The sequence below is a fragment of the Flavobacterium sp. TMP13 genome (assembly GCF_050847115.1).
In the GTDB taxonomy this organism is placed as follows: domain Bacteria; phylum Bacteroidota; class Bacteroidia; order Flavobacteriales; family Flavobacteriaceae; genus Flavobacterium.
Window position 1 is genome coordinate 461,371 of the sequence record NZ_CP193656.1, and the last position, 230,686, is coordinate 692,056.

193 protein-coding genes, 6 tRNA genes and 1 CRISPR repeat array (2 of these 200 running past the window's edge) are annotated in these 230,686 nt (G+C 33.9%); of the genes, 75 read left to right on the forward strand and 124 right to left on the reverse strand.

What is annotated here, in order from left to right; all coding sequences use genetic code 11:
• From ACRASX_RS02015 to rpe, 10 genes are all read left to right on the forward strand, one after another.
• Nucleotides 1-2,225: the 3' portion of a TonB-dependent receptor gene (locus ACRASX_RS02015; protein WP_432222252.1), read on the forward strand. The gene continues 538 nt to the left of window position 1, outside the view; the window shows 2,225 of its 2,763 coding nt (coding positions 539-2,763); the start codon falls outside the window, past its left edge; the stop codon is at nucleotides 2,223-2,225.
• A 17-nt stretch (nucleotides 2,226-2,242) separates the two neighbouring features.
• Complete coding sequence (locus tag ACRASX_RS02020) at nucleotides 2,243-3,343, forward strand: DUF4249 domain-containing protein (protein WP_432222253.1); 1,101 nt, start codon at nucleotides 2,243-2,245, stop codon at nucleotides 3,341-3,343.
• Nucleotides 3,344-3,440: 97 nt separating this feature from the next.
• Entirely contained in the window at nucleotides 3,441-4,625 is a 1,185-nt protein-coding gene (locus ACRASX_RS02025) for a DUF4249 domain-containing protein (RefSeq protein WP_432222254.1), read from the forward strand.
• Between the two features lie 161 nt (nucleotides 4,626-4,786).
• Nucleotides 4,787-6,292, forward strand: coding sequence for a hypothetical protein (locus tag ACRASX_RS02030; protein ID WP_432222255.1), 1,506 nt, complete (start codon nucleotides 4,787-4,789; stop codon nucleotides 6,290-6,292).
• A gap of 164 nt (nucleotides 6,293-6,456) precedes the next feature.
• Nucleotides 6,457-7,203, forward strand: a complete 747-nt coding sequence (locus ACRASX_RS02035; protein ID WP_432222256.1) for a hypothetical protein — start codon at nucleotides 6,457-6,459, stop codon at nucleotides 7,201-7,203.
• A gap of 4 nt (nucleotides 7,204-7,207) precedes the next feature.
• Entirely contained in the window at nucleotides 7,208-9,982 is a 2,775-nt protein-coding gene (locus ACRASX_RS02040) for a TonB-dependent receptor domain-containing protein (protein WP_432222257.1), read from the forward strand.
• A 31-nt stretch (nucleotides 9,983-10,013) separates the two neighbouring features.
• On the forward strand, nucleotides 10,014-11,204 hold the full coding sequence (locus ACRASX_RS02045; RefSeq protein WP_432222258.1) for a DUF4249 domain-containing protein: 1,191 nt from the start codon (nucleotides 10,014-10,016) through the stop codon (nucleotides 11,202-11,204).
• Entirely contained in the window at nucleotides 11,192-12,928 is a 1,737-nt protein-coding gene (locus ACRASX_RS02050) for a hypothetical protein (protein ID WP_432222259.1), read from the forward strand. Before ACRASX_RS02045 ends, ACRASX_RS02050 begins: the two co-directional genes overlap by 13 nt.
• 149 nt (nucleotides 12,929-13,077) lie before the next feature.
• Nucleotides 13,078-13,941 carry a sigma-70 family RNA polymerase sigma factor gene (locus tag ACRASX_RS02055; protein ID WP_066310474.1) on the forward strand — a complete coding sequence of 288 codons (864 nt, stop codon included), beginning with the start codon at nucleotides 13,078-13,080 and terminating at the stop codon, nucleotides 13,939-13,941.
• Nucleotides 13,942-14,236: 295 nt separating this feature from the next.
• The gene (rpe, locus tag ACRASX_RS02060) at nucleotides 14,237-14,899 is read left to right on the forward strand and encodes a ribulose-phosphate 3-epimerase (RefSeq protein ID WP_432222260.1); all 663 of its coding nucleotides are present in this window, start codon (nucleotides 14,237-14,239) and stop codon (nucleotides 14,897-14,899) included.
• A gap of 53 nt (nucleotides 14,900-14,952) precedes the next feature.
• Here rpe and ACRASX_RS02065 read toward each other — a convergent pair whose 3' ends face one another.
• The 3 genes from ACRASX_RS02065 to ACRASX_RS02075 form a co-directional block, all read right to left on the reverse strand.
• On the reverse strand, nucleotides 14,953-15,648 hold the full coding sequence (locus tag ACRASX_RS02065) for a zinc-dependent peptidase (protein WP_197413403.1): 696 nt from the start codon (nucleotides 15,646-15,648) through the stop codon (nucleotides 14,953-14,955).
• A gap of 139 nt (nucleotides 15,649-15,787) precedes the next feature.
• Nucleotides 15,788-16,864, reverse strand: coding sequence for a DNA topoisomerase IB (locus ACRASX_RS02070; RefSeq protein WP_432222261.1), 1,077 nt, complete (start codon nucleotides 16,862-16,864; stop codon nucleotides 15,788-15,790).
• Nucleotides 16,865-17,085: 221 nt separating this feature from the next.
• Nucleotides 17,086-17,889, reverse strand: coding sequence for an endonuclease/exonuclease/phosphatase family protein (locus ACRASX_RS02075; RefSeq protein WP_432222262.1), 804 nt, complete (start codon nucleotides 17,887-17,889; stop codon nucleotides 17,086-17,088).
• A gap of 517 nt (nucleotides 17,890-18,406) precedes the next feature.
• Between ACRASX_RS02075 and ACRASX_RS02080 the strand changes: the two genes are divergently transcribed.
• The 3 genes from ACRASX_RS02080 (at nucleotide 18,407) to ACRASX_RS02090 (ending at nucleotide 21,669) form a co-directional block, all read left to right on the forward strand.
• On the forward strand, nucleotides 18,407-19,459 hold the full coding sequence (locus ACRASX_RS02080) for a DUF1852 domain-containing protein (RefSeq protein ID WP_432222263.1): 1,053 nt from the start codon (nucleotides 18,407-18,409) through the stop codon (nucleotides 19,457-19,459).
• 30 nt (nucleotides 19,460-19,489) lie between these two features.
• Nucleotides 19,490-20,521, forward strand: coding sequence for a methionine synthase (locus tag ACRASX_RS02085; protein ID WP_432222264.1), 1,032 nt, complete (start codon nucleotides 19,490-19,492; stop codon nucleotides 20,519-20,521).
• 65 nt (nucleotides 20,522-20,586) lie between these two features.
• On the forward strand, nucleotides 20,587-21,669 hold the full coding sequence (locus ACRASX_RS02090; protein ID WP_432222265.1) for an alkene reductase: 1,083 nt from the start codon (nucleotides 20,587-20,589) through the stop codon (nucleotides 21,667-21,669).
• Between the two features lie 230 nt (nucleotides 21,670-21,899).
• Here the strand turns inward: ACRASX_RS02090 and ACRASX_RS02095 are convergent, their stop codons facing one another.
• Nucleotides 21,900-22,892, reverse strand: a complete 993-nt coding sequence (locus ACRASX_RS02095) for a bile acid:sodium symporter family protein (RefSeq protein ID WP_432222266.1) — start codon at nucleotides 22,890-22,892, stop codon at nucleotides 21,900-21,902.
• 164 nt (nucleotides 22,893-23,056) lie between these two features.
• On the opposite strand from ACRASX_RS02095, the gene ACRASX_RS02100 reads away from it, so the two are divergent.
• On the forward strand, nucleotides 23,057-23,506 hold the full coding sequence (locus tag ACRASX_RS02100) for an Lrp/AsnC family transcriptional regulator (protein WP_432222267.1): 450 nt from the start codon (nucleotides 23,057-23,059) through the stop codon (nucleotides 23,504-23,506).
• 343 nt (nucleotides 23,507-23,849) lie between these two features.
• Here the strand turns inward: ACRASX_RS02100 and ACRASX_RS02105 are convergent, their stop codons facing one another.
• The 8 genes from ACRASX_RS02105 to ACRASX_RS02140 all read right to left on the reverse strand — a co-directional run bounded on the left by ACRASX_RS02105 (nucleotide 23,850) and on the right by ACRASX_RS02140 (nucleotide 30,685).
• Nucleotides 23,850-24,653: an endonuclease/exonuclease/phosphatase family protein gene (locus tag ACRASX_RS02105; RefSeq protein ID WP_066311140.1), complete on the reverse strand. Its 804-nt coding sequence runs from the start codon at nucleotides 24,651-24,653 to the stop codon at nucleotides 23,850-23,852.
• A 91-nt stretch (nucleotides 24,654-24,744) separates the two neighbouring features.
• Entirely contained in the window at nucleotides 24,745-25,659 is a 915-nt protein-coding gene (locus ACRASX_RS02110) for a hypothetical protein (protein WP_432222268.1), read from the reverse strand.
• Between the two features lie 7 nt (nucleotides 25,660-25,666).
• The gene (locus ACRASX_RS02115; protein ID WP_066310500.1) at nucleotides 25,667-26,932 is read right to left on the reverse strand and encodes a hypothetical protein; all 1,266 of its coding nucleotides are present in this window, start codon (nucleotides 26,930-26,932) and stop codon (nucleotides 25,667-25,669) included.
• Between the two features lie 3 nt (nucleotides 26,933-26,935).
• Entirely contained in the window at nucleotides 26,936-27,346 is a 411-nt protein-coding gene (locus tag ACRASX_RS02120; protein WP_082706637.1) for a hypothetical protein, read from the reverse strand.
• 401 nt (nucleotides 27,347-27,747) lie between these two features.
• The gene (locus ACRASX_RS02125) at nucleotides 27,748-27,954 is read right to left on the reverse strand and encodes a hypothetical protein (protein ID WP_082706654.1); all 207 of its coding nucleotides are present in this window, start codon (nucleotides 27,952-27,954) and stop codon (nucleotides 27,748-27,750) included.
• A 97-nt stretch (nucleotides 27,955-28,051) separates the two neighbouring features.
• A complete protein-coding gene (locus tag ACRASX_RS02130) occupies nucleotides 28,052-28,720 on the reverse strand; it encodes a response regulator (protein ID WP_432222269.1) in 669 nt (222 codons plus the stop codon).
• A 7-nt stretch (nucleotides 28,721-28,727) separates the two neighbouring features.
• The gene (locus ACRASX_RS02135) at nucleotides 28,728-30,410 is read right to left on the reverse strand and encodes a tetratricopeptide repeat-containing sensor histidine kinase (RefSeq protein ID WP_432222270.1); all 1,683 of its coding nucleotides are present in this window, start codon (nucleotides 30,408-30,410) and stop codon (nucleotides 28,728-28,730) included.
• Between the two features lie 86 nt (nucleotides 30,411-30,496).
• Entirely contained in the window at nucleotides 30,497-30,685 is a 189-nt protein-coding gene (locus ACRASX_RS02140) for a hypothetical protein (protein ID WP_432222271.1), read from the reverse strand.
• 332 nt (nucleotides 30,686-31,017) lie between these two features.
• On the opposite strand from ACRASX_RS02140, the gene ACRASX_RS02145 reads away from it, so the two are divergent.
• Nucleotides 31,018-31,947, forward strand: coding sequence for a hypothetical protein (locus tag ACRASX_RS02145; protein WP_432222272.1), 930 nt, complete (start codon nucleotides 31,018-31,020; stop codon nucleotides 31,945-31,947).
• A gap of 77 nt (nucleotides 31,948-32,024) precedes the next feature.
• Nucleotides 32,025-36,618: direct repeats of the CRISPR family, unit length 46 nt; unit sequence GTTGTGAATTGCTTTCAAAATTGTATTTTTACTTATAATTCCCAAC.
• Between the two features lie 115 nt (nucleotides 36,619-36,733).
• Here ACRASX_RS02145 and cas2 read toward each other — a convergent pair.
• The 3 genes from cas2 to cas9 form a co-directional block, all read right to left on the reverse strand.
• Entirely contained in the window at nucleotides 36,734-37,081 is a 348-nt protein-coding gene (gene cas2, locus ACRASX_RS02150) for a CRISPR-associated endonuclease Cas2 (protein ID WP_066310512.1), read from the reverse strand.
• Nucleotides 37,074-37,985, reverse strand: coding sequence for a type II CRISPR-associated endonuclease Cas1 (gene cas1 / locus ACRASX_RS02155; protein WP_432222273.1), 912 nt, complete (start codon nucleotides 37,983-37,985; stop codon nucleotides 37,074-37,076). The genes cas2 and cas1 overlap by 8 nt, the downstream gene beginning before the upstream one ends.
• Before the next feature lie 69 nt (nucleotides 37,986-38,054).
• The gene (gene cas9, locus ACRASX_RS02160) at nucleotides 38,055-42,113 is read right to left on the reverse strand and encodes a type II CRISPR RNA-guided endonuclease Cas9 (protein WP_432222274.1); all 4,059 of its coding nucleotides are present in this window, start codon (nucleotides 42,111-42,113) and stop codon (nucleotides 38,055-38,057) included.
• Nucleotides 42,114-42,400: 287 nt separating this feature from the next.
• On the opposite strand from cas9, the gene ACRASX_RS02165 reads away from it, so the two are divergent.
• Nucleotides 42,401-42,541, forward strand: a complete 141-nt coding sequence (locus tag ACRASX_RS02165; RefSeq protein ID WP_197413404.1) for a hypothetical protein — start codon at nucleotides 42,401-42,403, stop codon at nucleotides 42,539-42,541.
• Between the two features lie 154 nt (nucleotides 42,542-42,695).
• Here the strand turns inward: ACRASX_RS02165 and ACRASX_RS02170 are convergent, their stop codons facing one another.
• The 8 genes from ACRASX_RS02170 to ACRASX_RS02205 all read right to left on the reverse strand — a co-directional run bounded on the left by ACRASX_RS02170 (nucleotide 42,696) and on the right by ACRASX_RS02205 (nucleotide 50,941).
• Complete coding sequence (locus ACRASX_RS02170) at nucleotides 42,696-43,946, reverse strand: type II toxin-antitoxin system HipA family toxin (protein WP_432222275.1); 1,251 nt, start codon at nucleotides 43,944-43,946, stop codon at nucleotides 42,696-42,698.
• Between the two features lie 39 nt (nucleotides 43,947-43,985).
• Nucleotides 43,986-44,273, reverse strand: a complete 288-nt coding sequence (locus ACRASX_RS02175) for a helix-turn-helix domain-containing protein (protein ID WP_066310526.1) — start codon at nucleotides 44,271-44,273, stop codon at nucleotides 43,986-43,988.
• 67 nt (nucleotides 44,274-44,340) lie between these two features.
• Nucleotides 44,341-45,588 (reverse strand): relaxase/mobilization nuclease domain-containing protein, encoded by a 1,248-nt coding sequence (locus ACRASX_RS02180; RefSeq protein WP_432222276.1) that lies wholly within the window; start codon nucleotides 45,586-45,588, stop codon nucleotides 44,341-44,343.
• On the reverse strand, nucleotides 45,573-45,968 hold the full coding sequence (locus tag ACRASX_RS02185; RefSeq protein ID WP_432222277.1) for a plasmid mobilization protein: 396 nt from the start codon (nucleotides 45,966-45,968) through the stop codon (nucleotides 45,573-45,575). The genes ACRASX_RS02180 and ACRASX_RS02185 overlap by 16 nt, the downstream gene beginning before the upstream one ends.
• 261 nt (nucleotides 45,969-46,229) lie before the next feature.
• Nucleotides 46,230-47,729 (reverse strand): fibronectin type III domain-containing protein, encoded by a 1,500-nt coding sequence (locus tag ACRASX_RS02190; protein WP_432222278.1) that lies wholly within the window; start codon nucleotides 47,727-47,729, stop codon nucleotides 46,230-46,232.
• Nucleotides 47,730-48,355: 626 nt separating this feature from the next.
• Nucleotides 48,356-48,634, reverse strand: coding sequence for an integrase core domain-containing protein (locus tag ACRASX_RS02195; protein WP_432222279.1), 279 nt, complete (start codon nucleotides 48,632-48,634; stop codon nucleotides 48,356-48,358).
• A 1,547-nt stretch (nucleotides 48,635-50,181) separates the two neighbouring features.
• Complete coding sequence (locus ACRASX_RS02200) at nucleotides 50,182-50,436, reverse strand: hypothetical protein (protein ID WP_432222280.1); 255 nt, start codon at nucleotides 50,434-50,436, stop codon at nucleotides 50,182-50,184.
• A 97-nt stretch (nucleotides 50,437-50,533) separates the two neighbouring features.
• A complete protein-coding gene (locus tag ACRASX_RS02205; RefSeq protein ID WP_066310543.1) occupies nucleotides 50,534-50,941 on the reverse strand; it encodes a helix-turn-helix domain-containing protein in 408 nt (135 codons plus the stop codon).
• A gap of 171 nt (nucleotides 50,942-51,112) precedes the next feature.
• On the opposite strand from ACRASX_RS02205, the gene ACRASX_RS02210 reads away from it, so the two are divergent.
• The 5 genes from ACRASX_RS02210 to ACRASX_RS02230 all read left to right on the forward strand — a co-directional run bounded on the left by ACRASX_RS02210 (nucleotide 51,113) and on the right by ACRASX_RS02230 (nucleotide 54,521).
• Nucleotides 51,113-51,979 carry a hypothetical protein gene (locus tag ACRASX_RS02210; protein ID WP_157492698.1) on the forward strand — a complete coding sequence of 289 codons (867 nt, stop codon included), beginning with the start codon at nucleotides 51,113-51,115 and terminating at the stop codon, nucleotides 51,977-51,979.
• Nucleotides 51,966-52,286, forward strand: coding sequence for a hypothetical protein (locus ACRASX_RS02215; RefSeq protein ID WP_066310548.1), 321 nt, complete (start codon nucleotides 51,966-51,968; stop codon nucleotides 52,284-52,286). Before ACRASX_RS02210 ends, ACRASX_RS02215 begins: the two co-directional genes overlap by 14 nt.
• A 25-nt stretch (nucleotides 52,287-52,311) precedes the next feature.
• Complete coding sequence (locus tag ACRASX_RS02220; protein WP_066310555.1) at nucleotides 52,312-52,647, forward strand: hypothetical protein; 336 nt, start codon at nucleotides 52,312-52,314, stop codon at nucleotides 52,645-52,647.
• A 139-nt stretch (nucleotides 52,648-52,786) separates the two neighbouring features.
• A complete protein-coding gene (locus ACRASX_RS02225) occupies nucleotides 52,787-53,053 on the forward strand; it encodes a hypothetical protein (protein WP_066310557.1) in 267 nt (88 codons plus the stop codon).
• On the forward strand, nucleotides 52,959-54,521 hold the full coding sequence (locus ACRASX_RS02230; RefSeq protein ID WP_432223060.1) for a recombinase family protein: 1,563 nt from the start codon (nucleotides 52,959-52,961) through the stop codon (nucleotides 54,519-54,521). Before ACRASX_RS02225 ends, ACRASX_RS02230 begins: the two co-directional genes overlap by 95 nt.
• Here ACRASX_RS02230 and ACRASX_RS02235 read toward each other — a convergent pair.
• The 15 genes from ACRASX_RS02235 to mraZ form a co-directional block, all read right to left on the reverse strand.
• Nucleotides 54,475-54,548: transfer RNA gene (locus tag ACRASX_RS02235), tRNA-Arg, on the reverse strand. The two genes, ACRASX_RS02230 and ACRASX_RS02235, sit on opposite strands and share 47 nt — an antisense overlap.
• 73 nt (nucleotides 54,549-54,621) lie before the next feature.
• Nucleotides 54,622-55,071, reverse strand: a complete 450-nt coding sequence (locus ACRASX_RS02240) for a GatB/YqeY domain-containing protein (RefSeq protein ID WP_066310559.1) — start codon at nucleotides 55,069-55,071, stop codon at nucleotides 54,622-54,624.
• Between the two features lie 156 nt (nucleotides 55,072-55,227).
• Nucleotides 55,228-57,195 carry a cell division protein FtsZ gene (ftsZ, locus tag ACRASX_RS02245; protein WP_432222281.1) on the reverse strand — a complete coding sequence of 656 codons (1,968 nt, stop codon included), beginning with the start codon at nucleotides 57,193-57,195 and terminating at the stop codon, nucleotides 55,228-55,230.
• A gap of 64 nt (nucleotides 57,196-57,259) precedes the next feature.
• Entirely contained in the window at nucleotides 57,260-58,639 is a 1,380-nt protein-coding gene (gene ftsA / locus ACRASX_RS02250; protein ID WP_066310565.1) for a cell division protein FtsA, read from the reverse strand.
• 6 nt (nucleotides 58,640-58,645) lie between these two features.
• On the reverse strand, nucleotides 58,646-59,368 hold the full coding sequence (locus ACRASX_RS02255; protein ID WP_432222282.1) for a cell division protein FtsQ/DivIB: 723 nt from the start codon (nucleotides 59,366-59,368) through the stop codon (nucleotides 58,646-58,648).
• The gene (gene murC, locus ACRASX_RS02260) at nucleotides 59,355-60,704 is read right to left on the reverse strand and encodes a UDP-N-acetylmuramate--L-alanine ligase (RefSeq protein WP_432222283.1); all 1,350 of its coding nucleotides are present in this window, start codon (nucleotides 60,702-60,704) and stop codon (nucleotides 59,355-59,357) included. The genes ACRASX_RS02255 and murC overlap by 14 nt, the downstream gene beginning before the upstream one ends.
• Nucleotides 60,705-60,857: 153 nt before the next feature.
• Nucleotides 60,858-61,943, reverse strand: coding sequence for an undecaprenyldiphospho-muramoylpentapeptide beta-N-acetylglucosaminyltransferase (gene murG, locus ACRASX_RS02265; RefSeq protein WP_432222284.1), 1,086 nt, complete (start codon nucleotides 61,941-61,943; stop codon nucleotides 60,858-60,860).
• 35 nt (nucleotides 61,944-61,978) lie between these two features.
• A complete protein-coding gene (locus ACRASX_RS02270; RefSeq protein WP_432222285.1) occupies nucleotides 61,979-63,277 on the reverse strand; it encodes an FtsW/RodA/SpoVE family cell cycle protein in 1,299 nt (432 codons plus the stop codon).
• 64 nt (nucleotides 63,278-63,341) lie between these two features.
• Nucleotides 63,342-64,673 (reverse strand): UDP-N-acetylmuramoyl-L-alanine--D-glutamate ligase, encoded by a 1,332-nt coding sequence (gene murD / locus ACRASX_RS02275; protein WP_432222286.1) that lies wholly within the window; start codon nucleotides 64,671-64,673, stop codon nucleotides 63,342-63,344.
• 1 nt (nucleotide 64,674) lies between these two features.
• Complete coding sequence (gene mraY / locus ACRASX_RS02280) at nucleotides 64,675-65,907, reverse strand: phospho-N-acetylmuramoyl-pentapeptide-transferase (protein ID WP_432222287.1); 1,233 nt, start codon at nucleotides 65,905-65,907, stop codon at nucleotides 64,675-64,677.
• Between the two features lie 9 nt (nucleotides 65,908-65,916).
• Nucleotides 65,917-67,380: a UDP-N-acetylmuramoyl-L-alanyl-D-glutamate--2,6-diaminopimelate ligase gene (locus tag ACRASX_RS02285; RefSeq protein ID WP_432222288.1), complete on the reverse strand. Its 1,464-nt coding sequence runs from the start codon at nucleotides 67,378-67,380 to the stop codon at nucleotides 65,917-65,919.
• Nucleotides 67,377-69,380, reverse strand: coding sequence for a penicillin-binding protein (locus ACRASX_RS02290; RefSeq protein ID WP_432222289.1), 2,004 nt, complete (start codon nucleotides 69,378-69,380; stop codon nucleotides 67,377-67,379). Before ACRASX_RS02290 ends, ACRASX_RS02285 begins: the two co-directional genes overlap by 4 nt.
• Entirely contained in the window at nucleotides 69,371-69,718 is a 348-nt protein-coding gene (locus tag ACRASX_RS02295) for an FtsL-like putative cell division protein (RefSeq protein ID WP_066310585.1), read from the reverse strand. Before ACRASX_RS02295 ends, ACRASX_RS02290 begins: the two co-directional genes overlap by 10 nt.
• Nucleotides 69,719-69,721: 3 nt before the next feature.
• Complete coding sequence (gene rsmH, locus ACRASX_RS02300) at nucleotides 69,722-70,630, reverse strand: 16S rRNA (cytosine(1402)-N(4))-methyltransferase RsmH (protein WP_432222290.1); 909 nt, start codon at nucleotides 70,628-70,630, stop codon at nucleotides 69,722-69,724.
• Complete coding sequence (gene mraZ, locus ACRASX_RS02305; RefSeq protein WP_066310589.1) at nucleotides 70,605-71,078, reverse strand: division/cell wall cluster transcriptional repressor MraZ; 474 nt, start codon at nucleotides 71,076-71,078, stop codon at nucleotides 70,605-70,607. The genes rsmH and mraZ overlap by 26 nt, the downstream gene beginning before the upstream one ends.
• Before the next feature lie 367 nt (nucleotides 71,079-71,445).
• Here mraZ and ACRASX_RS02310 point away from each other — a divergent pair, with 367 nt between their 5' ends.
• The 3 genes from ACRASX_RS02310 (at nucleotide 71,446) to ACRASX_RS02320 (ending at nucleotide 73,635) form a co-directional block, all read left to right on the forward strand.
• Nucleotides 71,446-72,210 carry an alpha/beta fold hydrolase gene (locus ACRASX_RS02310; RefSeq protein ID WP_066310592.1) on the forward strand — a complete coding sequence of 255 codons (765 nt, stop codon included), beginning with the start codon at nucleotides 71,446-71,448 and terminating at the stop codon, nucleotides 72,208-72,210.
• A gap of 135 nt (nucleotides 72,211-72,345) precedes the next feature.
• Nucleotides 72,346-72,966: a ribosome biogenesis GTP-binding protein YihA/YsxC gene (gene yihA / locus ACRASX_RS02315; RefSeq protein WP_066310594.1), complete on the forward strand. Its 621-nt coding sequence runs from the start codon at nucleotides 72,346-72,348 to the stop codon at nucleotides 72,964-72,966.
• A gap of 15 nt (nucleotides 72,967-72,981) precedes the next feature.
• Nucleotides 72,982-73,635 (forward strand): hypothetical protein, encoded by a 654-nt coding sequence (locus tag ACRASX_RS02320; RefSeq protein ID WP_066310596.1) that lies wholly within the window; start codon nucleotides 72,982-72,984, stop codon nucleotides 73,633-73,635.
• Nucleotides 73,636-73,742: 107 nt separating this feature from the next.
• Here the strand turns inward: ACRASX_RS02320 and gldC are convergent, their stop codons facing one another.
• Both gldC and gldB read right to left on the reverse strand, forming a co-directional pair.
• Nucleotides 73,743-74,066: a gliding motility protein GldC gene (gene gldC / locus ACRASX_RS02325; protein ID WP_066310598.1), complete on the reverse strand. Its 324-nt coding sequence runs from the start codon at nucleotides 74,064-74,066 to the stop codon at nucleotides 73,743-73,745.
• An 86-nt stretch (nucleotides 74,067-74,152) separates the two neighbouring features.
• The gene (gene gldB, locus ACRASX_RS02330) at nucleotides 74,153-75,109 is read right to left on the reverse strand and encodes a gliding motility lipoprotein GldB (RefSeq protein ID WP_432222291.1); all 957 of its coding nucleotides are present in this window, start codon (nucleotides 75,107-75,109) and stop codon (nucleotides 74,153-74,155) included.
• A 98-nt stretch (nucleotides 75,110-75,207) separates the two neighbouring features.
• On the opposite strand from gldB, the gene nadE reads away from it, so the two are divergent.
• Both nadE and ACRASX_RS02340 read left to right on the forward strand, forming a co-directional pair.
• Nucleotides 75,208-76,014: an NAD(+) synthase gene (nadE, locus tag ACRASX_RS02335; protein ID WP_432222292.1), complete on the forward strand. Its 807-nt coding sequence runs from the start codon at nucleotides 75,208-75,210 to the stop codon at nucleotides 76,012-76,014.
• Between the two features lie 92 nt (nucleotides 76,015-76,106).
• On the forward strand, nucleotides 76,107-76,736 hold the full coding sequence (locus ACRASX_RS02340) for a LuxR C-terminal-related transcriptional regulator (RefSeq protein ID WP_066310603.1): 630 nt from the start codon (nucleotides 76,107-76,109) through the stop codon (nucleotides 76,734-76,736).
• On the opposite strand, the gene dnaG is transcribed toward ACRASX_RS02340, so the two are convergent.
• The 3 genes from dnaG to rlmN form a co-directional block, all read right to left on the reverse strand.
• A complete protein-coding gene (gene dnaG, locus ACRASX_RS02345; protein WP_432222293.1) occupies nucleotides 76,733-78,709 on the reverse strand; it encodes a DNA primase in 1,977 nt (658 codons plus the stop codon). The genes ACRASX_RS02340 and dnaG overlap by 4 nt on opposite strands.
• A 217-nt stretch (nucleotides 78,710-78,926) precedes the next feature.
• Nucleotides 78,927-79,904 carry a polyprenyl synthetase family protein gene (locus tag ACRASX_RS02350; protein WP_432222294.1) on the reverse strand — a complete coding sequence of 326 codons (978 nt, stop codon included), beginning with the start codon at nucleotides 79,902-79,904 and terminating at the stop codon, nucleotides 78,927-78,929.
• A gap of 124 nt (nucleotides 79,905-80,028) precedes the next feature.
• Nucleotides 80,029-81,072: a 23S rRNA (adenine(2503)-C(2))-methyltransferase RlmN gene (gene rlmN, locus ACRASX_RS02355; RefSeq protein WP_066310611.1), complete on the reverse strand. Its 1,044-nt coding sequence runs from the start codon at nucleotides 81,070-81,072 to the stop codon at nucleotides 80,029-80,031.
• A gap of 184 nt (nucleotides 81,073-81,256) precedes the next feature.
• Between rlmN and ACRASX_RS02360 the strand changes: the two genes are divergently transcribed.
• Both ACRASX_RS02360 and ACRASX_RS02365 read left to right on the forward strand, forming a co-directional pair.
• On the forward strand, nucleotides 81,257-81,556 hold the full coding sequence (locus ACRASX_RS02360) for a hypothetical protein (protein ID WP_432222295.1): 300 nt from the start codon (nucleotides 81,257-81,259) through the stop codon (nucleotides 81,554-81,556).
• A gap of 196 nt (nucleotides 81,557-81,752) precedes the next feature.
• A complete protein-coding gene (locus ACRASX_RS02365) occupies nucleotides 81,753-82,394 on the forward strand; it encodes an O-methyltransferase (protein ID WP_432222296.1) in 642 nt (213 codons plus the stop codon).
• Nucleotides 82,395-82,641: 247 nt separating this feature from the next.
• Here the strand turns inward: ACRASX_RS02365 and ACRASX_RS02370 are convergent, their stop codons facing one another.
• From ACRASX_RS02370 to ACRASX_RS02405, 8 genes are all read right to left on the reverse strand, one after another.
• A complete protein-coding gene (locus ACRASX_RS02370) occupies nucleotides 82,642-83,205 on the reverse strand; it encodes a phosphatase PAP2 family protein (protein WP_432222297.1) in 564 nt (187 codons plus the stop codon).
• The gene (locus ACRASX_RS02375) at nucleotides 83,205-83,531 is read right to left on the reverse strand and encodes a Sec-independent protein translocase subunit TatA/TatB (RefSeq protein WP_066310621.1); all 327 of its coding nucleotides are present in this window, start codon (nucleotides 83,529-83,531) and stop codon (nucleotides 83,205-83,207) included. Before ACRASX_RS02375 ends, ACRASX_RS02370 begins: the two co-directional genes overlap by 1 nt.
• Before the next feature lie 108 nt (nucleotides 83,532-83,639).
• Nucleotides 83,640-85,883 (reverse strand): M1 family metallopeptidase, encoded by a 2,244-nt coding sequence (locus ACRASX_RS02380; RefSeq protein ID WP_432222298.1) that lies wholly within the window; start codon nucleotides 85,881-85,883, stop codon nucleotides 83,640-83,642.
• Nucleotides 85,884-85,949: 66 nt separating this feature from the next.
• Nucleotides 85,950-86,456 (reverse strand): DUF6702 family protein, encoded by a 507-nt coding sequence (locus tag ACRASX_RS02385; RefSeq protein ID WP_432222299.1) that lies wholly within the window; start codon nucleotides 86,454-86,456, stop codon nucleotides 85,950-85,952.
• A complete protein-coding gene (locus ACRASX_RS02390) occupies nucleotides 86,453-87,208 on the reverse strand; it encodes a hypothetical protein (protein ID WP_432222300.1) in 756 nt (251 codons plus the stop codon). Before ACRASX_RS02390 ends, ACRASX_RS02385 begins: the two co-directional genes overlap by 4 nt.
• Nucleotides 87,198-87,920, reverse strand: coding sequence for a carboxypeptidase-like regulatory domain-containing protein (locus ACRASX_RS02395; RefSeq protein WP_432222301.1), 723 nt, complete (start codon nucleotides 87,918-87,920; stop codon nucleotides 87,198-87,200). Before ACRASX_RS02395 ends, ACRASX_RS02390 begins: the two co-directional genes overlap by 11 nt.
• Entirely contained in the window at nucleotides 87,907-88,080 is a 174-nt protein-coding gene (locus ACRASX_RS02400) for a hypothetical protein (protein ID WP_432222302.1), read from the reverse strand. The genes ACRASX_RS02395 and ACRASX_RS02400 overlap by 14 nt, the downstream gene beginning before the upstream one ends.
• 579 nt (nucleotides 88,081-88,659) lie before the next feature.
• The gene (locus tag ACRASX_RS02405) at nucleotides 88,660-89,403 is read right to left on the reverse strand and encodes a carboxypeptidase-like regulatory domain-containing protein (RefSeq protein ID WP_432222303.1); all 744 of its coding nucleotides are present in this window, start codon (nucleotides 89,401-89,403) and stop codon (nucleotides 88,660-88,662) included.
• 149 nt (nucleotides 89,404-89,552) lie between these two features.
• Here ACRASX_RS02405 and pepE point away from each other — a divergent pair, with 149 nt between their 5' ends.
• A complete protein-coding gene (gene pepE, locus ACRASX_RS02410) occupies nucleotides 89,553-90,260 on the forward strand; it encodes a dipeptidase PepE (protein ID WP_432222304.1) in 708 nt (235 codons plus the stop codon).
• Between the two features lie 43 nt (nucleotides 90,261-90,303).
• Here pepE and ACRASX_RS02415 read toward each other — a convergent pair.
• A tRNA-Gly gene (locus ACRASX_RS02415) sits at nucleotides 90,304-90,376 on the reverse strand.
• A 62-nt stretch (nucleotides 90,377-90,438) separates the two neighbouring features.
• Nucleotides 90,439-90,511 (reverse strand) — tRNA-Gly (locus ACRASX_RS02420).
• Nucleotides 90,512-90,912: 401 nt separating this feature from the next.
• Between ACRASX_RS02420 and ACRASX_RS02425 the strand changes: the two genes are divergently transcribed.
• Nucleotides 90,913-92,517: a L,D-transpeptidase family protein gene (locus ACRASX_RS02425; protein ID WP_432222305.1), complete on the forward strand. Its 1,605-nt coding sequence runs from the start codon at nucleotides 90,913-90,915 to the stop codon at nucleotides 92,515-92,517.
• Here ACRASX_RS02425 and ACRASX_RS02430 read toward each other — a convergent pair.
• Entirely contained in the window at nucleotides 92,506-93,225 is a 720-nt protein-coding gene (locus ACRASX_RS02430) for a murein L,D-transpeptidase catalytic domain family protein (protein ID WP_432222306.1), read from the reverse strand. The genes ACRASX_RS02425 and ACRASX_RS02430 overlap by 12 nt on opposite strands.
• Nucleotides 93,226-93,470: 245 nt before the next feature.
• Here ACRASX_RS02430 and ACRASX_RS02435 point away from each other — a divergent pair, with 245 nt between their 5' ends.
• Together ACRASX_RS02435 and gpmI are read left to right on the forward strand one after the other, a co-directional pair.
• Complete coding sequence (locus ACRASX_RS02435) at nucleotides 93,471-95,888, forward strand: DUF5916 domain-containing protein (RefSeq protein ID WP_432222307.1); 2,418 nt, start codon at nucleotides 93,471-93,473, stop codon at nucleotides 95,886-95,888.
• A 142-nt stretch (nucleotides 95,889-96,030) separates the two neighbouring features.
• Nucleotides 96,031-97,548, forward strand: a complete 1,518-nt coding sequence (gpmI, locus tag ACRASX_RS02440; RefSeq protein WP_432222308.1) for a 2,3-bisphosphoglycerate-independent phosphoglycerate mutase — start codon at nucleotides 96,031-96,033, stop codon at nucleotides 97,546-97,548.
• 150 nt (nucleotides 97,549-97,698) lie between these two features.
• Here the strand turns inward: gpmI and ACRASX_RS02445 are convergent, their stop codons facing one another.
• From ACRASX_RS02445 to ACRASX_RS02455, 3 genes are all read right to left on the reverse strand, one after another.
• A complete protein-coding gene (locus tag ACRASX_RS02445; protein ID WP_432222309.1) occupies nucleotides 97,699-98,247 on the reverse strand; it encodes a DUF6646 family protein in 549 nt (182 codons plus the stop codon).
• Nucleotides 98,248-98,494: 247 nt separating this feature from the next.
• Complete coding sequence (locus ACRASX_RS02450; protein WP_432222310.1) at nucleotides 98,495-99,241, reverse strand: hypothetical protein; 747 nt, start codon at nucleotides 99,239-99,241, stop codon at nucleotides 98,495-98,497.
• 333 nt (nucleotides 99,242-99,574) lie between these two features.
• A complete protein-coding gene (locus ACRASX_RS02455; protein ID WP_432222311.1) occupies nucleotides 99,575-100,801 on the reverse strand; it encodes a DUF445 domain-containing protein in 1,227 nt (408 codons plus the stop codon).
• A gap of 176 nt (nucleotides 100,802-100,977) precedes the next feature.
• Between ACRASX_RS02455 and map the strand changes: the two genes are divergently transcribed.
• The 5 genes from map to apaG all read left to right on the forward strand — a co-directional run bounded on the left by map (nucleotide 100,978) and on the right by apaG (nucleotide 104,903).
• The gene (map, locus tag ACRASX_RS02460) at nucleotides 100,978-101,796 is read left to right on the forward strand and encodes a type I methionyl aminopeptidase (RefSeq protein WP_432222312.1); all 819 of its coding nucleotides are present in this window, start codon (nucleotides 100,978-100,980) and stop codon (nucleotides 101,794-101,796) included.
• Between the two features lie 49 nt (nucleotides 101,797-101,845).
• Nucleotides 101,846-102,190 carry a GxxExxY protein gene (locus tag ACRASX_RS02465; RefSeq protein WP_157492706.1) on the forward strand — a complete coding sequence of 115 codons (345 nt, stop codon included), beginning with the start codon at nucleotides 101,846-101,848 and terminating at the stop codon, nucleotides 102,188-102,190.
• 46 nt (nucleotides 102,191-102,236) lie between these two features.
• Nucleotides 102,237-103,004, forward strand: a complete 768-nt coding sequence (locus tag ACRASX_RS02470) for a class I SAM-dependent methyltransferase (RefSeq protein ID WP_432222313.1) — start codon at nucleotides 102,237-102,239, stop codon at nucleotides 103,002-103,004.
• A gap of 182 nt (nucleotides 103,005-103,186) precedes the next feature.
• Nucleotides 103,187-104,437, forward strand: coding sequence for a DUF5103 domain-containing protein (locus ACRASX_RS02475; RefSeq protein ID WP_432222314.1), 1,251 nt, complete (start codon nucleotides 103,187-103,189; stop codon nucleotides 104,435-104,437).
• 79 nt (nucleotides 104,438-104,516) lie between these two features.
• Entirely contained in the window at nucleotides 104,517-104,903 is a 387-nt protein-coding gene (apaG, locus tag ACRASX_RS02480; protein WP_066310667.1) for a Co2+/Mg2+ efflux protein ApaG, read from the forward strand.
• Here the strand turns inward: apaG and pdeM are convergent.
• The 4 genes from pdeM to ACRASX_RS02500 all read right to left on the reverse strand — a co-directional run bounded on the left by pdeM (nucleotide 104,900) and on the right by ACRASX_RS02500 (nucleotide 110,715).
• Nucleotides 104,900-105,535, reverse strand: a complete 636-nt coding sequence (gene pdeM / locus ACRASX_RS02485) for a ligase-associated DNA damage response endonuclease PdeM (protein WP_432222315.1) — start codon at nucleotides 105,533-105,535, stop codon at nucleotides 104,900-104,902. The two genes, apaG and pdeM, sit on opposite strands and share 4 nt — an antisense overlap.
• Nucleotides 105,536-105,538: 3 nt before the next feature.
• Complete coding sequence (locus ACRASX_RS02490; RefSeq protein ID WP_432222316.1) at nucleotides 105,539-107,998, reverse strand: ligase-associated DNA damage response DEXH box helicase; 2,460 nt, start codon at nucleotides 107,996-107,998, stop codon at nucleotides 105,539-105,541.
• 73 nt (nucleotides 107,999-108,071) lie between these two features.
• Nucleotides 108,072-109,673, reverse strand: coding sequence for an ATP-dependent DNA ligase (locus ACRASX_RS02495; RefSeq protein ID WP_432222317.1), 1,602 nt, complete (start codon nucleotides 109,671-109,673; stop codon nucleotides 108,072-108,074).
• A gap of 4 nt (nucleotides 109,674-109,677) precedes the next feature.
• Nucleotides 109,678-110,715: a ligase-associated DNA damage response exonuclease gene (locus ACRASX_RS02500; protein ID WP_432222318.1), complete on the reverse strand. Its 1,038-nt coding sequence runs from the start codon at nucleotides 110,713-110,715 to the stop codon at nucleotides 109,678-109,680.
• Nucleotides 110,716-110,896: 181 nt separating this feature from the next.
• Between ACRASX_RS02500 and pruA the strand changes: the two genes are divergently transcribed.
• The gene (gene pruA / locus ACRASX_RS02505; RefSeq protein WP_066310680.1) at nucleotides 110,897-112,528 is read left to right on the forward strand and encodes an L-glutamate gamma-semialdehyde dehydrogenase; all 1,632 of its coding nucleotides are present in this window, start codon (nucleotides 110,897-110,899) and stop codon (nucleotides 112,526-112,528) included.
• A gap of 296 nt (nucleotides 112,529-112,824) precedes the next feature.
• A complete protein-coding gene (locus tag ACRASX_RS02510) occupies nucleotides 112,825-113,622 on the forward strand; it encodes a DUF4476 domain-containing protein (RefSeq protein WP_432222319.1) in 798 nt (265 codons plus the stop codon).
• Nucleotides 113,623-113,693: 71 nt separating this feature from the next.
• Here the strand turns inward: ACRASX_RS02510 and rsmG are convergent, their stop codons facing one another.
• Nucleotides 113,694-114,323 (reverse strand): 16S rRNA (guanine(527)-N(7))-methyltransferase RsmG, encoded by a 630-nt coding sequence (gene rsmG / locus ACRASX_RS02515; RefSeq protein WP_432222320.1) that lies wholly within the window; start codon nucleotides 114,321-114,323, stop codon nucleotides 113,694-113,696.
• 107 nt (nucleotides 114,324-114,430) lie between these two features.
• Here rsmG and ACRASX_RS02520 point away from each other — a divergent pair, with 107 nt between their 5' ends.
• The 6 genes from ACRASX_RS02520 to ACRASX_RS02545 all read left to right on the forward strand — a co-directional run bounded on the left by ACRASX_RS02520 (nucleotide 114,431) and on the right by ACRASX_RS02545 (nucleotide 120,809).
• A complete protein-coding gene (locus ACRASX_RS02520) occupies nucleotides 114,431-115,528 on the forward strand; it encodes a fatty acid desaturase family protein (protein ID WP_066310690.1) in 1,098 nt (365 codons plus the stop codon).
• Nucleotides 115,529-115,589: 61 nt separating this feature from the next.
• Entirely contained in the window at nucleotides 115,590-116,780 is a 1,191-nt protein-coding gene (locus tag ACRASX_RS02525; RefSeq protein ID WP_066310691.1) for a pyridoxal phosphate-dependent aminotransferase, read from the forward strand.
• Nucleotides 116,781-117,261: 481 nt separating this feature from the next.
• A complete protein-coding gene (locus tag ACRASX_RS02530; RefSeq protein WP_066310693.1) occupies nucleotides 117,262-117,687 on the forward strand; it encodes a DoxX family protein in 426 nt (141 codons plus the stop codon).
• A gap of 194 nt (nucleotides 117,688-117,881) precedes the next feature.
• Nucleotides 117,882-119,750: a peptidase U32 family protein gene (locus tag ACRASX_RS02535; RefSeq protein ID WP_432222321.1), complete on the forward strand. Its 1,869-nt coding sequence runs from the start codon at nucleotides 117,882-117,884 to the stop codon at nucleotides 119,748-119,750.
• 169 nt (nucleotides 119,751-119,919) lie between these two features.
• Complete coding sequence (locus ACRASX_RS02540) at nucleotides 119,920-120,390, forward strand: ferritin-like domain-containing protein (protein WP_432222322.1); 471 nt, start codon at nucleotides 119,920-119,922, stop codon at nucleotides 120,388-120,390.
• Between the two features lie 161 nt (nucleotides 120,391-120,551).
• On the forward strand, nucleotides 120,552-120,809 hold the full coding sequence (locus tag ACRASX_RS02545) for a hypothetical protein (RefSeq protein ID WP_432222323.1): 258 nt from the start codon (nucleotides 120,552-120,554) through the stop codon (nucleotides 120,807-120,809).
• Nucleotides 120,810-121,068: 259 nt separating this feature from the next.
• On the opposite strand, the gene ACRASX_RS02550 is transcribed toward ACRASX_RS02545, so the two are convergent.
• The gene (locus tag ACRASX_RS02550; protein ID WP_432222324.1) at nucleotides 121,069-121,818 is read right to left on the reverse strand and encodes a hypothetical protein; all 750 of its coding nucleotides are present in this window, start codon (nucleotides 121,816-121,818) and stop codon (nucleotides 121,069-121,071) included.
• 251 nt (nucleotides 121,819-122,069) lie between these two features.
• On the opposite strand from ACRASX_RS02550, the gene ACRASX_RS02555 reads away from it, so the two are divergent.
• Nucleotides 122,070-122,645: a Crp/Fnr family transcriptional regulator gene (locus ACRASX_RS02555; protein WP_432222325.1), complete on the forward strand. Its 576-nt coding sequence runs from the start codon at nucleotides 122,070-122,072 to the stop codon at nucleotides 122,643-122,645.
• Nucleotides 122,646-122,683: 38 nt separating this feature from the next.
• On the opposite strand, the gene aceA is transcribed toward ACRASX_RS02555, so the two are convergent.
• A complete protein-coding gene (aceA, locus tag ACRASX_RS02560; RefSeq protein ID WP_432222326.1) occupies nucleotides 122,684-123,964 on the reverse strand; it encodes an isocitrate lyase in 1,281 nt (426 codons plus the stop codon).
• Between the two features lie 58 nt (nucleotides 123,965-124,022).
• Nucleotides 124,023-125,624 carry a malate synthase A gene (aceB, locus tag ACRASX_RS02565; RefSeq protein ID WP_432222327.1) on the reverse strand — a complete coding sequence of 534 codons (1,602 nt, stop codon included), beginning with the start codon at nucleotides 125,622-125,624 and terminating at the stop codon, nucleotides 124,023-124,025.
• Between the two features lie 119 nt (nucleotides 125,625-125,743).
• On the opposite strand from aceB, the gene ACRASX_RS02570 reads away from it, so the two are divergent.
• A complete protein-coding gene (locus tag ACRASX_RS02570; protein ID WP_432222328.1) occupies nucleotides 125,744-127,225 on the forward strand; it encodes a helix-turn-helix domain-containing protein in 1,482 nt (493 codons plus the stop codon).
• Nucleotides 127,226-127,315: 90 nt separating this feature from the next.
• On the forward strand, nucleotides 127,316-128,029 hold the full coding sequence (locus tag ACRASX_RS02575; protein WP_432222329.1) for a pirin family protein: 714 nt from the start codon (nucleotides 127,316-127,318) through the stop codon (nucleotides 128,027-128,029).
• A 108-nt stretch (nucleotides 128,030-128,137) separates the two neighbouring features.
• Here the strand turns inward: ACRASX_RS02575 and ACRASX_RS02580 are convergent, their stop codons facing one another.
• A complete protein-coding gene (locus ACRASX_RS02580) occupies nucleotides 128,138-128,731 on the reverse strand; it encodes a 2OG-Fe(II) oxygenase (RefSeq protein WP_432222330.1) in 594 nt (197 codons plus the stop codon).
• A 199-nt stretch (nucleotides 128,732-128,930) separates the two neighbouring features.
• Here ACRASX_RS02580 and ACRASX_RS02585 point away from each other — a divergent pair, with 199 nt between their 5' ends.
• Together ACRASX_RS02585 and fabD are read left to right on the forward strand one after the other, a co-directional pair.
• Entirely contained in the window at nucleotides 128,931-129,461 is a 531-nt protein-coding gene (locus tag ACRASX_RS02585; protein WP_432222331.1) for a YceI family protein, read from the forward strand.
• 356 nt (nucleotides 129,462-129,817) lie between these two features.
• Nucleotides 129,818-130,690, forward strand: coding sequence for an ACP S-malonyltransferase (gene fabD / locus ACRASX_RS02590; RefSeq protein WP_432222332.1), 873 nt, complete (start codon nucleotides 129,818-129,820; stop codon nucleotides 130,688-130,690).
• Between the two features lie 244 nt (nucleotides 130,691-130,934).
• On the opposite strand, the gene galE is transcribed toward fabD, so the two are convergent.
• On the reverse strand, nucleotides 130,935-131,948 hold the full coding sequence (gene galE / locus ACRASX_RS02595) for a UDP-glucose 4-epimerase GalE (protein WP_432222333.1): 1,014 nt from the start codon (nucleotides 131,946-131,948) through the stop codon (nucleotides 130,935-130,937).
• Between the two features lie 13 nt (nucleotides 131,949-131,961).
• A complete protein-coding gene (locus ACRASX_RS02600; protein ID WP_432222334.1) occupies nucleotides 131,962-133,095 on the reverse strand; it encodes a DegT/DnrJ/EryC1/StrS family aminotransferase in 1,134 nt (377 codons plus the stop codon).
• 155 nt (nucleotides 133,096-133,250) lie between these two features.
• Between ACRASX_RS02600 and ACRASX_RS02605 the strand changes: the two genes are divergently transcribed.
• The 4 genes from ACRASX_RS02605 (at nucleotide 133,251) to ACRASX_RS02620 (ending at nucleotide 137,495) form a co-directional block, all read left to right on the forward strand.
• On the forward strand, nucleotides 133,251-134,483 hold the full coding sequence (locus ACRASX_RS02605; protein WP_432222335.1) for a 3-deoxy-D-manno-octulosonic acid transferase: 1,233 nt from the start codon (nucleotides 133,251-133,253) through the stop codon (nucleotides 134,481-134,483).
• On the forward strand, nucleotides 134,477-134,923 hold the full coding sequence (locus ACRASX_RS02610; RefSeq protein WP_066310730.1) for a GNAT family N-acetyltransferase: 447 nt from the start codon (nucleotides 134,477-134,479) through the stop codon (nucleotides 134,921-134,923). Before ACRASX_RS02605 ends, ACRASX_RS02610 begins: the two co-directional genes overlap by 7 nt.
• 23 nt (nucleotides 134,924-134,946) lie before the next feature.
• Nucleotides 134,947-137,121, forward strand: a complete 2,175-nt coding sequence (locus ACRASX_RS02615; protein ID WP_432222336.1) for a S46 family peptidase — start codon at nucleotides 134,947-134,949, stop codon at nucleotides 137,119-137,121.
• A gap of 170 nt (nucleotides 137,122-137,291) precedes the next feature.
• Entirely contained in the window at nucleotides 137,292-137,495 is a 204-nt protein-coding gene (locus ACRASX_RS02620; protein WP_066310733.1) for a hypothetical protein, read from the forward strand.
• A gap of 108 nt (nucleotides 137,496-137,603) precedes the next feature.
• On the opposite strand, the gene ACRASX_RS02625 is transcribed toward ACRASX_RS02620, so the two are convergent.
• The 4 genes from ACRASX_RS02625 to mutS all read right to left on the reverse strand — a co-directional run bounded on the left by ACRASX_RS02625 (nucleotide 137,604) and on the right by mutS (nucleotide 141,004).
• Nucleotides 137,604-137,972: a DUF1508 domain-containing protein gene (locus tag ACRASX_RS02625; protein WP_432222337.1), complete on the reverse strand. Its 369-nt coding sequence runs from the start codon at nucleotides 137,970-137,972 to the stop codon at nucleotides 137,604-137,606.
• Nucleotides 137,973-138,080: 108 nt separating this feature from the next.
• Nucleotides 138,081-138,166, reverse strand: a tRNA-Leu gene (locus tag ACRASX_RS02630).
• Nucleotides 138,167-138,180: 14 nt separating this feature from the next.
• Nucleotides 138,181-138,253, reverse strand: a tRNA-Gly gene (locus ACRASX_RS02635).
• Nucleotides 138,254-138,397: 144 nt separating this feature from the next.
• A complete protein-coding gene (gene mutS / locus ACRASX_RS02640; RefSeq protein ID WP_432222338.1) occupies nucleotides 138,398-141,004 on the reverse strand; it encodes a DNA mismatch repair protein MutS in 2,607 nt (868 codons plus the stop codon).
• Nucleotides 141,005-141,159: 155 nt separating this feature from the next.
• Between mutS and ACRASX_RS02645 the strand changes: the two genes are divergently transcribed.
• Together ACRASX_RS02645 and ACRASX_RS02650 are read left to right on the forward strand one after the other, a co-directional pair.
• Nucleotides 141,160-141,582: a DUF1573 domain-containing protein gene (locus ACRASX_RS02645; protein ID WP_432222339.1), complete on the forward strand. Its 423-nt coding sequence runs from the start codon at nucleotides 141,160-141,162 to the stop codon at nucleotides 141,580-141,582.
• Between the two features lie 75 nt (nucleotides 141,583-141,657).
• Complete coding sequence (locus ACRASX_RS02650) at nucleotides 141,658-142,194, forward strand: RNA methyltransferase (RefSeq protein WP_066310743.1); 537 nt, start codon at nucleotides 141,658-141,660, stop codon at nucleotides 142,192-142,194.
• Nucleotides 142,195-142,213: 19 nt separating this feature from the next.
• Here the strand turns inward: ACRASX_RS02650 and folK are convergent, their stop codons facing one another.
• On the reverse strand, nucleotides 142,214-143,347 hold the full coding sequence (gene folK / locus ACRASX_RS02655) for a 2-amino-4-hydroxy-6-hydroxymethyldihydropteridine diphosphokinase (protein WP_066310745.1): 1,134 nt from the start codon (nucleotides 143,345-143,347) through the stop codon (nucleotides 142,214-142,216).
• Nucleotides 143,348-143,934: 587 nt separating this feature from the next.
• On the opposite strand from folK, the gene sppA reads away from it, so the two are divergent.
• Together sppA and ACRASX_RS02665 are read left to right on the forward strand one after the other, a co-directional pair.
• Nucleotides 143,935-145,692 (forward strand): signal peptide peptidase SppA, encoded by a 1,758-nt coding sequence (gene sppA, locus ACRASX_RS02660; protein WP_432222340.1) that lies wholly within the window; start codon nucleotides 143,935-143,937, stop codon nucleotides 145,690-145,692.
• A gap of 460 nt (nucleotides 145,693-146,152) precedes the next feature.
• Complete coding sequence (locus ACRASX_RS02665; RefSeq protein ID WP_432222341.1) at nucleotides 146,153-148,747, forward strand: AsmA-like C-terminal region-containing protein; 2,595 nt, start codon at nucleotides 146,153-146,155, stop codon at nucleotides 148,745-148,747.
• A 140-nt stretch (nucleotides 148,748-148,887) separates the two neighbouring features.
• On the opposite strand, the gene ACRASX_RS02670 is transcribed toward ACRASX_RS02665, so the two are convergent.
• A complete protein-coding gene (locus tag ACRASX_RS02670) occupies nucleotides 148,888-149,682 on the reverse strand; it encodes a DUF2797 domain-containing protein (protein ID WP_066310762.1) in 795 nt (264 codons plus the stop codon).
• Nucleotides 149,683-149,918: 236 nt separating this feature from the next.
• Between ACRASX_RS02670 and ACRASX_RS02675 the strand changes: the two genes are divergently transcribed.
• A complete protein-coding gene (locus ACRASX_RS02675; protein WP_066310764.1) occupies nucleotides 149,919-151,427 on the forward strand; it encodes a GH3 auxin-responsive promoter family protein in 1,509 nt (502 codons plus the stop codon).
• Nucleotides 151,428-151,725: 298 nt separating this feature from the next.
• Here ACRASX_RS02675 and serB read toward each other — a convergent pair whose 3' ends face one another.
• The 6 genes from serB to ACRASX_RS02705 form a co-directional block, all read right to left on the reverse strand.
• Nucleotides 151,726-152,958 (reverse strand): phosphoserine phosphatase SerB, encoded by a 1,233-nt coding sequence (gene serB, locus ACRASX_RS02680; RefSeq protein WP_432222342.1) that lies wholly within the window; start codon nucleotides 152,956-152,958, stop codon nucleotides 151,726-151,728.
• A gap of 259 nt (nucleotides 152,959-153,217) precedes the next feature.
• Nucleotides 153,218-154,450, reverse strand: a complete 1,233-nt coding sequence (gene clpX / locus ACRASX_RS02685) for an ATP-dependent Clp protease ATP-binding subunit ClpX (RefSeq protein ID WP_066310768.1) — start codon at nucleotides 154,448-154,450, stop codon at nucleotides 153,218-153,220.
• 168 nt (nucleotides 154,451-154,618) lie between these two features.
• Complete coding sequence (gene clpP / locus ACRASX_RS02690) at nucleotides 154,619-155,293, reverse strand: ATP-dependent Clp endopeptidase proteolytic subunit ClpP (protein WP_066310769.1); 675 nt, start codon at nucleotides 155,291-155,293, stop codon at nucleotides 154,619-154,621.
• A gap of 303 nt (nucleotides 155,294-155,596) precedes the next feature.
• Nucleotides 155,597-156,922, reverse strand: a complete 1,326-nt coding sequence (locus tag ACRASX_RS02695) for a trigger factor (RefSeq protein ID WP_066310770.1) — start codon at nucleotides 156,920-156,922, stop codon at nucleotides 155,597-155,599.
• A gap of 126 nt (nucleotides 156,923-157,048) precedes the next feature.
• On the reverse strand, nucleotides 157,049-157,387 hold the full coding sequence (locus ACRASX_RS02700) for a phage holin family protein (protein ID WP_432222343.1): 339 nt from the start codon (nucleotides 157,385-157,387) through the stop codon (nucleotides 157,049-157,051).
• A gap of 48 nt (nucleotides 157,388-157,435) precedes the next feature.
• The gene (locus tag ACRASX_RS02705; protein ID WP_432222344.1) at nucleotides 157,436-158,200 is read right to left on the reverse strand and encodes an alpha/beta fold hydrolase; all 765 of its coding nucleotides are present in this window, start codon (nucleotides 158,198-158,200) and stop codon (nucleotides 157,436-157,438) included.
• A 202-nt stretch (nucleotides 158,201-158,402) separates the two neighbouring features.
• Between ACRASX_RS02705 and ACRASX_RS02710 the strand changes: the two genes are divergently transcribed.
• Nucleotides 158,403-159,755, forward strand: a complete 1,353-nt coding sequence (locus tag ACRASX_RS02710) for a hypothetical protein (RefSeq protein WP_432222345.1) — start codon at nucleotides 158,403-158,405, stop codon at nucleotides 159,753-159,755.
• Between the two features lie 51 nt (nucleotides 159,756-159,806).
• Here the strand turns inward: ACRASX_RS02710 and ACRASX_RS02715 are convergent, their stop codons facing one another.
• From ACRASX_RS02715 to ACRASX_RS02725, 3 genes are all read right to left on the reverse strand, one after another.
• Entirely contained in the window at nucleotides 159,807-160,661 is an 855-nt protein-coding gene (locus ACRASX_RS02715; RefSeq protein ID WP_432222346.1) for a DUF4249 domain-containing protein, read from the reverse strand.
• A gap of 4 nt (nucleotides 160,662-160,665) precedes the next feature.
• Entirely contained in the window at nucleotides 160,666-162,942 is a 2,277-nt protein-coding gene (locus tag ACRASX_RS02720; RefSeq protein WP_432222347.1) for a TonB-dependent receptor, read from the reverse strand.
• Nucleotides 162,943-163,161: 219 nt separating this feature from the next.
• Nucleotides 163,162-163,875, reverse strand: a complete 714-nt coding sequence (locus ACRASX_RS02725; RefSeq protein WP_066310786.1) for a pyridoxine 5'-phosphate synthase — start codon at nucleotides 163,873-163,875, stop codon at nucleotides 163,162-163,164.
• Between the two features lie 114 nt (nucleotides 163,876-163,989).
• On the opposite strand from ACRASX_RS02725, the gene ACRASX_RS02730 reads away from it, so the two are divergent.
• The 8 genes from ACRASX_RS02730 to murI all read left to right on the forward strand — a co-directional run bounded on the left by ACRASX_RS02730 (nucleotide 163,990) and on the right by murI (nucleotide 172,340).
• Nucleotides 163,990-164,649 carry a CBS domain-containing protein gene (locus ACRASX_RS02730; protein ID WP_432222348.1) on the forward strand — a complete coding sequence of 220 codons (660 nt, stop codon included), beginning with the start codon at nucleotides 163,990-163,992 and terminating at the stop codon, nucleotides 164,647-164,649.
• A 73-nt stretch (nucleotides 164,650-164,722) separates the two neighbouring features.
• Entirely contained in the window at nucleotides 164,723-165,607 is an 885-nt protein-coding gene (locus ACRASX_RS02735) for an NAD kinase (RefSeq protein WP_432222349.1), read from the forward strand.
• A gap of 173 nt (nucleotides 165,608-165,780) precedes the next feature.
• Nucleotides 165,781-166,464: a DUF6089 family protein gene (locus tag ACRASX_RS02740; protein ID WP_432222350.1), complete on the forward strand. Its 684-nt coding sequence runs from the start codon at nucleotides 165,781-165,783 to the stop codon at nucleotides 166,462-166,464.
• A 3-nt stretch (nucleotides 166,465-166,467) separates the two neighbouring features.
• Nucleotides 166,468-167,208 (forward strand): isoprenyl transferase, encoded by a 741-nt coding sequence (locus ACRASX_RS02745; RefSeq protein WP_066310799.1) that lies wholly within the window; start codon nucleotides 166,468-166,470, stop codon nucleotides 167,206-167,208.
• Nucleotides 167,141-169,885: a BamA/OMP85 family outer membrane protein gene (locus ACRASX_RS02750; RefSeq protein WP_432222351.1), complete on the forward strand. Its 2,745-nt coding sequence runs from the start codon at nucleotides 167,141-167,143 to the stop codon at nucleotides 169,883-169,885. Before ACRASX_RS02745 ends, ACRASX_RS02750 begins: the two co-directional genes overlap by 68 nt.
• A gap of 40 nt (nucleotides 169,886-169,925) precedes the next feature.
• Nucleotides 169,926-170,900, forward strand: coding sequence for an OmpH family outer membrane protein (locus tag ACRASX_RS02755; protein ID WP_432222352.1), 975 nt, complete (start codon nucleotides 169,926-169,928; stop codon nucleotides 170,898-170,900).
• Between the two features lie 46 nt (nucleotides 170,901-170,946).
• The gene (locus tag ACRASX_RS02760; RefSeq protein WP_066310807.1) at nucleotides 170,947-171,447 is read left to right on the forward strand and encodes an OmpH family outer membrane protein; all 501 of its coding nucleotides are present in this window, start codon (nucleotides 170,947-170,949) and stop codon (nucleotides 171,445-171,447) included.
• Nucleotides 171,448-171,563: 116 nt separating this feature from the next.
• On the forward strand, nucleotides 171,564-172,340 hold the full coding sequence (gene murI, locus ACRASX_RS02765) for a glutamate racemase (protein WP_066310808.1): 777 nt from the start codon (nucleotides 171,564-171,566) through the stop codon (nucleotides 172,338-172,340).
• 40 nt (nucleotides 172,341-172,380) lie between these two features.
• Here murI and ACRASX_RS02770 read toward each other — a convergent pair whose 3' ends face one another.
• On the reverse strand, nucleotides 172,381-172,905 hold the full coding sequence (locus ACRASX_RS02770; RefSeq protein WP_066310814.1) for a gamma carbonic anhydrase family protein: 525 nt from the start codon (nucleotides 172,903-172,905) through the stop codon (nucleotides 172,381-172,383).
• Nucleotides 172,906-172,917: 12 nt separating this feature from the next.
• Complete coding sequence (locus tag ACRASX_RS02775; RefSeq protein WP_432222353.1) at nucleotides 172,918-173,904, reverse strand: PorP/SprF family type IX secretion system membrane protein; 987 nt, start codon at nucleotides 173,902-173,904, stop codon at nucleotides 172,918-172,920.
• Between the two features lie 151 nt (nucleotides 173,905-174,055).
• Between ACRASX_RS02775 and ACRASX_RS02780 the strand changes: the two genes are divergently transcribed.
• Entirely contained in the window at nucleotides 174,056-174,955 is a 900-nt protein-coding gene (locus ACRASX_RS02780) for a NifU family protein (RefSeq protein WP_066310820.1), read from the forward strand.
• Between the two features lie 64 nt (nucleotides 174,956-175,019).
• Nucleotides 175,020-175,862 carry a mechanosensitive ion channel family protein gene (locus tag ACRASX_RS02785; protein ID WP_432222354.1) on the forward strand — a complete coding sequence of 281 codons (843 nt, stop codon included), beginning with the start codon at nucleotides 175,020-175,022 and terminating at the stop codon, nucleotides 175,860-175,862.
• 2 nt (nucleotides 175,863-175,864) lie between these two features.
• Here ACRASX_RS02785 and tsaB read toward each other — a convergent pair whose 3' ends face one another.
• From tsaB to ACRASX_RS02820, 7 genes are all read right to left on the reverse strand, one after another.
• Nucleotides 175,865-176,533, reverse strand: coding sequence for a tRNA (adenosine(37)-N6)-threonylcarbamoyltransferase complex dimerization subunit type 1 TsaB (gene tsaB, locus ACRASX_RS02790; protein WP_432222355.1), 669 nt, complete (start codon nucleotides 176,531-176,533; stop codon nucleotides 175,865-175,867).
• A gap of 63 nt (nucleotides 176,534-176,596) precedes the next feature.
• Nucleotides 176,597-177,892: an efflux RND transporter periplasmic adaptor subunit gene (locus ACRASX_RS02795; protein ID WP_432222356.1), complete on the reverse strand. Its 1,296-nt coding sequence runs from the start codon at nucleotides 177,890-177,892 to the stop codon at nucleotides 176,597-176,599.
• Between the two features lie 5 nt (nucleotides 177,893-177,897).
• On the reverse strand, nucleotides 177,898-179,265 hold the full coding sequence (locus ACRASX_RS02800) for a TolC family protein (RefSeq protein WP_432222357.1): 1,368 nt from the start codon (nucleotides 179,263-179,265) through the stop codon (nucleotides 177,898-177,900).
• A gap of 81 nt (nucleotides 179,266-179,346) precedes the next feature.
• Nucleotides 179,347-180,471: an efflux RND transporter periplasmic adaptor subunit gene (locus tag ACRASX_RS02805; protein WP_066310842.1), complete on the reverse strand. Its 1,125-nt coding sequence runs from the start codon at nucleotides 180,469-180,471 to the stop codon at nucleotides 179,347-179,349.
• A gap of 46 nt (nucleotides 180,472-180,517) precedes the next feature.
• Nucleotides 180,518-181,783, reverse strand: a complete 1,266-nt coding sequence (locus ACRASX_RS02810; protein ID WP_066310845.1) for an ABC transporter permease — start codon at nucleotides 181,781-181,783, stop codon at nucleotides 180,518-180,520.
• Between the two features lies 1 nt (nucleotide 181,784).
• Nucleotides 181,785-183,029 carry an ABC transporter permease gene (locus ACRASX_RS02815; RefSeq protein ID WP_432222358.1) on the reverse strand — a complete coding sequence of 415 codons (1,245 nt, stop codon included), beginning with the start codon at nucleotides 183,027-183,029 and terminating at the stop codon, nucleotides 181,785-181,787.
• Nucleotides 183,022-183,723 (reverse strand): ABC transporter ATP-binding protein, encoded by a 702-nt coding sequence (locus ACRASX_RS02820; protein ID WP_066310853.1) that lies wholly within the window; start codon nucleotides 183,721-183,723, stop codon nucleotides 183,022-183,024. Before ACRASX_RS02820 ends, ACRASX_RS02815 begins: the two co-directional genes overlap by 8 nt.
• A 171-nt stretch (nucleotides 183,724-183,894) precedes the next feature.
• On the opposite strand from ACRASX_RS02820, the gene ACRASX_RS02825 reads away from it, so the two are divergent.
• On the forward strand, nucleotides 183,895-185,304 hold the full coding sequence (locus tag ACRASX_RS02825) for a DUF4403 family protein (protein WP_432222359.1): 1,410 nt from the start codon (nucleotides 183,895-183,897) through the stop codon (nucleotides 185,302-185,304).
• Between the two features lies 1 nt (nucleotide 185,305).
• On the opposite strand, the gene ACRASX_RS02830 is transcribed toward ACRASX_RS02825, so the two are convergent.
• The 26 genes from ACRASX_RS02830 to ACRASX_RS02955 all read right to left on the reverse strand — a co-directional run bounded on the left by ACRASX_RS02830 (nucleotide 185,306) and on the right by ACRASX_RS02955 (nucleotide 218,978).
• Nucleotides 185,306-185,575, reverse strand: coding sequence for a hypothetical protein (locus ACRASX_RS02830; RefSeq protein WP_066310858.1), 270 nt, complete (start codon nucleotides 185,573-185,575; stop codon nucleotides 185,306-185,308).
• Complete coding sequence (locus ACRASX_RS02835) at nucleotides 185,565-186,107, reverse strand: DUF420 domain-containing protein (RefSeq protein ID WP_066310861.1); 543 nt, start codon at nucleotides 186,105-186,107, stop codon at nucleotides 185,565-185,567. The genes ACRASX_RS02830 and ACRASX_RS02835 overlap by 11 nt, the downstream gene beginning before the upstream one ends.
• Nucleotides 186,108-186,109: 2 nt before the next feature.
• Nucleotides 186,110-186,796 (reverse strand): SCO family protein, encoded by a 687-nt coding sequence (locus ACRASX_RS02840; RefSeq protein ID WP_432222360.1) that lies wholly within the window; start codon nucleotides 186,794-186,796, stop codon nucleotides 186,110-186,112.
• A 10-nt stretch (nucleotides 186,797-186,806) separates the two neighbouring features.
• Nucleotides 186,807-187,448, reverse strand: a complete 642-nt coding sequence (locus ACRASX_RS02845; protein WP_066310866.1) for a hypothetical protein — start codon at nucleotides 187,446-187,448, stop codon at nucleotides 186,807-186,809.
• Nucleotides 187,449-187,526: 78 nt separating this feature from the next.
• Nucleotides 187,527-187,877 (reverse strand): cytochrome C oxidase subunit IV family protein, encoded by a 351-nt coding sequence (locus tag ACRASX_RS02850; protein WP_066310867.1) that lies wholly within the window; start codon nucleotides 187,875-187,877, stop codon nucleotides 187,527-187,529.
• Nucleotides 187,878-187,896: 19 nt separating this feature from the next.
• On the reverse strand, nucleotides 187,897-188,877 hold the full coding sequence (locus ACRASX_RS02855; RefSeq protein WP_066310870.1) for a cytochrome c oxidase subunit 3: 981 nt from the start codon (nucleotides 188,875-188,877) through the stop codon (nucleotides 187,897-187,899).
• Between the two features lie 42 nt (nucleotides 188,878-188,919).
• Entirely contained in the window at nucleotides 188,920-189,507 is a 588-nt protein-coding gene (locus ACRASX_RS02860) for a cytochrome c oxidase subunit 3 (RefSeq protein ID WP_432222361.1), read from the reverse strand.
• 4 nt (nucleotides 189,508-189,511) lie between these two features.
• On the reverse strand, nucleotides 189,512-190,414 hold the full coding sequence (gene cyoE, locus ACRASX_RS02865) for a heme o synthase (RefSeq protein ID WP_066310880.1): 903 nt from the start codon (nucleotides 190,412-190,414) through the stop codon (nucleotides 189,512-189,514).
• Nucleotides 190,415-190,564: 150 nt separating this feature from the next.
• On the reverse strand, nucleotides 190,565-192,682 hold the full coding sequence (locus ACRASX_RS02870) for an energy transducer TonB (protein WP_432222362.1): 2,118 nt from the start codon (nucleotides 192,680-192,682) through the stop codon (nucleotides 190,565-190,567).
• Nucleotides 192,683-192,701: 19 nt separating this feature from the next.
• Nucleotides 192,702-193,445 carry a deoxyribose-phosphate aldolase gene (gene deoC, locus ACRASX_RS02875; protein ID WP_432222363.1) on the reverse strand — a complete coding sequence of 248 codons (744 nt, stop codon included), beginning with the start codon at nucleotides 193,443-193,445 and terminating at the stop codon, nucleotides 192,702-192,704.
• 168 nt (nucleotides 193,446-193,613) lie between these two features.
• Nucleotides 193,614-193,991: a VanZ family protein gene (locus ACRASX_RS02880; protein ID WP_066310887.1), complete on the reverse strand. Its 378-nt coding sequence runs from the start codon at nucleotides 193,989-193,991 to the stop codon at nucleotides 193,614-193,616.
• A complete protein-coding gene (gene gcvH, locus ACRASX_RS02885) occupies nucleotides 193,984-194,364 on the reverse strand; it encodes a glycine cleavage system protein GcvH (protein WP_066310891.1) in 381 nt (126 codons plus the stop codon). The genes ACRASX_RS02880 and gcvH overlap by 8 nt, the downstream gene beginning before the upstream one ends.
• An 84-nt stretch (nucleotides 194,365-194,448) precedes the next feature.
• Entirely contained in the window at nucleotides 194,449-201,597 is a 7,149-nt protein-coding gene (sprA, locus tag ACRASX_RS02890) for a cell surface protein SprA (RefSeq protein ID WP_432222364.1), read from the reverse strand.
• 22 nt (nucleotides 201,598-201,619) lie between these two features.
• Complete coding sequence (gene ruvA, locus ACRASX_RS02895; RefSeq protein ID WP_432222365.1) at nucleotides 201,620-202,201, reverse strand: Holliday junction branch migration protein RuvA; 582 nt, start codon at nucleotides 202,199-202,201, stop codon at nucleotides 201,620-201,622.
• Between the two features lie 77 nt (nucleotides 202,202-202,278).
• The gene (locus ACRASX_RS02900; RefSeq protein WP_066310900.1) at nucleotides 202,279-204,570 is read right to left on the reverse strand and encodes an NADP-dependent malic enzyme; all 2,292 of its coding nucleotides are present in this window, start codon (nucleotides 204,568-204,570) and stop codon (nucleotides 202,279-202,281) included.
• Nucleotides 204,571-204,900: 330 nt separating this feature from the next.
• The gene (locus ACRASX_RS02905; RefSeq protein ID WP_432222366.1) at nucleotides 204,901-205,326 is read right to left on the reverse strand and encodes a CBS domain-containing protein; all 426 of its coding nucleotides are present in this window, start codon (nucleotides 205,324-205,326) and stop codon (nucleotides 204,901-204,903) included.
• A 255-nt stretch (nucleotides 205,327-205,581) separates the two neighbouring features.
• Nucleotides 205,582-206,505: a tRNA epoxyqueuosine(34) reductase QueG gene (gene queG / locus ACRASX_RS02910; protein WP_432223061.1), complete on the reverse strand. Its 924-nt coding sequence runs from the start codon at nucleotides 206,503-206,505 to the stop codon at nucleotides 205,582-205,584.
• 79 nt (nucleotides 206,506-206,584) lie between these two features.
• Nucleotides 206,585-207,607 (reverse strand): Holliday junction branch migration DNA helicase RuvB, encoded by a 1,023-nt coding sequence (gene ruvB, locus ACRASX_RS02915; protein WP_066310907.1) that lies wholly within the window; start codon nucleotides 207,605-207,607, stop codon nucleotides 206,585-206,587.
• Nucleotides 207,608-207,679: 72 nt separating this feature from the next.
• Nucleotides 207,680-209,476, reverse strand: a complete 1,797-nt coding sequence (locus tag ACRASX_RS02920) for a cytochrome c oxidase subunit I (protein ID WP_066310909.1) — start codon at nucleotides 209,474-209,476, stop codon at nucleotides 207,680-207,682.
• 30 nt (nucleotides 209,477-209,506) lie between these two features.
• The gene (locus tag ACRASX_RS02925) at nucleotides 209,507-210,661 is read right to left on the reverse strand and encodes a cytochrome c oxidase subunit II (RefSeq protein WP_432222367.1); all 1,155 of its coding nucleotides are present in this window, start codon (nucleotides 210,659-210,661) and stop codon (nucleotides 209,507-209,509) included.
• A gap of 19 nt (nucleotides 210,662-210,680) precedes the next feature.
• On the reverse strand, nucleotides 210,681-212,042 hold the full coding sequence (locus ACRASX_RS02930) for a quinol:cytochrome C oxidoreductase (protein WP_066311160.1): 1,362 nt from the start codon (nucleotides 212,040-212,042) through the stop codon (nucleotides 210,681-210,683).
• 27 nt (nucleotides 212,043-212,069) lie between these two features.
• A complete protein-coding gene (locus ACRASX_RS02935) occupies nucleotides 212,070-212,615 on the reverse strand; it encodes a c-type cytochrome (protein WP_066310913.1) in 546 nt (181 codons plus the stop codon).
• 8 nt (nucleotides 212,616-212,623) lie between these two features.
• The gene (locus ACRASX_RS02940; RefSeq protein ID WP_066310915.1) at nucleotides 212,624-213,148 is read right to left on the reverse strand and encodes a DUF3341 domain-containing protein; all 525 of its coding nucleotides are present in this window, start codon (nucleotides 213,146-213,148) and stop codon (nucleotides 212,624-212,626) included.
• Nucleotides 213,138-214,541 (reverse strand): NrfD/PsrC family molybdoenzyme membrane anchor subunit, encoded by a 1,404-nt coding sequence (gene nrfD / locus ACRASX_RS02945; RefSeq protein ID WP_066310921.1) that lies wholly within the window; start codon nucleotides 214,539-214,541, stop codon nucleotides 213,138-213,140. Before nrfD ends, ACRASX_RS02940 begins: the two co-directional genes overlap by 11 nt.
• Nucleotides 214,542-214,578: 37 nt before the next feature.
• Complete coding sequence (locus tag ACRASX_RS02950) at nucleotides 214,579-217,629, reverse strand: TAT-variant-translocated molybdopterin oxidoreductase (RefSeq protein ID WP_432222368.1); 3,051 nt, start codon at nucleotides 217,627-217,629, stop codon at nucleotides 214,579-214,581.
• Nucleotides 217,630-217,661: 32 nt separating this feature from the next.
• Complete coding sequence (locus ACRASX_RS02955; RefSeq protein ID WP_066311164.1) at nucleotides 217,662-218,978, reverse strand: c-type cytochrome; 1,317 nt, start codon at nucleotides 218,976-218,978, stop codon at nucleotides 217,662-217,664.
• Nucleotides 218,979-219,197: 219 nt separating this feature from the next.
• Here ACRASX_RS02955 and ACRASX_RS02960 point away from each other — a divergent pair, with 219 nt between their 5' ends.
• Entirely contained in the window at nucleotides 219,198-219,587 is a 390-nt protein-coding gene (locus ACRASX_RS02960; protein ID WP_066310924.1) for an SPOR domain-containing protein, read from the forward strand.
• A 216-nt stretch (nucleotides 219,588-219,803) separates the two neighbouring features.
• Here ACRASX_RS02960 and infB read toward each other — a convergent pair whose 3' ends face one another.
• The 3 genes from infB to rimP are packed head-to-tail and all read right to left on the reverse strand — an operon-like array spanning nucleotide 219,804 to nucleotide 224,469.
• A complete protein-coding gene (gene infB, locus ACRASX_RS02965) occupies nucleotides 219,804-222,692 on the reverse strand; it encodes a translation initiation factor IF-2 (RefSeq protein ID WP_066310929.1) in 2,889 nt (962 codons plus the stop codon).
• A gap of 51 nt (nucleotides 222,693-222,743) precedes the next feature.
• The gene (gene nusA / locus ACRASX_RS02970; protein ID WP_066310931.1) at nucleotides 222,744-223,991 is read right to left on the reverse strand and encodes a transcription termination factor NusA; all 1,248 of its coding nucleotides are present in this window, start codon (nucleotides 223,989-223,991) and stop codon (nucleotides 222,744-222,746) included.
• Between the two features lie 13 nt (nucleotides 223,992-224,004).
• The gene (gene rimP, locus ACRASX_RS02975; RefSeq protein ID WP_432223062.1) at nucleotides 224,005-224,469 is read right to left on the reverse strand and encodes a ribosome assembly cofactor RimP; all 465 of its coding nucleotides are present in this window, start codon (nucleotides 224,467-224,469) and stop codon (nucleotides 224,005-224,007) included.
• Between the two features lie 176 nt (nucleotides 224,470-224,645).
• Here rimP and ACRASX_RS02980 point away from each other — a divergent pair, with 176 nt between their 5' ends.
• A complete protein-coding gene (locus ACRASX_RS02980) occupies nucleotides 224,646-225,470 on the forward strand; it encodes a universal stress protein (RefSeq protein WP_432222369.1) in 825 nt (274 codons plus the stop codon).
• Nucleotides 225,471-225,519: 49 nt separating this feature from the next.
• Here the strand turns inward: ACRASX_RS02980 and ACRASX_RS02985 are convergent.
• A tRNA-Gln gene (locus ACRASX_RS02985) sits at nucleotides 225,520-225,590 on the reverse strand.
• A 246-nt stretch (nucleotides 225,591-225,836) separates the two neighbouring features.
• On the opposite strand from ACRASX_RS02985, the gene ACRASX_RS02990 reads away from it, so the two are divergent.
• Together ACRASX_RS02990 and ACRASX_RS02995 are read left to right on the forward strand one after the other, a co-directional pair.
• A complete protein-coding gene (locus ACRASX_RS02990) occupies nucleotides 225,837-229,112 on the forward strand; it encodes a glycosyltransferase family 117 protein (protein WP_432222370.1) in 3,276 nt (1,091 codons plus the stop codon).
• An 87-nt stretch (nucleotides 229,113-229,199) separates the two neighbouring features.
• Nucleotides 229,200-229,838 carry a polysaccharide deacetylase family protein gene (locus tag ACRASX_RS02995; RefSeq protein WP_432222371.1) on the forward strand — a complete coding sequence of 213 codons (639 nt, stop codon included), beginning with the start codon at nucleotides 229,200-229,202 and terminating at the stop codon, nucleotides 229,836-229,838.
• Between the two features lie 13 nt (nucleotides 229,839-229,851).
• Here the strand turns inward: ACRASX_RS02995 and ACRASX_RS03000 are convergent, their stop codons facing one another.
• Together ACRASX_RS03000 and ACRASX_RS03005 are read right to left on the reverse strand one after the other, a co-directional pair.
• Nucleotides 229,852-230,148 (reverse strand): thioredoxin family protein, encoded by a 297-nt coding sequence (locus ACRASX_RS03000; protein WP_066310944.1) that lies wholly within the window; start codon nucleotides 230,146-230,148, stop codon nucleotides 229,852-229,854.
• Nucleotides 230,149-230,222: 74 nt separating this feature from the next.
• Nucleotides 230,223-230,686: the end of a metallophosphoesterase gene (locus tag ACRASX_RS03005; RefSeq protein WP_432222372.1), read on the reverse strand. It continues 772 nt past the right edge of the window; the window shows 464 of its 1,236 coding nt (coding positions 773-1,236); its start codon lies beyond the right edge, outside the window; its stop codon occupies nucleotides 230,223-230,225.

Here is a 230,686-nt window from a genome sequence, read left to right on the forward strand (position 1 = left end):
TTATAAAAGGAAAAGAAATTAGCACGACAACCGATGCAAATGGAAATTATAGTTTTAAGATTCCTGCTGGGGTCAACATTATTGAAACACAATCCGTAAGCCACCAATCTAAAGTTCAAAAAATAGTACTGTACAATAATGGACAAATCAATTTCAGTATAGCTGAAAATGTAAATGCGCTTAAAGAAATTATAATTGAGAACAAAAAAACAAAGAATGTAGCTTCCGCTATTACTGGACTCACTACTATTGACATTGAGAATATAAAAAATGTACCTTTAATTTTAGGTGAAAGGGACATTTTTAAGGTTGCTACAACTTTGCCTGGAATAAAAACAACTGGCGAAGGATCTTCTGGTTATAATGTGAGAGGTGGAAAAGACGATCAAAATTTATTTCTATTAGACAACGCTGTATTATATAATCCCTCACATTTTTTAGGTTTCTTTTCTGCTGTCAATCCTTTTACGACCAAACGAGCAGACATTTATAAAGGAAGCATTCCTGCGCATTTTGGAGGTCGTCTTTCTTCGGTTTTTGATATAGAATCTAAAAAAGGAAATACACGAAAATTAGCAGGCGAAGCTGGAATTGGTCCAGTCATGAGCAATGTGACTTTAGAAGTTCCCATTGTAAAAGGAAAATCTAGTTTGCTATTTGGCGGAAGAGCTAGCTACTCAGATTGGATTTTAGGTGCGATAAAAGATGCTGATTTAAATAATAGCTCTGCTTCTTTCTATGACATTTTATTTAAATACAACCATCAACTTACTCTGAAAGATGATTTCGAAACTTCAATTTATTACAGTCATGATAAATTTCGCATCACTTCCGACTCCATCAACAAATACAGCAATCAAATCGCCACTGTAAAGTGGGATCATGATTTTAATGCCAAAAGCAGATCATCAGTTATCATCACAAACAGCGATTACAAATTCAATATCAATTACGATTCACAAATTGACAAGGCTTTTGACTACGGTTATGGCATAAACGAAACGCAGTTTATCTTTAAAATGAAATACAAGTGGACACAAAAGCACACTCTTAATTATGGAATTAGTAGCAAAATATATAAAGTAGACAAAGGTTTTGTTAAACCTACGGGTACTGAATCTCTAATAAAAAACATTACTTTAGATCAAGAAAGAGGTTTAGAATCTGCACTATTTTTTACAGACAACTTTAAAGTAAATGATTCTTTTTTGCTTGATTTAGGATTGCGTTATTCTCTTTATCAAGGGCTGGGGCCTGCTTCTCAAAACAGCTATGATCCTAATTTTCCGAAATCTGATTTAACGGTTACCGAAACAAAAACTTATAAAGCCAATGAAGTTGTAAAAAATTACGGTGGCTTTGAACCTAGAATTTCAGCACGTTATTTCATACTTTCAGATTTATCTGTAAAGGCAAGTTTTGATCGCACATATCAGTACATTCATTTACTTTCTAGTAACACTACACAATCTCCAACGGATTCTTGGAAACTTTCGGACTTCAATGTAGAGCCACAATCATCCTATCAATATTCTTTGGGTCTCTTTAAAAATATCGCTAACAATTCGTTAGAATTAAGTGTAGAAGGTTACTACAAACAATCAAAGAATATCTTAGATTATAAGGTGGGTGCCGAATTACTATTAAATGAAAATATAGAAACAGAACTTCTGCAAGGCGAGGGCAAATCGTACGGAATTGAATTTTTACTTAAGAAAGAAAAAGGGAGTTTTAATGGTTGGTTGAGCTACACCTACTCCAAATCACTAATTAAATTAGATACTAAATTTGATACTGAAAAAGTGAATAATGGCGATTATTTTCCTTCTAACTATGACAAACCACATGATTTTAGTGCGATTTTAAATTATAAATTCACTAAACGATACAGCTTATCTAGCAATTTTGTATACCAAACAGGAAGACCAGTTACGTTTCCAATTGGTTCCTATAATTTCGCTGGTAGCAGCTACACTTTATACAGTGATAGAAACCAATTTCGTATTCCCGATTACTATCGACTGGATATCGGTATAAACGTAGAAGGAAATCATAAAATAAAAAAGCTTGCGCATAGCTTTTGGAATCTTTCTGTCTATAATGTTCTCGGTCGAAACAATCCGTATAACGTATATTTTGTCACTGAAAAAGGAAAAATTCATGCCTACAAAACTTCTATTTTCGCTGTCCCAATTCCGACAATAACTTATAATTTAAAATTTTAATTCCATAAAAAATGCATATGAAATTATCAATCTTTAAAAAAATAGTGTTTGTACTGTTTTCGACTGGACTAATTTCAAGTTGCACGGAACAATATGTCTTTCAAAATCAAAATTTTAACGAAGCTTTGGTTGTAGAGGCCACACTTACAAACGAAATGAAACATCAAGAAGTAAAACTTTCTCGAACCATCCCCATCAACGACAGTTTAGGATCGACTGAGGTCGGCGCAACTGTTTCTATTATCGATAACAATGGGACCGAATTTAATTTTGATGAAGGAGAAAGCAAATACGTTTCACAAAATGAATTTAAAGCGGAACCGAACAAAGAGTATCAGCTAAAAATTATTACCGCTTCTGGGAAAATTTACCTATCCAACAAAGAGAAATTAACCACTGAAAGCATTATAGATTTAGAAACTTCTGTAATTGATAAAGAAGGAGAAAAAGGCGTACAAATAAATGTAAAAAGTTCTGACCCAACCAATACTTCTAAATTTTACCGGTACGAATATGAAGAAACGTACAAAATCAAAACAATTTTTGAGATTGTAAAGCCAAATACCAGTATATGCTATAGCACTTACTACTCTAAAGAAATCATACAAACAAATACAAATGACCGCTCAACGGACCAAGTGAATTATCCGATACGTTTTATTGGTCGTAGTGATTACAAGCTTACGAATAGGTACACCATTTTGGTAACGCAGTATGTCCAAAATCGCGCGGCCTATGAGTATTATTCCACATTAAAGAAAATGTCCGAAACTGGCAATCTGTTGTCACCTAATCAACCAGGCTTTGCTATTGGAAATATTAAGTCTGTTACAAATCCACCTGAAAAGGTAGTAGGTTTTTTTGATGTCGCTTCTGTCTCTAAAAAAAGAATATTTTTTAATCATACTGATCTATTTTCCACAGAACAACCTGCCAATTATTTTATGAATTGCAAAGCAATCCTCGTATCAAATACAACTAATAGTTTTGGTTATAATATTTTAAAAACACACGTCATTCTAGGTACAGATTACAAGGGAACTTATGTGGTTGAAAAAGAATGTGCTGATTGCACCACTTTTGCATCTAATATCAAACCATCATTTTGGATCGATTAAATAAAAAAAATGTAGTTCTAATTAATTACGAATAATACTTATGCTAGCCCGCAAAAGACAAAATTATAATCTAAATTTTAACTTGGTACTAATACCTATGAAATTATCAATTCCTAAAAAAATAGGGTTCACTCTGCTTTTCGTGGCCGTTCTTATGTCGAGCTGCACCGAACAATATGCGTTTCAAAATCAAATTTTTGAAGAAGCGCTAATTGTAGAAGCTACAATTACAAATGAAATGACACATCAAGAAGTAAAACTTTCACGAGCAAGCGCAGTAAATGATGGCTTACCACTAATGGAATTTGGCGCTGTAGTCACTGTTGTAAATAATAGTGGTACTGAATTTAATTTTGAGGAAAAGGGAGATAAATATATCTCAGAAACTAAATTTAAAGCAGAGCCCAACAGCTATTATCAATTGAAAATAAGAACTGTTTCAGGAAAAGAATATATTTCATCGACTGAACAAGTAACTGCTGAAAATACTATAAATGTAGCAACTGCTGTAATTGAGAAAGAGGGCGAAAAAGGTGTTCAAATAAATATAAAAAATTACGACCCTACAAATAGCTCCAAATTTTACCGATATGAATATGAAGAAACCTATCAAATAAAAACGAATTTTGAAGTTAAGGAGCAATTAAAAGAAAGCGGTTACATCGCTTACAATAATTATTTTAAACTAGACATTTTACCAGCAAAATCCAACACACGCATTTGCTATAGCACTAATTATTCTAGTGAAATTCTACAAACCAACACTGTAGATCAACAAAAAGCTTTAGTAAATTATGCTATTCGCTTTATCAGTCAAAACGATTATATACTTACCAATCGCTACACCATAAAGGTTAAGCAATACACCCAAAACCGTGCAGCCTACGATTATTATTACACCTTAAATAAAATGTCTGGCACTGGCGACTTATTATCTCCCAATCAGCCTGGATATATTGTTGGAAATATTAAATCAACAACAAATGCCTCAGAAAAAGTAGTTGGTTTTTTTGAAGTTGCTTCAGTTTCTCAAAAACGAATCTTTTTTAATTATGAGGACATTTTTCCTTCGCAAAAACCTACAGATTATTTTAGAGAATGTGAACCTATACTTGTTGAGCACGAAAATTTATCGAAAGACAATTTTTCTATTTTAAGGTCGCACGTTTACCTCGGACCTGGAGCTGGCCTAAATGTTACAAAGTATTATATGGTCGAGAAAGAATGCGGCGACTGCACAACATTTTCATCTAACGTAAAACCTTCATTTTGGATAGACTAAATAAAAAAATAACGCTACTTCTTGCACTGTTAAGCTGTGCTTATAGTAGTACAGCACAAAACAGCGCTACTCTGAGTGCAGAATCATTATTTGTGCAAACTAACGCAACAGTTCTTCTAACTGGTGAAACGCTATACTACAAATTATACTGTTTAAATCAAATGAATACAATTTCAGACATTAGTCAAATTGCTTACGTCGAATTAGTCAACAGTCAAAAAGAAAGTGTTTTAAAAACTAAAATTAAACTAGATAAAGGATTAGGCGATGGTGATTCTTTTTTACCAACGACATTATCCTCTGGCAACTATAAGCTTATTGCATATACCAACTGGATGCTGAATAATCGCCAAAACACCTTTTTTGAAATCGATCTAACCATACTAAATCCGTTTCAAAAAAACCTCAACTTAATAAGTGATAGCACTATAGTTTCTTATCAAACTACTGCCAAAAAAGACACTGAAAATTCACTTTTGATCTTAGACAAAGAGAAGTATTCAAAGAGAGAGAAGGTATCCCTTTTTATTCCTCAAACTTTAGAACGCGGAAATTACGTTTTATCTGTTAAAAAAATAGATAATATTCCCGTTCCAAACTACAAAAACAATAGTATTCAAAATCAGAATTTAAATCAAAATTTAACATACCTCCCAGAAACACGTGGCGAATTGGTAACCGGTTCTATTCGTGCAAAAAATGAAACTTCAGCAGTGAGTTCAAAAATAGTTACGCTTTCTATATCTGATACAAACTTCATTTATAAAACTACTAAAACAGACGAAAATGGAAAATTTATTTTTCTATTGGACAAACAAACCAACAATACAGTTGTCTATGTACAATTATCAGAAGCAGATCGAGAAAATTACACTATTAAAATTGACAAAAAACAAGGCCCAAATTTATCAAGTTTAAATTTTTCTAAGACCACTTCTATTTCTGCCAAAAACCTAAATGCAATTCAAGAGCGCTCATTAGCAACTCAAATCGAAAATGTTTATTTCATGCAGAAAAAAGATAGCATTTTTGAAGCTCCAGCTGCAAGCCCGTTCTTTCATCCTACTGAAAAAAGATATATTTTAGATGACTATGATCGATTTAGAACTTTTAAAGAAACTATTATTGAAATTGTCCTAGAGCTTAGTTTTAAAGAATACAACAAAGTTCCGTCTTTGTACTTAAATGACAGTCGCTATAACATTACACAATCTAAAGAACCCTGTCTTGTTTTGGTCGACGGTTTACAAATACAAGATATGAACGCTATTAACGATTTTAGTAGTACTCAAATCGAGAGCATCAGTGTAGTTAGCTCTCCCTATTATTATGGCCCCAAATTGTTTAATGGAATCGTAAGTATATCTACTAAAAATAAAGACTTTGCGAGTAGCTATCTCGATAAAAATGATTTAACGACTAGGATTTTACGACCTCAACCGGATAAAATTTATTATCAACCCAACTACCAAATTTCTAATTATGAGCAACGAATTCCAGATTATCGCTATCAGTTGCTTTGGGAACCAAACCTAACAAGCAACAATATTCAACAAGAAATTTCATTTTACAGTTCAGACATCACAGGCAATTTTGAAATAGTACTAGAAGGATTATCAGAAGAAGGAAAGTTAGTTCGACTCACAAAAACATTGCTTGTAAAGTAGAAAATCATTTCCCGTTTCGCATCACGCTGAAGCGGGATTTTTTGTTTTAGTTAAAGTCTAAGTTTTAACTGTTAAAAAATTTAACAGTCAAAAGCTCATCAAATTGTAGTTTTTATAATACATTTGAAATTACTTAAACTATAATCAAAAAAACACTTACTACATTGATAACTTCGCAAAAAAAGCAAACTGCATTGTTTTTTATCGGGCTAATTCTAGTTACTAGTTCTGTTTATTCGCAAACGAAATCTGACTTTTCTATTTACAATTGGTATGATAATGTGGCTGGAAAGGGAAACTTGGATTTTAATACTGGAAAAATTTACACCAATCCATATAAAAGTATTGATAAAAGTACTTTGTTTCTTAAATCTGATTCGTTTGAAATTGGAACGCTGAATTATGATGGAAACTTATATTTTGAAATTCCGCTTAAATATGACATTCTTAGAGATATTTTAGTACTAAACCCAAGCGAAGGTTCAGCGGTAACTGCTATCAGTCTCAATCAAGATAAAGTCGATAGTTTTCTAATTTTCAATAAGAACTTTGTTAAAATAAACAAAGAACAATACAATAATACTAATTTTTCAACTGGTTATTATGAGATTGTAAAATACAGTGAAAATCAAGCTTTTTATATTAAACACTCTAAAAGTCTAGAAAAAAGAGTGAAAGATGATGGAATATACTACAGCTTTAAAGACAATAATACTTTTTATTTTGATCTGGATAAAAAGCTATATGCAATAAATTCTAAAAAAGATATTATCAAATTATTCCCGTCCAAAAAAGAGGAGATCAATAATTTTTATGCTAGCAATAATACGATTCGGAAAACTGATTTTGATCAATTTATGAAAAACTTACTGCAGTCAGTCACTACTTCACTATTTAATAAAGAGCAGTAATCGAATGAAAAAAATACTCCTAATAATACTAAGCTTACTTGTCTTAGCTCCAGTTCTACATGCACAGAATAAAGCAGATGCGTCACTTTCTTTTAAATTTAATAATAATTCGTTAAAAACAGTCATCGAAGACATTGAACGTTCAACTTCCTATCAATTCTATTTTGAAGAAATATGGATCCAAGAAAATAATACTTTAATTACTGCAACTTTTCAAAACGCCCTGTTGTCCGAAGTTTTAGAAGAAGTTTTAAAAAAAACAAACTTACATTATATTGTATTAAACAATAAAATAATTCTAACACGTAACAGTAAAATACATACTGAATTACCTCCGAGCTATTTTACAAGTTCTCCAGCAGTTGCAAAGCAAAAACTCAAACCAGTCTTCTACCAGCAATATGATTCGGCAGGAAATTTTAGTGTCAATAAAAAATCTAATCTAGTTTTTATTGGTAAAGAAAATAACAGCAATATAAAAGACAAATTTGTAGTGTCTGGAACGATAACTAATAGAGAAACAGGCAAACCAGAAAATAATGTTGTCATACAAATACGCAATTCAAAGATTACTGCTGTGACAGATTTAGAAGGGCATTACAGTCTCGAATTACCGAAAGGAATAAATGTTATAGAAATAAAATCAATGAATTACAAAGAGGTTACGAAGACCTTAATGGTTTATGACAGTGGAAATCTTGACATTGAAATTAACGAGAATACTAATCAACTGGACGAAATTTTTATTAGAAAAAAAGAGAAAAAAAATGTTGAAAATGTTATTTCTGGACTCGTATCAATTGATATTCAATCTATAAAAAATGTTCCTTTAATTCTTGGCGAGCGCGACATTTTGAAGGTTGCCACGACTTATCCGGGAATTAAAACGACGGGAGAAGGATCTGCGGGTTTTAATGTTAGAGGTGGAAAAGACGATCAAAATTTAATTTTATTAGATAATTCAGTATTGTACAACCCACAACATTTTTTAGGTTTCTTCTCTGCAATTAATCCGTATACTACTAAGAAAGCAGATATCTATAAAGGCAGTATTCCTGCCGATTTTGGAGGTCGTCTTTCGTCAGTATTTGATATTACAACTAAAAATGGAAATGAAGAAAAGTTTTCTGGAGAAGGTGCGATTGGACCAATTACATCTAATCTAAGTTTCGGTTTTCCGATTGAAAAAAACAAATCAAGTATTATTATTGGAGCAAGAGCAACCTATTCTGATTGGATCCTAAAAAGCTTAGACAATAAGGATTTAAAGAACAGTCAAGCGGGCTTTTATGATGGTATATTAAAATACAATAATGTAGTTAATGCAAACAATACTCTTGAAGCAAATCTGTATTACAGTCGTGATAACTTCAGTCTAAGTTCTGACTCAATCTATAAATATAGTAATAGAGTAGCCTCTGTAAAATGGGACCATTCTTTTAATAAGAAAAATAAAGCTGCGTTAATTTTTAATAATAGCGAATATAAATTCAATATCGATTACGATTCGGCTGATGTAAATGCCTTTGACTTTGGCTACAAAATAAAGGAATCGCAATTACAGTTAAAATTAAATTACTTACTGAACGAAAAGCATACTTTATCTTATGGAATAGCAAGTAAACTATATCAAATTTCGCCCGGTTATCAATATCCTAAATATCCCGAATCTTCCTTAATACGCACAGATATCGCAAATGAAAAGGCTTTGGAATCTGCGATTTATATTTCTGACAGTTACAAATTAAGTACAAAACTATTAATAGATGTAGGTCTTCGCTATTCTTTTTATGCCTCGTTAGGTGATGCGGATGTGAATGTATATCAAGAAGGTTTGCCAAAAACGGAAGAAACGGTAGTTAGAACGAATCATTACGGTACCAATGACGTCATTGCCAGTTATGGCGGATTTGAACCTCGCTTGGCTGCGCGATATTTTTTTACAGAACACTTGTCTATAAAAGCGGGTTACGACATGACCAGACAGTACATTCATCTTTTATCGAGTAATGTAACTCAATCTCCTACTGATACATGGAAACTATCAGACCTTAATGTTCAGCCTGAAAGTGCTCAGCAAGTCTCTCTAGGTATTTATAAAGATTTTGAAGATACTGACTATCAATTAAGTTTAGAAGGATATTACAAAACATCAAAAAATATTCTTGACTATAAAGTGGGTGCGCAGTTATTATTAAACGATCATATAGAAACCGAACTCTTACAAGGAAAAGGTAAAGCGTACGGAATCGAGCTTTTGTTAAAAAAGCAAGAAGGACGTTTGAACGGATGGATTAGCTACACCTATTCTCGGACTTTTATCCAACTAGACAGCCAATTTAGTTCTGAGATAGTAAATAATGGAGACTATTTTGCAGCTAATTTTGATAAACCGCATGACTTAAGTGTGATCTTAAATTATAAATTTACTAAGCGATATAGTTTGTCAAGTAACTTTTTATATCAAACTGGAAGACCAATCACTTATCCAATTGGTACGTATCATTATGGTAATGCTGATTATACTTTATACAGCGATCGCAATCAATATCGTGTTCCCGATTATATCCGCCTGGATTTAGGAATAAATATTGAAGGTAACCACAAAATAAAAAAATTAGCACACAGTTTTTGGAACATATCGGTTTACAATGTATTGGGAAGAAACAATCCGTACTCTATTTATTTTAATACAGATAGTGATGGAAAAGTTAAGGGTTATAAAACATCTATATTTTCAATTCCAGTTCCAAGTATTACCTACAACTTCAAATTTTAATTAGAAAAATAATAAATTAGAATTCAAAGCAATGAAAAATCATATATTCAAAAAAATAATTCTGTTACTATTACTAAATTCGATTTTTAGTAGTTGTACAGAAACATATCCTTTGCTGTCTAATGCGTATGAAGAAGCAATAGTAGTAGAAGCTACAATTACAAACGAATTAAAGAACCAAGAAATAAAGATTTCTAAAACTAGCAAATTAGAAGAGGAAGGCATTAAACGAGAAACAGGAGCTACTGTTTCTGTGACGGATAACCAAGGAAATGTTTATATCTTTGAAGAGCAATCTGGCGGATTTTATACGTCTAGATTAGCATTTAAAGCAGAACCGAGTATAACGTATTCCCTAAACATTACAACCGCCGACGGAAAAACATACGAATCTTCTAAAGAAAACTTAACAACTGAAAATAATATAGAAAGTTTAGTGTCCGAAGTAATTACTGATGAAATGCTTGGTCGAGGTGTACAAATAAAAGTAAATAGCTATGACCCAAATACTACTTCAAAATACTATCGTTACGAATATGAAGAGACTTATAAAATAATTACTCCAAAATGGCGCGCCGAAAAATTAATAGTAACTGGGCCGCAGACTTTAGGACTTGTTAAAAATAGTACTGAAAGTAGGATTTGCTACACTACTAAGAACTCTACTGATATTATTTTGACCAAAACATCCGACTTGAAAGAAGATCGTGTCGACTTTCAAATTCGTTTTATTAGTGATCAAAATTATATTTTAAGTCACCGTTACAGTGTTTTAGTGAAACAATATGTACAAAATCTTGAATCGTACACTTTTCGCAAAACAATGAAAGAAATATCAAGTTCTGAGAGTATTTTATCACCCAAACAACCTGGTTTTATTAACGGAAATATAAAATGTACTTCTAACAGAGATGAAAAAGCAATAGGTTTCTTTGAAGTTTCATCCATGTCATCAAAACGAATATTTTTCAATTACAGTGATCTATTTCCAGGTGAAAAAATACCACCGTATTTTACAAATTGTCAAGAAGAAGAATATAAATTCTGCTTTGGATTTAGCATACCTGCCTGTCAAGGAGAAGCTTTAATTAAAGGAATTAATGGAGGCACAGTTACCTATTATTCCAATGCAGACAACACTTCTTATCAAGTAGTACCAGTGGAGTGTGGAGATTGCACATCATTTTCTAACAACGAAAAACCAGCATTTTGGATAGATTAACATATTTTATAGTACTGTTTGTGTTTCTTAACACACAACAAATTGTTTCCCAAGAATCTATTTTAGTAGACGAAACAGTATTTCTACATGCCAATACCACAACTTTTGTATCTGGAGAAAGTTTACAATATAAAATATATTGTTTAAAAGCGTCCGATAAAACTCCTAGTTTCATCAGTAAAGTTGCATACGTGGAGCTTATTGACAGTGAAAAAAAATCTGTTTTTAAAAGTAAAATCGCTTTGAAAAACGGAACAGGAAATAGTGATTATTTTATTCCCACAAGCTTAAGCAGTGGCAATTACAAACTGGTTGCCTATACCAATTGGATGTTAAATACCGATATTTCAAATTTTTTCACTGTAGACATCACAATATTCAATCCTTATGCAGCAGAAGCTTTAGAAAGAACTTTGGTTGTTGAGAAGAACCTCAAACTGAAGAACTCCTTCAAATACGATAATTTCAACAAAAGCAGTACTACGAATAAAAGCATTACAATCAATCTTGACAAAGAGATCTATAAACCACGAGAGTTAGTTACTTTGAAAATAAAATCCGCAAATTCTTTATTTAAAGATGGAAATTATTCGGTTACAATTGTAAAAATGGATGAGCTTCCAACCATAAAACAAGCAGACGCCACTGATTTTATAACCTCACAAGGATCAACGTCTATTGATCTATACAATCAAAAAAATAAAATATATGTGCCAGAACTTCGAGGTGAAATTGTTACCGGAAAAATAACTGCAAAAAACAAAATCGATCAGTTAGAAAATATTGCGATTGCACTTTCTGTACCTGGATCCTCTTTTGATTTTAAAATTGTAAAAACAAATACGAACGGTGAATTTATTTTTGACCTTACGCCTCACTCCTTAAACAAGCAAATTTCACTTCAAATAATAGGAGAAGAGGCAAAGTTGTACGATATTAAATTAGACAAATCTCCCGAGTTAGCATATTCTAAGTTATCTTTCGAAAACTCTTTGTTCCTACCAGAAAGTAGCAAGAAAACCTTATCCAACAGATCAATAGCGAGTCAAATAAGAAATTCGTACTATGCTTCTTTTAAAGATAGTTTGCTGAGTCCAGTTTTAAAAACACCCTTCTATTATCCAACTGCTAAACCGTATATTTTAGATGATTTTACACGATTTAAAACTTTAAAGGAAACTGCTATAGAAATTGTAAAAGAGATATATTTGAAACAAGTGGACAATAACACATTTATTCACGTAAATGATCCTACTATTTTTCCTCAATTACCCGAAGCAGCATTAGTTTTAGTTGATGGAATGTATTTAAAAAATCAAAATGATTTAAATAAATACAGCATGAAAAATGTGTATAAGATAGAGGTTATCGTTGGAAGATATTATCTTGGTCCTAAATCGTTCAACGGATTGGTAAGTTTTACAACTTTTAAAAACGATTTCATTCCTACAGAAAATCAAAATTATGTCTTAAACGGAGCGATTGTGAGACCCGATCAAGAAAAAATTTATAAAAAAATTGAATACTCTACTCTTAGTCAAGATAAAAGAATACCAGATTACCGCTACCAATTATTATGGGAGCCCAATGTTTCATTAAGTAACGATACAACTCTTTTAAACTTTTATACTTCTGATGTGACTGGTAAATTTCAAATTAATATGGAAGGTTTTAATTTAAACGGTCAGCCCATATCACTTTTTAAAGATTTTGAGGTGAACTAACATTTTTAAATAACTGGGATATTTTCTTCTATTTAGAAAGATAACTTTGTCCATAAATACAATTTAATAAATTATTTTAAAAATTATGTAACTTTTTTGCAACTCGATACGTATAACTACTTGTACACTTAAAACGAGGAAGACAAAACATGAGACAACTTAAAATCACCAAGCAGGTAACTAATCGTGAAACTGCTTCATTAGACAAATATTTACAAGAAATCGGAAAAGTAGACTTAATTACTGCCGACGAAGAAGTAGAATTGGCGCAAAAGATTAAAGCTGGTGATCAAAAAGCTTTAGAGAAATTAACAAAGGCCAATTTGCGTTTTGTTGTTTCTGTAGCAAAACAATATCAAAATCAAGGATTAACACTACCCGATTTAATTAACGAAGGAAATTTAGGTTTGATTAAAGCGGCACAACGTTTTGATGAAACTCGTGGATTTAAATTTATTTCGTACGCAGTTTGGTGGATTCGTCAGTCGATTTTGCAAGCTCTGGCGGAACAATCTCGTATTGTTCGTTTGCCTCTGAACAAAATTGGTTCTATCAATAAAATTAACAAGATGTACGCTCTATTAGAGCAATCTAATGAACGTCCGCCTTCTGCTGAAGAAATTGCAAAAGAATTGGACATGACCGTAAATGATGTAAAAGAGTCAATGAAAAACTCTGGTCGTCACTTATCAATGGATGCACCTTTAGTTGAAGGAGAAGATTCAAACCTTTACGATGTATTGCGTTCTGGTGAGTCTCCAAACCCTGATAGAGAATTAATTCAAGAATCTTTACGCACAGAAATAGAGCGTTCTTTAGAAACACTAACACCAAGAGAAGCTGATGTAGTTCGTTTGTATTTTGGTTTAGGTGACCAACATCCAATGACATTGGAAGAAATTGGAGAAACTTTCGACTTAACTCGTGAGCGTGTTCGTCAAATTAAGGAAAAAGCAATTCGTAGATTGAAACATACTTCAAGAAGTAAAATTCTAAAAACATATTTAGGCTAAAAAGCTTAAAATTTGAAAGTTGAGTCTAAAGTTTTTTACTTGATGACAATTGACTTTTAACTATACAATAAACAACAGTTTGATTGACTGTTCGTTTTTTGATTGATGATTGAAACCTCGGCTGATTACCGAGGTTTTATTTTTTATAATAAAACCTCGGTCAGTTCGTGGCAAGCACTCGGGTTTCCGAGGTTTTGTTTTTTATAATAAAATCTCGGTCAGTTCGTGGCAAGCACTCGGGTTTCCGAGGTTTTATTTTTTATAGTATATTTGCAAAAATAACATAACTACACAAATGAAAAACACACTTATTGCACCTTCAGTTTTAGCTGCAGACTTTGCCAATTTACAACGTGATATCGAAATGATCAACAATAGTGAAGCTGATTGGTTTCACATTGACATTATGGATGGCGTTTTTGTTCCTAATATTTCATTTGGAATGCCTGTTTTACAAGCTATTGCTAAACATGCAAAAAAGACAATTGATGTACATTTAATGATTATTGATCCAGATCGTTATATTAAAACGTTTGCAGATTTAGGAGCGAATATTTTAACGGTGCACATCGAAGCTTGTACACATTTGCACAGAACTTTACAAGCCATTAAAGCAGAAGGTATGAAGGCTGGTGTTGCTTTAAATCCGCATACCAGTATTGATTTACTAGAAGATGTAATAAATGACATCGATATGGTTTGCATTATGAGCGTGAATCCTGGTTTTGGTGGACAATCGTTTATTGAAAACACGTATGCCAAAGTTGAAAAATTAAAAGCCTTAATAGTTAAAAAAGGAGCTTCTACATTAATTGAAATTGATGGTGGTGTTACCAATAAAAATGCCAAGCAATTAGTTGAAGCTGGAGCTGATGTTTTAGTAGCTGGAAGCTATGTTTTTGGAGCCGCAGATCCCGTAACGACTGTTGCAGACCTAAAAAAACTAACTTCATTTTAATAATCTCCAACATAAATAAAAAGCCCGAAGAGACAAATCTTCAGGCTTTTTATTTATTGTATTTCCTTATAGTTTAGCATTCTTTTTAGACGCTCAAATAATTCTGGGAACTCGGATTTAAAAACGTTCGGAGTTTCAAAAAAATGCTCCAACAGAACTGCTAAAAACTCAAACTTATTAGTATAAGCATATGCCCGGAAATAATTTTTTACGCGAAGCGCATTTAAAAAATCTTCATTATCAAAATACTTCACGACAAAATTAAATTCTTCATGAAAAATCATTGCACTCGCGTCTTTACTTTTAAGCGCATGAAACAGTAATGCATGAGTAAACTCATGTAATCCTAAGTTAATATTATCCTTCACTTTGTGACCACTTAAAAAATCCTCCCAAGAAAAAACAATTAGTTTCATTCTCGGATTAAATTCTCCTTTATGATACGTGTCATTTATGGTGGAATAATAAGTAGACGGATAAATAATGATCGTGTTAAACATGGTAGTACGGTAATTTCGCATTCCAAACGTCAATACCACGTACGTTGCAGCAATAAGTGCTTTCATTTCGTAATTCACCAAAATTTCTTTACCTACAAAGGAATAATTCTGAATAAATTTATCTACTCTTTTTTCGAAATAAATTTTTTGTCTACTTTCAAGATTTCGATAAAAAATAAATTCTTTTTCTAAGATACTTACTAATTTTAAATTAGAGTCGAATCCAAATAAAAAAGGATTCCAATGCAAAAACAATGGTCGTTTATGTAACCGTATATAAATGGGTTCGACGATTTTTAGAATCACAAAGAATCCAAAATAAATTCCGAATAAAATATAAACAAAAGTCATTACCATAGTACTGACCAAAGTAGTTAAAAACTTATTTCTAACCTAAAACAGCTGCTATTTTTTCTGTGTTGAGTAATTTTATTAATGCTTTCTCTTCTGGGTTAAGTTTTGAATTTGCCGTTGATCTTTTGGGCTTATAGTTCCAAATTGTACCATTCTCAAAAGACGCAATAACCGTTGGATGCACGTAATACTTTTTACAAACTGCACGCGTGTTCCCTAATTGATGAGAAACCGTATCCAATACAGCCACTATTTTCTTATTACAATCACTCGCTGTCGCTGGTTTTTCTTCATTCAAAAAACTACACAAAGCATTCAAACTTCCAGCCCATGCTCTAAAGTCTTTAGCTGTAAAATCTAATTGCGTAATTTCTTTGATGTAGTTATTTACATCTGCCGAACCAATGCTGCAATGATTCCCGTTATCATCATAATACTGAAAAAGTTCTTGTCCTGGAATATCACGACAACGTTTCACTAATCGTATCAGCCTTTTATTCTTTAAACTAATTTTATGTTTCACCCCTTTTTTACCAGTAAATTCAAAGAACAATTGTCCTTTATCAAACTTGGCATGTCGGTCTCTCAAAGTTGTCAAACCAAAAGATCCGTATAACTTTTTATAGGCTTCATTTCCTATTCTAATGTTAGTTACCTCGATCAATTTAATTACCAAAGCTACCACCTTTTCATAAGGCATACCTCTTCTGTTTAAATCCTTATCGAGTTGAGCTCTAATTTTCGGTAATACTTTGGCAAACTGTCGAAGTCTATAAAACTTTGATTGATTTCGAATTTTATTCCAGTTCGTATGGTATTTATACTGTTTTCTGCCTTTAGAATCTAGGCCCGTTGCTTGTAAGTGTCCATTTGGATAGGGCGAAATCCAGACATTTTCCCAAGCTGGTGGAATAATTAATTTTTGAAATCGAGTCAATAAATCGGCATCTTCAATAATTATTTCTTCGGCATCTTTATAGATAAAAGTTTTTCCTTTTCTAAGTCGGAAAAAGCCACGACTAACATCTGAAAAATAACGCAGTCCTACTACCTTCGCCGACTGTTTTGGATCATCCACAATTTTTTGTAATTTTTTCTCTAACCGACACATAATCCTATACTTTAAAAATAAACTTAAATGTAGGTTGATTCTAACTTTAAAGTTTTACATAATTTAGGACGGGAATTCTAAAATTGCTTCTGTTTAAAAAAAAGATAGTAGAACGAAAAATTATATATCATTGAAAATATTCACATAGAAATTTGATTACTCCCAATTTAGAATAAGCTTCTTTTCATTGTCAAAGTCATTCTACATATTCTATCTTCCAACTACTTTAAAATAATTTCCGCCCAAATTGGAATATGATCTGAAATTTTTCTTGCTTCTTGCAAAGTACCGAAAATTTTGAAAAATGGAATTATTCCAGCGCTTTTAATGGTAATTTTTAAGTCATTGTAGAATATATTATCAAATTCTGAAGCCAAACATTGACTATCAATACAGCTTTTCTTTAAAGAAGTCTTTTGCCCTACTAATACTGGCTTGTATCCCATTTTCTTTAAAGGATTGAAAACAGTATGCGATTGTGGACAATTGAAGTCACCCACAAAAATTAAATTTAAAGTTGGATATTGAAAAGGTAAAAATTTAAAAAACTTGATTTCTCTTTCAGGTTGTTTGTTCTTGGTTATCGCGTGAAAGTTAACGACTGTAAACTGTTTCTTCTTATATTGAAAAGTTGCATAATATGGTTCTCTGTCAATTTCTAAATTATATTTTTCTTCCAGCCAAGGTTTTCCAACTAGCTTAATTCTAGTACTCTTCCATAGAAACGCGTAGCGTTCCGTTTTGTAAGCGCTACTACTTGTGGGATCACTCACTATGTAATTCCACTTAGTTCCTCTTCTATTCAACTCGTCAGCAAGTCTTGCTATTGCTTGAGTACCAACAAAACCAGCAACCACTTCCTGAATGGCTACGATATCAAAATCACTAATTGTATTTGCAATGAAACTTATTTCTTGATCGGACTTCGACTTGCCAATATTCTCAATATTCCACGAGACCAGTTTAACTTGGGCATTAATACAAAATACTACAAGCAGACAAAATAAATTAAAAAGGATTTTCATAGGAGATTATTCGAACAAGTGTTTTGTTAGACAACTAGCAAAAATAGACAAAATCAGCTTAAGTCTTTGTTTGAGAATTAGTGTGCTAAAACTGGCAAAATAAAAAGCCTTTAACTACAAATATACTTAAAAGCTTTTAGTGACCCTAAAGATCCAAAATTCGAACCTTTTTATGCAAGATTTGCAAATTATAAATGACATTTAATCTTCGAATTAAATGTCAATATAAATATGGGATGTCCTGTTGGGGTTGATACAAAAATCTATTTAATTTTTAAGCTATCTTAAACAGAATTCGCCTTAGCTTTCTGTGGCACTTTTGAAGGCAAATCCAGAATGATATCTAAGTTCTTTAAAGAGAAATCATCTGTTTTCTTTATTGTGGTATTTGTAAAAAGATTAATTATCTTATAATTAATCTTAAAAAAGATTAATTATCTGAATTTAAATATAAATATAAATAATTCATCTTTTATTTTCAATTTTGTAAGGTAAAAAAACTAAAAAGTGTTATCAGATGAAAGCGAACATACAAGAAGATTCAAGAATAAATGAAAAGAAAGACATTGAAAATGTCCAGAAAACCATCAAGAATGATTTTGTGTTCGCCCTAAAGAGCACTTGTTTAGATGAAAACTATCAACCCTCAAGTAAAACACGTCTGACTACCAATTTTGCAAATTTGGCTAGAGGAGAAAATCGCCAGCAAAACTTGCGTAATGCCTTAAATATGATTAACAATCGATTCAATGCATTGGCTCATTTGGATAATCCAAAAGGAGATCGTTATCTCGTAGAACTTGAAATCATGACGGTAACGATGAATATTGATAATAAAAATGATATTGACAATCTGCCGATGATTGAAGTTTTAAAAACGAATATTTTTGACCGTAAGACTAACCGGTATATAGATGGTGTTGCCGGAAATAATTATTCTTCTTACGTACGAGATTATGATTTCAGTTTTTTATTGATCGAGCACAATAAAAACAAATCTAGTTTTTGTGTTCCTGAAAATTTTGGTGATTTACACGGTAAACTTTATAAGTGCTTTGTGAGTTCAGACACTTACAAAGAGCACTTTAAAATGTCACCAATCATTTGCCTAAGTGTATCGAGCAACAAAACGTATACTCGCACTGAGTATCAGCATCCAATTCTGGGTTTTGAATATCAGCAGGATCAGTATTCTCTTACTGATGAATATTTCTCTAAAATGGGCTTAAAAGTTCGTTTTTTTATGCCTCCGAACAGTGTGGCGCCGATGGCTTTTTATCACTCAGGAGATTTACTTACTGATTATACTGATCTTGGACTGATCAGCTCAATCAGCACTATGGAGACTTTTCAGAAGATTTATCGCCCTGAAATTTACAATGCAAATTCAATAGCTGGTAAAATCTATCAACCTAATCTTAAACACGAAGATTATTCACTGACTCGCGTAGATTATGATCGCGAAGAGCGCAGCCGACTGGCTACTGAACAGGGTAAATATGCTAAAGATCATTTCATCAAGCCTTACAAGCATATTCTTGAACAGTGGTCAGCTAATTTCACTCTTTAATTAAATGCTACACTTTAAAATTATTTTATTATGAAGAAAATATTGTTACCAACCTCAATTGTTGGAAGTTTACCTAAACCTGCATGGCTTGCACCACCCGAAAAACTTTGGTCTCCTTGGAAATTAGAAGGCGATCAGTTATTAGAAGGAAAACAAGATGCTTTGCGCATTGCTCTGCAAGAACAAGATTTAGCAGGCTTGGATATCATTTGCGATGGTGAACAAACACGTCAACATTTTGTAACAACATTTATAGAACATTTAACGGGTGTAGATTTTGAAAATCGTAAAACTGTGAGAATTCGTGACCGTTATGACGCGAGTGTTCCTATGGTTGTAGGTGACGTTGCACGTCAAAAATCTGTTTTTGTGGAAGATGCTAAATTTTTACGAAAACAGACGAATAAGCTTATAAAATGGGCATTACCTGGCCCCTTGACTATGGTAGATACATTATACGATGGCCATTACAAAAGCAGAGAAAAATTGGCTTGGGAATTTGCAAAAGCACTTAATGAAGAAGCCAGAGAACTGCAAGATGCAGGGGTAGATATTATTCAGTTTGATGAACCTGCGTTTAATGTTTTTTTTGACGAAGTAAATGATTGGGGAATGGCAACATTAGAAAAAGCCATTGAAGGTTTAAAATGCCAAACGGCAGTACATATTTGCTATGGTTATGGAATACAAGCCAATAATGACTGGAAAAAAACATTGGGTTCAGAGTGGCGCCAATACGAAGAAATTTTCCCGAAAATTCAAAATTCTAAGATTGATATTGTGTCATTAGAATGTCAGAACTCAAATGTGCCTCTAAATTTAATGGAACTTATTCGTGGTAAAAAAATAATGGTTGGTGCAATTGATGTGTCAAAGAATACTATCGAAACAGCTGAAGAAGTAGCTAATACGTTGCGTAAAGCGCTAGAGTTTGTGGATATTGAAAATCTTTTGCCTAGTACAAACTGCGGTATGGCTCCCTTATCCCGCAGTGTAGCAAGAGGTAAGTTAACTGCTTTAAACGCAGGAGCGGAAATTATCCGTAAAGAACTTGGTATTTAAAATCATAAATTGAGGTTTATTCACCAATCTTTTAAACAACCTTACCAATTTTTAGTGATAGCAATATGAGACTTTTAGAAAAAACAGAATTAGGAGGTATCAGCCTAAAAAACAGAATGGTTATGGCAGCGATGACAAGAGGCCGTACAGATACAAATGGCTTGGTAGGTGATATGACAATAGAATACTACACCCAAAGATCAGGCGCAGGCTTGCTGTTTACCGAATCCATTAGGATCAGTGAAGATGCTACTGGCAGTCCACTTACTCCTGGTATTTTTACGACACAACAAATAGAAGCCTGGAAAAAGGTTACAACGTCGGTACACAATAAAGGCGGTGTTATCATAGCTCAGCTTTGGCACACTGGTCGTGTGGGGCATTCTGTAGACAGGAACGGAAAGCTGCCTTTTGCACCATCACCCTTACCTATCACAGGAATGCAGCATTTCACCTCTGATGGCATGAAGGATTATGAAATACCTCAGGAAATGACAATTCCGGAAATCAAACAGACCATTAAGGATTTTGGTCAAGCCGCAAAAAATGCCATAGCTGCAGGTTTTGACGGGGTTCAACTCCACGCTGCCAACGGTTATCTTCCTAACCAGTTCTTAGCTGAAAGTGCCAATCAAAGGACGGATGATTACGGAGGCAGTATCCCAAACAATGCTCGATTCATACTGGAGGTGATGCAGGAATTAATCAGTGCTGTGGGTAGTGAAAAGGTAGGTATTAAAATATCCCCTTTCAATCCCTATGCAGCTATAGTGCTGAATGATCCTGTCGCTACCTATAATTGTCTTATTGAAGAACTGAACAAGCTAGACTTTGCGTATGTAGAACTCATGCGTCGTAGTCCCTATTATGCTTCAGCTGAAAATGATGGCACCCACAATGAGATGGAATTATTTGGTAGAAAGATTCGCCAGATAGTTATTGCGAATGCAGGCTATGACAAAGCTTCCGCCGAAGCAGAACTTGAAAAAGGCATTGCAAAGCTGATCTCCTTTGGCAGATTATACATCGCAAACCCTGACCTAACTGAACGCTTTGAAAAAAATGCTTCACTTAGTGAGCCAGACAGGACAAGAATTTATGGTGGTGGAGAACAAGGTTATACAGATTATCCATTTTGTAACGAATAAAATTCCACACAAATAAAGGATAATTTAAACCATAGACTATTGTGACGTAAAGCGTTCTCAAATAAGTTTAAATTGAGCTATTATGTACAGCAGAATAGCTGTTTTAAACTCAATTTTTAAAAATCAGTCACTTCTTTTTCTATTATAATTAAATCCCCAAAAGATCGCAAAATCTTTATGGGGATTTTTTACCTGAAAAGGATAAAGGTTGCACACGCTATAAATAAAAATTACACTTCTTTTCGTCGGGCCATCCGCTGTGCGATGATGCTGGCAGCAATCAATTGTAAGGCATGGTAAAGCATGAGTGGCAACAATATAATACCAGTGATGGTACTGTGTTGAAACAGCACTTTTGACATTACGGTTCCATGTACCAACGACTTTTTAGATCCGCAAAATAAAACAGTAATGCGATCTTCTGCTGAAAAGCCAAACAACCGACTGATTAGTCCAACACAAAAGAATACGACAAAAAATAAGGTCATCATCCCTGCGGCGAGTCCAGCAAGTTCAAGGGCGGTGAAGCCATCAAAAATATGTTCGGAGAATGACTTACAAAACGAGGTATAAATGATGGTAAGAATGACCGCTTGATCGAAATATTTGAGTTGTTTCTTATATTTTTCGGCAACGGCACCAAAACGGGAGTTAAGACTGATTCCAATGATAACAGGCAACAAGACTTGAAGAATCAACTTTGTGAAGATATGAGTAACATCAAAATCGCCTGTTGCTGAAGCGATGAACAACCCAACCCACAGCGGCGTAACCAATACTCCGATCAAACTAGAAATACTCGAATTGAAAATGGCTGCGGGGATGTTCCCCTTGGCTATGGAAACCATGACCACGGAAGACGAAACTGTAGAAGGTAAAGCTGCCAGAAAAAATACACCTAACCAAAGCAACTCGAAGTCGGTATTGACGAACAAGGGACGAAATGCCAAAACGATGAGCGGAAAAAACAAAAATGTTGTCAACTGTACGACAATGTGCATTTTCCAGTTAACAAGCCCAGCTTTTAATTTTTCAACACTCAGTCGCAAACCATAAAATAAGAAAATCAACGACACACCTATATTAGCTATTTCCTCTAGGGAAACAGGTTCTTTTACCAAGCCTGGCATCGGCAAAAAATAAGCCAACAGAATCATGGTACCTATCATTAACAGGAAACCGTCGAAACCTACTTTACTTAATATTTCTAATAACTTTTTCAATGTGCTCTTACTATTTTCTAGGTTTTTATGCTGCAAAAGTAAGTTTTGCAAGTCATTAAATCTTCTATTTACTTAAAATAAGGTTTTTGTGTTTATTTGTTTTACATTTGAAGATTAATATCCTTTTTTCTAAATTAATTCAACCTTTTTAAGTAAAATATTCTATGGAGCAGATAGACGACGTTGATCTTCAGTTATTAAATATTCTTCACAATAACTCCAAATATACGGTTAAGGAGCTTGCTAAAATGGTAAATCTTTCTTCATCACCTGTTTTTGAACGTATTAAACGATTAGAGAAAAGCGGTTATATTAAGAAATACATAGCCCTGCTAGATGCAGAAAAACTTAATAGGGGATTTATCGTTTTCTGTAATATCAAACTTAAACAGCACGATAAAAATATCGGAAATCAGTTTGTTACTGATATTATGAAAATAGAAGAAATAGTGGAATGCTATAATATCGCAGGAGATTACGATTTTTTAATGAAAGTCTCTGCTAAAGACATGAAGCATTATCAAGATTTTGTATTTAATAAATTAGGCGCAGTTAAAAGCATAGGCAGCACCCATAGTACATTTGTCATGGCCGAGATAAAAAACATGTATTGATAGTTCCGCTAGGGTTGATTTATTTGAAATTGGAAAAGCGTACATAAAAATGAATATTGGAGATAGAGTTAACAATGTATTATATAAATTGTCTTCTTTTATAGCCAACTTTCGGATCATAATTATTCTGTTAGTTAAAATACACCACGGTGTTCGGAACCAAATTCACCATTAAACATTGACTTCGCAAAAAATAAAAGAAATTCAACTGAAAATTCAAACTATAAAAAAAGCCTGAGAATCTAAGTTCCCAGGCTTTTAGTTTTTTATAGTGACCCTAAAGATACAAAATTCGAATCTTTTATTTAATGATTTAAATAGTTTAACCCAATCATAATATATGTTAGTTCAGAACAATTTCAGCCCAGATTGGTACGTGATCTGAAATATTTCTTGCATCTTTCAATGAATTAAATGTTTTATAAAAGGAAATATGTCCTGCATTGATAAGAATGACTTTTGATTTATTATAAAACATATTGTCAAACTCAGAAGCCAAACATTCTTCAGATTTACAATCCTTCTTCAGTGTAGTTTTTTGACTTTTAAGCACGGATTCGTAACCGATATTTTTTAATGGATTAAATACTGTATGGGATTCTGGACAATTAAAATCACCCACGAAGATTAAATTTAAGTTAGGATATTCTATAGGTAAATGTTTAAAATACTTGATTTCCGTTTCTGGTTGTTTACTCTTGGTAATAGCATGAAAGTTTACTACGGTAAATTGCTTGTTTTTATATTCAAAAGTGGCATAAAATGGTTCTCTATCGATCTCTAAATTAAATTTTTTTTCAAGCCAAGGTTCCCCGATTATCTTAATAATGTTCGTTTTCCACAGAAAAGCATACCTCTCCGTTTTATATGCACTACTGCTGGTTGGAGCACTCACCCTGTAATCCCATTTGGTCCCTGTTCGATTTAGTTCATCTGCTAATCTAGCAATGGCTTGCGCTCCGCCATAACCTGCAACAACCTCTTGAATGGCTACAATATCAAAATCCTTAACCGTATTAGCAACAAACAATATTACTTGATCTGACTTTGATTTACCAATATTCTCAATATTCCATGATAGCAATTTCGTTTGAGCATTTATTGTAATTGTAAAAAAAATTAAAAGAAATCTAAAAAAGGTTTTCATAAAATAAAACATGATAAAATTTTTTACATAATGATTAAAAAAAATCAAGGACAGCTAAAGCACATTATATACTTTTTAGATTTATATGTGATTAGTATTGTTCAATAAAATCTTTAATTACTTTATCTATGTTACTTGGCAAACCAGATTCTTTAATAACAAATCGTTTTACTTTCATTTTTTTAAACCAATTTCCCCAATATTCTTTTATTACTTTAGCTTCATATGGGTTTTTAGTATCTGGATTTACACCAAGTACTAAAATTTCCAAATCAGATAAATCTTCATTAGCGGAAATGAGCCCAAATTTATTTTTTTCTATTTTATCTTTCCAATTGGGTGTATTCAATCCATTAGCACGAATCATTTCAGGCACTAAATATGAAGTTAAGTTATCTTCTTTTATTTTTGTGTCCTTATAAAAGATATAACCATCAGTTAATAAGATTAAAATATTTCGATGTTTATTTTCAATGCAATAATCATTAACATTGTTTGCAAAAAATTTCCAAATATCCGATCCAACATAGTTATTATCTTTAATTGCTAAATCATAAATTTTTGCAGTTTCATCATTATAAGTAACATTAACCCGATTGATGTTATTTTTGGAAGCATTATTTTTATCAAACACAAATTTTAACTTACCCGAAATACTATTAATTTCTTCGTTTAAAGGTTCTGGATTAAAATAAACAGCAATTTTGTCATTCATCTCTCTAATTTTTTTAGTCTTTATGTGGTTTGTAAATGCCGTTGCAATAGAATTGATATAGCCTAAATCTCGTTGATAAAATTCCATCGTTGAATTTGGATACTTTTCTGTACTAATTCTATCTGACAAATCTAAGAGAATACTAATGTTATAATTATTAGATGATTTTTTTTCAGGCGTTATAATCTCTTCTTTATTTTTTTGATTATCATTAGAATCTTCATTTTTACATGAAAGCACTAAAATTAGAATTAAAATGGATAGTACTGTTTTTATTGATTTTTGTTTCATAAAAATATTAATTGTTAGAATAAATTAAATGTTGGTAATCGGAATCTACTAAATCGACTGATTTTAAATGCTCATTTGCAATAGCATCACATTCTGATAATAAGTTATGTTTTTGCTCGTTAGGAAGTGCTATTTCTGTACCAATGGCTTGAAACCAACCTTCCTTATATTGATTATGATAATTTAAATATTCTTTTACAGGAAAGACAAATCCATCGACCTTTGATTGCAAAAGTTTAATCTCTCCTTTATGATGATCAATTTTATTTGAAAATTCTAAAATTTTAATACTATTTTCTAATTTTGATTTCTCAAAATTCACAATTTCTTCTTTTTTTCCTCTAATAAAAACTCTAATTTTATCTTTATTTTCATTTTCTTTCATTACAAAATCAAATACTAATCCCCAAATAACATACACGACAAATCCAGCAAAAATAATCATCCAGAATTCAGCTTGACCCAATGCTATTTCTAGGTCATACAGTGGTGAATCAGGTGTTTTATTAAAATCGTAAATTTTCTTTTCAATTACGTAAGCTAATAAAGAATCAAATAAAAACGTGGTTGCAAATAGAGCTGTAACTCGCAATGTTTTTTTTATTCCAGTCTCTTTTTGCATCATATGAATCACATATCCTAAACCCATAAATACAAAAGGAATTGTTATCACTAAAACACCCTCCAACCAACTTGCTTTAAAGGCATTTGTCAACGCATCAGCATCAAAAATGGCAGCGGTTAAACTAGTATCTGTAAACTCTTTAAAAAAAGCAGAATAAGATGCTGAAATGTAAAAAACTAGTAAATACAAAGTAATCGGTAGTAGCAATATTAGACCAATGTAAAATTGTGCAGTACCACCTTTGCCATCATCAATATATTTTTGAGGATTTACTTTTACATCGACAGTTTCGTAGGCAGCATTTTCAATTTTTTTATCTATTTCATGCTCTTTTTGTTCATATATTCCAATTGCTGTTTCACATTTTTTAAGTTCTGTCCTACTTTTTTCTTGCTCTTCTTTAAAAGGTTGCTTCAGCCTTTGTTGTTCTGAAATTTGGCGGCTACATTGGTCTTTGAAGTTGGTAAATAAATTTTGCAAGCATGCTCTAAGTACAATTGGTCTTCCAGAAGCTCTTAAAGAAGCTGTAAATCCACTTTGATAATAAGTAATTCTGATTTGTTCTCTGTCTTCTTCTTTATTTTGTATGTGTTCGCCTAAAGCTTCTTCTACTTTTTTTAAACGGAACAACTGCTGTAATGGTTTCATAAATTAAGAATTTAGTTGACTAATAATTTCATTTTTATTCATTCCTTCTTTGACGCAGTCAACAAGATAATTTGCTAATTCATCTATATTCTCTTCTATAAATTCAAATTTTTTACAATATTTTTTTAAAGTATTTAATTCGTCATCTGTAATTATTCCATCTGCCCACATTATACACGTTAAATCATATAAATACTCGATTCTTGTATTTAGTTCAACGGGAATTCCTGTTTGGTCATTAACAGGATTGAGAAATAGTTTATCTAATTCTTCTTTAAAGATCCCTCTTTCTTCTGCTAAAAAATAGAGCATTTGCAGTTCTAGGACATTAAAATTATCATCAGATAAAGCCATTTGATAAAGTCTTAAAAAATGACTTTTTAGCTCAATAGTCATTGTTGCTTTTGAATCCATCTTATTTAAAATTTAGTTGGTAATTTTTTTCTTCTTTTTATTGGTGTTTTTTTTTCCGGTGGGCTTTCAAACTTTACAAAACCCTATTTCTTTAGCACAACGATTATTGTCGAAAATGTTACAAATAATAATAATAATATTTTTTTTTACTGTACTAATTAATGATTTAATATAGGGTAACAGTGACAAATAAATACATTAGAAGAAATAATATACATACGTTCGAATTTATTGTTTTTTTATACCCAACTCCTTTGATTCCGGTATTCACTGAAAACCCTTTAGTACTTATAGTACCTCTCTTCGTTCTCAAACTAGGTGAAATCCCGGATTTGCTAACATTGAGGCCAAAATCTCCCCCGAAGTTTACTCTTTTTTGAAATCTAAAACTCATAGTTGTATTATGAGGTATGACAGCCTAAGGAGCAAGTTTTACAACCGTTAGATTGACGGTAGGTTTTTTTTGACTCTAGAACAGCACTTGAACAAGATGTGAATTCGCCAAGATATTTTCTGTTTTCAACATTTGGTAGGTAATAACAATCAGCAGTATGGACTTCATGGTCTCCGTTTGATTGTGCATTTTTGTTTACATAGTACTTTTTCATGATTTTTGATTTTAATTTATATGATTTAATTAACCATTCAAATGTAAAACCAATAAAAATCAATATTTTATGGAAAACCGTAATCTGATAAAAAAGTTTAGATAATGCCCATATCTTTGGCAATAGAGACCAAATGGACTGTGTTGTTTGCCTTAAAAAAATCTTTCAATTTAGAAATTCTTTTCTCAATAGCACTCTTGCTATTTGGTTTTATATTTAAGGATATAAAAGTATCTCTAATGTCATCTTGCGCAGTTCCTAGTGAAAGATGCTTCATAATTAAGACATCAAAATCATCTATTTCATAATTATTATTTTCCTGTAGAACAGAAGATATTTCTGGTGATATGTATTTAAGTTCTGATGTTGATAAAAGTCGCATTGCTTTTTTTAATTCGTCAATACTATTTCTTCCTTTCATAACAAAACCATTGATGTCTGAATTGGTAAAAAGGGATCTAATTCGATGACTTTTATCTTCAACAGAATAAGCTATAATTTTTAAATCGGGTTGTTCAGCTCGTACTTTTTCGATCAACTTATCTCCATTTTCAATTTTCACTTCTCTATAATCTGCTTTAAAAGATAAGTCACTTATAAGTAAATCATATGGCTCGTTGTCAATAATTGCTTTTCTAATTTTTAGGTAAGCATCATCGCAATATTTTGTATGTTGATAATTGGTAATATCTAAATCTCGTAAGGCTTGTTCTATCCCTAAGTTTATACTATCAAAATCTTCTGCGACAATTACTTTTTTAAACATTATAATTCTAATTATTTGGGATTATTATTTTAGCTTTAAATCCTTTTTCAGGTTCTGTGTCAAAAATAATAGTTCCATTTATGGATAGAATACGGTTTTCCATATTTTGAATACCATTTTTAATAATTTCTGCTTTGTTGCAGCCTTTTCCATTGTCTACATAATCAACAATTAATTTTTTGGAGTCTGAGTTGTCAAATTTTACTACAATTAAGGAAGCCAAACTATGTTTCTTCATGTTTACCATTAATTCTTGTAAAACCCTATAAAGAGTGACTTTTTTGGTTTCATCAATAAGCTCCCAATCTACCTTTTCAATATTATTAATGATTATATTTCTTGAATGATCATTATAGGTAGCAAGTAAGTCTTTTAAATTTTTTGAAAATTCCAAACTGTTTAGTATTTCGTTATTTTCTCTTGAAATCCCTCGCACACGCTGATAAATATCGTCTAATTTTTGAATTAAATTTTCTTTTGTGTTAACTTCAGTTAAAGATTGCGTTTGTGTAAAAGTAATGGCATGAAAAACATCATTAGCCAGCTCATCATGTATTTTTTTCGCAATTCTGGTCTCTGTTTCGTAAGAAGCTTTTATTCTTTCGGTTTTAGTTTTTATTTTGAAATACCGAATTAGAAGTGCTATTAAAACGATAAGAAATACAATTCCACTGAGGAATAAAAAACGTTGGTATTTTATTTTCTGAAGAATTAAAAGGCTTTCAGCCTTCTCTAATCGAAGTTTTTGATTCTCGTCTTTTTCTTTTTTTGAATCGTATTTAATTTTGGCAAATTTATTTTTAAAATTATTACGTATTTTAATTATACTGTCATTCAAATAAATGAATTTTTGAGCATATTGCTCATTATTCTCTTGCTGACGATTTGATATTAAAAATGCTAAAGCTTTCAGTCTTTCATCAATGCTATTAAATTGTGTTGCGATTTCATAAGCATCTTTTGCATACTCATTAGATTTTTTAATGTCAAGTTTTTGGTAATATTCAGCCAAATGTAAATTACTTTCAATACTTCCGTAAAAATCATCAATTTGACTTCTTATTTCTAAACCTTCATTGATCAATATAAAACCTTTTTCAGAGTCACCTTTTTTAAAATAAGCATAACCTAAATTATCCAATACTCTGCCTTTGCGTTTTGCAGAAGAAGGAATATCAATATTTTGTTTATTTCTCAAACTCTCTAAAATACTAATGGCTTCGTCGTATTTTTTTTGCTTAATATAAACCACTGCAATATTATTTAGTGGCGGGTTTTTACACGTTTCATCTTTGCAATCTTTAATTGCTTCTTTATAATAAAAAATAGCATCCTCATAAATAGATAATTCCTTATCTGCTATTCCAAAATAGTTATTAATCGATGCCGAATAAATATCTTTTCTTTTGACATAAGGCAGAGCTTCTGTTAAGGTTTCTTTACTCCCATAATAATCGCCATTTATCTGTTGAATCGAAGCCATTTGGATTAGATTGTAGACAACATCTGCACTATCTTGTGTAATTTCAGCTGAAATTTTCGATTTATTGAAGTAGTAAAATGCATTATTAAAATTGTTCTTTTGAAATTGCAGTATTGCTTTTTTTTGAAAAATAGAAGCGTCTTTTTTTGATAAGTCAACAATTGTTATTGTACTCTTATCTTCATGGCAAGAAACCAAGAAAATCATAAAAATCAAACTTAAAAACGGGGACCGTAGCATATATGATACTTTCCCCGAAAATACTATTAAAATGTTAATTAAGCATTTTAAAACTAGTTTTTATTTGGCGGAGGAACAATTATCGGTTCATCTCCAGGACCTTGATCAGTTGCTATATTTGCTGGACTTACGTTCTCCTTTAGATCTGCTTTTGTATCACTTGTTACCAATTCATCCGCGGTACATGAAAATGCGGTTGTACTTAATAGTGCTATCGCTCCCAATATAAAAAATCTTTTCATCTTACTATTGTTAAAAATTAGACATGGGTATTGCTGTCCGAAACTTTTCCAGATCTTGTTAAATACAATACCATTGATTTTGGGAAGTAAAATGCGTATAACTGTATGACTTTGTTTATACTTCCCGAATAAACTCCTCTTACGGTTTTGCGCACTTTTTTTTGAACCAGTTTTGTACATTTGTTTTAATCTGCAGATCAAAACGATAACTAATTACTGTGGCAAAGTAAATACGATTAAAAGCCTTTGTTGATAAGGAATTCCTGGAATTCCTGAACTATTTTGTTTAATCCTAATAAATCTTAAAGAATCCTACAAATTCCTGAAAGCATATGCGAAACATTACTCCTGACCATTATAAAAAAGCGATTAGAGAAAAATATGAAAAAGAAAAAAGCGGTGACAATAGTTATTATTTAGAAGTTCCATCACAAGCAAAACTTAGAGATTTGTGCTGGAAAATATTTATATCTAATGATAAAAAGGATGATTTAAAAATCTTCTCTCTTTTTTTTAAATCAGAATTTGACCCAACCCAAGAGGTTGCTTTTAATCAGTATATTGATAAATTTAAGCCCATTGGTTCTTTCTTAAAAGGTAAAAAAGAGCCAGCTAATTTTCACACGGTTGAGCTTGCTTCAATTTTGGTTGATTTTGAACTAAGACCTTACAGTAAGTTTAGAAAATATTTTACTGAAGAAGAAAATGCAAGTAAAAAAACAGATATTTTAATATCTTGGAATTTAGAAGAGGAGAACAATTTTGAAAGTGAGAATTTTTTTGTAAACAGTGAAGAAAGTTTAAAACAGGAAGAAAACTCTAAAGAAGTTCGGGAGTCAGGAAGTGTAGATCTTACTTCAGAAGAAGACTTAATAAAGAAAGACCCTAAGAAAATAAAGCCAAATACATGGTTTGCAATTGGAATTATTGTGTTGCTTTCGGGGCTATGTTACTATTTTTCACAAAAAAAAGAATGTATGCAATGGTCTAATGATCATTACGAAGAAGTTAGCTGTGATTTAAAAGTGCAAGGAATTGGGACCTCTAATAAAATTGAGCCTTTAGATGAAAGTGTTTTAACTCTTAAAAAAATTATAGTTACGGATAAAACTGTTTTTTTCAAGGATGGAGAAGCTATAATTTGGTATTCTAAAACAGCAAACGGGATTGAATTTTTTAATACTCATGGTAGGCATCCTGAGAATGGGCATGCTTTAAGACCAGTAACGCAATATATTATTAATAAATATGTTAAGAATTAAGACAGGGTGTTATCCCACAAAATGTATTTTTACTTATAATTCCCAACAAAGCCGGACTATTGGAGCAGAACCGCTACGTTGTGAATTGCTTTCAAAATTGTATTTTTACTTATAATTCCCAACCAACTAATTTTTGCAGCTTATTTGCATTGAGTTGTGAATTGCTTTTAAAATTGTATTTTTACTTATAATTCCCAACCAATTTCTCCTGTAAAATCATTTCCGTTTAGTTGTGAATTGCTTTCAAAATTGTATTTTTACTTATAATTCCCAACCAATTTCTCCTGTAAAATCATTTCCGTTTAGTTGTGAATTGCTTTCAAAATTGTATTTTTACTTATAATTCCCAACAGGCCAAGAAGCCAAAGAATTTCATATACAGTTGTGAATTGCTTTCAAAATTGTATTTTTACTTATAATTCCCAACAGGCCAAGAAGCCAAAGAATTTCATATACAGTTGTGAATTGCTTTCAAAATTGTATTTTTACTTATAATTCCCAACACGAACGTCGAGAAGATCGTGGCGAAGTAGTTGTGAATTGCTTTCAAAATTGTATTTTTACTTATAATTCCCAACTATACTTACCTGTTTTGCGATTATAAATATGTTGTGAATTGCTTTCAAAATTGTATTTTTACTTATAATTCCCAACTTCCCTACAAGAGAATACAATCCCTCTCCAGTTGTGAATTGCTTTCAAAATTGTATTTTTACTTATAATTCCCAACCTTTTTCACTCAATACACTTTTTGACGTAGGTTGTGAATTGCTTTCAAAATTGTATTTTTACTTATAATTCCCAACTATCAAACCTTTAACGATCACAGTTGGATAGTTGTGAATTGCTTTCAAAATTGTATTTTTACTTATAATTCCCAACACTACGTTGCTTTTTCATCGTGTTTTTGTGGTTGTGAATTGCTTTCAAAATTGTATTTTTACTTATAATTCCCAACTTAGCAATGGCAATGTTTGGAGCGATGTTAGTTGTGAATTGCTTTCAAAATTGTATTTTTACTTATAATTCCCAACAGGATTTAGACAATTTACTGGTCTGACAGTGTTGTGAATTGCTTTCAAAATTGTATTTTTACTTATAATTCCCAACCAACTCCCTCGCCAATAGAATCCTCTTCGCGTTGTGAATTGCTTTCAAAATTGTATTTTTACTTATAATTCCCAACCGGGAAGATTTGTGGCTGAAAGTGGTGCTGTTGTGAATTGCTTTCAAAATTGTATTTTTACTTATAATTCCCAACTTGTGCAAACGAAAAAGTTGTAACTAATCAGTTGTGAATTGCTTTCAAAATTGTATTTTTACTTATAATTCCCAACAAAGGCGTATTCGATGTTTAATGCACTTGGGTTGTGAATTGCTTTCAAAATTGTATTTTTACTTATAATTCCCAACCAATTTGATTTTACAATGAACTGGAGAGCAGTTGTGAATTGCTTTCAAAATTGTATTTTTACTTATAATTCCCAACTTTAAATAAAGCTACAGAATTACTTAATGGGTTGTGAATTGCTTTCAAAATTGTATTTTTACTTATAATTCCCAACTACTATCGTTTAAATTAACATTTGGAACGTGTTGTGAATTGCTTTCAAAATTGTATTTTTACTTATAATTCCCAACAATACTTGTAACCAAACAATGTAAGAATAGTTGTGAATTGCTTTCAAAATTGTATTTTTACTTATAATTCCCAACGCGCCAGGCAACACTTCTTCTTCAAATTGCGTTGTGAATTGCTTTCAAAATTGTATTTTTACTTATAATTCCCAACTCATCCCACGGAATATATTCTGTTGCTACTGTTGTGAATTGCTTTCAAAATTGTATTTTTACTTATAATTCCCAACAGCGGAACTTTTGGAGTAGATGGTTATGCGGTTGTGAATTGCTTTCAAAATTGTATTTTTACTTATAATTCCCAACATATTCCTTTTAAAGCAGTTTGCGCCTGCTGTTGTGAATTGCTTTCAAAATTGTATTTTTACTTATAATTCCCAACTGGAGTTACTTTTTGAGTTATAAAAGTATGGTTGTGAATTGCTTTCAAAATTGTATTTTTACTTATAATTCCCAACTACACCAGTAAATTTTGAAACTCTACGGTGGTTGTGAATTGCTTTCAAAATTGTATTTTTACTTATAATTCCCAACGCGGAGGAAGCTACGACGACTATATCAGCGGTTGTGAATTGCTTTCAAAATTGTATTTTTACTTATAATTCCCAACACAATCAAATTTTTTATCTCTTGGATGGAGGTTGTGAATTGCTTTCAAAATTGTATTTTTACTTATAATTCCCAACTAATTGGTTTTGTATCAGTGATACGGTTTTGTTGTGAATTGCTTTCAAAATTGTATTTTTACTTATAATTCCCAACTACGAACGGAAAAAGAAGGTGTTTGATAATGTTGTGAATTGCTTTCAAAATTGTATTTTTACTTATAATTCCCAACTTGATTGCATGCTTATGCCTGCTCATGCGTAGTTGTGAATTGCTTTCAAAATTGTATTTTTACTTATAATTCCCAACTTGTGCAAACGAAAAAGTTGTAACTAATCAGTTGTGAATTGCTTTCAAAATTGTATTTTTACTTATAATTCCCAACAAAGGCGTATTCGATGTTTAATGCACTTGGGTTGTGAATTGCTTTCAAAATTGTATTTTTACTTATAATTCCCAACCAATTTGATTTTACAATGAACTGGAGAGCAGTTGTGAATTGCTTTCAAAATTGTATTTTTACTTATAATTCCCAACTTTAAATAAAGCTACAGAATTACTTAATGGGTTGTGAATTGCTTTCAAAATTGTATTTTTACTTATAATTCCCAACTACTATCGTTTAAATTAACATTTGGAACGTGTTGTGAATTGCTTTCAAAATTGTATTTTTACTTATAATTCCCAACAATACTTGTAACCAAACAATGTAAGAATAGTTGTGAATTGCTTTCAAAATTGTATTTTTACTTATAATTCCCAACGCGCCAGGCAACACTTCTTCTTCAAATTGCGTTGTGAATTGCTTTCAAAATTGTATTTTTACTTATAATTCCCAACTCATCCCACGGAATATATTCTGTTGCTACTGTTGTGAATTGCTTTCAAAATTGTATTTTTACTTATAATTCCCAACAGCGGAACTTTTGGAGTAGATGGTTATGCGGTTGTGAATTGCTTTCAAAATTGTATTTTTACTTATAATTCCCAACATATTCCTTTTAAAGCAGTTTGCGCCTGCTGTTGTGAATTGCTTTCAAAATTGTATTTTTACTTATAATTCCCAACTGGAGTTACTTTTTGAGTTATAAAAGTATGGTTGTGAATTGCTTTCAAAATTGTATTTTTACTTATAATTCCCAACTACACCAGTAAATTTTGAAACTCTACGGTGGTTGTGAATTGCTTTCAAAATTGTATTTTTACTTATAATTCCCAACGCGGAGGAAGCTACGACGACTATATCAGCGGTTGTGAATTGCTTTCAAAATTGTATTTTTACTTATAATTCCCAACACAATCAAATTTTTTATCTCTTGGATGGAGGTTGTGAATTGCTTTCAAAATTGTATTTTTACTTATAATTCCCAACTAATTGGTTTTGTATCAGTGATACGGTTTTGTTGTGAATTGCTTTCAAAATTGTATTTTTACTTATAATTCCCAACTACGAACGGAAAAAGAAGGTGTTTGATAATGTTGTGAATTGCTTTCAAAATTGTATTTTTACTTATAATTCCCAACTTGATTGCATGCTTATGCCTGCTCATGCGTAGTTGTGAATTGCTTTCAAAATTGTATTTTTACTTATAATTCCCAACCTGATTATCAAATTGAGTTTGGAGAAGTTAGTTGTGAATTGCTTTCAAAATTGTATTTTTACTTATAATTCCCAACTAGTTTGTGTACGTCCTCTTCTTCGACAGCGTTGTGAATTGCTTTCAAAATTGTATTTTTACTTATAATTCCCAACGAAATAATCCTTATTCCATGCGCGTTTGTAGTTGTGAATTGCTTTCAAAATTGTATTTTTACTTATAATTCCCAACTTCGCTTTATTTTTATCTCGCTGTCAATTAGTTGTGAATTGCTTTCAAAATTGTATTTTTACTTATAATTCCCAACTTTAATAGGGGTTGCAAGTTTTGGTCCCGAGTTGTGAATTGCTTTCAAAATTGTATTTTTACTTATAATTCCCAACTGTACTCTACGGATGGAAAGATGTTTCTGAGTTGTGAATTGCTTTCAAAATTGTATTTTTACTTATAATTCCCAACCAGGAACAATATTGAAGAAAGATGTTGATAGTTGTGAATTGCTTTCAAAATTGTATTTTTACTTATAATTCCCAACCTCCCTTACTTTGTTATCTTGCCCAGCTAAGTTGTGAATTGCTTTCAAAATTGTATTTTTACTTATAAAATAATATTTAAGGCAGTTTCTTCGTCAGTTGTGAATTGCTTTCAAAATTGTATTTTTACTTATAATTCCCAACAAACCCAGCAAATAACACATCAAGTTCTCAGTTGTGAATTGCTTTCAAAATTGTATTTTTACTTATAATTCCCAACTACAAAGAATTAAATAATCTGCATTTACGGGTTGTGAATTGCTTTCAAAATTGTATTTTTACTTATAATTCCCAACATACCGCTAGTTAATTGTTTGATATGTTGGTAGTTATAGGTTTGTTTTGAAAGTGAAAAATAAATGAATTGGGGTGCTGATGTACAGGTTAGTAGGTGTTTTTTTATCCTGTTTTTTAAAAAAGCTCTAATTGTTGCGATGGCTTTTCGGTTTCTACAGGTTTTTTTCCATAAAAGAGTTCCATCATTCCAAATTGTTTATCTGTGATTTGCATCACACCAATTTTTCCATGTTCGGGTAAACTATTTTTAATCCTTTTGGTATGTACTTCTGCATTTTCTCTGCTGGCGCAGAAGCGCATATATATCGAAAATTGGAACATAGAAAAGCCATCGTCTAATAATCTCTTACGAAAAGTACTAGCAATTTTACGCTCTTTACGCGTCTCGGTGGGTAGATCAAAAAATACTAATATCCACAAACTCCTATATTGATTTAAACGTGTGTAATGTACATCATACATAATTTGGGTATAAAATTCTTCGAGAACTTCCCTCAAAACACTCGTTCAAGGAATTTGTTGTTCGACTCATCGCTACCATCAACGGACTATTTTTCCCATTAATGTTAACGTCGATTGTAGCGATACTCAATAATTGTTTCTTTATCTCAATAGTCAATTCTTCATAATTATCTTTTGTTTCCATAATGTGGCAGACAATTAAATCCACAAAAGGACGGTAAGGTTCCATAATGTCATCTGCCAAACAATACGCATTGTATTTATTGCGGTGGAAAATACCTAATGTGGGCAACATTCCAGAACTAACTAAAGCTCGTGCGGTTATGGCTCTTAAAATGGCATAGCCATAATTCAATAGATTATTGGGCGGAATTCCCTTTTGTCCTCTGTTAAAAACACTATCATCTCTTGTGAGAATGTGTGAGAGGCTTTGCCAATAAAAAACAGCTGCTCTTGATTCGTGATTTAATACATCGCCTGATGTTACCTCCTTTGCCCAAAGTTCCATTTTACGGCAAGGAATTCCTTTTTCTTTTAGTAATCCGGCTTGGTTTGTAATTTTCGCACTAATGGTTTGTTGCCATAAATTCTTTTTAAGTGGAACTGAAGCATTAATTTGATTTTTGAACCGCTCTGATTGTTCTGTATGTCCGTTTAGTGGCATTAACAATCCAATAGGCAAATGCTGTTGGTCACAATTAATTAAGGCAACGTTGTTGTTAGTTAGTTTTTCTAGTAAACCATTAGTGATGGTAATTTGCTGATTTTCTAACACAATGACTCCAATATCTTCAATAGCCACCGTTTTGGTTTCCTGTTCCTTGTCTGGATAAGATATGACGATTTGCTCATTTTTGGTACTCAAATAAGCCGGATTACCGAAGAAAAGAGTTCGTTTTATCATTTTTTGTAGGTTTTAAATGCTTTATGAATTTTGGCTAAAGCCCAATTCTATTGATTTTTTGATTTGCAATTAATATTCGCCTAATTGAACAATTTGCCCAAGATGATTGATTCTGATTTTGATTATATAATTCAAATATGACGGTGTTTGAATAAAGTGATAACTTATTTTAGATAATTGCTTTTTAGTTTTTAACATTTCTCCATCTACTGATTTCGTTTCAAGATGATGATTAAACATATAGTTTTTAGTAGAAATTTTCTGTACCCTAAACATATTAGGACTAATCAAATGATAATTTTCAGGATTCAATAAATCTATTTCGTGTGGATTAAATCCATCAGTTGGAAATATAAAAAACTCATTTTGTTTCATCGAAAACAAAAATTCCCAACCTTTTTCATGACTTTTATTGATAACAGATAATCCTAAATTTCGACGAACTACAGCGTCATAAAAGGAAACAACTTCTTCTTGTAAATTCCCTTTTTCATCTCTGTAAATGGCAACGTGATGGTTGTTTCCTGTACTTACAAAATCTACAGGAATTGGTTGTCCTTTTTCGTCTAAAACTTCGTTTCCTAAATGGTTTTTTTTAGTATGTAATGCTTGAGCATTGCTCACTCCGCTAATGGTCACACGTTTTATAGCAATTCCTTTTTCTTTGTTCTGATAAATAGGATTTTCGTCGAGATTTACAAAAGCTTTTTTGGGATCTCCATTAAATTCATTCAAGCGCTTTTGCAGTATTGTTTTTAAGCCAATATCAATTACTTTGTCAATTTTTAAATCGGGTGTAATGTCTTTTCGAATGGTGTAATCGGATTCTAACCAAACTATTTTTACTTTTTCAGGAACTACAATATTATTTTCTAAACTAATATATATCGGATTCTTACTTAAAGCGTTTTTTCCTGTAAATGCTTTTTTAGGGTCATTTTCGTTTTCAATTAATCTTTTTAATAAAGCTTCACGGTATTCTTTCTTAGCAACTTTAGTAACATATTCTGCAGTGAAATTGGCATTTATTTTTTCTTCTTTGGTAACATATTGTTGTAGTTTTCCATAAACTGTTTCTTTATGTAATTGTCCTCTTGGCGTCAATTGAATTTTTGAATTCGTTCCACTGCTTTTTTTAGTTACGTTTTTATTTTTTGTAACTACTTTATTTTTTGCTTTATAGGAAATCAAAATACTTTCGAGTTGCTTTTTGGCTACTTCCCTAAAGTTTGGGATTGGCTCAATAAATCGAAGTTTATTGTTTTTATCTCTTTTTAAGTATTTGTTTTCAATTCCAATAATCGAATTTCCTTTTTTATCGGTATTCGTTCGAGCATTCAAATTATTTAAATATTGAATATATGCAGGTTTGGTAAATGCAACCGTTATCGCGTCCATAGCGTGGTGGCGATGGTCGTTTCTTTTGGTCCAATCTTTAATTTTATATAAACGCTCTCCGTTTTTGCCTTCTTCAATATAGGTCAAACCTAATTTATCGTATTTTTCCCAATTGAGTTCTTTCATCACATCGACTAATTCCCAGTCATCCCGCAATTTATCAGTAACACTTCCTATAGTTGCGGTTACATTTCTAGAAACTTCCAATAAAATTTCTTTGGCTTTTTTAGCAATATATTGTGTTTCTCTTAGTTGCCTGTCAATAAATCCTTCTGGAATTTCATTGTTAGCCATCAAAAGTTTGTTTTGCTTTGTTCTACTGATTTTTCCAAACAAACTTTTTACTCTTTTTTCAAATTGGTCAAATTCTTCCGCTGATAATTTCTCTTGTAAAAATGAATAAGCCGTTTTATTACTTTTATCAATATTTAATTGGCGTTCACAAATGGTTTTATTAGAAAAACTGTCATCAAACAAACGTGATTTTGGAATGATGTGTTCAATGTCATAGTCTTTTGTGAAAAGTTTAGATGGTTCTATTGGTTTGCCCGTATAAAGCGAAATTCCATCACATTCTTTCCAAAGCTTATAACGGATAATATCATTTCGAGTGACACGATGAATTCCAAATTCAGTATACAATAATTTTCTAATTTGTTCATGTTCCGTTGTACTTTTATTAATGGCTTTTGTCATTTCGCTTCGCTGTTCGTTGTTATTTTTCAACTCACGAGCCAATTCCACACGAATTTCATCTGGTTTTCCCATCGCTGGGTCTTTTATAATGGCATTAATCACATTAATCATTTGATTGAGAATTTTCTCAACTACAGGGTTTCTCAAACTATTTTTCTTTAATAATTCAAGCGTATCTTTTAAAACTCTTTCATTATTTTGATCCGTTGTTAATGAGGAGGAATGATTATAACCAACTAATGTACAGGCTTTATCATAAATATGTCCATCCATTAAATGAGGTAATACTTTTTTTATAGCTTTAGCACTCAAACTTCCGTAATCGACTTGAAGATTGATATTCAAAAGAAAAGGAAGGTGACTTTCTTTAAATCCAAATTTGTCCATTAGACTTTTCTTTAAAAAATCATCTTCTTCCGAAGAATAAAGTAAATGCCACAATTGATAATAAGATTGTTTGTCATAATCATTGCCTTGAATGGTTGGGTCAAAATCAAGAATAGCGGTACTGATTTCTAAATCAGAAAAGGCTGATTTGATGATGCTTTTTATATCAGAAGTGTCCAATTTGGAAAGGTCTAACTCGTCATAACCTTCTAAAACTAAAATTTTTTCAAAAGCTTTAAAAAGTGAAGTATTTGTTCTGTTGCCTTCTATTTTTTTGAAATTAACAGTATGAGTTCCTTTCTTTAAGTCGCAAAAAGTTAACAATTGAGAATCGGTCATACTTTCTTTAAAAGACAATTCTTGAGCAATAACTTTTTTCAAATCTTCACCTAAAAGAAAAGGTTCTTTTGTTGTTTCATTTTTAACAACAATGTTATTTAAGTTTTGCCAAATCCTGAATTCTTGAAACAATGGCGATGATTTTGGAATGGCTTTATGTCCTTTTTCAAATTCACAAAAACTTACCAAATGCTTTTGAGACTTTAATTTTCGCTGATAAAAAATTGTAATATCCCGAACTTCTGATTTTAGCTCATCATTTAATTCTGGATAAAATTTTGATTGTGTTTCCCAAATTTTTTCAAACTCATCTAAATAATCTTGGCGGTAAAAAACCTGATTTTTTAGTTTAGCGTGAGCATTTTCTTTTAGTTGATTGTATTGAAATTGACCAACAGTTTCTTGATTGAAATACAACTCCTTGCTTCGGTCGCTAATAGCACCAAGGTAACCACTAGATTGATTTATTTGATTGTTGATTTCGGTAATAATAAAGGCTAAAACTTTTAGATCGAGCTCCTCTTTTAAAGCCTCACTTCTCCATTTATAATGTTGCAATTTGGTTTCTTCCCGAGTTCCTTTATTTTCGGCTAGAGGAATATTTAATGTTTTTGAGAAATATTGAGAAGTTACCGTTCTAGCTTTACCTTGAATGTTTTCCAATAATTTTTCATTCATTTGCTCTGGATGAAATTGATTTTGAAAACGCACGATTTTCTCTACTTCTTTCTGTAAATCCGAACGATAAAAGTCAGGTATAAATTTTCCGCCTTTTGATAAAGAATTATAAACCCATTGCCCAGGTGTTAAATTATTTTCGAAAATTTCTTTGGCAATTTTCATTCCATCAATAGCATCACCTTCTTCAGCAGTTTTTGCTTTTCGACTGCTTTTATAGCCTCTTTTTTTATTGAGCATCAATAAAACTTGAACCAATTCTTCCTTGGTTACCAGTTCTGTTGCAGATTTAGCTCCTAATTTATAAGATGAAAAAGTAGTTTGCTTACCTGTTTCCGCATAGACATAATTAGAAGAAATAAAATTGATTCCTCTAAAACTTTGTAATAAAGCATCACGTCTTTGTTTAAAACGTTGCAAACCTCTTCTTGCGCCACGTTTTAATGTTCGGTCTGCATTGATAGAAATAGTATTGCCTTTTTTGAAATCGGCCTCCTCATCAGTTGTTAAAGGTACAATGCGAACACCTGCATTTATAATAGATGAGGTTTCATTGTCATTTTCTCCTTCATTAATAAATGCCCATCCGATAGATGTCGTTCCCAAATCTAAACCTAATATTTTCTTCATTTCTAATTCTCTTTTACAATGAATTTTCTCGTTATCTTAATTGGTCTCGAAATTTAAGGAAAAGAAAATGAATTGATTTATGGAAAACCGTAATTGGTGATTGAAATTTTGTTGTATCATTGCAATACAATTTTGAAGCAATTCACAATAAGGATTATTCCGTTGTGAAAACATTCAAAGCGGCCTCAAAAGGGTCGCTTTTTTTATGGAAATATGGTTTTCCGTAATAATGTAAATTTTTTATTAATGATGTTTGTTATTATTAATTTTAAAAAAAAACATTTATTATGGAGACAATTAAAGCGATCAAACCAGGTCCAAAACCAAAAACAGAAGGTGGAAATGATGATAGAAGAAGGAGGGTAAACCCCGAAACGAAGCCAAAACATCCTGATTTGAAACCTCATGTTCATAAACCAAAAGACTAAATTATTTTAAGTTTTAGTATATATAATTGCTTTATTTACGTTAATAAAGCAATTATATATTTATACAGTAATTTTTAGCGGATTGGTATTTAGTTGAAGTTCGTAAAAAATAAAGTAATACAATAGTCTAACATTATTTTAGTAATGAATTCTATTATTTCATAAAAGCCTTTTCAATTAATTCGATCTCGCCTCTAGATATTCCTATTTCCTTAGCGATAACTTTCCAATGCCTTACTGAACTTTCAACTTGATTTATAACATCTTCCATTTGATTATTATCTAATCGGAAATATTCACCAACACTTTTTGCTAATTCAAAATCTAGAAAATTATTATCCATGTCCATATTTAAAGCTAAGCCGTCTTTGTCTATTGATGGGTTGAGGTCGTAAGCAGGAGATAATATCCATCCTTCTTTGGTTAAAATAAAACCATGATTTCTCAAATGATCGTCGGTATTCGAAATTGCAATATTAAAAACAATTCTACGCCATAACTGGTGTAGATTTGCTTCTACATCTGAACCATTATTACTTATAAATTCGGCAATATCTAAATAACTTGCTTGATTATCTCGAATTGTATCTTCATTATTTCCTGTCATAGTCATAGCCGATGCAAAGTGAATCCGTTCGCCCTTTTCTCTATCAAATCGTTTGGTAAAAAAGGTATTGTGTTGCCCCATTATTTTTTCTATTCGACAAGGAGCCATATCAATTCCTGAATTGATTGCTAATTGATACGCTAAAAACTCCCAAGATGCTTTGTCAAATGTATCGGTTTTAGATGGAAATTTTGCAATCCAAAGACTATTGTCATTATCCGAAATATTAGCTTTTGGTCTTGCTCCTCCTAACGAAGAACCAGGAGCCATTAGCACAGTCAGCCATTTATTAACTTCTTCATTATCTTTATCATTTTCAAAAATAGAAGCTGCTTTTTGAAGTTCTCTAATTGAAGACCAAGGTGGAGTTGAAGTTGTTTTATTGTTGTCTAAAAAATCGCCAGTTAAATCTGTTTTAAATCGTAATACTCCCATACGACTCTCGTCAAAAACACCCAAAAGAAAATCAATATCGTATAATGTTCTTGGCTTTTCATTATTATTCCTTGCTAGTTGTGCTTCTCGGCGTTTCATCAATGTACGTCCCCATTTGTCGGGCATACTATCTAAAAATATTCCGAAATTTTCTTTTTGATTAGGAAATTGCTTGCCTCCATACAATTGAATATCGGGATCTAATAGAAATTTTTGCTCCGTTTTTAGCCATGTTTTATCATATTCGAAACTAAATGCTTTTTTCCCTTTAGCTTGTTGCGCTGATAAAATCCCTTCTATTTTGGGTTCGTTCATTGTTTGCCAATGGGCGTAAACGTATATATCAGTTTTATTTAAAGACATATTCTATTTTTTCTTAATTAGTTTTTTTCCTCAAAACTATTATTTCAATAATTCAATGTCTTGAAGTTTTCTTCCAAGTTCATCATCTGAAGCTAATTTTAAAAAATCATTTTGAAGTCCTAAAACTCTCAAAACGTTAAAATAAGCACCAATAGAAACACTTGAATTCCCTTTTTCTATTTGATATAACGTAGTCCTCACAATACCCGCTCTTTCAGCAACCTGTATTGTAGTTAACTTTCTTCTTTTTCTTGCTAACTTGATATTCTCTCCCAATTGTTGTAATATTAAGAGATGCTTTGGAAACAGCAGTTGTTTTTTGCTCATCGGTAAAAAGTTCATTATTATGTACATATATATATATATTGTATATATTAACAACCATTTATTATTATTAACTAAGTCTAAATCCTTTTCTTTTACTTTTTTTCTTCTTCTTATTTCTTTGTTGTTCTGACAAACCTTCCAAATTTTGTTCTGGTTTAAAAAGGATTTCTAAGCCTTTTTCCAAGTTTGATGTTCCATTTAAAATTTGATAACTTGTATCAAGTTTTAAATCTGTTAATTGTAATTTTTCATTCTTATTCTCGGATAAACATCGTTCTACAATAGCCTTCGCACTATATTGTTTTCCTAAAGCACTTCCATTAAAAACACATTTAGTTCTGTGGTCTATGTACGTAATTCCGTAAAGCTGTCCTTCCGAACTTTTTCTTAATGCTGCGTGAATACCTTTTGATTGTAATTGACTGACAAAACTATCCAACGAATATTGTTTATTGCTCTGTAATATCTTATCGATTTCATTTTTAGTGTAAGCTTGATGTTTTGTTCTTTTTACTTTATTTAATTTGAAATTTCCTTCTAGATTTTTCAATGTTGGTTTAGTGTAAAAATCACTTGCTTTTATTGGTACTCCGAGAGTTTTTCCATTTTTATCTAATATTTTGTATAATATTCCATTGTTTTTAAATACTCTAGAATCTTCTTTTCCTCTATCGGCTAAAACATTGTATTGCTTCAAAACGGCATTGAGTTCTGGAAGACTTGTATATTTATATTCGTTTACTACAAAATTTAAAATAGTACTGATTGCTTTTTTAGATTCTACTTTTCCGTAATTTATTCTAGGTGTCGAAATTGGCGTCAACAAAAGCGGTTCTTTTACTTTTCTGTCTTGAGCTTTTACAAGTCCAAATAATTCTTCAATTTCTTTTCGTGCTGGTTCTGATTTACGAATGCCTAAAAGATGCAGATCAATTCGCTTTCCATCTCGTTGAATATTATTGGTTACAATATGAACATGCGGATGCCCAGCATCTTGATGCTCATAAACTAAATATGGTTGTTTGCCAAAGCCAATTTTTTGCATATAAACATTTGAAATTTCGATTAGTTTTTCTTTTGAATGATTTTCCGAGGTATCAAAATTTAAAGAAATATGAACCGTATTACGCTTCGCATTTTCGTTAAGTTGAGCTAATTTTAAAAAGCGAGTAAGTTTTAAAGTAAAATTCAATTTTTCTAAATCAATTGGATAGTTTTCCGCACTTATACATTCAGCGACACCTGCTTTGACTTTGTTTTCATTGTAATTTAAAATATGCTGGATAGAATGGCTTGTTTTTATAATTGCAACCATTGTTCCGATATTTTTTGAGTATGTGTTTTAATCTCATCAATTTTATTAAAAAGAATTGTTTTCTCTAATTCAAAGCGAAGTATTGATTCTCTAAATTGAGCTATTTGTCTGACCGTATTTAGCTTCTTTGCAATTTGATTGATGTTGTTTCCAATGGCGCTTAGTTCAGTCCGAAGTTCTACTGTTTCTTCCATAAGATCATCTAAAGACTGATTCCTATATGTGGTTACAATTGGCTTATCGAACAAATGTTTTCGAATATGATCACTTAATTTTCGGCAAGTGCTTCCTCTGAATTTGCTTTCAATTGTTGCATATTCTTCGGGTGTAAAGCGTAGTCCAACAATTCTTGTTCTGTTTGATTTTTTTCTTTCCATCATCTTTCATTTTCATTGTTTTCAAACTCTTTTTCTTTTAGTGTCTCCACCACCGAGTTCCGAGGTAAAAGGTGGCAAGATAGTCGGTTGTTTAACAACCGTTCATCTTGCTGATTGCAGGAACGTGGCAATCTGGGAGATTTTAAATAAGCTCAAACGAAATTAATTGTAATATCTGGCTTAAACAATCCTGAGCAATTTTTGATAGGGATCAAAGAATTACATGAGATGAAAAATGCACCTGAGTATATATTACGTAAACTTCTAATTCAAAAAATTCCCAAAAGGATCGGTTTTGTAAATTGCTAATTTTGGTTTTTCCTCTCCATGATAATAATTTTTTCCATTATTTCCTACTACGACATACCCGCCATCATCCGCAGCTAATATTGACTGACCGTATAAATAGGTATACTCGATATAATAATTTTGTCTCCAGTCTTTTTTTCCATTATTATCAAATTTACATACTGACAAGGCATTAGAAAGCTGAGTACCAATATAACCAGCTGTCACATATCCACCATCTAAGGTTTCGGCAACTGAGTATATATTATCGCTTTCTTCAGTAGTAATATTCCAAATTTCATTTCCATTTGAATCTATTTCAAAAATTCGTCCTTTACTCATATCATATGCACCCAAACTAAATCCTGCAAATACATAATTGCCATTACGATTAATAATTATCTTACTTGAAAAATCAAAACGTCCATCTCCAAAAGATTTATCCCATATGATTTTTCCTTCATTATCTGTTTTTAATACCCAAAAATCGGTTTGGCCACGTTTAGTGCCATCTTTCATTTCATCATATGTAAATCCAGAAGTTTCTTTTGTTCCAAAAATTATTAATTCATTAGAGGAATTAATTTGTATATCATTAAAAAAATTTCTTGCGGTAGATCTGTATGTTTTTTCCCATACAGTATTTCCTAAATAATCTAATTTGGTTAGTACTGCTTCTTGTTCTATTTCTTCTTTAGGATCTGTTCTACTTCCAACAAGATAAATATTTTTATATTTATCTTGAGCGACTGACTTTATTTCATTAGGTTGTCGAGACAATTCATAACTATCTATTTTTTTGTACCAAACTAGATTTCCGTCATTATCTAGATTCAAGACATATTTGTCAGCAGCCAATAAGAAACCGTTTGCAGATTCAATTATTTTGCAATTAGTCGCATCACCTATTCTATAGTTATAGAATTTCTTCCAAATTTGATTTCCTTGATAATCTATTTTTAATACAAAGAATTGACTAGCATCACCATTTGTTCTTGCCGATTTCCCAGCAATTATATAACTTTTATCCTTAGTTTTTATTATATTGAAGGGCGTTCCTGACGCATATCCGTTAATTCTTCCCGGGCCATAATCATATGATTTTAAATATTTTAAATAATATTTTTCGGTTTTAAAAGACAAAGATTTAGATGTTTTATTTCCAAATGAATCTTGCGCAATTATTTGCACTGTGTAATTTGTTGATTCTGTAAGATTAGTTAGCTTGTACGTTAGTTCTGAAAGCCCTCCAATAATTGGAGATTGATTTAACAATATACTGTAGGTAATTGGATCGTTTTCTGGATCAATAACCTGATCCCAAGTTATAGTTGCACTGTTATCTGAAACCTCTTTAATTTTTACGTCAAAATCTTTAGGGGCTAAGTTTTGTACGTCTTCTTCAATATTAGCGTCATCTTTTGAACAACTCATTGTAATAAATAAAAGAACAATTACTAAATAAAGTTTTTTCATGGAAAATTTAGTTTTGAAAAATTTGTTGTCGGCTAATATAAATAATTAATCTTTTATAGTGTTACGGGTTTCCACATTTCACATATGTTTTAAAATATGAAATAACCATCTTTGCAAAAGGCTTAGGAACTGGTGAGGCATAAATGGCCAGAGACTACGTAAAATAGAAATGATTAATCCTTATTTCACAGTTTGTAATAGTTCAGTTGGGCATGAAAAAGTTTAATATTATAGAATTTAATAAGATAAAAGAAGTATTAAATAATTTACAAATTTGTAAATTATTTGTTTATATTTTTACATTATGGAAATAACCCATGTGTAGAGTTCGCATAAGAAAGATGTTGTTATAGAGTTAGTCTTAGACCATGATTATCTTTTTATAACATAGACTGATTACCATTTTAATTAGGAATTAGAAAAAGATAATGCCCTGCTTTTTACAAGAAAGTTTTATAAAAGACAGTTCCATATAAGGAATTCTCAATAAATATGAGGGTTTAAACGAACAACCTAAAATAAAAAAAAGCCTATCTCTAGGAGATTATCCAGATTAAAGGCTTTTTGATTTAATGGCGATAGGCTTTACATTTATTTTGTTGGTTTAACATCATTCTTTCCATTTTTTACTGTGCAAAATGAGTCTTATAGTTGTTAAAAGTTATCTGTTTTCCGCCATAAGTTTCTTCTGGAGTATTGCCTTGTAACGAAAGTTGAGGTCTGATGCTGTTGTAAATATGAACATCTTCTGATAAAGCACCTTTAAGCTGTTTTCTATTTTCCAGATTTCTAGACAGTAAAAATTGATGCTTGATTATTTTATTGAATGCTTCTATTTTTGAATTCGAAAATGGAATATCTTTTTGAATAATCAAATGTTTTACGTCATTCTCTGTAGTAAGCAAAAAATCTTTAACGGTTGAATTTACATTTTCTATACCGCCGTCAGTAACAAATTTTATAGTATCATTGCTCTTGTGTTCTAAATAAGCTTTTTGTAATAAATGTTTAATTGCAACAGCGCTAGAGCTATTTTCAACATATTAACCCAAAATGTTTTTAGAAAAATGATCCATTAAAAAATGAATAAAATGTTTCTTGCCTTCCAAGGTTTTCAGAATAGTGACGTCAGCGCACCAAATTTCGTTTGGTTTGTAGCTTATAAGAGCATTATGTTTTATTTTTGGATGAATATTTCTTGATTTTTGATAACCTAATAATCCTGAATATTTATAAAAAGTAGTTAAGCTTGTAGCAATATCTTTATTTCTTACTCCAAGGAAATAAACAGAAGATTTAGACCAATATCTGTATTTTTGATCTTATAAATATTTTTTCATTTGGGAGATTTCTTTCTTTAACAATTGATACGGGTATTGCTTTACGCAACGTAAAAAATAAGAAGCATAACATTTGTTAATTACCAATGTTTTACAATTTTGATAAGTTCCTCGAGATATATTAAAAACCTTTAAGGCATCTTCTATTGGAATTGTTTCTTTAACCAATTCGATAACGTTTACGATTTTCTCTTTATGTTTGCTTATATGATTTATTATTGATTTGAAGTTCCAATGCGCTTTATTAGTTCTAATTCTTCTTTTATGAATGCATTAATTTCACACCCTAAATATTATTTTCAAATTCATTTTGCCAACGATGTTTGTTTGTTTTTGAGATTATTGATTTTAATTCGTCAGGGAGATTATCATATAGTCCATTTCTAATATAATGTTTAACATTAGTATCCCAGGAATTATGATTGATTGAAGAGATCATAAAATATTATATGTCTAATTTATAAAATAAGTAGTAAAAATATAACTCGTTTATTTACTTTATATTAAAGATTTCTTCAAATTTTATTTTGAAAAATCCCAGCCTTTAAATATTTCATTTTCACTGCTTCACGAGCGCTGAGTATAGCTCAGCAAGAAGCTGTTGTTAAACAACAGCTTCTTGCTGATTAAAGGAACGTGGCAAGCTGTAAAATTTAAATAAGCTCAAACGAAATTAATTACAAATATCTGACTTAAACAATCCTGAGTAATTTTTGAGAAGGATCTCAGAATTACATGAGATAAAAAATGCCCCTGAGTATAGACTACAGCCATAAATATTTTTCTAAAAGAAAAGAAAAAAAGAAAGCATTTTAAAAATGGATATCGGCAATGGAAGTGCTATAAATCCCGAAGGGTGGCAGGTCGAGGAACGAGACTTGTCATTATGCGCACTTCTTTTGCAGATGTCCAATATCTTGGCTTGCTTTTTATCTTTTTTGGAATACTATTTAAATTTCTTTGAAAGGGTACACTTCTAAAAAACCGATGAAAAAACAATAAAATAAGAAGTGTACTTTTTCAAGAGAATGAGATTTTGCAATCCACAAAATTCTGACTTTTTGGAGGAAGGTTTTTGGGGATTTCTATCTAATAATTTTATCAATCATCAGTTATGAATTACTAATTATTGAAATAGTTTCATTTAGATTATTTGTGGAAATATAATCCAGTACATAATTTTCAATTTGTTTTTTATGCTCAGGTAAAACAGAAAAAAAATTCAGATAAAATTCTTCATTTTCATCTGAAATATGAACGATTTCAGTAAGGCCTTTCGTAATTAAAGTGCCTTTAAATTTTCGCACCTTTAGCTCCTTTTGATTGTCAATATCTTTTTTAACTCGAAGCTGTATTGTTTTATCCATTGAAGTGTTTTTTTAATTTGATAAATTTCTAGGAGATAAAAAAAGGACACCAATAAAGGTCTCCTTTGAATTAATATATCTTTTATAAAGCTTGTTTCTATTTTTCTTTTAAAAGCTTTTCTAAGTATTCATTTTTTTCTTTTTCAGATTGAACTAAACGCTCATAAAGTTTCTTGTTTTCTTCGTAAGCTTCAACAAGTTTATCCAGAGGATTAAAAGTACAACCGTAATTAACTGCGGAAGAATTGTCTACATGATAAGTATTACCTATTATATTCAAAATTGCTTCTTCTGAAAAACTTTTTATTCCTTCTGTAGTAACACCTAAAACCTCTGCAATAGCTTTTAATTTGTCATCATCAACAATTTCGCTTCCTTCAATATTTGAAACAGATTGTTGACTCACTCCAATTGCAGTTGCCAATGCTTCTTGCTTCATACCTCTAAGTTCTCTGATACGGCTGATATTTCTGCCAATATGTTTCGGTTTCGTTGCTGTGTTCATAACTCAAAGATATTTAAAATTCTTTTAGAAAATAATATTTGGTAAAAAACAAGTTGATTTTGGTAAGATACAAAATCATTTAGTTCGGTACAGTACAATTCATTAGTTACTTGCAATGTGTTTTAACAAAAATACAATTTTTCAAGGATGTATCATTTAAAAACAAAAATTATGAATGCAATTGACAAAGCAGGAATGGAAATCGTAACGAAGATTATTTTAGAAAGCATGAAAGCTAATGGTATTTATTGCTTTGGTGAAAAGAAGAAAAGAAATATTGATCAAAATATTTTTAATCTAACAGAAGCTGAGTTATTCAAACACACTCACTTTTATTTATTGATAATAGCACCTGATTCAAGGACAAATTTGGCTGGTGATTTAGCCGATCTAGTTAGAACAAAGACTAAAGGGAAATATTCGACAACTTTGTTGATTCATAATGCTGTATCCATTCGACCTTTAACTTCCCATAGGTTGTATTTCTTTTACGAAGTTTTTAAAAAAGGTTATACACTATATGAAAATGAAATAGTTCCACCCAACATTGCTATTGATGAAATTCCAAGTAGAAAACTAAAGCTTATTCGTTCCCATTGGCGCAACAGAAATAAAATTGCTGAGACCTTTTTGGATGCGGAAAATCAAATTGATGGTTTTGATACTGAACTTATCCAAGAATGTATGCTTCATATTGTTGTAGAGCAAACTTGTTTAGCTCTAATAGACGTCTTTTTAGGATATAGACCTAATCATTTTTCATTGGTTTATCTCTTTGACATTTGTGAAATTTTCTGCTCGCTGACCACTGATACTTTTCCACGAAAAACAGAAGAGGATAAAAAGCTTTTTGAATTGCTAAAGGTAAATCTCAGTTCTCTTAGGTGGGTAGAGCTTAAAACATCAAGTTTTTTAAATACTGAAATTTTAGAAAGACGATGTCATATTTTTCAAGAAAAAGCAACCATACTAATTGAAACCGAATTAGAGCGTTTAGAAAATGTTGAATTAAAAAATCAGAGCCATGCCAACAAGTGAAATTAAAACCCTCGAAGAATTTAAACAATTCGCATCCTATCATTTTAAAGTTTTAGATGCAGAGACAAATGGTAGTGATGGATGCGTTCATAAAATAAAAGTCGCAGGCTATTCAGATATGATGGGGCTTGGTTTGAATCTAATTAAAATGTGTCTTGAAATTATTCAGATGGAAAATCTTGACAATACCGATGTTGATATAGGATCGGTTTTAGAATTAGCATTGCAAATGTTTCCTCGTGCAGAATTAGAGGTTTTGGATGAGATACATTTAATGCTAATTAGCGAAGCTCCAAAAAAAATTTAAATGTAAGACTGAAAAATCACTAATTATGGAAACTATTAATAAAGAACAAACGGAGGTTTTAAAAAATCTTGCTTTAGAGAGTTTTAAAAAAATCAAACAAGATAAAAGCAGAAAAGAACTTTACAATGTTAGTATTAATGTTGAAGGGTATTTAGACCTTCTATTCACTATTGCCAATCTGATTAAAGTTTCAATTGTGACGCTTGAGTCTGATTCTCCTTATTCTAACCATATACCAGATCCAGCGTTCAATGTACAAAATTTGTTAGAAATTGCATTGCAGCTTTTACCATATGAAGAAGCAAAATTCTTAGATGAAACTAGAAGAATTCTTGTTTTAGAGGAAGATAATACCATTTAATTATTCCTTATTACTTAAGATCCTCAGCAAATTATGATAGGGATCGATTAAGAAATCCGATTTATCTTTATAGCGATAAATGATTGTTGAACGAAAAAGACCAGTAATGGTCTTTTTTTAATGGAGAAAGCTATAAAAAATGGAAAATGAAACCCAAAATGAAAGAGGAAGAATCACAGCAGAACAAGCTTTAAAAATGTTGCAAAAAGAAAATGTAGACCTAACCCTTGACCAAGCAAAGAACATCTTGGACTTTATGAGGAAACTTGCCTCGATAACAGTATCAAATTATTTAAAACAAAACAGAGACGATGAAAAAGATAGCAGACCTATACGTGAGAGTAAGTACAGACGAACAAGCAGACAGAGGGTATTCTCAAAGGAATCAAGAGGAAGTATTACGTAAATATTGTGATATAAATTCAATCACAATACGTGATATAATTTATGAAGATCACTCAGCAAAAACTTTTAATCGTCCCAGATGGAAAGCTTTATTGGCAAACTTAAAAAAACATAAGAATAAAATAGATTTGGTTTTGTTTACCAAATGGGATCGATTTAGTAGAAATGCGGGTGATGCTTATCAAATGATTAACATGCTTCGCAAATTAGCAGTAGAGCCTCAATCTATAGAGCAACCATTAGATTTAGAAATTCCAGAAAATAAAATGATGTTAGCTTTTTATTTAGCTGCTCCTGAAGTGGAAAACGATAGAAGAGCGCTTAATACTTTTCATGGAATGAGAAGAGCAAGAAAAGAAGGACGTTACATGGGTTTAGCTCCTTCTGGATATGTTAATAAAATTCATGAAAATGGAATTAAATACATTGATTTTGATAAGCCACAAGCCGCAATTATTAAATGGGCATTTGAAGAAATATCAAAAGACAAATTCAATACAGAACAAATTTATCGACAAGCTAAATTAAAAGGTCTTAGGACTTCTAAAAACAACTTTTGGAGAATTATTCGCAACCCTCTTTACTGTGGTAAGATCGTTATTCCTCAATATAAAGATGAAGAGCAGCGTTTTGTTACAGGATCTCATGAGGCTTTAATTTCACAAGGGCTATTTTATTTAGTTCAAGATGTACTTGATGGACGTAGAAAAAAAATAAGACCAAAGATTGTTACAACTGAACCTTTTCCTTTAAGAGGGTTCTTTGTATGTCCAAAATGTGAAAATATGTTGACAGCAAGCATTTCAAAAGGAAGAAGTAAAAAGTATCCCTACTACCATTGTAGAAGAGGTTGTACCTATAGAATAAATTCTACCGAGGCGAATTCTATTTTTATTAAAAATTTGAAGAGATATACTCCAAAAGCAGAATTTGAAAAATTATACGTAGCAGTAATAACGGAATGTTATAATGAAAACACAAAAGAATCACTTGATCAAAAAAACAAAATAATAGAAGAACTTAAAGAGTGTGAAAAAAGAATTTCTTACACACGAGATCTATTAGTCTCTCAACAATTATCGGTAAAGGAATACAATGAAATTAAAGAGAATTATGACGCTAAAATTAGAAGGTTAGATATACAATTGGCAGCTATCAATGATGATAAAAATAATATATCCGATTTATTAAAATCAGGAGTTTCAAATTTGATGAAGCTTGATAAATGCTACGTTGAGGGAGATTTACTGGAAATCAGAAGGTTAATTGGTTCAATTTACCCCGAAAATTTCACAATTTTAGAAAATGAATTTCGAACCGCTAGAGTAAACGAAGTTGTTAATATTATATACTTAATAAACAATGAGTTAGATCCAAATAAAAATGGGACAAAGAAGAAAAATTCTTCTTTGTCCCATAAAGTGACCGCGACAGGGTTCGAACCTGCAACCCTCAGAGTCGAAATCTGATATTCTATCCAGTTGAACTACGCAGTCAAAAATTGTATCTAAATTTTAAATTCAAAATGCAAATCGTCTGAATTTGAAATTTGATCTAATCTGTGAACAATTAAACTAATAATTTTTTTACAATCGTAGAAATAGTTTTTCCTTCAGCAGTTCCGCCTAATTGAGCAGCTGCTAATCCCATCACTTTTCCCATTGAAGCAATTCCAGAAGCTCCTGTTTCAGCGATAATTTTAGCGATTACAGCTTCTACTTCTTCCTCACTTAATTGTGCAGGTAAGAACTTCTCTATCACTGCGATTTGAGCTAATTCTGGCTCTGCTAAGTCTGGGCGATTTTGTTCAGTAAAAATTCTAGCACTTTCTTTACGAGTTTTAACTAAACGTTGAAGCATTTTAATTTCGTCTTCTTCGGTTAATTCTTCTTTAGATCCTGATGCAGTTGACACTAATAACATTTCAGATTTAATAGCTCTCAATGCTTCTAATGCTACGGTATCTTTGGCTCTCATGGCTGTTTTAATTTCATCCATGATATTTGCTTGTAAACTCATCTGTTTTCTATTTTTGTAAAATGTACTATTTATTGATATGATAAACTCCTAGATCGAATTTAAGAAAATCTTCCTTTTAAATTCTATGCGAAGATAAAAAAAATAACCCGAAAATTAAATTCAATTTTCGGGTTAGCTTATTTGTTTTTATATAAACTAATCTACGTTATCGTGTAAAAACGAATTGTTTGAGCGCAATTGTAAATCATTATTGCTATCTGTACCTACAGAAATTCTAGAATTGGTGGTATTGCTCTGAGGACTAGTCAAATCAATTCCTAAACGTTTGTATGCTGGTTCTTTTTCTAGTTCGTCAATGCGAGATACATTATTATGAAATTTATAATTAAAATCTTTTAATTTCTTTCTTCTCTCATCAGCTCTTAAACGCAACGTCTCTTCAATTGTTAATTCTAAAGGTGAATTGGTGTTCAAACTTGTGTTTTCTTCTTCAACCCTTTGCTCAGAATAGTGCTTCATTGTAATATTCAACTCAGCGGGAATTTCTGGCTCAACAACTTTATTTACCGGTTTATATGAAAGTAATTCGTTTTCTACTTCCATATATTCTTCCAAAGAATGCTTAATTACTCCATTGTCTGAATGCTCTGTAACAGGCACAAATTGTACTGGTTGATTTACTTTGATGTTTTTTGTCTCGCGTGATAATTCAAACAATGCACTGTGATCCTCTTCAACAACTGGCTCTTTTTTTACTTCTGGCTCTGTTCTAAAAAGAGGCATATCAAAAGAGAAAGTAGTCTGTTCTTCACGTTCAATTACTTTTGGCTGCACTGCTTTTACAGGCGCAACTTCTGGAGTAGTGAACGTAAAGTCAATCTCACTCATCGGAGAAACGATTTCAAAAGTAACATCTAGGTTTTTAATAAACTCAGACATCGCTAGTAATTCGCTTTCATTTTTTACTGAAGCTAGTGTAATTGGAGCAACAATTTCTGCAACAGTTGTATCTTCTTCTAAATCAAATATTATTTTTTGTTCTGATTTTGTAGATAAACTTTCCGTATTCAAGTCAAAAGCAGCAACTGATGTATTGCTTAAATTATGTACACTTCTCTGTTCATCTTCTAAAGTATGAATGATCTTTTTAGGTGCTGTATTTACAATCTCATTTTGTTGCTCAACATCAAAACCAGTTGCAATAATTGTGACTGCAATAGCATCTCCTAGTTTTTCATCTTCACCGACACCCATGATAATATTGGCATTATGACCCGCTTCGTTTTGAATGTGATCATTAATTTCTCCAATTTCATCTAAAGTTATTTCGCTTGTTCCAGAAACGATAAGCAACAATACGTTTTTGGCTCCAGCAATTTTATTATCATTTAATAATGGAGAATCCAATGCAGAAACAATAGCTTCTTTAGCACGGTTTTCACCGGACGCTTCTGAAGATCCCATTATTGCAGTTCCACTATTAGACAATACGGTCTTTGCATCACGTAAGTCAATATTTTGTGTATAATGATTGGTAATTACTTCTGCAATTCCTCGTGATGCAGTGGCCAAAACCTCATCTGCTTTTGAGAAACCTGCTTTGAAACCCAAATTACCGTAAACTTCTCTTAATTTATTATTATTAATTACGATTAACGAATCTACTTGCTTTCTTAATCGCTCAATTCCTAATAACGCTTGCTCTTGACGCACTTTTCCTTCAAACAGAAATGGAATAGTTACGATACCAACAGTTAAAATTTCTCTTTCTTTTGCCAACTGAGCAATAACTGGAGCAGCACCTGTTCCTGTTCCTCCACCCATACCAGCCGTTATAAAAAGCATCTTAGTATTGCTGTCTAACATTTTTTCAATATCAGATATACTCTCTATCGCTGATTGCTGCCCCACATCTGGGTTTGCACCTGCGCCTAATCCTTCAGTAAGATTAACTCCTAACTGAATTTTATTTGGAACTGGGCTACTTTGTAACGCCTGTGAATCTGTATTACAAACAATAAAGTCAACTCCATTAATCCCTTGTCTAAACATGTGATTAATTGCATTACTACCACCACCACCTACACCTATCACTTTTATTACATTTGATTGATTTTTAGGTAAATCAAATGAAATACTTCCAAATTCTGAGTTGCTCATCATAATATTGGTTTTTTTATTTATTATTAAATTCTTGTCTTATTTTTATTTTTCCCTTTTTTTTAATCTATTCTGCGTTGTCTAAAAAATCTTTAATTTTGTCGACGTAACGGTCAAAGAATGATCTTCTGATTTTATTTTCAGTAGATTCTTCTATAACTGGCACTGGTTTTAACTCCTGTTCATCCTTCTCTTCATAATTTTCTTGTACTTCATGTCGTACTGTAGCTTTTTGAAATTGTCTTGGCTTTTCTTTTGTAGAACTGACCGTAATCGCACTTTGCGAACTATTTTCAATACTATTCATGACCAATCCAACTGCAGTTGCATATAACGGACTTGAAATTTCTTCGTCTGAATTTCCCGCTAAATGCTCGTTTGGATAACCAATACGAGTATCCATGCCAGTAATGTATTCAACTAATTGTTTGATATGTTTTAGTTGTGCTCCGCCCCCAGTTAACACAATACCAGCAATTAATTTCTTACGTGGATCTTCATGACCGTATTCTTTAATTTCGGTAAAAACTTGCTCTATAATTTCAATAACGCGTGCATTAATGATTTTAGATAAATTTTTTAACGAAATTTCTTTTGGCTCTCTTCCTCTCAGTCCTGGAATAGAAACGATCTCATTGTCTCTATTTTCTCCTGGCCAAGCCGAACCAAATTTAACTTTTAGTAATTCTGCTTGTTTTTCAATAATCGAACAACCTTCCTTGATATCGTCTGTAATTACATTTCCTCCGAAAGGGATAACAGCAGTATGACGAATAATACCATCTTTAAAAATGGCCAAATCTGTCGTTCCTCCGCCAATATCAATTAAGGCGACACCTGCTTCTTTTTCTTCTTGACTCAAAACAGCATCCGCCGAAGCCAAAGGCTCTAAGGTTAAACCAGATAATTCAATTCCTGAACTTTGAATACATCTTCCCACATTTCTGATCGAAGATGCTTGACCAACCACAACATGAAAGCTAGACTCTAAACGTCCACCATACATCCCAATCGGTTCTTTAATTTCAGATTGTCCGTCAATTTTAAATTCTTGTGGTAAAACGTGAATAATTTCTTCTCCTGGCAACATGGCTAGTTTATTCACCTGATCAATTAAAAGCTGAATGTCGTCTTCTCCAATAACTTCCTCTGGATTACTTCTGCTGATGTAATCGGTATGCTGAATACTGCGAATGTGCTGCCCTGCGATACCCACAACGACATCTTTTATCTTGTAACCTGAATTATTTTCTGCTTCTTGTATTGCTTGTTGAATAGATTGAATTGTTTGCGTAATGTTATTTACGACACCTCTTGCAACACCTAAGCTTTTAGACTTTCCAATTCCTAAAATCTCAAGTTTACCATACTCATTTTTCTTACCAATCATGGCAACAATTTTGGTTGTTCCAATATCTAGACCTACTGCAATATTATCTTTTTCCATCTTCTATTATTTTGTGCAAACTACTTGTTGTGTAAATCGGAGATCAATCTTTTTATAATTATATAACGAACTATCTAAAACAGCTTTCTGAAAAAAAGCTTTATAATTATCGAATTTGCGCTTCACATGAACCATCCTCCCAAAATCAATTGTATAATTGAAATTTCGGTTCAGCATTTTTAAGCTTCCATTTGGCATAACTTCAACCGCAATTATGTTCTTCTTCAAGAATGAATCGTTGTCAATTATACTAAATACAGAAGCTAATTCTTCGTTATTGTCTTTGTTAATTTTTCCTGATACAAGAGGAACTCTGGCTGTAAAATTAGCCGATAGTGGTATTTCAATTCCCTTAGAATCTAAATAGAAAGAGCGGTTGGTATTGAATATTCTGGCAATCGGGGTCTTTTGCTTAACTACAGCTTTCAAAACACCATCAATTGTAACAAACACTTGCGATTCTTCAATCGTAGGTTGTTCATTCAACACTTTTTCTATCTTGTTCAAATCTAACTCTTCTTTCGTAATGCTAGAAGCCTCTCGTTTATTTTCTATTAACAATTTATTAACCGATTCTGGTGTGATTAAAAGTGCATTATCGCCTACGAAAATAACCGCAGATTTACTCAACTTTCTGCTTTCATTTCGATGTGACGAAAATGAATACAGAAAGAAAACCAATCCAATCATTAGTAGTAAACGAATATTTGTCCAATTAAACACGCTCATTTAATCTCTTTTTTATAGTTGGCACCAATTCTCCTATATCGCCCGCTCCGATCGTAACAATTACAGCTGCCTCATTAGTAGCAATCGCTTCTAATAAGTCGTTTTTAGCAACAATCTTTTTATTTGAATTTGTCATTTTTCCCAATAACCATTCTGAAGTCACCCCTTCCATTGGCAATTCTCTAGCTGGGTAAATATCAAGCAAAAATACTTCATCGAAAGCAGATAAACTAGCAGCAAATCCATCAATAAAGTCTTTTGTTCTACTAAATAAGTGCGGCTGAAAAATAGCTAAGACTTTTTGATCCGGATACAGTTCAGTAACTGCTTGATGCACTGCATTTATCTCTGTTGGATGATGTGCATAATCATCAATATATACTAAATTATTTTTTTTAATCTGATAAGAAAATCTTCTGCGAATGCCTTTAAAAGATGCCAATGCCGACTGTATTGCTTGAGTAGAAGTGCCATATGTTTTAGCCATTGCCAATGCCATTAAAGCATTCATCAGGTTGTGCTTTCCTGGTAATCCAAAACGCAAATCGGTAAGAATTTCTGTCGGAGTTTGCACATCAAAAATGTAATTTCCATCGTCAATTCTCACATTAAAAGCCTTAAACTGAGCCTCTTTATTTACTGCACAAGTTACTCCTTCTAGATCCAGTTCTTCAGCTACAAAAAGATGTTCTCTATCTGTAATTTTTGATGCAAATTCTCTAAATGAATCCTCAATAGCTTCGCTTGAACCATAAATATCTAAATGATCGGCATCCATTGAAGTTACGCAAGCAATGTCTGGATGTAGGTGTAAAAAAGAGCGATCAAACTCATCTGCTTCGACAACAGTTACCGTTTTGCCGCTACCAATTAAATTTGAATTGTAATTCTCGACTATGCCACCAACAAAAGCAGTTACGTCTGCCCCACTTTCAAATAAAATATGCCCTAAAATTGCAGATGTGGTAGTTTTTCCATGTGTACCCGCTACCGCAAAACAAAAAGTATCATTGGTAATAATTCCAAGTACTTCTGCTCTTTTACGAATGTTGTAATTTCTTTCTACAAAATAGTTCCATTCTGAATGTGATTTTGGTATTGCTGGCGTAAAAATTACCAACGTATTTTCGTTACAAAAGTCAACCGGAATTAAACTAATATTATCCTCAAAATGAATATCTATACCGTTTTCAATTAATTCAGTAGTCAGCATCGACGGCGTTTTGTCGTACCCGCAAACATTTTTTCCAATGTTTTTAAAATAACGAGCCAACGCACTCATACCGATACCACCGATACCTATAAAATAAACGTTATGTATTTGATTTAGATTCATTGTTTGTGTTTTGCTTTGACTATTCAATTTATTTTTTTTGTTAAAAAACTAACAATCAAATCATTGTAAATACTACATTAGAAGTAAGGTGGTTGGTCCAAAAATACCATTCCACATTACATTTAATTTCTACAATTATTATTAAAAGTTATATTATATCAACTTTTTAATCTCTTCTACGATGGCTTTCGTTGCATTCGGTAAAGCTAATTTCCTAATATTTTCGCTGAGCTGAATTTGTTTGCCTTGATCTTTCAGTAATGCTTCGAATACCAAACTAAATTCCGCATCCAATTCGGACTCTTTTAACAAAATAGCACCCTTTTGATTCACAACAGCTTGTGCATTTTTTGTTTGATGATCTTCTGCTACATTGGGAGACGGAATAAAAATAACAGGCTTACCTACTAAACACAATTCTGAAACTGATGAAGCTCCTGCTCTGGAAATAATAAGATCAGCAGCGGCATAAACTAGATCCATTCGTTCGATAAAATCAACCACTTTAACTCCTTCTTTATTGTGTTTATTATACTCATCGAAATATAATTTTCCGCATTGCCATATTACTTGCACGTTTTGTGCCAACATTTTTGAAAGTTCCTGCTCTACTAACTGATTGATTCGTCTAGCACCTAAACTTCCTCCCAATATCAGTACTGTTTTCTTACTAATATCCAACTCATAAAAAGCCATTGCTTCGGCTCTTTTATCGGCAATATCAATTAAATCTTGACGCACAGGATTACCTGTTAATACCATTTTTGAGGCAGGAAAAAAACGCTCTAAATTTGGGTAAGCAACGCAAATAACGTTGGCTCTTTTACTCAATAATTTATTGGTAATACCAGGATATGAATTTTGCTCTTGAACAACGGTCGGAATTCTAGCTGCAACAGCCATTTGCAATAATGGACCACTTGCAAATCCACCAGTACCAATTACTACATCGGGTTGAAATGATTTAATTATTTTTCTGGCTTCCCACAAACTGTCAGTTAATTTGACCGGAAATATTAAATTTTGAAAAGTAAGTTTTCTTTGTAAACCCGCGATCCACAGTCCTCTTATAGCATATCCTGCCTGAGGTACTTTTTGCATTTCCATTTTATCTCTGGCTCCTACAAAAAGAAATTCGGCATCTGGAAATTGTAATTGCAATTCATTGGCGATCGCAATCGCAGGATAGATGTGTCCTCCTGTTCCGCCTCCACTTAATATGAATTTATACTTTGCCATACTGTTTAAAAAATAGTGTTGTTTAATGTGTTTTTCTACTTCATCACCGCTTCCATTGGATTTTTAGATTGTTCTTCGATAGAGTATGATTCCTCATCGAGATTTTCTTCGTCCATCTCCTTGTCAATCAAACGCTGTAGCGCTTCATCACGTAACTCTTTATTTTTTAATTTTTCTTTTTGTTCTTCTTCTATTTCTTCGTCTTTTTTAGTCACGTTGATGATAATTCCTAAAGCGAAGCAGGTAATCCAAATTGAACTTCCTCCACTACTAATAAGTGGCAAAGTCTGACCAGTGACAGGCAGTAATTCGACTGCAACTCCCATATTAATCATCGCTTGAAAAATCATGGGAAACCCCAGACCAACAACGACGAGTTTGCCAAATAAAGTGCTGGCTTTATGAGAGGCAACGACGAAACGCATTAAGAGCAATAGGTATAAAAATATAATAACTACTCCACCTATTAATCCATATTCTTCGATGATAATTGCATAAATAAAATCGGAAGAAGATTGCGGTAAAAAATTCTTTTGTACACTTTTACCAGGTCCTAATCCACCTAATTGTCCCGAAGCTATTGCAATTTTAGCTTTTTCAATTTGATAATCGTCTTCATCGGCTTTATCCGTTGTGAAATTTTCAATACGACTCCCCCAAGTATTTACGCGACTAAAAAAATGAGATTCTGGAAATGCTTTTGCTAAAAGCAAAAAGAATAAAAAAGAAGCGATGGCGCATCCAATTACAATTCCAATATGTTTTATTGGGTACCTACCAATAAAAGCCAACATTAAAACCATCGAAAAAATTAAAGCTGTAGTTGAAAAGTTAGCGGGTAATATTAATATTAATGTAACAAAAACCGGAATCCATAATTGAATTACTGATGTTTGAAAACTATCTGGTTCTTCTCTTTTTTTAGACAAATATCGAGCTACAAATATAAAAAGTACTACCGCAGCTAATGTAGAAGTCTGAAAGCTGAAACCCATAAAAGGCACTTGTAACCACCGACTTGCATTAGCTCCACCGACCACTCTACCATTAATTAAGGTAAGAAGTAATAGAAACCACACAATTGGCAGTAAAAACTTAGAAAAAGTTCTAAAATAATGGTACGGAATTTTGTGAACTCCAAAAATAATCGCAAAACCAACTCCAATATGAAAAAAATGTTTAAGCAAATAGCCTAATGTATTTCCTGTCCCTAAACCAATATAAGCCAAATTACTACTCGCGCTAAAAACTGGCATAAATGAGAACAGCGCTAATAAGGCCACGAAAGTCCATATTGCTTTATCCCCTTTTAAATAGCTTACTAGCTCTTTCATAATTTTTTTTTATTTAAAGTTTAAATTTTTCAAGTGGCAAAACCAGAAACTTAAAACGATAATTTTATAGGTTTTGCACTGCTTGCTTAAACTGTCTCCCTCTGTCTTCATAGTTTTCAAATAAATCAAAACTGGCGCATGCTGGCGATAATAATACAGCATCTCCTTTTTCGGTTAAGCGTTGTGCCGTTTTAACTGCATCTTGCATGTTATTTACTTCAACCATCATGTCTACTACATTTCCAAAAGCATCAATAATTTTTCTATTATCAACTCCCAAACAAATAATTGCTTTCACTTTCTCGCGAACCAAAGACATCAATTCGTTATAGTCATTTCCTTTGTCTACTCCACCAACAATCCAAACTGTTGGTCCATTCATACTATCTAACGCAAAAAAAGTTGCATTTACATTGGTTGCTTTAGAGTCGTTAATGTATTGTACGTTTTGAATTTTTAAAACTTTCTCTAAACGATGCTCAACTCCTTGAAAATTTGATAAACTCTCACGAATAGTAGCCTTACGGATTTGCATTAATTTTGCTACAGAACTTGCTGCCATGGCGTTTTTCATATTATGTTTCCCCTCTAGCGCAATGTATTCAGTGTCCATTGTAAACTCTTCGTGGTTGATTTTTACTTCCATTTTATTATTTTTTATTGTTGCCCCCTCTTCAAACTCCTTGGTAAGAGAGAAAGGAATTAATTTTGCTTTTATTTTATTATTAGACAACCAGTTGGTTATGGCTTCGTCATCTGCATCGTAAATCAAATAATCTTCCTCGGTTTGATTTTTAGTTATTCGAAACTTAGCATCAATATAATTTTCATATTTATACTCATATCGATCTAAATGATCGGGACTAATATTCGTTATTATGGCAATATCTGGTCGGTAATTTACTATTCCATCCAATTGAAAACTGCTCAGTTCTAACACATACACATCAAATTTATTATCGGCTACTTGCCAAGCAAAACTCTTTCCGATGTTTCCGCCCAATCCTACATTTAAACCTGCCGATTTTAGCAAGTGATAGGTTAGCATTGTAGTGGTTGTTTTACCATTGCTACCTGTAATTCCAATTGTTTTTGCTTCTGTGAACGGAAACGCAAATTCAATTTCTGAGATTACGGAAATTCCTTTTTCAACTAGCTTTTTTACAATTGCTGCTTTGTCAGGAATTCCAGGACTTTTCATTACTACATCGGCATTTAAAATTAATTCCTCTGTATGCTGTAATTCTTCCCAAGCAATATTATTAATTCCAAGAACTTCTTTATAACTCTCCTTTATTTTTCCAAAATCAGATACAAAAACATCGTATCCTTTTTTCTTTCCTAATATTGCAGTTCCAACTCCGCTTTCTCCTCCTCCTAAAATTACAAGTCTCATACTATCTTAATTTTAAAGTTAGAATTGACAGAATTGCTAACATGATAGCTACAATCCAAAATCGCGTAACAATTTTACTCTCGTGATATCCCTTCTTTTGATAATGGTGATGGAGCGGCGACATTAAAAATATTCGTCTTCCTTCTCCCCAGCGTTTTTTGGTATACTTAAAATAACTGACTTGCAAAACCACAGATAAATTTTCTACTAAGAAAATCCCACACAATAACGGAATCAACATTTCTTTACGAACAGCAATTGCCAAAACTGCAATTACCCCTCCAATAGTCAAACTTCCTGTATCTCCCATAAAAACGGAAGCTGGATACGAATTGTACCATAGAAATCCGATCAACGAGCCCACAAAAGCAGAAATAAAAACAGTCATTTCTCCCGAATTAGGTATGTACATTATATTCAGGTAATTCGAAAAAATGATATTTCCAGAAACAAACGTAAAAATTCCTAGTGCGAGCACTGATATAGCAGAAGTTCCCGCGGCTAAGCCGTCGATTCCATCTGTTAAGTTAGCACCATTTGAAACTGCGGTGATAATAAAAATTACTACCGGAATAAAAATTAACCAAGCCCATTTTTCATAGCCTTCACCCGTCCAGGCCAATAATTCTGCATAATCAAATTCATTGTTTTTAAAGAAAGGAATGGTCGTCGCTGTCGATTTTATTTCTTGTGGCGCTGGCAAAATAACATTGGTAGTAGAGACTCTAAAACTAGCAGTATTTCCGCCAGTATCGGTTCTAACGGTCACTACGGGACTGAAATACAAAACCACACCTACAATTAAGCCTAACCCAACTTGTCCAATAATCTTGAATTTACCCTGAAGCCCTTCTTTATCTTTTTTGAAAATTTTTATGTAATCATCTATAAAACCGATAATTCCCATCCACAACATTGTAACGATCAGCAAAACGATATAAATGTTCTGCAGTCTCGCAAACAACAATACGGGAATCAGCGTTGCAAAAATGATAATTAAGCCACCCATCGTTGGCGTTCCTGCTTTTTCATTTTGCCCCTCTAAACCAAGTTCACGAACGGTTTCACCAACTTGCTGTCTGCGCAAAAAATTGATTATACGTTTACCATAAATCGTAGATAAAAGCAGTGACAGAATAAAAGCCAAAGCCGATCTAAAAGTGATATACTGAAAAACTCCTGTTCCTGGTATATCCCACATCTTGTCTAAATAGTCAAATAAATAGTATATCATATGTGGTTTTTATTTGGTTAGTTGGTTTAAAAATTCGGTTACAATTTCCATATCATCAAAATGACTACGCTCTCCTTTAATTTCTTGATACGTCTCATGTCCTTTACCAGCAATTAAAATAATATCGTTTGGTTGTGCCATTTGACAAGCTGCTTTTATTGCTTGTTTGCGATCGGTAATTGTCAACATTTTTTTATAATTATGCGGTTCTACTCCTGTTTCCATTTCCTGAATAATTGCCTCAGGATCTTCGTTTCTTGGATTATCAGATGTTAAAATTGCTTTGTCACTTAAGCTAGTTGCGATTCGAGCCATTATTGGTCTTTTTGCAGTGTCTCGATTTCCGCCACAACCTACTACCGTAAGCAATTGTTCGTTTTTTGTTCGAATATCATTTATTGTTTTTAGCACATTTTCTAGTGCATCTGGAGTATGAGCATAATCTACAATCGCCGTAATATTGGTAGATGAAACTATGTATTGAAAACGACCTGCTACACTTTCTAACTCTGATAACAATCGCAAAGCTTCTACTTTTTCGATTCCTAATTCAATAGCTGTTCCGTAGATGGCTAGTACATTATAGGCATTAAAAGTTCCAATTAATTTTACCCAAACTTCGTACTCGTTCACTTTTAGCAACAATCCAGATAATTGATTTTCTAGAATTTGCGCTTTATAATCAGCATACGATTTTAGTGCATAGGTTCTTTTTACAGCAATTGTATTTTGTAACATTACGGTTCCATTTTTATCATCGATATTAGTCAGCGCAAATGCTGTTTTAGGTAACGAATCAAAAAATAATTTTTTGACATCTCTGTACTCTGCAAAAGTTGGATGATAATCGAGGTGATCATGAGATAAATTGGTAAAAACACCACCAACAAAATGCAGTCCTTCTGTACGCTTTTGATGAATTCCGTGTGAACTCACTTCCATAAAACAATGCGTAATTCCGTTGGCAACCATCTCACTTAGATAGTGATTAATTGTAATAGAATCTGGAGTCGTATGGGTTGCTTTATATTCGTTTTTACCTACTAAAATCTTAACGGTAGATAAAAGACCAACTTCAAACCCAGCACTACTAAACATTTGATACAAAAGTGAGGCAATTGTAGTTTTGCCGTTTGTACCTGTAATGCCAACTAACTTTAATTTATCCGAGGGATTATCAAAATAATTAGCCGCCATAAAAGCAAGTGCCGAATTGGTATCTTTTACTTTCACGTAAGTGATTGAATCAACTTTACTAATTGGCAATGTATCGCAAATAATAGTCGTGGCGCCTAACTCAATTGCTTTTGAAATAAAATTATGACCATCTGATATAGTTCCGCGAATAGCAATAAAAACATCATTTAAAACAATCTTTCTAGAATCAAAGTCAATTTTATTCACAGCAACATCAGTTGAACCTATTACAGATTCAATGGCTACTTTATATAATATGTCTTTTAATATTTTCATGATAATTCTAAAACTATTGTTGTGTTTTTATCTATATTTTGCCCAGCATCAATCGACTGTTTTCTTACTTTCCCTATTCCAACGATGCGAACTCTCATTCCTAAATTTTCTAATAAAGCAATGGCATCCATGCCTGACATTCCTTTTACGTTGGGAATATTTTTTGATTTTTTTTGAAGCTTCGTATAATATTGTCCGTAGTTAGTTTCTTGCTTTGCTACTTTTTCATCCAAGTTCTTAATCTCATTCGTTGAAGGCGCATCGGTAAATATTTTTTGAGCAATTCGCTTAAAAACAGGTCCTGCTACACCTGCCCCATAAAAATCACCCTTAAGCGTACTAGGTCTGTTAACCATAACAATACAAGAATACTTAGGATGATCGGCTGGAAAATAACCCACAAATGAAGAAGCGTAATACATCGATGAACCGTCCCTTTTTCCGTAATTAACTTGTGATGTTCCAGTCTTACCGGCCATCGAAAAATCTTTAGAATACAATTTCTTAGCAGTTCCTTTTTTTACCACATTTTCTAGAACTGCTTTCAGCTTGCCCAATGTTTCATCCGAACAAACTTTCGGGTTTAGCACTTCTACATCATATTTTCTGATCGTTTTGTTCCATTCTTTGATCTCAGAAACAAATTGTGGCTTAACCATTACCCCATTATTCGCCACCGAATTGTAATACGTTAATGTTTGCAATGGCGTTACCGAAACTCCATAACCAAAAGCCATCCAAGGCAAGGAAACTCCCGACCAATGTTTATCACCGGGAGCAGGTATATAGGCACTTCCTTCTCCTTTAAAATGCAATCCCAACTTTTTTCCTAAACCGTATCCTTTCAGATGATTTACGAATTTTGTTGGGTTATTTTTATAATTGTCATAAACTGCTTGAACTAAAACCGTGTTCGAAGACAATTCAAAACCACGAGCTAATGATATTTTACCATATCCACCTTTGTGCGAATCACGTACCGATCTTCCAAAATACTTAATAACTCCATTTTGAGTGTCATAAACAGTTCCTGTATCTGCTACTTTATCTTCTAACACCGTCATTAAATCAGCCAATTTAAAAGTTGATCCTGGCTCTTGTGACTCTGTAATTGCATAGTTGGTCGTTTCGTAATAGGAGCCATCACGTGTTCTTCCTAAATTTGCAATAGCTTTAATGTGTCCTGTTTGTGTTTCCATAACTACTACACATCCGTGATCTGCTTCATACTCTACCAATTGTTTCAAAAGTGCATGATGCGCAATATCTTGGATAAAAACATCAATAGTCGAAACCACATCATAACCATCTTGAGGATCTAATTCGTTTATATCACGAATAGGTTTCCACTGTCCTTTGGCAATTTTTTGCTTTAAAATTTTACCGTCTTTTCCATTCAAATAATCTCTAAACGCCCACTCAATTCCTTTTCCTTCTGGAATCCCTTTAGAGTCTATGCGGTCGTAACCGATAGTTCTTTCGGCAATTTTACCAATTGGATGCTCTCGAACCGTTTCTTGTTCTTGAATAAATCCGCCTTTGTAAGCACCCAAATTAAACATTGGAAATCCTTTAATTTTGATGTAATCGGTGTAGCTTAGTTTTCGAGCTACTAAAAAATATCTATTCTTATTGGCTCGCGCTTTGCGTAGTTCATTTTGATAAAACGCACTAGATTCAGGCAAAATAGTTGCTAAAGAATCGGCCAAAGACTTAACATTTTTCTCGAAAATTTCTTGTTTTGGCACTAGCGCATCAAAGCGGATATCGTAGTTCGGAATAGAAGTAGCCAGTAAACTGCCATCAGCCGAATAAATATTTCCTTTGTTTGCAGGAATAACAAAAGTTTTAACCGTACGTTGTTTTGCCAATTGACGATAATGATCCCCTTCTACCCACTGAATGTTTGCTAACTTAACAACAATAGCAATTGCCATCAAAAAGATGAAAACTGCTACCAGATAGATGCGGTATGATATGTGTTTATCGTCTACTGCCATATTTTTTGAAAGAATCTTTTTTCTTCTGCTTTTTTAACTTTAATTTTTACTGGTGGAACTGTCGAAGGAAAAATTTGCTTTTCCAACATTTTTTGTGAGACCGTTGACTCCATTTTTAGTTTCATTAATTCTGAGCGACGGTCTACAAATTCAGATCGCAACTCTTTAACTTCAGTACTTAATCGTGCAATTTCAAATACCTTTTGTTCGTACCGCTGTGTGTTTGCAATCATTAGTATTGCCAAGACAATTACAAAGACAATAAAACGCCAATTTTTAAACGCATCGTCGTTAATTAAAAACCTTGCTTTTAATATATCAAAAACACCTTTTTTCATTTCTTATTTCTTCTCTGCAATTCTCAATTTAGCACTACGAGCTCTATTATTGCTTTTAATTTCTTGATCATCTGGAACGATTAATTTTCCAATGGTTTTGAAAGGAACCGAAAAATTACCAAAAAAATCACGTTCTGGTTCTCCTTCAAACATTCCATTTTTCATAAATCTCTTTACCAATCGGTCTTCTAGAGAATGGTATGACATGATGCTCAATCGTCCTTCTGGATTTAAAATTTCTAATGATTGCTCTAAAAATTCTTTCAATACATCCATTTCCTGATTCACTTCAATTCGAATCGCTTGGTACATTTGAGCTAATATTTTATTGCTTTTATGTCCAGGTAAAAAACGAGACAAAATAGTTTTAAACTGCTCCGAATTCTTGATTGACTCTAACTCTCTAGCTTCAACCAAAGTCCTTGCAATTGCAGGTGCATTTTTTAGTTCTCCATAATCCAAGAACACACGACGTAATTCTTGTTCGTCATACTCATTGACAACTCTATATGCATTTAGTTCGTTCTTTTTACTCATTCGCATATCCAAGTCAGCTACAAAACGAGTCGAAAAACCACGTTCTGCTACATCAAACTGATGCGATGAAACGCCTAAATCGGCTAAAATCCCATCAACAGACTTTACGCCATAAAAGCGCAAAAACCGTTTTATAAATCTAAAATTCTCATTAATTAAAGTGAAACGATCATCTTGCAAAGTATTTGCTACCGCATCTTCGTCTTGATCAAAAGCAAACAGTTTTCCATTTGGTCCTAATCTTTTTAAAATTTCTTTAGAGTGTCCACCACCACCAAACGTAACATCTACATAAATGCCGTCGGGTTTAATATTCAAACCATCCACCGTTGGATGTAGTAAAACCGGATTATGATATTCCATTGTCGTCGTCATTTAAATTTCCCATTACCTCTTCTGCCAAATCAGCAAAATCCATATCTTCGCCATTGATAGATTGCTCATATAAATCTTTATCCCAAATCTCAACAATGTTCACTGCTGATGAAAAAACAACCTCTTTTGAAATACCCGAAAATGCCACTAAATCTTTCGGAATTAACAACCGTCCTAAAGCATCAATTTCAACAATTTTTACTCCTGCAGTAAATTTTCGAATAAAATCATTGTTCTTCTTTACGAAACGATTCAGCTTATTTATTTTAGCCATCATCACTTCCCATTCACTCATCGGGTACAACTCCAAACACTTTTGAAACACCGAGCGCTTCAAGACAAAACCGTCCTGAAGTGAGCTAGCCAGCTGCTTTTTTAAGGGTGCAGGCAACAACAGCCTTCCTTTAGCATCGACTTTACACTCGTATGTGCCTACAATTGTGTTCACGAAATTGATTGATTAGTTAAAGAACAAAAATATAAAAAATATTACCACATTTTACCACAATATACCACTTTGTTGATAAGTTTACCCACTTTGGACCTAAATCCCTTAAATTGTGGACAATCAAAATGTTAGCTATCTATTGTATTTGTTGTACGAATGGCTTTACATAGAAATCTACAGTTGAAAAAACAAACCAATTGCAGACAAAAATTTAGCAAAAACTCATGATTTTTTCAGAGTATTTATACTTGGCTGGAAGTTAATTATCGATATAAATTAAATAAATTGAGTAAAAAAAGGTTTGCAAAAAGTCGTTTTTCCCTATTAAACCCTATATTTGTCGAAATTGAATTTGGTACTATATTACATGGATAAACATTACAAAAAAGAAGGCAAATTTAGCTATTTTGAAGCTGGAGAAGGAACTCCAATTGTCGTTCTTCACGGTTTAATGGGAGGTTTGAGTAACTTTGACGCAGTTGCAAATTATTTTCCAACCAAAGGATACAAAGTAGTAATTCCTGATTTACCGATCTATTCTCAAAGTTTACTAAAAACCAATGTAAAAAGTTTTGCCAAATATGTAAAAGATTTTATTGCTTTTAAAGGATTTGACAAAGTCATTTTATTAGGGAATTCTTTGGGAGGTCATATTGCATTATACCACACTAAATTATATCCTGAAAAAGTAGCAGGTCTTGTAATTACTGGTAGTTCTGGACTTTACGAGAGTGCAATGGGCGACAGTTATCCTAAAAGAGGTGATTACGAATACATTAAAAAGAAAGCACAAGATGTTTTTTACGATCCCGAAATTGCAACTCCAGATTTGATAGATGAAGTATTTGCATCAGTTAATGATCGAATGAAATTGATTAAAACATTGACTATTGCTAAAAGTGCAATTAGACATAATATGGCAAAAGATTTGCCTAAAATGACAGTAGAAACCTGTATCATTTGGGGTAAAGATGATATTGTTACACCACCAAATGTAGCTGAAGAGTTTAATGAATTACTTCCTAATTCTTCTTTATACTGGATTGACAAATGTGGACACGCTGCGATGATGGAACATCCAGAAGAATTCAACCAAATTATGGAAGAATGGCTTACTAAAGTCAATTTATAGCAGAAATACCTTTTCAAATTTAGGAGGTTTTAGACAGTAGAATTATGAAATCGCTATTAAAACTATTTTGCGCAAGCAAAAATCAAACATAAAAGCGAAACCCTATCTGGTCGCTAAAAAATAAATTTTTCATCTATGAAAATCAATACCGCCGAATTTATAATAAGCAACTCTGAAGTTGATAAATGTCCGAAAGAAATTTTACCTGAGTATGCTTTTATAGGAAGATCCAATGTTGGAAAATCTTCGTTAATAAACATGCTTACTAATCATAAAAATTTAGCTAAAACTTCAGGACGTCCTGGAAAAACGCAACTAATCAACCATTTTAAAATCAATAATAATTGGTTTTTGGTCGATTTACCAGGTTACGGGTATGCTAAAGTTTCCAAAAAAACAAAATCTATTTTTCAACAGTTCATTACAGACTATTTTGAAACTAGAGAGCAGTTGGTATGTGCTTTTGTACTTATTGATATCCGTTTAGAAGCTCAAAAAATTGATATTGAGTTTATGTCTTATATGGGCGAAAGCGAAATTCCGTTTTGCATTGTGTTTACAAAGGCAGATAAAATTAGTAAGACTAAAATTGACTCGCATGTTGCCGCCTACAGAAAGCAAATGTTCATGAATAATTGGGAAGAAATGCCACAGTACTTTGTGACTTCAGCAACAGAGAGCACTGGTAAAGAATATATTTTAGGTTATATAGATGAAATTAACCAAGAAGTTTTTAAAAACAATAGTGGGTTTTAAATTCAGTTCAATGTCATGATCGTGAGAAATAGACGTATTGCTATCGTATTCATTTCGATATTTATTTTAGTTTTTCTTGAATCTTGTCAGAGTAAAACCTATCTCTTTACGAATAACAATTATAAAACTGGCGTTGATTTTACTCAAGGCAAATGGCTTCTCAATCAAATCGATTGTAACTGCGATAGCAACGATGAAATCAAAGAGCAAGCAACACTATTTTTTGCTAAAAATCTGACTGATCGTTATTATTATAGACCTGAAATTAATGGATTACTCCTTCCTCATCTCATACCTTTAAACCCCAGTAAGCAGAAAATCAAAGAATTAAAAATTGGAACCAATTTTGATTTTTTCATTAATGTAACTGCTAAAGAAAACAGAAGTGATTTAGGAAAAATTGGTTTTTATGAAGATGAGAACTCTACAGGAAAAAATCAGAGTGAGGTGACTTTAGAAGTATATGACTTAAATTTGCAAGAAATTATATATTCACAGCGCGTAGTTGGTACGGTTACTAGCGAGAAACAGAAATCGCTCTGGGAAACGACAAAATCAGATAAACTAATTGACAATATTAGTTTTCATAAAAGCAATAAAAAATTAATAAAAGGAGCCTTCAAGAAATTATTGAAAGATTTAGAGAAAAAATCAGTTTTAATTAAGTAAATTAAAATTTCAAAATTAATTTTTAACTAGAACTGCCAAATAAAAAAATCCCACATTTCAACTGTAGATATTGAAATATGGGATTTTTTATTGGAATGAATTTCAGCTTATTTTGTCAATTCTAATTTTTCTGCAAAGTAATCACAAAAATCTTTCATGGTATCCGCCATTTTTTCATCATCTGTAGCGCGTTTGAAAGTATCAGACATAGCTACCAAAGTTTGATGAAAGAAAATTTTCATTTCATCAACTGGCATATCTTTGGTCCACAAGTCAATACGCATCGTCTCTTTTACTCTGCTGTCCCAAATAGACAACATAATTGCCTTTGCTTCTTCTTTTTCGACACCACCATCTTTCGCAGACCACGATAATTTTTCCGGTACGCGATTTTCGTCTAATTCTATATCAAAATTAATTTCTGACTTCATATTTTGGTATTTAATTATTTATAAATTAACTGCAAATTATAGTAAAGATTCACCACAATTCTGTTTGTGCAATTACAAATTATTTCTTACTTTTTGGGTTTATATTTCGATTTTTCGAAGATCTCTTTTTCACTCAATTGTAACATTTCATCTAGAGTTACATCATTATTCTTTATGTACGACCGAACTATTTGCCATCCAACCCATGCACCAACTCTTCCTGGAGTTTCGTTATCAATTTCTAAATAAAATTTAGAGAAAGGTGCTGGCGATACAAATCTTGCTTTTAATTTTGCATCATCATCGTACAACATTTCGCGCTCTATAAAATAACGCCACATATAACTTTCATTTTCTTGACACCAAAGTAGTTGCTCCTCGGTATAACCAATTTTTTCATCATCACTATATTCTGGCAATAGTAAATCCTTCAAATATAATTCTTTGCCAAAATAAATCATCTGTGACAATAAACTTTTATCTGTGACTTTAGCAATTTTTCGACTCGCGAAGCTAGCCACTGCATCAGGCATTATTTGTTTAGTTTCAAAACTCTGTTTAATGTATTCTGGAAACTGATAAAATTTATGGTCTTTACCCAAATATAATTCCAAAGAAACAATCACTAAACTGTCGGCATAAATCACTTTACTATTATAGTCCATTTCGGCAATAACTGTAATAATTTTAGGCGTTTTAGTTTCAGGGAAATAATACTTAATATGCTGGAACAGAACATCAAAATCTTTACGAACGGGCTCAAAATTACTGTACTTTCTTTCTACTTCTTGATACAATTCCCGCCATAACGGATCTTGCATTTTTTCAATCCAAACTGCATCTTCAGTATTAGAAGGAAAAAATAAGGGATATTCTCTTTTTAGCCTAGCTAAATCTTCTGGTTTGGTCTCAAAAAAAGCTTTATCAAATCGTTCTACTTTGATCGCTACAGGAATATCGTCGATGGCTTTCTCTGTTTTACTTTTTTTCTCACAGGATATTAAAATCACAAATAGGATTAAGGCAAAGCGATATGATTTCATTTTATTTTAATTAAATTTGTGATGCACGTTACTTATTAATAATGACCCCAAAAAGACTGTGCAAATATACGTCGCTGTATCTAAAAACGTGAACTATTATGGCTAAAAAAAGCACCATTCAGACTGAAAAAGTAAATGATTATATTGTTCAATGGCTAAAAGAATATGCAACAACTGCTAAAGTCAATGGTTTCGTAATTGGAATTTCGGGCGGAATTGATTCGGCTCTAACGTCAATTTTGTGTGCACAAACTGGCTTAAAAGTATTATGTGTTGAAATGCCAATTCATCAAGCAAAAAGTGAAGTTTCACGAGGACGCGAACATATCAAAACATTAAAAGACTGCTTTTCGAACGTTTCCAATATAGAAGTAGATTTGAGCGCTACTTTTGATGCTTTTAAAACAAGCGTTCCCGATGACCTTAATTTAGATAAGCTAAACCTCTCATTAGCGAACAGTCGTGCTAGATTACGAATGTCAACGCTCTATTATCTTGCCGGAATTCATGGTTTATTAGTGGCCGGAACAGGAAATAAAATTGAAGATTTTGGAGTTGGATTTTATACTAAATACGGAGATGGCGGAGTTGATGTGAGTCCGATAGCAGACTTGATGAAGTCTGATGTATATGCGTTATCTGCATTTTTAAGCGTTTCAGAATCTATTTTGACAGCTGCTCCAACAGACGGATTATTTGGAGATAGCCGAACAGACGAAGAACAATTGGGCGCCAGTTATGATGAATTAGAAGAGGCAATGTTAGCAGACAAAGCAGGAAATACAGCTGAAAATTTTTGGGGTAGACAGCAAGAAGTTTTCAAAATTTATAAGAGATTAAATACAATTAATCAACACAAAATGAACCCGATACCAGTATGTTTAATTCCAGATACGTTAAAATAATCTTTATTTATGTTGATTTGCAATTATTTACAGAATTTATTTATTAATTTTACAGATCCAAAAACACGAACAATTCTAAAAAAGGTAAAATTATGATTAAAGTATGTTTAGCAGACAACCACCCTGTGACGCACTTTGGTGTAAAGTCTTATTTCAAAGACCACAATGATATATCGATTGTTGCCAACGTGGGAAACTTTTCGATGGTAAGAGATATCCTTCAAACAAAAGACATTGATGTCTTAGTCCTTGACTTAGCTCTAGAAGGTTTAGCTAGTATTTTTGAAGTGAAAGCTTTGCTGAAAAATTTCCCAAAGACAAAAATTATTATATACAGTGATCTTTCGGAGCAAATGTATGCGCCGAATGCTATTAAAGCTGGTGTATCAGGTTATGTACAAAAGACAGAGAAGTTAGAGACTCTCGGAAATTCTATCGTGAAAGTTCACGAAGGTAAAGTTATTATTAACGAAAATGTTCGCAAAAACATGGCTTTAATAGCCAAGCAAAGTAAAAGCGAACGTTTGTACAGAAAACTTTCTAATAGAGAAGTTGAAGTATTGCGTTATTTAAGTGATGGTAAAAAGAATAATGAAATTTCAAAAATTCTTAACCTAAACGAAAAAACAATTAGTACGTATAAATTACGTTTACTAACAAAATTAAACGTGACTAACTTAGTTGACTTAGTTAATAAAGCAAAGACGTTAGAAATTATTTAATGATAACGCGACATGACGCGACCTAGTTTTTTCGAAAACGTATTAACTAGTTTCGAGTAATCCATTATCATCATTAAAAGCTCTGTATTATCTGAATTTGCATCAGATTGTATAGAGCTTTTTAATTCTTCAATAATACTACCAACCAAATACCATCGCATTGATAATATAATCTCTGAAACATATTGTGCTATCGAAGCTGATTTATTTTTTGGAAAAATATTCTGACCTTCCCAATTGTGCATGACCAGCTGCTCGTCTTCCATAATAATGTCCGTAACCTCACGAGCAAATTCGGGCTGAATGCGCATTAAATACTGCTCTAAGCTAAAATTTTCTACTTGATTGTAATAGGTAATTAAATCGGTGAAAATTTTCCGAAACAACTCATTAGACAATTCAACTTCATCTTCCTGCAAACTTAAAAAAATGCGTTCGTATACTTTATATTCTTTTTTCTCCGAATACATTTCTACTTCACCTTCTTCGTTTGTTTTTAACAGAACATCTTCAAACTCTTCCGTTTTATTTCCATATAGCAATAAAATTTCAATTATTTTTCGCTCTAACCGATACAAAATATCAACTTTTTCTGCTTCGGCAGGATTCTCGTTTTTTACAATTTCAAAAGCTCTTTGTTCTTGCTTTTGTTTTTTACCGATTTCTACAATGTCTTTTTGAACCAGTTGTGCCAAAGTACTAACCAAAACTTGTTCAGAAATATCCATAATTCTAGCACATTCCTGAATGTAAATTTCGCGCTGGATTCTATCTGGAATTTTTGAAATACTAGTCACCATATCCCGAATCAAATCGGCCTTTTTTACAGGATCATTTTTAGCTTCATTCATTAAAAGCGATGCCTTAAACTGAATAAAATCTTTTGCATTTGCTTCGAGGTAGTGAACTAAATCTTCATGCGAAGTCTTTTTTGCAAAACTATCCGGATCTTCTCCATCAGGAAATGTACATACTCTTACATTCATTCCTTCCTCTAGAATCAAATCGATTCCACGCACTGACGCACGCAATCCCGCAGCATCTCCATCAAATAAAACGGTGATATTTTTAGTTAATCTATTAACTAAACGAATCTGATCTGGTGTTAAAGCCGTTCCCGATGAAGCGACTACATTTTCAATTCCAGCTTGGTTGAACTGAATTACATCCGTATACCCTTCAACCAAAAAGCAATTGTTTAATTTGGCGATTGATTGCTTCGCCTGAAAAATACCGTACAATACTTTACTCTTATGGTAAATATCGCTTTCGGGTGAATTTAAGTACTTTGCCGCTTTCTTATCATTAGTTAAAATACGACCTCCGAATCCTAAAACACGTCCTGACATACTATGAATCGGGAACATCACACGACCTTTAAAACGGTCGAATGGTCGGTCTTCTCTGGCGATTGTTAAACCAGTACTTTCTAGAAACTCCATCTGAAATCCTTTACCTAAAGCTTGTTTAGTAAAAGCGTCCCAAGTTTCGGGAGAATATCCTAATGCAAACTTTTTAATAGTTTCGCTGGTAAATCCTCTTTCTTTAAAATAAGAATATCCTATCGCTTTTCCTTCTTCGGTATTAACCAAAACATCTTGAAAATATTTGGCCGCAAATTCAGAAACCAAATACATGCTTTCCCGAACATCTGTAATTGCTTTTTCGGCGTCTGTTTGTAGTGTCTCCTCTATCTCGATGTTGTATTTTCGAGCCAAGTATTTTATAGCTTCAGGATACGTAAAGTGTTCGTGCTCCATTAAGAAAGCGACCGAGTTCCCGCCTTTGCCAGAACTAAAATCTTTCCAAATTTGTTTTACGGGAGAAACCATAAATGAAGGAGAACGCTCATCAGAGAACGGACTCAATCCTTTATAATTGCTTCCTGCTCTTTTTAATTGCACAAAATCGCCAATAACCTCCTCTACACGAGCGGTTTCAAAAACGGTATCAATAGTACTTTGAGAAATCAAAAGGAATTATTTTAGAGGGTTAAGAGTCTGCAAAAATACACAAAACTGAAGAGTTAGGTACTTTATAAATCGAAAAAAACACTTCTGTGAAAGTACTTCATTGCGATATAATTAATTGAGAAAATTACAATTGAAACGAAGATAAACTACAAATGAATCCTTACATTCATTGTAATTAAATTTTGAAATTGAGCGTATATTTTTAAAAATAAAAAACTTATTTTTTTCGCTCGATAACGTAGTTAACCATTAAAATCAGTGCTTCTTTATAATCTGAATTTGGGTAATTGTCAAGTAACAAAAGAGCTTCCTGTTGAAATTCGATCATTTTATTTTCGGCGTAGATCAAACCATTTTTTGCTTTTACAAATGCAATCACTTCTTTGACACGCTTTTTGTCTTTATTGTGGTTTTTAATGGAATTGATTACCCATTTTTTTTCCTTAGGAGAACAAGTATTTAAGACATATATAAGGGGCAATGTCATTTTTTGCTCTTTTATATCAATTCCGGTTGGTTTTCCGATGGCTTCGTCTGTATAATCGAATAAATCATCTTTAATTTGAAAAGCCATTCCGATGAGTTCACCAAATTTACGCATGTTTTCTACTTCTGCCCCATCTTCAATAACCGATTTGGCACCCAAAGCACAACAAGCAGCAATAAGTGTTGCTGTTTTTTTGCGAATGATTTCATAATAAACCGTTTCGGTAATATCTAGACGACGTGCTTTTTCTATCTGAAGCAGTTCTCCTTCGCTCATTTCACGAACGGCAACCGAGATAATTTTCAGCAAATCAAAATCGTCGTTATCAATAGAAAGCAACAATCCTTTGGAGAGCAAATAATCACCCACTAAGACAGCAATTTTATTTTTCCATAAAGCATTAATCGAGAAAAATCCGCGACGTCTGTTGCTATCATCCACAACGTCATCATGCACCAATGTCGCCGTATGAATAAGTTCGATCACACAAGCGCCACGATACGTTCGCTCATTTACGCTCCCGCCTGCGACCATTTTTGCAGTTAGAAACACAAACATAGGACGCATTTGTTTGCCCTTGCGGTTCACGATAAAATAGGTGATTCGATTCAACAATGCCACTTTGGAAGTCATCGATTCATAGAACTTTTTTTCAAAAAGTTCCATCTCACGAAAAATAGGCTGTTTTATTTGCGAAGTAATGTTCATCTAGATGCCAAATATACTACTTTGAGTAGAGAATTCAATTATGGAAACTAACTTTTGAAAAACCATTTTGCTTTTAAAAGGTACCGTCTCCTACTCTTAATTTAAAAAAAAACTTTACGATCAATTAACTTTCTTTATTGGCCAATTGGCCACATGCGGCATCGATGTCTTTTCCGCGACTACGACGTACTTTTACCACAATTCCGCTTTTTTCTAAAGCACTAATGTAAGCGTTTATTGACTCTTCTGAAGCTTGCTGAAATTCGCCATCATCAATCGGATTGTATTCGATCAAATTGACCTTGCAAGGCACATATTTGCAAAATTTAACCAAGGCATCAATTGATTCTTTATTGTCGTTAATTCCTTTCCAAACTACATACTCGTATGAAATTTTACTTTTAGTTTTTCGGTACCAATATTCTAAAGATTCACGCAAATCAGCCAGTGGAAAATTAATACTAAAAGGCATAATTCTAGCTCTAATTTCATCTATAGCAGAGTGTAACGAAACTGCTAATTTGAATTTTACTTCGTCATCGGCCATTTTCTTGATAATTTTTGGAATACCAGAAGTCGAAACCATAATCCGTTTCGGCGACATGCCTAATCCTTCCTCTGAAGTAATCATAGCAATTGCCTTAATGACATTGTTATAGTTCATCAGCGGCTCACCCATTCCCATAAAAACAATGTTGGATAGCGGATGATTGTAATACAAACGACTTTCTTTATCGATAGCCAACACCTGATCGTAAATTTCGCCAGGTTCTAAATTTCGCATTCGTTTTAAGCGCGCTGTAGCACAAAAATTACAGTCTAAGCTACAGCCAACCTGACTAGAAACACAGGCTGTAGTTCGAGTTGCTGTCGGAATTAACACCGACTCTACCACTAAACCATCGTGCAGGCGAACTGCATTTTTTACCGTACCATCAGAACTGCGTTGCATCAGATCTACTTTAATGTGATTAATCACAAAATTATCTTCGAGCATAGCACGAGTTCCTTTGGCCACATTGGTCATATCATCAAAGTTATGCGCTCCTTTGCTCCACAACCATTCGTAAACTTGGTTTCCGCGGAATGCTTTGTCTCCATTAGAAACAAAAAAATCACGTAATTGTTCTTTAGATAGCGCTCTTATGTCTTTTTTATCAATTTGCATGGTGCAAAGTTACTAAGTATTTATTGAATCGGTAAGTGTCCTAAAAACTTTCTTACGACTGCTTTACTTTAAATAGTTTCGGAAAGATGCAAGATCAAAATTATGTAACGAAATTCCTTAACTTTATAAATAAATTACAACCGCAATTTTTACATTTGAACCACTTTTCAAACCTAAATATATTATGAAAAAACAAATTATAACAATAGTAGCAGCTGTTCTTTTGTGTACTACCGTGCAATCGTGTAAAAAGTCTGCAGATCGACCTGACGGACTAGAATTGACGCCAGGACAAAAACTAGACACTTTATTAGAAGACATGAATGAAAAAAGTGATACCGCTAGTGTAAAAATCGATAGCACTATTGAAAATATTAAACGAGCAACCAAAAAAGGGGCTAAAGCAGTAGAAGGAGCAGCAAAAGATGTTAAAGAAGGTGTGGAGAAAACTGCAGACAACGTTTCAAAAGAAATGAAAAAGTAAGAGTAATTGCATGTCGCTTTATTTTTTAATTGCTTTTTAGAAAAATGGATATAAAGGATTCCTGCGAATTAAGTTCGTATGAATCCTTATTTATTTTTTATATGGCAATCTGAAATGCAATAGTAAAATGGCCTTAAATATTTTGTAATTTTGTCACCAACAAAAGCAATACTTCCCTTTATCAAAAATTTATAAAATGCATTTTATTTCAGAAGAATTAGAAGAGTATATAGAGCAACATTCGGAAAGAGAACCCGAATTATTAGCTAAATTAAACAAAGAAACGTACCAAAAAATATTACTACCTAGAATGTTAAGTGGTCATTTTCAAGGTCGTGTTTTAGGTATGCTTTCTACGTTAATTCGTCCAATAAATATTTTAGAAATAGGAACTTACACTGGCTACGCTAGTTTATGCTTATGCGAAGGAATGCAGGAAAAAGGTCAGTTGCATACGATTGATATTAAAGAAGAATTAATTGACTTTCAACGAAAATATTTTGACCTATCTCCTTGGGGTTCACAAATTTTTCAGCACTTGGGTGAAGCAACGACTATTATTCCGGATTTGGATTTGAAATTTGATTTGGTTTTTATTGATGCCGATAAAGAAAACTATATTAACTATTGGAATTTGATTGTTCCTAAAATGAATAAAGGCGGTATTATTTTGTCGGATAATGTTTTGTGGAGCGGAAAAGTTTTAGAACCTGTCCATAAAAACGATACCAGTACTCAAGTACTTTTAGAATACAATGTTTTACTTCGAGACGATCCTAGAGTAGAAACAGTTTTGTTACCTATTCGTGATGGATTGACCGTTAGTAGAGTTTTGTAGAAGAGTGGTTTTTCCAAGAAAGCTTCTAAAAACACTTAAGCGACAGATTTACAAAGGTTTTTGAGTAATATTCAAAGGAGATTAGTTACCTAGATGCTCGACAGATTTGTAGAGAAAAATTCAAAGTTTAAAACTTACTATATTTTGAACTAGTATACCCATAGCCCTGGTAGCAGCGGCATCCTTTTGTTATCTTTTTTAGGCAGCAAAAAATACAGCGATTGACAGTAAATAACTTCTAAAAAAACTAAACTGGAAAGTATTTTGCTTTCACTTTTTGATAAATCTTAAAGATTAAAAATCCTAAAATTGCACCAGCAGCGTATCCTGATAAAATATCTAAAGGATAATGCAAACCTAAGTAAATACGGCTGTATGCGAATACCAACGGCCATAAAAAGAGTACGTAAAAGTATTTAAAATGCTTGTTTAAAACACAATATAAAAAAGTAGCAACCGCCATTGTATTGGAAGCGTGTCCAGAGAAAAAGCTAAATGATTTTCGAACTTGAACGATTCGGATAAAATCATTAATTTCTGGATTATTGCACGGGCGTAAACGCTGTACCGAATTTTTGATCAGGTTTGTCAATTGATCTGTACAGGTGATTAGAATTGCAATAAAAAGGATTAAAAACAATGTTTGCTTGACACCCAGCTTTTTGTAAATAAGATAAAACAATAGTAAAAAAAAAGGCGTCCAGTAAGCTTGTTTGGTAACGATAAGCCAAAAAGCATCAAAATTTTCCGAACCCAAACTATTAAGAAAAACGAATAATTTGGTATCTAACTGCAGTAATTTTTCTAACATTAGCGCATACGTTTTATAGGACCTGTAATGGTGTCAATTTCTTCTCTTGTTTTTTCAAACTCGGCCGTTGCATCTCCCAATAATCCGCTTTTGGCTTTGGCTATTTCTTCGTTGATATTACCCGTCAAATCGCTTAGTGTTTTTTGATCGAAACCATTTTCTTCGGCTCCTTTCTGGATTTCACTTTTTAAATCGTTGGTTGCATTTTTAAGTTGAGCCATAGCTTTACCCATCGTACGCGCAATTTCTGGCACTTTATCAGAACCAAAAAGCATTAAAACTATAAACAAAATGAATATTAATTCTCCGCCGCCTATTCCAAACATAATTGTATTTTTTTAATCTGCTACAAAGATAATTAAATTTGTAGCCTTGTGCTTTAAAATTATATTAAATAAAAAAAGACTCTTAGTGAGTCTTTTTTTATTTAATATTTAGTCAAATTTTGATTTTGTAACCACTTTTGGCCAGACATTATTAGTTACATCAATATCTGCGGTTAGCAATTTAGGATCAATTTGTATCTTTTTTATTGCTTTTTCGGTCGCATAAACTTTTTTAGCACTGCTGTTATTTTTTCTCCAAATTTGAGCTGGATACTTAAACTCTTCTTTGCTTCCATCTTCGTAGGTCAGCTCAACTAAAATTGGCATAATCATTCCGCCTGGTTTATTAAACTCTACTTCGTAAAAATATTTCGGCTTTTTAATAGTTGCTTTTTCATCTGTAGAAAAATTCTCGTTGATGTAAGAAACTAACGGTTGCATTTGCGCTACTTCTAATCCTTTTTTGTTGGACGATTGGAATTCTTTGTGATCACCATCAATTAAATATACAAACGGACCTTCTTCTACACCAAAACGACCTTTTCTAATTTTTACATTTTTCAATTCCGCCGTCGGATTTTCTGAAACATAATATTGTTTTACGTCTTTAATTCCGATATCTACATAGTCGGTCGAGTAAAACCATCCTCTCCAGAACCAATCCAAATCTACTGCCGAAGCATCTTCCATTGTTCTAAAAAAATCTTCGGGAGTTGGGTGCTTGAATTTCCATCGATTGGCATAGGTTTTAAACGCATGATCAAACAATTCATGCCCCATTACCACGTCTCTCAAAATATTTAGACCTGCAGCAGGCTTTCCATAAGCATTGTTACCAAATTGAATAATTGTTTCTGAATTAGACATAATTGGCTCTAAAAAATTCTGATCACCACTCATATAGGGAACGATGTTTTTGGCTGGCCCTCTACTGGAAGGATAATTTGGATCTAATTCTTGTTCGGCTAAATACTCTAAAAAAGAGTTTAAACCTTCATCCATCCAAGTCCACTGGCGCTCGTCTGAATTTACAATCATTGGGAAAAAAGTATGTCCTACTTCATGAATAATTACACTGGTCATTCCATGTTTAATGCGATCGCTTGTTACTCCGTTTTCATCTGGACGACCGTAATTCCAACAAATCATTGGATATTCCATTCCTTGATCTTCGGCAGAAACAGAAACGGCTTTTGGATACGGATAATCAAAAGTGTGAGCCGAATAACTTTTTAAGGTATGCGCCACCACTTTTGTAGAAGTCTCCCCCCATAATGGATTCGCTTCTTTTGGATACAACGATTCTGCCATAACCACTTTATCTTTTAACTGAACGGCCATTGCATCATAAATAAATTTTCTAGAAGAAGCGATACCAAAATCACGCACATATTTAGCGCTAAATTTCCATGTTTTTTTCTGGTCTGAAAATCCTTTTTCTGCTGCTTCCGCTTCTTCTTGAGTAACAATTACTACTGGCTCATCAAAAGACTTTAGTGCTTTTTCGTATCTCTTGTTTTGTGCCGCGGTAAACATTTCGCTTCTATTGGTTAATTCACCCGTTGCATCAACCACGTGATCCGCTGGTGCTGTAAAGTTGACGTCAAAATTTCCAAATGGCAAAGCGAACTCTCCTCCACCCCAAAATTGCATGTGCTGCCAACCTTCTACGTCATTATAAACCGCCATTCTTGGATAGAATTGTGCAATTACATATAATTTATTTCCTTCTTTTTCGAACAATTCATAACCAGAACGTCCCCCTTCTTTTTGATAATTATTAATGTTGTACCACCACTTGATCGAAAACGTAATTTTAGCTCCAGATTTTAGAGGAGTTGCCAAATTAATACGCATCATGGTTTGATTGATGGTATGTGACATTGGATTTCCTTGTGCATCTTTTACATATTCGATATGAAAACCGCGATCTGGACCTTCTACTAAATATTTATCAGCAAATCCACCAACAGTAAGTTTTTGACTTACTTTTTCATTTTCAGCTAAAGGTGATTGTGAATTTTTAGCACGCATATTTTGATCCAATTGAACCCATAAATACTCTAAATTTTCAGGAGAATTGTTAGAGTAAGTAACCGTTTGAGAACCCATGATTTTCGAGTTCTTGTCGTCCAATTCAATATCCATTTTATAATCGGCTTGTTGCTGATAATAAGCAGGACCTGGAGCCCCAGAAGCAGTGCGAAACATGTTTGGTGTAGCCAACAAATCGTACATCTGACTGAACTTGTTCGTATCGTATTTTCCTTGTTGTTTTGGGGTAACTGCAGTAGTGTTTTCTTGTGCAAATAATAGCGCTGGAAAAAACAGCAGTAATGAAATTTTCTTCATAAAAATGGTTTTGGTCATTTAAGCAGGCGTGAAAATAAAAATAAATAAATATTTTTACCGTCGTTTTTAATACTTTAACACTTCTTTCCGTGAAGATTCTGTAAACAGAACCGTCTTTTTAGTGCCATTTATTAAAAAATGTGTAATGTTTTGTTGTTCTCTGTTCCAATCTATTAGAAGGGTATTACTCACTTCTAATGCTTTTATTTTAGTGACATCGGTAATTTTAGTGTAACAAACTACAACATTTTGATCTTCGGTCTCTTTAGACACAAAAACGATTGCTTTGGATTGACCGTTAACTTTGACTAAAAAATTTTCTGACAAGTACTTTTTTAGTAAAGTAACATCTGCAGCCGTTTCTTTTTCGGTACCAACATTAGTTTTTAATTTGTATTTTTTTTCGATCGCATCATTGAGATCATCAATAAAAATTCTTGACGTTATTTGCAACATTCTCTTTTCTGGAACATAATCGACTTGATATACTCCCACATAAAATTTATGGAAAGAAAAAGCCGAAAAAAGAAAAAGTAACAAAATTAAAGAGGAATTTAGAACTATTTTTTTCATTTTTCAAAAGTAACAATTCTTTTATATTCTTTATTTTTATTGATTAAAAAATCGATTAATTGAAATTTTGATTCTGGTTTTAAATATTTTCTAGATTCTCTATCGTTCGCACAATACATTAAAAATAAATCGATTTCATCTTCTTTTAAACGCAACTCTTCTCTATAAAACGTCGGACTAAAATTGGCTTGCGCATATTTGGAAAACGTGATATCTTCAATATATTCTTGTTTGTCTTCTGGCTTCGGTTTTAGGGCTTTCTTAACTTCCTTAAACATTCGAACAAAATCAATTCCGTCTTTTATCGTTTGATTGGAGTGCATGACTTGGTTGGTTGGTGAAGAATTGGCATCATCAAAATATTGACCATCAACAATTACTTGTGTGCCACCCGATAAAGATTCGTCTTTAAATTTACTACCAACCACAACTTCATTTAATTGATTGTTAATTAATTCTAGCTGAATCAACACTGCTTTTTCCTGAAAATCAGCCGCTTTTACAACAATTTTTTTCGATTGAAAAACCATTCCCGAAAACAAAAGCGTGTCTTTAGCTTTAGCCATAATAGCAAATGCGCCATCTTTATATATATAAGTTCTGGTTTGCGCATTAATATTTAAAACATAACCGCTTTCTATTGCCAATGAATCGTTTTGCACTTTACCATTCAACAATTTTCTATCATTCGTTTGAGCAAAACCAAGTTGCATTAAAATAAATAAAATTCCTGTAAAAAATTTAGTCTTCATTTTCAATTATTTTTAGATATTCCTGAGCCAATTGTGTGATTAAAAACATACTCATGCTTTTATTTTTAGATTCTAAGGTACGCATAAACTCAGGATTTTCAATGCAGTAATATTGAAATCCTTTTATGTGATCTGCAGGAATCTTTAGTCTTTGGGTGTAATAATCTTCCTCGAATAATCCTTCAATCTTGTACAGCATTCGCTCTTTTTTCTCAACTATTATTTCTTTTTTTAACATTTTTGATCGACCCGACATTGCATTGAGTAGCGCATCAATTGGAGTTGAGTTTGCAGTGTACAGTTTACGTTCGGCAGCGGTATATTTTTTTTGACCATAGGGAATGATCCCTAGGCTTTCAGCCGATATATTCGACTCATTAATCACCACTTCTTTTAATTCAATGCTTTTTGCTTTCATTTTTATAGGAAGAAAATTAAGCGCTAAGTCAGAAGAAGTAATTCTTTTTTTATAACCCTCTAAATTTATCGCAGAAAAAACCAGAACATCACCTTCGCGAATTACAATCGAAAATAGACCGTTGCTATCTGTAATTGTGGTCAGTTGCGTTGCATTGTTCACAACAGTTACACCATCAACAGAACTAGAATCAGCAAATACTTGACCGTTCATTTCTTTAGACAGCAAATTTTGTCCGAAAGTAAAATGAGTAATTGCAAGAAAAATAAAAAGGAAGGAGTTATTCGTTTTCAATAGTTATTGTATTTTTATATTGTTGCGCCAACTCAACTAATAAAAACTCGGCGGCACTTTTATTTTCTAAGTTTATAATTTTCATGAAATCCTTATTTTCTACCACATAATACTGAAATCCTGCCACATGATTCGGAGGAATTTTTAAGTCACTAATCAAATACTTTTGACCGAAAAGCTTTTGCGGTAGCTGTACAGCAGTTTCTTTATTTTCACTAGAAAGCTCTTTTTCTAATCTCTTTTTACGTTAATTAACTGCGTTTAATAATCCATCAAAATATATTCCTCCCAAAGGTATAAGCAAAGGACTATACCACTTGAACTAACCAGCCGTGTACAATTTACGCTCAGCAGCGGTGTATTTTTTTTTTTGACTCAATTAAACTAATTCAAGTCTCGTAGCATTAATACTGGGGCTACTATCTACAGAAGCTTGTTCTACTTCAATGCTTTTCGTTTTCCTTTAATCGAAAGAAAAGATAGCGACAGATCTGCTATTGTAATTCTTTTTTCTAATGCTTCTAGATTTACTCCCAAAAAACAAGAACGTCATTTTCTTGAATCACGATTGAAAACAAACCAATAGTCGGTGACTGCAAAATGTTGCGTTGTATTATTGACAATCGTAACCGATTGTAGCGCAATTAAATCGGCAAATACTTGTCCCTTTATTTCTTTACTACTAAAAGTTCGTCCAAAAATAATTTGACTACAAATAGAGAGAAGAAAAAGTAGGGTTTTATTCGTTTTCACAAGCAATGATGTCTTTGTATTTTAATGCTAATTCACCTAATAAAAATTCTGTTGCTACTTTATTCTTCGAATTTAAAATTTTTGTAAAATACGGGTTTTCCACGGCATAATATTCAAATCCCTTTACATAATCTTCGGGAATACTTAATTTGTTCACAAAGTGATTGCGATCAAACAATTTTTCAAGCATTTCCATAAAATCTTCCTTTTTCTCTACCGCTAATTCTTTTTTTAGCATTGCCGTTCTACCTGAAATTAAATTCAGCACAGGATCCAAGCAAATACCTCCTCCAGCACCTTTTAAATCGGTTGCGGTTTTTAATTTTCTTTCTGCTGCAGTGTAGCTTTTTGTGTCTTGAGGAATAATTCCTAATGCTCGTGCATTAGTTCCGTTATAACTTCGAACCACCACTTCACGAAGCTGATTGGACTGTGCACTTAATTCGATAACTAAAAAGTTAGTTATATTGAGTTTTTCATCTACTTGCACTTGCATCTCCTTGGTCATCAAGGAAGAAAATACGACTATATCTCCTTTTTTTACAGCAATGGAGAACCGACCCTCTTTATCTGTTTGAACGCCCTTTTCGCTAGTTTTATTGATTACAAAAACTCCCTCTAGCGGATTATTGTATAAAGTAGTAATTCCTGTAATTTGTGTCGGAAAATGCTCTTGAGCAAAAAATTCTTGCGAAAATGCTAAAACTACAAAAAGAATAAAATGCCTCATATAAGGTGGTTTATAGCTGTAAAAGTATCTCAAGCAACTCCAAATTTAATGCTAACGACTTGGTAAATAATTGTTAATAAAAAAAAGATGTTCGGTTAAAGAAGAGGAGCATTTAGTATCTTTAAGGTCAGTTAAAAAATAAAATTCTCATGAAAAATAGCATCGTTGCCAGCACTTCGACACTACACGGAGGCGCCTACTTAGAATACCTGTTGCCCACTTTACAAAATCATTTTAAAGGTTGTAAAAGAATACTATTTGTACCTTTTGCTAGACCGGGAGGAATTACGCACGAAGACTATACTGCTACCGTGCAATCTGCTTTTAAAACAATCGATATTCAGGTAAATGGACTGCATGAATTTGAAGACAAACAAAAAGCTATCGAAGAGGCCGAAGCCATTTTTACAGGAGGAGGAAATACGTTCTTATTAGTATCGCAATTGTATAAGTATACTATAATGGGTGTTTTATCGGAAACGCTAAAAAAGGGCACACCTTATTTAGGAACAAGTGCAGGCAGTAATATTTGCGGACTTTCAATGCAAACCACTAATGACATGCCAATTATTTATCCACCAAGTTTTAAAACCTTAGGATTAGTTCCGTTCAACTTGAATCCGCACTACATGGATCCAGATGCACTATCCAAACATATGGGAGAAACGAGAGAAACCCGAATCAAAGAATTTCATGCTTTTAATACCGTTCCTGTTTTAGGCTTACGCGAAGGAAGCTGGCTCGAAGTAAAAGGCGAAAAAGTTATCTTAAAAGGAAAATTAAGCGCTCGTTTATTCGAACAAAATAAAGAACCACAAGAACTAGATCCAGAAAGCGATTTAAGTTTCTTAAATTAGAAGTAATAAAAAACCCGAAACTCATTGAGTTTCGGGTTTTAAGAGCGAAAGACGAGGCTCGAACTCGCGACAACCAGCTTGGAAGGCTGGAGCTCTACCAACTGAGCTACTTTCGCATCGGAATTGTAAAAACAAATTATTTTTTCAAATAATTAAAACAACTCTAAATTGTATTTAGAGCGAAAGACGAGGCTCGAACTCGCGACAACCAGCTTGGAAGGCTGGAGCTCTACCAACTGAGCTACTTTCGCATTTTTGGTGGTGCAAATATAGAGAATTAGTTATCTGTAAAACAAGTTTTTTTGAAAAAAAATAAATAAAAAAACCGGCACCTCTACTAATCTGTTAAAAATTAAAAAGTTATAACTTCAAGAAATCATTTAAAATCTAGAACGAAAACAAAAATCATCGCACAAAAACATATCGATGCGTTTTAATTGAGTTACAAAGAGGGCAAATTCAGTTAAGAATTACAAATATAAAGGACGTTCTTTGCCTAGCAAAAATAATAGAGAACATTTTAAATTAAATATTTGTAAGAATTGTTTTCTTTTAAACAGCAGTCGTACTTTTGCAAAAAATTAATCAACCAAAAAAATGAAGTACTTGCTCAACATCGTTCAAGTTTACTTACCTCTTAAAACAAAACACAATGACTAGGTTTTTTACTTGTATTGCTATTATCCTATTGTTTACTAATTGTAAAAAAGAAGATGCGGGCGCCGCGAAAAATGGAGAAACTTTGGATTCTGCAACTATTATAACACCAGCAATTGTAAAAGATAACGAGCGAAAAATAGCGATTGACACGGCACAACTTTCTGTTTTTAAAAGTCAGCTGCTGGTGAATTTTTACAAATCGTCTGGCTACGAAACAGTTTGGGGCAATTTAAAAAAGCGTCAATTTGTTTTATTTCAATTAGAAAAAGCAGAAGATTATGGCTTAAACCCTGCTGATTATCATGTCAAAAAATTACAAGATTTTGAAAAAAAGATTTCAGAGCTTAATGACAAACAACTCATTGCTTACGACTTAAATTTAACAATGAATTTTCAGAAGTTTTTACTTCATTTATATAAAGGAAAGTTAGATCCAAAAAAATTGTACACCGACTGGGAATTAAAAGCAAAAAGCTTTAATGTAAATGAAGTTTTAATTACCGCTTTTAACGATGACAATTTGGAAACAGCTTTACTAAAAAGTCAACCAAAAACGTATACGTATCAAAAACTCATCAATGCTTTAAAACTTATAAATACTTTTCCAGAAGACAGTGTGCACCGCATTCAATCGGCAGATAAAATTGTATTAAATGATACCAATAGCGAGGTAATTAAAATTAAAAAAAGATTGCGTTTTTGGAAAGATCTGCCAAAATCAGAAAGTTTATCGGCTGTTTACAATCAAAAAACATTTGATGCTGTTAAAAAATTTCAGTCCAGACATGGCTTAATTTCAGACGGTGTGGTTGGCAAAGGAACTGTGGCTGCACTCAATTATTCTAAAGAAAAAAGAAAACATCAGATAATAGCTAATTTAGAGCGCTGGCGTTGGTATACTGATGAATTTACAGGAAATTATTTAATTATTAATATTCCCGATTACAGTTTACAAGTCGTAGAAGAAAAGGATACAGTGCTAAGCAGAAACGTAATTGTCGGCACGAACAAACGCAGAACACCAATTCTTACCTCAACATTAAAGACAATTGTCTTTAATCCGACATGGACCGTTCCTCCAACGATTTTAAAAGAAGATGTTGTTCCTTCGATGCAAAAGAACAGAAATTATTTAGCTAAAAAGAACATTACGATTTATGATAAAACAGGAACAGTAGTTGATCCGCAAGACTGGAATGAAAATAATCCGCATGCGTACCGATATGTTCAAAAACCAGGCAGAAGTAATTCTCTAGGTTTGATGAAAATTTTATTCCCAAACAATCATAGCGTTTATTTACACGACACCAATCACAGAGGTTCTTTTGATCGACAAAACCGCTCGATGAGTTCAGGTTGTGTTCGTATTGAAAACCCGCTAGATTTAGCCGAGCATTTACTAAACGACGCAAAAAACTGGTCTACGGAAAAAATTGATTCTCTTATTGTAACCGAGAAAACTACTGGGGTTCGCATTACTAAAAAATACGAATTGTACCAGTGGTACTGGACGGCTTGGAGCGAACCAAACCAATTGCAGTTTCGCCCTGATATTTACAATTTAGATGCTGATTTGTATGCTAAACTAAGAAACTAAACGAGCCAGAGTTACTGTACTTCTTGAAGGATGATAAATATACAAACAAGATTTATTTTTTATTGTTTCAATAATTTCTTGTTTTAATTCTTCTGGAATTGCAGGACAACCCAAACTTCTTCCCAAACGACTATTATTTCTAATAAATGAATTAGAAACATAATTAGCTCCATGCATTACAATCGCTCTAGATCTGGCATTGTCATTTACACCGCGTTCTAGACCATCTAATCGCAAAGACATTCCATGCTTGCCTTGATATACTTCGCCAGTTTTATAAAAGCCTAAACTGCTTTTATTAGAAGAATCTACATTTGAAAATGAAGTAGCAAATTCTTCACCTGTATTTCTGCCGTGTGATACTAAAGAATGATATAAAATGGTATTAGTAGATAAATCGATTACCCAAAGTCTTTTTTCGTTTGCCGATTTACTAAAATCAATCAGCGTTAAAATATCTTTGGTAATGATTCCTTTTTCTTTTAATTCGTAAAAACCTTTTAAAGCTTCAGTAAAACTATCCATTTTTGGAAGTTCGAAACTATTGGTATGAAGATTATGGTAGATGGATTCAATTTTCGCTTCGGCACTAATTTTAACCGTTGCAGCAATTACTCGTTTGTTTGTAGAAACTTTCTCTGTAGTGTTATTAGAAGCTCCAAATGATAGCAACATGAATAACAATGTAGGATAAATACTGTAAATCATTGAATGTGTTTAAGTTATATTTGTTTCGAGGCATAACAAAAGTAAAAAAAAATTATACCTGACAAAACTTATAAACAATTAAATTACCCTATTTATTGCATTTTTAACACTATTTATTACATCATTCACACCTATGTATTAAAAAACCTATAAAAACGCCTCTTCAAAAATTTTTAAATTTACCTAAAACTGTAACGGATCCAAATTTTTGTAGTCTATTAGAAAAAGCTATATCAATTAGAGTTATGAAATCAATCGTCTATTACTTTCTTCTATTATTAACCACAGTTAGTTACGGTCAGAAAAAGATATTAAAAACTAATGCTATCACAGCAAACATTATAATAGATGGTAAAACTGACGAACAAGCTTGGCAGGAAACCGACGTTGCCAAAGACTTTGTAATGTTTGAGCCAGACAACGGAAAACCAATTCCGTACGAAAAAAGAACAGAAATTAAAATTATTTACGATAACGATGCACTTTACATTGCAGCGATAATGTATGACAATGAACCTACTAAAATTTTAAAGGAAATTACACAACGAGATAGTTTTGGAACGTCTGATCTTTTTGGTGTTTTTATAAATGGTTTTAACGACGGACAGCAAGATTTTCAATTTTTCGTTCCTGCGTCTGATAGCCAAGCCGATTGTATTACCACAGATGCCAATGGCGAAGACTATTCTTGGGACGCCGTTTGGGACAGTAAAGCGCTGATAACCGATTTTGGCTGGGTCGTAGAAATGAAAATTCCGTATGCTGCGCTGCGTTTTTCGGCAGATAACAAACAAACTTGGGGGCTTAATTTTTTTCGAGAAATAAAAAGAGACCGAGAAAAATATACTTGGAATCTTATTGATACCAAAATTGGAAGTTTTACACAACAAGCTGGTATTTTGCAGGGTATCGAAAATATTAAACCTCCTACTCGATTATTTTTAATGCCATACACTTCTTTTTATCTCAATGCAGCCGAAGGACAAAAAACCTACGGAACATTGAAAGGTGGATTGGATATTAAGTACGGAATTAATGATGCTTTTACTTTGGATGCCATTTTAGTTCCAGATTTTGGTCAAACTAAATTTGACGATCAGATTTTAAATTTAGGTCCTTTTGAACAGCAGTTTAATGAAAATCGTTCGTTTTTTACGGAAGGAACCGATTTATTTAGCAAAGGTAATTTGTTCTATTCCCGCCGAATTGGCGGCTCTCCTTCGACAACGATAGAATTAGCAGAAAATGAGGAATTTATCGAAAATCCGTCTGCTGTCAATCTAATAAATGCATTAAAAATTTCGGGACGAACCAAAGGCGGTTTAGGAATTGGAATTTTAAATGCGATCACCGAAAAGACACATGCAGTTATTACTAACACAGTCACCAATGTAACGCGTCGTGAAGTAGTAGAACCTTTGACCAATTATAATGTTTTGGTTTTGGATCAACGATTTAGAAAAACCTCATCCATAGCCTTTATTAATACCAATGTAACTAGAGATGGCGCTTTTAGAGATGCGAATGTTTCGGCCCTGACTTGGGATTTAAATACCAAAACCAATACATTCGGAATTACAGGAAGTATGAAATACAGTTTAATTAATGAATTGGAAGATAAAAAAGGTTCATATGCTGACATAAATTTTGCCAAAACAAGCGGCAAATACCGTTTTAATTTGGGAGCCGATTTGGTAACTAAAGATTTTGACTCAAACGATTTAGGAATAAATTTTTACACTAATTTTTATAGCTTTTTCAGCAATGTCAATTATCGTATTTTAAATCCAACCAAAAGTTTCAATAAGCTCAGGCTGAATTGGAATGGGTATCTTGAATACAATAAAGAAACGGGTGCTTTACAAGACAATAATTTTAATGTCAATACCAGCATTACAACTAAAAAAAATAATTTATTTGGCTTTGGAATCGGCGTAAATCCGCTGGAAGTATTTGATTATTACGAACCTCGTGTGGCCGATCGTTTTGTAGTAATTCCTAGAAAAATTGAAAACTGGATTGACTTCTCTACCAATTACAATAAAAAATTTGCTGTCGATATAAATACTCGAGTTACTTTTTTAGACGAACCAGGCCGCGCTATTTATGACGTTGCTGTTGGTCCGAGATACCGTTTTAGCGATAAATTTTTGTTAGTTTACAATTTTAATTTCATCAAAAACACGAACGACAAAGGATATGCTGATCGTATCGATGCCGATTTTAACACTACTACTCCCAAAACGATCATTTTTGCCAATAGAAATGTCATCACTTACTCAAATTCTATTTCAGGAAAATACGCACTCAACAGCAGAATGACTTTTAATTTATTAGTTCGTCAATACTGGTCTTATGCCGAAAACAAGCACTATTTATCTTTGAGTAATGACGGGACTTTGACTGACTTCGCAACTTATTTAACTAACAAAAACTCCAATTTCAACTCTTGGAATGCTGATTTATCGTACGCTTGGTGGTTTGCTCCAGGAAGCCAACTTTCGCTACTGTATCGTAATAGTGGTGCTGGTTTCGAAAGAGAAATCAACAAGCATTTAGGCGAAAATGTTTCTGCTTTAATTAATAATTCGAAACTGAATCACGTATTTTCAATTAGTATTAAGTATTTTATTGACTACAACGTGGTTAAAAATAAATTTTAGAATGCATATATTTTAAAAAAGAATCCCTTCTTTAAAAAAATAATTGTTTTTTGGTACGGTTCTCTTTATATAATACAATAGTAGCACCGATATTCTTCAAGGTTTTACAAATGCCTTATCTTTGTTAAAAATTAAAATAAAGATGAACAAGAAAGTAATACTAATGATTTTAGACGGTTGGGGAAAATCTCCTGATCCTAAAGTTTCTGCCATAGACAACGCCAACGTTCCATTTATAAACAGTTTATATACCCAATATCCAAGCGCGCAATTACGTACTGACGGTCTAAACGTAGGTTTGCCTGAAGGTCAAATGGGAAATAGCGAAGTAGGCCATATGAATTTGGGTGCTGGTCGTATTGTGTACCAAGATCTAGCCAAAATAAATTTAGCTGTTGCTAATAAAACACTTGCCAAAGAACAAGTATTAATCGATGCATTTTTATATGCAAAAGAACACAATAAAAAAGTACACTTTTTAGGATTGGTTTCTGATGGTGGCGTGCATTCGCACACCTCTCATTTACGCGGCTTAATAGATGCATCTCAACAATACGGATTAGATAAAGTATACGTTCATGCGTTTACAGATGGACGTGATGTAGATCCAAAATCGGGTAAAGGCTACATTGAGAATCTTCAAAATTACATTAAAAATACGCCTGTAAAAATTGCCTCGATTATTGGACGCTATTACGCAATGGATCGCGACAAACGTTGGGAACGCGTCAAATTAGCATATGACTTACTTGTAAATGCTGATGGTGCAAAGGCATTAGATCCTGTTGCAGCCATGGAAGCAAGTTATCAAAACAATATAACCGATGAATTTGTTGCTCCCATTGTAATGGTGGACAGCGATCAAAAACCGCTAGCTACAATTGAAGAAGATGATGTGGTTATCTTTTTTAATTTTAGAACAGATCGTGGGCGTGAACTGACAGAAGCTTTGTCGCAGCAAGACTTTCACGAACAAAACATGCATAAACTAAACCTGTATTATGTAACCTTGACCAACTACGACGAAACGTATCAAAACGTAAAAGTGGTTTACAACAAAGATAATATTACTGAGACTTTAGGTGAAGTTTTAGAAAAAGCAGGCAAAAAGCAAATTCGCATTGCCGAGACAGAAAAATATCCGCACGTAACCTTTTTCTTTTCGGGTGGACGAGAAAATCCGTTTGAAGGCGAATCTAGAATATTGAGAAATTCCCCAAAAGTAGCAACCTACGACTTGCAACCAGAAATGAGCGCCTTTGAATTAAAGGATGCGTTGATTCCCGAGTTGAACAAACGCGAGGTTGATTTTGTATGTTTAAATTTTGCCAATGGCGACATGGTTGGTCACACCGGAATTATGAGCGCAGCAATATTAGCTTGTGAAGCGGTTGACACTTGCGTAAAAGAAGTTATTGAAGCAGCTTTAGCTAATGATTATACTACAATTGTCATCGCCGATCACGGAAACTGCGAAACAATGATTAATCCTGATGGTAGTCCAAATACTGCGCATACTACGAATCCGGTTCCAATTATATTGGTTGATAAAGATTTAAAATCGATAAAAGATGGTGTTTTAGGTGATATTGCTCCCACTATTTTAGAATTGATGGGTATTGCGCAACCTGCAGTAATGACTCAGCATTCTTTGTTGTAATTTTAAAAAATCTTTTAGTACATTTCAAATAAAATTAGAAAGTGGGTATGAAATTAATTTCTCAAACCCACTTTTTTTTAAAAATATATCTAGAATAAAGTCCAGTTTGCGTTAAACAAGCCAATTAATCAGATTTTTTTAATTGCCTGTTTACAAAGTAAAAGAAACTCCTGCACTTACTACAGGCTTAAGGTAAAAATTATAATATACCCTTGTAGACGATTCATCGATTAAAAATTTATCCGCTATAATAGGACAGTAGCCATTAAAATATACTCCTAGATTTTCCATAAAAAAATATTTAAATCCTGCTTGGACTCCAGCACCATTAATACCACCAGACGCACCGACATAGATATCGATAGATTCACCATCCATTTTAAAAAAAGGTGTTAGGTGTACGTTTAATGACGCAGCCATATTCATTTTTTCAAAAGAATCTGCATTATCTCCATCATTAATGTTAATGCCCCAAGAATCATAAATTGGAGGCAATGTTTCAGTTTTAAAAACGTAGCCATAAATGAATCCAATTGATAAATAATTAGACAGTCCGATTTCATAACCAACTTCAGCACCGATTCCTTTATCCTGAAATGATACTCCAACTGAATATTTATCATCATAAACGTCGTCCCAAGCTTGTGAAAACGCATTAACTGCAAAAAGCAAGCATCCCAAAAGTAGTGTTTTTTTCATACGGGTTTTTTAAGTATTTTTGATTTATCGGCTGAATTCTGCTTGCTTTTTTATAGAAAGTATATTTAAAAATAAATATGTAGTATTGATATTATACATAAAACCGAACTGATTTTTAGAAATAGTTCGGTTTTATATGTAAAAGCAGTTCGTTAAATTTTCTTATTCTTGAGTAGATTTACCTCTTATTACTAAAGTTGAATTTATTAAAAAGCACTGAACTAATACATTGTAAAAATAGACAAACTTACTTTTTCTTCTTAGGCGCACTATTACTTTTGCTAGCACTATTAGAAGTGCTTTTAACCTTGGTACTTTTAGTAAGCTCACTTTTAGTTGTAGTAGCTTTAGGAGTTATATAACTATTATAGTACTCTACTACCTTTAACATATCGTCAGACTTATATTCTTTATTTTTAATTTTTTCAGCAATCACAGCATTGTCTTTAAAGTAATATTGTCCATACTCCCTAAAGAATACATTATAACCAATACCTCCACCAACAGCAAAGACAGAAACTAGTACTGGGTAATCTTCGTCTTTCTTTTTTAAATAATGATTACTAGCTGCCTCTACTACTCTCATCGAATCTTTTTTGATTCCATATTCTTGGCCTCCAAGGTAAACCGATACCTTTCCTTTTTTTATTAAGCAAATCCAACCCTCATCTAAAACTTTAAACTCAGTACCTTTTGACTTATAAACTTTAGTTTTTGTCCAGACAAAAGTATAAACCTGTTTCTTGTTACTGTCAAATAACTGAATTGAATCAATATCAGCACTCACTATTTTTTGATGATTTTTTTTATCAATTTTAATTTTTACTTTTTTAGCGTTAAATTTTGGAAAATCAACCTCACCGCTAATCTTTTCATTATTTTTTTTGAAAATAATCCCATCTGCCTCTTGTTCTCCTAATCCTAAGCGAATTGTAATTTGAGAGTGTGCTAAAGAACTTATTAATAGAACAGTTATTATCAATAATTTTCTCATTTTTTTTATTTTAAATAATTAATTGTAAAGGATGCAAATATATAAATTAACAATTAATTATTAAGAAAAATAATCTACTAACGAGGCGGATATAATACGCTATTAATCAGAAGATTGTATGACTTCTAATTGTTTTGGAGATTATAATTTTAATAAAAGTGTATTAAATAGTTAAGACGAAGTGGTACATACTATTATAATCCATCACAAATAATAGAAAAGACGAATCAATTAGCTATCGTGTACCTTTCTTTCAAATGAATTTTTAAAGCTGTAGAAGTTAATTGAAAATCAAACCTTAAAAGATTGTTGGTATAGAGCAGTCTTATTTTTTTATATAAAATGTTCTACAAAATAAATTACTAGCCCAACAAATCCACCGACTACTGTTCCATTGATTCGAATGAATTGCAAATCCTTACCTACTTCTAATTCTAATTTTTCGGCTATTTCTTTTTTATCCCAACTCTGAACGGAGGTTGCAATTAAATCCCCAATTGCTTTTTTATTTCGAAGTAAAACGCCCAACACATCAACTTTAAGGAAGTTGTTGATTTTGTTTGTCATCACCACATCATTTTGAACATTAATTCCGAAATTACGAATCATGTTCGCTAAGTTTTCCTTAATCTTAGAATCCTTACCCTTATCCAAATCATCAGTAATTGCACTTTTCAATTCTTGCCAAATCGAGCCAATATAATTTTGCACTTCTTCTTTTTGCGTAAATTCTATAATCAAAGATGTAATCTTTTGCTGCATTTCTGGAGAGTTTTTCAACTCCTCAATAAAGTTTAACACATACAAGTTAATTTTCTTTCGGATAGCGCTTTCTGGCTCTTTAGCCATTAACAAAAATTCATACAAACCGTTAAAAACTCCATCTGCAATTTTTTTATCGGCTACACCCAATGTATACCACGGTGTTGCTTTTTTAACTTTTTCTCTAATTTCCGCTTTATTAGTCTCTAGTTCGGTTGCCAAAATAGCTAATACGTTTGTAATTAGTTGCTCCTGTTTGTCACTTTTAGACAACGATTCCAGTCCAATTGCTATCCATTCACCAAAGTTCATTTCTTGCAATTTTTCTTCAAATTGTTTTTGTATAAAGTTTTTTACATCGGCATCATCTATGGTTTTTAAAACACCCTGAATAATGTTTTCGACTACTAATGTGGCAATAGTATCTGCGTTTTTCTCTTCCTGCAACCAGCTGGTTGCTTTACTTGCAAAATCAAATTCATCCAATTTCAGTTCTAATTTTTCCTTGATCAAAAATTCATCCGAAACAAAAGTTCCTAAATTCTGACCAATCGCATCTTTATTGTTCGGAATCAGGGCCGTATGTGGAATCGGAATTCCCAACGGATGTTTAAACAAGGCTACTACTGCAAACCAGTCGGCAATTCCACCGACCATTGCGGCTTCACTAAATGCTTTCAACCATCCTATCTTATAATGATTTGCAACAAAAAAGCAAATTACTGCCAATCCCAAAACACTCAATGCGACCGTTTTCATTTTGGTTAAGCTGGCTTTTTTAGCTTGATTATTGTCCATATTATTTCCTTTTAAATTTTAATATACGCTAATTTAAGCATTTGTTTTTAGAGAAATTACTCCATTCGAATGAACTTTAGCTTTTCTAACCTGTAAAAAGCCCCCTTTTAAATACAAAATCAAAACAATATAAATAATTTAAAAATTGTACTTTTGCCAACTGAAAATACGAAATTATGATCATAGTAAAATCACGTGAAGAAATAGAATTAATGCGCGAAAGTGCGTTAATCGTATCGAAAACATTGGGAATGATTGCTTCTGAAATTAAAGAAGGAGTGACTACATTATATTTAGATAAACTTGCTGAAGAATTTATTCGGGACCACGGAGCGGTTCCCAGCTTTTTGGGCTTGTATGATTTTCCAAATTCACTTTGTATGAGTCCAAACTCACAAGTGGTACACGGAATTCCTAACAATACGCCATTACAAAGTGGTGATGTAATCTCGGTTGACTGTGGTGCGTTTAAAAATGGTTACCATGGTGATCATGCCTACAGTTTTGAAATTGGAGAGGTAGCAACAGAAACCAAAAAATTATTACAAGTAACCAAGGAATCATTATATATCGGAATTCGCGAATTTAAAGCAGGAAACCGTGTAGAAGATGTTGGAAACGCAATTCAAAAATATACTGAAAGTCACGGTTACGGCGTAGTTCGTGAATTAGTAGGACATGGTTTAGGACAAAAAATGCACGAAGATCCTGAAATGCCAAATTATGGTAAACGTGGTCGCGGTAAACTTTTTGTGGAAGGTATGGTTGTCGCCATCGAACCGATGATTAATCTCGGTACAAAAAACATCAAACAGCACAAAGACGGTTGGACAATTACAACTGCAGATGGAAAACCAAGCGCGCATTTCGAACATGATGTGGCGTTAATTGATGGCAAACCAGAAATTTTATCGACATTTAAGTACATCTATAAAGCGCTAGGAATCGAAAGCGACGAAGAAGAGGAATTTAGAAGAGTGCCTTTGGTGGTATAAGTTACTTACTGTTTAACACAGATTTCACAAATTGTCACAAATTATTTATATGGAAGACTTTTATTTAAAAGAAGAAACATACAAGATAATTGGAGTCTGTATGGAAGTTCACAAAATACTTGGAAAAGGACATAGTGAAAAAGTATATGGAGATGCATTAGAATATGAATTTAAAAAAAATCAAATTCTTTTTAGTCGCGAAGTAAAATTTAACATCGTTTACAAAGAAGTTATTTTGCCTAGTTATTATTTTTCTGATTTTCTAATCTACGATCAAATTATTTTAGAAATAAAAGCAATCCAACAACTTTCAAATAGTGAGATAAAACAAACATTAAACTATTTGGCGGCCTCAAAAAAGAAAATAGGACTACTAATTAATTTTGGAAGATAGTCTAAAGTACAAAAGAATCATTTTATAATTTTATCTGTGAAAATCTGTGAAATCTGTGTTTAAATTAGTCCTTAATACCATTCCCCGTCCATTGCTTATTCGTTTAAGTTATTTGGCACGTCCTATAATTGCTTTATCTTTAAAAGGAGATAAATTTACTGATCCTATCGATGGCAAGAGTTTCAAGTCAATGTTGCCTTATGGATATGAAAAACAACGCAATAATGTGCTGTCGCCAAGTACACTTTCTTTGGAGCGCCATCGCTTGTTGTGGTTGTATCTAAATGAACAGACAGACTTTTTTACAGCACCAAAAAAAGTATTGCATTTTGCGCCCGAACAAGCTTTTTATAAATTGTTCCGCAATCAAAAAAACCTAGATTACACGACAACTGATTTATTTTCGCCTTTGGCGGATGTAAAAGCAGACATCTGTAATTTGCCTTTTAACGACAATGAATATGATGTTATTTTATGCAATCACGTTTTAGAGCATATTCCAGATGACACAAAAGCCATGCAAGAATTATATCGTGTTTTAAAACCAGGTGGAATGGCAGTTTTGCAGATTCCGCAAGACTTGAATCGCGAAGTTACTTTTTCAGATGATACAATTACTGATCAAAAAGAACGTGCAAAAATATTTGGACAATACGATCACGTGCGCATATATGGGCGCGATTATTTTGATAAATTGAGAAGTATTGGATTTACGGTCATTGAAGAAGATTACACGAATAAAATTGCACCTGAACTGGTAGAGAAATATTGTTTAGCTAAAGGCGAAATAATTCCGCTTTGTTTTAAAAAGTAGAGTTCGTTCGTAATCAATACGTCCTCCACCCAATATATTTCATTAAAATACATACCTAAAAAACGCACTCCAATTCATTAAATTGTAGTGTGTTTTTTTTTTAGCTTTATTACAATTGAACCAAACACAACTACTAAATCGTACTTTTATTTATTACATTTACTAAACTGCAAATCACAAACATGCTAAAGTATTTTACTAAAATCGTATTTTTTTTATGCTTATACTCTGCTACGGCACAAGTACAAACGGAAGTCGTTCCACCGTATAACATTAAAACAATTTCTTTTGTAGAAAATGACATCAATGTGACTCCAATTTTTGAATTGGGCTCGGATTTCAAAATTCAATTTGATGATTTATTCGGCAATGAAGCCAACTACAATTACGTAATTATTCATTGTGACTACAATTGGATTCCGTCAGATATTCCGAAAACAGAATATTTACAAGGGTTTGATAATCAAAGAATTCAAAAATATACCAATTCAGTCAATACCTTGCAGCTCTATTCGCATTATGAGCTTTCGATACCCAACCAAAATACACGTTTAAAAATTTCTGGAAATTACATTATTCAAGTTTTAAACGAAGATCGCGAGATTGTATTCTCAAGAAAACTCATGATTTACGAAAATCTGTCCACTGTTCCGACTCAAATTAAAAGGAGTCGAGACATTAGCACGATCGATTACATGCAAAATGTGGACTTTGCAATTGCTTCTCAAGCGTTGACTTTTGAGCAGCCTTTGCAAAATGTAAAAGTAGTATTAATTCAAAACGGCAATTTCAACACGGTGCTAAAAAATATTCGTCCACAATACACAATTGGCAATGAATTAATTTACAAATACAATAAAGAAACGCAGTTTTGGGCGGGAAACGAATATTTATATTTTGAGAATAAAGAGATACGTGTGGCTAACAATAATATTTCGCGAATCGGTTTTGATAATGAAATATACAAAGCGTATTTGTATACAAATGAGGCGAGAGGAAATAATCTCTATTCAAATTACCAAGATGTAAACGGAAATTTTGTGGTTAAAAATTTCAATGCAGTCAATAGTAGTATTGAAGCCGATTATGCTTGGGTTTATTTTAGCCTTTCTGCTCCTTCCTTTCAAATCAATAAGGACATTTACATTACCGGAATGTTTAACAATTATATTTTATCGGCTGAAAATAAAATGGATTACGATGCTAAAAAGGGACTGTATGAGAAAGCTATTTTAATCAAACAAGGATTTACAAACTACCAATATCAAGTTGCCAATGCAAAGGGGATTATTGACACTGAAAACGCTGTCGATGGTAATTTTTATCAAACGGAAAACGAGTATACCGTTTTAGTTTATTACAAAGCCAACAACGATCGTTACCAAAGAATTATTGGCAAAGGAAGCGCTAACTCCCTAAACATCATCAATTAAAAAACATTTTTCGTAATGGGTATGATACAGCTTTTTTTTTGTAAGTTTGCTGTATAACACTTATATATACGACTTTAGTATGGTTACTCAAATAACAAGAGGTATAAAAATTACAGTTTTGACTAGTTTTGAAGGCACTTACTTTAAAAACTATAAGCTGCACTTTGCTTTTAGCTATATTGTTACTATCGAAAATCACAGTAAAGACTCAGTTCAACTTACTTCTCGCCATTGGGAAATCTCTGATTCTCTTAACGATGTGGAAGTTGTGGACGGAGAGGGTGTGATTGGAAAAAAACCAGTTTTAAAACCTGGCGAACTACACACCTACAGCTCTGGTTGTTTGTTGGCTTCTCCCTTTGGAGCCATGAGTGGTTATTTTAATATGATTAATTTTACCTCTACTAAAACTTTTAAAGTTATAGTGCCTACTTTTAGACTTTGTGCTCCTTTTGCATTGAATTAATTTAAAGCAATTGCTATAACTTCTTCTTTTGTAATTGCATAAACCTGGTCGTTTGCTGAAGGAATCAAGTAGGCATTTCCAGTAAATTCGCCAAAAGCAGGAAAAATTAGCTGATTTGGTTTTCTGAAAAAGCAAGATAGACTTAGAAACTGTCTGCCCAAACCTTTCAACTTTATGCCTGGATGAATGTGTCCACAAAAATTGAAAAACCCATCTTTTTCTGTGGGATGATGGGTAAGCAAAAAATCATCAATAATTAGTTCGCTGTGAATTTCAATATTTAGTTCAGAATAATATTGACTGTCTATAATATCATGATTTCCTTCAACCAGAATCATTTGCTGCGCATAGTTGCTTTTCCATTCTACAAAGTAATTCCACTCATTGTTGATCTTACTGTGGAATAGATCACCAAGAAATATCACTTTTAAAGGATTGAAAAGAGCTAAAACGCTGCTTAACCTCGAGAAATTTTCATAAATAGCTTCTTCAGGAATGCCTATTCCGTTTTTTCTAAAATGCGCTACTTTGCCCAAATGGACATCTGAAATTAAAAGAATATTCTTGTCTTCCCAAAAAGCGACGCCCGATTGGTGTAAGGTAAAGCTTTGATTGTTTATTAGTATTGTCATATATTATTTCATGTAACTCGCGGTCATTTTCTTTATTCTTTCTTGCAAGGTTTCGCTTGATAATTTTTCGCGAAGTCGATCTGTAATTATTGGAAAACTAAATGGAGTTGGCTTTTTGCATTGTTTCCAAACCAAAACTTGACTGTTGATCCGTTCTAAAGCTTGAAGCAAACGACCTTCTTCCAACTGATGCTCGAATGTTTCAGTAAAGGCTTGTTGCAGTAATAAATTATCTGGCTCGTAATCCCTAAAAACTTCAAATAATAATTGGGATCCGCTTTGCAAATGTTTGGTTTTAATAGGTCTGCCTGGCATTCCGGTAAAAACCAATCCTGCTATGACGGAAATGTCTCTAAATTTTCGGCGGGCCATTTCTGTAGCATTCAAACTTTTTTGCAAATCCTCATGCACATATTCTGAAGAGAACAAATTATTGTCAAACACGGCTTCCATATCAATTTCTTGGTCAGAAAGCAGTTCGAATCCGTAATCGTTATAGGCTAAAGAAAATGTAATGGGCGTCAATAAACTAATGCGATAAGACAAAATACTTGCCAAAGCTTCGTGTACAAATCGACCTTCAAAAGGATAAAAAACAGCATGAAATCCTTCTCGCGTTTTAAACGTTTCAATTAAAAATTCATCGGTATTTGGAACGATATTTTCTCTGCGCTGCCGTTCGAAAATAGGAGCAAGCGCTTGTAGCTCAGGAGTTAGCTCATCCGTATTTGCGGTGTACAATTCCTCCCGCAATAGTTCGCTCATTTGCACCGACAATGCCATTCGACCGCCCATCCAACTTACAGTTCGCGATGCTTTTTTAGGGTCGGCTTTGCGCACTAAAACCTGCATATTTTTAACCCGGTATAGTTCTAATCTTTTTCCGGCAAAAGTAAAAACATCTCCGGGTTGTAATTTGGACGCAAACCATTCTTCGATAGAACCGATGTAGCCGCCACTTAAAAACTTTACTTGCAAGGAAGCGTCGCCAACGATTGTTCCTATTTGCATTCGGTGGTGCATGGCAATAAAGCGGCTGTTGATTTTATAAAGTCCGTTTTCTTCGATTTCTACTTTTTTAAATTCATCATAAGCTTGCAAACTTTGACTTCCGTTGGTAATAAAATTCAAAATCCAGTTCCAGTTTTCTTTGGTTATGTTTTGATAACAAAATGTCTGTCTGACTTCTTCAAATATTTCATCTGGAAAAAAACCATCGGATACAGCTAGAGTATTCAGATATTGAACCAAAACATCCCAACTATTCAGATACGGAATTCGATCTTCTACAATTGTTTTGGCCACTGCTTTTTTTAAAGCCGAAGCTTCAATTAATTCCATTGCGTGCGTCGCCAGAAAATAAATAACACTTTCCTTTCCTGGTTGGTGTCCGCTTCGCCCTGCTCTTTGCAAGAACCGCGCAACGCCTTTGGGTCCGCCAACTTGTATGATCGTTTCAACAGGTGCAAAGTCAACGCCCAAATCTAAACTAGAGGTACAAACGACCACTTTTAATTCTTCTTGTCGAATAGCGTTTTCCACCCATTGTCTCGTTTCGCGGCTAATGCTTCCATGGTGCATCGCCATTTCTCCTGCAAATTCAGGATACTTTTCTAGAATCGCTTGAAACCACATTTCGCAAGCAGATCGAACATTGGTAAAAATAAGCGTGGTTTTGCTTTTCCGGATAATTTTTGCAACGGCATCGATTAAATGTAAACCCATGTGTCCACGCCAAGGATAAGTTTCCATTTTTTCGGGAATTATCGAAAGTACTTTTATTTTTTTATTGATATTTGCTTTAATTAAAACCGAATTTTGATACGCTTCTGAGTTTAATCCTAGCAAAACTTGCTGTGCCAATTCTAGATTGCCTATAGTTGCTGAAATTCCCCAAATGCGCATTTTTGGAGCAATAGTTTTTAATCGAGATAATGCCAATTCCATTTGTACACCACGTTTTGTACCTAGTAGCTCGTGCCATTCATCCACAACAATAGCCGAACAATTGGCAAATGTTTTTGCAAACGCTTTTGAAGCCAACAAAAGTTGTAAACTTTCAGGAGTTGTTATTAATAGATCAGGCATTTTCTTCCCTTGCTTGACGCGCTCACTTTGAGATGTATCTCCAGAGCGAATACCTACCGTCATTTGTGTGTCTAAATCCTGAACAATTCGTTCTGCCGCTTGCTTAATTTCTACAGAAAGCGCGCGCAAAGGCGTGATCCAAATCGCTTTGAGTCCGGGTTTGTGTTTCGTTTTATAGTCGGGATTTTTTTTTATGTAATCAAGAACGATGGGAAACCACAAAGCATAGGTTTTCCCGCTACCAGTTGGCGCGTTTAACAAACCATTTTTACCCTGCAAAAAAGCAGTCCAAGTTTGTGTCTGAAACGGGAAAGATTTCCATCCCTGCGTGTGGAAACAATCTTCCGCAATAGTATATAATTCTTCTCTATTCATTAATTGTCTCTAAATTGTAAAATCCCTGCATCACCTCTTTATTCTATTTAGTTCATCCTTCTCTCTTTCCTCCCTAAACAATCATACTCTTTAAATCATCAATCGTATTCGCTTCCTCAATTTTTTTGTCTTGTCGCCATCTCAAAATTCTTGGAAATCGAGTTGCAATGCCACTTTTGTGTCTTTTTGATAAAGCGATGCCTTCAAAACCAATTTCAAAAACCAATTTTGGAGTTACACTTCGAACAGGGCCAAAGCGTTCTAGGGTGTTTTTCTTTATAAAATCATCTACTTTTCTAAACTCAGCATCGGTTAAACCCGAATACGCTTTCGCGAAAGTGACCAATTCTTTTTCCCCTTCTTTGTTGGTTTGCCACAATCCAAAAGTATAGTCGGTGAATAAATTGGAGCGTCTTCCATGGCCGCGCATCGCGTAGGTTAAAACGGCATCAATTACCAGCGGTTCAATTTTCCATTTCCACCAGTCGCCTTTTTTACGCCCGACTAAGTAAGGAGAATTATTTCGCTTCAGCATTAAACCTTCACTTTTCATTTCTCGAGCGCGCATTCTTTCGGTCGCAACATCTTCCCATGAAGAGAGTAATACACGTTTTGATAAATGTATTACAGCAGTTTTGTCTTTTATAGAATTATATAATTGTTCAAGTAAAATCCGCCGTTCAATATAAGGCAATTGTCTAATATCTTTCCCTTCCCATTCTAATAGGTCGTAGATTTTTAAAATTACCGGTACTTTTTCTAATAGACTTTTAGACACTGTTTTGCGACCAATTCGCGTTTGCAAATCATTAAAAGTGCCTATTTCTCCTTCTGGAAAAGATAATATTTCAGCATCAATGACTGTTCCGTTTGGAATAATTCCGACAAGTGACCCAAACTCTGGATATTTGTCAGTAACCAATTCTTCACCTCGAGACCATACGTAAATTTCATCTTCCCGAATAATAGTTTGCGAACGAATTCCATCCCATTTGTGTTCGATCGACCAGTCTTCAGGGTTTCCTAAATTGTCAACTTCGCCTTCAATGGGGTAAGCCAAATAAAAAGGATAGGGTTTTGATAAATAATCGCTGCTTTTTTCGTCCAAGATTAATTCTTGAAAAGTGATCGTATTTGGATCCCAGTTTCCCATTAATTTATAAGCAAGCGCATCTTCATCTACATTTTCTGCCTTTGATAAAGCGCGAGTCATTAACTTTTGACTAACCCCAATTCGGAAACTGCCTGTAATTAATTTGGTAAAAACAAAGCGCTCGTAATAATTCAGCGCCAACCAATTTTGCTGTAAATATTCTTTTTTATCTACCTCTGATTTCTTTTTCAATGCGATAATTTCTTGTAGAAATACAGTCAGACTTTTATCTGAATGTTCTTTCGTACTCGGAATTATCAATGCAATTGTCTCGGCCAGATCGCCTACAATATGATAACTTTCTTCAAAAAGCCACAAAGGAATATTCGCCAATTCGTTCGCCCAAAGCCGCAACAAAGTTGTGTTAACAGGTCTTGGCGGACGGCGATGTGAAAGAATAGCGATTGTCCATACTTTATCTTCTGCCGAAGCATTTCTAAAATATGCCGCTAGCGCATCTACTTTTACGTTGGTCTTATTAGAACTGTCTAATGTTTTTATGAGCTGTGCAAAATTTCTCATGGGCTTAGGCTTCGTTTTCTATTGCTGTATTTTCGGGTTCAACGCCTTCTGAATCGGCTGTTTCTCCTTTGTATTGTGTCTTTTCAGTTCTTGCATCGTAACCCAATTCTCTTAAATATTTAGAAAAAATATCGGTGTAGCCGTGGGTGCAAATTATTTTTTCTGCTCCAGTCGCTTTGATGCTGTCTAGCAAAGAATACCAGTCGCAGTGGTCACTAAGCACAAAACCCTTGTCAACCGCTCGTCTTCGTCTGGCACCTCTAAAAGCCATCCAGCCGCTAGCTGAACCTGTTACAAATGGCGTCATTTTCCGGATCCAAGTGCTGCCGTGCGCGCTTGGTGGCGCAAGAACAATATTACCTAGTAAATCTTCTTTTTTAGTTTCTCGAGTAACCAAAGTTGTGGGTGGAAAATCAACTAAAGATCTTAAGACATTGGTCATATTTTCGATCGCTCCGTGTGTATAAATGGTTCCAATATCCGTATCTAAATATTTTAAGAGGCGTTGTGCCTTACCTAAAGAATAACCAAAAAGAATGGATGTTTTCCCTTCGGCTTTGTTTTCTGCCCACCAGTTATTAATTTGAGAAGAAACTTCTGCTTGCGGGATCCAGTTAAAAGCAGGCAATCCAAAAGTACATTCGGTTATAAAAGTGTCGCATTTTACCACTTCATAGGGAACTGAAATTCCGTCATCTTCGGTTTTATAATCTCCCGTAAAAACCCACACTTCACCTTTGTGCTCAACGCGAATTTGGGAGCTTCCGATGATATGCCCGGCAGGATGCAAAGAAAATTTTACATTATTGATGACAAAGGTTTCGTTCCAAGCTATTCCGGTTACATTTATTTCACCCAAACGGTGGCGGATGATTGGCACATTGGTATGGTGCGTAATGTAATTTTGATGGCCCCAACGCGAGTGATCGGCGTGGCCATGGGTAATTATAGCATTTTTTACGGGTTGCCATGGATCCAAATAAACATCCGCTTGCTGACAGTAAATTCCTTTATCATTAAAAGCTAAAAGTGGGACTTTCATAGTATAAATCTTTTAAGCATACCTCTCAAATTTAAATACTATGACAAGTACATATTTTACAATTTGATCGAAATAGTTTATTTAATTACAACATTTTAATATTGCGTTGTGATATAATCAAAATAACCTTTGTACTTTTGTATAAAACTAAATAATTCGTAATTTTTAAATATCTCATTCCATGCTAAAAGGATTCTTTCATGTACCAAAAGCCGTAAATGAACCAGTAAAAGGTTATGCACCAAACTCGCCCGAAAGAGCCGCTGTACAAGCCGCTTATAAAAAAATGTGGAACGAGCAAATTGACGTTCCTCTTTATATCGGAAACGAAGAAATTAGAACCGGAAAAACAAATAACATGTCGGCTCCACACGATCACAAACATATCGTAGGGAAATACCATTTAGCCGAAAAAAAACATATTGAAAATGCTATTGCAACTGCCTTAGAAGCCAGAAAAAAATGGTCGACTATGGCTTGGGAGCAACGTGCAGCAATTTTCTTAAAAGCAGCAGAATTAATTGCCGGTCCATACAGAGCCAAAATTAATGCTGCAACTATGATTGCACAATCAAAATCAATTTACCAAGCTGAAATTGATGCGTCTTGTGAACTAATTGACTTCTTGCGTTTTAACGTAGAATACATGACACAAATTTACAACGAACAGCCTAAGTCAAATTCAGACATGTGGAATCGCGTTGAATATAGACCTTTAGAAGGTTTTGTGTACGCGATTACTCCTTTTAACTTTACTGCAATTGCAGGAAATCTACCTTCTTGTGTGGCCTTAATGGGTAACGTAGTGGTTTGGAAACCAGCAGCAACTCAAGTTTTTTCTGCTAACTTATTGATGGAAATCTTTCAAGAAGCAGGATTGCCAAATGGTGTAATCAATATGGTTATGGGAGATTCTGCCATGGTAACCGAAACGTTATTAGACAGTCCAGATTTTGCAGGTGTTCACTTTACAGGTTCAACAGGAGTCTTTAATGACATTTGGGCAAAAATTGGAACCAACATTAGCAAATACAAAACATACCCAAGAATTGTGGGCGAAACAGGTGGAAAAGATTTTATTATCGCACATCCATCGGCTAACCCAAAACAAGTAAGTACGGGAATTTCTCGTGGCGCTTTTGAGTACCAAGGTCAAAAATGTAGTGCTGCTTCTCGCGTTTATGTTCCACAAAGTTTGTGGCCAGCTGTAAAAGAACAATTAGAGGCTGATTTAAAATCGATGAAAATGGGTTCTCCAGAAGACATGAGTAATTTTATTACTGCTGTTATTTCTGAAGGGTCTTTTGATAAATTAGCTCGTTTTATTGATCAAGCTAAAAAAGATACTGATGCCGAAGTAATTATCGGTGGAAACTACGATAAATCAAAAGGTTATTTTATTGAACCAACTGTGATCTTAACGACAAATCCTAAATACACTACTATGGAAACCGAATTATTCGGACCAGTAGTTACTATATATGTATATGAAGATACAAAATGGGTAGAGACTTTAGAATTAGTTGATACTACTTCTGAGTATGCTTTAACTGGTGCTGTTTTCAGTCAAGATCGTTACGCTATCGAAGAAGCTACAGTAAAATTACAAAATGCTGCAGGTAACTTTTACATCAATGACAAACCAACTGGAGCTGTTGTAGGAATGCAACCATTCGGTGGAGCAAGAGGATCGGGAACAAATGATAAAGCAGGTTCTATGCAAAATTTATTGCGTTGGACTTCAGCAAGAACAATTAAAGAAACTTTTGTAACTCCAATTGATTATAGATATCCATTTTTAGGAGAAGAATAGATCTTGCAAACACAGTTTTGTTATACTAATAGAGTAAGGAAACTAATTTTATACTTATTTAAAGCGCTATCAAAAATTTGATAGCGCTTTTTTATTTAATATTTCTCTCCGATCTGATGTCAAGTTCAAATGTTTACAAAGAATTTAAATTGCAATGATATAATCCGTAAATAATCATCTTCACAGTTCTTACACTCTGAATAAAAAATAACAAAAAAGAATTCTCAAAAAAGATTGGCTTTATTTTTGCTTACACATTTTAGAGAATTATCTTACTAATCAAAAGCACATTAATTATGAAAAAGCTATACCATTTATCATTACTATTACTTTCCGCTAGTCTCTTCGCGCAGTATGCTCCTGCGGCTGGAAATTTAATCGTGTTTTCAGAAACTCAAAATCCTTTTTCACTTTACCTCAACGGTGAATTACAACATACAAGAGCACAAACTACTATTAGAATCAAAAACTTAAATCAACCTTATTATAATGTCAAAATAGTTTTTGAAGACAAATCGTTAAAACCGATTACTAAAAATTATGTGTCGGTGATGGCGAGAGACGGTTTAACTTTTGAAGAATCGACTTATAAAATCTCAGTCAACAAAAAGAGCAAGAAAACCAAAATGACCTATTTTTCCGGAACTCCAATAATAGACGACTATATTGACAGCACTGATGGATCGACTAGCGAAGGGAGATATCCTCCGGAACGGAATAACAATACCGACATTAATATTAACATAAATACCAATGTAAATAGCCCGAACGCTAATAATAATTGGGGTTCAAACAGACGCCATCCAAAAGCGATGGAAGAGCGTGATTTTCAAAAATTTAAAATCAATCTCAAAAAAGAAAATTTTGATGATGGAAAAATAAATTTAACTCAAAACCTACTGTTAAATAATTACCTCAACACCAAACAAATTGCCGAAGTGGCATCGACTTTTGCCTTTAGTAAGAATCAAATGGAATTTGTAAAAAACAGTTACGCTAATTGTGTGGACTCAAAAAACTATTATCTAATCAAAGAAGTTTTCACATTTGAGTCTGACCAAAAAGAATTCATGAGATTCATAAACAATCAATAACAAAAAAGCCGAATCTCAGGTAAGATTCGGCTTTTTTTGTGACTATACAATCTTAAAAATCATTGTTTACACTATGCTTTGAATTTTAAAGGCACATGTACAACTTTTTTAGTTTCAAAAAATTCATCTTCAAAAAAGTCAGCTAAATTGTATTCCGTAGCTTTAGGAAAGCCAGCTAGTTCCTCGGTTAAGTCACCACCTTTTAGGTACAAAATTCCGTTTTTAAGTTTGTGCTTGTTCTGTTTTTTTATTTTATCATGAATCCAAGAGACAAAATCTGGCATATTGGTTACAGCGCGACTCACAATAAAGTCAAAGTCACCTTTTACCAATTCGGCACGCTTTTGTTCTGCTTTTACATTCTTCAATTCTAAGGCTTCCACAACGCCTTGCACGACTTTTATTTTTTTTGCAATTAGATCAATTAAATAAAATCGAGTTTCAGGATATAAAATTGCAAGAGGAATTCCAGGAAAACCACCACCAGTTCCAACATCTAAAACAGTTGCTCCAGTTTCAAAGTTCATTATTTTTGCAATTCCCATCGAGTGCAATATGTGCTTAACATACAAGGAATCAATGTCTTTGCGTGAAATAACATTAATTTTTAAATTCCACTCTTGGTACAATGCTTCCAGTTTTTGAAATTGTGCTATTTGAAGCTCAGTTAGATTTGGAAAATACTTCAAAATCTCGTCCATAATTCTGTTTTTTTAACAAAAGTACGCGTTTCTAATTGAAATATTTAACTCAATTTTGCAAATTGAATATTTATAATAATTACCTTTGAAAACTATTTAAAACCAATATGAATAATACCGCACCCACATTCGCTAAGCAAGATAGTTTAAAGTTCTTTAGAACACTTAACTCTCGGGTAAACAATTACTTCAAAGAAAACAACATTAAAAAAACAGGCAACTGGAAATTGCATTTAAAAGCAGTAATCTTGTTCACTGTATTTCTTGCGCCATACTTTGTAATACTAACTTTAGACATCCCTTTCTGGGTTCATTTATTATTGACCATTGTTATGGGAATTGGAATGGCAGGAATTGGAATGAATGTGATGCACGATGGTAATCACGGCTCCTACTCTACCAAAAGCTGGGTCAATAACTTTATGGGCGGAACCATTTATGTTCTAGCAGGAAACGTACACAACTGGCAAGTACAGCATAATGTTTTACACCATACCTACACGAACATTCCGGGTCATGACGAAGATTTGGATGCAGGGCGAATTATTCGTTTTACAAAAAGCGCTCCTTGGTATCGCATTCACCGTTTTCAGCATTATTATTCGGTATTCCTATACGGTTTGCTGACTTTTAACTGGGCTATAACTACCGATTTCAAACAAATGAGAAATTATTTGAAGCGTAAATTATCGTACGGACAACCAAAAAGCCCAAAAATTCTTTGGACAACTTTAATAATTACCAAAATAATATACGTCTCTATTTGGATCGTCTTACCAATTGTAATTGGTATTACGTGGTGGAAAGTATTACTTGGCTTTTTTGTAATGCATTATACCGCAGGTCTAATCTTGAGCATTGTGTTTCAACTGGCACACGTGGTTGAGGAAACTACGAATCCAAGTCCAAATGAGTTGAATGAAATGGACAATACTTGGGCCATTCACCAATTGTTTACTACAACTAACTTTGCACCAAAAAACAAATTGGTCAACTGGTACACTGGTGGATTAAATCACCAAATTGAACACCACATTTTTCCGAATATTTCTCATATTCACTATGGTAAAATTGCTAAAATTGTTCGCGAAACCGCCCAAGAATGCAACTTACCGTATTACGAGTACAAAACCATGAGAAGTGCAATCGTGGCTCACTTTAAACACTTAAAAGAACTCGGAATCAAACCAGAGTTAACTGTATAAGATCATCTATTAATAACCACTCTTACGCAACAACACCGTACGAGTTATCAAATCTTTTGTAATGAACCATATTCTTTCAGACAGAATTAACAATTTGGCTACTTCGCAAACCTTAGCGATGGCAGCATTAGCGCGTGAATTAAAAGCGCAAGGAAAAGACATTATCAGTTTAAGTTTGGGAGAACCTGACTTTAATACGCCTGATTTCATTAAAGAAGCAGCTAAAACTGCAATCGACGAAAACTACAGTACGTATTCTCCAGTAGATGGATATGCCGAACTCAAAGAAGCGATATGCCGAAAATTTAAAAGAGACAATAATTTAGAGTACAAACCGTCTCAAATTGTAGTGTCTACAGGAGCTAAACAATCGTTGTATAACATTGCGCAAGTAATGTTAAACGATGGTGACGAGGTAATTTTACCAGCACCGTATTGGGTTTCTTACTTCGAAATTGTGAAATTATCAGGAGGAGTTCCTGTTGAGGTTCCTACTTCAGTAGATACCGACTTCAAAATTACACCAGAGCAATTAGAAGCCGCAATTACACCAAAAACTAAAATGATGTGGTTCTCTTCTCCTTGTAACCCAAGTGGATCGGTTTACAACCGCGAAGAGTTGACTGCGCTAGCAAAAGTATTAGAAAAATACCCAAATATTTACGTAGTTGCAGACGAAATTTACGAGCACATTAACTTTTCTGGAACTTTTTGCAGCATTGCATCTATTCCAGGAATGTTAGAAAAAACTATTACTGTAAATGGTGTCGCCAAAGCATTCGCCATGACAGGATACAGAATCGGATATATTGGAGGTCCAGAATTTATCGCAAAAGCGTGTACAAAAATTCAAGGACAAGTAACTTCTGGCGCGAACAGTATCGCACAACGCGCTACCATTACCGCTGTAGATGCAGACCCAAGTGTATTAAACCACATGGTAAAAGCATTCCATTCTCGTAGAGATTTAGTAGTTGGATTGTTAAAAGAAATTCCAGGAGTAAAAATCAACATTCCAGAAGGCGCCTTTTACGTTTTTCCAGACGTTTCATCGTTCTTCGGAAAAACATTAAGAGGTACTGAAATTAAAGATGCTAATGATTTATCAATGTATCTTTTGGGCGAAGCCAACGTTGCAACAGTAACTGGTGATGCTTTCGGAAATCCAGATTGTATTCGTTTCTCTTACGCCACTAGCGAAGACATTTTAAAAGAAGCATTAAAAAGAATTAAAGACGCTTTGGCGGGATAATTCCTTTTTCAATTATACATTACAATGCCTCAAGATTTAATTTTTGAGGCATTTTTTTATGGGGTTGCCTGCGGCCGGGCTTTCCACTGTATCTTTTGTTTTTTAAAGAAAAATACAAAAGGATGCCGTTGCTATCCCTAACCCAAAAAAAGGTAGATAAGACTAACTTATTTAGTAAGATAATTATTTTTACCCAGCACAACATCGTGTTTTTAAATCTACAAAATCTATTGTTCGTGATAATATAATATTACATTTGAACGGAATATTTCTAATAAATACAGCACCAATTTACAAGTAAATAAAAAGATGATTTATACGAATTATTTTCCAGTTTCTAGGTTAAACTGATATTATTACTAATAGTGTTTTCTGCACAAATTCAAGAACATTGCCTAAAGTTCTGTTTAAAACTCACTATAAAATCACATCGTCATAAAGCCAAGCATTAAAACCAGTACTTAAAACAATAAACTTTACAATGAAAACATCACCATTACAAAACATTGCTAGAATTATTCTTGGCTCCTTTATGACGTTTGCGGGAGTGAGTCATTTAACTTTTCAGCGTCAAGAATTCATCGCTCAAGTTCCCACTTGGTTGCCCGACAATGCACAATTTATAGATTTTGTAGTACTTTCTTCTGGAGTAGTCGAAATTGTTTTGGGATTGAGTATGATTTTCTTAATCAAGCATAAAGTTAAAGTCGGACTCGCTTTAGCTTTATTTTTCGTACTCGTGTTTCCTGGTAATGTCTCACAATATACCAATGGAGCAGATGCGTTTGGCTTGGATACTGATCAAAAAAGACTCATTCGACTATTGTTTCAGCCTGTACTTATTTTATGGGCACTTTGGTCTACAGGCGCTTTAAACTACGTAGTCAATCGATTTTATAAAAAATAGAAAACTTCAGATCTAGAACTATACTCTGCTTTAAATCACATATTAAATTTGCTTATTTAATCTCAAATAATAATTTTTAAAAGATTCTATTTCACACTTGAAATCTTCACGAAATTATCAGACCTTTGTGGTCTTTTTTTCAGTAACAGAAAAAAAGCTAAAGTGCTCGCAATTAAAAAATTAGCATCAAAAGGATGAAAAATAAAATAGAAATTCTAGCTCCTGCAAAGGATTTATTTCACGGAATGGCAGCCATTAATAGTGGTGCCGATGCTGTATATATTGGTGCACCTCAATTTGGAGCCCGCTCAAACGCTACTAACTCGATTGAAGATGTAGCTGCTTTGGTGCAATATGCTCACTTGTATTATGCCCAAGTTTTTGTTGTTATCAATACTATATTGTACGATAACGAACTTGAAACGTGTCGTCAAATGATCTGGAAACTGCACGAAATTGGTGTTGATGCCTTGATAATTCAAGACATGGCGATTATGGAAATGGACTTGCCTCCTATCGTATTGCACGCGAGTACGCAAGCCAACAATCGAGATGCGGATAAAATTAAATTTTTAAAAGATGCCGGAATTAAACGTGTGGTTTTAGCGCGCGAATTAAACTTGCATCAAATTAAAACCATAAGCGAAGCCTCAGACGTTGAGTTAGAGTTTTTTGTAACTGGCGCACTTTGTGTTTCTTTTAGCGGAAACTGCTACATGAGTGTAGCCAATGGAGAACGCTCGGCCAACCGTGGTTCTTGTGCCCAAAACTGTCGTTTACCTTATAACTTGATTGATGGTAACGGCGATACTTTAATTAAAAACAGTCATTTGCTTTCAATTAAAGATTTTGACGTTTCCGATCAGATTCCGAACTTAATTGAAGCGGGAGTTTGCTCTTTTAAAATTGAAGGTCGTTTGAAAGATGTGGTTTATGTAAAAAATAACGTTTCGTACTTGCGACAAAAGCTAGATTCTTTTTTAGAAGGAAGTGAACAATACACCAAAGCTTCTTCGGGTACCTGTACATTTACTTTTGACTCGGCATTGAACAAAAGTTTCAATCGGGGTTACACTGATTATTTTGTAAACGAAAGACACAGTTCTATTGGTTCTTGGGAAAGTCCAAAATCAAAAGGACAATATATAGGTAAACTAATAAAAACCATCGGAAACGCGTACCAAATAGAAAATGGCGAGTTACTACACAATGGAGATGGCTTATGTTACATCAACGAAAATAATGAAGCTGACGGAATTTACGTAAACAAAGTTGAAAACGGACTGGCGTATCCAAACGTATTGAAAGAATTAAAAGAAGGTACTTTTATTTACAGAAATAATGATGCCGCTTTTATTAAAATCGTCGAAAGAGAAGACAGTGCCGTTCGTAAAATAAGCACTACTTTACTATTGAGCGAAAATAAAAATGGCTTTGAATTGCTTGCAACCGATGAAGATGGAAACATAAGTATTGTGCAATTGGATCATGCAAAGGAAGTTACTAAAAATGATCTTTCTATCGAAGAAAACATTAAAACACAATTGGCAAAAACAGGATTTACACCTTATACTGCCGATGAAATTACTGTGATGTTTACCCAAAATTGGTTCCTTCCTATTTCAAAAATTAATGAAATGAGACGTACCGTTTACGAACAATTGTCGGCAGCACGTTTGGCCAATTACAAACGCGAAGAGCATCAGCTTGAAAAAACGTCACATCCGTATCCAGAGACCAAATTGGACTTTATGTACAATGTTTCTAACAAAAAAGCACGTCAATTTTACGAACGCCACGGTGTTACTGAAATAGAAAAAGCTTTTGAGTTGCAATGGGAACCAGGAAAGTCTCGTGTGATGACAACCAAATATTGTATCAAATACGAATTGAAAAAATGTCCGATACATCAAAAAGATAGTATGGGCGAGAAGCTAAAAGAACCATTGGTTTTAAAGCAAGGGGAATTGGAATATAAACTAAAATTTAATTGCAAACCTTGTGAAATGGAGATTTGGGAAAAGGATGCCGAATTTGAAATTGAAGAAGAGCACTTTCATTAAAAAATAAAAACGCATTATTAAAAACTGCTTCGTTACGGAGCAGTTTTTTGTTTTTAAGTTAGTTTTAACACCTAATACTCAATTATATAAAACACAACTTAAATTCTGTAAAATAAAACAAACACAACTGTGCCATCTTTGTATTATAACATTTAAAAAACATACAATCATGGAAAATAGAGATAATTTAAACGTAGATACAAAAGAAGTAGTGTCAAACTTAGAAGGATTAATTGCAATTCTTGAAGACGGGAAACTAGGATATACCAATGCAGCAGAAGACGTGGATTGTGCACAAACTAAGGCCGATTTTTTAAGCTACGCAAGAGAAAGATCTTTATATGTTGTTGAACTACAAGATGAGGTTAACAAATTAGGAAAGTCTACGGATACTACTGGTGGAGCAATGGGAGCAATTCATAGAACGTGGATTGATATTAAATCGCTTATGACTGGTGGTGACAAAGAAGCTATTATTAATGCGTGTATCACTGGAGAAGAAGCTGCTATCGAAAAATACGAGTCAGCATTGAAAGATGCTCATTTTAGCCCAATGTTGCAGAGTATAGTACAAAAACAATTGGCTAGCATTCAAAGTACATTAGCAAAAATTAAAATGAAGAAAGACGCTTCAGCTTAATAGTATTTTCTCACGAAAATAATTAGAAACTACTCTGGCTTTTTTAGTCAGAGTAGTTTTTTTGTTCCCTGTAATTCTATAATAACAAAATTAAGTTCTATAAAATAATGGTAGTAATTATGTAGAACTTTAATATGAATAATCTAAAAAACTAATGACTTATGGATACGCAAGATAATAAAGAAAAAAGCCAAAAACAGAGATTAGAAACCAACGAAGTTTTTCAGAAAGACGAAGCTGTAATTAGCGCACCAACTCCCAAAGAATTTCCGATTCCTGTAGACTTGATTGATGATTTAAAAAAAGATAAAATTGATCCTTTAACAGAGGGAAGCACTAATTTAGGTTATGAAGAAAAACCTCCACGAAAAAAAGAATTAGAGCAAAAAGAACATTACGATCAGGAAGAAGAATCGTAGTATTGAGATAGATTTATTTCTACCGCACACCAATTCATAAAATATAAATTCCGCAAATTGAAACGAAGTTCTCGTGACAATTTGCGGAATTTATGGTTAGTCCAGAACTGACAAGCTAGTAAGGATAACTAATTTTCAAGAAGAATAAATAGGTAATCTATTTCTTGACGAAACAAAAAAGACAACATTCATTTAAATGTTGCCTTTTTTGAACTAACCTAACCAAAATATTTATTCAAATTTATTTTCTAATTATTTGCTAAAGTGCAGAGTGCTCTGTTGGAAAGCTGAAAACAGAACCTATGAATGCTTTAACCTCCGTCACTTTTTCTTGTACAAATTGATTTATTTTTTCAGCTGCGTGTACCCATCCATCTGTATACTGCTCAATCTCAAATTCTAAAATCTCGTGAACTAATTTTTTCTTAGCTAAATAACTTGCGGTACTTTTACAAGAGATTTCATTTAATTTTTTGATATTTTCAATTATTCTTCTATTACTTTTTCCTTTATAAATACTGTTTGAATTTTCAGTCACAAACAAATCTCTCAATTTATTTCGCATTTCATTGGTTTGATGCGAGTTTGAAGGAGTGGTAGCTAATCCTAAAATAGAAAATTCAATTCTGCTATTTTTCTTGAAGCTCAAGATAGTATTTAAACTTCCGCCAGTATTAATTACCGCCGATTTTCCTGCTTTCAACTTAAATTGATCATTTTGATAACCAAAACTATGAGCTATTTCTCCATATCCAGAATAAGCAAAAAACAATGGTGTATTTTTCGTTGATTCGATACTTATATTGACATCTTCTGTAAAAGACAAGTTAAATTGAATGTAGCAAGCACCTTCATTGAAGATTGTGCTTTTTATTCTACCTTTTACTAAATCTGATTTTAATAAAATTTTATTCTCTTCGGCTGTACTAGTCATTGTTCCTCCTAGAGCCGAATTTAATTCTTCAAAAATAGTAGTAGTGTTTCCCGTATTTATGTATAGATTTTTCATTAGTATTAAATTTATAATGCTTCTTCAGTTACGCGAACAGGTATGCATTAATTACAATACAAATATCCAAAAACATGTCAATTAGGTTGTTACACAATTTTCTAGTTGCGTTTCATAATTTTATTTAACTTAATTTTTTGTTTATTTCTTACGTAATTTATATATGAAAGCATTTTAATTATCAGCCATAAAGGTTTTAAGATTAGGTCATTATTTTGGCATCAGTCCAAATTAAACGTATTTTTATAGCTATGAAAAAGATTCTGGACAACATCAAAAAACATGTGATTTTAACTGCAGACGAAGAAGATGTTTTTATATCCAAGGTTACTATCGAAAATTTTAAAGCCAAATCGATGGTTTTAAAGCCAGGTGATATTTGTAGCAAATCCTACTTTATAAATTCAGGAATAATTAGATCTTTTACCGTAAACGATAATAGTGTAGAACATGTTTTGAATTTCTCTTGCGAAGGCTGGTGGATTAGTGATATGTATAGTTATTTGACACAAAAACCAGGGAATCTTTTTATTGAAGTTTTAGAAGATGCTGAAGTAGTTGTTTTATCCAAAGAAAATCAAGAGCTGTTGTATTACGAAATTCCGAAACTAGAACGTTTCTTTCGCATTTTAATTGAAAATTCTTTAATTGCCAATCAAGAACGATTGATGGATAATTTGAGTTTATCTGCCGAAGAACGTTTTGAAAAGTTTTGTTCTAAATATCCTACTTTAATTCAGAAAGTGCCTCAAAAACAAATTGCTTCTTTTATAGGGGTAACACCCGAATTTTTTAGTAAAATGAAAGCACGGCTTCTAAAAAAATAAAACACGACTCTGTAGCGAACCGTGTTTTATTTAATGTATTAAAACTGCTCTACTTCTGTAGAATGTTTCATAGCTGTTGTAGATGATTTACCTAAAGTAACCGTGTTTTGAACGGCGTCAAAATAAGAAGTGCCAACAAAAGCTTGGTGTTTTACAGCTTTAAAACCACTTTTTTGTAAAGCAAATTCGCGTTCTTGCAATTCAGAATATCCAGCCATTCCTCTTTCTTTATATGCCTTAGATAATTCGAACATGCTCGTGTTTAGTGCATGAAATCCTGCCAAAGTAATAAATTGAAATTTATAACCCATTGCGGCTAAATCTTCGCGAAAGGTCTCCATTTCTGCTACCGATAATTTGGCTGCCCAATTGAAAGAAGGCGAACAATTGTACGCTAACATTTTATCTGGAAATTCTTTTTTGATCGCATCAGCAAACTTTCTAGCATGTGCCAAATCAGGATTACTGGTTTCCATCCAAATTAAATCTGCATACGGAGCATAACTTAGTCCTCGAGCAATACCTTGCTCAATTCCACTATTCACATAAAAAAATCCTTCGTTGGTTTTTTCTCCTGTCAAAAAAGCAACGTCTCTTGGGTCAATATCGCTGGTAATTAAATTGGCCGCATCGGCATCTGTACGAGCAACAATAAGTGTCGGTGTTCCCATAACATCGGCAGCCAGACGTGCCGCAACCAATTTGTTAATAGCTTCTTGAGTTGGCACCAATACTTTACCACCCAAATGACCACATTTTTTTGCAGAACTCAATTGATCTTCAAAATGAACCCCCGAAGCTCCTGCCTCAATCATGGCTTTCATTAATTCAAAAGCATTTAAATTACCGCCAAAACCAGCTTCCGCATCAGCTACAATAGGAACTAAATAATCTTTTTTATCCGTAATTCCGTTGACCACTTGAATTTGATCGGCGCGTAAAAGTGCATTATTTATGCGTTTAACTACTAATGGGACGCTGTTAACAGGATACAAAGACTGATCGGGATACATTTCGCCAGCTACATTAGCATCTGCGGCAACTTGCCAACCACTAAGATAAATCGCTTCTAAACCAGCGTCTACTTCTTGAATGGCTTGATTTCCTGTTAGGGCGCCCAAGCCTGCCACAAAATCTTGTGTTTGTAATTTTCTCCATAACTTTTGAGCACCCATTTTAGCAATGGAATGTTCGATGGAATACGAACCTTGAAGCGTTACGACTTCAGTAGCAGTATACGGACGCTCTACTCCTTTCCATCTTGGGTTGCTGATCCAGTCGTTAATTAAATCTTGAATTCGGTCTTCGGTTGTTTTCATAATATTAAAATTTATTTGGTTATTGGTGTTGTATAGTAAATTGAATTAGTACACTCTTTTAAAGGTATTTATAACACGGAATGGTTAAGAATTCCACAAAATCGACATTAACTACTAACTGTTCTAAGATTTTTTCAGCTAATGGAAATTGTCTTTCCTCGTATAATTTGGTGCCAATTTCTAGTTTAATTTTGTCAAACTCATCAAAAGCTAACGCTTTATAATATCGAGCATTCAATGGTTTTTCATTGTCTAGTATCACTTCGTTTTGTAGCCATTGCCACAATTGCGAACGTGATATTTCGGCTGTTGCAGCATCTTCCATTAAATGATGCAAGGCTGCAGCACCTTGTCCGTTAAGCCACGAACTCAAATACAAAACGGCTACGTTAATATTTTTTCGCACTCCATTTTCGGTAATAGTTCCAACAGGAACTTCCAGCAAATCTTCGGCGGTAATTTTACGTTTTGGTTTTTTAATATGAATTTGATTAGCCGTGGGCATTCCTTCATCAAAAATTGCTTTGGCTAAGCCTACCAAATCGGGATGTGCAACCCAAGTACCGTCGTGACCGTTGCGCACTTCTCGTTCTTTATCTGCTTTTACTTTCGCGAAAGCGGCAGCATTTGCTTCATCATTATTTTTGATCGGAATTTGTGCTGCCATTCCGCCAATAGCGTGAATACCACGTTTATGGCAACGCTGAATTACCAAGTTTGAATAGGCATCCATAAAAGGTGAAGTCATCGTTACTTGATCGCGATCGGGCACAATAAAATCAGCATTTTTTCTAAATTTTTTGATGTACGAAAAGATATAATCCCAACGTCCACAATTCAACCCTACGATATAATCTTTAAGCTCGAAGATAATTTCGTCCAACTGAAAACTAGCCGTAATGGTTTCGATTAAAACAGTGGCTTTTATCGTGCCGTGGGAAATTTGCAAATGTTTTTCAGAAAATTCAAAAACATCATTCCACCAACGCGCTTCCATATAATGCTCCAATTTTGGAATATAGTAATACGGTCCCGTTTTATTATCTGCCAAATTTTTATGATTATGAAAAAGATACAATCCAAAATCAACCAAAGATCCCGACACCGCTTCGCCGGCAATAGCTATGTTTTTCTCGTTCAAATGTAAACCTCTTGGTCGAACAAGGAGGACTGCTGTTTCTTCATTCAAGCGGTAAATTTTATTTTTCACGGCATCATCAAGCGAAATAGTTTTGTTGACCGCGTCTCTCAAATTAAGTTGACCATCCATTAAATTCTCCCAAGTTGGCGAGGTGCTGTCTTCAAAATCCGCCATAAAAGTTGTGGCGCCCGAGTTCAAGGCATTGATGATCATTTTACGATCAACAGGTCCCGTAATCTCTACACGACGATCTAGTAAGTCGTCTGGTGTACGACTTGCTTTCCAATTGCATTTACGGATCGATTTTGTTTCAGGTAAAAAGACAGGCAAAATTCCTTGGTCAAAAACATTTTGTCTTTTCGAACGTTGCAGTAACAACTTTTTTCTGGGTTCATCAAAATTTTCATGCAAAGCCGTGATAAAATCTATAGCTTCATTGGTCCAAATAGCTTCATAATTTTGGTTGGATGCAGCTAAAAAATCGATTGGTTTTTCGGTAATCTCTAAATGATTTTTCATATCTAAATATTTTAACACTACAATGTTATAAAAAAGTTTTTTACAAAACAAGCGAACGTTCGCTAAATATTTAAAAAACTTTTTTAGCGTTATAATTTATAAATACTTACTTTTGAGATATGGATCTGGAAAAAGAATACATCAAGCTTATATTTGGACTGAAACTAAAACAACTTCGTACCGAAAAAAACTTATCGCTGTTTGGCCTAGCAAAACTGACTGATTTATCAAAGTCGTATTTGAACGAAATTGAAAAAGGAAAAAAATATCCAAAAACAGATAAAATTTTAGTGCTTTGCGACAAGCTCGAAGTGAGTTACGACCAATTGGTTTCATTGAAACTCGATAATAATTTAGCTCCGATTGGAGAAATTTTAAAATCGGGTATCTTAAAGGAAATTCCGTTGGATCTTTTTGGCATTCAAGAAGCTGATTTGATAGATATTATAGCCAATGCTCCGGCAAAAGTGAATGCATTTATTAGCACGATTATCGAGATCGCACAGCATTATAATTTAAGTAGAGAGAGCTTCTTTTTGGCATCATTGCGTTCGTATCAAGAAGCGCACAATAATTATTTTGAAGATTTAGAAAACAAAGTTGTCGCTTTCTCTAAATCTTTTCAAGTCGATTTACAATCCAAAGTAACCGTCGAAGAATTGCAAGCTATTTTGATACAAGAATACGGATATACGATCAGAGACATTGTTTTTTCTGAAGAAGAATCTTTAGGTGATTTACGTTCGATATTTGTACCAAAAAGCAAAACATTATTACTTTCTGAAACGGTCGATCAAGCTCAAAAAGCATTTATTCTAGCCAAAGAAATTGCATATAATTACCTTGAAATAACCGATCGATTACTAACTTTTAGTTGGATTAAATTTAAAAACTTCGACCAGGTTTTGCATAATTTTTATGCTTCTTATTTTGCCGGCGCACTACTATTGCCAAGGCAATTATTAATTGATGAAATCAATCAATTTTTAGTTAAAGAAAATCCATTACCCGAAGAATTTGTGGAATTGATCGAAAGATTTGAAGTCTCGCCAGAATCATTTTACCAACGACTGACCAATATTTTGCCTAAAGATTTTCATTTAAAAAATGTTTTCTTTTTAAGAATGTCACATCACATTGGCTCCGACACCTATCAGATAAAGAAAGAATTGCACATTACCAATCAGCAGGAACCACATGCCAACGAAATGAACGAACATTATTGTCGTCGTTGGGTTTCTATTCGTACTATTGATGAGGCTATCAAGCAGAAAAAAGCACACTTTTTTGATGCGCAAATCTCGCATTACGAAAATAGCGGCAATGAATATTTAGTATTTTCGTCGGCTACAAAAGACCCGTTCATTAAAAATTGCATTCGCAGTATTTCAGTCGGAATATTGACAACGCCTGCAATGAAAAAGAAATTCAAATTTATTGAGAACAAACCTTTAGTCAAACAAATCGTAGGTGTTACTTGCGAAACCTGTGCGGTAAAAAACTGTCTCCAACGCGCATCTCCAGCTACGGCATTGAACTTAAAAAAACGCCACGACCTAACGGATTCTGTGGTACAGCAATACATTAAAAATTATAGTTAAAGAAAGTGCTATTTCTTAATCTAGGTTAAGTACTTTTCTTTGACATCCGTTGTAAATTTGCATGAGCAAACAACAACAAATACGTACCACATGGAAAATATCATAATTCACAAAGCAGATTCAAGAGGAACGGCAGATCACGGCTGGTTGCAAGCTAATTTTAGTTTTAGTTTTGCTGGCTGGTACAATCCAGATCGTGTGCAATTTGGAGCACTTCGGGTTTTAAACGACGATATCATTGCTGCCGGAATGGGTTTTGGAACGCATCCGCACGATAATATGGAAATCATTACGATTCCGTTAGAAGGAGATTTGGCTCACAAAGACAGTATGGGAAATGCTGAAGTCATTAAAAATGGAGACATCCAAGTGATGAGCGCCGGAACGGGTGTAGAGCACAGTGAGTTCAATCCAAACAAAGATCAGCGAACCAAATCATTACAAATTTGGTTGTTTCCTAACAAAAAAAATGTCGCTCCTCGTTACCAACAAATTTCGCTGGACGTAAATGACCGACACAACAAATTACAACAAATTTTATCTCCAAATCCAGAGGATGCTGGCGTTTGGATTCATCAAGATGCTTGGTTTCACATGGGAAATTTTGATGCTGGAAAAACAATCGACTATTCTATTAAAAAACAAGGAAACGGAATGTACGCTTTCATCCTTAAAGGTGAAGTCGTCATCAACGGAAATGAATTAAACACAAGAGATGCGATCGGAATTACGGATTTTGAAACTCTTACAATTGAAGCAAAAACCGATGCTGAATTTCTTTTAATGGAAGTTCCTATGATTTAATACTAACGTAACTCCTATAACAAAGGCGATACCTAATCTGAATTTCAGAGCATGTATCGCCTTTAATGTTTTCTAATTTCGATACTACAGCTGCAAAATTTTGACGCTTTACGCTCCTTTAAGCCAACCTGTAATACTCATTCTTGTATTTTGAGTAACCAACACTTCATGTACCAATTCATCACTTTTAAAGAAAACAGTTTTACCTTGAGTAGGACTAATTTTTTGATTATTATTCAATTGATGAATCAACAGTTCGCCACCGTCACTTTCTTGCCAATTGGTATTTAAATAGCTAATCATTGAATATTTTCTACCCGAATGGTTTTTGAATTGATCCAAATGCTTCAGATAAAAATCTCCTTTTTCATACAGCGAATAATGAAACTCGTATCCCGTAATTCCGGCATAACAACTTTCGTTTAAGTAAAGCACAAACTCATCCATTTGATCAAAAAAAGCATCTTCAAAAACATTGTTATGCTTACGATCCAGCCAATAAATCGAATCGCTTCGAATGGCTCCGTCGTACGAAGGCAGCTGTGTGTTTCCGATTCCTGCTGCAACCAGCAAGCTGTTTTTGTTTAAATTAATTAAATTTTCTTTAAGATGATTGGCCAAGTCGGCACTTAAAAAACGCTCTGATATACCTACTTTATTTTCGATATAAGAAGCAACTAAATCCTCGAAGGAATTTTCCATTAGTATTTTGGAAAGACTGAAGTTACAGCCAACGAACGAAGGTAGAATAAAAAAAAATATGATTTATTTTTTTCCTTAAAAATATACTTAAAAAAAACACCAGCCTTGTTTTAGTTCTTAATCTAGATTAAGTATCAATTACTTACAATTGCTGTAACTTTGTTAGAGCACTAAAAAGCAACACTTAAAAAACTAGAATATGACAACTACAAAATGGACAATTGATCCGACACACTCCGCCATTGGTTTTAAAGTAAAACACATGATGTTTACCAATATTTCAGGTCAATTTAAAGAATACCAAGCCACAATTACTACCAACGGAGACAGTTTTGAAAATGCAACTATAGATTTTTCTGCCGACGTAAATTCGGTAGATACCAACAATGCAGAAAGAGACGGACACCTTAAAAGTGCCGATTTTTTTGATGCGGACAACAATCCTAAATTAATTTTCAAATCGACTTCCTTCAAAAAAGTTGACGGTCACAATTACGATTTAGCTGGAAATTTATCGGTAAAAGGAATTGAAAAAGCAGTACGATTTCCAGTTGAATTTAGCGGACTAATGACCGATCCTTGGGGAAACACTAAAGTTGGTTTAAATATTTATGGTAAAATAAACCGTAAAGATTGGGGCTTGAACTGGAATTCTGCTCTTGAAACAGGTGGCGTTTTGGTAGGAGAAGAAGTAAAAATGGTTATTGAATTGGAATTAGCAAAACAATAATTTGTAATTTTAGATTCAATTTGATTAAACCCGTGCATTTAAAAATACACGGGTTTTTTATTTTTTTGATTTACTAAATGAAGATACTACGCTTTTGGTTTTTTTTGTTGCGATAAACGTTACTTGCGGTATGACTTGCGCAGAATGCAATGTAATCTAGTGTATTTCAGATTTTTGTTTCGTGAAAACATTCGATTTATAGGTTTACGAATTTTACAAACTAAAAAGTGCTATTTTTGCAGCCCGATCGAAAGTAACTTTTCGATAGTTCCTTTTTTCAATCTTTAACTTAAAGACATGCGATGTCTTATGACGTTGCAGCTGATAAATATTAAAAAACAATAAAAAAACTACAGATGAAAGCATACGTTTTTCCTGGACAAGGCGCACAATTTACCGGAATGGGTAAAGATTTATACGAAAACTCGGCTTTGGCCAAAGAACTATTTGAAAAAGCAAATGAGATTTTAGGATTTCGCATCACCGACATTATGTTTGAAGGTACCGCTGAAGAACTAAAGGAAACCAAAGTTACGCAGCCTGCTGTATTTTTACACTCCGTTATTTTGGCAAAAACATTAGAAAATTTTCATCCAGAAATGGTAGCGGGACATTCCTTAGGGGAATTTTCGGCTTTAGTCGCTAATGGCACTTTATCTTTTGAAGACGGTTTAAAATTAGTTTCGAAACGTGCTTTGGCGATGCAAAAAGCATGTGAAATAAAACCTTCAACAATGGCAGCAGTTTTAGGCTTAGCGGATAACGTTGTTGAAGAGGTTTGTGCTACTATTGACGGTGTTGTTGTTGCAGCAAATTACAACTGCCCTGGACAATTAGTAATTTCGGGAGAAACTTCGGCAGTTGAAAAAGCATGCGAAGCGATGAAAGCAGCTGGCGCAAAACGTGCCTTATTATTGCCTGTTGGCGGAGCATTCCACTCGCCAATGATGGAACCTGCGAGAGAAGAATTAGCTGCAGCTATTGAAGCAACTACTTTTGCTACACCAAGTTGCCATGTTTATCAAAACGTAACCGCAACTGCCGTTTCTGACCCCAACGAAATTAAAAAGAACTTAATCATTCAATTAACTGCTCCTGTAAAATGGACACAATCGGTACAACAAATGATTGCCGATGGCGCGACTTTATTTACTGAAGTTGGACCTGGAAAAGTTTTATCTGGATTAATTGGTAAAATTGATAAAGAAGCTGCTACTGCAAATGCTTAAAAATAATTTTTAGAATTTAATTCTTAATTTATAAAAAAATCCTCGTTAACGAAAAGTTGACGAGGATTTTGTTTTTAGAGCTCTTTTGCTGCTTGGCAGTCACCGATTACGAATCTATGTAATGATTCAAAAAATTCTATTTATATTTATTATTACAAATCTTTTGAATTAACCGCAAGTAAAAACCCCAAACTATCAATAAATAATTTGGGGTTTCTTATGATGCTGGTATTAGATTTACATACTAACTTCTAATCTTTTGTTCCCATTTCCAAGCACTGTCCATCGCTTGATCTAAAGTAAATTTTGCTTTCCAACCCAAAACTTCATTCGCTTTCGTAGTACTTGCGTACGCTTCTGTAATATCTCCTTCGCGTCGACCCATAATTTTATAGGTTAGTTTTTTATCACTCACTTTTTCAAAACTGTGAATCACTTCCAGAACCGAACTTCCTGTTCCAGTTCCTAAATTAAAGGTCTCTACTTTATCCAAATTTTGTTTGTCTAACAAACGTTGCAATGCAATTACGTGCGCTTTTGCCAAATCTACAACGTGAATGTAATCGCGAACTGCAGTTCCATCTGCTGTTGGATAATCATCTCCAAAAACAGCTAATTCTTGGCGCAATCCAATTCCTGTTTGCGTAATAAAAGGCACTAAATTTTGAGGAACACCAATTGGTAATTCGCCAATTTGAGTAGTTGGATGCGAACCAATTGGGTTAAAATAGCGCAATAAAATGGCATTGATATTGGTTACTTTCGCTGTATCGGCAATGATCTCTTCTCCAATTTTTTTGGTATTCCCGTAAGGAGAAATCGGTTGTTGTACCGGTGCATTTTCGGTAATTGGCATTTTTTCGGCTTGACCGTAAACGGTACAAGACGAACTAAAAATAAAACTTGCTTCTGGTTTTTGCTGTAATTCTTGCAACAAATAAACTAAAGTACTAATGTTGTTTTCGTAGTATAATAGCGGGTTTATAACACTCTCACCTACAGCTTTAGATGCTGCAAAATGGATCACTCCACTCATATCTTGGTATTTTTTAAAAAAATCTTGAACGGCATTCTTTTCTCGTAAATCTAATTTTTCGAAAATTGGTTTTTTACCTGTAATTGCTACAATTCCATCCAAAACTTCTTCGGTAGAATTAGAAAGATTGTCAATAATTACAACTTCAAAACCTTCATTTTGCAATTCGACTACCGTGTGAGAACCAATAAAACCTAATCCGCCAGTTACAAGTATCTTCATAATATTTTTATCGTTATTTTTCTAAAAATTCTAAAACAGAACTCGTAATAAATTGAATTTGCTCTTCGTCTAACTCTGTGTGCATCGGCAACGAAAGCACTTCTTTCACCAATTGGTTGGTAATTAAAAAGTCATCCTCCAAATATCTTTCGTTTTTATACGCTTTTTGAGCATGCAATGGAATTGGATAATATATTGCGCAAGGAATTCCTTTTTGTTGCAAATGCTCTAACAAACCATTTCGATCTGCATTTATTATTCTCAAGGTATATTGATGAAAAACATGATTATTTTTATTAGCATCAAAAGATGGCGTAATAATATTAGCGTGACCGTCAAAAGCTTGGTTGTATAAACTAGCCGCAGTACGTCTTGTTGCATTGTAAATATCCAAAAGCGGCAATTTCACATTTAAAACAGCTGACTGAATACTGTCTAATCTCGAATTTACACCTACCACATCATGATGGTAGCGCTCGTACATTCCGTGATTAACAATACCACGAAGCATGTGTGCTAGATCGTCGTCGTTTGTGAAAATCGCACCACCATCACCGTAACAACCTAAGTTTTTAGATGGAAAAAATGACGTTGCCCCAACATGTCCTATGGTTCCTGCTTTGATCGTAACTCCAGATGCTGACAAATAATCAGCGCCAATAGCTTGAGCATTATCTTCAATTACATATAAATTATTTTCGCGCGCAATTTCCATAATAACATCCATGTGAGCCGTTCTACCAAACAAATGCACGGGAACAATTGCTTTGGTTTTTGGCGTAATTGCTTTTCTAATCGCATCTATAGAGATGTTCATATCATGCATATCCACATCTACTAAAACAGGCGTTAACTGTAACAAAGCAATCACTTCAACAGTTGCTGCAAAAGTAAAATCGGCTGTAATTACCTCATCACCGGGCTGTAAACCCAAGCCCATCATCGCAATTTGCAACGCATCGGTACCATTAGCACAAGGAATTACGTGCTTAACGCCTAAGTACTGTTCAAGATTTTTTTGAAACTCATGAACCACAGGTCCGTTGATATACGTGTTTGTATCTAAAACGTCTTGTATAGAAGCATTGACCGTATCTTTTATTTTATCGTATTGACCTTTAAGGTCAACCATTTGTATTTTTTTCATTTTAATTTGGCTTAAAATTCTCTGATTATCAATTGCTTTTATTCCACTTTATCTAAGAGAAAGTTATAAAAATGGCAGTACAAAAATAGTTATTTAATGGCTTTTAACCATAAAAATAAACGAAAGAAGCGTATTTTAGCAGCAAATATTCCTTTATGCTTTTTTTATACAATGTAGTCCTATATATTGCCGCTTTTTTATTAAAAATAGTAGCTCTTTTCAACTCCAAAATCAAGTTATTTGTGTCGGGAAGAAAAGATGTTTTTTCGACACTTTCTGAAAAAATAGAACCAACCGACAAAACCTTTTGGTTTCACGCGGCTTCTTTAGGTGAATACGAACAAGGGCTACCCATTATCGAAAAAATAAAAAGCACACATCCCAATCACAAAATAATTGTTACTTTTTTTTCGCCTTCTGGTTATGAAGTCCGAAAAAACAATACCGTTGCAGATGTGACCGTCTATTTGCCAATGGACACCAAGAGCAATGCTAAGAAATTTATCGCCTTGGTACATCCCGAAAAAGTATTTTTTATCAAATATGAATTTTGGTTAAACTACCTAAGTGAACTTCAAAAAAATAAAATACCGACCTATCTAGTTTCTGGTGTTTTTAGAGAAAATCAAATATTCTTTAAACGTTATGGCGGTTTTTACAGAAAAGCGCTTACTGCTTTCACGTACTTTTTTGTTCAAAATGAAAAATCGAAAAAGTTATTAAATGACATTCATTTAAGCAATGTGATTGTCTCTGGAGATACAAGATTTGATCGTGTCGTCGCTATTCTAGAAAAAGACAATCAGCTTGATTTTATAGCCGAATTTAAAAACAATACTACCACTATTGTTGTTGGAAGCTCTTGGCCCAAAGACGAATCTTCGTTAATTGATTATATTAATTCGACTGCGAAAAATGTCAAATTTATTATTGCGCCACACAACATAAAAATGGACCAAATTGAGCAACTTAAAAATGCAATCATAAAAAAAACCGTTCTTTTTTCGGAAAAAGAAAACCAAAATTTAAAAGAGTTTGATGTCTTTATAATTGACACGATTGGTATTTTAACCAAAATCTACAGTTATGCCGATATTGCATATGTTGGTGGAGGTTTTGGAAATCCTGGTGTTCATAATTTATTAGAGCCAGCCACTTTTGGCGTTCCCATTGTAATTGGCCCCAATTTTTCTCATTTTGAAGAAGCGACTGCATTGGTCCAAAACCACGGTTGCATTAGTATTTCGAACGCAATCGAATTAGAACATAGTTTTAACAAACTCATTTCTGATGTTGATTTGAGAAAAAAACAAGGACTTATCTGCAGCCATTTTGTCCAAGAAAATAAAGGCGCCACAACAACAATTTTTAACGCAATATCATGGTAGTTTTTAAAGAAATAACAAATTCAGACCTTGAGCTTATTGTGAGTTTGATGGAAGAATTTTACGCAATCGATAATTATCCGATTGACACGGAAACCTCGACAGCCCTATTTAAAGAATTCATCACTAATGAAAAATTAGGCAAAGCGTGGCTGATTTTTACTGAGAAAGAAGTAGTTGGCTATGTTATTCTGACTTTTGTTTTTAGTTTCGAATACCAAGGAAGAATCGCCTTTTTAGATGAATTGTATCTGAGTGAAAAAGCCAGAGGGAAAGGATTGGGCAAGAAAACGGTACAATTTATTATCGAGCAAATTTCAAATTTATCTTTGAAACATATTTACTTAGAGGTAGAAGAGCACAACAACAACGCACAAAAATTGTATATTGCAAGCGATTTCGAATTTCACAATCGAAAATTAATGAGCTACAAACCCCGATAAATTTATCAATTAAATCAAAAAAAATGAAGTTTTTAAAATTATTCGCATTATTGTTTGTTTTTCAAGTACAAGCACAACAAGGCGGAATGTGGATTCCATCTTTACTTGACGGAATGAACGCAAAAGAAATGCAAGCACTTGGAATGAAAATGTCGATTAAAGATATTTACGATGTTAATAGTTCAAGTTTAAAAGACGCTGTTCCTCACTTCAACGGCGGCTGTACATCTGAGGTTATTTCGCCAAAAGGTTTGCTTTTAACCAATCATCATTGTGGTTACGGACAAATTCAAGCACATTCATCGGTAGAAAATGATTATTTAGCCGATGGTTTTTGGGCTTATAAAATGGAAGACGAATTACCAAATGAGAATTTGGAAGTTACTTTTATCGTAAAGATTGAAGATGTAACCAAACAAATTTTAGAAGGAGTTGCTGTTTTACCAAATGAATCAGACAAACAAGCGAAAATTCAGCAAAACATTTCGGCTTTGTCCAATTCATTTCCAAAAGAAAAATACCAAGAAAATAAAATTCGTACGTTTTTTGAAGGAAATCAATACATGCTTTTTGTAACTGAAACATATAGCGATGTACGTTTGGTTGGTGCTCCACCTACAAGTATTGGAAAATTTGGATCAGATACCGACAACTGGGTTTGGCCTCGTCATACTGGTGATTTTTCTTTGTTTAGAATTTACGCAGACAAAAACAACCAGCCAGCAAAGTATTCTAAAGACAACGTTCCCTATACTCCGAAACACTTTTTACCAATATCTTTGGATGGTGTTGCCGAAGACGACTTTACTTTAGTATTTGGATATCCAGGAAAAACAAGCGAGTATTTGCCTGCAGTAGCTATTGAGCAAATTGTTAATGAATTGAACCCAACTAAAATTGAAATTCGAGATAGAGTTTTAAAAGTTACAGACGGTTTCATGCGAAAAGACAAAGCCATTAAAATTCAATACGCTGCCAAATACGCAAGTACAGCCAATTATTATAAAAAATGGATTGGTGAATCACAAGGTTTACAAAAATCGAATGCGGCTGGAGTAAAGAAAGCACAAGAAAAAGTATTTCAAGAAAAACTTATCAAGGCAGGAAAAGAAACGGAATACGGTTCGTTATTAGCCGATTTTGACACGAACTACAAGGCAATTGCTCCTTATGCAATTGCTAGAGATTATTTTAGCGAGATTGTTTTAAGAAACGTTGAATTACTTAAAACGACCTACAAATTTGTACAACTAGAGCAAATTTATAAGAACAAAGGTGAACAATCTTTTACTGATAGAAAAAATAATCTTGCCAGTGGTTTGGGCGAATTTTACAAAGATTTCAATAAAAAAGTCGACGAAAAAATCTTCGAACAAGTAATTGAGATGTATGCCAAACAATCTCCACAGCAATTTTTACCTGTAAGTTTAAAAAATGCGAATGCTACGCAATTGACTGCAGACGTTTACGGGAAATCAAAACTAACCACTTTTGAAGGTGTAAAAGAGATTTTATCTGGCGACACTAAAAGTATCTTGAAAAAACTAAACAGCGATCCCGCTTTTAAATTGGTGAAAGACTTAAGCGCCTCTTACTTTAATGAAGTAGCACCAAAATACGACGAGCTGAACATGAAAATTACAGCTTTGCAACGTGATTACATGAAAGCACAATTAGAGTTGGGTACAAACGATCGCATATTCCCAGACGCAAACAGTACGTTACGTGTAACTTACGGGCAGGTAAAAAGCTACGCACCAAAAGATGCAGTTCTTTACGAACCAGTAACTTATTTAGAAGGTGTAATGGAAAAATACATTCCGGGTGATTATGAATTTGACGTGCCTACCAAATTAGTTGACTTATATAAAGCCAAAGATTATGGTCAATATGCCCAAAATGGTAAGATGCCAGTAAACTTTATTGGAACAAATCATACTACTGGAGGAAATTCGGGCAGTCCGGCGATTGACGCAAATGGAAACCTAATTGGGCTGAATTTTGATCGTGTTTGGGAAGGTACCATGAGTGATATTTATTACGACCCAAGCATCTGTAGAAACATTATGGTTGATGCACGCTATATTTTGTTTATTATTGATAAATATGCTGGTGCTACCAATATTATATCTGAATTGAAGCTTGTTCATCCAAAAACAGGCAAGTCAATGAAAAAGAAAGACTTAAAGAAAAAATAATTTGGCCCAGGCCAAGAACCTAGAGGTTAAATCTGGCATAATAATTGCTAAATACCCTCCAGAGAAAAAGATTGAATATTTTTCAAAAAAAAAATGAAAAAATATTTTACATATCAAAAATTTTATATCTTTGCCTCGAATTAATAATTAACCTTTTATAATAAAGTAAGATGAAAAAAGTATTTTTAAGTTTAGCTGCTGTTGCTGTATTAACTGTTGTATCTTGTAAGAAAGCTGACGCTGCTGCTGAAACTCCAGCTGAAGAAGTAATTGACTCTGCTGCTATGACTATCGATTCAGCTAATCAAGTAATTGATTCTGCTACTCAAGTAATTGATTCTGCTGCTACAGCTGTTGAAGACGCTACTAAATAATTTTTAGCTAAAATCAAAAAAATAGCCATCCGTGCAAACGAGATGGCTTTTTTTATGCCTTTTATTTTAGGAATTGAAATAAGCAGTAAGCTATCTCAAACAATGCTTTTAAACTTCTGTTTCCAGCTCTTCTTCTTCAAAACCAAACGGATTGTCAGTAAAGTCTAATATCTCTGACTGAACGCCGTATTTTACGATTTCATTAATTCCTTTTTGCAACATCAACGCAGTCGAATATTTTCGACTCGTCGCAAAATGTTTTCCCTCAAAAACCAATTTAAAAAAATATTTTCCACCAGAAGATTTGAATTTTTTAAAATCAGCCGAATCGATTTTTTCTTTAAATCGATCCACAGCTTCTTCACACTCAAACTTTAGTTCATAGCTCAAACTAGTAAAAACTACTTTACCTTTTCTAGAAGTAAACACAAATTTATATTCGTCGTTAAATCGCTTACTAATTACAAAAGCACCCATTGTGATTTTTTTTGATTGAAAAATATTGTCCGCATCCAAAAGAGAAGATTCATTTTGAATCACGAATATATATAAAATAAAAAAGCCTCTTCTTTCGAAGAGGCTTTGTACTCAGAGCGGGACTTGAACCCGCACGAACATTGCTGTTCACTGGATTTTAAGTCCAGCGTGTCTACCAATTTCACCATCCGAGCATAGTATGGCGTTGAGCGAAAAACGGGGCTCGAACCCGCGACCTCGACCTTGGCAAGGTCGCGCTCTACCAACTGAGCTATTTTCGCGTTTCAAACTTTTTTAAGAACTGCAACACTTGTACCGTATTGCGAGTGCAAATTTAGGACATTTATTCAATTACACAAGCCTTTTTTTAAAAAAATTCAGAATAAAAACATAAACTATTGATCTACTATTCTTTAAAAATGAAATTATTTTCGAACAAGCATTCTTTTAATCTCATTTAGCTTCATTAATGCTTCTACAGGTGTAATTGAATTAATATCTAGGTTCAAAATCTCTTCTTTTATTTCTTCCAATAACGGATCATCTAAATTAAAGAAACTCATTTGCATTTCATCTTTTGCAGGTTTTATTCCGTTTAACGCAGCGCTAGAGTGATCTTTCTCTAATTTCTTTAAAAGTTTTTGTGCTTTTAAAATTACGATTTGAGGCATACCCGCCATTTTAGCCACATGAATACCAAAACTGTGTGCACTCCCGCCCTTGATCAGTTTCCGGACAAACAGAACGGTATCTTTTAATTCTTTGACTGCAACATTATAATTTTGAATGCGAGGCAGCGATTCGTGCATTTCGTTCAGTTCATGATAATGAGTAGCAAACAGTGTTTTGGGTTTGGACGGATGCTCGTGTAAAAACTCAGCAATAGCCCACGCAATCGAAATTCCATCGTAGGTGCTCGTTCCTCGACCAATTTCATCTAATAATACCAAACTTCGATCGGAGATGTTATTCAAGATCGAAGCGGTTTCGTTCATTTCGACCATAAAAGTAGATTCGCCCATCGAGATATTGTCAGACGCTCCTACTCTAGTAAAAATTTTATCTACAATTCCCATTCGAACACTTTCAGCAGGAACAAAACTTCCCATTTGAGCCAAAAGCACAATCAATGCTGTTTGTCTTAAAATCGCCGACTTACCAGACATATTTGGCCCCGTAATCATAATGAGTTGCTGCGTCTCTCTATCCAAGAATACATCATTGGCAATATAAGGTACATCGATTGGCAATTGTTTCTCGATCACGGGATGACGTCCGTTTCGTATATCCAACTCTAAAGAATCATCGATTTCTGGACAAACGTATTTATTCTCGTTTGCGAGTTGCGTAAACGAACAGAGACAGTCTAATTGCGCAACCAAACTGGCGTTCATTTGAACGGGTTTAATGTATGTTGTGATCCAAGCGACCAACTGTTCAAACAGTTCGGTTTCTATTTTATGAATTTTTTCTTCGGCACCTAGAATTTTACTTTCATATTCTTTTAACTCTTCTGTAATATAACGCTCAGCGTTTACCAAGGTTTGTTTTCGGATCCACTCTGTTGGAACTTTATCTTTGTGTGTATTTCTAACTTCAATGTAATATCCAAATACATTATTGAATGATATTTTTAAAGAAGTAATACCGGTACGAGCCGATTCTCGTGATTCAATTCCCTCGAGATATTCTTTTCCTGAAATAGAAATTGCACGAAGTTCATCTAATTCAGCATTGATTCCTTTCGCAATGGCGTTTCCTTTGACAATAGCTACAGGCGCATCTTGATTTAAGGTGGTTTTAATTTTCTCGCGAAGCAAATCGCAACTGTGCAAATTATCACCAATTACTTTTACGGCTTCTTGCGGACTTTTAAGCGCCAGTTCTTTGATGGGAATAATAGCATCTAAAGATTCTTTTAGATAAATAATCTCTCGCGGTGAAATTTTTCCGGTAGCGATCTTAGAAATCAAGCGTTCTAAATCTGAAATTTGTTTGATTTGACACTGAACCTTCTGTAAAATTTCTGTATTCTCTTTCAAATAAGTTACGACCTGATGGCGACTTTTAATCTTATTTGCATCCTTTAATGGCAATGCCAACCAACGTTTAAGTAGACGACCACCCATTGGCGAAAGCGTTCTGTCAATTACATCTAATAAGGTAACTGCATTTGGATTATAACTGTGGTACAACTCTAAATTGCGAATGGTAAAACGATCCATCCACACATAAGCATCTTCGGCAATGCGCTGAATCGCCGTAATATGCTGGACTCTGTTGTGTTGGGTTTCGGATAAATAATATAAAATAGCGCCAGAAGCAATTATGCCTTCCCTTAACTCTTCGATACCAAAACCTTTTAAAGAAACGGTTTGAAAATGTTTGGTCAAGGTTTCGACTGCGTAATCTTCTTTATATATCCAATCTTCTAAATAAAAAGTATGAAAATCATCGCCAAAATTTTCTCTAAAATCGTTTTTCTGTTGTTTGGGAACTAAAACCTCACTCGGATTAAAATTCTGCAATAACTTATCGATATAATCTGCATTTCCTTGAGCGGTTAAAAACTCTCCTGTGGAAACATCTAAGAAAGAAACTCCAATATTTTTGTTGGTAAAATAGATAGAAGCTAAAAAGTTATTGCTTTTAGATTGCAGAACCTCATCATTAAGTGAAACCCCAGGAGTGACCAGTTCGGTTACCCCACGTTTTACGATGGTTTTGGTCATTTTTGGATCTTCTAACTGATCACAAATTGCAACTCTTAATCCTGCTTTTACCAATTTGGGTAAATACGTATTTATAGAATGATGTGGAAAACCAGCCAAAGCCGTTTCTGTTTCAGAACCTGCACCACGTTTAGTTAAGGTTATCCCTAAAATTTTGGACGCTCGAACAGCATCTTCACCAAAAGTTTCATAAAAATCGCCTACTCTAAAAAGCAAACAAGCATCGGGATACTTTCGTTTAATTTCATTGTACTGTTTCATCAATGGGGTTTCTTTAACCACCTTATCTTTAGCTGCCAAATTTTTGTTTTTAGGAATGAAATAATATCGGAGCGAATTTAAAAATTTTAAAACGAATAACGTATTTGTACAAAAAAATTAATTTATTTTAAGTTTTTTTTAAGCTCATTTTTCAATATTTTATATAGATTTGTTGTAATTAAAATTTTACCACAATGAAAAAAATAATTTTACTCGCAATGCTTACTGTTTTAGGAGTTACCACTTCTAACGCTCAAGCCAAATCTACTGCTAAAGTTGCCAAGATTGACGGTGCAGGAATGGCTTTTCAAACTGACGTAATTGACTACGGAAATATCGCTCACAATTCTGACGGGAAACGTGAATTTGTTTTTACAAACAACGGTACAAAACCATTAATTATTACGAACACTCAAGGATCTTGCGGATGTACAGTTCCTACTTCACCAAAAGAACCGATTGCTCCAGGAGCAAAAGGAATTATTGGTGTAAAATATGCTACTGACAGAGTTGGTGCTTTTACTAAAACAGTAACAGTTTCATCGAACGCAGCCGGTCAACCATCAAAAGTATTGACAATAAAAGGTAATGTTTTGCCAGATGCTACAAAAAGCTAAATTGCAAAATAACAAATAAATTAAAAAAGCTTCCTTATCTTTGGGAGCTTTTTTTATGTCCAAAAAACAACAACAATGAGAAAATTAGAAAATAGCGAATTAGAGCGTAAATCAATATCCGATTTTAAACAATCCCAAAAAACTCCTTTGATCTTAATCTTAGATGATGTGAGAAGTTTGCATAACATTGGATCGGTTTTTCGTACTGCTGATGCTTTTTTAATCGAAAAAATATACTTGTGCGGAATTACTGCTACTCCTCCAAATAAAGAAATTCATAAAACAGCGCTTGGTGCGACCGATACTGTAAGTTGGGAACATGTTGAAAATGTAGTCGAATTAATAACGAAATTAAAGAAAGACAACATTATTACTTTGGCTATTGAGCAAGTAGAAAATGCTGTTTTTTTACAAGATTTTAAAATTACGTCAGATCAAAAATATGCACTAGTTTTTGGAAATGAAGTGTACGGCGTTGCTCAAGAAGCTGTTGCAGCTTGCAATGGTTGTATTGAAATTCCGCAATTAGGAACCAAACATTCTTTGAATATTTCTGTAAGTGCCGGAATTGTCGTTTGGGATTTATTTCAAAAAATGAATTGGCCTAAATAAAACTATAAGTACTAAAGATTTAAACCAAAGCTGATTTTAGTTTTTCGAGTATAAATAAATAATCGTTGTGATTTTTAACAAAGTCCAAGTCGGAAACATCAATGAGCAATACGTTTAAATTGGTCTGCGACTTTATAAATTCTAAATAGCCGGTATTTATTTTATCCAAATAATCGGCTTCGATATTTTGCTCGTAACTGCGCCCTCTTTTTTTAATATTTTGCAGTAAACGTTCCGTATTTTGGTATAAATACACATACAAATCGGGCTTCGGCATTTCTTTGGCGATGATATCGAACAAACTTCGATACAAACGATTTTCATCTTCCGTCAACGTAATATTCGCAAATATCAGCGATTTAAAAATGTGATAATCGGCAATTATAAAATCTTTAAACAAATCAAATTGTGCCAAATCATCCGACAATTGCTTGTATCGATCGGCAAGAAAAGACATCTCTAGCGGAAAAGCATATCGATTGGGATCTTTATAAAATTTCGGTAAAAAAGGATTGTCTGCAAAACGTTCAGATACTATTTTGGCATTAAAATCTTCAGATAACTTGTGCACTAAAGTTGTTTTTCCTGCTCCAATATTTCCTTCAAAAGCAATATAGTTAAAATTATTTAAGCGTATTTCCTGTAAAGGCTCCTCTACAGTGTTGACCGCAATACAAGAACTCTCATCGGTACAATTATGAATTAATTCTGAAATTGTTTGATTTAGTATCGGATGTTTCCAATTTAAATCTAAATCTAAGATCGGTTTTAAAACAAACATTCGGTTTTGCATCAATGGATGCGGTACATGCAATTTTTCGGTCTGAATGATTTCTTCATCAAAAATAATCAAATCAATATCAATAATGCGAGCTTGATAACCGAGCATTTCCTTTCGAACACGGCCTAACTTTTTTTCGACCTTTAAGATTTGTTTTAAGATTGTCTTAGCCGAATCAAATGTATGTAAAACTACCGCACAATTATAAAAAGCATCACTTTCAAAACCCCAAGATGGAGTTTCGTAAACCTTCGAAACCTTTATAACCGTTCCAACTTCTTGATGAATATTGGCTATGCATTCTTTTATAATTTCAAGGCGATTGCCTTGATTGCTTCCGAGTGATAAAACGACTTGATGTTGTGCTTTCATAATTAAACACAAAGTAAGTAAATCTAATTTAGATCTTTTGTCTAAAGTGCTTCAAAAAAAATTAAAAATCACCAATAATATTGTATACTTTTTTATCCCTTCTTTCAACTCCACACTTTTTAAAAACTGTTTCAGCTTTATTGTCAGCGGCAACTGATTTTGACTTTCCAAAATAATTTATCATGCTCAAATTTTTCCTTAAATATATCTTTATGCGGCCGAAGATTAGATTTTACTTCTTCATTAATACAGTTAGCGACAGTGGTGTAATTCGTTGAAAAATTGTAATATGTCTCGACATTATCATTATCAACGAACTCCAAAGTCCCAACAAATGCAACCTCACTCCTATAATATTTATTATTGTTTGTATTTATTTCATACAAAACTTTAATAGAACTGTGCTTACATCAATAACGAAAAAAACAATAAGCCGACAGGTACAGCTTTGGACATAAAACAATTTTCAGTATGAAACAAAATAACACCATTTATTTTACAGATTTATAAGTGCTAATAAAATTAACTTTTACTTATTTTTGTAACGAAGTGCTCTTTTTGAATACTTATATATAAAAATAAATACTATGAAGTTTTTAGGAAACGTTTTAGCAACGATTATCGGAATTTTTGTCTTTCTAATGATTGCATTTTTCGGGATTGTTTTTATTGCTGCATTGCTTGGCGGCTCTGATAAGGTTACACTTAAAAGTGATTCGGTTATCGAGCTAGATCTTAAAAAAATTAGTGATGATTACGCCGGTAAATACGAAGACCCATGGGTTACAATTTTTTCGGAACAAAAAACAATCGGATTAACTGATGTAATTAATGCGATAAAAGCGGCAGAAAAGGATGAAAAAATCAAAGGAATTTCGATCTTAAACGATGAATCATCTTTAGGAATGGCACAGGCCAAAGAAGTTCGTACTGCCTTAAATGAATTTAAAAAATCTGGGAAATTTGTAATGGCTTATGCAAATACATATTCTCAAAAAGAATATTATTTAAATTCGGTTGCCGATAAAATATACATAAATCCTGTGGGAGATATGGATTTTAAAGGACTTTCGTCTGAATTGATGTTCTTTAAAGATTTACAAGAAAAATCAGGCATTCATATGGAAGTGATTCGACACGGAAAATACAAAAGTGCTGTAGAACCTTTTCTTCAAAACGAAATGAGCGATGCAAACAGAGAGCAGACTACCGCATTATTGAATTCGGTTTGGGATGTAATTGTGACTGATATTTCGACCAGCAGAAAAGTATCTACAACTAGACTTAACGAAATTGCCAACGGACTTTTAGCCCGCACGCCCGAAATGGCAAAAGCAGAAAAATTAGTTGACATTATTGCTTACGAAGATGTATATCACAATGACATTAAAAAAGCTTTAAAAGTAAAAGCTGATGAAGATTACAATAAAATTTCTATTGAAGATTACACGCACAATATATTAACAACCTCGCTTGAAAAAGATGCAGAAGATCAAATTGCAATCATTTATGCGCAAGGCGAAATTGGTAGTGGAGAAGGAGACGTAAATACAATTGGAGAAGGTTCGATGCGTCGTTCTTTGCAAGAAGCAGCCAAGGATAAAAAAATTAAAGCAATTGTATTGCGCATTAATAGTCCTGGTGGAAGTGCTTTAACCTCTGATTTGATCTGGAGAGAAATCGAAGTGACTAAAAAAGTAAAACCTGTAGTCGTTTCTATGGGAAATTACGCGGCTTCTGGCGGTTATTATATTGCTTGTAATGCTAATAAAATCTTTGCTGAGAAAAACACGATTACGGGTTCTATTGGAGTTTTTGGAGTATTACCCAACTTCACTGCATTAGCAACGAGAGTTGGAGTACACACACAACAAGTAAAAACACACGAAAATTCGGCAAATTATAGTCCGTTTGTACCACTTGACGAAAAATTCGCCGCTGTAACTTTAGAAAGTGTAGAGCACATTTACAAGACTTTTGTAATTCGTGTGGCGGAAGGAAGAAAAATGAATTTTGATCAAGTTGATGCGATCGCACAGGGTCGTGTTTGGTCTGGTTCTGAAGCGCTAAAAATTGGTTTAGTAGATCAAATTGGCGGTCTAAATGATGCTATTGCAGAAGCAGCTAAATTGGGAAAAACTAAAAACTACAGCACGCAAAACTTTCCAGAATACAAAAAAAATCTTAATGATTTGTTGAGCGGATTGCCTTTTGCAAAATCAAAAGAAGCTTTTATCAAGGAAGAAATTGGTGCAGAAAACTACATGCTTTTAGAGCAAATTAAAAAAAGCCAGCAAATGAAAGGTGTTCAAGCCTTGATGCCTTTTGAAATTATCATTCAATAAAAAACTAATTACAGCAGTTTGAAAAAAAACTACATTAAAATCCGTTTGAGAGTAATTTCAAACGGGTTTTTTATTGCGTTTCTATGGAAATGAATGTACTGTCAAAATTAAACGTAAGAACAATTTGATCCTATTATAGATAACCTATTTAACTACCAAGAACTCTCTACCGTTAGGAACTCTTACTGTAATGCGACGGTAACCAAAAGTTTTACGACTGGTGTAAAGTGTTTTTGACGTAGTAAAACGTACATACAAATAGAAAAAGGTTTGGTCTTGGATAACTTACACTCTTCCTTTAAAAAATTTGTGACGAGCTGTCTTTTTTTTCGCATTCATACTTCGGATAAAGCTATAGCACATAAGATATTGTGAAAATATTTTAATTTTCTACAAATGAATACGTTATTTTTGCAGCATTCGTTCTAAAAAAACAAATTATAACCCCAAAAAAAGAATTATGTTTAAGAAAATTGCAATTGCGATAGGAATTATTTTCGCACTGATTGTAGGCGCTTTATTTGCCATTCCGTATTTTTTTCAGGATACGATTAAATTGAAAATAGCTGAAACCATCAATAAAAATCTAGACGCTCACGTCAATTTTGCGGATGCCGATTTAAGTTTGTTTTCAGACTTTCCCAATGCTACGGTGACCATTCAAAAATTAGCTATTGTCAACAAAGCTCCATTTGAGGGAGACACCCTTATTTCTTTGGGTGAATTGAATTTACAGATGAGCATCAAAGAACTTTTTAAAGCAAAAGATGAACCAATAAACATTCAAGCAATTGATTCCAAAAACGGCTATATCAATATTTTATTCAATAAAGATGGTGTTGGTAATTATGATATTGCCTTAAAAGACCAGCCACAGACCGAAGACAAACAAGCTGGAAACCCGATGGCCTTAAAAATTCAGAATTATAAAATTGAGAATTTTAAGTTTCGTTATTACGATGAATCTTCTAAAATAGAACTTGTTATAGACAGTCTAAATCACAAAGGAACTGGCGATTTTACCAACTCTAAGCTTGATTTAAAAACACAATCGACTGCTTATGTTTCGCTAGATCTGGACAAAATTAATTATATGAAAAAGGTAGCGTTGACCTTAGACGCTGTTTTAGGAATTGATTTGGACCAAAGTAAATATACCTTTAAAGAAAACAAAGCGTTGATTAACCAATTGCCGTTAGAATTTGATGGCTTTATTCAAATGGTCGACGCTGGACAAGAATACGACTTGAAGTTTAAGACTCCAACGTCTTCGTTTACTAATTTTCTAGGTTTAATTCCGTCTGCTTATTCTGCTAGTTTAAAAGACGTAAAAACTACAGGAGACTTTACAGTGGCTGGTTATGCAAAAGGCTTGTTGTCAGATACTACGGTTCCTAAATTTAACGTAGCTATTGCTTCCAACAATGCTTCTTTTCAATATCCGAGCTTGCCGAAATCAGTTCAAAATATCGTAATTGACACTAAAATCATCAACGAAACTGGTGTTTTAAATGACACCTATGTGAATTTAAATCAGTTGTCATTTAGAATTGATCAAGACGTTTTTAACGCAAAAGCTACAATCAAGAATATTACAGAGAATCCTATTGTTGATGCAGCATTAAAAGGAACCATCAATTTAGCCCATCTTTCGCAAGCGTATCCTATTAAATTAGACACGCCATTGAGTGGAATTTTAAAAGCAGATGTGACCACTAATTTTGATATGGCTTCGGTAGAAAAAAGTCAATACGAAAATATTAAAAATGCAGGAACGATGAGCGTATCTGGTTTTAAATACACGGACGAAAACAACAAATCGATGGCGATTAAAACCGCTTTAGTACAATTTAATCCTAGCCGAATTGATTTGCAACAATTTGATGCAACTACTGGTAAAAGTGATTTAAGTATTACGGGAGTTTTAGAGAATTTTTACGGATTTATGTTTAAAAAACAAGAGCTAAAAGGAAACTTCAATATGAGTTCGAACCAGTTGGCAGTAGACGATTTCATGACTGCTGGCGAGCCAGCAACCGAGACCAAAGCAGCTAAACCTTCAGACGCCATGAAGATACCTGCTTTTTTAAACTGCACCATTTCGGCAAAAGCCAATATTGTTTTATACGACAATTTAAAATTGAAAGACGTATCAGGAAAATTAATTGTCAAAGATGAAAAGGCATTATTAGAGAATTTTACCACTTCGATCTTTGGAGGAAAAATAGGCGTGAATGGTTCGGTTTCTACTAAAGAGAAAGTACCGACTTTTGTAATGGATTTAGGTTTTAATCAGGTCGATATTGCACAAACTTTTACGCAATTGGATATGTTTAAGAAAATTGCTCCATTGGCAGGAATTATTAACGGAAAATTAAATTCGAATGTAAAAGTACACGGTAATTTGGATGCTAAGGAGTTGACACCAGATTTGAAGTCAATTTCAGGAGATCTATTAGGTCAATTGCTTTCTACTACTGTCAATGCCAAAAGTTCTACTTTGTTAAGCGCTTTAGATTCTAAAATTGGCTTCATCGATTTAACTAAGCTGAATTTAAATGATTTAAAACTAGGAGTGACATTTGATAATGGAAAAGTAAACGTACAACCGTTCGACATTAAATACCAAGATATAAAAGCAACGATTGGAGGAACTCACGGTTTCGATCAAACGATGAATTACAATATTAAATTTGATGTTCCTGCCAAATATTTAGGAAAGGAAGCAGCTGCGTTCTTATCTAAAATGTCACCGGCTGATCAAGAAAAACTACAAAACATTCCAATAAATGCAATTATTACAGGCGATTTCTCTAGTCCAAAAGTAGCTGTAGACACCAAAACTGCAATTACCAATTTAACGACACAGTTGGCTAATCAACAAAAAGAGAAATTAAAAGAGAAAGGAAATGCATTGGTTAACGACTTCTTAACTAAGAATACAAAACCAAAAGATTCTACTGCAACTCCGCCTACAGAGAAAGAGCAAAAAACCGAAGAGGTCAAAGCAAAAGCGAATGAACTACTAAACGGTCTATTTAGAAAGAAAAAATAATTTTTACATCCCTACACCAAAAAGCCTGATTGTTTGCGCAATCAGGATTTTTCATGTTCTAAATTATCGGATCAGCGATAAATTATTATTTTCGACCGTTGATAGACTCTTAATTTGAAAAGGAAAAGATACGTGTTTTGCTATACATCGAGCGTTATCACGTAACCTTCAGATCCACGAACATTAAAAACTGTTCCGTTTTCAAATATTAAATATTGCCCTTTTATTCCCATCAACTTACCTTTAAAATACGGCGTTTTCTCTAAACTCAAACTCGCTACTTTTTTTGGATACTCTACTACTGGATATTCCATTTCGTACAAGTCATTTTTCTCACCGTAAAAATATTCCTGAGCTTCGCTTGGTATTAAAGACTCCACTTTTGCTTTTTCGGCAACTAAATCGCAACATTCAAAATCATTTTTCAGCATTTTTCGCCAATTGGTTTTATCCGCATAATGGTTTTTTAAGGCCACCTCGGTAATTCCTGCTAAATATCTGTTAGGAACCTCAACAACGGCAATAGCCTGACAGGCACCTTGATCAATCCATCGTGTTGGCATTTGTGTGGTTCTAGTCACTCCAACTTTTATTTCGCTCGATAGAGCCAAATAAACAATGTGCGGTTGCAGCTGTACTTTAGTCTCATAATCTAGATCACGATCAGCAATACCCAAATGCGCAGTACTTAATTCTGGTCTGATGATCCAATCGCCAACAGCAGGACTACTATAAAAACAGTCGTAACAAAATCCTTGTCTAAAAATCTTCTTTTTTTTATGACAACTCAAGCATTCGTAACCCAAAAAATTGATTTCGATTTCCTTGTTCAACAACTGGTTCATGTTTATAAAACTGTCTTCAAAAACCAGATAATATTGAATTGGGCTTCCTATTTCGGTTTGCATTTTGGTAAGAACACCTTGGTATTGCATGTAAATTTGAGTTTAAGATTACGTTTGTGACTTTATGCTAGTTCTAGTCTTATAGTACACACTAACGGGATTTTTAGCGTAAATAAAAAATTGTATTTTGCAAAAAAACACTATTTTTGGTATAAAGACAAATTTAATCTTTTGTACAAGGATATTCAAATTTTAAATATTCGACTTTTGCTACGATAGTAAAATTCGGGAATTAAAAATCTATAATCTAAAACCCGAATGTATTCATGCCCTTACCAATAATTAATTCGTTTGCTTCGTGGGTTCTTAAACAAAGAATTCATCAAATTGAACTTTTTTTAAAATATCCAAATGAAGTTCAAGAAGAACTTTTATTGGACTTAATTAGAACTTCGGAACATACCGTTGTTGGCAAGCAATATGAATTTTCTACCATAAAATCGTATCAAACGTTTACCGAAAGAGTTCCTATTTCTACGTACGAAGAATTGCAGCCGTTGATTGAACGTACTCGTTTGGGCGAGCAAAATGTTTTTTGGGAAAGCCCTATAAAATGGTTCGCCAAGTCAAGTGGAACGACAAACGCTAAAAGCAAATTTATCCCCGTAAGCAATGAAGCTTTAGAAGATTGCCATTACAAAGGCAGTAAAGATTTGCTGTGCTTGTATTTGAACAATAACGAAGATTCGCAACTATTTTTAGGCAAAAGTTTGCGTTTGGGTGGAAGTTCACAGATTTACGAAGACAATAACTCGCATTTCGGAGATTTATCGGCCATTCTGATTGAGAATATGCCCATGTGGGCAGAATTTAGCAGTACACCAAGCAATAAAACATCGTTAATGAGCGAGTGGGAATCGAAGATTGCTGCTATTATTAGTGAGACACGAAATGAAAATGTAACTAGTTTTGCTGGAGTTCCTTCGTGGATGTTGGTTTTATTAAACCGTGTGCTAGAAAGTGCTGGAAAAGATAATTTACTTGACATTTGGCCAAATCTGGAAGTCTATTTTCACGGTGGCGTGAATTTTTCACCCTATCGCGAGCAATACAAAAAAATTCTTCCTAAAAAAGATTTCAAGTATTATGAAATTTATAATGCATCCGAAGGTTTTTTCGCCATTCAGGATTTAAATAATTCAAGTGATTTATTGTTGATGTTGGATTACGGCATTTTTTACGAATTTATTCCAATGGATACTTTTGGAACATTGGAGCAAAAAGCCATTCGACTTGCGGAAGTAGAATTAAATAAAAATTATGCAATCGTAATTACCACCAATTCTGGTTTGTGGCGCTATTTAATTGGTGACACGGTTCGATTTACGTCTTTAGACCCGTATCGCATTAGGGTTACTGGCCGAACCAAACACCACATTAATGTTTTTGGCGAAGAACTAATGGTCGAGAACACCGATCAAGCAATTGCCAAAGCTTGTATGTTGACACAAACCGAAGTGATTGATTACACCGTTGCTCCCATTTTCATGCAAGACAAAGAAAAAGGTGCGCATGAATGGATTATCGAATTCAAGAAAAAACCATTGGACATCAATCAATTTCAAAAGGCTTTAGATGATTCTTTGCAAACCTTAAACTCTGATTACGAAGCCAAACGGTATAACAATATGACGCTAAATCCTTTGGTGATAAATATTGCACGTGAAAACTTATTTTACGATTGGCTCAAAGACCGCAACAAATTGGGTGGGCAACATAAAATTCCGAGATTATCCAATCAACGGGATTATTTGGAGCAGTTGAAGGAAATGTAATATTTCGGAAAGATAAATTTTGACTACTATCGGAACTACAACAATACTTTGAATAGCTAATTTTGAAGAAAATTTTTTTGATTTCCATATAATCGTGCTACTTACCTGTCCTAAAAAACATCTTTAAAGAAGTACAACCGAATCTACTACTACGTTGCACGAGGGATAGCAATGAAAATCCTTTTGTGCCGGTGTTCGGCACAAAAGATTGAAATGGACAGCCCGGCCCGCAGGGACATGCTATAAAACGAGCTAAATAACTGATTAAATCGAGATTGAATTGAATCTACGAAATGTACTACTCCATCATGTCGATGTAGCGATCATGATACCCCAAAAGATAGAGAACACCATCTAATCCTAAACTTGAAATAGAGGTAGAAGCGCTTTCTTTTACGGTTGGTTTTGCATGAAAAGCAATTCCTAGACCTGCTAAATTAATCATTGGTAAATCATTGGCGCCGTCTCCTACGGCAATGGTTTGGTTGATGTGAATTCCTTCTTTATCGGCAATTGCTTGAAGATATTCGGCTTTCTTTTGACCGTCTACAATTTCTCCTAAATAATTACCTGTTAGTTTTCCGTCTTTGATCTCCAATTGATTGGCATGCACGTAATCGAAACCCAATTCTTTTTGCAAATAATTACCGAAATAAGTGAATCCACCTGATAAGATCGCAGTTTTATATCCGTAGTATTTCAATGCTTTCATCAAACGACGAGCGCCTTTGGTAATTGGTAAATTTTCTGCAACATTTTGCAACACATCTTCGCTTAAACCTTCTAATAAGGCCATGCGTTGTCTAAAGCTTTCTTTAAAATCAATTTCGCCATTCATTGCTGCTTCAGTGATCGCGCGAACTTGAGCTCCTACTCCATTCAGTTCTGCCAACTCATCAATCACTTCAGTCTGAATTAAAGTCGAATCCATATCAAAACAAACCAAGCGTCTGTTCCTTCTGTAAATACTATCTTCTTGAAACGAAATATCGACGTCTAAAGCTCTAGAAACAGCCATAAAACTAGCGGTTAGAACTGTTTTATCTGTAACGATACCAGACACGGACAATTGCACACAAGAACGTGGATAGTCTTCGTGTTCTACCACAGATGCTCGGCCTGTTAATCTTTTTATTGAGTCTATATTTAGCTTTTGATCGGACATTATTTTGGTAACTGCAGCCAGTTGCGAAGCTGCCAATCGTTCGCCCAAAATATTGATAATATATCTTTGTTTCGATTGCCCTTTGACCCAAGTTTCATAATCGGCGATAGAAATTGGAATGAATTTTACTTTGATTTCCAGTTCATATCCTTTAAAAAGTAAATCTTTTAAGACAGGTGCTGAAGACGAACCCGCTTCAATTTCAAATAAAATTCCGAGAGACAATGTATCATGAATATCGGCTTGGCCAATATCAAGAATATTAGCGTTGTAAGTCGCCAATACCGAAGTTAAACCGGCAGTAACACCTGGTTTATCTTGACCCGAAACTTTTAATAAAATAATTTCCTTATCCATCGCTACCATATTACTTGTCTATTGATTTTAGTAGCGCAAAAATCGGTAATCTATTGTTTATAAAAAAGCTTAATCTTTGTTTATTTGTATAGAAAAAATAAAAAACCACACGCCTTTATAAGTTATTTTAACAGTGTCAGTTCAGTTCGTGAGATTTAAGCATACTTCTAAATTAGAATAGGAATTTTACATTTACAGGAAATAAATAGGCAAAAAAAAACCTGTTCGATTACTCCAACAGGTTTTATAATTAAAAAGGATCGATTACTTATGAAGCAATTTCCAATCGTTTTAATAAATTTTTATTCAATGTTTCTTTGGCGTATTCTTCATCAATTTCTAATTTCTTAACCTCAGAACTTGGTAAATCGTACATGGCATCGGTTAAAATTGCTTCGCATAAAGAGCGCAATCCACGGGCACCTAATTTATATTCTAATGCTTTACTCACAATAAAATCTAATGCTTCATCTGTAATTGTAAATTCAACCTCATCCATAGAGAACAACTTCTGATATTGCTTGATCAACGCATTTTTAGGCTGCGTAAGAATCGCACGAAGCGTTTCTCTATCCAAAGGATCCATGTGCGTTAAAACTGGTAAACGACCAATAATCTCAGGAATTAATCCGAAGTCCTTAATGTCTTTTGGAATAATGTATTGCAATAAATTATCTTTATCGATATTGTCGGCATTTTTAGAAGTAGAATAACCCACCGCCTGACGGTTCAATCGTTTAGATATAATGCGCTCTATACCATCAAAAGCACCTCCAGCGATGAACAATATATTCTGAGTGTTTACCTCAACAAATTTTTGATCTGGATGTTTACGTCCTCCTTTTGGCGGTACATTAACCACTGTTCCTTCCAACAATTTCAATAAAGCTTGTTGTACCCCTTCTCCAGAAACGTCTCTTGTTATCGATGGATTATCACTCTTACGAGCAATTTTATCAATCTCATCAATAAATACGATTCCGCGTTCTGCTTTGGCTACATCATAATCGGCTGCTTGAAGCAAACGTGTCAAAATACTTTCCACATCTTCTCCAACATAACCCGCCTCTGTCAATACGGTTGCGTCAACAATTGCCAACGGAACGTCTAACATTTTTGCGATAGTTTTAGCCACCAATGTTTTGCCTGTTCCAGTTTGCCCTACCATAATGATGTTACTTTTTTCAATCTCTACTTCGTCGTCCAATTGCTGTTGCATTAAACGTTTGTAGTGGTTGTAAACGGCAACTGACATTACTTTTTTAGTTTGATCTTGTCCAATTACATATTGATCCAAAAACGCTCTAATTTCTTTCGGTTTCTTTAAAATTAAATCACCAACTAATTTAGAACTTCCACTAGATTTTAATTCTTCTAAAACAATTCCGTGGGCTTGCTCAATACATTTATCACAAATGTGTGCATTAATACCCGCAATTAATAAATTAGTTTCTGGCTTTTTTCTCCCACAAAACGAACATTCTAATACTACTTTTGCCATTTTTTTTTAAGTTGCAAAGGTTCAAAGTCCAAGAGTTTCACAGACACTTAAAAGCCTTTGAAAATCTAACATTTGAAACTTCCTTTTTTTAATCTGAATAATAAACTTCAAAAGACTTAGTTGCTAACTTTGAACATTACCAACTCTTCCTCTCTGAACCTTAAAATCTTATCCTCTTCTCAACACTTCATCAATCATTCCGTATTCTTTTGCTTCGTCTGCTTTCATCCAGTAATCACGCTCACTGTCTTGGTGCACTTTCTCAAAAGTCTGTCCTGTATGATGTGAAATAATGTTATACAACTCATCTTTCAGTTTCAACATTTCACGCAAGTTGATTTCCATATCAGTAGCAACTCCTTGTGCTCCGCCTGATGGTTGGTGAATCATTACTCTTGAATGTGGCAATGCTGAACGTTTTCCTGCCGCACCTGCACACAATAAAACCGCTCCCATAGAAGCTGCCATTCCTGTACAAATTGTTGCTACATCTGGTTTGATGTATTGCATGGTATCATAAATCCCTAAACCTGCGTAAACGCTTCCTCCAGGTGAATTTAAGTAAATCTGAATGTCTTTGGATGCATCTGCACTTTCTAAAAACAACAATTGTGCTTGCACTATATTAGCAATTTGATCGTCAATTCCAGTTCCTAAAAAGATAATTCTATCCATCATTAATCTAGAGAAAACATCCAATTGCGAAACATTCAACTGACGTTCTTCAATAATATATGGTGTCATATTGGTTGGCGTCATTGCTCCAACTATTTTATCATAATACAATGCATTTACTCCTTGGTGTTTCGTTGCAAATTTTTTAAATTCTTTACCGTAGTTCATATGTATTTTTTCTAAGTTTTACTTTAATATTTAGTTGTTTCATTACAAAGGTCGTACCTCTTTATAAATTGTGTCAATATGTCCTATTCTATAGGTAAAAATCTTCAAGTTGAAAATTTAAAGAACACCGTTTGTAAATGTATTATTTGCAATAAAATAAAAGAGCGTCAAAGAAACTCTTTTGACGCTCAAATATAACTATTTTTAGTTGTTTGGTATCTGTAATAAAATCATAAAACTTTCAAGTTAGATACAAAATATACTTTACTTTAAACTTTAGGACTTTCGAGATCCCGACTTTACTTATTCTCCGTAAGAAGCTGCAACGAACTCATCGTAGGTTACTTCTTTAGTTGTTGGATTTGCTTTTTCTTTAAACACCTCTAACAATTTAGCAGCAACAACTTGCTCAGACATTCTTTTTACTTCCTCTTGGTTCGACAAAACGCGAGCTACAATTCCTTGAACTTCTTCGTCCGTTGGATTTGTTTGTCCAAATTGTGCCATTTGTTGTTTGATCGCTGCAGTTGTAAATTCTTTCAAATCTTCAAAAGTAATTTGAATGTTGCTTTCAGCCATTGCTTTTCCCTCAATTAGTTGAAAACGCAATCCTTTTTCAGATCTTGCATATTCTGCTTCTGCTTCTTCTGGAGAAAGTTTTTTCTCTCCAACAGTTTGCAACCATTTCTTAAGAAATTCAGATGGTAATTCAAATTTAGTGTTCTCGATCAAGAAATCTTGAACATCCATTAATAACTTCTGATCTGCTTGTTGTGCAAATTGCACTTCAGCATCTTCTTTAATTTTTGTTTTCAATTCCTCTAAAGAAGCAACTTTTCCTTCTCCAAATAATTTATCAAACAATTCTTGATTTAATTCTGCTGGTTCAGAAACGTTGATTGCTTCAATAGTGAAAGCTACATCAACATCTAAACCATGAACGTCATCATGACCTACTTTTAAATAATCCATTAATTGATGATCGTCTTCAAATAAACCTTTTGTGTTTACCGTAACAACAGCACCAACTTCTTTGTCTAAAAATAAATCAGCTGTTTTTTTATCTTTGAAAACTGACAATGTAAATGTCGTTTTGTTTTCGATTCCTTTTTCTTCGTTTACAAAAGTTCCTGTAATATCAGAATCAGCGGTTACTTTTTCAACTGGATTTGCTTTTCCAAATTGTTTTTGGATGCGCTCGATTTGTCCGTCGATTAACTTATCGTCTGCCTTAACTATATATTTTACGATATCATTTTTAGCTTCCAAATCGATTACAAAGTTAGGCACTAAACCAATTTCGTATTCGAAAGTTAATTCTTCAGCATCCCAATCAAAGTTTTCGTTTACTTTAGCAATAGGAGTTCCTAAAAGATTTAATCGCTCCGATTGAACAAAACGCTCCAAAGCCAAGTCAACTACTTTTTTTACTTCTTCGATTTTAATTCCTTTTCCGTATTGTTTTTCAACAAGATCTTTAGGAACTTGTCCTTTTCTAAAACCTTTTACGGTAGCTAAAGGCATTTTTTCGTTTAATCTTTTTGTTACTTGACCTTTGTAATCCATTTGAACAACTGTCATTACAATTGTTTCATTTACAGTGTCTATTGCTACTCTTTTAATATCCATCGTCGTCTTTAATTTACATAATAAAATTGGGTTGCAAAATTATAAAATTTTTGCAACCCAACCAAGCTTTTTAATATATTGATAAGAAAGCTATTTAAACTCTCTTTTAAAAACTATTTAAAAGGATTAGTCTCCAATAATTTTAAAGAAAATAGATTGTAAAACCGATAAGCAAACGCTAAACAATAGGGCTATTAAAAAAGAGTCCACTCTAAACCCGCCAACAATTTCTGAGCACAACAATATTATTATGGCGTTGATAACCAATAAGAACAATCCCAGTGTAATTATGGTTACAGGTAACGTAAGTAAAACCATGATTGGTTTAAAAAATAGATTCAGTAATCCTAAAACTACTGCAACAATAATCGCAGTGCCGTAGCTAGCAACATGTACGCCCGGCAAAAAATTAGCTAATAAAACGACCAAAACTGCCGTGATTAAAATTCGAAGTAAAAGATTCATATTGTCTGTTTTAATTTGGAATAAAAGTAATGAAATTTTGATTTAAATTTATTGTCGAAGAAAAGAAGTAGACCACTCGTAAAAAAGTTTTGGGTTTTCGGCATGCAACCAATGTCCAGCTTTTGGAACTGTTTCGACTACCACTTTTGGAAAATGCTGCTGAATCATTTCAAAATCAGAATCTAAAACATAGCTGGATGCACCGCCACGAATAAACAAAGTGGGTTTATCAAAAATTAAATCACTCGCTAAGGGCTTTCCTATAGCTTCTAAATTTTGGTTAAAAACAGCTAAATTAAATCGGAAAGCCAATTGCTCTGGCGATTTCCAATACAAACTTTTCATTAAAAATTGACGAGTTCCTGCATCTTTAATATAAGGAGTCAAAATATCTTCTACATCAGCACGACTTGGTTGAGCCGAAAAATCTACCGCGCTCAATCCTGCCAAAATTTCTTGATGGTGCTGCGGATAAAATTTAGGCCCGATATCGGCAACAATTAACTTATTGACCAAGTCAGAATGTGTAGCTGCTAGTAACATTGCTACTTTTCCGCCCATCGAATGACCGATCACATCAATTTTAACTAAATTTTTCTCAGCACAATATTCAACGACATCTTGCACCATTACTTCATAAGTAAATTCGTCAGCATGCAAACTACGACCGTGATTGCGCAGGTCTAAAAGATGCACTTCAAAACCATTTTCGGCATATTGTACACCAAGAGTTTTCCAATTGTCAGACATTCCTAAAAAACCATGTAGAATAATTAGCGGTTGTCCTTGACCTTCTATTTTTGAATATAACATTATGAATATTTGTTTTTGACGATTCATACAAAGGTAAAAAACTAAAAGCATTAAAAGAATATCACTAATTCTAGGTATTGCATATTCCACAAATAAACATCATTTTTGCAAAAAAAATATTACGGTTTTTCTTATCAATATCGCAGCGATACTTATTTTCGTATGTATTTTAAAATAAATAATTTAACCCAAATTCCAAATCATGATTAAAAAATTTGTACTAGCTTCTGTGCTACTTTCGCAACTTACCATTTCTTGTTCAAGTGATGAAAGCACTGTAGATGAAAACCAAAGTTTAACAGAACAAATTGCAGCAATTGTTAAACAACCGTATTCAGACTTAACTCCAGATCAACAAAAAATTAAACTAGAAGCGGAAGCCAACGACATGTTGCTTCAATTAGACAAATCAAAAAGCTCTAGTGCTGTTGATGCTATAGAGAACTTAGGACGCTTGTTAGATATTAGTTCGGTTGACATTTTTAACGGAAAGAATGACAATCAAATTGAAGATGTTTTAAATGTTTCTGACGTATACGGTATCTACACTTGGAATAATGCACAACAAAAGTGGAATAAAACTGCTTCAACAACTGACTTACAATTTGTTTTTCCAGCTACAAAAACTCAGACAGCTAACAATGCCACTTTATCAGCCAAAAGCACTTCTTCTGATGTAAAAGTCTACATAAGCGACAGCTATAACTGGGAAAATGACATAGAGACAAACGATCATTTCTTCTTACCTACTTCTTCTAACGCAACGTTAAAAATTGACAATAAAGAAGCAGCTATTTTTTCTCAAGCCGCGAAATACGGAAGTAAAAACGAAGTACCAGTTGAATTTAGCTATAAAATGAGCGTAAATGATGGGTATACTTGGGAAATGAGCGGTCAAAAAAATGTTGAAACTTCTGCAAATGCAAGCTTAACATTTAATGGTAAAAACTTAATAAAATTTAACGCTGGAAGCACTGCAGACATTGATGCATTAATTACAGATGAAGAGTTAACGCAATACAGAGGAACCGCAAATGGTTTAGTTCAATTGATGGACAATTTTGTAATTGTTGCTGATATGGATTTAGCTACTGCTGCAAAAGATGATGCGGCTTTAGAAAAAAGTTTAGTTTACCCTAAGTATCCTAATTACGAAGATCCTAAAGCTGACTACAAAGCTTATTATACAGCTGAAAATGCATACAACGAAAAACACAGCCAAGCTACTGTTACTAGTTTCAACAAAAACATGAAATTGATTTTAGTTTCTAAAAAAGATGGAACAAAGATTGCCGACATCGTCCAACGCTCGAAAAAAGGATATACCTATGACGCTAACCTTCCTGTTTGGGTTACTGATAATTACTATGCTAACGGCGGTATTTGGGCAAACCATGGTGCTGGTGGATCATTTATTGTACAAAATTACGACGAAGAATTATACCTAAAATTTGGTGACAGTACTGAAGTAGAAATGAGCGCTTATTTCTCTAAAGGATTTGAAAATTTTGAAGCGAAATTTGAAGAATTCATTAAAGCTTTCGAAACAAAATAATAGCTTTTAAACATTCTATTTAAAGCCGATTTGAAATCATTCAAATCGGCTTTATTTTTTTGCTGGTGTTTGAATAATAAGAGTGCTTTGTCCGTAACCTGCCCAAATACCCAATCCGCCTTTAATGTTCGATTTTAAGCTCGTATTGGAAGGGTAAATAGGATTTTTACTGTTTACAATTTCGTTCTGCCAGCTGTTCCAAAAATCCAGAGCCTCTTTATTCTGCGTTCTTAGCTTGACATAAATTAAATTCCCATCAACAAAATAAGGTTGAAATTTTGTTTTTGGAAAAAGCAAAACTCCTCTGTTCACTTGCACAGAAACCGATTGTGATTTAAAGTTTTTATCGTCTAAATTACCGTAAAATGCAGGAACAAAAATTGGTTCTTTACCTTCAATTTTAGTTGCTACTTGATAGTAATTTTTTTCATTTTTTGGATCGTCAAATTGGATAAACACGTAACCTGTAGTGTCGGTAACATTCTTTTTTATATACGCTGCGCTTTGCAGCGGAACTGTTTTAGGAATTGTAGTTTGTGCCTGCACTGTGCGATTTAAATATTCAATCTTTAATGAATATTGTTTCCCTTCTTCTCCTTTAAGTACAGACCCATAATATACAAAAGGTGGAATTCTGTTCTTATCGTTTTTAACCCTTAAAACTTCAGATGTTACACCATCTGAAACAGTGATTTTTGCTGAACGAATGACGTGATTTAGAACATTTGTAGAATCAATTACATCTGTAATCGGAATACTGCTCGACAACAATACCTGTGCAAAATCATTTTGCTCGATCCAGCCTTCTACTACAATCTTCGATTCCTTTTTTAAGTCACTCTTAAAATCATCACTGCTGCAACTCGACACAAAACTAATTATTAGAAATAAAATATATTTTTTCATCACTTTAAAATTTAAACCTCCAACTTATGGAGGGCAATATTTTGTACAACACTTTTTTCTCTGGAGTAACCACTACACTGCTTTTATCGTCATTGATATTTACTCCTAAAACGACGTATATTGGATTTTCTATATTGAACGTATTGTATATCGAAAAATTTAAAGCACTTTCCTTTTTGGCACTTTTTATAAAAAAATAATTTACAGATAAATCGGTTCTTATATAATTTGGCATTTGCGCATTATTATATTCAGAATATTCTTTTACTGGATTATTGTTGACAAAGTACCAAGACGTTGGCATAGTAAAACGATTGCCCGAACTGAGAATTTGAGTGATACCAAAATTCCATTTTTCATTCAAATCATACATACCTACGACAGACAAATTATGACGTCTGTCGTATTTTGAAAAGTACGTTTTTCCGTTGTTGAGTTCTTCAAAAGTGCGATCAGACCAGCTTAACGTATAGCTCAACCAACCCGTAAACTTGCCGCTATTTTTTCGAAACATAAACTCAAATCCGTACGCTTTACCCGTTCCAACCAACAAATCTTCTTTAAAAGAAGTGACTTCATTAAATTGAGTAACACCGTATGGATATTCCAATAAATTTTTCATGGAACGATAAAAAGTTCCAAAGGAAGAGGTTATTTTATTTGAAATTAGCTGCGTTGATCCAAAAGAAAATTCATCTGAAACTTGCGGTTTAATTCCGCCCGAAGTCGCGATCCAAAAATCAGTCGGAATACCAACGCTCGAAGTCGTAATTAGGCTTAAATATTGATTTTGTCTGTTGTAAGCAGCGTAGAAAGAATACGGATCACTTCGCTTAAAATTTAAAATTACACGCGGTTGAAAATGCAAATACGATACGTCTGAAACTGCTGCATAATAATTAATTCGAAAACCGAACTCAGCAGTTACGTTCTTAAATAAAGTAGGTTTGGCCGTTATAAAAACAGCCGCTTCACTGGATTTGATTGCACTATTTTCGTCAATAGTAACCGCACTATTTAAATTGTCTACAGCAATGTTTTGCGGCAGTACATAATGGTATACATATTGAAAACCAGACTCTAATGGAATGCCTTTTACAGCATATTTAATTGAATTATTAAATCCGAAATCCTTTACATAAGAGGAAACTCCCATTTCTACTGTGGCTTGATTCATACTCAAGTCGTTCGAATACTGCGTAAAATAAAATGCATTGGTCATGCTTACAGCTGGAGAAATAGTAGACGTTAAAGACGGCGAAACCGCAAAGTTGCTCCATCGTAGGCTGCTCTTTAAGTTTAAATTAGAATCTTTAATCTTTAATTCATCAGCGCTTGCAAAAGCAGTAACTGCCAATAAATTATTTTTTGAAAAATGAGAAAGAAAGGTGAAATTGGCGTCAGAAAAACCATACTTCATTCCTTGAACATCATTCTTTTTAGTGTCCTTCTTTAATAGCGGTGCAATGACTTCATCAATGTATGTTTTTCGACCTGAAATATAAAAACCGGTATTGGTAGAAACCGGTACCGACAACGTTAATTGCGAAGCAAGAATACCCACATTTCCTTGTACCTGAAAGTATTCAGGCAGTTTTTTGTTTGTTTTTAGAACCGTGGTAGAACTTAATCTGCCTCCATATTTTGCATTAGAACTAGATTTATCAAACTCCACTTGTTGAATGTGATCGGCGTTGTAAAAAGGAAAAACACCTAAAAGATGTGACATTCCGTAAATGGGTGTTTCTCCGTATAAAATAGCATTGTGCCCAGGATCACCACCTCTTACATATAAATAACCGTTGGCGTCTCCCGAATTTTGAACTCCTGGAGTAAGTTGTAATAACTTGATTATATCTGTGGTTCCTGATAATGTTGGTACTAAAGAAAACTCTTTTACATTAAAGTTTAACTTTCCTGCAGTACCGTTTTCGAAAGCTCTTTTTTTACTATTTTCGACAATAACTTCGTTTAAGTAAGCCGCACTATTTTGTAGCACAACGAAAAGTGTTGTGTCTTTTTGTAGATAAAACGGTACTTTTTTGTCTGTGTAATCAAAATGTTGAATGTTGAGGGTAATTGTGTCTGAAACAGCATTTATTGTGAAGTTGCCTAAAGAATCGCTCATCGCGAAGGAACTCTTATCTTCGGATTTTAGTGAAACTGAAGCGCCAACTATATTGGTGTTTTCAACAGATTTTATATTTCCTGAAATTTTAAATTTAGATTGCGAAAATACGCTCGAAAAAGAAAACAATAAAAAAAGAATAAGTAGTCTCAATGCTTGAATTTTAGAAGAAAACGGCTAAAGTAATAATTTTAAACTGCTTTTAACATTATGAATACTACATTAAATACAAGAAAAAAAACAATTTTTAAGCTACTGTTTTGCATTAGGGATAGCAGAGGAGCTCTTTTTGGTTGGGCTTTTTTTGCCCGACCAAAAAAGCGGGAACGGATAGCCCGACCCGCTTTTTCTGCGGGGAATGTCCTAATTACTTTATTTTAATTTTCTTAAATACATATTAACCACATTTTCTAAGCCCAGATAAAGTGCTTCGGAAATAAGGGCGTGACCAATGGAAACTTCTAATAAACCAGGAATGTTTTCTTTAAAAAACTGAATATTATCTAGACTTAAATCATGTCCTGCATTGATTCCTAAACCCAATTCATTGGCACGAATAGCGGCAGCAATGTAGGGATCGATTCCTTTTTGGTTTCCCAAACCATATTGGTGCGCGAAAGATTCGGTATACAATTCAATTCTATCAGTTCCTGTTTTCTTAGCTCCTTCAATCATTTCTAATTCTGGATCTACGAAAATCGAAGTACGTATTCCGTTTCGTTGAAATTCTTGAATCATTTCGGTCAAATAATCTTGGTATTTAATGGTATCCCAACCCGCATTAGACGTCAATGCGCCAATGGCATCGGGAACCAAAGTAACTTGATCGGGCTTACATTCTAAAACTAAATCAATAAAATTATGTTGGGGATTTCCCTCAATATTGTACTCGGTATGCACCAACGCTTTTAGATCACGGGCGTCTTGGTAGCGTACATGTCTCTCGTCTGGACGCGGGTGAATGGTGATTCCTTGCGCACCAAAATCTTGAATATCGCTGGCCACTTTTAATAAATCGGGTACATTTCCGCCACGCGCATTTCTAAGGGTGGCTATTTTATTGATATTTACACTTAACTTTGTCATAAAAAAGAAATTAATTATAGTCAAACTATAGTTGCAACTGCAAAAATACAAAGTAAAAGGTAGGAGTTTTTGCTAATTTTTGATTATTTTGCATAAAATAAAGCCGATTGATTTATGACAGATATTCATGATTATATTACGAACGATTTTAGAGCGATAAACAGTCAAGAAACCATTGCTTCGGTACAGGATTTTTTGGCCGAATTGCATTTCTCGCATTTTCCGGTGTTAGAAGAAGGGATTTACATTGGTAGTATTTCAGCTGATGACATTGAAACGTTTGACAGCGATAAAAAAGTTATTGATTACAAATATACATTAGATCACTTTTTTGCTCGAAAAAACATGATTTGGCTGGACGTTTTAGAAGTATTTGCTAGAAATCATACAAACTTGATTCCGATTTTAGACGAGAAAAACGACTACGTTGGTTATTATGAAATAGAAGACATCATGAAATTCTTTCATGAAACTCCCTTTTTAAAGGAGCAAGGCGGAATTATAACGGTTCAAAAACCAATTCTAGATTATTCTATGAGTGAAGTCGTGCAAATTGTAGAAAGCAACAATGCCAAGATTTTGGGCGTTTTTATTTCTAATGCCGACTCAAGCAGTATTGAAATTACTATTAAAATAAGCATGGGTGCTATAAACGAAATAATTCAGACGTTTAGACGCTACAATTACGAAATCATCTCAGAACACCAAGAAGACGCTTACATTGAGAACTTAAAAGAACGCTCGGATTACCTCGACAAATACCTTAATATATAAGGCACGAATTTAAACGAACTTTGAGTACTGCATCTTCCATCAATTTAATTTTATCATTACCTAATTCAAACGAATGAAAGTCGCTATCTACGGACAATATTACCAAAACAGCACCGAGCCTATTATAAAGGACATTTTTGTTTTCTTTAATACCAATAATACTGAAATGGTTATTGAAGAAAATTTTTTAAAAATGCTTTATGAAAAGAAACTAATTACCAAAGAGTACCAAACTTTTTCGATTGAAACAGGATTGGACTCTACTTACGAAATGTTGATTAGTATTGGTGGCGACGGAACACTTTTGCGTGCCGCAACTTTTGTACGCAATTCTGGCGTGCCAATATTAGGAATAAATGCAGGTAGACTTGGGTTTCTAGCAAGTGTTTCTAAGGAAAATATTTCCTCCTTTTTACAATTTGTAACTGATAAAAAATATACTTTTTCGCAACGAACTTTATTAAGTATCGATTGTGAGCCGAGAAATGAGGCGATAGACGCAATGAATTTTGCTATGAATGAAGTTACCGTAAGCCGTAAAGACACAACGTCGATGATTACAGTGGACACCTACTTAAACGACGAATTTTTAAATTCGTATTGGGCAGACGGACTCATTATTTCTACTCCAACTGGATCTACTGGGTATTCATTGAGTTGCGGTGGACCCATATTAACGCCAACCGTAGAGAGTTTAATTATAACTGCAATTGCACCACATAATTTAACAACGAGACCGCTTGTAATTGCAGATAATACTGAGATTAAATTAAAAGTGAGCGGTAGAGAAAGCCACTACCTGGTTTCTTTGGATTCTAGAATAACCTCGGTTAAAAACGAATCGGTCATCACCATCAAAAAAACAGATTTTAAGATCAATATGGTCGAGATTCCTGGCGAGACATTCTTAAAAACACTTCGCAAAAAATTACTTTGGGGCGAAGACAAGAGAAATTAATCGCAATCAGCTTCTATTTTTATACTATTCGTACTTATTTCACCGTTTTGTAGATGTAAAACCTAGATTAATGGTGAAGATATAAGGCTTTGCTCGATAAAAATCTCACATTTAGTGGAATTGGTATTGATTCGAAGTGAGAATTATTATATTTGCACGCAACTAAGAATTAAATGAATAAATATTTTAGTTTACTGTTCTGTTTTTCCTCTTATTTTGCTCTGCACGCTCAAATACATGAGGTCGGTGTTTTAGTAGGTGGAAGCAATTATATTGGCGACGTAGGAACCGCAACTTTTATTTCTCCTGATAAATTAGCATTTGGAGTTTTATATAAATGGAACCGCAGCACCAGACATGCGTATCGTATTTCGTACACGCAGTCCACGATAACAGCAAACGATAACGACTCGAAAGAAAGTAGCAGAAATCAAAGAGGTTATCGATTTGATAATAGTATAAAAGAACTATCTGCAGGATTAGAGTTTAATTTTTTTGATTTTAATTTGCATGATTCTGACAAAAAAATAACACCATACGTATATACTGGACTGAGTTATTTTAGATACGATGATCTTTACATTATTTCAGGAGAAACTTTTAAAGATTCAAAATCAAGTTCGCTTGCTATCCCGATGACAGTTGGCGTTAAATCTAATATAAGTCCACATTTTATATTAGCTGCAGAAATAGGAGCTCGATATACTTTTACTGACAATTTAGACGGCAGTTTTCCTGACAGTAATAATTTAGATCAGTACCGTTTTGGAAATTTAAATAATAATGACTGGTATGTTTTTACTGGAGTAACATTAACGTATACTTTTGGAAACAAACCTTGCTATTGCCACTATTAAAAAATGAATAATTTAGAGAATATCGATCATAATAATTTACCTCAACATCTCGCCATAATCATGGATGGGAATGGACGTTGGGCAAAGCAACAAGGATTTTTGCGTGCTTTTGGTCATGAAAATGGCACAAAATCGGTAAAAAACACCATTGAAACTTGTGCTAAAATGGGCATCAAGTATTTAACGTTATACGCTTTTTCTACAGAAAACTGGAATCGTCCAAAATTAGAAGTAGAAGCATTGATGAAGATTCTAATAAATTCTCTCAAAAAAGAATTAGAAACTTTAAACAGAAATAACATCAAGTTAAATGCAATTGGCAACCTCGATAAACTGCCAAAAAAAGCACAAAAAGAGCTTTTTGATGTTATAGAAAAAACCAAAAACAACAATCAATTAACCCTTACACTAGCCCTAAGTTACGGGTCTAGAGAGGAATTGGTCAACGCTATAAAGGTGATTAGTGATAAAGTTAAAAATAATATAATTTCAATTGACAATATTGACGATTCAATTATTAATGAGCATCTTTACACGCAAAATTTACCAGATGTAGATTTATTAATACGAACCAGCGGTGAACATAGAATTAGTAATTTCTTGTTGTGGCAAATAGCTTATGCAGAATTATACTTTACCAATGTATTATGGCCAGACTTTAAAGAAGAACATTTATATGAGGCTATCATTAGTTATCAAAAACGAGAACGTAGATTTGGAAAAACAAGCGAACAAATTAAATAATTTTTTAGTGTTACATAAGGATTTAAAAAGAGTAATAGTAGCTTCCGTACTGGTTTTTAGTGGATTTTCTCAAATAAAAGCACAAGATCGTGTTCCTTTTGATGAGGGTAAAAAATACATTTTGGCTGATGTTGCTATCGTAGGTAAAATAAGTTTTAACGCACAAACCGTGGTTACATTTTCTGGCTTACAAAAAGGGCAAGAAATTACCGTTCCTGGTGAAGAAATTAGTGGAGCAATTAAAAAACTAGGAAAACTTGGTTTATTTGATGAAATCGCTTTTTATGTCAACCACATTCAAAATGATAGTATATATCTTGATCTAGAAATCGTTGAGTTACCAAAACTTAACGAAGTAAAATTTGTTGGCGTTAAAAAGAGTAAAGTTGACGGCTTGATCAAAGACAACAGTTTAACGAAGAACAAAATAGTAAACGAAAACTTAATTACTACTTCTAAAAACTACATCGAAAACAAATATAAAAAAGAAGGATATTTTAATACGAAAGTAGCCATTACTACTACTCCGGCCGATACTACAGATGGCAATCGCATCAATATGTTAGTTCGTCTGGATAAAGGTGATAAAGTAAAAATCAATAGTATTGATTTTGTAGGAAACTCTCAACTTACGGACAAAGAACTTCGAAGCGCGATGAAAAACACGAAAGAGCGAAAGTTTTTGCGCTTTTATAAAGCTTCAAAATTTATCAAAACAAAATACAAAGAGGATTTAGATAAAGTCCTTGCCAAATACAAAGCAAAAGGATATCGTGATGCACGAATTACTTCAGATTCAGTACATTTTGATAAAGATAAAAATGGTTTAGCTATTAAAATTAATTTAGAAGAAGGAAACAAATACTACTTCGGTAATATTAAATTTTTAGGAAATACCATCTATGCAGACCAGTCATTACATCGTTTATTAGGTATCAATAAAGGAGATACATATAATGGTGTCTTATTGCAAGAGCGTATTGCCGATAAGTCAAAACCAGATGCAGAAGACATTACTAACTTATATCAAAACAATGGTTATTTATTCTCGAACATCAACGCTGTTGAAACGAGAACAGCAAATGATACGATTGATTTTGAAATTAGAATTACAGAAGGTCCAATTGCGTATTTTAACAAAATTACTGTTGCTGGAAATGACAAAACAAACGATCACGTAATTTACCGTGAATTAAGAACTAAACCTGGACAAAAATACAGTAAGGAGCAATTAGTACGTACCATTCGTGAAATTGGTCAACTTGGTTTCTTTGATCCTGAAGCAATCGACCCACAGTTTAAAAACGTTGATGCAGGAGCAGGAACTGTAGATATTGAATACAAATTGATTGAAAAAGGAGCCAGTCAAATCGAACTACAAGGTGGTTACGGTGGTGGTGGTTTTATTGGTACATTAGGTTTGTCATTTAATAACTTTTCGACAAAAAACATATTTAAAAAAGATTCATACAAACCTTTACCTATGGGTGACGGACAAAAAGTAGCTTTGCGTTTACAAGGAAGTACGTATTTCCAAACGTACAGCTTGTCGTTCTCAGAGCCTTGGTTTGGAGGAAAAAAACCCGTTCAGTTTAATTCATCTATTTCATATAGTAAGCAATTCAACAACAACTATATAACACAAAGAGTGGATAAAAGTAAAAGTTTTAACATCTTTACTATCTCTATTGGGCAAGCAAAAAGACTTTCTGTTCCCGATGACTTTTTCGTGCTGTCGCAGGCAATTAGTTACCAACATTATGATTTGCAGAATTATTTCACAGGACTGTTCACCTTTGGAAATGGTACCTCAAGAAATCTAGCGTACACAATCGGATTAACACGTAACAATAAAGGAACGAATCCAATTTTTCCAACTTACGGATCAGAGTTTAGTGTTTCTGCTAAATTTAGCCCACCCTACTCATTATTAAACGGAATTGATTATGCTAAGTTAAGTGATGAAAAAGAGTACAAAATGAAAAGTACGAGTAGTTATCCAGATGGTAATGGTATAATTGTTCAGCCTGGAGATTATATTGATGGAACTGGTAACCGTGTCACTAACTTTCAGGATGCTGCAGCAGATCCAGCAAAAGTTGACCAACAGAAATACAATTGGTTAGAATATTACAAAGTAAAATTTAAAGCAGATTGGTATACGAAAGTATATGGTAAATTAGTATTTAGATCTTTAGCCGAATTTGGTTTCTTAGGAGCTTATAATCAAGATAGAGGAATTATACCATTTGAGCGTTTTTACGTAGGTGGAGATGGAATGGCAAGTTACTCGATGGATGGTCGTGAAACGATCGCACAAAGAGGATATAAAAACAATACCTTAACACCAGTAAATAATCGTGGAGATCAAATTGGAGCAACTATTTATAATAAGTTTTCGTTTGAATTGCGTTACCCAATTACACTGAAACAATCGGCCTCGATTTATGCATTGACGTTTTTTGAAGCAGGATCTGCGTATCCTTCTTTTAAAGAATACAATCCTTTTGACTTGAATCGTTCTGCCGGAGCTGGATTGCGTGTCTTTATGCCTGCATTTGGATTGTTAGGAATTGATATGGGTTATGGATTTGATAATGTTCCAAATGGTAACGGCACCAGACTACCTGGCGCACATGGTTGGGAAACTCACTTTATCATTGGCCAACAGTTCTAAAAATAATATTGGTTAAAAAATTTCAAATAAAATAAATGTTATGAGAAAACAGTTTTTATTTATATTTTTAGCCCTGATTTCAGTAAGTGTTCATCAGGCGCAAACCAGATCAACCAAGGTGGGTTATATAGATATGGAGTACATTTTAGAAAATGTATCAGATTACAAAGAAGCCAAAGTACAACTCGAACTGAAAGCACAAAAATGGAAGCAAGAAGTTGACGAAAAGAGAAAAGATATTGCAAGCCTACGGGAAGCATTGCAAGCCGAAAAAGCACTATTAACAAAAGAGCTAATAGACGAAAGAGAAACAGAAATAAAGTTTTTAGAAGATGAAATGTTGGATTTTCAACAAAAGCAGTTTGGACCAAATGGCAATTTAATCCATCAAAAAACAGCTTTAACGAAACCAATCCAAGATCAAGTCTTTACAGCCGTGCAAGATATCGCTGAAGCTAAAAAATATGATTTTATTTTTGATAGATCTTCAGACTTGACCATGTTATTCGCAGCAAAAAGATATGATATCAGCGACCAAGTATTGCGAATTATCACTAGAGCTGATAAACGTGAACAAGTTTCTAAGAAACAATTAGAATTAGAAGAAGAGCAGCAGGCAAAGTTGGATGCTATAGATGAAAATCCAGCTCTAAACGACAGACAAAAATTGCTAGAAGAACGAAAAGCCGTTCGAGCTAAGTTATTAGAAGATCGTAAATTAGAGCAACAGCAGAAACAAAAAGAATACGAAGCACGACGAAATGGGCAAGCTGCCGAAAGTGAAGCTAGAAAGAATGGCACGGTTTCTGAAAGTGTAGAAACGAAAGAGAATGCAAAAACAACGGCTCCTACTTCGAGTAACGCATCAGCAGTAGAAGGAGCTGAAACAAAAGCAGCAGAAAGACAGCGCCTTTTTGATGAACGTAAAAAAGAACTAGAAGAAAGACGCCAGCGCATATTAGAAGAAAGGGAAGCTGCCAAAAAAGCAAGAGAAACGCCAAGAACAACTCCATAAAGAGATTAAAATAAATTCGACCAATAATTAATTAATATTTAAAATGATGAAACAAATTAAAACTTTACTAATAGCAGCCGTTTTATTAATAGGTGCTAGCCAAACTATTACAGCACAAGCTAAAATGGCACACGTGGATACAGGCGAAATCATGGCTAAAATGCCTGCAATGCTTGACGCTCAAAAGCAATTGGAAGCATTAAGTAAAACATACGACGCAGAATACAAAAAGATGGTTGATGAATATCAAACTAAACTTAAAAAATACGAAACGGAGTCTGCTACTGTGACTGATGCTGTGAACGCAGATCGTTCTAAAGAAGTGCAAGACATGCAAAAAAGAATTGTTGATTATAGAGACAATGCTCAAAAAGAATTGCAACAAAAAGAATCTGATATCGTAAAACCATTAATGGATAAAGTAAAAGCTTCTATTCAAAAAGTTGGAAAAGCAAAAGGGTTCCAGTATATTGTTGATGGTTCTTCTTTATTGTTAGCGGATGGTCCAAACTTGACTGCTGATGTAAAAAAAGATTTAGGTTTCTAATATAAGCCAAAATACATAAAAACTGCTCCACTGAAATTTCAGATCGGAGCAGTTTTTTTTTTACAAAAAATTCTCACTTCAATAGTATCAATTAAAAAATATTCTAAATTTGTTTTATGACCAATAACAATCCTATAGGTATTTTTGATTCGGGTATCGGCGGAACTTCAATTTGGAAAGCAATTCATAATTTGTTGCCCAATGAACAAACAATCTATTTGGCTGATAGCATAAACGCTCCGTACGGTCAAAAATCAAAAGAAGAAATTATTGCATTGAGTCGAAAAAATGTAGATTTTTTACTGGCACAACAATGTAAATTGATCGTTATCGCCTGCAACACAGCAACGACAAATGCTATCATTGAGCTAAGAAAGGATTATACAGTTCCTTTCATCGGGATAGAACCCGCCATAAAACCAGCTGCCCAAAATTCGCAAACCCAAACAATTGGTATTTTAGCCACTAAAGGAACTTTAAACAGTGAGCTTTTTAACAAAACCGCAGAAATGTTTAGCCAAACTAAGATCGTTGAGCAAATAGGCTATGGATTAGTGCAGTTGATCGAAAAGGGAGATTTATACAGTAAAGAAATGACTCTTTTGCTTACTTCCTACTTACAACCGATGATTGCCGCCAATATTGATTACTTGGTGTTAGGATGCAGTCATTATCCCTATTTGATCCCCCAAATAAAAAAGATACTTCCGACACACATACAAATTATTGATTCAGGAGAAGCCGTTGCTCGTCAGACTAAAAAAGTATTGAATGACACCATTGGCCTATCTACCTTACTAAATCCAAAGCCTATATTTTACAGCAATACTGATTCTTCTGTTTTACGTTCGATACTAGCAAATAAATACGAAGTGATAGAAAAAGTATTTTAATCATTATTCACAGAACTTCTTCCTAAAGGAGGATATGAAGCTATTCTTTTTCTTCTTCTTTAAACCAACTCGAGTACATTACGTAATTATTAGAAATACGTTCGATCTCCCCAGCAAAATTAGATTGATCTATCGCTTTCACTTTTTTGGCTGGTACTCCAGCATAAATACTTCCTGACTCGACTACTGTATTTTGAGTTATAACAGCGCCCGCAGCAATAATAGAATTACTTTCAATCACACAATTATCCATCACAATCGCTCCCATTCCAATTAACACATTGTCGTGAATCGTGCAACCGTGCACAATAGCATTGTGCCCAATAGAAACATTATTACCAATAATTGTTGGGTGTTTCTGGTAGGTACAATGTACCACAGCACCATCCTGAATGTTTACTTTATTGCCAATTTTTATAAAGTTTACATCCCCACGAATTACAGCATTAAACCAAACACTACATGATTCTCCAAACGTTACATCACCCACAATAGTAGCATTTTCGGCTACATAACAATCAGTTGGAATTTGAGGTGTTTTTCCATTTACCGTTTTTATAAGCATAATTTTATTTTTTTAATTAATTGCAGGACAAGCACAATCGTATCGCGCACGTTTGCAAAACAGATCAATTCCCACTGTAATTTGGTGGTAGCCTGCGTTGTCAAACTTCGCATTTCCTACAATATTAGAATAAGTGTACCCTATCATGAATTTATTGTAATTAACTCCAACAAAAGGCGTAAAATATTGCATTTTTTGAGTAGAAATACCATTGCCATTGTAATATTGTGTACCGTCAAAATTTCTTCGATAAGAAAGACCGCCCCAAATACTCCCAAAATCTAAATCTTTGTGGACTTTAATATTGGCGTCAACTATTTTCTCTTTGCTCGCATCAATCCACTGAAATAATACAGACGGTTCAAAATAAAGTTTATCTTTTTCTCCAAAAACATAACCAGCACTCAATAAATATTTTCTTAAATTATCATTTTCAAATTTAGTGTACAACTCTCTTCTCGTTTCTACCAAACCTTGAATGGTGGCATGAGCATAAAAATCAAGATAATTGTACGAAGCACCTACATCGATATTTAAGTACGTATCTTTTTGAATTTCTCCAAATACAATAGGATCGAATCCTGTAAAAGTACTTTCGTCCAATTGACTTTGAAACATACCACCACTTAGTCCAAAAGACAATTGATTTAAATCGATTTCATCTCTCGAAAATAATATATGATATGCGTACGTTAGCTTTACGCCCTTTTGCGAATGGTAGCCATTTTTGTCATTGAATAAAATAATTCCTGCTCCAGCTTTTTCAGTAACTCTGCCATTAAAACTAAGAGTTTGCATCGCAGGAGCATCATCTTGACCAAACCATTGTTTGCGGGTAGTCAATCGTGCTTTTGCACAATTTGCAGCGCCAGCCATCGAAGGGTGGATAAGGTAATAGTTGTCAGTTAAATAATCAGAATAAACCGGAATCCCTTCTTGAGCAAAGCCGAAAGAAATGACCGATAAAAAGAAGGCTACAAATTTAATTTTAAAGGACATTCAATAGTATTTAGCCGTTACACCGAAAAAGCATTCTAAGTCACGAAAGCGCTGAAAATCACAGCTATTTCCCTTTAATATTATAATAAAAACCAAATATAACTATTAGTCGAAAATATCTTTAGTAAATTTGCACAAAATTACACGCATCATGACAAAACTTACTATAAAAGAAACCCAAAATCCTGCCATAATAAAATTTGAATTTCCTGATTTTATTACGCGCAATCAAAGTTACGAATACAAAAATATTGACGAGGCTACAGATTCTCCTTTAGCACAACAATTATTTTATTTACCCTTTGTAAAAACCGTTTACATTTCGGGAAATTTTGTAGCGGTAGAGCGTTACAGCATTGTTGAATGGGACGACGTTAAAGAAGATGTTGCCGAGCAAATTGAAGAATTTATTCAAAAAGGCGGAGTTATTATCACGGAGAGTGAGAATAAATCAAAAAAATTACCGGTTACTGTTTACGGAGAAACGACACCAAATCCATCTGCGTTAAAATTTGTAGTGAGCAAAATGCTAACTAAAAATGCAATTGAATTTAAAAATATAGATCAAGCTGCGGCTTCTCCTTTAGCACAAGAATTATTCAAATTTCCGTATGTAAAGGAAATTTTCATGGATGAGAATTACATTTCAGTTACCAAATATGAGATTAATAGTTGGGACGAAATTACATTAGAGCTTAGGACGTTCATCAAACAATACATTGAGAACGGAGGAACTGTTCTAGATGATAGTTTGCTTGCTGCTCCTCTAAAAAGTGAAGATAAAAAAGATGAAGCTTTTGACAAACTAGATGAAACTTCACAAAAAATTATTAATATCTTAGAAGAATATGTGAAGCCCGCCGTTGCTGCTGACGGTGGAAACATAGTTTTTGAATCGTATGACGAAAGCACCAAAACCGTAAATGTAATTATGCAAGGTGCGTGTAGTGGATGTCCTTCTTCTACCTTTACTTTAAAAAGCGGAATTGAAAATATGCTAAAAAGCATGTTGAACGACGAGCAGATAAAAGTAGAATCAGTTAATGGATAATTTTTATATCTTTAAAATACAAATTCAAACCTTCTTCTTTTAGAAGGTTTTTTTATTACCTATTATGGAATTAGATCCTCATCCACTTAAGACGTACATAGAGACTATCTTAGAATCTTTGCTGGCGTATTCTCCGAAATTAATCTCAGCTTTTTTTATCTTAATAATTGGACTTTATTTTATTCGATTTGTCAACCGATTGATTCGAAGAATTATGGCACGTCGTCATATTGATCCCACTCTGACAAATTTTTTAGGAGACCTTTTACTTTGGGCACTGCGCATATTACTGTTTGTGACGTTTATCTCTAAATTAGGAGTCGAAACCTCGTCTTTCGTCGCTATTTTAGGAGCAATGGGACTTGCAATTGGTTTGTCGCTTCAAGGCTCTCTTTCGAACATTGCTGGGGGAATGCTAATCATATTATTCAAACCTTTTAAAGTTGGGGATGTAATCGAAGCGCAAGGTGTGGTCGCAACGGTTGCAGAGATACAAATTTTTGTCACCAAACTAATTACCGGAAACAATCAAACCGTCTTCATTCCCAATGGTTCTTTGTCCAACGGAAACATTATCAATTATTCGATGCAAGGACAGCGCAGAGCGGACTTCACGTTTTCTGTTTCTTACGATACAAATTTGAAAGAAGCAAAAAGTATCATCATGAAAATTTTAACTGATAATCCGAAGGTTTTACAAACTCCAGCACCCAGTGTTTTTGTATTGAGCCTAAATGACACCGCGGTGGTTTTGGCCGTTCGTCCTTGGGCTACTAATGAAGATTATGGCGATGTATTTACAGATACGCTTGAAAGCTGTAAAGCTGCTTTCGAAAAAAAAGGAATTAGAATACAACCGTACGTTCAAGAATTGAGCAAAACCATTATCGAAACTAAAAAGGTATAAATTTATTTTTTTGAAGTAGTAATCATAAAGTCCTTTAAATAATAAGGCTCAAAATAAGCGACATCAACAGTGTCGTTTTTTTTATATTTTTCAAAGCTTAATTGCGCCATTTCATTTGCTGAAGGATATTTAAATTCTACTAAAAAAACAAAATTACTATTCGTTAAAAGAGTACTGCATTTTTCGGCACAATCTCCAACAAAATAAACTTTCTCTGCATAGTCGGAAAATGAGTGTTCAGTAATAATTTCTGCTTGCACTTCTCGCAATCGTTCTCCTTCTGCTGAAAAAACAGCACTGTATACTTCCATTCTTCTGGCATCAATCATAGGTATAATAACACCATCCGCAACGTGGGCTTGAGAGGCTAAGCTTTGCAGTGTATCTATTGCAATTAAGGGAATGGAAAGTGCAAAACACAAGCCTTTGGCAGCCGAAACTCCAATACGCAAACCCGTATATGAACCTGGTCCTTGACTGACTGCAACAGCCGATAAATCCTGCAAAGTAACTCCAGCTTCTTTTATACAATCTTCTATAAAAAGATGTAATTTTTCGGCATGTGAGAAGCCTTCTTCGGCAATTTCTTTACAAATTATTACTACTCCATCTTTTGCTAATGCAACCGAACAGTTTTTAGTTGCTGTTTCGATATTTAAAATATAAGCCAACTTATTATTTTTTAAATTGAAAAAAACCACATTCTAAAAATTTAAAATGTGGCTGAAATTTATTTATTTTTTAATCTGATCCGATTTCACTTTCACTTTATCACCCGAATTTAGGTCTTTGGAGACCGTGGTATAAGGCCCAGTAATAACAATATCTCCAGGTTTTAATCCCGACATCACTTCAATGTTCATATCATCTTGAATTCCTGTCTTAATCACTCTGATTTTTGCTTTGTCTCCCACTTTAACAAAAACACATTCAAATTTTTTATCTGGTTTAGGAACACCTTTTTCGTCTTGCGTCTCTTCCTCCATTTTAAGGTCTTTCACCGCTACTGCAGCCGTATCAGTTTTTACCACTACCGAACTAATTGGCACCGCTAAAACATTACTTTTAGTCGTAGTAACAATATCAACCGTCGCAGTCATTCCTGGTCTAAAAGGAGAATAAGCCGCCGGTTTACCCTCTGTCAAATCAGCATACGATTCTTTTACAATACGAATTTTTACTTTAAAATTTGTTACTTGATCTGCTTTTAGATCGCTACTTGCTGAGTTTGAAATACTTGTTACAACTCCTTGGAACTGCTTTTTTAGATACGCATCAACTTCTACGTGCGCTTCATCACCCACTTTAATTTTAACAATATCATTTTCATTTACGTCCACTTCAACTTCCATATTATTTAAGTTTGCGACACGCAAAATTTCTGTTCCTGCCATTTGTTGCGTTCCTAAAACACGTTCTCCCAATTCAACATTCAGAACTGAAATCGTTCCATCTGCTGGCGCATATATAGTAGTTCTACCTAAGTTGTCTTTCGCCTCATTTACAGATGCAGAGGCACTTTGTACGTTGAAATATGCATTTTGCTGACTTGCCTTTGCAACTTCAAAAGAAGCTACTACTTTATCCCAATCAGATTTGGAAATGATTCCTTTATCAAATAAGGTTTTATTGCGACCATAATTAGATTTTGCTTCTCTAAATGACGCTTCCGACTGACTTAAACTTGCTTTTGTTCCAGACAGATTAGAAACCGAACGATTATAACTTGAGGTGTATAAATCAGGATTTATTTTAACCAATAAGTCTCCTTTTTTTACCACTTGACCTTCTTTTACATTCAAGGAAATAATTTCTCCCGAAACTTCCGATGATATTTTAACTTCAATCTCTGGCTGAATTTTTCCTGTAGCAGAAACCGTTTCCACAATGGTAGAACTGATTACTTTGGCGACTTCAACTTCTGTTCCTTCATCTTTACTGCCAATAACGCCCGATTTAGACAAGATAATGAGGCCGACAATGACAACGATTGCAACTCCTAATACTATGTATATTGTTTTTTTTGACATTGTTTTTAATTTTGAATAATTGGAATTCCAAAATAAAATTCTAGAATCTTAATTTTAAAAATGTAATCGTATTTAGTTCGTAACACTTCTGACTGCGCATTCGTAAACAAGGTTTGAGATTGACTAAAATCAAATGAATTCATCAAACCCACTTCGTATTTTTCTTTGGCGTAATTAAACGCTTCTTGCCGGGCTTCAAGGGCGACAATTGCCGATTCATGTGCATTTAAAGCGCCTTTTGCATCTGTAAACGCAGTAAAAACATTACGCTGCAAATCTAGTTCTTTTTGTTCTAAATCTATTTTAGAGCGCTCTAAATCTACTTTCGAACGCTCAACATTATTTCGCACGCTAAGTCCGTTAAAGATAGGAATTGAAAGTTGCGCACCAAAAGCTTGCCCTCTATTATCGGCAAACTGATCCCAAAAAGGTGGAGCCCCAACACTCACAATAGTTCCATCCGGATTAAAAGCAGCCATATCTGCATAGGAGATTCTAGTATTTATGTTGTAAAAACCTTGCAAAGTGGGTTGATACGCACCTTTTGAAATCGCTACATTTTTCTCTGCAATTTGCAGATTAGTTTGAGCAATTTTTAACTCTGTTCTTGTTTCTTTAGCTTTCACATAAACCTCCGATGCCGTTTGTGCGAGAATATTATTTTTATCTTGAAAAGTATCTTCATCGGCTACATCAAAATCAGCGAATTCCTTTAATTGCAGTAATTGTGATAAACTTAATTTAGAAATCAATAATGTGTTTTCTGCATTAATTACATTTTGTTTATCAGATGCCACTGTTGCTTTTACATCTAACAAATCGCCACGCGGTATTGTTCCTGCATTAACCATAGCGTCCGAGCGATCGTACTGCTTTTGATTAATGGCTAACTGTTGCTCTTGCACCTTTAAATTTTGTTTATTAAAAAGTACCTGCAAAAATGCATTAGCCACATTTAAGGCAACATCTTCTTGCATCTTGGTCAGTTGATATTGAGAAGCTAATACGGCGAGTTTTTGTCTGCGTAAAGTATTTTGATTTTGCAGTCCTTTGTAAATATCAATGCCAACACCCGCACCCATTGACGAATACTGAGTCGTTTTTGTTGCTGCAATATTAGTTACTGGATTCACATTCAAACCAATATTCCAAGAGTGGGAAGCATTACCATTGACAGAAGGCAAAAAATTACCAAAGGCATCTTTCCTATTAATTTCGGCAGTTTGCGTGTCTAATTCAGATAATTTAATTGAAATATTATTATCGATCGCATATTTTACGCACTCTTCTAAAGTCCACTGTTTGGTTTGCGCTTGCGCGGAAAAGGCCAAGAAGAAACTAAAAACGATACTTATAGATTTTATATTTTTCATATACTTATAATGAAAGTGCAGTAAATGTACCACACAAATTTAACATTTATTTTAAAAACTAAAGTTCTTTACACTACGCTTTTATCCTTTTTTATCTTCTTTATCATCACTCAATAAACCCTGATTCCATACTTTAATTTTATCAGATGATTTAAGTCCACTTTTGACTTGTACATAAATTCCGTCACTCACCCCTAAAGTTAAATCTTTACGAATAAATTTCTGAGGTCCCGCTTGTACGTCTACATAGGGCTTTTGCGTTTTTTGGTCAAATTGAACTAACGACTCTTTAATTGCCATTACTTTTTCTGCCTTTTCTAAAATAATAGACGCATTAGCACTCAAACCCGCACGAATAAAAGTGGCATCCTTATTAGCCAAATCGGCTTTTATTTCAAATTGAATTGCACCATTTTCTGTAATTCCCTTTGGAGCAATATATCTTAAATTAGCATCGAATTTTTTGTTTTCTATCGCACCAATTGTAATTTCAATTGCCATTTTTTCTTTAATTTTTCCTACTTCAGACTCATCAATTTTACCAACAAAAATCATTCTCCCAACATCAGCAACACTTGCAATAGTTGTTCCTTCGTTAAAATTATTACTTTCTATAACTTGATTTCCTACTTTTACAGGAACATCCAAAACCATCCCAGTAACTGTAGAACGAATTACCGTATTTGCATATTGACCCAAACCAGAAGTAGTTCCCGTTTTAACAATATCTAAGCTTTGTTTTGAAGCTGCATAATTTTGTTTGGCTTGTTTGTAATTCAATAGAGCCGCATCATGATCATTGGCAGAAATGACCCCTTTATCAAATAACGTTTTTTGACGTTGGTACATTTTTTCTTGATTATCCAATTCAATTTTAGTCGTTTGAACTTGATTTTGAGTATTACTCAAGCTAGAAACATTAGCCACCACCTTGATTTTTGCAATCATATCGCCCGCTTTGATGTGCTCTCCTGCTTTAATGTAAACCGCTTCGATAATTCCTGAAATGTTGGGTTTAATTAATACTTCTTCATCCGGAACAATGTTTCCTGTGGCGATAGTGTTTTTTACAATGGTTTTGTTTTCTACCTTGTCTGTCTTAAAAACCACTGGTGATTCTTGATTTTTAGCATACAAATAATAGAGTGCTCCAAAAAAAACAATAGCAATTAAAATTAAAATAGTTATGGTAACTCCTCTTTTCATTTTGTTTTTGGTTTATGATTTAATCAATTATAATTAGATAATTTATTTATTCGGTTCTTAATGCGTCTACTGGCTTAATATTAATAGCGGTCTGCGCCGGAATAAACCCAGCTAACAATCCTGATCCTACTAGAATTACTAAGGCAAAAAACACTACCCCTAAATCGACACTTGGATTCGCAAACATGGTGTTTTCGCCAGGTGGCATTGAATCCAATACCATATTCAATAAGGCAATTATTCCCGTTGCAACTGCAATACCGAGCATTCCTGAAATGATGGTTAAAAACAAGGCTTCTAACAGGATTTGTTTTCGAATAGCACCTGGAGTCGCACCAATGGCTCTCCTAATTCCGATCTCTTTCGTTCGCTCTTTCACCACGATCAGCATGATATTTGAAATTCCAATTACTCCAGACAAAAGCACTAATGTTCCGACGAAAAAGGCAATAAATTGTAAAATGGTAAACAAACTCTGCACTTTGCTAAATTGCTCATACAAATCAAAATTACCAATTGCTCGATCGTCAGTAGGATTTATGAAATGCCTTTCTTTCATAATTTCTAAAATTTTTGGTTTTAATTGGGTGATTGAAGCTCCGTCATGTGCTGTAATTGCCATCCAACCGACTCTATCTCCATAATTAAATGCTTGCTGAAAAGAAGTAAAAGGCACAAATATATTTTTTTGCTCTTGTTCTGCATTCCCATTATTTCCTTTTGCTTTATAAGTTCCAACAACTAAAAAGTTAACACCGTTTGCCTTGAGGTACGTTCCGATCACTTCTTCGTCTTTATCGTATAACTCTTTAATAACGCCTTCGCCAATTACAGCTACTTTCCTTTTTAAATTAATGTCTTGATAATTTATAAATCGCCCTTTTGAGATGTCCATGGGTTGTTGCTTGATCAACTCTGGATAGTCTCCGTATACATCAAAAGCAGAAGTTTTAGTACCGCGAACTACGTTATTTGCACCTCCAAATCCTCCTAATTGATTGCGCGGTGAAACGTACAAAAGATCTGGTAAACTTTGCTTTAAAGCAGCAACATCGCTATTTTTAAAGTCATATCGACGCGTTTTTGGTAAACCTTTATAAGCTTTAGATGTAGTTTGGGTCCACATGAACATGGAGTTTGTCGCCATTCCTGAAAACCCTTGCTTTACTCCATTTTCTAAACCTTTACCAGCGGCCAGTAAAATCACCAAAATAAAAATACCCCAAAACACACCGAAAGCAGTCAATATGGTTCTAAACACATTTGCTGTTAAAGCTTCTAAAATTTCGTTTAAACTGTCTCTACTAAACATATTATTCGTCTCTAAGTGCTACAATGGGCTTAATTTGTGCTGCGCGATAAGCAGGAAAAAAACCTGCCAATGCTCCCGCAAAGACAAGTATGCCTAACGTGCTTAATGCTACGCCAAAGTCTACCTCTGGATTTCTAAAATAGTCACTTTGTATCATTGGTCCCACAAATTCTAATAACAACAAACTTGCTAACAAACCTACAAATCCAGCAATCGTGGTGATAAAAATCGATTCATGTAAAATCATCCCAATAATTGATACTGGCGAAGCACCTAGTGCTTTCCTAATTCCGATTTCTTTGGTTCGTTCTTTTACAATAATCAACATAATGTTACTGACTCCAACTACACCAGCGATAATGGTACAAATTCCAACCCACCAAAAAAACAATCTGATATATAAATTCAGATCATAAAATTGCTTCGCCCGTTCAACAGAGTTGTAAACACCCAAAGCGCTCTCATCATCTGGAGCAATGATGTTTTTACTTTTAAGCGCTGTGCTGACCTTCTCTGTAAATAGTTTAGATTGTGCTAATGCATCTATGTAATTGTCTTTTTTTTCTAATACAAAATGCAATCCATCAATTTTATCACCCGCACCAAAAGCGCGTTGGTTGGTTGTCATTGGAATATATAGACGCGATTCTTCCCGTTCTCCAGAAGGATCGGTAAACACACCTACCACTTTAAAATTTATATTATTTATTGCAATTTGTTCTCCGATGGGATCGGCATCTTTAAACAAATCTTGTTTGACTTTCAGACCAATTGCAACCACTTTTTCATTATGAATTAAATCAGTATTGTTGATAAATCGTCCTTGAATAATTGTTGCATTTTCAATATCCACATAGTCGGGGTTCACACCTTTAAATTGATAATTTCCTGATTCTTTACCGTAGCTAATTAATCCGCGCCAAGAACTTAGTGAAGCAGATTTTTTATCGATTTCCCCACCAAATTTTTGAACTGCTAAATTATAGTCACTATTTCGGAGCTGAATTTCACGTCCTGGATTAAGACCTTTGTATTCTTTTGTAGTGGTATTGGACCACACTTCGATGATGCCTTTTGCATCCCCTTCGAACTGTTTTTCGATACCGTTTTGAAGTCCTTTACCTGCTCCCAATAAAATCACAAGTATAAAAATACCTGACGCAACCGAAATCCCCGTTAAAAAAGTTCGGAGCTTGTTTTTGGCAATTGCTTCAAATATTTCCTGCCATCGCTCGATATTAAACATATTGCGACGCTCTTACTTGTTCGACCATTTTATCATCTATAATTAATCCATCCTTTAACACCACATTACGCTTGCACATTGCAGCAATATCTGGCTCATGCGTCACAATAAGAATGGTTTTACCTTCGTCATTAATGCCTTGAATTAATTCCATTACTTCATATGACGTTTTAGTGTCCAAAGCTCCCGTCGGCTCATCGGCCAATAAAACTTTTGGATTTGATGCCAAGGCACGAGCAATAGCTACCCGTTGTTTTTGACCTCCAGAAAGTTCGTTTGGTAAATGGTGCGCATGAGTAGCTAATCCTACTTTTTCAAGATAACTCATTGCGATTTCATTGCGTTCTGCTCTTTTTATTCCTTGATAATACAACGGCATTGCAACATTATCTAATGCGTTTTTGTAATTAATTAGATTAAAAGACTGAAAAACAAAACCTAAAAACTTATTTCGGTAGCGAGAAGCAATGGTCTCGTTTAAGTTTTTGATGGGTACATTATCTAAAGTATAACTTCCCAGATCAGCTTCATCTAAAATTCCTAAAATATTCAATAATGTCGATTTTCCAGAACCTGAAGACCCCATAATAGCAACCAATTCTCCTTCTTTAATATTGAAATTAATCCCTTTCAATACGTGTAATTTAGAATTTCCCATTTTATAGGACTTATGCAAGTCTTTAATCTCAATCATAGTTGGTTATTTTTAGTAGCAATACTACTAATTTTGTTAAATAGTTTATGATAATAAAACGTTAATAGTTTATAACTCACAATATGTAAGTAAACAAAAGTTGCAAATTGTTACACTTTTTAACAAACATATCTTTCTTTTTTTAATTTTACCATATAAAACAGATTACCAATGGCACAAAATAAAACTATTATATATTCGCTTTTCATTCTCCTTTTTATCAGCAGCTGCTCGAGCACTAACCAGTTGTCTACGTTAAAACCAGAACCCGATGACGCAACACCTTTAACTTACCAAAGCACTCCGTCATTCATTAACTTACCGATCACTGTACAAATAAAGGATATCGAAAATCAAACCAATACCCATTTAAAAGGTTTGATCTATGAAGACAATGACATTACTGACGATGATATAGAAATGAAAGTTTGGAAAACTGCTTCAATCCAAATGCGGAATGTGTCTAAAAACTCCAATGGAAAACTAGAAACGGTCCTACCATTGAAAGCACTTATAAAATATAGAATTGGAACCGAAAGACTAGGCCTCAAAATGTATGATGTTCGAGAATTTAATCTAACTGGTACTGTGATTTTGAATAGTGATGTCGCGCTAAATAACTGGAAATTAAGGACAAAGACGGAAATAAAATCATTGGTATGGACAGAGAGTCCAACGATGACTGTTTTTGGTAAAAACATGCCGATTACCTATCTCGCGAATCCTGCAATATCCCTATTCAAATCGGATATTACAAGTAGTATTGATTCGGCCATAGAAAAAGCAATGGACTTTAAACCCAATGTACTCGCTGCATTAGAACAAATTTGCACTCCTTTTTTGATGAATGAAGATTATGAAAGTTGGTTGCGAATTGCTCCAACTGAAATTTATTCGACTGAGGCAAGTATTAAAAAAGATGCTTTCATGCTCGAAATGGGCGTAAAATGCACCATGGAAACGATCATCGGAAAACAACCAGAATCAAAATTTAATGCCGCCAATATTGCAATCAAACCGGTTAGTAAAATTCCAAAACAAGTGAACGCAAGTATTGCTGCTATTTCGACCTATAGTGCAGCTTCGAAAATTATGAGTAAAAATTTTGTAGGTCAAGAATTTGGGTCGGGAGGCAAAAAAGTACTTGTGAAAAACGTACAACTTTGGCACAAAAACGGCAAGATGATTATTGCGCTAGACCTTTCAGGCTCGATTAATGGAGCTATTTATTTAAGTGGATTTCCACAATACAATAGCGCAACTAAAGAGCTTTATTTTGATCAGCTGGATTATGTTTTAGATACAAAGAATAAATTGACTCGCACTGCGAATTGGCTGATGCAAGGATATATTTTAAAGAAAATTCAAGAAAGTTGCCGCTATTCTATCGCTCCAAATCTTGAAGAAGGTAAACAAACCATGCTTACTTACTTAAATAACTACTCGCCAATGAAAGGTGTGTTTGTAAATGGAAAACTCAACGAAATTACATTCGATAAGTTAAAATTAACGAATCAGGCAATTATTGCTTTTTTGAAAATAAACGGAACCGTTAATATTTCGGTTGATGGGCTTGAATAAACTATTCTGATTTACTCTTTTTTGATTGGTACATTTTGTACACAAAGTAACCAATAACTACTACCAATAAATACGGAACAAGCATTAAATAGACAATACCATCATTTACCGCTTCTGCCTGCTTAACATTTGCATCGCCACCCAAAGCGGCACGACACATCGCACATTGAGCGTTAGCAGACATTCCGATAAAGAAAAAACAAAGTCCCAAAAACAGCGATTGAAATCTTACATTGAAAGATTGAAATCTATTTAATTTTTTAATTGACATAATATGGAGAAATCATTAAATATACTACAACACCCGTAATGGCCACATAAAGCCACAACGGAAAGGTGATTCGTGCAATTTTTCGATGCTGATCAAAACGTTGTGACAAAGCGCGAACATACGTAATTAATACTAAAGGAATTATTGCAATTGACAATAAAATATGTGAAATTAATATAATAAAATAAATCAAGCGCATGGTACCTTCTCCACCATATTTGGTTGAATCTGCGGTCATGTGGTAGGCAACATACATCATCAAGAACAACACTGAAAATGCAATTGCCAAAGTCATCAACCGCTCATGTAACTTTCGTTTACCATTTTTAATGGCAATGACTGCCACAATCAAAACCACTGCTGTCATTGCATTAATTGAGGCATATATTGGCGGTAAAAACGAAAGCGGTTCTACATCGTAACCAAAATCTTTTAATTTGATTCCGAATAATATTGCAACTACAACAGGAATAATTATCGAAACTGCAATAATATATTTATTGTATTTTTTTTCTAAAGAAGTGGTTTCCATTTCTATTCTGCTAATAATATTGTAATGTCTTGTTGTATCTCGCGAACGCCTTTTTTATCTAAACCATCGTAATACAAAATCGGATTTCCGAAATCATCTTTACGACAACGAATATTTCCTTCTTTATCTACCAAAGCAAAAAGTCCCGAATGTTCAAAACCTCCATTTACCTTATCGTTTTCGCCTGCATATAAATTAAACCCTTTGTTTGACAGGTCAAAAATAGCTGCTTTATCGCCAGTTAAAAAATTCCAACTGGACGAGCGCACTCCTAATTCGGCTGCATGCTCTTTTAAAACTTTGGGAGTATCATGCTCTGGATCGATCGTAATCGAAATAATTCCGAAATTAGGATTTCCAAAAAACTTATTTTCTATTTCCAACATACTCACATTCATCTTAGGACAAATAGAAGGACATTTGGTGAAGAAAAATTCTAAAACATATACTTTCCCTTTGTAGGCTTCATTGGTCACTTTTTGATTGTCCTGATTGGTCAAATCAAATTTAGGAACAGGTCCGATCAGTACTAATTTATCCCCTTTTGTCTCCTCGTTACTCACATTGTCTAGTCGAGCACCTTTAACGATAGAACCATCTTGAATTCGATCAATAATTTTAGGAACGGCATAAATCCCAAAAATTAAAATAACAAACGATATACCGATATACGATTTATTTTTAAACATGATAAACTATTTACAATTGCTTAGTAGCATTATGATTCTTTTTTAAAGCAGCACGATATTCATACAATACAATTTTAAAATCATCTAACATCTCATTATTCAACTCAGATGGATGAAAAGTATCATATCCTTCTCTATATTCCTTTTCTTCTGTTCTACCTCTTAAATTGCGTGCTTTATCTATTATAAATACATTTGATGTTCCGTGACCTACATCCAATTTCTCTCTTAACTTTAATTCAGCAAAATAAGCTTTAATTTCTTCTGGGTTTGCGAAAAGAAAATGCCACTGAGACACATCTGTAAAATCATCCAAAGCATCTAAAATACCAGCAACATCAGCTTCGGTTCCTTTTGGGCAAACCATTACAAACTGCAAGTCTTTAAACTCATGGTAGCGCTGGTAAATTTTTTCATTTAAATTGAAAAGATTTCCACGGTTTTTTACAATATCGAAACCACCAAAGCCCAATATAGTGATTTTATCATTCAAGGTTACAGGCTCTCCTCTCAAAGACTCCCATTTGCCAAAATCGGGCACTTTTGCCGTAACTATAGGAAGTTTCGTAAAACTATTTACTCCCGATGCAAAGAAAAGATAAGCAACAATAGGGAGAACAAATAAAACAAAAAGAACAATGTTTTTTTTCATGGAGCGTAAAAAAATAGGTTAACTGCAAAAATAAAAAAAGGTACGCAATGCGTACCCTTTTTTTGAATTAATATGATGTTAAAAATTCCATTTGATAGTAGAATTTTTAAAAACCTCATAAATATAATGTCCTTCTGTTAACAGAATAAACAATAAATAAGTAATTAAAAATACCAATGGCCAAACTACTGAAGATCGTAATGAACTTTTCTCGCCTTCCATGTGCATGAAAGCCCAAACAATATAGTATGCTTTGACAATAGTTAAGATATAAAAAATCCAGTTCAACAAGTTCAAACCAAAAAAATGATTAAACTCTAATGCACCTGGCTTAATAATTCCTAGTACAACTTCTACAGTAGTGATTACTGAAAGTAGACCAAAAACAACCCAAATTCTTTTTGTATTAGAAACATATTCGTGTGACATAATGCTATAAATCTTAAAATTAAACTAAGTAGAAAACTGTAAATACAAATACCCAAACTAAATCGACAAAGTGCCAGTAAAGTCCAACTTTCTCAACCATTTCATAACTTTTTCTTTTGTCGTATGTACCTAACAATACATTAAAGAAAATGATAATATTAATTATAATACCGGTAACTACGTGAAAACCATGAAAACCTGTAATAAAGAAAAAGAAATCAGCAAATAATTTATTTCCGTATTCATTTCTTATTAAATTAGCTCCTTCAACCACATATTTGGCATCGCCTAATCTTGCTACTGACTCTTCTCTTGAAAGAATTGTCTTTTTCTTCTTGTCTGTAAGTTGCTCAGTTCTGATTAATAAATCAGGATGTGCTGTAAATCCAGCTTGTACTTCAGCAACAGAATACGTTGGTAAAGTTTCAGCGTCGCTCATAAACCATTTGGCGTCATTTCCTCTTAAAGGAACTCTGCCGTCTTTTTGCTTTACTGCAAAATCAGCTATAGCAATTTGCTTTCCTTCTTTATTCACAAATTGAAGAATACTGCCTCCTTTAGTTTCAATAGCTCCAAATTCACCATTTATAAAGTTTTTCCATTCCCAAGCTTGTGAGCCTACGAATATCAAACCACCAATAATGGTCAATAACATATAAATAGCAACTTTTGTTTTTTTCATTTGATGTCCTGCATCAACAGCCAAAACCATTGTTACAGAAGAGAAAATTAAAATAAAAGTCATTAAAGCAACATACAACATTGGTTGTGGATTGCCGTGCATAAAAGGAAAGTGAGTAAAAACTTCATCGGCTATAGGCCAAGTTTCAATAAATTTAAATCTTGAAAAACCGTAAGCTCCTAAAAATCCAGAAAATGTTAAAGCATCTGATACGATAAAAAACCACATCATCATTTTACCATAACCCGCTCCTAAAGGTTCATTTCCACCTCCCCAGGTCTTCTCTTCGTTGTTTGCAGTAGTAACTGTCGTGTCCATAAAAGTTATTCGTTAAAAAGTTCCCAAATTTACGTTTTTTTCTTATTTAAAGAAATATAAAAATAAAAATAAATAAACCCACAAGAAATCAAGAAAGTGCCAGTACATCGCACCTAGTTCTATTCCAAGAGTTTGAGTTGAATTGTATTTTTGTTTAAAATGATTATAAATTATTACCAGTAGTGAAATAATTCCGCCTGCAAGGTGCAAAAGGTGTGTAACGGTAACTACATATAAAAACGTAGTCGTTATCGAACTTCCTGCTCCCGTAAAATAAAACCCTTGTTCTACGATTTGTCCAAATCCAACAAATTGCAAAACTACAAACAAAATACCTAGTCCTAAAGTAGCTAGTAAGAAATTTGTTGTGCGCTTATAATTGTCTTTTTTTATGGCTGTTTTAGCCAAGTGAAAAGTAACACTACAACCTAAAATTACCAAAGTGCTCCAGTAAAAAGCTGGTGGCAACTGAAAATCTTTCAACCAGTCTGCGCGTGATTTACTAACCACAAAGGCACTCGTTAACCCTGCGAACATCATGGTCATACTCACCATGGCAAATAATAAAATCAACTTATATGATTTATCTGTCCGTATTCTACTTTCGTCTTTAACCATTGTCATATCCATATAACTATCTTAAAAATTTATCAATTATGTAAACCAGTTGTAATAATGAAATATAAGAAACACTAACTAACATCAATGTTCTCGCTGCCTTGGCAGTTCTAATTTTGTATAATTTAACCGCGTAGAATAACATCCAAACTCCTAGTAAAAATACTAAAATTGCTGCAATTGGAGAAAGAAACAATTGACCGGTATAACCGATCATTGGTATTAACGACGCGACGATCAACCAAACCGTGTATAAAATTATCTGTAAAGCCGTCCCATTATCCCGCTTACCTGTTGGCAACATGAATATACCTGCTTTTTCATAGTCGTCATATAAAAACCATCCAATTGCCCAAAAATGGGGAAATTGCCAAAAAAACTGAATTAAAAATAATGTTCCTGCTTCAATACCAAATTCACCGCTTGCGGCTACCCATCCTAACATAAATGGAATTGCACCTGGAAAAGCACCTACAAAAACGGATAAAGGCGTTACTGTTTTTAATGGTGTATAAACACTTGTGTATAAAAATATTGAAATCGCACCAAACATTGCTGTTTTGGGATTAATTGCATAAAGCAATCCCAAACCAATAATAGTCAACAAAGAAGCAACAAAAAGCGCTAATCTTGGAGACATTCTTCCAGAAGGCACTGGCCTGTTCTTGGTTCTATCCATCAAACTATCAATATCCTTCTCGATCACTTGGTTGAACGCATTAGAGGCGCCTACCATGCAATAGCCTCCCACGCACAAGAAACCCAAAACCCACCATTGAAAAGGGTGATCCTTATCAAAGCCTAATAAATATCCTGCAATAGATGAAAATAGTACACTTACAGCTAACCCTGCTTTGGTAATTTCTTTAAAATCATTAAAAATAGATTTAATTGAAAGTGTATTTGTAGTTGCGCTCAATGCTAATTTATTTTGTGGTTTTTTTTAAACTGCTGCAAATGTACAAATTTGATTATGAAAAGGAGAATCATACCTTTAGATTTAAAAGCAAAACCAACGATAATTAGTCACATTTTCAACTTTGCTTCGGTTTAAATTAGAAAAGTCTTATTAATAGTCAAAGTACCAATTAAAAATATCCGAGCGCAAACCAATAGAGAACCAATTGGTACTTTCTTTAAATGTCGTTACTGTATTCTGTGTCGGATCAAAATTTCTAAAAATGTAACTTCCATACAGTTTTAGATTAGTAGCAGGATTTACTAAATAACCTCCTTGAACATCGCTAATAAATACGGTCGTTTTATTTCCTTGACCTACTTTAACTCCTTTGTCAAAAGGTCTCTTCTCGTCATAATCGATATAAATATTACTGCCGTAATTAAACGAATCTTCGGCAGTATTAAAGTCTAACCCTCTAACTCCGTATGTGATTTTAGCATCCGCAAAGAGTCTGCCTTTATGGTAACGTGCAATAGCTATAAGTTCTTCAAAATTTCCGCCCCATTGGTGCCCAATGCTTTGATTGTTGTGTCCGTAATTGGTAATGACATTGCTGTGCTCGTATACGTATGGACGTACATGATTGTACTCTAATTGCAGCAGTAAGTTTTGAACATTAAAAGCGTCATAATATTTAACCCCCAATTGATAACCAAATTTATTTTTCCAGCTGTTGTCTCTTTCTTTAACATCTCCCAAAGAAAATTCATCTAATAAAAACTGCCCGTAGAAATTAATCTGATTATTCCATTTGTATTTTGAAGTAATGGCCAACATAGCATTTCCACTTCTTGAAGAAGAAGCAAATTCAACCGAACGATAAAAAATGATCGGATTGACAAAATTCATATCAAAACCTCTGTTATTGCTGTCGGTCCATATCACAGATTCAAAAAGTCCAATGTTTAATCGGTTGGAAACATTCCAACTCAAATAATGATTCGCCATAAATTTGGAAGCATAGGTTTTATCTACCGTAACCTCTGGCCGAACGTCTTTAAGCCACAGGTACGTATTCGTATATTTTATTTTCCAAAAATTAGTATTAATTTTAAAATAAGGATAGGGACTCACACCATCACTTTCTAACAAAGAGCGATAACCGTCTCCTATAAAATTACGTCCGTAACCTAATTGAAAATCAAAATGCTTGGTTGGAGCAAAAGTTAAATTTGCTTCCGCTAACGGAAAATCATATCCATCTTCTTTAAATTCCTTCGCGATTCCCATGCCTGGAATAATGGCAGGATTACCTCCCGAAGGTTTTATAGATTCGGCATAGCGATTGAAATAAGTAGCAAATCGACCTTGACTTTCATAAACAGTAGTTGTAAAGTTTAATTGTTTTCCTAAACCACCGCGAAAATTAAGCGCTCTAGTGTTAATGTACGTTCGTTCTTTAGTATGAGTTGCAGAACCCACTTGTAAATCTAAAATAGGATTCAATGTAAACCAGTACCCATCTCCTTGAATTTCTACCAAACTTTCATTCCACAATTTTTTGCCCCACCAACCTGAAACCTCTTTTTTAAGGCTTTCATTTTTGGCCATAAAATCATAATATTTAGCAACTTCGGCGTACGAGTATGGCTTTGATGCCGTGTGGTTATTGCTTCCAACTTTATTAATAGCACCATCAAATTTCGCATAATAACTATGAGAAAAAGGAATATTTAAATGGCTTTCAAATTCTGGATTATCGTATTTCTTATAAATAATACTATCCAATTCAGTTAAAGGCTTGTTAGCTGGCTTTAAAAAATTAGTGGTTGCCAAAGCTTCATTAAAGACAGCTTCTGGGCTTTTCAGCGGAATACCAATTGCGATTGTATATTTAGAATACGTTGGTTTTCCATCATAAGTTGCAGGAATAACTTTTGGAAATTGTCGAAATACGCGAAGAGTCTCTATCTTTAAATCGTCATTTATTGCATTAACGTACAAAACTTTAAATTCGCCTGTCGCATCTACTTCAAATAAAACTTTCACGTTTCCCTTGTACCCGTTTTCTATGGCGCTTTTAGGTACATTAAAATTCTGGAAGACTAATTGCTGCACTTCATAGTAAAAACAATTCTGCAACGCAGTGTTATCTAAAGTCGCACAGGAGATAAAAACAGGAAAACGTTCATTGACTGTGGTTGAGGCAATGATAGTATTTGTTTGCTGTGCTTTGAGACAAAGCGTACTCAAAATACAAAATAAAGTAACGAGACTTTTATTCATTGTAGGTATTTATGGTATTTTAATATTCGTTTATACTGCTTTGTTTGTCAGCAATTGCTTTTGCTCCAGAAGTTCCAATGCGTTTAACTCCCAAAGAAATCATTTCCATCGCTTCTTCAAAAGTTCGAACACCGCCTGCCGCTTTTATTGACAAAGGAGATGCATTTTCTATCATCATGGTAATCGTTGGTAATGTCGCGCCGTTTGGCTTTCCGTCTTTCGTCTTATAAAACCCAGTTGACGACTTTACAAATACTGATGCATACTGATTTTCTTCAAAATGCAACATTACAACATTTTTTATTAAAGCTGATAACTGTATAATTTCTTTTTCAGTCAATGCTGCAACTTCAATAATCCACTTCACCGTTTTAAAATTGGCCAGTCCTAATCGCGTTCCTTCCAGAATTTCTTCTTTCACGAGTTCTACTTCACCGTTTTTAAAAGCGGTATAATTGCAAACAAAATCTAAGTCGTCTGCACCATTTTCGATTGCAGCTTGCGCTTCTATGATTTTAGCTTTTAAGTTAGATCTTCCTTCAGGAAAATCAATTACGGTACCTACCAAAAGACGCGAATTTGCGGCAACAACCATCTCGCGAGCCAACACCACCATTTCGGGCCGAATCATGATCAATTTAAAATCTTCATGAATGGCCTCTGCCACCGCAAGACGAACAACTTCTGTATTTTCTTCTACGGTCAACCCAGCTTGTTCTGGAGTTTTCAAGTAAGTTGAATCTAAATATTTTTTGACATCCATTGGTTTACCACTTTAACTGTTGTTTCTAAGACGCAAAAATACGCTTAAAATTAAGAAAGTAAGCTTTTAAAAAAAGGCAATTCTCTGTATTTCATTACTATAAAATGAGTTCTGATTAAAAACAGAACGAAAGTTATAGTAAAAAAGCCCACCGAAGTGAGCTTTTATTTATTTTTTGCTTATATATGAAGTATAAAAAACGATCGTTATTATAGCGAACGTTCCGCCAAAAGTGTTGGCTAATACATCTGTTACATCTTGCGCCCGCGTCGCGGTGTAAAACCCTTGCAGCATTTCGATTATGATTCCGAAAAAAACCGAAAAGACGAAAGCCATCAAAAGTGATTTGTATGTATTTGGTGTTAAAAACTGTCGTCTAAAGTATAAAAACCAAATAATTGTAAATCCAAAATGAAACGTAAAATGAACAATTTTATCTATTAAAGGAATTGTAACTAAAGGTATATTTGAACTTGGCATTAAACAGGCATAAGCAATAATTGCGGTCCAGAATAAAGCTAAGAGTAAATAAATTAATTTACGCACCGATTAATTCTTTATATGCATCTCCTGAAAGCAACCCTTCAATTTCAGATTCATTTGAAATTTTAATTTTAATCATCCAACCGGCTCCGTAAGGATCTGAGTTTACTACTTCTGGAGCACTCTCCAAAGCGTCGTTAAACTCAATGATTTCTCCAGACAATGGCAGGAATAAGTCAGAAACTGTTTTAACGGCTTCAACTGTTCCAAAGATTTCATCTTTTTCTAAAGTTTGGTCTAAAGTCTCTACTTCAACGTAAACGATATCTCCTAATTCTTTTTGTGCAAAATGTGTGATTCCCACAGTTGCTACATCTCCTTCAATACTAATCCACTCGTGATCTTTTGTGTACTTTAAATTTGCTGGTATACTCATACTACTGTTATATAAATTGATGTTTTAACTTTAATGACACAAATGTAACAATCTTCTCATAATTTACTCTTTTATTCTTCAAAATTAATTCCCAAAATTGTAGCGCAAGGTAAACCCAGAACGAATATTTGTTATTGGAAAAGATGTCGAAATTACAGCCTTTGAAAAAGAATGATCGTAATAGAAAATTGCAGTTAAATTTTTACTGAAAGAATAGTCGGCTGTTAATTTTACAGACCAAATATTTTGTCCAGCGGCTAACTGATTGTTATTATAATCTAAATAACGCACCAAGGTCTGATTGTTTCTGTATGAAATATCACCTTTTATATTGATGTCACTTTTAATAATTCCGGTTGGACTGTCTGCTAATTGCGATGAAATGATTACATCTTTAAAACGATAACCCATTCCGACCACATACTCCACTCCTTGCACTTCGGTTAATAAGTTATTATCAAAACTCATGGACAAGGCGCGATCCTTTTTAATTTCTGTCAATATTTTTAACGAACTTTTGAGCTCGAAATCCATACGAATTAACGGACTGAATTGCTCGACTAAATTGACATTAGACATTATTATTTTATTCAGAAAATTACCATTATCATCAAATCCTCCTGGAGTTTCATCGTATTCAAAATTAGATCTAAACTGACTCACGGTATAAGAAGCACGATACCCATGTTGCAAAGAAAACCGCTTGAATTTTTCTTTAAAGAAATTGTATCTCATTAAACCATTATACTTCACGTTCCAATTGGGAATCGGAAAATTTTTAAAAATTCCCAGCGATTCGCCAGAAGCGTTTTGACCACTGTAAGCCGCCAAAAATGCAGGTAATAAAACCGCTTGATTGTTTTTTGCATATCCCAACGGGAATCCGTCTGCATCTAAATTAATCGGATTGCTAATGTCAATTCCTTTTTGAGATGCTAATCGGTTCGCAATTACCAATCGGTTCGACCTAAAATCATCAAAAGCTGCCGATTGATTTTCATCGCTTACTGCAAATGATGTTTTGATCAAAACAGTCGATATCGAAAATATCCCGAAGCTATAAGGAGATCTTGAATTGTAATCCCCATTGCTACTCACGTCATATTGTTCTGAATAATTTTCAGAGTAAGCACGATCCATAGCTAAATCAATTTTTAGATCGGGAAACAAATCAATATTAGCGTTGGCTTTTAGTAACTTATTATTTACTTGTGTGAAATTTTGATTAAAATCTTGATAATTGGTCAACCATCCGTTTTTGGCCGCTTCGTAACGCACGTCATCTTGACTACCAAAAACAAATCCTAGCGAAGGTCTTGACGATCCTAAAAAACCAATGCTGGGTAAATAACCTGGCAAAACAGTTCCGCTATTTTCAGTATAATTTATCTGTACATTTTTTATACTGGTTAAAACTCCTAGTAAACCATCTTTAAAAGGACTATTTAACTGCGTCGGTTGTTGGTTTGTATTGACCACTTTTTCACCCGGCTTTGGAGCTGAAGGTCTTGGAGCTATTTTTTTGTTTTGCTTGCCGTTTATTCCTAAATATTTATACAAACTATTCATATCTAATGCCGCACTAATTGTATTGGAATTAGCATTTTGAATCGTGTTTCCTAAATTATAATTTGCGCCATCAATTTCTATATTAGACAAAGCAGTTGATGCTCTTTGCCAACTGTAATCTCCCGTATACGAATAATTAGCTTTGATGAAACTTAAAACTGGAATCTTGTTAATCGGAATTTCGTAATTTAAAACCAATTGTTGCGAATGCTGATTGGCTTGTCCAATATCCCAGTAACTATCCCAAATATTAAATTCTGGTATCGGCTCGTTATCTTCGTTTAAATAATTTCTGACAATATTTCCAGTTGCAACAACGTAATTCAATTTCAACGACTTGGTTAAGTTATAATTGAAGCCATACTGGTAATTAAACTCATAATTTCTTCGGTACAACGGATCTAAACCAATTCCTTGCACATCTTCAACCTGTCTAAATTGTTGACGATTGTACTGTCTGTTTATATTAGAAGAGAAATTAATATTACTCGGCAAATAATTAAAATTAAAGTCACTTAATAATTTCCAATAATCGCTTTTCTTTAAAAATGTATTGTTTTTTAAAGGTTCTACCAATTTTGGTTTAAACGTATAGGCATAGGTTACCGTCGTACTTGTAAGTTGGTCTTCATAATCCTCGATTTCAAAATCGTGTCGTTCTACCTGATTGTACGATTGCGAAAATGTTATGTTTTCCACATCATAAACATGCGGTTTCTGCTCTGGCGCTCGGTCTTTCCGCACTCCAATAAAATTGATGCTTTTGCGCTTGGTATAATCAATAGCGCGATCTTTATACAAGTCTCTTTGTGCGTTATCTTTTGTGACATCTAGCAATTGCTTCAACTTAATATCTTCATTAAAAGGATCGTATTCTGGAGTAATGATTTCTTCTCCAACAGCGTAATTAAAAGGTAGGTTTATAGCCCACTTTGTTGGCAATAACTTTCCTAAATTTAAATTCGTAATAAAGTTATACTGCTGAAAATCTTCACGACTTCTTTCGTTTGAAGTTTCTTCCAGCGCTCCAAAACCTATGGTGCTTTTTCTTCCTGTTGCCGAAATAGTGGCAAAATCTGCCATATTAGTATCCACATTCAGTATTGCAGCCATTCCGCCTTTATTGTCCATTCCAGACATACGCAATTCATTGAACCACACCTCTCCTTTTATATCTTGGCGAATGTCATTATTTTTTACACCGACCATTAAATTTCGAATCAATCCAAAATTCGGATTTCCTTTAATACCCAGTCTTAAATTTGGATCACCGTCTCCACCAGGAACACTTGCGTCATCATCTGGATAATAAATTCCGTCAAGCGGAAGCGTATTTGGGTCCACACTCATTGCCAAAATTTTCATTTTCGTCAATAATTCCATGCTCAAATTAATGTTATTGTCTTCGGGCCAAACGACATCAGCACTTAATTTAGAACAATTATTTGAAGAACTACTGTTTGGAATTGTAACTTTTAATGGAATCTCAATTTGATAAAAGGACTGTGTAAAGTCATTACCCATTCGGATAAAAGCAGTCATTTGATTGTCTTGCAAAGGCATCTCAAAAGGCAGTGATTCTGCGTGCACAAACATCTGTAATTTTTTATACTGACGCATGTCTACACTCACATTTTTAAAAACCGCTCTCGAATCTCTTGGCTCCAAACCGTTACCCGCTACACGCAGCGAAAGTGATTGCTCATTCTGATTGATGATTGTATTGTTATTGTACAATTGCTCTCTTTCAACCCCCGGAGGAGTTACGTAATTCACTGGACAGCGATCGCTGTTTTCTTCTATATTTACTGCCGCGACATCAAAATCTGTCCCATCATTTGTAGGATCTGTATCGTTTGCATCTAAGGTGCTGGTGTATCTTCGCCATTCGCCTCGCACCAAATCTAAAGCACCAAAACGTATGGTAACATTATCATTAAATCCAGTCATGAACATACGCATGAAACGAATGGATCTGAAATCAGATATATTTCCAATAGTATTTTGTGGTTGCGTAACCGGAATTTTAAATTGAATCCATCTTGCTTCGGTTGTACTTCCATTAGCCATTGTAACTTGTGTATTGCGAACATCTGTAATAAAATTTTCGCCCACAGTCATTCCCGGTTTTACATCAACACTATACTCATAATACGCATTAATTGTATTCATAGTATTGTCTTTATTGATGTCTTCCACATCTGGTAAGGTAGTAGATGCACGGTTTGGATCATTAATATCAATATTCGAATTTCCTTCTACACCATTATATCCTTTGTAACGTGCTGTTATGCCACCTGTAGTATTCAAATAATAAGTGTAATCATCGCCAGCAGGATCATTTTCTCCCGCATAATTGGTGTAAATAGCTGCTTCTTTTGAATTTGGCAAACCATCTAAACCAACATCTTGGTTAGTACGATTCGTTGCATTTGTATCAAAAGCGTATACCAAAGATTGAGAGGCAGGAACATCTCCCCAAATTGGCTGTGGCGTCGCTAAAATTTGATCAGGACCAAGTCCGTTCTCATATTGTTTGCGTCCGTCTTTTAAAATGTCTTCAGAAATTTCACCTAAATTAAAATATAATTTCCCAGTATTTCCAGTCTGTGAGGCGCCCGCACCAACATAAGGGTCAAGAACCCAAAACTGAATGTACTCTACATTTCCCTGCTCGAAATTTGTAGCATTTAATGCACGCATAATTCCTCCAAAATTATCTTTGGGGTTTAATCCAACAGTAGAGTCATTATTGTACGGTCCTCTTTCGGAAGGATAAAAACTCAAATCAAGCGTGTTTACCACCTGAGATTGACCTTGTGCAATATCTGTTAACGGATACAATTCGTTGCTAAAAATTCTTCGTGTAGTATTTAAAGATAAATCGTTATTAGAAATTCCCGATGGTTTTTGCGCATAAAAAATAGGATCGATACTGTACCAATTTAATTGTGCTCTTTTAAAACCATAACTCAAATCGTTTGCTTCTGCATTAAAATCGTAAGTACTATTCGCGTTTTTTGCAGGAGTTGAAGATAGACTCCAAGCATAAGCAGAACGCATATCGATAGTGGTTTGCGAACCTTCAAAATCATCTACGTAAACTGTAGATTCACCATTAAAATCATCTGCTTTTGGCGAACCTGGTTTTAAAAATGCAACTTCTCCTCTAATAGAAAGATTAGAAGGCACATCGGTGTCTATGTTGGGTAGTTTGTTTACCAATCGAGTAAAGAAAGGAACTTCTGTCGAAAAATTAGCATTAAAACCAAAAATCGCATTGTTTACGGACTCTTGACCATAATTTGTTTTTTGCGTAAATGGCTTCTGTGTCATTTGCAAATACGTTCCTCCTACTACAAATTTGTCAGATATTTTATGTTCCACATTCAACCCCATAAAGCGAGTGGTTTGTTGACCGAAAATAGAATTATTTTCTAGCGAAATTTCAATGGGCGTGTTCGACACTTGCAGAGAAGGATCTAGAATTTGAACTCGACCTAACTGATAATTAACGCTGTAATCGACACCCTCTACAAGAACTCTTCCTCCAGCAGTAACCACAACCGAACCTTGAGGCACGTTAAATGCTCCAATAGGAATTCCATCTCCACCAGTGGACTTGTATTTTCCTCTCAATAAAAATTTATTTTTATCGCTGTCCTGTAATGCTGCAGACTGCGTCGAACGATACATTGTGCGAAAAACATATTTTTGTTGATTGGCATTATAACTAGTCGGATTGTTGTATTGTTGCCCACTATTATCCGCTAATTTTCTAAATAACAATTCCCCAAAAGGTTCTTTAGTAGTAAAGATAATTCGGCCGTTTTGTGCATCTACGGTAACACCTTGCATAAAGTCAAAGAATCCGTCACCGCCTACTTGTGGGTCGTTAGTGTAATTTAGTTTATCTAAATTAAAAACTTTCAATAAAGGTGTTTCTTCTAATCTATCGTCTGGAGCAGGATTTGCGGGAAAAGTGCTTCCTGCGACTGGTTTAATGTAATTGATTGGAGAAGGATCGGTATATAAAATATTTAGCCTAAAATCTTCTTGTTGTATTTGATACGCACCTTGTATTTGATAAATGTTTTTCATCATTAAATTCCAAACTGGATTTTTAACATTTGTCAAATTGCTTTTCAACATTTTTAAAATCAAACTTTGCGTAATTACTGCTTGATTCGAATTTTGAGTTCCCGTTACCACCGTCGCATCTACACCATCATTACCAAACTCACCCACTCTGTACACTTTGTCTCCAACAGTATATTCGTACGCAACAGCCAAAACTTCGTCGTTACCAAGTCTTTGTTGCAGCGAAATATAGCCCAGTTGTGCATTATACGTAAATTCATTGGCGGTTAATTTTCGTGCATTTTCTAATTTAGAATAATCTTGACCTTCACTAATATTAGTAGAATTAAAACCAGAACTTGCCGTTACAATTTCGCGAATATTAGAATTTAAAAGTCCAGTTCCTGATTTAATTTGCCCAGGATTATAGCCATTGTTAGAGTTGTCTGCAGGAGCATTTATAGGATTGTTAAACATCCCTGTAGTAGGATTTAAAACCACAATTTCATTATCTGGAATACCTGAAATTTGCCCCTCACCTAAATCTTGAAGTGCAATAATGTTTCTCAAGTTATTATTGGTAGTACTTATTCTATTTTGCTTGTTGGTCACCCAAACTTCTATTCGAGTAATTTGAACACGACTATCAATAAACGGATAATTCTTTAACGCAGAATCGTATTTGTTTCTAAAATATTGCGAAAGAAAAAAGTGTCGGTCGTTGTCGTAATCTAAAGCATAAAGATCAAATTTTTCAATCGTTCCTCCACCTTCTGCAACTAAACTTTTAATTTGAGATTTTTGTTCCGAAAAAACACCCGTTACAGTTGTTTTTCCAAATTGTAATTCTGTTTTTACTCCAAATAAACTTTGAGCACCACGAATTAAACTGCTGTTTAACGGCATACTCACATTTCCAACTTCTACTTTTTGAATGATGTCATCTTCGTCTGGCGTATACTCTAATTTTATTAAATTTTGAAAAGCAAACGTCGACTGTGTATCGTAATTGGCGTTAACATTCAGTCGTGTACCCACTTTACCTTGCAGGCTCATGCTTATACGCTGGTCAAAATCAAAAGATAAATTGGATCTATTTCTAGGAGAAAAAGAAGGATTGTCTTGCTTGGTGTAACGCATACCTAAATCCATTTCGACAGAACCCGTTGGTTTTACATCAATAGTATTGCTTCCAAAAACGGACTCGAATAATCCTGAATTGATATAATAACGAGGTAACAAATCTTTTTTAGCATCTTCACTACCATCTTTTCGACCTTCTATCGCATCGATTTTTTTCTTGAAATAATTACGACGGGATTCTTGAAGAACTAATTTTTCGTATTCTTCTGGTGTCAATATTATGGGGTAATCGATAGAAAAATCATCTACTGACTTTGTATATACGTAGCGATTTGTAAGAGGATCGTACGTGTATGCCGAAAGAATACTGGGTGGATTGTCAATGCTAACTTTACCGACGGCATACCCTTTTGCTACTGTATCTTGTTGCTGTTGATTTACTTGTCCTACAGCATTAAAGCCACAGAACAAAACCATTAAAAAGACACAAATTTTAGGCATACAATTCGTTTTTAAACTCTTTTTATAAATTTTTCAACGCTTTTTTAATGATGGTTTCAACTGAAGCCTCAGGTTCTTCTTTTACTATTTTTTCGACAACTTTTTCGGCTGTTTTACGAATAAATCCTAAAACTTCTAAAGCAGATAACGCCTCATCTCGGTTTGTATTGTTTAGAACTATAGAAACTTCGTCTAAATCAAATAATTTAACTACTTTTTCTTTTAAATCAAGGATCACTCGTTGCGCAGTTTTATTACCAATTCCTTTAATAGATTGAATAACAACTACATCTCCCGAAGCGATTGCATTGATAATTTGTTTGGGTTCTAATGAAGACAACATTGTTCGTGCAATATTGGCGCCTATACCTGAAACGGATAGTAACATTCTGAATATTTCACGTTCTGATTTTTCTACAAAACCAAACAAAATATGAGAATCTTCTTTAATTTGAAGATGCGTAAATAATTTAATGAAATCTGAATTTGGAATCAACGAGTACGTGTGTAAAGATATATTTACTTGATAACCAACTCCTCCACAATCAATAATCACCTCAGTAGGTGATTTTTCGACCAATTTCCCTTGTAAATGTGCAATCATAGTTTCACTAATTAATCAAATATATGAAAAATGAGCCTAAAAAAGGCTCATTTTACTTTATACTTAATATCGTACAATTATTTTGTTAATTTCAACTTTTTGTTTTCTTTTTCTTGTGCATCAAGAACAGCGATTGTAGCCATATTTACCATTTCTTCTACACTTGCTCCCAATTGAAAAATGTGTACTGGTTTACCCATACCCATCATAATTGGCCCAATAGAATCTACTTTATCAATTTCTTTTAATAATTTGTAGGTAATATTTGCTGATTCAAGGTTTGGGAAAATTAGCGTATTTACCTTCTTTCCCGCTATCTTAGAAAAAGGGAACTTATCTTTAAGCAACTCTGCATTTAAAGCAAAATCAGCTTGCAATTCTCCGTCCACAATCATATCAGGATGATTTTTATGCAGATAAGCAACTGCTTCTCTAATTTTTGCAACTGCAGGATGAGGTGACGATCCGAAGTTAGAGTAAGAAACCATTGCGATAACAGGTTCAATTCCGAACATACGAGCCGTTTTTGCTGTCATTATCGCAATTTTAGCCAGATCTTCCGCAGATGGATTGATGTTAATTGCCGTATCTGACAAAAACATTGGACCACGTTTGGTCATCATCATATTAGCAGTAGCTACTAGTGAAGCACCTGGTGCTTTATCAATCAATTGAAGCATTGGCTTTACAACTGTTGGGTAACTTCTTGAATACCCTGTTACCAAAGCATCTGCTTCTCCTTCATTTACCATCATTGCAGCAAAATAATTACGCTCTCGCATTAATTTTTGTGCATCCAATAAAGAAATTCCTCTTCGTTGTCTTGTGCTCCAATACGTATGAGCAAAACGATCACGTCTTGCTTGTTCTTTCTTAGTTTTTGGATCGATAATTTCAATATCTGCATCAAATCCTAGTTCTTTTTTAAACTCAGTAATGATTTCTTTATTACCTAATAAGATAGGAAATCCGATACCTTCTTCATATACAATTTGAGCTGCTTTTAAAACATCAAAATGATCTGCTTCTGCAAACACAATGCGTTTTGGTTCCATCTTGGCTCGGTTTGTAATCAAACGAACCATTTTGTTATCGTTTCCTAATCTTTCTAAGAGCTCTTCTTCGTATTTATCCCAATCTGTAATTGGATTTTGAGCTACACCCGATTCCATTGCTGCTCTCGCAACTGCAGGCGCAACGATGGTAATTAAACGTGGATCAAATGGTTTTGGAATGATATACTCAGTCCCAAAAACTAATTTTGTTGCTCCGTAGGCTACATTTACTTGCTCCGGCACCGATTGTTTTGCTAGTGATGCCAAAGCTTTAACCGCAGCCATTTTCATAGCTTCGTTAATTTTAGTCGCCCGAACGTCTAAAGCTCCTCTAAAAATATAAGGAAATCCTAAAACGTTATTTACCTGATTTGGATAATCAGAACGTCCTGTGGCTATAATAACATCTTTGCGAGTTTCTACAGCAACATTATAATCAATTTCTGGATTTGGATTTGCCATCGCAAAAACAATAGGATTGTCTGCCATGGTAAGTAGCATTTCTGGCGAAAGAATATCTCCAGTAGATAATCCTAAAAAGATATCAGCGCCTTTCATAGCTTCAGCCAACGTGATTGACTCTCTATCTACAGCATACTTTTGTTGTAATTTTGATAAGGACGGATTGTCTTTAGTCAAAAGTCCTTTACTGTTAAACATCAAAATATTTTCGAGTTTAACTCCTAATAAAATGTATAAATCAGCACAAGCCAAAGCAGCCGAACCTGCTCCAGAAACTACCATTTTTACATCTTCTGCTTTTTTATCAGCTAATTCTAAAGCGTTTATTAATGCTGCCGAAGAAATAATTGCAGTTCCATGCTGATCATCGTGCATCACCGGAATATTTAATTCTTCTACCAAACGTCTTTCAATTTCAAAAGATTCTGGGGCTTTAATATCTTCTAAATTTATACCTCCAAAAGTTGGAGAAATATTTTTTACAGTTTGAATGAATTCTTCAATGTCTTTGGTTCCTATTTCGATATCAAAAACATCGATATCTGAAAATATTTTAAAAAGCAGACCTTTTCCTTCCATTACCGGTTTTGAAGCTTCTGGTCCGATATCTCCTAAACCTAAAACTGCCGTTCCGTTTGTAATTACAGCAACTAAATTTCCTTTTGCAGTATATTTGTAAACGTTGGTAACATCTTTAGCAATTTCTAAACAAGGTTCAGCAACACCGGGTGAATACGCTAAAGATAAATCTCTTTGCGTAGCATATTTTTTTGTTGGAACTACTTGAATTTTTCCTGGAGTTGGTTTAGCATGATATAATAATGCTTCTCTTCTTTTACTGTCTTTATTCATTGTTTTTAGCTTTTAATCTAGGCTGCAAAGATAGTGGAGTTCCTGTAAACAGAACATTTTTCTGCGAATCTTTTAGTAGGACTTCTCTTTTTTAAGAAAAATTCAAAAAAACAAGTAGAAATAAGGTGATCAGTTTGAAAAAGTAACTTATTTATTAAATTAGTTCTTTTGCATAATAAGCAAAAAGAACGATTTAACTAGTTAGTCGTTTATGTAACTAAAAAAACGAGTAGAAAATAAATTTTTCCACTCGTTGTACTAATATCTTATTCCTTTTATTGTTTGTGAAACTAACCTTAAATAAGATCGTTTTACGTAAGTGGATCTTTTTTATTGAGAAATGTATGAGTCTAAATGCTGAATCGTTTCTTTTTGAACTTCAATTATTGCCTTTACAACATCACTTATCGAAATTATCCCGATGACTTTTTGCTCTTCTACTACGGGAAGATGACGAATTCTTTTATTACTCATCAGCGCCATACAATTATCTAGCGTATCCGAATCTTTGATTGTAAAAACAGTCGATTCCATAATTTCGCTTACGGGCGTATCTCTCGATGTTTTGTCTTTTAAAACAATCTTGCGGGCATAATCTCTTTCGGATAATATTCCTTTTAGCGAACCATGGTCGATAATTAAAATAGCTCCAATATTTTTTTCTCCCATTACTTTTAAGGCCTCGTATACGGTTGTTGATGAAGTCACCGAATAAACCTCGTTGCCTTTTGTGCTTAATATTTGATTTACAGTCATAAGGAAATTTTTTAAGGATTATAAAGTTAAAAAAAATATGACATAAACCAAGAATCTACTTCATTTTTTTATTTCTATGAATTTAATACACAGCACAATACCTAAAAAAAAAGACTTATTCCTGTACACTTATTAGAGAAAAAAGAAAGATTAAAAAACTATTAATTAAGGAATTATATCCTACGTTGCGGCAAAGTAAAATTTGAGAAATGTACTAGAAATAAAAAACATGAAGTTAAAGCTTGAAGAATAACATTACTTTAAAAAATCAATATTTCGCTTTAAGCCACTAAACTTAGAGCGTTTTAAAGGAGAGTCTTTAAAAACCTGTCTAAAAGTTTCTTCGGTAAGTTCTACCCAATCATTTTTAGTAAAAGAGAGTAGGTTAGGATTAGCATTAAAGAGAGGTTCGTTATGTGATTTCGAAAAGCGATTCCACGGACAGACGTCTTGGCAAACGTCACATCCAAAAATCCAATCGTCAAACTTTCCTTTCAATTCGTAAGGAATATTATCCTTTAATTCAATTGTAAAATATGAGATGCATTTACTCCCGTCAACAACATACGGCGCAACAATTGCCTGAGTCGGACAAGCATCCAAACAAGCGGTACATGAACCGCAATGATCAGTAACTGCGAAGTCGTATTGAAGATCTAAATCGATTATCAACTCGGCAATAAAATAAAAAGAACCAGTTTTCTGTGTAATTAAATTACTATTCTTTCCTATCCAACCTAAACCGCTCTTAGCGGCCCATGCTCTATCTAAAACTGGTGCTGAGTCGACAAAGGCACGACCGGATACTTCACCAATTTCAGCTTGAATTGAAGCTAAAAGTTCATTCAATTTATCCTTTATGACAAAGTGATAATCTTGACTGTAAGCATACTTACTAACTTTGAATGCGGCTTCATTTTGAAATTCCTGCGGGTAATAATTTAAAAGTAAAGAGACTACACTTTTTGAGCCTTCAACTAATAATGTAGGATCTAATCTTTTGTCAAAATTATTCTCCATGTAAGTCATCTGCCCATTTCGTTGGTGGTAGAGCCAGTTTTCTAATCGTGGTGCTTCCTCTTCTAAAAATCCTGCTTTCGAAATACCACAAGACAGGAATCCGAGCCGCTTTGCTTCAGATTTTATAAATGACGAATATTTTTCTTTGGTATCAATAATTGTAAAATAATTTCCGCAAAATTGAGAAGTGTAGTGCTTCTTTTAGCAATTAAGTATTCTTTTAAAATTCAATAAAAAACTAAAACAAACCGCCTTGAATGTTAGCTTTAACAATTCCTAAATGCCTGTACGCTTTGTCGGTTACCTCACGACCACGAGGAGTACGCATAATAAACCCTTCTTGTATTAAAAAAGGCTCGTAAACCTCTTCAATAGTTTCACTACTTTCTGAAACCGCAGTTGCTAGAGTTGAAAGTCCAACTGGACCGCCTTTAAACTTATTTATAATAGTTGCCAAAATTTTATTATCCATTTCGTCTAAACCGTGCGCATCAACATTTAATGCTTTTAGAGCATATTGTGCAATCTCTAAGTCGATTGTTCCGTTTCCTTTAATCTGAGCAAAATCACGAACGCGACGCAATAAGGCATTCGCTATACGTGGCGTTCCACGACTGCGTCCTGCAATTTCAATCGCAGCTTCAACATGAATCGGCATTTTTAAAATAGATGCACTCCGCTCCACTATCGTCGATAAGAGTTCTTTAGTATAATATTGCAATCGAGAAGATATACCGAAGCGTGCACGCATTGGCGCAGTTAACAAACCCGAACGAGTAGTGGCGCCAATAAGCGTGAAAGGATTTAAATTGATTTGAACAGTTCGTGCGTTTGGTCCAGATTCAATCATTATATCAATTTTAAAGTCTTCCATAGCAGAATACAAGTACTCTTCTACAATAGGACTCAAACGATGAATTTCGTCAATAAAAAGCACATCACGCTCATCTAAATTAGTCAGCAGTCCCGCTAAATCGCCTGGTTTATCTAACACTGGGCCAGAAGTGATCTTTATACCCACCTCTAGTTCATTCGCTAATATATTAGCAAGTGTAGTTTTTCCCAGACCGGGAGGCCCGTGAAACAAGGTATGATCAAGTGCTTCACCTCGCTGATTAGCAGCAGCAACAAACACTTTAAGGTTTTCTAAAACATGATCTTGACCCGCAAAATCATCAAAAGAAAGTGGTCTTAATTTCTTTTCAAGATCAAATTCTTCGGTATTATATTGGTTTGTTGTAGGATCTAAGTTCTCGTTCATATAGCAAAGATAACTAAAGAACAAACAAGACAAAAAAAAACCGCTATTTATAAAATAGCGGTTTTAGTTATATTAGTGATGAAGAACTTCTTCTCCTTCTTTCATCGGTATATTTTGCGGTACAAAATCTACATCATAATTCGGATTACTATAATCATAAGGCCAGCGGTGCACTTCAGGAATTTCACCTGGCCAGTTACCGTGAATGTGTTCGACAGGCGTAGTCCACTCTAATGTTGTAGATCTCCAAGGATTCTGAATTGCTTTCTCTCCGTAGAAAATACTACTAAAAAAGTTATATAAGAATACTAATTGAAAAACTCCACCTACCAAAGCAAATACTGTAATTAATACGTTTACGTTTTGTAAGTCATCAAAAAGTGGAAAACTTGTATTGGTATAATATCTTCTTGGAAGACCAGCTAAACCAATAAAGTGCATTGGAAAGAAAACACCATAAGCACAAACTGCAGTTACCCAAAAGTGTATGTATCCTAAATTCTTGTTCAACATTCTACCGTACATTTTAGGAAACCAATGGTAAACACCAGCAAACATTCCATAAAGAGCAGAAATACCCATTACTAAGTGGAAGTGAGCAATTACGAAATAGGTATCGTGCACATTAATATCTAATGTACTATCTCCTAAAATAATTCCAGTTAAACCACCAGTAATAAAGGTTGAAACCATACCGATAGAAAACAACATTGCTGGATTAAACTGAAGGTTACCTTTCCATAAAGTTGTAATCCAGTTGAATGCCTTTACAGCTGACGGAATTGCAATTAATAAAGTTGTAAAAGTAAATACAGAACCTAAAAATGGATTCATTCCGGAAATAAACATGTGGTGTCCCCAAACAATTGTCGAAAGAAACGCAATTGCTAAAACAGACATAATCATCGCTCTGTATCCAAAAATTGGTTTACGAGAACTTGTAGCTAATACTTCAGAAACAATACCCATTGCAGGTAAAATTACAATATAAACTTCTGGGTGTCCTAAAAACCAAAACAAGTGCTCAAATAAAACTGGAGAACCTCCTTGATAATGCAAAACTTCACCAGCGATATAAATATCAGATAAGAAGAAAGAAGTACCAAAACTTCTATCAAAAATTAATAATAACGCAGCCGATAATAAAACTGGAAACGAAATTACTCCAATAATAGCAGTTACAAAAAATGTCCAAATCGTTAATGGAAGTCTAGTCATAGACATTCCTTTAGTTCTTAAGTTAATAACAGTAACGATATAATTTAAAGATCCCATTAAAGAAGATGCAATAAATATCGCCATAGAGATTAACCATAAAGTCATACCTGTTCCAGAACCTGGAATCGCTTGTGGCAAGGCACTTAATGGCGGATAGATTGTCCAACCTGCAGATGCTGGTCCTGCCTCTACGAATAAAGACGACAACATAATTACTGCGGAAAGAAAGAATAACCAATATGAAATCATGTTCATGAATCCAGAAGCCATGTCTCTAGCACCAATTTGAAGTGGTATCAATAAGTTACTGAACGTTCCACTTAAACCGGCTGTAAGAACAAAAAACACCATTATAGTTCCGTGAATAGTTACCAATGCCAAATAGGTATCATTACCCATAACGCCATCAGGTGCCATTCTATCACCTAATAAAACATTAAATAATTTAAATGACTCTTCTGGCCAGGCCAACTGCATTCTAAAAAGCATAGACATCATAATACCTATGATTCCCATTATAATACCTGTAATCAGGTACTGCTTTGCAATCATCTTGTGATCCGTACTAAAAATATATTTAGTAACGAATGTCTCTTTATGATGATGTTCGTGTTCGTGATCGTGTCCGTGATCGTGACCTTCTGCTGACATATATGTATACTTTAAATTTTCTTAATAATATTATTTCATAGCTACCTTAACAACTTCAGTTGAATCTGCAGCAATAACAGAATCTGCTGGTGTTGCTGTTGGTTGCCCTGGAGCTGGTGCAGCATTTCTAATATCAATGGCTAAAGAAGTTTTTTCACTCAACCACTTTTTGTAATCTTCTGGCGTATCGACAACAATTTTCATTTGCATGTTGTAGTGCGAAGAACCACAAATTTTATTACACAGCAATAGGTAATCAAATGCATATGGATCTAGAGCAACTTCTCCATTTGCAACTAATTCTTCACTTTTCTTAGCACGTAAAGAGTTAATATTAGCAACTTTTTCGATCATATACGGCAATTCTCTATACTCGCTTGTCGTGTAAGTAGGGATAAAAGCAAACTCAGTAACCATTCCAGGAACACAGTTCATTTGAGCTCTAAAATGTGGCATGTAAGCGGAGTGCAATACATCTTGTGAACGCATTTTAAAATGCACTTTTTTACCTTTCGGTATGTGTAATTCTGAAACTACAATATCATCTTGAGCATAAGGATCAGACATATCTACTCCTAATGTATTGATACCTTCGATTAAACGAACGTTTGCTTTACCTAAAACATTATCTGGTCCAGCATATCGAGCCGTCCATTTGAACTGTTGGGCATATAGCTCAATTTCAATAACATCTTCATCTTTATCAACAAACATAATATTGTTCCAAGCATACAATCCGTAAAGAATTAAACACGCTAGAACTATTGAAGGAATAATACTCCAAACTGCTTCTAATTTGTTACTGTCGGCAAAAAATAAAGCTTTTTTGTCTTTATCACCTCTGTATTTAAAAGCAAAATAGTGTAATAATCCTTGTGTAATAAATTGAACAATAAATATTAATACCCACGTAATGTTCATTAAGTTATCTACAGTATCACCATGCTCTGAAGCAGATGTATGCAAAACTAATGGTCCCCATACGATTAGTCCATAAATTGTTAAGATATAAACGAATGCAAGAAAAGCAAACATAATATAACCTTGTACATTATTATCCCTATCAGAAGCAACCTGAGTATTGTCAATATTTGATCCTACTTGAGTAAGGTCGAATATTTTTGTCAATTGCCATAATGCAACTGCGAATAAAACTAAAACTATAATTATCAACAAACTTGTCATCTGTTTTTATCTTTTAAAATTAATAATGAAAATGCTTACTTTCTTCGATAAATGGATTTCTTTTTGCCAATAAAGGAGATTTAGCCAATGCTGAGAATACAACAAAAATAAATAAACCTAAAAAGAAAAATATAGACCCAATTTCTGAAGCTCCAATAAACCATCTGTCACCAACAGATCCTGGCATAATCATGTTAAAGAAGTCAATATAGTGACCCAATAAAATAACAACTCCAGCCATAACTAGTACCCAATTAATTCTTTTGAAATCACTACTCATTAAAATTAATAATGGGAAAATAAAATTCAAAGCAACAGCACCAAAAAATGGTAAGTTATAATCGCGAATTCTAGTTACAAAATATGTTACCTCTTCAGGGATATTTGCGTACCAAATCAACATAAACTGCGAGAACCATAAGTATGTCCAGAAAATACTAAAACCGAACATATATTTCGCTAAATCATGAATATGACTGTTGTTTACAAAATCTAAATATCCAAGAGATTTTAAGAATATTGCAACCAATGCTATTACAGTAATACCACTTACAATAAAACTTGCAAGTACATACCATCCAAACAAAGTACTAAACCAATGTGGATCAAAAGACATAATCCAATCCCAAGACATAATTGATTCAGATACAATAAAGAATACTAAAAACCCAGCCGAAGCTTTAAAGTTCTTTTTATAGTATAGATCATCATTAGCTTCATCTTGTGCCAAACAATTTTTTCTACTGTAGTAATTATATAAGTTCCAACCACCTAAAAATATAGCTGCTCTTACGATCCAAAAAGGAAAATTTAAATAACCCGATTTGTTAGCAACAAGTGCATCATAATTAGCATGATTAGGATCAGTAACTCCTTCTGCTAACCAAGTAAATAAATGGTTAAAGTGCAATCCGCATAAAATTAAAAGAACAAAAAATATCAATGAACCAACCGGCAAATAAGCTGTAATTCCTTGCATTACCCTAAACAAAACTGGAGACCAACCTGCCGAAGCAACTTGCTGTATAGCATAAAATGCTAGAACTCCCATAGTTAAAAGTAAAAAGAAAATACAAGCTACATAAAACGCAGCCCATGGTTTATTTTGCAACTGATGCAAAACGTGATTTAAGTGTTCAGTATGCTCATCAGCTTGAGCGACATTAGCTTTCTTGTCTGTACTTACAGCGTGTGCATCATGCGATTCAACCGCTGTAGCTGCATGAGCTTCACCATGTCCGTCATGAGATTCTGCCGCAAGAATAGCTTCTACTTCTTGAATGTCTTTGGGGGCAGTTAAAAAACCATAACCAATACCTAAGACTCCTAAGGCCATTAAGATGATTGAAAATGTTTTTAATTTACTTGAAAATGTATACATATCTAATACGATCAGTTTGTTCAACAATTATAATTGGCTCTTTAGTTCTAAAACATAGTCAGCAACTAACCAACGTTCGTGGGCACTCAATTGATTCGAATGTGAACCCATTGCGTTTAAACCATAAGTTTGTACATGAAAGATACTCCCAAGAGTAAGATCTCTATCTTTGTAACTAGGAACTCCTAAGAACTTTTCTCTTTCCACTAACTTACCTTTTCCGTCACCAGCACCACCGTGGCAAGAAATGCAATAAATATCATAAAGCACTTTCCCTTCCGCAGAAGCATGTTCTAAAGAATCTAAAGGAGACTTTAAATTTGCTTTTGCCATGTCATAACCTTCAGGAGTATTTGGATACTCATAAGGTTCAAAACCTCTATTTATAGTTCCATCTACTGGAAGCTGTCCTTCTTTTCCTCCCTTAAATGCGCTTGATTCTGCATACGTTTCGTAACCTACAGATTCGTACATATCAGGAAAATATTGATAGTTGGGCTCCAACTTATTGTGACAAGAAGAAACTAAAACAGTTATACCAACTAGTAGCGTTATTTTATATACTCTTTTCATAGTTGTAATTAATTCTTTTCTATTACTTTAACTTCTACTGCTCCTGTATTTTGAAAGAAAGAAATTAACTCCTCTTCGTTATCATTAACAGCAACTTCCATTAAAAAGTGATCATCAGTAGTTCTTACATCAGGATTTTCCGCTTCTTTAAATGGCCAAAGTTTGCTTCTCATATAAAAGGTAATAACCATCAAGTGAGCTGCAAAAAAAACAGTCATTTCAAACATAATTGGAACGAATGCCGGCATGTTTTGAATAAAGCTAAAGCTAGGCTTTCCTCCAATATCCTGAGGCCAGTCATGAATCATAATATAACTCATCATAAATGTTGCAAAGGCTAACCCTACGCAACCATAAAGAAACGAGCAAATTGCTAATCTTGATGGAGCCAATCCCATTGCTTTATCTAAACCGTGAACAGGAAATGGTGTAAAAACTTCCTCAATATGATGATGAGCAGCCCTTGTTGATTTAACAGCATCCATCAAAACATCATCGTCATTATAAATGGCGTATATTACTTTACTCATGATGTGAATTTTTATTTTCTTTTCTTTCTCTAATGTAATTATCTCCAGTTCCTTTCAAAATAGTTTTCACTTCTGCCTGAGCAATCACAGGGAATGTTCTAGCGTATAATAAAAATAATACGAAGAAGAAACCAATTGTTCCGATGAAGATACCAATATCTACAAAGGTAGGTGAAAACATAGTCCAAGAAGATGGTAAATAATCTCTATGTAATGAAGTAACAATAATTACGAACCTTTCAAACCACATTCCGATGTTTACAACAATCGAGATAATAAAAGAGAACATTATACTTGTTCTTAATTTCTTAAACCACATAAATTGAGGAGAGAATACGTTACAAGTCATCATCGACCAATAAGCCCACCAGTAAGGACCTGTAGCTCTATTTAAAAAAGCGTATTGCTCATACTCTACTCCAGAATACCACGCTACAAACAGCTCGGTTATGTACGCCACACCAACAATAGAACCCGTAATCATAATTACGATATTCATTAATTCAATATGTTGTAATGTGATGTAAGATTCTAAATTAGACACTTTTCTCATAATAATAAGTAAAGTGTTTACCATTGCAAATCCCGAAAAAACTGCTCCAGCAACGAAGTAAGGAGGGAAAATTGTAGTATGCCATCCTGGAATAACAGAAGTAGCAAAGTCCATCGATACAATCGTGTGTACTGAAAGTACTAAAGGAGTTGCTAAACCAGCAAGCACTAAAGATACTTCTTCAAAACGCTGCCAATCTTTAGCTCTACCGCTCCATCCAAAACTTAAAATAGAATACACTCTTTTATTAAAAGGAGTAATTGCGCGGTCACGTAACATTGCAAAGTCAGGAAGTAAACCAGTCCACCAGAAAACTAATGAAACAGATAAGTACGTTGAAATTGCAAATACATCCCACAGCAGTGGTGAGTTAAAGTTAACCCATAATGATCCAAATTGATTTGGTATAGGTAAAACCCAATATGCCAACCAAGGACGACCCATGTGTATAATTGGAAATAATCCGGCTTGAATAACTGAAAAAATAGTCATTGCTTCTGCAGATCGGTTAATTGCCATTCTCCATCGTTGACGGAAGAGCAGTAATACGGCCGAGATCAAGGTTCCAGCGTGACCAATACCAACCCACCAAACGAAGTTAGTAATATCCCATGCCCAACCAACAGTTTTGTTTAATCCCCATGTTCCAATTCCTGTAGAGACGGTGTATATTATACAGCCTATTCCCCAGAGAAAGGCTGTTAATGCGATTGAAAATACAATCCACCAATGTTTATTCGCTTTACCTTCGACTGGAGCTGCAACATCTACAGTTATATCGTGATAAGATTTATCACCTATAATCAAAGGTTTTCTAATGGGTGCTTCGTAGTGAGACGACATAATCCTTTATATGTTTCTTAATTAATATTTTTTTGTACTAGGTATTTCTAACTTTAACATGATAAATCACATTAGGTTTTGTTCCAACATGTTCTAACAAATGATACATTCTATCATCAGCAACCAATTCGGCTACTTTGCTTTCTTTATCATTTATATCCCCAAAAACCATAGCTCCAGAAGAACAAGCACTAGAACAAGCCGTTTGGAATTCACCATCTTTAATCTCTCTACCTTCGCGTTTTGCTGTTAAAATAGTCAATTGTGTCATTTGAATACACATTGAACATTTCTCCATAACTCCACGAGAACGTACATTTACATCCGGATTCAACACCATGCGTCCTAAATCATCATTCATATGATAATCAAATTCACTGTTTTTGCTGTATAAGAACCAGTTGAAACGACGTACCTTATAAGGACAGTTGTTTGCACAGTAACGAGTTCCTACGCATCTGTTGTACGCCATTTGATTTTGACCTTGACGACCATGAGAAGTTGCCGCTACTGGACAAACTGTTTCACAAGGCGCATGGTTACAATGCTGACACATTACAGGTTGAAAAGCTACTTGAGGATTATCTGAAGCGTGTTCCATTTCATTAAAAGTTGACAATGAACTAGATAACCCAGAGATATTCTCTTTTCTTTCAATATCCTCTGCAAAGGTTGTATCAGAAGAATAATATCTATCAATACGCAACCAGTGCATATCACGACTTCTTCTAATTTCTGACTTACCAACTACAGGAACGTTATTCTCAGCGTGACAAGCAATAACACAAGCTCCACAACCAGTACAAGCATTTAAATCAATAGAAAGATTAAAATGATGCCCAATAGAACGATCAAACGAATCCCATAAATCTACTGATGTAGCTGCAACTTCTTTGTGATCTAAAGATACCACTGGTTGTTCGTTCCAATGTGCTGCATCTTTAGTATTGAATATTTCTAATGTAGTCTCTTTAATAATATCACCTCTTCCCATCAAAGTCTTTTGACCTTGAACACAAGCAAATTCATGCTCGCCAGAAGCAGCTTCTATTACTACAGTTTGTACGTTTTTAAAATCTTTATATAGAGCGTAAGCATTAACACCTACCATCATCTCTTCTTTCATAGCCGCTTTACGACCGTAACCTAAAGCGATTCCAATAGTTCCAACAGCTTGACCTGGCTGTACAATTACAGGCACGTTTTCTAACTTAATACCATTTACAGTTAAATTAGCATAACTACCATTTAAGCCACCATTTGCAACAATTTGATTAGTTAACCCTAATCTTTTTGCATCAGCATTGGCAACAGTAACATAGTTATCCCATGAAACTCTTGTTAATGGATCTGGAAATTCTTGCAACCATGGATTGTTTGCTTGCTGCCCGTCTCCCATACCTGTCTTAGTATACAATACCAATTCAATTCCGTTTGATTTAGAAGCAGAAAGTGCACTAGCAGCCGCATTGTAATTTGCAGAACCAGCGCCTAAAGCATTTGTAGCAGAAACAAAAATACCATCGTGTAAAACTTTATTCCAAAAAGTACCACCTATTACAGATGAAGCATTTGCTTTAACATAATCGTAGTACGTACCTGAAATTCCATTTAGAGAAAGTAAAACATCTTGAAACTGTTTAGTATCAAATATCGGTCTAATTGTAGGCTGCGTTAATCCATAAGTTCCTTTTGTAATACTAACATCACCCCAAGACTCTAAATAATGAGGAACAGCAGCAGCAACAGTAGAAAGTAAAGCCGTCTCATCTTCCTTTAATGAAAAAGCAACAGATGTAGTTACTTTTTTCAGACCTGAAGCAAATCCTTCTGAATCTGCTAAAGTATAAACTGGATTCACACCACTCATTAATAAAGTGTGTACTTTCCCTGCATTCATATCGACCAACAATTGAGATACAGCAGCATTAGAACCTTTTCTAATTTGTCTTGTACCAACAGTTGTAAATGACTCACTAGCTAAAGCTTGATTAACAGCTAAAACTAATAATTGAGCATTTTTATCATCAATTCCAGAAACCAAAACTCCTTTTGAACCAGCAGCTTTTAATTGTTGAGCAGCCTTAGTAACTTCAGCTTTAAAAGCTGAATCTAAATTTACAGCAACAGCAGAACCTGTAATAATATTATAAATTTGAACTAGAGCTTGTTTTTGATTTGCCGAACTCATAGCAATACGTTTATCAGCTGCAGCACCAGACAAAGTCATATTAGACTCTAACTGAAAATGACGCGACATCTTCCCGTTTCTAGGAATCCTTCCCTGAGCATAACCAGAATCATACCCACCACCTTGCCAATCTCCAAGAAAATCAGCACCAACGCTTACTATTAATGAAGCTTTTGAAAAATCATAATCAACTAAAGCTCTTTCACCATACACTTCTTCAAAAGCATCTAAAGCTTCAGACGAAGATACAGCGTCATAAATAACATGTTTAGCTCCAGGATTATTAGAAACAAACTCTCCAATTAATTTTTCTGTTGACGGACTCGCTAAAGTATTAGTTAACAAAACAACTTGACCTCCTTTTGCTTTCGCATCAGCAAGACTCGCTTCGATTTTTAAATCTACTGCGGACCAAGTTGAGGCTTTACCTTCAATTTTTGGCTCTCTCAAACGGGTACTGTCATATAAAGACAATATAGAGGCGTGAATTCTAGCATTAGCAGCAAATTTCGCTCCTTCAACCGTATTATTCTCAATCTTAATAGGGCGCCCTTCTCGCGTTTTTACCAATATGTTTGCAAAGTCAAAACCATCAAAGACAGTAGTAGCATAATAATCTGCAACTCCAGGGATGATTTGTTCTGGCTGTAAAACGTAAGGTATTGATTTGTTTACAGGTCCTTCGCACGCAGCCAAAGTAACTGCTGCTGTACTAAAACCAACGTACTTTAAAAAGTCACGACGTGATGTCGAAGAAGAAGACAAAGCTCCTCCATTTCCTAAAAACTCATCAGTAGGAATCTCTTCAACAAATTCGTTATTTCTAAGCGCCTCAACAATAGAACTATTATCTTCTAGTTCTTCAACACTTTTCCAGTATTTTTTGTTTGATGACATTGTATATAAATATTAAAATCTTAATAATTCGATTAATAGTGGCATTTACCACATTCTAAACCTCCCATTTGTGCTGCAGTCAATTTGTCTACACCGTATTTTTTAGAAAGTTCAGCATGAATTTTCGCATAGTATTCATTCCCTTCCATTTTAACATCGGTTTTTCTATGACAATCGATACACCAACCCATAGTTAATGGAGCAAATTGTTTTTGGATTTCATATGTTTCCACAGGACCATGACATTTTTGACAATCAATACCAGCAACAGTTACGTGTTGTGAGTGGTTGAAATAAACAAAATCAGGTAAATTATGAATACGAACCCATTTTACAGGCTCCGTCTTTCCAGTATAAGATTGCGATGATTTATCCCAACCAACCGCAGTATATAATTTTTGTATTTCTTCGTCGTAAAAAGCTTTGCTGTACTCAGGAGTAGCAGTAGCCTCAGCAACTTCAGCAATATTCTTATGACAGTTCATACAAACGTTCAACGAAGGAATACCTGCATTTTTACTTACACGAGCAGCAGAGTGACAGTACTTACAGTTTACCTCATTATCACCTGCGTGAATTTTATGAGAGAAATGTATTGGCTGAATTGGCTCATAGTTTTGATCTACTCCAACTTGCATTAAGAAACCATATACAAAATAACCACTAGCCAATAACAAGAATACCGAAGTAACTAATACTAAAAACTGATTTTTTGCAAATGCTTTCCAAATTGGAACACGAACGTTTTTAGGCGTTACATCAAGCTCGTTAATATTGGCAACCTTACGAAGCACATTATTTACTAAAACCAACATAACAACCAACATTGCCATCACCAAAGCAAGAACTCCCAAAATAACGTTATTAGAAATACCGTTATCTTGAGCAGCGCCAGCTGCAGGTTGAGCACCTACTGCAGCAACTGGAGCAGCAGCTTTAGGCTCTGACGTATATGCAATCATATCATCAATATCCGCAGTTGAAAGCTGAGGGAAGTGCGTCATCGGAATTTTATTGTATTCCTCAAAAATCTTCACCGCCGCTGCATCACCTGAAGCAATCAAATCAGAGCTATTATGAATCCACTTGTACAACCAAGCTGCATCATGTTTTTCAATAATACCACGCAACGCAGGCCCTGTAGATTTTGCATCTAACTTGTGACACGCAGCGCAATTTGAATTAAAAAGCTCCTTACCCTTTGCTACATCTCCTCCACTTTGAGCAACAGGAGCATCAGCTGCTGGAGCAGCATCTTGAGCATTTGAAGTTAAAGAAAAAACAACTGTTAGCGATAAGCTAATAAGCAATTTCCTTAAGACCGAATTATGGTTACCCACCTTTTTCATACTACTATAATAATTATCTACTAAATTTGGCACGATTTTTTCATTGTTCAATACATAGAAAATCTATACCCTCTTTTAAAACTTGCACAAAAATACAATTTAAGAACTATTCTAAAAACCTTAAAATAGTCTTAAATGTTAATTTATATCAATTCTAAATAAATTCACATGTAGTCTTTGTTCATTTAAATATTACTTTTGTTCAAAAACCGTCACGTTATGAGAATCTTACCTCTAAAAATGAAACATATCTACACCATTAGCCTCAGTATTTTGACTTGTTCTATATATGCACAAAATCAGAATACTACCTTAAAACAAGACCCTAAATTTGAGCAATTACTCAATGAAAAGCGACGTATTAATGCGACAAATATTGTTAACGATAGTTATCGCGTACAAATATACAGCGGCAAAAGTGACGAGGCTAAAAAGACTTTAAACGATTTTAAAACGGAGTTTAAAGACATAGATGCAACCATAATTTTCAACACTCCAAATTACAAAGTATTAGTTGGTAATTTTGAAAGTAGAATCGAAGCAGAACGAAATTTGATTGATATTAAAAAGAGATACGGAAACGTTTTTTTGATTAAGCCCGAAAAATAGAACGACAATCAATGAAGTAAACATAAAGAGGCCGTCTTAACTAAAATTAAGACGGCCTCTTTATTTATAATTCATAAATGAACAATGGCAGGTTAAATAATTATTAACACCACAGAAGACATAAAACCACTACACTCATAAAATAAGATCTACTTTAAATTTTCTCCATAAAAAAATCCCGACGAATCGGGATTTTTTTACTTATAGCAAAAAATTCTATTTCAATTTTTTCTTAATCGCAACCTCATGGTATGCTTCAATAACATCTCTTTCTTCAATATCATTATAACCTTTAACTTGAATACCACAGTCGTAACCTTTAGCTACTTCTCGTACATCATCTTTAAATCGTTTCAAAGCAATTAATTCACCTTCATGAACAACTACCCCGTCTCTAATAATTCTGATTTTACCATTTCTAGTAATTTTACCATCCATCACCATACATCCGGCAATTGTACCAACTTTAGAAATTTTAAACAACTCTCTGATCTCAGCAGTACCAAGTACTTCTTCTTTCATTACAGGAGCTAACATTCCTTCCATCGCATCTTTCAAGTCATCAATTGCTGCATAGATAATAGAGTAGTAGCGGATATCAATTTCTTCTTTATCAGCTAACTGTCTGGCATTTCCTGCAGGACGAACATTAAATCCGATAATAATCGCATCGGAAGCAGAAGCCAACATAACGTCTGTTTCTGTAATCGCTCCAACACCTTTATGAATAATATTAATCTCAATTTCTTCTGTAGAAAGTTTAGAGAACGAATCGGATAATGCTTCAACAGAACCATCCACGTCACCTTTAAGAATAACATTCAACTCTTTAAATTGACCTAAAGCTATACGACGACCAATTTCATCTAAAGTAATATGACGTTGCGTACGTACCGATTGTTCACGCATTAATTGAGAACGTTTCGAAGCAATTTGTTTCGCTTCTTTTTCATCTTCAAATACATTGAACTTATCACCTGCAGTAGCTGCACCATCAAGACCTAATACTGATACAGGAGTAGATGGACCTGCTTCTAAAACAGAATTCCCTCTTTCATCATGCATCGCTTTAATCTTACCATGATGTTTACCTGCCAACATGTAATCACCAATTTTTAGCGTTCCGTGTTGTACTAATATCGTAGATACATATCCTTTTCCTTTATCAAGGAAAGCTTCTACTACCGTTCCTTGTGCCGCTTTGTTAGGATTAGATTTTAAATCTAACACTTCAGCCTCAAGTAATACTTTTTCTAATAATTCTTTAACTCCTGTTCCAACTTTTGCCGAAATATCATGAGATTGGAACTTTCCTCCCCAATCTTCCACAAGTAAATTCATACCTGCTAATTTTTCTTTTATCTTCTCTGGATTAGAGTTTGGCTTATCTACCTTATTGATTGCAAAAATAATTGGCACATTAGCTGCTTGCGCATGGCTAATTGCTTCTTTAGTTTGTGGCATGATGTCATCATCTGCAGCAATTACAATAATAGCAATATCCGTTACTTGAGCTCCACGTGCACGCATCGCAGTAAATGCTTCGTGACCAGGAGTATCAAGGAATGCGATTTTTTGTCCGTTATCTAAAGTCACTCCGTATGCACCAATATGCTGCGTAATTCCTCCAGACTCACCTGCAATAACATTTTCTTTACGAATATAATCCAGTAAAGATGTTTTACCGTGGTCAACGTGACCCATTACAGTTACAATCGGTGCTCTGAAAACAAGATCTTCTTCTTTATCTTCAACAACTTGTATTGCTTCTTCAATGTCAACAGTAATAAACTCAACTTCATAACCAAATTCATCAGCTACAATAGTTAATGTTTCTGCATCTAAACGTTGGTTCATGGTAACCATGATTCCAAGTGACATACACGTACCAATAACTTTAGTAATTGGCACATCCATCATGATGGCAATTTCACCGACCGTTACAAATTCAGTAACCTTAATGGTTTTACTTCCTTCGTCGATAGCTCTTTGCTCCTCATCAGATTTCTGACGGTGCGTATCTCTTTTATCTCTTCTATATTTAGCAGCTTTAGATTTTCCTCCTTTTTTACCTTGAAGTTTTTCTAAAGTTTCTCTAATTTGATTTTTAACTTCCTCTTCTGTTGGCTCAACTTTAGCTACAATTGCAGGACGATTTCCTCTCACAAATCCAGGACGAGTACTTCTAGCGCCAGGAGCATTTGGAGTAATTTTATTTGGATTTGGTGTTCCTGGAGGCCTTGTACTTGCTGCACTTGGCACACCTGGCTTAGTCGGAATTCTTTTACGTTTATTTTTGTTAGCGCTATTTGCTGCACCTGGAGCACCTGGTTTATTAGGTATGATCTTTGGATCTTCCTTTTTCTTTTTTGGTTTATTAAATTGAGATAAATCAATTGTTTGACCAGTAAGCTTTGTTCCAGATAATTTTTGGTACTGCGTAGCAATTGTTTCTTCTACAGGAGACTCCTCAGTTGTTGAAGGAGCATCATTTGGATTTGCTACAGGAGGAGCGGCAACGGCGACGGGAGCAACAGGTGCTTGGTCCGCCTTCACTACTTTTTCTTCCTTAACTTCCTTTTCTTCTTTTTTATGAATTGCAGCAGCTATAGGTTTCGCGATAGGCTCTTCCTTTTTTACTGGTTTTGCTTCAGCTTGTGGAACTTCAGCTTGAACAGCTTTTGGCTCTTCAGCTTTAACTTCTTTTACAGGAGTACTAGGAACACTTACAGGCTTTTTAGGATTAAGATCGATCTTTCCTACTTGCACAGGACTTTGAACGACCGCTTTAGCTTTAATAATCTCTTGTTGCCTTTGACGTTCTTCGTCTTGCTTGCGTTTATCTTCAATCTCTTTTTCACGCTCTAAACGAAGCGCTTCTTTCTCTTTTCTTTTCTCCTCACCCACTTCTTTAGAAGCCTCTTTATTCCCCTTATCGCCCGCAAATTGACTTTGAAGTATATTAAATTCCTGATTAGAAATTTTAGCGTTTGGATTTGCATCAATAGCAATTCCCTTATCTTTTAGATAATCGACAGCTCTTTCTAACGAAATGTTTAATTCCCTTAAAACCTTGTTAATTCTTATTACTCTCTCTTCAGACATAAAACCTTTTTATTAATACCTAATTTGTTGTGTTGTGAGATCGATAGATAATTAACTATCAAACTCTTCTTTTAGTATGCGCATTACATCTTGAATCGTTTCCTCTTCTAAGTCTGTTCTACGAACTAAATCATCTACTTCTTGCTTCAAGATACTTCTTGCAGTATCTAAACCAATCTTTGCAAATTCTTCGATTACCCATCCTTCGATCTCATCTGAGAACTCTGTCAACTCAACATCATCATCTTCGCCACCCGCAAGATCGCCTTCTCTGATAACATCCAATTCGTAACCGGTCAATAAACCTGCCAACTTTATATTATGCCCACCTCTACCGATGGCTTTTGATACTTCTTCTAATTTTAAGAACACCTCTGCTCTTTTTGTTTCTTCATTAATTTTAATAGAAGAAACTTTAGCCGGACTTAACGCTCTAGTTATATACAACTGGATATTGCTTGTATAATTAATTACGTCAATGTTTTCGTTTCCTAATTCACGAACAATTCCGTGAATACGAGAACCTTTCATTCCAACACATGCACCCACTGGATCAATTCGATCATCATACGAATCGACAGCAACTTTTGCTTTCTCTCCTGGAATACGAACTACATTTTTAACATTAATCAAACCGTCAAAAACTTCAGGAATTTCTTGTTCAAACAATTTTTCTAAAAACTTCTCTGAAGTTCTAGACATAATGATTTGAGGTTTGTTTCCTTTCAATTCAACACTTTCAATAATACCACGTACATTATCTCCTTTTCTAAAAAAGTCAGATGGAATTTGTTTTTCTTTTGGCAAAACAATTTCATTTCCTTCATCATCAACCAAGATTACCACTCGTGGACGAACGTGATGCACTTCGGCGGTGTAAATATCACCAATAATATCTTTAAATTGCTTATAAAGATTAGTATTGTCGTGTTCGTGAATTTTAGAGATTAAGTTTTGACGCAAAGCCAAAATTGCTCTTCTTCCTAAATCTATCAACTTTACTTCTTCAGAAACCTCTTCACCAATTTCGAAATCGGCTTCAATTTTACGTGCTTCTGTTAAAGTAATTTCTTCATTTTCAAAATCAAGATCTTCGTCTGCCACGATCACACGCCTTCTCCATATTTCCATATCACCCTTATCTGGATTAATGATAATGTCAAAGTTGTCATCTGAACCGTATTTTTTCTTCAATGCATTTCTAAATACATCTTCTAAAATTGCCATAAGCGTTACACGATCAATAAGTTTATCGTCTTTAAACTCTGAAAATGAATCGATTAATGCTAAATTTTCCATGCGAATTCTTTAATTAAAATGTTACTGTAACAATTGCCTCTTTGATTTCTGTATAAGGTATTTGTTGTTTTTTCTGTACTGTTTCTTTTCCCTTGCCTATTTTTTTAGGCTCTCTCGCTTCCCACGACAAAATTATAAAATCTTCATTAGCATCAACTAACTCCGCCTCAATTTTTTCGGTCATTGTGGAAACGATGAGGGTACGTCCAATATTTTTTTTGTACTGACGAACCATTTTTAATGGTGAACCTACCCCTACTGAAGCAACTTCAAGAGAAAAATCTTGTTCTTCTCTATCCAAATTATTCTCAACTGCTCGACTAACATCAATACAATCTTGCAACATCACACCATCATCACCATCCAAAGCAATAATTACTTTGAAAGCGTCGGTTATAGTCAAATCAATCAAAAAAATTGATGGCTTCTCAACGAGCGATTCTGCGATTAGCGTATTTATTTTTTCTTTAAACGTCATATTTTTATAAAAAGAGGGGACACTTAGTCCCCTCATTACTTAGTTTTTTTATTAAATAACGGTGCAAATATAGTGATTATTTTTATAAATAGTATTAAATAGATTCTCCTAATATTATTTCCTACCTTTATAGTACATTTTAATAGTCAAATTCTAACTTTTTTAAACCTAAAATAATGAAAAGAATACTAGTCCCCACCGATTTTTCAGAAAATGCAGAAAACGCACTTAAAGTGGCGGTTCAAATCGCTCAAAAAAATAATTCCGAAATCATTCTTGCCCATATTTTAGAACTTCCCAACCAAGCGAAAGATGCCATCATGGGCGGAACGAGCATTCCGGAAGTTATGCTTTTTATGAAAAAAGCAGAAGAAGTTATGGCAACTTTGAGCCAGAAACCGTATTTGAGTAACATAAAAGTAGGAACGATTACCAAATTAGATCGCGTTTCTGAAGGAATAAATACCATTACCAAAGACAATGCAATCGATTTAATTGTGATGGGCTCTCATGGAACTTCAGGATTCGAAGAATTACTAATTGGATCGAATACTGAAAAAGTGGTTCGTCATTCTGACATACCTGTTTTAGTTATCAAAAAAGAAATTACAAATTTTAAAATTGACAACTTAGTTTTCGCTTCCGATTTTTCTGAAGAAATCAAAAAACCTTTCCAAAATTTACTGGATTTCGCTTCTTTCTTTAATTCAAAATTGCATTTGGTCCTAATTAATACACCAAATAGCTTTCATACCACTAAGGAATCGGATAAAATAATGAACGACTTTGTGAGTAATTTTAGCTTAACTAATTACACAACGCAAACTTACAATGACTCTAACGTAGAAAGTGGAATAGTGAATTTTGCAAAGTCTATAGATGCAGATGTAATTGGAATGTGCACACACGGTCGAACAGGTCTCTCGTACTTTTTTAATGGAAGCATCAGCGAAGGCTTAGTAAACCACACTATTAGACCAATCATTACTTTTAAAATATAAATCAAAAGTTATTGCATAAAAAAAGCCTCTCGAATGAGAGGCTTTTTTGTTGGTCTACAAGGACTCGAACCTTGAAAGACTGCACCAAAAACAGTTGTGTTACCATTACACCATAGACCAGTATCAGCGGTTAAGCGAGTGCAAATTTAGAGCTATTTTCCGTTTGCGCAAGCTTTTTTCAAAGATTTTTTACTTTTTTTTCGTTTTTTTTTTATTCCGCATCAAAAGAACCCACAAACTCACTCAAGGACAGCAAATTAAGCAGTTCGCGGCTTTTTACTGAATTTTTTGTTAATCCACACTTCTTTACACAAAAAAGCATTTTCTTTGCAGCTAATAAAACGAATCCTATTTTAATACCTAAATATGACACAATTCAATTTCACTAAATGGAATACGATTATTGGTTGGTTTACATTTACAATCGCTTTAATAACCTACACTCTTACTGTTGAACCTACAATGAGCTTTTGGGATTGTGGCGAATACATTGCCACAGCTGCAAAGCTAGAAGTGGGACACCCACCTGGAGCCCCACTGTACCAAATGATGGGCGCTTTTTTTGCCATCTTTGCGATGGACGATCAACATATTGCATTGATGGTTAATATGATGTCTGTTTTCTCGAGTGCATTCACCATTTTGTTTTTATTTTGGTCTTCCTCTATTATTTTAAAGAAACTTGTGGCACGCTTTGCCGATATTAATACAAATAATGCCATTGTCATATTAGGAAGCTCGTTTGTTGGTGCTTTAACTTTTACGTTCTCAGATAGTTTCTGGTTTAATGCGGTTGAAGCAGAAGTGTACGCCATGGCAACTTTATTGATTGCTTTGCTATTGTGGCTTGGCTTGCGTTGGGAAGAAGATATGGATACTCCAAGAGGGAATAAATGGCTTTTAATTATCTCGTTAATCGTAGGACTTTCTTTTGGAGTTCACTTTATGGCTTTACTAACTATTCCTGCAATTGGTTTTATTTACTTTTTCAAAAACTATGAAACAGTAACGGCTAAAAATTTCATTATTGCCAATGTGGTTGTAATTGCCGTTTTATTATTCATTTTTAAATTATTATTACCTCTTACCATGGCTTCTTTTGGAAAAACAGAAGTTTTTATGGTCAATAAAATGGGACTTCCCTTTAATTCAGGAACCATATTTGTAGCCTTGCTTTTGATTGCATTCTTTTATTTTGGATTAAAATATACCAAACAAAAGGGATTTGTTTTCTACAACACCATTGTTCTTTGCATATTATTTATTTTAATTGGGTTTTCTACTTGGTTGATGTTACCAATACGCGCCAATGCAAATACGGTAATTAACGAGAACAAACCATCAGATGCTGCCGAAGTTCTAGCCTATTACAATAGAGAACAATACGGAGTTAATCCTTTGTTCTACGGACCACAATATACTTCGACTTTCGCTGGACTTGATCCAAACAATCCGTATACCGATTCGAAACCGAATTACGAGAGAGATTATGAAACGGGTAAATATATTGTTACCAATAATTTCAAAAATGCGGATCAAAATACCGACGATGCTCAAAAATCGTTTCTTCCTAGAATGTGGAGCACAGAACACATCGGTAATTATATCAATTTTACAAATCCTCCTCAATTTCGAATCAATCCAAATTACGATTACGAAAACGATTTGCAGCGCTACGGCATCGATCCTAGCCAATTGTCAGAACAAGAATATACACAAGCTATCGCTCGTTTACAGAGTGAAATAGAGAAAACAATCCAAGAATTTCGCACCGCTTATGCGCAGCGACAAATTGACAATGACGGTTACGTAAAATTCTTAAAAAGTTACGGAGATTATCTTATTATTGAGAAACCAACGACGGTAGACAACTTTAGTTTTATGTTCGAATACCAATTTGGCTACATGTATTGGAGGTATTTGATGTGGAATTTTGTTGGAAGACAAAGTGACGAACAAGGAAAATACGATAATTTAGATGGAAACTGGATTAGTGGAATCAAATTTATGGACTCAATTCATTTAGGTTCGCAAGACAATTTGCCAAGTGACGTTATAAATAATAAAGGAAGAAATATGTATTTCTTTCTACCCTTTATTTTAGGGTTAATTGGTTTGATGTATCATGCCACCAAAGACCGCAAGAGTTTTTATGTCCTACTGGTTTTATTCCTATTTACCGGGATTGCCTTAAAAATATACTTGAATGAAAGGCCATTTGAACCTCGCGAAAGAGATTACGCATTAGTCGGTTCCTTTTACGTGTTTGCCATATGGGTTGGTTTTGGGGTATATGCCTTGTATGAAACGCTACAAAAATATTTAGTTGCAAAAATTGCAGGACCTGTAATTATAGGATGTTGTTTATTAGGCGCGCCAATATTGATGGCTTCTCAAAACTGGGATGACCATGACAGATCGAATCGTTACACCGCTTTAGCTTTAGCTAAAAACTATTTGAATTCATGTGATGCCAATGCTATTTTATTTACCATTGGAGATAATGATACCTTCCCGCTATGGTATGCACAAGAAATTGAAGGTATTCGAACCGACGTGAAAATAGTAAACACCAGCTTGTTCATGACGGATTGGTATATCGACCAAATGAAAATGAAAACCTATGAATCGGAAGCACTACCTATTTCTTTTGACCACGATCAGTACGTAGGAGATAATTTAAATTACGTGGCACACATTAATAAAGTGGACAGCCGTTGGGATATTAAAGATTTTATTGATTTTATAAAAAATCCAAAATCAATTGTTGAAATGCAAAATGGTCAGACAATCCATTTTTATCCAACGAACAAAATTAGAATTCCGGTTGATAAGGAAGCAATCATTAAGAACAAAGTTGTTGCACCACAGTACAACGATTCAATTGTTCCGTATATTGACATTGACATTAAAGGAAGTGCGATATACAAAAACAGATTAATGATGTTAGATATCGTTAAGAACAATAACTGGAAACGACCAATTTATTTTAGTCCAGGTGCCTTTGATCCCGAAGATTATCTTTGGATGAAAGATTACTTGCAACTAGAAGGAATGGTTTACAAACTAGTTCCTATCAAAACAGCCTTCAATAAAGAAAATGGACCAATGGATATGGGACACATTGATTCTGAAAAGATGTACAATGTAGTTATGAAATGGGACTGGGGTAATGGCGACAGTGATAAAATTTACCACGATCCAGAAACAAGACGAAACAGCATTTCCTACCGAAGCAATCTTTCTAGATTAATGAAACAGCTTATTGTTGAAGGTAAAAATGAGAAAGCCAAGAAAGTAATTGATTTGGCCATAACCAAAATGCCTTTAGATAAATTTGGATTCTATTCGTTAGTAGAACCTTTTGCTGACGGCTACTATCAAGTTGGCGAAAAACAAAAAGCTCAGCAATTGTTGGATGCCTTGGTGATCAAATACCAAGAAAATCTTAATTACTACAGCTATTTAGATGCATCAGAACAATCAAGCTTGGCAATTCCTATCATCACGGATATTGAGCGCTACAGAAGCTTATTGCAAGTAATGAACGCTAATGAGGATGCAGCTTTTTACGAAAAGCACAAAAAAGTTTTCAATACGTACGTAAATGTTTTTGAGCGTTTTGGTAGAGAAAAGGAATAAAGCAAAAATATAGCACTAAAAAAATGCAGCACTATTGAAAAATACTGCTGCATTTTTTAATTTTGTACTGCACTAAAGTCTTCGATTATGAGTTTCTATTGGGTAAAAACAAATCAACTAATTAAAAAAATATTCGGAAATTATTATTGGGATTTGCCCAATCAGATTAAGAGCATCTATCTAACTTTTGACGATGGACCGACTCCAGAGATCACGGACTGGGTTTTAGATTTGCTAAAAGATCAAAACATAAAGGCTACTTTTTTTTGTATCGGCAAAAACATTCAAGCGAATCCATTACTATTCGAAAGAATTAAAAAAGAAGGGCATTCCATTGGCAACCATACCTTCAATCATGTAAATGGATGGAAAACAAAAAACAAACAATACATAAATAACGTCGAAATCTGCGAATGTTTATTAGACAATAAAAACAATGTTAGTAAATTATTTCGCCCACCATACGGCAAATTGACGAGATCACAGTCTAAAATATTACGCAATAAAGGGTATAAAATAATAATGTGGGATGTTTTGAGTGCCGATTTTGATACGACTATTGCACCAGAGCAATGTTTAAATAATGTCATTAGTACCGTACAATCAGGTAGTATAATTGTATTTCACGATAGTGTAAAAGCGGCAACAAACATGCAACATGCTTTACCTAAAGTTATCCGCTTTTTAAAAGACAATGGATATACTTTTGGAACAATTCCGAAGTAAACTTTAAAATTATTTACAGTTGTTCTTGAACAATACTAATAATGGTATTAGCATCCAACTCGCCAGATTGCCTCCAAATCATCTGCCCGTCTTTGTAGATCATCAAAGTAGGAAGACCTTTAATACGAAGCGCATCAGCTAGTTCTTGATTTTTATCAACATCAATTTTAATAACTTTAGCTTTGTCGCCTAGCGCCGCCGCCACGTCTTTAATTACAGGATGCATGGACACCGAAGAGTCGTTCCAATCCGTGTAAAAGTCTATTAACACTGGGACTTGTGCGTTTATAAGTTCTCCAAATTTTGACATATAAGCAACAATTTATGTTTGTTTTTATCTACGAATGAGCGAAGTTATACTGCAAATGTAGCATTTTTAGCGAATTACGTGACATTCTTTCCTTTTTTTAGTTCAATCACTGTTATTTCGGGCATTATACCTACTCGTCCTGGATATGCATGAAAACCAAAGCCACGGTTAACATATACGTATCTTCCTTTGTTTTCATACAAGCCTGCCCATTGTTTGTAAATGTATTCTGCTAAACTCCATTTAAAATATCCTGGAATTTCAATACCAAATTGCATTCCGTGCGTATGACCTGAAAAAGTCAAATGAAAGTTTTTTGGATGTTCTTTTATTTCATACTCCCAATGACTTGGGTCATGACTCATTAAAATCTTAAAATCATCTTGATTGACTTGTTGCGAAGCTTTATTTAAATCCCCTGCTTGCTTGAAGTTGTTACCCCAATTTTCAACACCTACTAATGCAATTTTCGATCCGTCTTTTTCGACATATCGATGCTCATTCAATAGTAAATCAAACCCAATTTGACCGTAGAGAC

Bases quoted from the DNA above. Each gene is read 5' to 3' on its own strand.
- ACRASX_RS02020 (WP_432222253.1), top strand. From the start codon at position 2,243: ATGAAATTATCAATCTTTAAAAAAATAGTGTTTGTACTGTTTTCGACT.
- ACRASX_RS02025 (WP_432222254.1), top strand. From the start codon at position 3,441: ATGAAATTATCAATTCCTAAAAAAATAGGGTTCACTCTGCTTTTCGTG.
- ACRASX_RS02030 (WP_432222255.1), top strand. From the start codon at position 4,787: ATGAATACAATTTCAGACATTAGTCAAATTGCTTACGTCGAATTAGTC.
- ACRASX_RS02040 (WP_432222257.1), top strand. From the start codon at position 7,208: ATGAAAAAAATACTCCTAATAATACTAAGCTTACTTGTCTTAGCTCCA.
- ACRASX_RS02045 (WP_432222258.1), top strand. From the start codon at position 10,014: ATGAAAAATCATATATTCAAAAAAATAATTCTGTTACTATTACTAAAT.
- ACRASX_RS02055 (WP_066310474.1), top strand. From the start codon at position 13,078: ATGAGACAACTTAAAATCACCAAGCAGGTAACTAATCGTGAAACTGCT.
- rpe (WP_432222260.1), top strand. From the start codon at position 14,237: ATGAAAAACACACTTATTGCACCTTCAGTTTTAGCTGCAGACTTTGCC.
- ACRASX_RS02070 (WP_432222261.1), bottom strand. From the start codon at position 16,864: ATGTGTCGGTTAGAGAAAAAATTACAAAAAATTGTGGATGATCCAAAA.
- ACRASX_RS02075 (WP_432222262.1), bottom strand. From the start codon at position 17,889: ATGAAAATCCTTTTTAATTTATTTTGTCTGCTTGTAGTATTTTGTATT.
- ACRASX_RS02080 (WP_432222263.1), top strand. From the start codon at position 18,407: ATGAAAGCGAACATACAAGAAGATTCAAGAATAAATGAAAAGAAAGAC.
- ACRASX_RS02085 (WP_432222264.1), top strand. From the start codon at position 19,490: ATGAAGAAAATATTGTTACCAACCTCAATTGTTGGAAGTTTACCTAAA.
- ACRASX_RS02090 (WP_432222265.1), top strand. From the start codon at position 20,587: ATGAGACTTTTAGAAAAAACAGAATTAGGAGGTATCAGCCTAAAAAAC.
- ACRASX_RS02100 (WP_432222267.1), top strand. From the start codon at position 23,057: ATGGAGCAGATAGACGACGTTGATCTTCAGTTATTAAATATTCTTCAC.
- ACRASX_RS02105 (WP_066311140.1), bottom strand. From the start codon at position 24,653: ATGAAAACCTTTTTTAGATTTCTTTTAATTTTTTTTACAATTACAATA.
- ACRASX_RS02110 (WP_432222268.1), bottom strand. From the start codon at position 25,659: ATGAAACAAAAATCAATAAAAACAGTACTATCCATTTTAATTCTAATT.
- ACRASX_RS02115 (WP_066310500.1), bottom strand. From the start codon at position 26,932: ATGAAACCATTACAGCAGTTGTTCCGTTTAAAAAAAGTAGAAGAAGCT.
- ACRASX_RS02120 (WP_082706637.1), bottom strand. From the start codon at position 27,346: ATGGATTCAAAAGCAACAATGACTATTGAGCTAAAAAGTCATTTTTTA.
- ACRASX_RS02125 (WP_082706654.1), bottom strand. From the start codon at position 27,954: ATGAAAAAGTACTATGTAAACAAAAATGCACAATCAAACGGAGACCAT.
- ACRASX_RS02130 (WP_432222269.1), bottom strand. From the start codon at position 28,720: ATGTTTAAAAAAGTAATTGTCGCAGAAGATTTTGATAGTATAAACTTA.
- ACRASX_RS02135 (WP_432222270.1), bottom strand. From the start codon at position 30,410: ATGATTTTCTTGGTTTCTTGCCATGAAGATAAGAGTACAATAACAATT.
- ACRASX_RS02140 (WP_432222271.1), bottom strand. From the start codon at position 30,685: ATGAAAAGATTTTTTATATTGGGAGCGATAGCACTATTAAGTACAACC.
- ACRASX_RS02145 (WP_432222272.1), top strand. From the start codon at position 31,018: ATGCGAAACATTACTCCTGACCATTATAAAAAAGCGATTAGAGAAAAA.
- cas2 (WP_066310512.1), bottom strand. From the start codon at position 37,081: ATGTATGATGTACATTACACACGTTTAAATCAATATAGGAGTTTGTGG.
- cas1 (WP_432222273.1), bottom strand. From the start codon at position 37,985: ATGATAAAACGAACTCTTTTCTTCGGTAATCCGGCTTATTTGAGTACC.
- cas9 (WP_432222274.1), bottom strand. From the start codon at position 42,113: ATGAAGAAAATATTAGGTTTAGATTTGGGAACGACATCTATCGGATGG.
- ACRASX_RS02165 (WP_197413404.1), top strand. From the start codon at position 42,401: ATGGAGACAATTAAAGCGATCAAACCAGGTCCAAAACCAAAAACAGAA.
- ACRASX_RS02170 (WP_432222275.1), bottom strand. From the start codon at position 43,946: ATGTCTTTAAATAAAACTGATATATACGTTTACGCCCATTGGCAAACA.
- ACRASX_RS02175 (WP_066310526.1), bottom strand. From the start codon at position 44,273: ATGAGCAAAAAACAACTGCTGTTTCCAAAGCATCTCTTAATATTACAA.
- ACRASX_RS02180 (WP_432222276.1), bottom strand. From the start codon at position 45,588: ATGGTTGCAATTATAAAAACAAGCCATTCTATCCAGCATATTTTAAAT.
- ACRASX_RS02185 (WP_432222277.1), bottom strand. From the start codon at position 45,968: ATGATGGAAAGAAAAAAATCAAACAGAACAAGAATTGTTGGACTACGC.
- ACRASX_RS02190 (WP_432222278.1), bottom strand. From the start codon at position 47,729: ATGAAAAAACTTTATTTAGTAATTGTTCTTTTATTTATTACAATGAGT.
- ACRASX_RS02200 (WP_432222280.1), bottom strand. From the start codon at position 50,436: ATGGATAAAACAATACAGCTTCGAGTTAAAAAAGATATTGACAATCAA.
- ACRASX_RS02205 (WP_066310543.1), bottom strand. From the start codon at position 50,941: ATGAACACAGCAACGAAACCGAAACATATTGGCAGAAATATCAGCCGT.
- ACRASX_RS02210 (WP_157492698.1), top strand. From the start codon at position 51,113: ATGAATGCAATTGACAAAGCAGGAATGGAAATCGTAACGAAGATTATT.
- ACRASX_RS02215 (WP_066310548.1), top strand. From the start codon at position 51,966: ATGCCAACAAGTGAAATTAAAACCCTCGAAGAATTTAAACAATTCGCA.
- ACRASX_RS02220 (WP_066310555.1), top strand. From the start codon at position 52,312: ATGGAAACTATTAATAAAGAACAAACGGAGGTTTTAAAAAATCTTGCT.
- ACRASX_RS02225 (WP_066310557.1), top strand. From the start codon at position 52,787: ATGGAAAATGAAACCCAAAATGAAAGAGGAAGAATCACAGCAGAACAA.
- ACRASX_RS02230 (WP_432223060.1), top strand. From the start codon at position 52,959: ATGAAAAAGATAGCAGACCTATACGTGAGAGTAAGTACAGACGAACAA.
- ACRASX_RS02240 (WP_066310559.1), bottom strand. From the start codon at position 55,071: ATGAGTTTACAAGCAAATATCATGGATGAAATTAAAACAGCCATGAGA.
- ftsZ (WP_432222281.1), bottom strand. From the start codon at position 57,195: ATGATGAGCAACTCAGAATTTGGAAGTATTTCATTTGATTTACCTAAA.
- ftsA (WP_066310565.1), bottom strand. From the start codon at position 58,639: ATGGAAAAAGATAATATTGCAGTAGGTCTAGATATTGGAACAACCAAA.
- ACRASX_RS02255 (WP_432222282.1), bottom strand. From the start codon at position 59,368: ATGAGCGTGTTTAATTGGACAAATATTCGTTTACTACTAATGATTGGA.
- murC (WP_432222283.1), bottom strand. From the start codon at position 60,704: ATGAATCTAAATCAAATACATAACGTTTATTTTATAGGTATCGGTGGT.
- murG (WP_432222284.1), bottom strand. From the start codon at position 61,943: ATGGCAAAGTATAAATTCATATTAAGTGGAGGCGGAACAGGAGGACAC.
- ACRASX_RS02270 (WP_432222285.1), bottom strand. From the start codon at position 63,277: ATGAAAGAGCTAGTAAGCTATTTAAAAGGGGATAAAGCAATATGGACT.
- murD (WP_432222286.1), bottom strand. From the start codon at position 64,673: ATGAGACTTGTAATTTTAGGAGGAGGAGAAAGCGGAGTTGGAACTGCA.
- mraY (WP_432222287.1), bottom strand. From the start codon at position 65,907: ATGATATACTATTTATTTGACTATTTAGACAAGATGTGGGATATACCA.
- ACRASX_RS02285 (WP_432222288.1), bottom strand. From the start codon at position 67,380: ATGAAAATATTAAAAGACATATTATATAAAGTAGCCATTGAATCTGTA.
- ACRASX_RS02290 (WP_432222289.1), bottom strand. From the start codon at position 69,380: ATGGCAGTAGACGATAAACACATATCATACCGCATCTATCTGGTAGCA.
- ACRASX_RS02295 (WP_066310585.1), bottom strand. From the start codon at position 69,718: ATGAAAAAAGGTGTTTTTGATATATTAAAAGCAAGGTTTTTAATTAAC.
- rsmH (WP_432222290.1), bottom strand. From the start codon at position 70,630: ATGACGACGACAATGGAATATCATAATCCGGTTTTACTACATCCAACG.
- ACRASX_RS02310 (WP_066310592.1), top strand. From the start codon at position 71,446: ATGGATAAACATTACAAAAAAGAAGGCAAATTTAGCTATTTTGAAGCT.
- yihA (WP_066310594.1), top strand. From the start codon at position 72,346: ATGAAAATCAATACCGCCGAATTTATAATAAGCAACTCTGAAGTTGAT.
- ACRASX_RS02320 (WP_066310596.1), top strand. From the start codon at position 72,982: ATGATCGTGAGAAATAGACGTATTGCTATCGTATTCATTTCGATATTT.
- gldC (WP_066310598.1), bottom strand. From the start codon at position 74,066: ATGAAGTCAGAAATTAATTTTGATATAGAATTAGACGAAAATCGCGTA.
- gldB (WP_432222291.1), bottom strand. From the start codon at position 75,109: ATGAAATCATATCGCTTTGCCTTAATCCTATTTGTGATTTTAATATCC.
- nadE (WP_432222292.1), top strand. From the start codon at position 75,208: ATGGCTAAAAAAAGCACCATTCAGACTGAAAAAGTAAATGATTATATT.
- ACRASX_RS02340 (WP_066310603.1), top strand. From the start codon at position 76,107: ATGATTAAAGTATGTTTAGCAGACAACCACCCTGTGACGCACTTTGGT.
- ACRASX_RS02350 (WP_432222294.1), bottom strand. From the start codon at position 79,904: ATGAACATTACTTCGCAAATAAAACAGCCTATTTTTCGTGAGATGGAA.
- rlmN (WP_066310611.1), bottom strand. From the start codon at position 81,072: ATGCAAATTGATAAAAAAGACATAAGAGCGCTATCTAAAGAACAATTA.
- ACRASX_RS02360 (WP_432222295.1), top strand. From the start codon at position 81,257: ATGAAAAAACAAATTATAACAATAGTAGCAGCTGTTCTTTTGTGTACT.
- ACRASX_RS02365 (WP_432222296.1), top strand. From the start codon at position 81,753: ATGCATTTTATTTCAGAAGAATTAGAAGAGTATATAGAGCAACATTCG.
- ACRASX_RS02370 (WP_432222297.1), bottom strand. From the start codon at position 83,205: ATGTTAGAAAAATTACTGCAGTTAGATACCAAATTATTCGTTTTTCTT.
- ACRASX_RS02375 (WP_066310621.1), bottom strand. From the start codon at position 83,531: ATGTTTGGAATAGGCGGCGGAGAATTAATATTCATTTTGTTTATAGTT.
- ACRASX_RS02380 (WP_432222298.1), bottom strand. From the start codon at position 85,883: ATGAAGAAAATTTCATTACTGCTGTTTTTTCCAGCGCTATTATTTGCA.
- ACRASX_RS02385 (WP_432222299.1), bottom strand. From the start codon at position 86,456: ATGAAAAAAATAGTTCTAAATTCCTCTTTAATTTTGTTACTTTTTCTT.
- ACRASX_RS02390 (WP_432222300.1), bottom strand. From the start codon at position 87,208: ATGAAGACTAAATTTTTTACAGGAATTTTATTTATTTTAATGCAACTT.
- ACRASX_RS02405 (WP_432222303.1), bottom strand. From the start codon at position 89,403: ATGAGGCATTTTATTCTTTTTGTAGTTTTAGCATTTTCGCAAGAATTT.
- pepE (WP_432222304.1), top strand. From the start codon at position 89,553: ATGAAAAATAGCATCGTTGCCAGCACTTCGACACTACACGGAGGCGCC.
- ACRASX_RS02425 (WP_432222305.1), top strand. From the start codon at position 90,913: ATGACTAGGTTTTTTACTTGTATTGCTATTATCCTATTGTTTACTAAT.
- ACRASX_RS02430 (WP_432222306.1), bottom strand. From the start codon at position 93,225: ATGATTTACAGTATTTATCCTACATTGTTATTCATGTTGCTATCATTT.
- ACRASX_RS02435 (WP_432222307.1), top strand. From the start codon at position 93,471: ATGAAATCAATCGTCTATTACTTTCTTCTATTATTAACCACAGTTAGT.
- gpmI (WP_432222308.1), top strand. From the start codon at position 96,031: ATGAACAAGAAAGTAATACTAATGATTTTAGACGGTTGGGGAAAATCT.
- ACRASX_RS02445 (WP_432222309.1), bottom strand. From the start codon at position 98,247: ATGAAAAAAACACTACTTTTGGGATGCTTGCTTTTTGCAGTTAATGCG.
- ACRASX_RS02450 (WP_432222310.1), bottom strand. From the start codon at position 99,241: ATGAGAAAATTATTGATAATAACTGTTCTATTAATAAGTTCTTTAGCA.
- ACRASX_RS02455 (WP_432222311.1), bottom strand. From the start codon at position 100,801: ATGGACAATAATCAAGCTAAAAAAGCCAGCTTAACCAAAATGAAAACG.
- map (WP_432222312.1), top strand. From the start codon at position 100,978: ATGATCATAGTAAAATCACGTGAAGAAATAGAATTAATGCGCGAAAGT.
- ACRASX_RS02465 (WP_157492706.1), top strand. From the start codon at position 101,846: ATGGAAGACTTTTATTTAAAAGAAGAAACATACAAGATAATTGGAGTC.
- ACRASX_RS02475 (WP_432222314.1), top strand. From the start codon at position 103,187: ATGCTAAAGTATTTTACTAAAATCGTATTTTTTTTATGCTTATACTCT.
- apaG (WP_066310667.1), top strand. From the start codon at position 104,517: ATGGTTACTCAAATAACAAGAGGTATAAAAATTACAGTTTTGACTAGT.
- pdeM (WP_432222315.1), bottom strand. From the start codon at position 105,535: ATGACAATACTAATAAACAATCAAAGCTTTACCTTACACCAATCGGGC.
- ACRASX_RS02490 (WP_432222316.1), bottom strand. From the start codon at position 107,998: ATGAATAGAGAAGAATTATATACTATTGCGGAAGATTGTTTCCACACG.
- ACRASX_RS02495 (WP_432222317.1), bottom strand. From the start codon at position 109,673: ATGAGAAATTTTGCACAGCTCATAAAAACATTAGACAGTTCTAATAAG.
- ACRASX_RS02500 (WP_432222318.1), bottom strand. From the start codon at position 110,715: ATGAAAGTCCCACTTTTAGCTTTTAATGATAAAGGAATTTACTGTCAG.
- pruA (WP_066310680.1), top strand. From the start codon at position 110,897: ATGCTAAAAGGATTCTTTCATGTACCAAAAGCCGTAAATGAACCAGTA.
- ACRASX_RS02510 (WP_432222319.1), top strand. From the start codon at position 112,825: ATGAAAAAGCTATACCATTTATCATTACTATTACTTTCCGCTAGTCTC.
- rsmG (WP_432222320.1), bottom strand. From the start codon at position 114,323: ATGGACGAGATTTTGAAGTATTTTCCAAATCTAACTGAGCTTCAAATA.
- ACRASX_RS02520 (WP_066310690.1), top strand. From the start codon at position 114,431: ATGAATAATACCGCACCCACATTCGCTAAGCAAGATAGTTTAAAGTTC.
- ACRASX_RS02525 (WP_066310691.1), top strand. From the start codon at position 115,590: ATGAACCATATTCTTTCAGACAGAATTAACAATTTGGCTACTTCGCAA.
- ACRASX_RS02530 (WP_066310693.1), top strand. From the start codon at position 117,262: ATGAAAACATCACCATTACAAAACATTGCTAGAATTATTCTTGGCTCC.
- ACRASX_RS02535 (WP_432222321.1), top strand. From the start codon at position 117,882: ATGAAAAATAAAATAGAAATTCTAGCTCCTGCAAAGGATTTATTTCAC.
- ACRASX_RS02540 (WP_432222322.1), top strand. From the start codon at position 119,920: ATGGAAAATAGAGATAATTTAAACGTAGATACAAAAGAAGTAGTGTCA.
- ACRASX_RS02545 (WP_432222323.1), top strand. From the start codon at position 120,552: ATGGATACGCAAGATAATAAAGAAAAAAGCCAAAAACAGAGATTAGAA.
- ACRASX_RS02550 (WP_432222324.1), bottom strand. From the start codon at position 121,818: ATGAAAAATCTATACATAAATACGGGAAACACTACTACTATTTTTGAA.
- ACRASX_RS02555 (WP_432222325.1), top strand. From the start codon at position 122,070: ATGAAAAAGATTCTGGACAACATCAAAAAACATGTGATTTTAACTGCA.
- aceA (WP_432222326.1), bottom strand. From the start codon at position 123,964: ATGAAAACAACCGAAGACCGAATTCAAGATTTAATTAACGACTGGATC.
- aceB (WP_432222327.1), bottom strand. From the start codon at position 125,624: ATGAAAAATCATTTAGAGATTACCGAAAAACCAATCGATTTTTTAGCT.
- ACRASX_RS02570 (WP_432222328.1), top strand. From the start codon at position 125,744: ATGGATCTGGAAAAAGAATACATCAAGCTTATATTTGGACTGAAACTA.
- ACRASX_RS02575 (WP_432222329.1), top strand. From the start codon at position 127,316: ATGGAAAATATCATAATTCACAAAGCAGATTCAAGAGGAACGGCAGAT.
- ACRASX_RS02580 (WP_432222330.1), bottom strand. From the start codon at position 128,731: ATGGAAAATTCCTTCGAGGATTTAGTTGCTTCTTATATCGAAAATAAA.
- ACRASX_RS02585 (WP_432222331.1), top strand. From the start codon at position 128,931: ATGACAACTACAAAATGGACAATTGATCCGACACACTCCGCCATTGGT.
- fabD (WP_432222332.1), top strand. From the start codon at position 129,818: ATGAAAGCATACGTTTTTCCTGGACAAGGCGCACAATTTACCGGAATG.
- galE (WP_432222333.1), bottom strand. From the start codon at position 131,948: ATGAAGATACTTGTAACTGGCGGATTAGGTTTTATTGGTTCTCACACG.
- ACRASX_RS02600 (WP_432222334.1), bottom strand. From the start codon at position 133,095: ATGAAAAAAATACAAATGGTTGACCTTAAAGGTCAATACGATAAAATA.
- ACRASX_RS02605 (WP_432222335.1), top strand. From the start codon at position 133,251: ATGCTTTTTTTATACAATGTAGTCCTATATATTGCCGCTTTTTTATTA.
- ACRASX_RS02610 (WP_066310730.1), top strand. From the start codon at position 134,477: ATGGTAGTTTTTAAAGAAATAACAAATTCAGACCTTGAGCTTATTGTG.
- ACRASX_RS02615 (WP_432222336.1), top strand. From the start codon at position 134,947: ATGAAGTTTTTAAAATTATTCGCATTATTGTTTGTTTTTCAAGTACAA.
- ACRASX_RS02620 (WP_066310733.1), top strand. From the start codon at position 137,292: ATGAAAAAAGTATTTTTAAGTTTAGCTGCTGTTGCTGTATTAACTGTT.
- ACRASX_RS02625 (WP_432222337.1), bottom strand. From the start codon at position 137,972: ATGGGTGCTTTTGTAATTAGTAAGCGATTTAACGACGAATATAAATTT.
- ACRASX_RS02645 (WP_432222339.1), top strand. From the start codon at position 141,160: ATGAAAAAAATAATTTTACTCGCAATGCTTACTGTTTTAGGAGTTACC.
- ACRASX_RS02650 (WP_066310743.1), top strand. From the start codon at position 141,658: ATGAGAAAATTAGAAAATAGCGAATTAGAGCGTAAATCAATATCCGAT.
- folK (WP_066310745.1), bottom strand. From the start codon at position 143,347: ATGAAAGCACAACATCAAGTCGTTTTATCACTCGGAAGCAATCAAGGC.
- sppA (WP_432222340.1), top strand. From the start codon at position 143,935: ATGAAGTTTTTAGGAAACGTTTTAGCAACGATTATCGGAATTTTTGTC.
- ACRASX_RS02665 (WP_432222341.1), top strand. From the start codon at position 146,153: ATGTTTAAGAAAATTGCAATTGCGATAGGAATTATTTTCGCACTGATT.
- ACRASX_RS02670 (WP_066310762.1), bottom strand. From the start codon at position 149,682: ATGCAATACCAAGGTGTTCTTACCAAAATGCAAACCGAAATAGGAAGC.
- ACRASX_RS02675 (WP_066310764.1), top strand. From the start codon at position 149,919: ATGCCCTTACCAATAATTAATTCGTTTGCTTCGTGGGTTCTTAAACAA.
- serB (WP_432222342.1), bottom strand. From the start codon at position 152,958: ATGGTAGCGATGGATAAGGAAATTATTTTATTAAAAGTTTCGGGTCAA.
- clpX (WP_066310768.1), bottom strand. From the start codon at position 154,450: ATGGCAAAAGTAGTATTAGAATGTTCGTTTTGTGGGAGAAAAAAGCCA.
- clpP (WP_066310769.1), bottom strand. From the start codon at position 155,293: ATGAACTACGGTAAAGAATTTAAAAAATTTGCAACGAAACACCAAGGA.
- ACRASX_RS02695 (WP_066310770.1), bottom strand. From the start codon at position 156,922: ATGGATATTAAAAGAGTAGCAATAGACACTGTAAATGAAACAATTGTA.
- ACRASX_RS02700 (WP_432222343.1), bottom strand. From the start codon at position 157,387: ATGAATCTTTTACTTCGAATTTTAATCACGGCAGTTTTGGTCGTTTTA.
- ACRASX_RS02705 (WP_432222344.1), bottom strand. From the start codon at position 158,200: ATGTTATATTCAAAAATAGAAGGTCAAGGACAACCGCTAATTATTCTA.
- ACRASX_RS02710 (WP_432222345.1), top strand. From the start codon at position 158,403: ATGATTAAAAAATTTGTACTAGCTTCTGTGCTACTTTCGCAACTTACC.
- ACRASX_RS02715 (WP_432222346.1), bottom strand. From the start codon at position 160,661: ATGAAAAAATATATTTTATTTCTAATAATTAGTTTTGTGTCGAGTTGC.
- ACRASX_RS02725 (WP_066310786.1), bottom strand. From the start codon at position 163,875: ATGACAAAGTTAAGTGTAAATATCAATAAAATAGCCACCCTTAGAAAT.
- ACRASX_RS02730 (WP_432222348.1), top strand. From the start codon at position 163,990: ATGACAGATATTCATGATTATATTACGAACGATTTTAGAGCGATAAAC.
- ACRASX_RS02735 (WP_432222349.1), top strand. From the start codon at position 164,723: ATGAAAGTCGCTATCTACGGACAATATTACCAAAACAGCACCGAGCCT.
- ACRASX_RS02740 (WP_432222350.1), top strand. From the start codon at position 165,781: ATGAATAAATATTTTAGTTTACTGTTCTGTTTTTCCTCTTATTTTGCT.
- ACRASX_RS02745 (WP_066310799.1), top strand. From the start codon at position 166,468: ATGAATAATTTAGAGAATATCGATCATAATAATTTACCTCAACATCTC.
- ACRASX_RS02750 (WP_432222351.1), top strand. From the start codon at position 167,141: ATGAGGCTATCATTAGTTATCAAAAACGAGAACGTAGATTTGGAAAAA.
- ACRASX_RS02755 (WP_432222352.1), top strand. From the start codon at position 169,926: ATGAGAAAACAGTTTTTATTTATATTTTTAGCCCTGATTTCAGTAAGT.
- ACRASX_RS02760 (WP_066310807.1), top strand. From the start codon at position 170,947: ATGAAACAAATTAAAACTTTACTAATAGCAGCCGTTTTATTAATAGGT.
- murI (WP_066310808.1), top strand. From the start codon at position 171,564: ATGACCAATAACAATCCTATAGGTATTTTTGATTCGGGTATCGGCGGA.
- ACRASX_RS02770 (WP_066310814.1), bottom strand. From the start codon at position 172,905: ATGCTTATAAAAACGGTAAATGGAAAAACACCTCAAATTCCAACTGAT.
- ACRASX_RS02775 (WP_432222353.1), bottom strand. From the start codon at position 173,904: ATGTCCTTTAAAATTAAATTTGTAGCCTTCTTTTTATCGGTCATTTCT.
- ACRASX_RS02780 (WP_066310820.1), top strand. From the start codon at position 174,056: ATGACAAAACTTACTATAAAAGAAACCCAAAATCCTGCCATAATAAAA.
- ACRASX_RS02785 (WP_432222354.1), top strand. From the start codon at position 175,020: ATGGAATTAGATCCTCATCCACTTAAGACGTACATAGAGACTATCTTA.
- ACRASX_RS02795 (WP_432222356.1), bottom strand. From the start codon at position 177,892: ATGTCAAAAAAAACAATATACATAGTATTAGGAGTTGCAATCGTTGTC.
- ACRASX_RS02800 (WP_432222357.1), bottom strand. From the start codon at position 179,265: ATGAAAAATATAAAATCTATAAGTATCGTTTTTAGTTTCTTCTTGGCC.
- ACRASX_RS02805 (WP_066310842.1), bottom strand. From the start codon at position 180,471: ATGAAAAGAGGAGTTACCATAACTATTTTAATTTTAATTGCTATTGTT.
- ACRASX_RS02810 (WP_066310845.1), bottom strand. From the start codon at position 181,783: ATGTTTAGTAGAGACAGTTTAAACGAAATTTTAGAAGCTTTAACAGCA.
- ACRASX_RS02815 (WP_432222358.1), bottom strand. From the start codon at position 183,029: ATGTTTAATATCGAGCGATGGCAGGAAATATTTGAAGCAATTGCCAAA.
- ACRASX_RS02820 (WP_066310853.1), bottom strand. From the start codon at position 183,723: ATGATTGAGATTAAAGACTTGCATAAGTCCTATAAAATGGGAAATTCT.
- ACRASX_RS02825 (WP_432222359.1), top strand. From the start codon at position 183,895: ATGGCACAAAATAAAACTATTATATATTCGCTTTTCATTCTCCTTTTT.
- ACRASX_RS02830 (WP_066310858.1), bottom strand. From the start codon at position 185,575: ATGTCAATTAAAAAATTAAATAGATTTCAATCTTTCAATGTAAGATTT.
- ACRASX_RS02835 (WP_066310861.1), bottom strand. From the start codon at position 186,107: ATGGAAACCACTTCTTTAGAAAAAAAATACAATAAATATATTATTGCA.
- ACRASX_RS02840 (WP_432222360.1), bottom strand. From the start codon at position 186,796: ATGTTTAAAAATAAATCGTATATCGGTATATCGTTTGTTATTTTAATT.
- ACRASX_RS02845 (WP_066310866.1), bottom strand. From the start codon at position 187,448: ATGAAAAAAAACATTGTTCTTTTTGTTTTATTTGTTCTCCCTATTGTT.
- ACRASX_RS02850 (WP_066310867.1), bottom strand. From the start codon at position 187,877: ATGTCACACGAATATGTTTCTAATACAAAAAGAATTTGGGTTGTTTTT.
- ACRASX_RS02855 (WP_066310870.1), bottom strand. From the start codon at position 188,877: ATGGACACGACAGTTACTACTGCAAACAACGAAGAGAAGACCTGGGGA.
- ACRASX_RS02860 (WP_432222361.1), bottom strand. From the start codon at position 189,507: ATGGATATGACAATGGTTAAAGACGAAAGTAGAATACGGACAGATAAA.
- ACRASX_RS02870 (WP_432222362.1), bottom strand. From the start codon at position 192,682: ATGAATAAAAGTCTCGTTACTTTATTTTGTATTTTGAGTACGCTTTGT.
- deoC (WP_432222363.1), bottom strand. From the start codon at position 193,445: ATGGATGTCAAAAAATATTTAGATTCAACTTACTTGAAAACTCCAGAA.
- gcvH (WP_066310891.1), bottom strand. From the start codon at position 194,364: ATGAGTATACCAGCAAATTTAAAGTACACAAAAGATCACGAGTGGATT.
- sprA (WP_432222364.1), bottom strand. From the start codon at position 201,597: ATGCCTAAAATTTGTGTCTTTTTAATGGTTTTGTTCTGTGGCTTTAAT.
- ruvA (WP_432222365.1), bottom strand. From the start codon at position 202,201: ATGATTGCACATTTACAAGGGAAATTGGTCGAAAAATCACCTACTGAG.
- ACRASX_RS02900 (WP_066310900.1), bottom strand. From the start codon at position 204,570: ATGAATAAAGACAGTAAAAGAAGAGAAGCATTATTATATCATGCTAAA.
- ACRASX_RS02905 (WP_432222366.1), bottom strand. From the start codon at position 205,326: ATGACTGTAAATCAAATATTAAGCACAAAAGGCAACGAGGTTTATTCG.
- ruvB (WP_066310907.1), bottom strand. From the start codon at position 207,607: ATGAACGAGAACTTAGATCCTACAACAAACCAATATAATACCGAAGAA.
- ACRASX_RS02920 (WP_066310909.1), bottom strand. From the start codon at position 209,476: ATGTCAGCAGAAGGTCACGATCACGGACACGATCACGAACACGAACAT.
- ACRASX_RS02925 (WP_432222367.1), bottom strand. From the start codon at position 210,661: ATGACAAGTTTGTTGATAATTATAGTTTTAGTTTTATTCGCAGTTGCA.
- ACRASX_RS02930 (WP_066311160.1), bottom strand. From the start codon at position 212,042: ATGTATACATTTTCAAGTAAATTAAAAACATTTTCAATCATCTTAATG.
- ACRASX_RS02935 (WP_066310913.1), bottom strand. From the start codon at position 212,615: ATGAAAAGAGTATATAAAATAACGCTACTAGTTGGTATAACTGTTTTA.
- nrfD (WP_066310921.1), bottom strand. From the start codon at position 214,541: ATGTCGTCTCACTACGAAGCACCCATTAGAAAACCTTTGATTATAGGT.
- ACRASX_RS02950 (WP_432222368.1), bottom strand. From the start codon at position 217,629: ATGTCATCAAACAAAAAATACTGGAAAAGTGTTGAAGAACTAGAAGAT.
- ACRASX_RS02955 (WP_066311164.1), bottom strand. From the start codon at position 218,978: ATGAAAAAGGTGGGTAACCATAATTCGGTCTTAAGGAAATTGCTTATT.
- ACRASX_RS02960 (WP_066310924.1), top strand. From the start codon at position 219,198: ATGAGAATCTTACCTCTAAAAATGAAACATATCTACACCATTAGCCTC.
- infB (WP_066310929.1), bottom strand. From the start codon at position 222,692: ATGTCTGAAGAGAGAGTAATAAGAATTAACAAGGTTTTAAGGGAATTA.
- nusA (WP_066310931.1), bottom strand. From the start codon at position 223,991: ATGGAAAATTTAGCATTAATCGATTCATTTTCAGAGTTTAAAGACGAT.
- rimP (WP_432223062.1), bottom strand. From the start codon at position 224,469: ATGACGTTTAAAGAAAAAATAAATACGCTAATCGCAGAATCGCTCGTT.
- ACRASX_RS02980 (WP_432222369.1), top strand. From the start codon at position 224,646: ATGAAAAGAATACTAGTCCCCACCGATTTTTCAGAAAATGCAGAAAAC.
- ACRASX_RS02990 (WP_432222370.1), top strand. From the start codon at position 225,837: ATGACACAATTCAATTTCACTAAATGGAATACGATTATTGGTTGGTTT.
- ACRASX_RS02995 (WP_432222371.1), top strand. From the start codon at position 229,200: ATGAGTTTCTATTGGGTAAAAACAAATCAACTAATTAAAAAAATATTC.
- ACRASX_RS03000 (WP_066310944.1), bottom strand. From the start codon at position 230,148: ATGTCAAAATTTGGAGAACTTATAAACGCACAAGTCCCAGTGTTAATA.